Source organism: Phyllobacterium sp. P30BS-XVII, assembly GCF_014138335.1.
Taxonomy (GTDB): Bacteria; Pseudomonadota; Alphaproteobacteria; order Rhizobiales; family Rhizobiaceae; genus Phyllobacterium; species Phyllobacterium meliloti.
The window spans coordinates 1-230,686 of the sequence record NZ_JACGXO010000008.1; the positions used below are offsets into that span (position 1 = coordinate 1).

204 protein-coding genes and 1 pseudogene (1 of these 205 cut by a window edge) are annotated in these 230,686 nt (G+C 53.6%); 113 read left to right on the forward strand and 92 right to left on the reverse strand.

The window, feature by feature from the left end; translation table 11 throughout:
* A partial coding sequence (locus tag FHW17_RS19910) for a sugar transferase (RefSeq protein ID WP_182510656.1) occupies positions 1-128 on the forward strand: 128 nt, incomplete at its 5' end.
* A 1,942-nt stretch (positions 129-2,070) separates the two neighbouring features.
* Positions 2,071-2,931: a hypothetical protein gene (locus tag FHW17_RS19915; RefSeq protein ID WP_112522160.1), complete on the forward strand. Its 861-nt coding sequence runs from the start codon at positions 2,071-2,073 to the stop codon at positions 2,929-2,931.
* Between the two features lie 62 nt (positions 2,932-2,993).
* Here the strand turns inward: FHW17_RS19915 and FHW17_RS19920 are convergent, their stop codons facing one another.
* Both FHW17_RS19920 and FHW17_RS19925 read right to left on the reverse strand, forming a co-directional pair.
* On the reverse strand, positions 2,994-4,733 hold the full coding sequence (locus tag FHW17_RS19920) for a tetratricopeptide repeat protein (RefSeq protein WP_112522161.1): 1,740 nt from the start codon (positions 4,731-4,733) through the stop codon (positions 2,994-2,996).
* Positions 4,734-5,337: 604 nt separating this feature from the next.
* Positions 5,338-6,273: a LysR family transcriptional regulator gene (locus tag FHW17_RS19925; protein WP_182510657.1), complete on the reverse strand. Its 936-nt coding sequence runs from the start codon at positions 6,271-6,273 to the stop codon at positions 5,338-5,340.
* Between the two features lie 121 nt (positions 6,274-6,394).
* On the opposite strand from FHW17_RS19925, the gene FHW17_RS19930 reads away from it, so the two are divergent.
* From FHW17_RS19930 to FHW17_RS19970, 9 genes are read left to right on the forward strand one after another with little or no spacing between them, the layout of a single operon-like run.
* On the forward strand, positions 6,395-7,444 hold the full coding sequence (locus FHW17_RS19930) for a class 1 fructose-bisphosphatase (RefSeq protein WP_182510658.1): 1,050 nt from the start codon (positions 6,395-6,397) through the stop codon (positions 7,442-7,444).
* A gap of 16 nt (positions 7,445-7,460) precedes the next feature.
* A complete protein-coding gene (locus FHW17_RS19935; protein ID WP_091881771.1) occupies positions 7,461-8,333 on the forward strand; it encodes a phosphoribulokinase in 873 nt (290 codons plus the stop codon).
* Between the two features lie 10 nt (positions 8,334-8,343).
* Positions 8,344-10,368: a transketolase gene (tkt, locus tag FHW17_RS19940; RefSeq protein ID WP_182510659.1), complete on the forward strand. Its 2,025-nt coding sequence runs from the start codon at positions 8,344-8,346 to the stop codon at positions 10,366-10,368.
* Positions 10,369-10,370: 2 nt separating this feature from the next.
* Positions 10,371-11,450 carry a class II fructose-bisphosphate aldolase gene (gene fba, locus FHW17_RS19945; RefSeq protein WP_112522167.1) on the forward strand — a complete coding sequence of 360 codons (1,080 nt, stop codon included), beginning with the start codon at positions 10,371-10,373 and terminating at the stop codon, positions 11,448-11,450.
* 28 nt (positions 11,451-11,478) lie between these two features.
* Complete coding sequence (locus FHW17_RS19950; protein ID WP_112522168.1) at positions 11,479-12,939, forward strand: form I ribulose bisphosphate carboxylase large subunit; 1,461 nt, start codon at positions 11,479-11,481, stop codon at positions 12,937-12,939.
* 10 nt (positions 12,940-12,949) lie between these two features.
* Positions 12,950-13,369, forward strand: a complete 420-nt coding sequence (locus tag FHW17_RS19955; RefSeq protein WP_112522169.1) for a ribulose bisphosphate carboxylase small subunit — start codon at positions 12,950-12,952, stop codon at positions 13,367-13,369.
* 10 nt (positions 13,370-13,379) lie between these two features.
* Positions 13,380-14,300 carry a CbbX protein gene (gene cbbX, locus FHW17_RS19960; protein WP_182510749.1) on the forward strand — a complete coding sequence of 307 codons (921 nt, stop codon included), beginning with the start codon at positions 13,380-13,382 and terminating at the stop codon, positions 14,298-14,300.
* Entirely contained in the window at positions 14,297-14,986 is a 690-nt protein-coding gene (rpe, locus tag FHW17_RS19965; RefSeq protein ID WP_113094611.1) for a ribulose-phosphate 3-epimerase, read from the forward strand. The genes cbbX and rpe overlap by 4 nt, the downstream gene beginning before the upstream one ends.
* Before the next feature lie 15 nt (positions 14,987-15,001).
* Positions 15,002-15,559 carry a thioredoxin family protein gene (locus tag FHW17_RS19970; RefSeq protein WP_182510660.1) on the forward strand — a complete coding sequence of 186 codons (558 nt, stop codon included), beginning with the start codon at positions 15,002-15,004 and terminating at the stop codon, positions 15,557-15,559.
* A gap of 38 nt (positions 15,560-15,597) precedes the next feature.
* Here the strand turns inward: FHW17_RS19970 and FHW17_RS19975 are convergent, their stop codons facing one another.
* Positions 15,598-15,987, reverse strand: a complete 390-nt coding sequence (locus FHW17_RS19975) for a cytochrome c family protein (RefSeq protein WP_112522172.1) — start codon at positions 15,985-15,987, stop codon at positions 15,598-15,600.
* Between the two features lie 577 nt (positions 15,988-16,564).
* Between FHW17_RS19975 and FHW17_RS19980 the strand changes: the two genes are divergently transcribed.
* The 5 genes from FHW17_RS19980 (at position 16,565) to FHW17_RS20000 (ending at position 21,005) form a co-directional block, all read left to right on the forward strand.
* Entirely contained in the window at positions 16,565-17,545 is a 981-nt protein-coding gene (locus FHW17_RS19980) for an ABC transporter substrate-binding protein (protein ID WP_227988785.1), read from the forward strand.
* Positions 17,546-17,626: 81 nt separating this feature from the next.
* The gene (locus FHW17_RS19985; protein WP_182510751.1) at positions 17,627-18,361 is read left to right on the forward strand and encodes an ABC transporter permease; all 735 of its coding nucleotides are present in this window, start codon (positions 17,627-17,629) and stop codon (positions 18,359-18,361) included.
* On the forward strand, positions 18,321-19,079 hold the full coding sequence (locus FHW17_RS19990; protein ID WP_182510661.1) for an ABC transporter ATP-binding protein: 759 nt from the start codon (positions 18,321-18,323) through the stop codon (positions 19,077-19,079). Before FHW17_RS19985 ends, FHW17_RS19990 begins: the two co-directional genes overlap by 41 nt.
* Positions 19,076-20,035 carry a quinoprotein relay system zinc metallohydrolase 2 gene (locus FHW17_RS19995; protein WP_182510662.1) on the forward strand — a complete coding sequence of 320 codons (960 nt, stop codon included), beginning with the start codon at positions 19,076-19,078 and terminating at the stop codon, positions 20,033-20,035. Before FHW17_RS19990 ends, FHW17_RS19995 begins: the two co-directional genes overlap by 4 nt.
* Positions 20,036-20,132: 97 nt before the next feature.
* The gene (locus tag FHW17_RS20000; protein WP_112522177.1) at positions 20,133-21,005 is read left to right on the forward strand and encodes a quinoprotein dehydrogenase-associated SoxYZ-like carrier; all 873 of its coding nucleotides are present in this window, start codon (positions 20,133-20,135) and stop codon (positions 21,003-21,005) included.
* Here the strand turns inward: FHW17_RS20000 and FHW17_RS20005 are convergent.
* Positions 21,002-21,352, reverse strand: a complete 351-nt coding sequence (locus FHW17_RS20005; protein WP_348643764.1) for a hypothetical protein — start codon at positions 21,350-21,352, stop codon at positions 21,002-21,004. The two genes, FHW17_RS20000 and FHW17_RS20005, sit on opposite strands and share 4 nt — an antisense overlap.
* A gap of 451 nt (positions 21,353-21,803) precedes the next feature.
* Between FHW17_RS20005 and xoxF5 the strand changes: the two genes are divergently transcribed.
* From xoxF5 to pqqE, 9 genes are all read left to right on the forward strand, one after another.
* A complete protein-coding gene (xoxF5, locus tag FHW17_RS20010; protein WP_112522179.1) occupies positions 21,804-23,630 on the forward strand; it encodes a lanthanide-dependent methanol dehydrogenase XoxF5 in 1,827 nt (608 codons plus the stop codon).
* 198 nt (positions 23,631-23,828) lie between these two features.
* Entirely contained in the window at positions 23,829-24,302 is a 474-nt protein-coding gene (locus FHW17_RS20015) for a c-type cytochrome, methanol metabolism-related (RefSeq protein ID WP_227988904.1), read from the forward strand.
* 1 nt (position 24,303) lies between these two features.
* Positions 24,304-25,167: a substrate-binding domain-containing protein gene (locus FHW17_RS20020; RefSeq protein ID WP_182510663.1), complete on the forward strand. Its 864-nt coding sequence runs from the start codon at positions 24,304-24,306 to the stop codon at positions 25,165-25,167.
* A gap of 34 nt (positions 25,168-25,201) precedes the next feature.
* Positions 25,202-25,726 carry a PQQ-dependent catabolism-associated CXXCW motif protein gene (locus tag FHW17_RS20025; protein WP_348643765.1) on the forward strand — a complete coding sequence of 175 codons (525 nt, stop codon included), beginning with the start codon at positions 25,202-25,204 and terminating at the stop codon, positions 25,724-25,726.
* 77 nt (positions 25,727-25,803) lie between these two features.
* Positions 25,804-25,899 carry a pyrroloquinoline quinone precursor peptide PqqA gene (locus tag FHW17_RS20030; protein WP_105734839.1) on the forward strand — a complete coding sequence of 32 codons (96 nt, stop codon included), beginning with the start codon at positions 25,804-25,806 and terminating at the stop codon, positions 25,897-25,899.
* 101 nt (positions 25,900-26,000) lie between these two features.
* Positions 26,001-26,939, forward strand: a complete 939-nt coding sequence (pqqB, locus tag FHW17_RS20035) for a pyrroloquinoline quinone biosynthesis protein PqqB (RefSeq protein ID WP_182510665.1) — start codon at positions 26,001-26,003, stop codon at positions 26,937-26,939.
* Positions 26,936-27,691: a pyrroloquinoline-quinone synthase PqqC gene (pqqC, locus tag FHW17_RS20040; protein ID WP_182510666.1), complete on the forward strand. Its 756-nt coding sequence runs from the start codon at positions 26,936-26,938 to the stop codon at positions 27,689-27,691. Before pqqB ends, pqqC begins: the two co-directional genes overlap by 4 nt.
* Positions 27,688-27,987 (forward strand): pyrroloquinoline quinone biosynthesis peptide chaperone PqqD, encoded by a 300-nt coding sequence (pqqD, locus tag FHW17_RS20045; RefSeq protein WP_182510667.1) that lies wholly within the window; start codon positions 27,688-27,690, stop codon positions 27,985-27,987. The genes pqqC and pqqD overlap by 4 nt, the downstream gene beginning before the upstream one ends.
* Positions 27,984-29,096 (forward strand): pyrroloquinoline quinone biosynthesis protein PqqE, encoded by a 1,113-nt coding sequence (gene pqqE / locus FHW17_RS20050; RefSeq protein ID WP_182510668.1) that lies wholly within the window; start codon positions 27,984-27,986, stop codon positions 29,094-29,096. The genes pqqD and pqqE overlap by 4 nt, the downstream gene beginning before the upstream one ends.
* 3 nt (positions 29,097-29,099) lie before the next feature.
* On the opposite strand, the gene FHW17_RS20055 is transcribed toward pqqE, so the two are convergent.
* From FHW17_RS20055 to FHW17_RS20080, 6 genes are read right to left on the reverse strand one after another with little or no spacing between them, the layout of a single operon-like run.
* Positions 29,100-29,726: a hypothetical protein gene (locus tag FHW17_RS20055; protein ID WP_182510669.1), complete on the reverse strand. Its 627-nt coding sequence runs from the start codon at positions 29,724-29,726 to the stop codon at positions 29,100-29,102.
* Positions 29,723-30,583 carry an ABC transporter permease gene (locus FHW17_RS20060; protein ID WP_246706944.1) on the reverse strand — a complete coding sequence of 287 codons (861 nt, stop codon included), beginning with the start codon at positions 30,581-30,583 and terminating at the stop codon, positions 29,723-29,725. Before FHW17_RS20060 ends, FHW17_RS20055 begins: the two co-directional genes overlap by 4 nt.
* Positions 30,580-31,386 carry an ATP-binding cassette domain-containing protein gene (locus tag FHW17_RS20065; protein WP_112522189.1) on the reverse strand — a complete coding sequence of 269 codons (807 nt, stop codon included), beginning with the start codon at positions 31,384-31,386 and terminating at the stop codon, positions 30,580-30,582. Before FHW17_RS20065 ends, FHW17_RS20060 begins: the two co-directional genes overlap by 4 nt.
* Before the next feature lie 54 nt (positions 31,387-31,440).
* Positions 31,441-31,935, reverse strand: coding sequence for a hypothetical protein (locus FHW17_RS20070; RefSeq protein WP_246706945.1), 495 nt, complete (start codon positions 31,933-31,935; stop codon positions 31,441-31,443).
* 29 nt (positions 31,936-31,964) lie between these two features.
* Positions 31,965-32,939 carry a YVTN family beta-propeller repeat protein gene (locus FHW17_RS20075; RefSeq protein ID WP_210275975.1) on the reverse strand — a complete coding sequence of 325 codons (975 nt, stop codon included), beginning with the start codon at positions 32,937-32,939 and terminating at the stop codon, positions 31,965-31,967.
* A 25-nt stretch (positions 32,940-32,964) separates the two neighbouring features.
* Positions 32,965-34,293, reverse strand: a complete 1,329-nt coding sequence (locus tag FHW17_RS20080; protein ID WP_246706946.1) for an ABC transporter substrate-binding protein — start codon at positions 34,291-34,293, stop codon at positions 32,965-32,967.
* A gap of 64 nt (positions 34,294-34,357) precedes the next feature.
* On the opposite strand from FHW17_RS20080, the gene FHW17_RS20085 reads away from it, so the two are divergent.
* The 5 genes from FHW17_RS20085 to FHW17_RS20105 are packed head-to-tail and all read left to right on the forward strand — an operon-like array spanning position 34,358 to position 38,702.
* Positions 34,358-35,527 (forward strand): (5-formylfuran-3-yl)methyl phosphate synthase, encoded by a 1,170-nt coding sequence (locus tag FHW17_RS20085; protein WP_182510670.1) that lies wholly within the window; start codon positions 34,358-34,360, stop codon positions 35,525-35,527.
* Positions 35,524-36,159: a dihydroneopterin aldolase gene (locus FHW17_RS20090; protein WP_162700392.1), complete on the forward strand. Its 636-nt coding sequence runs from the start codon at positions 35,524-35,526 to the stop codon at positions 36,157-36,159. The genes FHW17_RS20085 and FHW17_RS20090 overlap by 4 nt, the downstream gene beginning before the upstream one ends.
* Positions 36,156-36,707, forward strand: coding sequence for a flavoprotein (locus tag FHW17_RS20095; protein ID WP_112522193.1), 552 nt, complete (start codon positions 36,156-36,158; stop codon positions 36,705-36,707). The genes FHW17_RS20090 and FHW17_RS20095 overlap by 4 nt, the downstream gene beginning before the upstream one ends.
* Positions 36,700-38,100: a DUF6513 domain-containing protein gene (locus FHW17_RS20100; protein ID WP_182510671.1), complete on the forward strand. Its 1,401-nt coding sequence runs from the start codon at positions 36,700-36,702 to the stop codon at positions 38,098-38,100. Before FHW17_RS20095 ends, FHW17_RS20100 begins: the two co-directional genes overlap by 8 nt.
* A complete protein-coding gene (locus FHW17_RS20105) occupies positions 38,097-38,702 on the forward strand; it encodes a DUF447 domain-containing protein (protein ID WP_112522195.1) in 606 nt (201 codons plus the stop codon). Before FHW17_RS20100 ends, FHW17_RS20105 begins: the two co-directional genes overlap by 4 nt.
* A 1-nt stretch (position 38,703) precedes the next feature.
* On the opposite strand, the gene FHW17_RS20110 is transcribed toward FHW17_RS20105, so the two are convergent.
* Complete coding sequence (locus tag FHW17_RS20110) at positions 38,704-39,768, reverse strand: hydantoinase/oxoprolinase family protein (protein WP_112522374.1); 1,065 nt, start codon at positions 39,766-39,768, stop codon at positions 38,704-38,706.
* Between the two features lie 27 nt (positions 39,769-39,795).
* On the opposite strand from FHW17_RS20110, the gene FHW17_RS20115 reads away from it, so the two are divergent.
* A complete protein-coding gene (locus tag FHW17_RS20115; protein ID WP_162700393.1) occupies positions 39,796-40,500 on the forward strand; it encodes a HisA/HisF-related TIM barrel protein in 705 nt (234 codons plus the stop codon).
* Between the two features lie 129 nt (positions 40,501-40,629).
* Here the strand turns inward: FHW17_RS20115 and fae are convergent, their stop codons facing one another.
* From fae to FHW17_RS20150, 7 genes are all read right to left on the reverse strand, one after another.
* A complete protein-coding gene (gene fae / locus FHW17_RS20120; protein WP_112522376.1) occupies positions 40,630-41,136 on the reverse strand; it encodes a formaldehyde-activating enzyme in 507 nt (168 codons plus the stop codon).
* Positions 41,137-41,291: 155 nt separating this feature from the next.
* Complete coding sequence (locus tag FHW17_RS20125; protein WP_182510672.1) at positions 41,292-42,155, reverse strand: triphosphoribosyl-dephospho-CoA synthase; 864 nt, start codon at positions 42,153-42,155, stop codon at positions 41,292-41,294.
* Complete coding sequence (locus FHW17_RS20130; RefSeq protein WP_182510673.1) at positions 42,152-43,066, reverse strand: RimK family alpha-L-glutamate ligase; 915 nt, start codon at positions 43,064-43,066, stop codon at positions 42,152-42,154. Before FHW17_RS20130 ends, FHW17_RS20125 begins: the two co-directional genes overlap by 4 nt.
* Positions 43,067-43,074: 8 nt before the next feature.
* Positions 43,075-44,028, reverse strand: coding sequence for a methenyltetrahydromethanopterin cyclohydrolase (gene mch / locus FHW17_RS20135; protein WP_112522198.1), 954 nt, complete (start codon positions 44,026-44,028; stop codon positions 43,075-43,077).
* Positions 44,025-45,119, reverse strand: coding sequence for an ATP-grasp domain-containing protein (locus tag FHW17_RS20140; protein WP_113094625.1), 1,095 nt, complete (start codon positions 45,117-45,119; stop codon positions 44,025-44,027). Before FHW17_RS20140 ends, mch begins: the two co-directional genes overlap by 4 nt.
* A 7-nt stretch (positions 45,120-45,126) precedes the next feature.
* Entirely contained in the window at positions 45,127-46,023 is an 897-nt protein-coding gene (locus FHW17_RS20145) for an NAD(P)-dependent methylenetetrahydromethanopterin dehydrogenase (protein ID WP_182510674.1), read from the reverse strand.
* Entirely contained in the window at positions 46,020-47,036 is a 1,017-nt protein-coding gene (locus tag FHW17_RS20150) for a beta-ribofuranosylaminobenzene 5'-phosphate synthase family protein (protein WP_182510675.1), read from the reverse strand. Before FHW17_RS20150 ends, FHW17_RS20145 begins: the two co-directional genes overlap by 4 nt.
* A 100-nt stretch (positions 47,037-47,136) precedes the next feature.
* On the opposite strand from FHW17_RS20150, the gene FHW17_RS20155 reads away from it, so the two are divergent.
* The 5 genes from FHW17_RS20155 (at position 47,137) to FHW17_RS20175 (ending at position 52,066) form a co-directional block, all read left to right on the forward strand.
* Positions 47,137-47,535 (forward strand): 4a-hydroxytetrahydrobiopterin dehydratase, encoded by a 399-nt coding sequence (locus FHW17_RS20155; RefSeq protein WP_091881659.1) that lies wholly within the window; start codon positions 47,137-47,139, stop codon positions 47,533-47,535.
* An 82-nt stretch (positions 47,536-47,617) separates the two neighbouring features.
* A complete protein-coding gene (locus FHW17_RS20160) occupies positions 47,618-48,715 on the forward strand; it encodes a tungsten formylmethanofuran dehydrogenase (RefSeq protein ID WP_182510676.1) in 1,098 nt (365 codons plus the stop codon).
* Positions 48,709-50,343 carry a formylmethanofuran dehydrogenase subunit A gene (locus FHW17_RS20165; RefSeq protein ID WP_182510677.1) on the forward strand — a complete coding sequence of 545 codons (1,635 nt, stop codon included), beginning with the start codon at positions 48,709-48,711 and terminating at the stop codon, positions 50,341-50,343. The genes FHW17_RS20160 and FHW17_RS20165 overlap by 7 nt, the downstream gene beginning before the upstream one ends.
* On the forward strand, positions 50,331-51,239 hold the full coding sequence (gene fhcD / locus FHW17_RS20170; protein ID WP_182510678.1) for a formylmethanofuran--tetrahydromethanopterin N-formyltransferase: 909 nt from the start codon (positions 50,331-50,333) through the stop codon (positions 51,237-51,239). Before FHW17_RS20165 ends, fhcD begins: the two co-directional genes overlap by 13 nt.
* Positions 51,236-52,066, forward strand: coding sequence for a formylmethanofuran dehydrogenase subunit C (locus tag FHW17_RS20175; protein ID WP_112522205.1), 831 nt, complete (start codon positions 51,236-51,238; stop codon positions 52,064-52,066). The genes fhcD and FHW17_RS20175 overlap by 4 nt, the downstream gene beginning before the upstream one ends.
* 71 nt (positions 52,067-52,137) lie before the next feature.
* Here FHW17_RS20175 and FHW17_RS20180 read toward each other — a convergent pair whose 3' ends face one another.
* Positions 52,138-53,928: a hypothetical protein gene (locus tag FHW17_RS20180; RefSeq protein ID WP_162700395.1), complete on the reverse strand. Its 1,791-nt coding sequence runs from the start codon at positions 53,926-53,928 to the stop codon at positions 52,138-52,140.
* A 1-nt stretch (position 53,929) separates the two neighbouring features.
* Here FHW17_RS20180 and FHW17_RS20185 point away from each other — a divergent pair, with 1 nt between their 5' ends.
* The 3 genes from FHW17_RS20185 (at position 53,930) to FHW17_RS20195 (ending at position 69,371) form a co-directional block, all read left to right on the forward strand.
* The gene (locus tag FHW17_RS20185) at positions 53,930-54,232 is read left to right on the forward strand and encodes a hypothetical protein (RefSeq protein ID WP_112522207.1); all 303 of its coding nucleotides are present in this window, start codon (positions 53,930-53,932) and stop codon (positions 54,230-54,232) included.
* Between the two features lie 575 nt (positions 54,233-54,807).
* Positions 54,808-65,547, forward strand: a complete 10,740-nt coding sequence (locus FHW17_RS20190; protein ID WP_182510679.1) for a DUF11 domain-containing protein — start codon at positions 54,808-54,810, stop codon at positions 65,545-65,547.
* Positions 65,544-69,371 (forward strand): TonB-dependent receptor, encoded by a 3,828-nt coding sequence (locus FHW17_RS20195; RefSeq protein ID WP_182510680.1) that lies wholly within the window; start codon positions 65,544-65,546, stop codon positions 69,369-69,371. Before FHW17_RS20190 ends, FHW17_RS20195 begins: the two co-directional genes overlap by 4 nt.
* Positions 69,372-69,543: 172 nt before the next feature.
* Here FHW17_RS20195 and FHW17_RS20200 read toward each other — a convergent pair.
* From FHW17_RS20200 to FHW17_RS20245, 10 genes and pseudogenes are all read right to left on the reverse strand, one after another.
* Positions 69,544-69,693: pseudogene (locus FHW17_RS20200) on the reverse strand (IS3 family transposase); the annotation flags it as partial.
* A 225-nt stretch (positions 69,694-69,918) separates the two neighbouring features.
* Positions 69,919-70,809, reverse strand: a complete 891-nt coding sequence (locus FHW17_RS20205) for a transporter (RefSeq protein ID WP_112522210.1) — start codon at positions 70,807-70,809, stop codon at positions 69,919-69,921.
* A 184-nt stretch (positions 70,810-70,993) separates the two neighbouring features.
* Positions 70,994-71,641 (reverse strand): TetR/AcrR family transcriptional regulator, encoded by a 648-nt coding sequence (locus FHW17_RS20210; RefSeq protein WP_182510681.1) that lies wholly within the window; start codon positions 71,639-71,641, stop codon positions 70,994-70,996.
* A 147-nt stretch (positions 71,642-71,788) separates the two neighbouring features.
* Complete coding sequence (locus FHW17_RS20215) at positions 71,789-72,613, reverse strand: SDR family oxidoreductase (RefSeq protein ID WP_112522212.1); 825 nt, start codon at positions 72,611-72,613, stop codon at positions 71,789-71,791.
* Positions 72,594-73,454, reverse strand: coding sequence for a poly(3-hydroxyalkanoate) depolymerase (gene phaZ, locus FHW17_RS20220; protein ID WP_246706947.1), 861 nt, complete (start codon positions 73,452-73,454; stop codon positions 72,594-72,596). Before phaZ ends, FHW17_RS20215 begins: the two co-directional genes overlap by 20 nt.
* Positions 73,455-73,463: 9 nt before the next feature.
* Positions 73,464-75,245, reverse strand: a complete 1,782-nt coding sequence (locus FHW17_RS20225) for an alpha/beta fold hydrolase (protein WP_182510682.1) — start codon at positions 75,243-75,245, stop codon at positions 73,464-73,466.
* The gene (locus FHW17_RS20230; protein ID WP_182510683.1) at positions 75,242-77,278 is read right to left on the reverse strand and encodes an acetoacetate--CoA ligase; all 2,037 of its coding nucleotides are present in this window, start codon (positions 77,276-77,278) and stop codon (positions 75,242-75,244) included. The genes FHW17_RS20225 and FHW17_RS20230 overlap by 4 nt, the downstream gene beginning before the upstream one ends.
* A 139-nt stretch (positions 77,279-77,417) precedes the next feature.
* Entirely contained in the window at positions 77,418-78,539 is a 1,122-nt protein-coding gene (locus FHW17_RS20235) for a DUF5938 domain-containing protein (RefSeq protein ID WP_113094639.1), read from the reverse strand.
* A 111-nt stretch (positions 78,540-78,650) separates the two neighbouring features.
* A complete protein-coding gene (locus FHW17_RS20240) occupies positions 78,651-79,457 on the reverse strand; it encodes an SDR family oxidoreductase (protein WP_182510684.1) in 807 nt (268 codons plus the stop codon).
* 266 nt (positions 79,458-79,723) lie between these two features.
* A complete protein-coding gene (locus tag FHW17_RS20245; protein WP_113094754.1) occupies positions 79,724-80,905 on the reverse strand; it encodes a lipid-transfer protein in 1,182 nt (393 codons plus the stop codon).
* Between the two features lie 190 nt (positions 80,906-81,095).
* Here FHW17_RS20245 and FHW17_RS20250 point away from each other — a divergent pair, with 190 nt between their 5' ends.
* A complete protein-coding gene (locus FHW17_RS20250; RefSeq protein ID WP_182510685.1) occupies positions 81,096-81,317 on the forward strand; it encodes a hypothetical protein in 222 nt (73 codons plus the stop codon).
* Between the two features lie 63 nt (positions 81,318-81,380).
* On the opposite strand, the gene FHW17_RS20255 is transcribed toward FHW17_RS20250, so the two are convergent.
* Positions 81,381-82,346 (reverse strand): LysR family transcriptional regulator, encoded by a 966-nt coding sequence (locus FHW17_RS20255; protein ID WP_246706949.1) that lies wholly within the window; start codon positions 82,344-82,346, stop codon positions 81,381-81,383.
* A gap of 86 nt (positions 82,347-82,432) precedes the next feature.
* Between FHW17_RS20255 and FHW17_RS20260 the strand changes: the two genes are divergently transcribed.
* Positions 82,433-83,263 (forward strand): oxidoreductase, encoded by an 831-nt coding sequence (locus tag FHW17_RS20260; RefSeq protein WP_182510686.1) that lies wholly within the window; start codon positions 82,433-82,435, stop codon positions 83,261-83,263.
* Between the two features lie 283 nt (positions 83,264-83,546).
* Here FHW17_RS20260 and FHW17_RS20265 read toward each other — a convergent pair whose 3' ends face one another.
* Complete coding sequence (locus FHW17_RS20265) at positions 83,547-84,731, reverse strand: MFS transporter (RefSeq protein ID WP_112522379.1); 1,185 nt, start codon at positions 84,729-84,731, stop codon at positions 83,547-83,549.
* A 104-nt stretch (positions 84,732-84,835) separates the two neighbouring features.
* Here FHW17_RS20265 and FHW17_RS20270 point away from each other — a divergent pair, with 104 nt between their 5' ends.
* Positions 84,836-86,326, forward strand: a complete 1,491-nt coding sequence (locus FHW17_RS20270) for a PLP-dependent aminotransferase family protein (RefSeq protein ID WP_112522219.1) — start codon at positions 84,836-84,838, stop codon at positions 86,324-86,326.
* 103 nt (positions 86,327-86,429) lie between these two features.
* Here the strand turns inward: FHW17_RS20270 and FHW17_RS20275 are convergent, their stop codons facing one another.
* Together FHW17_RS20275 and FHW17_RS20280 are read right to left on the reverse strand one after the other, a co-directional pair.
* Positions 86,430-87,146, reverse strand: a complete 717-nt coding sequence (locus tag FHW17_RS20275; protein ID WP_112522220.1) for a class I SAM-dependent methyltransferase — start codon at positions 87,144-87,146, stop codon at positions 86,430-86,432.
* Between the two features lie 103 nt (positions 87,147-87,249).
* Complete coding sequence (locus FHW17_RS20280) at positions 87,250-88,176, reverse strand: LysR substrate-binding domain-containing protein (RefSeq protein ID WP_182510687.1); 927 nt, start codon at positions 88,174-88,176, stop codon at positions 87,250-87,252.
* 113 nt (positions 88,177-88,289) lie between these two features.
* On the opposite strand from FHW17_RS20280, the gene FHW17_RS20285 reads away from it, so the two are divergent.
* The 15 genes from FHW17_RS20285 (at position 88,290) to FHW17_RS20355 (ending at position 102,674) form a co-directional block, all read left to right on the forward strand.
* Entirely contained in the window at positions 88,290-89,180 is an 891-nt protein-coding gene (locus FHW17_RS20285) for a fatty acid desaturase family protein (RefSeq protein ID WP_182510688.1), read from the forward strand.
* A gap of 155 nt (positions 89,181-89,335) precedes the next feature.
* The gene (locus tag FHW17_RS20290) at positions 89,336-90,004 is read left to right on the forward strand and encodes a GntR family transcriptional regulator (protein WP_182510689.1); all 669 of its coding nucleotides are present in this window, start codon (positions 89,336-89,338) and stop codon (positions 90,002-90,004) included.
* Between the two features lie 161 nt (positions 90,005-90,165).
* Positions 90,166-91,170, forward strand: a complete 1,005-nt coding sequence (gene bioB / locus FHW17_RS20295; RefSeq protein ID WP_112522223.1) for a biotin synthase BioB — start codon at positions 90,166-90,168, stop codon at positions 91,168-91,170.
* Entirely contained in the window at positions 91,167-92,312 is a 1,146-nt protein-coding gene (locus FHW17_RS20300; RefSeq protein ID WP_182510690.1) for an 8-amino-7-oxononanoate synthase, read from the forward strand. Before bioB ends, FHW17_RS20300 begins: the two co-directional genes overlap by 4 nt.
* A complete protein-coding gene (gene bioD / locus FHW17_RS20305) occupies positions 92,309-92,947 on the forward strand; it encodes a dethiobiotin synthase (RefSeq protein ID WP_112522225.1) in 639 nt (212 codons plus the stop codon). Before FHW17_RS20300 ends, bioD begins: the two co-directional genes overlap by 4 nt.
* Positions 92,944-94,224 (forward strand): adenosylmethionine--8-amino-7-oxononanoate transaminase, encoded by a 1,281-nt coding sequence (locus FHW17_RS20310; protein ID WP_182510691.1) that lies wholly within the window; start codon positions 92,944-92,946, stop codon positions 94,222-94,224. Before bioD ends, FHW17_RS20310 begins: the two co-directional genes overlap by 4 nt.
* Positions 94,221-95,210: a beta-ketoacyl-ACP synthase III gene (locus FHW17_RS20315; RefSeq protein WP_112522227.1), complete on the forward strand. Its 990-nt coding sequence runs from the start codon at positions 94,221-94,223 to the stop codon at positions 95,208-95,210. The genes FHW17_RS20310 and FHW17_RS20315 overlap by 4 nt, the downstream gene beginning before the upstream one ends.
* A gap of 230 nt (positions 95,211-95,440) precedes the next feature.
* On the forward strand, positions 95,441-96,706 hold the full coding sequence (locus FHW17_RS20320; protein ID WP_112522228.1) for an extracellular solute-binding protein: 1,266 nt from the start codon (positions 95,441-95,443) through the stop codon (positions 96,704-96,706).
* 103 nt (positions 96,707-96,809) lie between these two features.
* Positions 96,810-97,679 (forward strand): sugar ABC transporter permease, encoded by an 870-nt coding sequence (locus tag FHW17_RS20325; protein WP_113094653.1) that lies wholly within the window; start codon positions 96,810-96,812, stop codon positions 97,677-97,679.
* Positions 97,670-98,485: a carbohydrate ABC transporter permease gene (locus FHW17_RS20330; protein ID WP_112522230.1), complete on the forward strand. Its 816-nt coding sequence runs from the start codon at positions 97,670-97,672 to the stop codon at positions 98,483-98,485. Before FHW17_RS20325 ends, FHW17_RS20330 begins: the two co-directional genes overlap by 10 nt.
* 6 nt (positions 98,486-98,491) lie before the next feature.
* Positions 98,492-99,538: an NAD(P)-dependent alcohol dehydrogenase gene (locus tag FHW17_RS20335; protein ID WP_182510692.1), complete on the forward strand. Its 1,047-nt coding sequence runs from the start codon at positions 98,492-98,494 to the stop codon at positions 99,536-99,538.
* Complete coding sequence (gene ugpC, locus FHW17_RS20340; protein WP_113094656.1) at positions 99,538-100,638, forward strand: sn-glycerol-3-phosphate ABC transporter ATP-binding protein UgpC; 1,101 nt, start codon at positions 99,538-99,540, stop codon at positions 100,636-100,638. The genes FHW17_RS20335 and ugpC overlap by 1 nt, the downstream gene beginning before the upstream one ends.
* 12 nt (positions 100,639-100,650) lie before the next feature.
* On the forward strand, positions 100,651-101,544 hold the full coding sequence (locus FHW17_RS20345; protein ID WP_182510693.1) for an AraC family transcriptional regulator: 894 nt from the start codon (positions 100,651-100,653) through the stop codon (positions 101,542-101,544).
* Between the two features lie 204 nt (positions 101,545-101,748).
* Positions 101,749-102,132 (forward strand): hypothetical protein, encoded by a 384-nt coding sequence (locus FHW17_RS20350; protein WP_182510694.1) that lies wholly within the window; start codon positions 101,749-101,751, stop codon positions 102,130-102,132.
* 194 nt (positions 102,133-102,326) lie between these two features.
* A complete protein-coding gene (locus FHW17_RS20355) occupies positions 102,327-102,674 on the forward strand; it encodes a hypothetical protein (protein WP_182510695.1) in 348 nt (115 codons plus the stop codon).
* A 22-nt stretch (positions 102,675-102,696) separates the two neighbouring features.
* On the opposite strand, the gene FHW17_RS20360 is transcribed toward FHW17_RS20355, so the two are convergent.
* A complete protein-coding gene (locus tag FHW17_RS20360) occupies positions 102,697-104,220 on the reverse strand; it encodes an FAD-dependent monooxygenase (RefSeq protein ID WP_182510696.1) in 1,524 nt (507 codons plus the stop codon).
* Positions 104,221-104,353: 133 nt separating this feature from the next.
* Here FHW17_RS20360 and FHW17_RS20365 point away from each other — a divergent pair, with 133 nt between their 5' ends.
* Both FHW17_RS20365 and FHW17_RS20370 read left to right on the forward strand, forming a co-directional pair.
* Entirely contained in the window at positions 104,354-105,289 is a 936-nt protein-coding gene (locus FHW17_RS20365) for a LysR family transcriptional regulator (RefSeq protein ID WP_182510697.1), read from the forward strand.
* Positions 105,290-105,686: 397 nt separating this feature from the next.
* Entirely contained in the window at positions 105,687-106,442 is a 756-nt protein-coding gene (locus FHW17_RS20370; protein WP_112551981.1) for an FkbM family methyltransferase, read from the forward strand.
* Between the two features lie 157 nt (positions 106,443-106,599).
* On the opposite strand, the gene FHW17_RS20375 is transcribed toward FHW17_RS20370, so the two are convergent.
* From FHW17_RS20375 to FHW17_RS20395, 5 genes are all read right to left on the reverse strand, one after another.
* A complete protein-coding gene (locus FHW17_RS20375) occupies positions 106,600-107,337 on the reverse strand; it encodes an amino acid ABC transporter ATP-binding protein (protein WP_091881595.1) in 738 nt (245 codons plus the stop codon).
* Between the two features lie 20 nt (positions 107,338-107,357).
* Positions 107,358-108,050, reverse strand: a complete 693-nt coding sequence (locus tag FHW17_RS20380; protein WP_091881593.1) for an ABC transporter permease subunit — start codon at positions 108,048-108,050, stop codon at positions 107,358-107,360.
* Positions 108,050-108,787 (reverse strand): amino acid ABC transporter permease, encoded by a 738-nt coding sequence (locus tag FHW17_RS20385; protein ID WP_112522239.1) that lies wholly within the window; start codon positions 108,785-108,787, stop codon positions 108,050-108,052. Before FHW17_RS20385 ends, FHW17_RS20380 begins: the two co-directional genes overlap by 1 nt.
* Before the next feature lie 202 nt (positions 108,788-108,989).
* On the reverse strand, positions 108,990-109,892 hold the full coding sequence (locus FHW17_RS20390; RefSeq protein ID WP_112522240.1) for an amino acid ABC transporter substrate-binding protein: 903 nt from the start codon (positions 109,890-109,892) through the stop codon (positions 108,990-108,992).
* Positions 109,893-110,170: 278 nt separating this feature from the next.
* The gene (locus FHW17_RS20395) at positions 110,171-111,202 is read right to left on the reverse strand and encodes a bile acid:sodium symporter family protein (protein ID WP_112522241.1); all 1,032 of its coding nucleotides are present in this window, start codon (positions 111,200-111,202) and stop codon (positions 110,171-110,173) included.
* A 101-nt stretch (positions 111,203-111,303) separates the two neighbouring features.
* Between FHW17_RS20395 and FHW17_RS20400 the strand changes: the two genes are divergently transcribed.
* From FHW17_RS20400 to FHW17_RS20415, 4 genes are all read left to right on the forward strand, one after another.
* The gene (locus FHW17_RS20400) at positions 111,304-112,164 is read left to right on the forward strand and encodes a LysR substrate-binding domain-containing protein (RefSeq protein WP_112522242.1); all 861 of its coding nucleotides are present in this window, start codon (positions 111,304-111,306) and stop codon (positions 112,162-112,164) included.
* A gap of 227 nt (positions 112,165-112,391) precedes the next feature.
* Entirely contained in the window at positions 112,392-114,173 is a 1,782-nt protein-coding gene (gene gcl, locus FHW17_RS20405; protein WP_112522380.1) for a glyoxylate carboligase, read from the forward strand.
* A gap of 85 nt (positions 114,174-114,258) precedes the next feature.
* Positions 114,259-115,074, forward strand: a complete 816-nt coding sequence (gene otnI / locus FHW17_RS20410) for a 2-oxo-tetronate isomerase (RefSeq protein ID WP_112522243.1) — start codon at positions 114,259-114,261, stop codon at positions 115,072-115,074.
* 4 nt (positions 115,075-115,078) lie between these two features.
* The gene (locus FHW17_RS20415; protein WP_112522244.1) at positions 115,079-115,963 is read left to right on the forward strand and encodes a 2-hydroxy-3-oxopropionate reductase; all 885 of its coding nucleotides are present in this window, start codon (positions 115,079-115,081) and stop codon (positions 115,961-115,963) included.
* Between the two features lie 102 nt (positions 115,964-116,065).
* Here the strand turns inward: FHW17_RS20415 and FHW17_RS20420 are convergent, their stop codons facing one another.
* On the reverse strand, positions 116,066-116,452 hold the full coding sequence (locus tag FHW17_RS20420) for a cytochrome c family protein (protein ID WP_112522245.1): 387 nt from the start codon (positions 116,450-116,452) through the stop codon (positions 116,066-116,068).
* A gap of 380 nt (positions 116,453-116,832) precedes the next feature.
* On the opposite strand from FHW17_RS20420, the gene FHW17_RS20425 reads away from it, so the two are divergent.
* Entirely contained in the window at positions 116,833-117,675 is an 843-nt protein-coding gene (locus FHW17_RS20425) for a DUF2189 domain-containing protein (RefSeq protein WP_112522246.1), read from the forward strand.
* 48 nt (positions 117,676-117,723) lie between these two features.
* Here FHW17_RS20425 and FHW17_RS20430 read toward each other — a convergent pair whose 3' ends face one another.
* The 6 genes from FHW17_RS20430 to FHW17_RS20455 form a co-directional block, all read right to left on the reverse strand.
* Positions 117,724-118,083 carry a cytochrome C oxidase subunit IV family protein gene (locus FHW17_RS20430; RefSeq protein ID WP_112522247.1) on the reverse strand — a complete coding sequence of 120 codons (360 nt, stop codon included), beginning with the start codon at positions 118,081-118,083 and terminating at the stop codon, positions 117,724-117,726.
* 10 nt (positions 118,084-118,093) lie between these two features.
* On the reverse strand, positions 118,094-118,816 hold the full coding sequence (locus tag FHW17_RS20435; protein WP_112522248.1) for a heme-copper oxidase subunit III family protein: 723 nt from the start codon (positions 118,814-118,816) through the stop codon (positions 118,094-118,096).
* 10 nt (positions 118,817-118,826) lie between these two features.
* Positions 118,827-119,531, reverse strand: a complete 705-nt coding sequence (locus FHW17_RS20440; protein ID WP_112522249.1) for a cytochrome c oxidase subunit 3 — start codon at positions 119,529-119,531, stop codon at positions 118,827-118,829.
* Positions 119,528-121,306, reverse strand: a complete 1,779-nt coding sequence (gene ctaD, locus FHW17_RS20445) for a cytochrome c oxidase subunit I (RefSeq protein WP_112522250.1) — start codon at positions 121,304-121,306, stop codon at positions 119,528-119,530. Before ctaD ends, FHW17_RS20440 begins: the two co-directional genes overlap by 4 nt.
* Before the next feature lie 47 nt (positions 121,307-121,353).
* Positions 121,354-122,169, reverse strand: coding sequence for a cytochrome c oxidase subunit II (locus tag FHW17_RS20450; protein ID WP_112522251.1), 816 nt, complete (start codon positions 122,167-122,169; stop codon positions 121,354-121,356).
* Between the two features lie 224 nt (positions 122,170-122,393).
* Positions 122,394-122,975: a TetR/AcrR family transcriptional regulator gene (locus FHW17_RS20455; RefSeq protein ID WP_112522252.1), complete on the reverse strand. Its 582-nt coding sequence runs from the start codon at positions 122,973-122,975 to the stop codon at positions 122,394-122,396.
* Positions 122,976-123,594: 619 nt separating this feature from the next.
* Here FHW17_RS20455 and FHW17_RS20460 point away from each other — a divergent pair.
* From FHW17_RS20460 to FHW17_RS20470, 3 genes are all read left to right on the forward strand, one after another.
* Positions 123,595-124,431 carry a bifunctional allantoicase/(S)-ureidoglycine aminohydrolase gene (locus FHW17_RS20460; RefSeq protein ID WP_182510698.1) on the forward strand — a complete coding sequence of 279 codons (837 nt, stop codon included), beginning with the start codon at positions 123,595-123,597 and terminating at the stop codon, positions 124,429-124,431.
* A gap of 255 nt (positions 124,432-124,686) precedes the next feature.
* Positions 124,687-125,979 (forward strand): NCS2 family permease, encoded by a 1,293-nt coding sequence (locus FHW17_RS20465; RefSeq protein ID WP_112522254.1) that lies wholly within the window; start codon positions 124,687-124,689, stop codon positions 125,977-125,979.
* 76 nt (positions 125,980-126,055) lie between these two features.
* Complete coding sequence (locus FHW17_RS20470) at positions 126,056-126,661, forward strand: nucleoside deaminase (RefSeq protein ID WP_162730122.1); 606 nt, start codon at positions 126,056-126,058, stop codon at positions 126,659-126,661.
* Between the two features lie 42 nt (positions 126,662-126,703).
* Here the strand turns inward: FHW17_RS20470 and FHW17_RS20475 are convergent, their stop codons facing one another.
* Both FHW17_RS20475 and puuE read right to left on the reverse strand, forming a co-directional pair.
* Entirely contained in the window at positions 126,704-127,189 is a 486-nt protein-coding gene (locus tag FHW17_RS20475; RefSeq protein ID WP_112522381.1) for an ureidoglycolate lyase, read from the reverse strand.
* Positions 127,190-127,210: 21 nt separating this feature from the next.
* Positions 127,211-128,629 carry an allantoinase PuuE gene (gene puuE, locus FHW17_RS20480; protein ID WP_182510699.1) on the reverse strand — a complete coding sequence of 473 codons (1,419 nt, stop codon included), beginning with the start codon at positions 128,627-128,629 and terminating at the stop codon, positions 127,211-127,213.
* A 180-nt stretch (positions 128,630-128,809) separates the two neighbouring features.
* Here puuE and uraH point away from each other — a divergent pair, with 180 nt between their 5' ends.
* Genes uraH through xdhC form a run of 4 tightly spaced genes read left to right on the forward strand, consistent with a single transcriptional unit; the run spans position 128,810 to position 133,883 of the window.
* Positions 128,810-129,181 (forward strand): hydroxyisourate hydrolase, encoded by a 372-nt coding sequence (gene uraH, locus FHW17_RS20485; RefSeq protein ID WP_182510700.1) that lies wholly within the window; start codon positions 128,810-128,812, stop codon positions 129,179-129,181.
* 6 nt (positions 129,182-129,187) lie between these two features.
* The gene (gene xdhA, locus FHW17_RS20490; protein ID WP_182510701.1) at positions 129,188-130,669 is read left to right on the forward strand and encodes a xanthine dehydrogenase small subunit; all 1,482 of its coding nucleotides are present in this window, start codon (positions 129,188-129,190) and stop codon (positions 130,667-130,669) included.
* Between the two features lie 9 nt (positions 130,670-130,678).
* The gene (xdhB, locus tag FHW17_RS20495) at positions 130,679-133,015 is read left to right on the forward strand and encodes a xanthine dehydrogenase molybdopterin binding subunit (protein WP_182510702.1); all 2,337 of its coding nucleotides are present in this window, start codon (positions 130,679-130,681) and stop codon (positions 133,013-133,015) included.
* Between the two features lie 7 nt (positions 133,016-133,022).
* On the forward strand, positions 133,023-133,883 hold the full coding sequence (gene xdhC, locus FHW17_RS20500; RefSeq protein ID WP_182510703.1) for a xanthine dehydrogenase accessory protein XdhC: 861 nt from the start codon (positions 133,023-133,025) through the stop codon (positions 133,881-133,883).
* 8 nt (positions 133,884-133,891) lie between these two features.
* Here the strand turns inward: xdhC and FHW17_RS20505 are convergent, their stop codons facing one another.
* On the reverse strand, positions 133,892-134,806 hold the full coding sequence (locus FHW17_RS20505; protein ID WP_091881526.1) for a LysR family transcriptional regulator: 915 nt from the start codon (positions 134,804-134,806) through the stop codon (positions 133,892-133,894).
* Positions 134,807-134,940: 134 nt separating this feature from the next.
* On the opposite strand from FHW17_RS20505, the gene FHW17_RS20510 reads away from it, so the two are divergent.
* Together FHW17_RS20510 and guaD are read left to right on the forward strand one after the other, a co-directional pair.
* Positions 134,941-136,179: a urate hydroxylase PuuD gene (locus FHW17_RS20510; protein WP_112522261.1), complete on the forward strand. Its 1,239-nt coding sequence runs from the start codon at positions 134,941-134,943 to the stop codon at positions 136,177-136,179.
* Complete coding sequence (guaD, locus tag FHW17_RS20515; protein ID WP_182510704.1) at positions 136,176-137,534, forward strand: guanine deaminase; 1,359 nt, start codon at positions 136,176-136,178, stop codon at positions 137,532-137,534. The genes FHW17_RS20510 and guaD overlap by 4 nt, the downstream gene beginning before the upstream one ends.
* Before the next feature lie 10 nt (positions 137,535-137,544).
* Here the strand turns inward: guaD and FHW17_RS20520 are convergent, their stop codons facing one another.
* The 7 genes from FHW17_RS20520 to FHW17_RS20550 form a co-directional block, all read right to left on the reverse strand.
* Positions 137,545-138,561, reverse strand: a complete 1,017-nt coding sequence (locus tag FHW17_RS20520; RefSeq protein WP_182510705.1) for an NAD(P)H-quinone oxidoreductase — start codon at positions 138,559-138,561, stop codon at positions 137,545-137,547.
* 42 nt (positions 138,562-138,603) lie between these two features.
* A complete protein-coding gene (locus FHW17_RS20525; protein WP_112522264.1) occupies positions 138,604-139,320 on the reverse strand; it encodes a GntR family transcriptional regulator in 717 nt (238 codons plus the stop codon).
* A gap of 211 nt (positions 139,321-139,531) precedes the next feature.
* Entirely contained in the window at positions 139,532-140,449 is a 918-nt protein-coding gene (sucD, locus tag FHW17_RS20530) for a succinate--CoA ligase subunit alpha (protein ID WP_182510706.1), read from the reverse strand.
* Positions 140,449-141,648, reverse strand: coding sequence for an ADP-forming succinate--CoA ligase subunit beta (gene sucC, locus FHW17_RS20535; protein ID WP_182510707.1), 1,200 nt, complete (start codon positions 141,646-141,648; stop codon positions 140,449-140,451). Before sucC (FHW17_RS20535) ends, sucD (FHW17_RS20530) begins: the two co-directional genes overlap by 1 nt.
* Positions 141,649-141,731: 83 nt before the next feature.
* On the reverse strand, positions 141,732-143,858 hold the full coding sequence (locus tag FHW17_RS20540; RefSeq protein WP_112522268.1) for an acetate--CoA ligase family protein: 2,127 nt from the start codon (positions 143,856-143,858) through the stop codon (positions 141,732-141,734).
* A 365-nt stretch (positions 143,859-144,223) separates the two neighbouring features.
* The gene (gene oxlT / locus FHW17_RS20545) at positions 144,224-145,516 is read right to left on the reverse strand and encodes an oxalate/formate MFS antiporter (protein ID WP_112522269.1); all 1,293 of its coding nucleotides are present in this window, start codon (positions 145,514-145,516) and stop codon (positions 144,224-144,226) included.
* A 203-nt stretch (positions 145,517-145,719) separates the two neighbouring features.
* Entirely contained in the window at positions 145,720-145,857 is a 138-nt protein-coding gene (locus FHW17_RS20550; protein WP_162700399.1) for a hypothetical protein, read from the reverse strand.
* Between the two features lie 552 nt (positions 145,858-146,409).
* Here FHW17_RS20550 and FHW17_RS20555 point away from each other — a divergent pair.
* The 4 genes from FHW17_RS20555 to sucD (FHW17_RS20570) all read left to right on the forward strand — a co-directional run bounded on the left by FHW17_RS20555 (position 146,410) and on the right by sucD (FHW17_RS20570) (position 151,674).
* Positions 146,410-148,164: a thiamine pyrophosphate-binding protein gene (locus FHW17_RS20555; RefSeq protein ID WP_182510708.1), complete on the forward strand. Its 1,755-nt coding sequence runs from the start codon at positions 146,410-146,412 to the stop codon at positions 148,162-148,164.
* 82 nt (positions 148,165-148,246) lie between these two features.
* The gene (frc, locus tag FHW17_RS20560) at positions 148,247-149,524 is read left to right on the forward strand and encodes a formyl-CoA transferase (protein WP_112522271.1); all 1,278 of its coding nucleotides are present in this window, start codon (positions 148,247-148,249) and stop codon (positions 149,522-149,524) included.
* Between the two features lie 81 nt (positions 149,525-149,605).
* Positions 149,606-150,796, forward strand: a complete 1,191-nt coding sequence (sucC, locus tag FHW17_RS20565; protein ID WP_246706954.1) for an ADP-forming succinate--CoA ligase subunit beta — start codon at positions 149,606-149,608, stop codon at positions 150,794-150,796.
* Positions 150,793-151,674, forward strand: coding sequence for a succinate--CoA ligase subunit alpha (gene sucD / locus FHW17_RS20570; protein WP_112522273.1), 882 nt, complete (start codon positions 150,793-150,795; stop codon positions 151,672-151,674). The genes sucC (FHW17_RS20565) and sucD (FHW17_RS20570) overlap by 4 nt, the downstream gene beginning before the upstream one ends.
* An 11-nt stretch (positions 151,675-151,685) precedes the next feature.
* Here sucD (FHW17_RS20570) and bhcR read toward each other — a convergent pair whose 3' ends face one another.
* The 3 genes from bhcR to FHW17_RS20585 form a co-directional block, all read right to left on the reverse strand.
* Complete coding sequence (bhcR, locus tag FHW17_RS20575) at positions 151,686-152,516, reverse strand: HTH-type transcriptional regulator BhcR (protein WP_112522274.1); 831 nt, start codon at positions 152,514-152,516, stop codon at positions 151,686-151,688.
* Between the two features lie 287 nt (positions 152,517-152,803).
* A complete protein-coding gene (locus tag FHW17_RS20580) occupies positions 152,804-153,577 on the reverse strand; it encodes a fumarylacetoacetate hydrolase family protein (RefSeq protein ID WP_182510709.1) in 774 nt (257 codons plus the stop codon).
* Between the two features lie 65 nt (positions 153,578-153,642).
* Positions 153,643-154,662 carry a 2-dehydropantoate 2-reductase gene (locus FHW17_RS20585; protein ID WP_112522276.1) on the reverse strand — a complete coding sequence of 340 codons (1,020 nt, stop codon included), beginning with the start codon at positions 154,660-154,662 and terminating at the stop codon, positions 153,643-153,645.
* 312 nt (positions 154,663-154,974) lie between these two features.
* Here FHW17_RS20585 and fdhA point away from each other — a divergent pair, with 312 nt between their 5' ends.
* The 3 genes from fdhA to FHW17_RS20600 all read left to right on the forward strand — a co-directional run bounded on the left by fdhA (position 154,975) and on the right by FHW17_RS20600 (position 158,521).
* Complete coding sequence (gene fdhA / locus FHW17_RS20590) at positions 154,975-156,165, forward strand: formaldehyde dehydrogenase, glutathione-independent (RefSeq protein WP_182510710.1); 1,191 nt, start codon at positions 154,975-154,977, stop codon at positions 156,163-156,165.
* Positions 156,166-156,625: 460 nt separating this feature from the next.
* Positions 156,626-157,645 (forward strand): ribosome small subunit-dependent GTPase A, encoded by a 1,020-nt coding sequence (gene rsgA / locus FHW17_RS20595; protein WP_348643766.1) that lies wholly within the window; start codon positions 156,626-156,628, stop codon positions 157,643-157,645.
* A 159-nt stretch (positions 157,646-157,804) separates the two neighbouring features.
* Positions 157,805-158,521, forward strand: a complete 717-nt coding sequence (locus FHW17_RS20600) for a DUF2076 domain-containing protein (protein ID WP_182510711.1) — start codon at positions 157,805-157,807, stop codon at positions 158,519-158,521.
* Between the two features lie 113 nt (positions 158,522-158,634).
* Here FHW17_RS20600 and FHW17_RS20605 read toward each other — a convergent pair whose 3' ends face one another.
* The 3 genes from FHW17_RS20605 to FHW17_RS20615 all read right to left on the reverse strand — a co-directional run bounded on the left by FHW17_RS20605 (position 158,635) and on the right by FHW17_RS20615 (position 162,276).
* Complete coding sequence (locus FHW17_RS20605; protein WP_182510712.1) at positions 158,635-159,936, reverse strand: epoxide hydrolase; 1,302 nt, start codon at positions 159,934-159,936, stop codon at positions 158,635-158,637.
* A 262-nt stretch (positions 159,937-160,198) separates the two neighbouring features.
* Entirely contained in the window at positions 160,199-161,539 is a 1,341-nt protein-coding gene (locus FHW17_RS20610; protein ID WP_182510713.1) for a HAMP domain-containing sensor histidine kinase, read from the reverse strand.
* Entirely contained in the window at positions 161,536-162,276 is a 741-nt protein-coding gene (locus tag FHW17_RS20615) for a response regulator (RefSeq protein WP_112522281.1), read from the reverse strand. The genes FHW17_RS20610 and FHW17_RS20615 overlap by 4 nt, the downstream gene beginning before the upstream one ends.
* 239 nt (positions 162,277-162,515) lie before the next feature.
* On the opposite strand from FHW17_RS20615, the gene FHW17_RS20620 reads away from it, so the two are divergent.
* Together FHW17_RS20620 and msrA are read left to right on the forward strand one after the other, a co-directional pair.
* Complete coding sequence (locus FHW17_RS20620; protein ID WP_112522282.1) at positions 162,516-163,286, forward strand: alpha/beta hydrolase; 771 nt, start codon at positions 162,516-162,518, stop codon at positions 163,284-163,286.
* A gap of 163 nt (positions 163,287-163,449) precedes the next feature.
* On the forward strand, positions 163,450-164,247 hold the full coding sequence (msrA, locus tag FHW17_RS20625) for a peptide-methionine (S)-S-oxide reductase MsrA (protein WP_246706955.1): 798 nt from the start codon (positions 163,450-163,452) through the stop codon (positions 164,245-164,247).
* A 7-nt stretch (positions 164,248-164,254) separates the two neighbouring features.
* Here the strand turns inward: msrA and FHW17_RS20630 are convergent, their stop codons facing one another.
* Positions 164,255-164,722 carry a MarR family transcriptional regulator gene (locus FHW17_RS20630; RefSeq protein WP_112522284.1) on the reverse strand — a complete coding sequence of 156 codons (468 nt, stop codon included), beginning with the start codon at positions 164,720-164,722 and terminating at the stop codon, positions 164,255-164,257.
* Positions 164,723-165,113: 391 nt separating this feature from the next.
* Here FHW17_RS20630 and FHW17_RS20635 point away from each other — a divergent pair, with 391 nt between their 5' ends.
* Positions 165,114-165,530 carry an organic hydroperoxide resistance protein gene (locus FHW17_RS20635; RefSeq protein WP_112522285.1) on the forward strand — a complete coding sequence of 139 codons (417 nt, stop codon included), beginning with the start codon at positions 165,114-165,116 and terminating at the stop codon, positions 165,528-165,530.
* Between the two features lie 458 nt (positions 165,531-165,988).
* On the opposite strand, the gene FHW17_RS20640 is transcribed toward FHW17_RS20635, so the two are convergent.
* Complete coding sequence (locus tag FHW17_RS20640; RefSeq protein WP_112522287.1) at positions 165,989-166,258, reverse strand: hypothetical protein; 270 nt, start codon at positions 166,256-166,258, stop codon at positions 165,989-165,991.
* Between the two features lie 121 nt (positions 166,259-166,379).
* Between FHW17_RS20640 and FHW17_RS20645 the strand changes: the two genes are divergently transcribed.
* Together FHW17_RS20645 and FHW17_RS20650 are read left to right on the forward strand one after the other, a co-directional pair.
* Positions 166,380-167,600: a helix-turn-helix domain-containing protein gene (locus tag FHW17_RS20645; protein WP_112522288.1), complete on the forward strand. Its 1,221-nt coding sequence runs from the start codon at positions 166,380-166,382 to the stop codon at positions 167,598-167,600.
* 33 nt (positions 167,601-167,633) lie between these two features.
* Entirely contained in the window at positions 167,634-168,266 is a 633-nt protein-coding gene (locus FHW17_RS20650; RefSeq protein ID WP_112522289.1) for a glutamine cyclotransferase, read from the forward strand.
* A gap of 41 nt (positions 168,267-168,307) precedes the next feature.
* On the opposite strand, the gene FHW17_RS20655 is transcribed toward FHW17_RS20650, so the two are convergent.
* Both FHW17_RS20655 and FHW17_RS20660 read right to left on the reverse strand, forming a co-directional pair.
* A complete protein-coding gene (locus FHW17_RS20655; protein ID WP_210275977.1) occupies positions 168,308-169,441 on the reverse strand; it encodes an LCP family protein in 1,134 nt (377 codons plus the stop codon).
* A 206-nt stretch (positions 169,442-169,647) separates the two neighbouring features.
* A complete protein-coding gene (locus FHW17_RS20660) occupies positions 169,648-170,688 on the reverse strand; it encodes a dipeptidase (protein WP_112522291.1) in 1,041 nt (346 codons plus the stop codon).
* Positions 170,689-170,867: 179 nt separating this feature from the next.
* Here FHW17_RS20660 and FHW17_RS20665 point away from each other — a divergent pair, with 179 nt between their 5' ends.
* Entirely contained in the window at positions 170,868-172,382 is a 1,515-nt protein-coding gene (locus FHW17_RS20665) for a serine hydrolase domain-containing protein (RefSeq protein WP_112522292.1), read from the forward strand.
* Between the two features lie 47 nt (positions 172,383-172,429).
* Here the strand turns inward: FHW17_RS20665 and FHW17_RS20670 are convergent, their stop codons facing one another.
* Positions 172,430-173,746, reverse strand: a complete 1,317-nt coding sequence (locus tag FHW17_RS20670) for a hypothetical protein (protein WP_112522293.1) — start codon at positions 173,744-173,746, stop codon at positions 172,430-172,432.
* A 490-nt stretch (positions 173,747-174,236) separates the two neighbouring features.
* Between FHW17_RS20670 and maiA the strand changes: the two genes are divergently transcribed.
* Positions 174,237-174,872, forward strand: a complete 636-nt coding sequence (gene maiA, locus FHW17_RS20675; protein ID WP_112522295.1) for a maleylacetoacetate isomerase — start codon at positions 174,237-174,239, stop codon at positions 174,870-174,872.
* 79 nt (positions 174,873-174,951) lie between these two features.
* The gene (locus tag FHW17_RS20680) at positions 174,952-176,004 is read left to right on the forward strand and encodes an alpha/beta hydrolase (protein ID WP_112522296.1); all 1,053 of its coding nucleotides are present in this window, start codon (positions 174,952-174,954) and stop codon (positions 176,002-176,004) included.
* A gap of 75 nt (positions 176,005-176,079) precedes the next feature.
* Here the strand turns inward: FHW17_RS20680 and FHW17_RS20685 are convergent, their stop codons facing one another.
* From FHW17_RS20685 to FHW17_RS20710, 6 genes are all read right to left on the reverse strand, one after another.
* Positions 176,080-177,453 carry an alpha-glucosidase/alpha-galactosidase gene (locus FHW17_RS20685; protein WP_112522297.1) on the reverse strand — a complete coding sequence of 458 codons (1,374 nt, stop codon included), beginning with the start codon at positions 177,451-177,453 and terminating at the stop codon, positions 176,080-176,082.
* A gap of 17 nt (positions 177,454-177,470) precedes the next feature.
* Positions 177,471-179,117 (reverse strand): ABC transporter ATP-binding protein, encoded by a 1,647-nt coding sequence (locus FHW17_RS20690; protein ID WP_246706956.1) that lies wholly within the window; start codon positions 179,115-179,117, stop codon positions 177,471-177,473.
* Between the two features lie 35 nt (positions 179,118-179,152).
* Entirely contained in the window at positions 179,153-180,280 is a 1,128-nt protein-coding gene (locus FHW17_RS20695; protein ID WP_112522299.1) for an ABC transporter permease, read from the reverse strand.
* Positions 180,280-181,290: an ABC transporter permease gene (locus FHW17_RS20700; protein ID WP_112522300.1), complete on the reverse strand. Its 1,011-nt coding sequence runs from the start codon at positions 181,288-181,290 to the stop codon at positions 180,280-180,282. The genes FHW17_RS20695 and FHW17_RS20700 overlap by 1 nt, the downstream gene beginning before the upstream one ends.
* 124 nt (positions 181,291-181,414) lie before the next feature.
* On the reverse strand, positions 181,415-183,490 hold the full coding sequence (locus FHW17_RS20705; protein WP_112522301.1) for an ABC transporter substrate-binding protein: 2,076 nt from the start codon (positions 183,488-183,490) through the stop codon (positions 181,415-181,417).
* 77 nt (positions 183,491-183,567) lie between these two features.
* Positions 183,568-185,040 carry an alpha-glucosidase/alpha-galactosidase gene (locus FHW17_RS20710; protein WP_112522383.1) on the reverse strand — a complete coding sequence of 491 codons (1,473 nt, stop codon included), beginning with the start codon at positions 185,038-185,040 and terminating at the stop codon, positions 183,568-183,570.
* 230 nt (positions 185,041-185,270) lie between these two features.
* On the opposite strand from FHW17_RS20710, the gene FHW17_RS20715 reads away from it, so the two are divergent.
* Positions 185,271-186,134, forward strand: a complete 864-nt coding sequence (locus tag FHW17_RS20715) for an AraC family transcriptional regulator (RefSeq protein ID WP_112522384.1) — start codon at positions 185,271-185,273, stop codon at positions 186,132-186,134.
* Positions 186,135-186,216: 82 nt separating this feature from the next.
* Here the strand turns inward: FHW17_RS20715 and FHW17_RS20720 are convergent, their stop codons facing one another.
* The 3 genes from FHW17_RS20720 to FHW17_RS20730 form a co-directional block, all read right to left on the reverse strand.
* A complete protein-coding gene (locus FHW17_RS20720) occupies positions 186,217-186,390 on the reverse strand; it encodes a hypothetical protein (protein ID WP_091881418.1) in 174 nt (57 codons plus the stop codon).
* A gap of 585 nt (positions 186,391-186,975) precedes the next feature.
* Positions 186,976-188,166 carry a cyclopropane fatty acyl phospholipid synthase gene (gene cfa, locus FHW17_RS20725; protein WP_182510716.1) on the reverse strand — a complete coding sequence of 397 codons (1,191 nt, stop codon included), beginning with the start codon at positions 188,164-188,166 and terminating at the stop codon, positions 186,976-186,978.
* Positions 188,167-188,496: 330 nt separating this feature from the next.
* Positions 188,497-188,856, reverse strand: coding sequence for a hypothetical protein (locus FHW17_RS20730; protein ID WP_182510717.1), 360 nt, complete (start codon positions 188,854-188,856; stop codon positions 188,497-188,499).
* Positions 188,857-189,689: 833 nt separating this feature from the next.
* Between FHW17_RS20730 and FHW17_RS20735 the strand changes: the two genes are divergently transcribed.
* The gene (locus FHW17_RS20735) at positions 189,690-190,277 is read left to right on the forward strand and encodes a response regulator (protein ID WP_112522385.1); all 588 of its coding nucleotides are present in this window, start codon (positions 189,690-189,692) and stop codon (positions 190,275-190,277) included.
* Between the two features lie 103 nt (positions 190,278-190,380).
* On the opposite strand, the gene FHW17_RS20740 is transcribed toward FHW17_RS20735, so the two are convergent.
* Positions 190,381-191,979: an ABC transporter substrate-binding protein gene (locus FHW17_RS20740; RefSeq protein ID WP_182510718.1), complete on the reverse strand. Its 1,599-nt coding sequence runs from the start codon at positions 191,977-191,979 to the stop codon at positions 190,381-190,383.
* 164 nt (positions 191,980-192,143) lie between these two features.
* Here FHW17_RS20740 and pepT point away from each other — a divergent pair, with 164 nt between their 5' ends.
* From pepT to FHW17_RS20780, 8 genes are all read left to right on the forward strand, one after another.
* A complete protein-coding gene (pepT, locus tag FHW17_RS20745; RefSeq protein ID WP_182510719.1) occupies positions 192,144-193,382 on the forward strand; it encodes a peptidase T in 1,239 nt (412 codons plus the stop codon).
* 253 nt (positions 193,383-193,635) lie between these two features.
* A complete protein-coding gene (locus FHW17_RS20750; protein WP_112522307.1) occupies positions 193,636-194,520 on the forward strand; it encodes a helix-turn-helix domain-containing protein in 885 nt (294 codons plus the stop codon).
* Between the two features lie 175 nt (positions 194,521-194,695).
* Positions 194,696-195,553: an ABC transporter substrate-binding protein gene (locus FHW17_RS20755; protein WP_348643767.1), complete on the forward strand. Its 858-nt coding sequence runs from the start codon at positions 194,696-194,698 to the stop codon at positions 195,551-195,553.
* A 55-nt stretch (positions 195,554-195,608) separates the two neighbouring features.
* Positions 195,609-197,141 carry a sugar ABC transporter ATP-binding protein gene (locus FHW17_RS20760; protein WP_182510720.1) on the forward strand — a complete coding sequence of 511 codons (1,533 nt, stop codon included), beginning with the start codon at positions 195,609-195,611 and terminating at the stop codon, positions 197,139-197,141.
* A 10-nt stretch (positions 197,142-197,151) separates the two neighbouring features.
* Entirely contained in the window at positions 197,152-198,114 is a 963-nt protein-coding gene (locus FHW17_RS20765; protein ID WP_210275986.1) for an ABC transporter permease, read from the forward strand.
* A gap of 38 nt (positions 198,115-198,152) precedes the next feature.
* Positions 198,153-199,235 carry an alcohol dehydrogenase catalytic domain-containing protein gene (locus tag FHW17_RS20770; RefSeq protein WP_182510722.1) on the forward strand — a complete coding sequence of 361 codons (1,083 nt, stop codon included), beginning with the start codon at positions 198,153-198,155 and terminating at the stop codon, positions 199,233-199,235.
* Between the two features lie 5 nt (positions 199,236-199,240).
* Complete coding sequence (locus FHW17_RS20775; RefSeq protein ID WP_182510723.1) at positions 199,241-200,866, forward strand: FGGY-family carbohydrate kinase; 1,626 nt, start codon at positions 199,241-199,243, stop codon at positions 200,864-200,866.
* A 168-nt stretch (positions 200,867-201,034) separates the two neighbouring features.
* A complete protein-coding gene (locus tag FHW17_RS20780) occupies positions 201,035-201,949 on the forward strand; it encodes an SMP-30/gluconolactonase/LRE family protein (protein ID WP_182510724.1) in 915 nt (304 codons plus the stop codon).
* A 9-nt stretch (positions 201,950-201,958) separates the two neighbouring features.
* On the opposite strand, the gene FHW17_RS20785 is transcribed toward FHW17_RS20780, so the two are convergent.
* Both FHW17_RS20785 and FHW17_RS20790 read right to left on the reverse strand, forming a co-directional pair.
* The gene (locus tag FHW17_RS20785; RefSeq protein ID WP_210275978.1) at positions 201,959-203,329 is read right to left on the reverse strand and encodes an MATE family efflux transporter; all 1,371 of its coding nucleotides are present in this window, start codon (positions 203,327-203,329) and stop codon (positions 201,959-201,961) included.
* Between the two features lie 96 nt (positions 203,330-203,425).
* Positions 203,426-204,070: a DUF2239 family protein gene (locus FHW17_RS20790; protein WP_182510725.1), complete on the reverse strand. Its 645-nt coding sequence runs from the start codon at positions 204,068-204,070 to the stop codon at positions 203,426-203,428.
* Between the two features lie 141 nt (positions 204,071-204,211).
* Between FHW17_RS20790 and FHW17_RS20795 the strand changes: the two genes are divergently transcribed.
* The 4 genes from FHW17_RS20795 to FHW17_RS20810 all read left to right on the forward strand — a co-directional run bounded on the left by FHW17_RS20795 (position 204,212) and on the right by FHW17_RS20810 (position 206,761).
* Entirely contained in the window at positions 204,212-204,547 is a 336-nt protein-coding gene (locus tag FHW17_RS20795) for a GIY-YIG nuclease family protein (RefSeq protein WP_112522315.1), read from the forward strand.
* 164 nt (positions 204,548-204,711) lie between these two features.
* Positions 204,712-205,257 (forward strand): sigma-70 family RNA polymerase sigma factor, encoded by a 546-nt coding sequence (locus FHW17_RS20800; RefSeq protein ID WP_112522316.1) that lies wholly within the window; start codon positions 204,712-204,714, stop codon positions 205,255-205,257.
* On the forward strand, positions 205,241-206,014 hold the full coding sequence (locus tag FHW17_RS20805) for an anti-sigma factor (RefSeq protein WP_112522317.1): 774 nt from the start codon (positions 205,241-205,243) through the stop codon (positions 206,012-206,014). The genes FHW17_RS20800 and FHW17_RS20805 overlap by 17 nt, the downstream gene beginning before the upstream one ends.
* A 27-nt stretch (positions 206,015-206,041) precedes the next feature.
* Positions 206,042-206,761 carry a Bax inhibitor-1/YccA family protein gene (locus FHW17_RS20810; RefSeq protein WP_112522318.1) on the forward strand — a complete coding sequence of 240 codons (720 nt, stop codon included), beginning with the start codon at positions 206,042-206,044 and terminating at the stop codon, positions 206,759-206,761.
* 66 nt (positions 206,762-206,827) lie between these two features.
* Here FHW17_RS20810 and FHW17_RS20815 read toward each other — a convergent pair whose 3' ends face one another.
* Both FHW17_RS20815 and FHW17_RS20820 read right to left on the reverse strand, forming a co-directional pair.
* Positions 206,828-207,475 (reverse strand): dihydrofolate reductase family protein, encoded by a 648-nt coding sequence (locus FHW17_RS20815; protein ID WP_113094715.1) that lies wholly within the window; start codon positions 207,473-207,475, stop codon positions 206,828-206,830.
* Between the two features lie 82 nt (positions 207,476-207,557).
* Entirely contained in the window at positions 207,558-208,307 is a 750-nt protein-coding gene (locus FHW17_RS20820) for a sulfite exporter TauE/SafE family protein (protein ID WP_210275979.1), read from the reverse strand.
* 97 nt (positions 208,308-208,404) lie between these two features.
* Between FHW17_RS20820 and FHW17_RS20825 the strand changes: the two genes are divergently transcribed.
* Entirely contained in the window at positions 208,405-209,292 is an 888-nt protein-coding gene (locus FHW17_RS20825; protein ID WP_112522321.1) for a LysR family transcriptional regulator, read from the forward strand.
* A gap of 13 nt (positions 209,293-209,305) precedes the next feature.
* Here the strand turns inward: FHW17_RS20825 and FHW17_RS20830 are convergent, their stop codons facing one another.
* Complete coding sequence (locus FHW17_RS20830) at positions 209,306-210,169, reverse strand: LysR family transcriptional regulator (protein WP_112522322.1); 864 nt, start codon at positions 210,167-210,169, stop codon at positions 209,306-209,308.
* A 104-nt stretch (positions 210,170-210,273) separates the two neighbouring features.
* Between FHW17_RS20830 and FHW17_RS20835 the strand changes: the two genes are divergently transcribed.
* The gene (locus FHW17_RS20835) at positions 210,274-211,155 is read left to right on the forward strand and encodes an NAD(P)-dependent oxidoreductase (protein ID WP_112522323.1); all 882 of its coding nucleotides are present in this window, start codon (positions 210,274-210,276) and stop codon (positions 211,153-211,155) included.
* A 44-nt stretch (positions 211,156-211,199) separates the two neighbouring features.
* Positions 211,200-212,348, forward strand: a complete 1,149-nt coding sequence (locus FHW17_RS20840; protein WP_182510726.1) for an NAD(P)-binding domain-containing protein — start codon at positions 211,200-211,202, stop codon at positions 212,346-212,348.
* A gap of 1 nt (position 212,349) precedes the next feature.
* Here the strand turns inward: FHW17_RS20840 and FHW17_RS20845 are convergent, their stop codons facing one another.
* Positions 212,350-213,072: a TetR/AcrR family transcriptional regulator gene (locus tag FHW17_RS20845; protein WP_162700400.1), complete on the reverse strand. Its 723-nt coding sequence runs from the start codon at positions 213,070-213,072 to the stop codon at positions 212,350-212,352.
* A gap of 166 nt (positions 213,073-213,238) precedes the next feature.
* Here FHW17_RS20845 and FHW17_RS20850 point away from each other — a divergent pair, with 166 nt between their 5' ends.
* From FHW17_RS20850 to FHW17_RS20865, 4 genes are all read left to right on the forward strand, one after another.
* Positions 213,239-214,429 (forward strand): HlyD family secretion protein, encoded by a 1,191-nt coding sequence (locus FHW17_RS20850; protein WP_112522326.1) that lies wholly within the window; start codon positions 213,239-213,241, stop codon positions 214,427-214,429.
* A 71-nt stretch (positions 214,430-214,500) separates the two neighbouring features.
* Positions 214,501-216,030 carry a DHA2 family efflux MFS transporter permease subunit gene (locus FHW17_RS20855; RefSeq protein WP_246706964.1) on the forward strand — a complete coding sequence of 510 codons (1,530 nt, stop codon included), beginning with the start codon at positions 214,501-214,503 and terminating at the stop codon, positions 216,028-216,030.
* A 106-nt stretch (positions 216,031-216,136) separates the two neighbouring features.
* A complete protein-coding gene (locus FHW17_RS20860; protein WP_112522328.1) occupies positions 216,137-216,700 on the forward strand; it encodes a methylated-DNA--[protein]-cysteine S-methyltransferase in 564 nt (187 codons plus the stop codon).
* Between the two features lie 226 nt (positions 216,701-216,926).
* Positions 216,927-217,772: an aspartyl/asparaginyl beta-hydroxylase domain-containing protein gene (locus FHW17_RS20865; RefSeq protein ID WP_244518364.1), complete on the forward strand. Its 846-nt coding sequence runs from the start codon at positions 216,927-216,929 to the stop codon at positions 217,770-217,772.
* Positions 217,773-217,790: 18 nt separating this feature from the next.
* Here the strand turns inward: FHW17_RS20865 and FHW17_RS20870 are convergent, their stop codons facing one another.
* The 7 genes from FHW17_RS20870 to cyoA all read right to left on the reverse strand — a co-directional run bounded on the left by FHW17_RS20870 (position 217,791) and on the right by cyoA (position 224,648).
* Positions 217,791-218,324 carry a response regulator transcription factor gene (locus FHW17_RS20870; RefSeq protein ID WP_182510727.1) on the reverse strand — a complete coding sequence of 178 codons (534 nt, stop codon included), beginning with the start codon at positions 218,322-218,324 and terminating at the stop codon, positions 217,791-217,793.
* A complete protein-coding gene (locus FHW17_RS20875) occupies positions 218,314-219,621 on the reverse strand; it encodes an ATP-binding protein (RefSeq protein WP_246706966.1) in 1,308 nt (435 codons plus the stop codon). Before FHW17_RS20875 ends, FHW17_RS20870 begins: the two co-directional genes overlap by 11 nt.
* Positions 219,622-219,697: 76 nt before the next feature.
* Positions 219,698-220,468: an SURF1 family protein gene (locus FHW17_RS20880; protein WP_182510728.1), complete on the reverse strand. Its 771-nt coding sequence runs from the start codon at positions 220,466-220,468 to the stop codon at positions 219,698-219,700.
* An 11-nt stretch (positions 220,469-220,479) separates the two neighbouring features.
* Positions 220,480-220,854, reverse strand: coding sequence for a cytochrome o ubiquinol oxidase subunit IV (gene cyoD, locus FHW17_RS20885; RefSeq protein ID WP_182510729.1), 375 nt, complete (start codon positions 220,852-220,854; stop codon positions 220,480-220,482).
* Positions 220,851-221,480 carry a cytochrome o ubiquinol oxidase subunit III gene (cyoC, locus tag FHW17_RS20890; protein WP_112522333.1) on the reverse strand — a complete coding sequence of 210 codons (630 nt, stop codon included), beginning with the start codon at positions 221,478-221,480 and terminating at the stop codon, positions 220,851-220,853. Before cyoC ends, cyoD begins: the two co-directional genes overlap by 4 nt.
* Positions 221,477-223,483 (reverse strand): cytochrome o ubiquinol oxidase subunit I, encoded by a 2,007-nt coding sequence (gene cyoB / locus FHW17_RS20895; RefSeq protein WP_112522334.1) that lies wholly within the window; start codon positions 223,481-223,483, stop codon positions 221,477-221,479. Before cyoB ends, cyoC begins: the two co-directional genes overlap by 4 nt.
* Before the next feature lie 16 nt (positions 223,484-223,499).
* Positions 223,500-224,648: a ubiquinol oxidase subunit II gene (cyoA, locus tag FHW17_RS20900; RefSeq protein WP_281410757.1), complete on the reverse strand. Its 1,149-nt coding sequence runs from the start codon at positions 224,646-224,648 to the stop codon at positions 223,500-223,502.
* Positions 224,649-224,835: 187 nt separating this feature from the next.
* Between cyoA and FHW17_RS20905 the strand changes: the two genes are divergently transcribed.
* Complete coding sequence (locus tag FHW17_RS20905) at positions 224,836-226,164, forward strand: MFS transporter (RefSeq protein WP_112522336.1); 1,329 nt, start codon at positions 224,836-224,838, stop codon at positions 226,162-226,164.
* A 27-nt stretch (positions 226,165-226,191) separates the two neighbouring features.
* Here the strand turns inward: FHW17_RS20905 and FHW17_RS20910 are convergent, their stop codons facing one another.
* Positions 226,192-227,019 (reverse strand): glycosyltransferase, encoded by an 828-nt coding sequence (locus tag FHW17_RS20910; protein ID WP_182510730.1) that lies wholly within the window; start codon positions 227,017-227,019, stop codon positions 226,192-226,194.
* Positions 227,012-227,929 (reverse strand): glycosyltransferase family 2 protein, encoded by a 918-nt coding sequence (locus FHW17_RS20915; RefSeq protein ID WP_182510731.1) that lies wholly within the window; start codon positions 227,927-227,929, stop codon positions 227,012-227,014. Before FHW17_RS20915 ends, FHW17_RS20910 begins: the two co-directional genes overlap by 8 nt.
* 262 nt (positions 227,930-228,191) lie before the next feature.
* On the opposite strand from FHW17_RS20915, the gene rfbA reads away from it, so the two are divergent.
* The 3 genes in view from rfbA to rfbB are tightly spaced (at most 15 nt apart) and all read left to right on the forward strand, a layout consistent with a single transcriptional unit that may run on beyond the window.
* Positions 228,192-229,073, forward strand: coding sequence for a glucose-1-phosphate thymidylyltransferase RfbA (gene rfbA / locus FHW17_RS20920; RefSeq protein ID WP_182510732.1), 882 nt, complete (start codon positions 228,192-228,194; stop codon positions 229,071-229,073).
* A complete protein-coding gene (rfbC, locus tag FHW17_RS20925) occupies positions 229,070-229,624 on the forward strand; it encodes a dTDP-4-dehydrorhamnose 3,5-epimerase (RefSeq protein WP_182510733.1) in 555 nt (184 codons plus the stop codon). Before rfbA ends, rfbC begins: the two co-directional genes overlap by 4 nt.
* A 15-nt stretch (positions 229,625-229,639) precedes the next feature.
* A protein-coding gene (gene rfbB, locus FHW17_RS20930) for a dTDP-glucose 4,6-dehydratase (RefSeq protein WP_112522340.1) crosses the window boundary here: on the forward strand, positions 229,640-230,686 show its 5' portion. Its footprint extends 30 nt past the window's final position; the window shows 1,047 of its 1,077 coding nt (coding positions 1-1,047); its start codon is at positions 229,640-229,642; the stop codon falls past the right edge of the window.

Here is a 230,686-nt window from a genome sequence, read left to right on the forward strand (position 1 = left end):
CGGAAGACAAGATCAAAATGCGCACAGAATTCGATCTCTATTACATCGAAAACTGGTCCTTGTGGTTTGATCTGAAGATTCTGTTTCTGACGCCGATCCGTCTGATGAATCTTCGAGATGTTTATTAGTCGGTGTTGGCGCCGCCAGTTCATTGCAAGTCTGCCTCATTTCGCCCTGTGAACACTGGGGCCGATCAAGCCTGCGACTATGGTTGTGATGGAGATTTTCATCCCCAAAATAATCGAATGGCATAGCGAGAAACGTAGCGTTGTTGGCAGAAACAGTACCGAAAATCCGCAACAGAAGACGTAGCGATCTGACGTAACCGTTACATTACTCTGCGTAGCGCCAATTTTTGGGCGATTATTGTTATACGAGGTCTCATCTCAATTTTGGTATTGATTGAGACGATCTCCAGTCTGGCTTCGCCCTCAGGGGCGAGCCTTCTCATTCAATGAATCTGTGATGATTGCGGGGTCACAATGATCGTTATGCCGCCGTTTCAATCAGTGTTGGCCATCATGCACTTCGATGTCAAGATTGAGAAACTGAAGGCGCGCTTACCTTGATCGGTCACTGCAAGGCGGTGGGATTGGCCGTATATGGAACACCCGATGGACCGCTAATCAGCGCAGATAATTATATTGCCAGTGAACGTGAGAATTATGGCTCTGCAAGAGCATCAACCCCCATCTGGTGCCCAATTTGCGGAGGACGCCTTGTTGTTGGTAATGTTTACAGCTCTTCCTTGCGAACGCATTTCCGGCACAAGAAGAGTAAGGGTGGGGGAACTCCCTTTTCATAAAAGCCAGATGGTTGTCCCGAACAATAGCATCGCAAATCTCGTTTCTAGCGTGACACCCACAATTCTTGATAGCCGGAATTTTCTGCATCCATTTTGAAACTGACTAGACCCTAAAATGGTCACTGGGTTTCTATTGATTGTAACGAGAGGTTCAGTAAAAAACATTAGCTATTGTTGATAGCGATGCTCCCGGTAAACGCCTGTCCTTCGAAACCCAGTCGCCACCGGGAGCATTTTACCTGCAGGGTCCAGATTGACCAAGGGCCTATCGGTGCTAGCGCTAAAGCTGTTTCAGCGTGTCGCGGTTATCTGGATGCGAAATCGCGCGCCCTTGTATTGCGTTGGCATACTTGTCTTTTCGTGAGTTCTAGCGAGTTTGTCGATCCATTTTGCAACATCCCCTGGGACGACTTCTATTCCGCTGCCCCATGCGTTCACTAGAAATACATCGCACCCCAGGACAGATGAAAGGTCTATTTGAGACCACCTCAACCAATTAAGGCATTCATTGAATCGCTCAGGTGTCACAATCACTCCGAAGTTTAGAGGATAAAACGAGGCTTTTTAAGAACACGGCACAAGCAATCGTCTTGGACAAATTTTTGTACTCGGCTGGGTCCTCAAAGTTCATGACTTCAAAATATCACTAAGCGACAATGCATGAAGTATTGAGCGCTATTTTAACACCGTTCTTGTCGATTACATAAGTTACACAAACAATCGTAACCGTTACGAGACCCACCGTAACGGTGATTTTGGTTCGTATAAATTGTATTTCTACGTCGTTCAGATTTGTTGGGTTAATTGTAGGTGCCTTAACAGGGATCGGAATATGGGGTCTGCTTTCTTCTCTGATGAATGGCTGGCATTGGCTTTATCCAATATTGGTATCCTGCGCTCTGATGACGGTCAGCTATGGTTTTGTTTTGAAACAGGGCGGCAGTCCCATCCTGCATCTCTATGCATCGACCGAGCAGCAAGCGGCAATCAATCTCTTTAAAGCTCTCAATTTTCCATATGCGATCAAATGTTGGGCCCAGTAGGGGAAGGGCACAGGAGAGTGACACTACCAAAACCGCGCAAGAGAATCCGTGATCAAATTGGAATCCTCGCGTTCTGGTATTTATTGGCTCTTATTGGCGTTTGTTTCTGGAGTGCAATCATTATTGCGCTGTTCAATCCGACATAGCTGCGCATTGTCGAGGATGCTTATAGGGCGCGCAACATAGTTTCGATCTCTGAAGAAACCAAAGGGCTCATACAAAATGTCAACGACTTTGTTGCTTGACCGGGAGGCTGCGGTGATACGGGAGCACGCTCGATTCCATGCAGTATTTAAGGTGTATGCAGAGCGTTACATCAAGGTTTTTGAGGCAAACAAATATCTAAACAGGGTTCTGGGGGTAGAGGTCAATTATTTAATTGTGCTTGAGTTGCTCAGATTGCATTTTAACCACGGAGCGGCAACCCTTACTCAATTGCAGAAATTCGCGAGCACCAACAATATAGCTGGGCCGAACAAGGTACTCGCGCTTGTAGGCTTGCTTAAGCGTACGGGATACGTTGCGGAAAATGTGTCCAATTCTGATAAAAGAATAAAGAATTTGGTTCCAAGCGTTTCGCTGGAGAATGTCCTGTATGTCATATGTAACAATGAGCTAATTGTAATCGATGAATTATTTGATTTGCATATTGTAAACTACTTATATGAAAACGATTCATTCGTAGGGCGCGTTCTTTCTAAGGTGCAATTGGAATATATTAAAAACATCGTCAATTGCGACAAATTCAACAAAATTCGATTGTTCTCTCAAAGCACCGTTGGCAATGAAATGCTGATGAAGCTCATGATTGCCGACACCATAAGCATTAGCGATGGCAATAGGATTGTGCCATTCCGCTATGAGTCCATTGCACAGTCTTTAAATGTATCACGATCCCACATTCGGCGGATGATGGAACGTTGTGAAAATCTTGGTCTCGTGCGATTTCATTCCCTGGGCGGCGGAGCAATCGAAATTCTACAGGATTTCGAAGATATGTATTATGACTTCACGTCCAGCCGGTTTGCCATCAAGAAAATGGCGGCCGAAAAAGCAGTCAGCCAATTATATCATCAGACGTGAGGTCGCGGACCCAGGCCTTGGCGCGCAGGAGGCGAGTATGCTCGTAACGCCCGCAATAATATTCAAGGCATGACTGTAAGGCTTGGCTTCATGGGGATAATGTCCAAGCCTGCCTTTCTGAGACCATCAGCGATTGGCTCAAAATATTCCGGTGCAACTTTCTTATGCAGGAAATCGAAGTAAAAATTCTTCTCGTAGCCGGGCCGTAGTTTTAATAACAGAGCCTTCGCTTCATGGGACTTTTCTGTTTGACCCAATTGGGCCAGGATTGCTGCCTTCATGAGGGGTATCATGTAATAATCGTCTGTGCCAACGCGCTGGATCAGATTGAGAGCCTCCTCATAATTATGCTTTGAATATGCATAATAGGATTGGACAAGGAAACCGATTCCGATGGTTGTCTGTGATCCATCAATACCTGTCTTGACCAAAGGCAACGCTTCGTCGAAGCGACCGATGGCTGCAAGCGCATGCCCTATTCTTATTTTGAGATGTGGGTCTCCCCCAAATTGGTCCAGTAATTTTCGGCGAATTTCATCAAACATGTCAAATTGCCCGTCTGCATAAGCTGCAAACATGAGTGCTTGAAGTGTGAGAAATGATGTCGGCGCGATATCTCTCGCCCGATCCGCGGTTGCATGCTGCTTTTGATCATAAACGCTCGGGTCGTTACCTAACGATGCAGCGGTACGACCACTGTTATAATATGTGAGACTTAACAGAGCCCAAGATTCAGAATCTTCCGGCTGCGTACGGACTACATCTTCCAGGCACCGCTGAATGTCCACTTGCAAATTGTCATCGTAGAAAAGGGCCTGCCGCTGAGACCTCGACAAACATTGGCGTGCATCATTGGTATTCCCATATAGTCGGTCGAGCAAAACGGGAACAACCCCTTCAGTGCCGAGCAATTTGCTCGTTATGGTGTTGGCAATATCATCAGCCTTATTGGAAGCTGTCTGCGATATATTTTCCTGCGCAGCCCACGCTACTTTTTGCGAACGTAGGTCAATCAGGCGCCACGAAACGGATAAGATTTCGTTGTGTTCCTGATAGGCTGTTGTCAATGAAAACAGGTCATCTTCTATGGCTGCCTTTTTCTTCTGGCTCTCAATCAAATTAGATGCAGCTTGAAAATCAGATGCGTCGACAACATCAACACTGCCGTAATTCTTTAATTTGTTTACGAGTTGATCTGCCGTTGCCCGTGCCAAAGTGACAGCTTCAGGATTTTGATTAACAGCGCTAACAGGCTGTACGATGATTGTGGTTTTCCCTTGATGAGGTTTTGGGGTGTAGTTGAGCCATATCAGTGACAGCGCAGCCAAGCCGACCGCTAGGGATATAAGCAGCCAAGGGGATTCATGTGTCTTTTCAATGCGCGGCTCAAATATAATGGCCTGCTGCATTGGTACTTTGACTGGGGGAAGAGGCTCAACCGCGTTCGGTTTCTGGAAATCAAATGCGGGAACATATCTCCCTTTAGGCAAGCTTATGATAACTGGTGAATATTGGCCAAAATCGCTGTAATATTTATCAAGCGTAGCCCGAAGTCTATTTGCTGCCGTTCTTACGATCGGATCATGGGATGCGTCAAAGCTTGAAGGCCGGCCAAAAACCTCGAGGCCAATCGAGTACGATTTTATCCTTGAAGCGCGTCCTTCAATCGTTTCGTGTACAACGTAGCTTAGGAACTTGCGCGCTTGAATCGAATTCCGAAACAGTTCAGAGTTTGATATCCGCGCCAATTCATCCAAAATAAGTTCGCGCTTGGTGGCATCCAGATCATTTTTGTAGGGCATGGCCGACCTCGCGTGATCTGTAAGCACTGAATATTGCCGCACACCCGCCTGTTTTCATTTCGGTATTGGACTGCTCGCTATAGGGCAGTACGAACGTACCTGCCTGTGTACCCTTTCGGTTCAATTCGATGTCCACATATACTGATATGGTTTTGTGAAACCCTCCTTTGACGCAATGTTTGTATTGAGTTTGCGCACTCAGATTAAAAATCGACCAGGGGGGCACTCTCCAGAACATCGATGCTATAATAATTCTCTCCATTGTTCTCTTCTCGAATATATTTCAAAACGAATATGAACCAGCTATGAATGGGTTTACCGTTGGCCATTTTAGGGTGCGGTTTACATCGGCTCACAATTTGGACTGCCGGAAGAAGTGTTGCTGGGGACTGCTGCTTCGCAGACAGACCAGTTGTCAGTACTTTAACGATCTCCAAAAAAGACCGCGATGCTTGGCTTGCCGGCTTGCGGAGAAGTGCAGGAGGATATCCTGCTTGTAATCACGACAATCGAGCGTTTGTGCGCGAATGCATGTGTTGAGGCCGCGCGGCGAATTGACGTGCGGATCACCAAAGCTGGCCGCTGGCACCACTATTCCCGCAAACTACCCCACCATTGGGTAAAGGCGATCTATAGATGGCAGACACTGCGCACCCTTGCGGTTGAGGAAATCCTGAAATGCGCGCATGGCTGGCGACGACGTCCTGTCCGTGCGCATGACGGAAAACCACTGACGGCGGATAGGCATGCCTATTACATCAAGTATCACCAGCTTGCCGACTTCAAGCTCCAGTGCGATCGTGTGTGCTGAGATGAACGCAATGCCAAGTCCGGCCATAACGGCCTGTTTGATCGTCTCATTGGAAGACATTTCGGTGCCGAGGTCATCTATGCGTCCGGGCAACTCGCTCAGGAAAATCTCCAGAGATATACGCGTGCCGGACCCTGGTTCACGGATAAGAAAATGTTCCAGTGCGATACGTTCTTTCGTTATATCCCGGCAATTGGCCAGCGGGTGATCCGGCGCGGCAATCATGACCAGTGGATGATCGCCGAAAACTGCAGATCGCAGCGGAATTTCCTTGGGCGGCCGGCCCATCAGAGCAAGATCGACGCCGTGACTTTTCAAACTGTCGATGATCTCCGCGCGGTTTCCGATCATCAGCTTGATTGCAATATCAGGATGTTCCTTACCGAATGTCGCCATGAGTTGAGGAGCAAAATATTTGGCCGTCGATACAACTCCAAGAGATAACGTGCCGACCCGCAGACCTTTGATTGCGTCAATCTCGTCATGGAGCAGGCGCAGCCTTTCCTCGATCATCTGGGCTGCATCCAAAAATGCCAGTCCGGCAGCCGTCGGACGTAGACCCTCATTGGTGCGATCAAACAGGACAATATCGGCTTCCTCCTCAACAAGCTTGAGCTGAATTGTTACCGCAGGAGGTGTCAGCCCTAACGTATTGGCGGCAGCTACAATGGTTCCATGCTGCTTGATCGCCTGTATCGCCCGTAACTGTTTGAGATTCAAATTGCGCATCACTCACACTTAATGAATTTTATCTATAAGGTAAATATAATAAATTTTACTTAGTGATCCGTTGATGGTCCCATAGTCCTGAAGTCTGGCGCGCAAGACGACCAGGCACGGGAGGACGACCATGACCACGGCGACGCTAGACGCCTTTCTTGGATCCTATGCGGAACATAATAACCCATTGCGCACGTCGGTTGCGGCGGTGCTGCGCCAACTGGCTTTGACTGCGGTCAAGATTCGCAGTGTCATCAATCAGGGGGCACTCGGAAAGGCTTTTTCCGGCAGCACCGGTGGCAAGAATGCTGATGGCGATCCGCAGAAGGCGCTCGACGTCTTCGCAGACGACATGTTTCTTGAAGCAATGCGGCAGGCGCCAGTCGCTCTATACGGCTCTGAAGAGTTGATGCATCCGGCGCTGTTGAATCCTCTTGCTCCATTGGCGTTGGCTATCGATCCACTCGATGGGTCATCCAATATCGATACCAATGTATCGATAGGGACTATTTTCTCCATTCTCCCAGTGGCTGGTGATCCGAGCAGCGAGCCCGTCGCCTCGTTCTTTCAGAAGGGCGATCGCCAGCTCGCAGCAGGGTTCTTCATTTACGGTCCGCAACTGGCTCTTGTCCTGACACTTGGTAATGGGACGCATGCCTTTGTCTTCTCGAGTCGACTTGGCACATTTGTACAAGCCTATGACAGCATTGTTATTGCCGGTCAGGCGCATGAGTTTGCCATCAACGCGGCTAACTATCGACATTGGGACGAGGCCGTTCAACTCTATATGGATGACTGTCTGAAGGGCAGCGAAGGTCCACGCGAACGTGATTTCAACATGCGTTGGATCGCATCACTGGTTGCCGAGGCCTACCGCATTCTTATGCGAGGCGGTGTGTTTCTCTATCCCGGCGATAAGCGCAAGGGCTATGGCGATGGTCGTATCCGTCTCATCTATGAGGCGAACCCCATTGCGTTTCTCATCGAACAGGCGGGTGGGGGAGCGACGGATACTTCGACCCGCATTCTCGATCTCATGCCCAAGGCCATGCATCAACGGGTTCCCTTCGTCTTCGGCTCGGTGCGGGAAGTAGCCCGGATCAGTCGCTACCATAGCGAACCCAGCAATATTGGTGAGCGTGCGCCACTGTTCAGTAATCGTGGCCTGTTCAGGGCTTGAGGGAGGGAGATCAATCATGTCTGCAAAACATCCAATTATCTCCATTACAGGCTCATCTGGCGCTGGAACAACGTCGGTCAAGCGGATCTTCGAACAGATTTTTCGTCGGGAGAATATTGAAGCAGCCTTTATCGAAGGGGATGCATTCCACAAATATGATCGTAACACCATGAAGGCAAAAGTTGCGGAAGAGGAAAAGAAGGGAAATCCCAATTTCACGCATTTTCATGTCGATGCGAATGAACTCTCCAAGCTTGACGAGGTCTTTGAACAGTATGGCCGCAAAGGAACCGGCCAAACCCGGACCTATATTCATGATGACGATGAAGCCCAGCAATATGGCGCGCCGGCTGGTACATTCACTGAATGGCGCGACTTTCCGCCGAGCACACTGCTGTTCTATGAAGGGCTGCACGGCTGTGCTGTAGCAGACGGCATCAATCTTGCCCGTCATGCGGACCTCAAGATTGGCGTCGTGCCGGTCATTAATCTCGAATGGATTCAGAAGATCCATCGCGACCGCTCAACGCGGGGATATTCCACTGAGGCCGTCATGGACGTTATCCTGCGCCGAATGCCGGACTATGTCCGCTATATCACGCCGCAATTCACGTTGACGGATATCAACTTCCAGCGTGTGCCGATCGTCGATACGTCCAACCCGTTCATTGCCCGTTGGATACCAACACCGGATGAATCGATGCTGGTTATCCGGTTTGCGCGGCCGCGCGGGATCGACTTCCCGTACCTGCTTTCAATGATTCACGACTCCTTCATGTCGCGAGCCAATTCGATCGTTGTGCCGGGCAACAAACTCGACCTGGCAATGCAACTCATCCTGACACCGCTGATCATGCAGTTGATTGAGCGCAAAAACCGAGCCTCGTGAGGAGAAGACGATGAACACTCAAGTTTTGCTTCAAGAAGCCCCGGATGCGGAAGTTGCCTCTGATCGGGATATGGCGAATGCAATCCGGGCCCTGGTCATGGATAGTGTCCAGAAGGCCAATTCGGGCCACCCTGGTATGCCTATGGGGATGGCCGATGTTGCCACAGTTCTTTTCAAGCGGTTTATCAAGCTTGATCCGTTACATCCGCAATGGCCGGATCGTGACCGATTTGTCCTTTCCGCCGGTCATGGCTCCATGCTGCAATATGCGCTGCATTACCTGATCGGGTACCCCGATATGCCGGTTGAAGAGCTGCAGCGTTTTCGTCAGATCGGGGCAAAGACGGCGGGCCATCCGGAACACGGTCACGCGCAGGGCATTGAAATGACGACGGGACCGCTCGGACAGGGCATAGCCACGGCTGTCGGCATGGCGCTGGCCGAGCGCATGCTGGCCGCCCGATTTGGGCCGGATATCGTTGATCACTACACCTATGTCATCGCTGGAGACGGCTGTCTGCAAGAAGGCCTCAGCCACGAGGCTATCGACCTTGCAGGGCATTTAAAGCTTTCGAAGCTGATTGTGTTCTGGGACAACAATTCGATCTCCATTGACGGGCCGACATCGCTTTCAACCTCCACAGATCAATTGGCCCGCTTTACGGCGGCCGGCTTCGATGTGCAGGATATTGACGGCCATGATTACGATGAGATTGCAAAGGCAATCGCCCATGCCAGGGAATCAAATTCTCCGTCGCTGATTTCATGCCGTACGATTATCGGCAAAGGAGCACCCAACCTGCAGGGCACTGAGAAGACACACGGCGCTCCGCTTGGTGCGTCGGAAATTGCCGCTGCGCGGCTCACAATAGATTGGCCATATGAACCCTTCGCCGTTCCGGAAGACATTCTTGAGACGTGGCGCGATGTTGCACGTCGAGGCGCTGACGAGCGGCGTGAATGGTGCGTGCGGATGGCAGCATCATCAAAGGGCGAGGACCTCAAGCAAGCGGTGCAGAAACAGATACCAATTGCAGTATTTGAGGAACTCGCCGCTTTTCGCCGCGAGCATGTGGAGAAGGCAACAAAGGTTGCGACACGCAAGGCCTCGGAAATGGTGCTTGGGGTCATCAATACCGCCACAAATCTCACAATTGGCGGGTCCGCTGATCTGACGCACTCGAACCTGACCGTCACGCCGGGGATGCTCGATATTGCGCCCGGTGATTTCTTTGGTCGTTACATTCACTACGGCATTCGTGAGCATGGCATGGCTGCCGCGATGAACGGTCTTGCGCTGCATGGCGGCTTTATCCCTTACGGAGGAACATTCCTGGCATTTGCAGATTATGCGCGGGGCGCCATGCGTCTTTCAGCGCTGATGGGACAGCAGGTGATCTATGTCATGACTCATGACTCGATTGGCCTCGGTGAAGATGGGCCCACCCACCAGCCGATCGAACATCTGGCCATGCTGCGGGCCACACCCGGTATGAATGTGTTCCGTCCGGCGGATATCATCGAGACAGCTGAATGCTGGGAACTTGCACTCAAAAATACAGATAGGCCGAGCGTCATCGTTCTCTCGCGTCAGAATCTGTCAATGCTGCGTCACGCTCATATTGAGGACAACCGTTCGGCGCGCGGCGCTTACGTGCTGCGTGAAACAGCTGAACCTCGTGCTGTGACATTGCTGGCCACTGGTTCTGAAGTTGAGATTGCCTGTACCGCTGCCGATATTCTGCGAGGTCAGCACAAGATTGCGGCGGCCGTTGTTTCCATGCCGTCGTGGGAACTGTTCGAGGCACAAACTCCAGCCTATCGCCGGTCTGTTCTGGCGGCTGCACCGCGTATCGGTATTGAGGCGGCGGCCCGTCTGGGTTGGGATCGCTGGGTCGGTGAGAAGGGTGCTTTCATCGGCATGCAGGGATTTGGTGCCAGCGCGCCTGCGCCGGATCTCTACCGCCATTTCGGCATTACACCCGAAAACATTGTTGCCACTGCGCGCAAGCTCATCAGCGAAAAGGAGTATTGATGATGGCCAGAATTACACTGCGGCAATTGCTCGATCATGCAGCCGAGTACGGTTACGGCGTTCCGGCCTTCAACATCAACAATATGGAGCAGGGTCTTGCCGTGATGGAAGCGGCTGCGGCTTGCGAGGCGCCTGTTATCCTCCAGGCATCACGGGGCGCGCGGTCCTATGCCAAGGATATCATGCTGGCGCGAATGATTGATGCGCTGGTTGAGATGTACCCGGCCATTCCCGTGTGCATGCATCAGGACCATGGCAATGACGAGGCTACCTGCATGACTGCCGTTCGGCATGGTTTTACTTCGGTGATGATGGATGGGTCGCTCGAAGCGGATGCGGCGACACCCGCGTCTTACGAGTACAATGTCGGGATTACCAAGCGGGTGACCTCGATAGCCCACTGGCTTGGCGTCTCGGTTGAAGGCGAGCTTGGTGTCCTTGGCTCGCTGGAGAGCGGCGAGGCGGAAGCCGAAGACGGGCATGGCGCGACCGGTACGCTAAGCCATGATCAGTTGTTGACTGACCCGGATCAGGCGGTTGATTTTGTGCTGCGCACCAAAGTTGATGCACTCGCTATTGCCTGCGGGACGTCCCACGGCGCTTACAAATTTACCCGGGCACCCGACGGCGACATTCTCGCGATGGGCGTGATTGAGGAAATTCATCGCAAACTGCCGAACACGCATCTGGTTATGCATGGTTCGTCATCGGTGCCGCAACCCTTGCAGGATATCATTAACCGGTTTGGCGGGGAGATGCCGCAAACCTATGGGGTCCCTGTCGAAGAGATAGAGCGCGGTATCCGCCATGGGGTCCGCAAAGTGAATATCGACACCGATTGCCGCATGGCGATGAGCGGCCAGTTCCGCAAGATTGCCATCGAAAATCCGGCTGAATTCGATCCACGCAAATTCCTGAAACCGGCAATGGATGCCATGCGCGACCTTTGCCGGGATCGCTTCGAGCGGTTCGGCACGGCAGGTCATGCCATGAAAATCAAGGTCATTGGTCTTGATGACATGGCCAAACGCTATGCCGCCGGCAAGCTCGATCCACAAATCGCCGCAGCTCAGGCTGCATAAGCCTAGAACGAAACGGAAAGGACCTATCATGTCGAACAAGTCAGAAACGGTCACAGGGAAGGACCGCTACAGATCCGGTGTCATGGAATACAAGAAGATGGGCTATTGGGAGCCTGACTATGAGCCGAAGGACACCGATATCATCGCGCTCTTCCGTATCACGCCGCAGGACGGTGTTGATCCGATCGAAGCAGCGGCGGCCGTTGCCGGTGAATCATCGACGGCAACCTGGACAGTCGTCTGGACCGACCGGCTGACCGCGACCGAGAAGTACCGTGCAAAGGCCTATCGCGTTGATCCGGTCCCTAATGGTGAAGGGCAGTATTTTGCCTATATTGCCTATGATCTTGATCTGTTTGAGCCGGGCTCCATCTCAAACCTCACCGCGTCGATTATTGGCAACGTCTTCGGCTTCAAGCCACTAAAGGCATTGCGCCTTGAGGACATGCGTCTGCCGGTTGCATATGTGAAAACCTTTCAAGGTCCACCGACGGGTATTGTCGTTGAACGCGAACGCCTTGATAAGTTCGGGCGACCGCTGCTCGGCGCAACCGTGAAGCCGAAACTCGGGTTATCGGGCCGCAATTATGGACGCGTTGTCTATGAAGCGCTGAAGGGTGGTTTGGACTTCACCAAGGACGACGAGAACATCAATTCGCAGCCCTTCATGCATTGGCGCGAACGGTTTCTCTACTGCATGGAAGCCGTCAACAAGGCACAGGCTGCAACAGGCGAGATCAAAGGTAGTTATCTCAACGTGACTGCGGCGACAATGGAGGACATGTACGAACGCGCAGACTTCGCCAAGGAGCTGGGCTCGAACATTGTCATGATCGATCTTGTCATCGGCTATACGGCGATCCAGTCGATGGCCAAGTGGGCGCGTCGCAACGACATGATCCTGCATCTACATCGTGCCGGCCATTCTACCTATACGCGGCAGAAGTCCCATGGCGTTTCATTTCGCGTTATCGCCAAATGGATGCGGCTTGCAGGTGTGGACCACATTCACGCCGGGACCGTCGTCGGCAAACTCGAGGGCGATCCGGCAACAACCCGCGGGTACTATGATATCTGCCGTGAGGACTTTAACCCGACGCGACTCGAAAACGGTGTGTTCTTTGATCAGCATTGGGCCTCTCTCAACAAAATGATGCCAGTGGCATCAGGTGGTATCCACGCTGGTCAGATGCACCAGCTTCTCGATCTTCTGGGCGAGGATGTTGTTCTGCAGTTTGGTGGTGGCACGATCGGTCATCCGCTCGGGATCGCTGCCGGTGCCACGGCTAACCGCGTTGCCCTTGAATGCATGGTGCTCGCACGCAACGAAGGTCGCGACATCTTGCGTGAAGGCCCTGAAATTCTGCGAATGGCAGCTCGCAACTGTCAGCCGCTGCAGCAGGCACTCGAAGTCTGGAAGGACGTTTCCTTCAACTACACCTCAACTGATTCACCGGATTTTGTTCCGACTGCAACAGCAGCCGAATAGGAGAAACGACATGCGTATTACTCAGGGAGCATTCTCGTTCCTGCCCGATCTGACAGACGAACAGATCTCCCGGCAAGTGCAGTATTGCATCGATAAGGGCTGGGCGGTCAGTCTCGAGTTCACCGATGACCCGCACCCGCGCAACACCTATTGGGATATGTGGGGGCATCCGATGTTTGATAATCCGGATGCGGCCGCATTGATGATGGAATTGAAAGAATGCCGCAAGGCTTATGGCGATAGCTATATCCGTTTGGTTGCCTTTGACAATACTCATGGATGGGAGTCTGTGAAGCTGTCCTTCCTCGTCAATCGCCCGCAGGAGGAACCAGGTTTCCATCTTGCGCGTCAGGAAGGGGAAGGCCGTGTGGTCCGTTACACGACGAGGTCCTATGCGACGGACAAGCCGGCGGGTCAACGTTATGGCTGACGTCTCAAATATGGAGCTTCCAGATACTGACAGGGATATTCCTGCGGCGGTTGATCTGCATGCTGAGTATGTGGAATCGGGTGTCAAGGATGTGCTGGATGAGCTTGATCGCGATTTGATTGGCCTAAAGCCGGTTAAACAACGGATCAAGGAAACAGCCGCCTTGCTGCTGGTGGAACGGGCGCGGCGACGCATGGGTCTGGCCCACGAGACGCCAACCCTGCATATGAGCTTCAGTGGGAATCCCGGCACTGGCAAAACCACTGTGGCGCTGCGTATGGCCGATCTCCTGCATCGCCTCGGCTATATCCGCAAAGGCCATCTCGTCTCGGTTACGCGCGACGATCTCGTGGGCCAATATATTGGTCACACGGCGCCTAAGACCAAGGAGATATTGAAGAGAGCCATGGGCGGCGTGCTGTTCATCGATGAAGCCTATTATCTGCACCGGCAGGAGAATGAACGGGACTACGGTCAGGAAGCTATTGAGATACTGCTTCAGGTGATGGAAAACCAGCGCGACGATCTTGTGGTCATTCTTGCAGGCTATGCTGATCGGATGGACAAGTTCTTCGAAAGCAATCCGGGTTTTCGTTCGCGCATCGCGCATCATATAGATTTTCCGGATTATAGCTCCGGTGAGCTTCTGAGCATTGCTGAAACCATGCTGGCCAAACAGAACTACAACTTCGATGAGGAAGGCCGCACCATCATGGCCGACTATATAAAACGGCGTCGGCAGCAGCCGCATTTTGCCAATGCCCGCTCCATTCGCAATGCCCTGGACCGGGCTCGGCTGCGTCATGCCAACCGGCTATTCGAAGCATCCCGTGGACCAACTGATGCCATGACACTCTCAACGATCACGGCTGCGGATATCAGGAGTAGCCGCGTATTTGCAAAGGCTTCTGCGGAGGATCAGACACCATGAACCGCAAGACACTCATAGCGCCATCCGTTCTCTCGGCCGATTTTTCCCGGCTCGGGGAAGAAGTGGAAGACATCGTGGGAGCCGGAGCGGACTGGGTACACCTTGATGTAATGGATGGGCATTTCGTTCCGAACATCACTTTTGGCCCGCAGGTAATAAAGTCGATCCGCAATCGAACCGAAGCTATATTCGATTGTCATCTCATGATCGCACCGGCAGACGATTATCTCGGTGCTTTCGCTGAAGCCGGGTGTGACTTCATCACAGTGCATGCAGAGGCAGGGCCGCATTTGGATCGCTCTCTGCAGACCATTCGCAATCTTGGAAAAAAGGCAGGTGTCTCTCTCAATCCCTCCACGCCCGAAACTGTCATCGAATATGTACTGGATCGGCTTGATCTCGTCCTTCTGATGACCGTCAACCCAGGATTTGGCGGTCAGGCATTCATTCCATCGGTCGTTGAGAAAACACGGCGTTTGAAGGCACTGATCGGGAATCGTCCTATCCATATCGAGATTGACGGCGGTGTCACGCCGGAGACAGCCCCTTTGGTTGCCGCAGCCGGAGCTGATGTACTTGTCGCGGGGTCTGCAATCTTTAGGGGAAACGGTAAGGTGGCCTATGCTCATAACATCGCTGCCATCCGGAGCGCCGCCGACAATGCAAGGCAATACGAGGCAGCATGACGGGAGTAAGAAAAAATGGCCGCGATACCGCCTCTTTGTGATTTCGGCTGGAAGGCTTTAGATGCAAATTTGATAGGTGCGGACAGCCAAAGACATTCCATTCTGGCTCAGGCCGGGCACAATGGACTTGTCGTCGCCTTCATCTGCAATCATTGCCCTTATGTTAAAGCTGTTATCCAGCGCATTGTGCGTGACGCAAGCGATCTCAAGAAACTTGGCGTTGGTTTCGTAGCCATCAATGCCAATGATGCCGCGGCCTATCCCGCCGATTCCTTCAAGAACATGCAGCTCTTCTCACGGGAAAATGCGTTTCCCTTTCATTATTTGCATGATGCGGACCAGACTGTTGCGCGGGCTTATGGCGCAGTGTGTACACCTGACTTTTTTGGATTTAACGCCAATGCAGAGCTGCAATATCGTGGGCGTCTGGATGGATCGCGTAAACAGGAAGCCATAGCTGATCTGCGCCGGGACTTGTTCGAGGCCATGCAGCAGGTCGCTCTGTCTGGACAAGGACCGCGTGAGCAGCTTGCCTCAGTCGGCTGTTCGATCAAATGGCGTGAGAACGTCTGAATAGATTGCCGCCGGTTATCAAACCGGCGGCAACTTTGTTACTTTGAATATTGTTTGAGATAAGCTTCGAGGTTGGAAATTTCCGTGTCATCTTTCAGACCGGGGAAAGCCATTTTCGTACCGGGTACTTTGGCCTTCGGGTCATGCAAATAGTCACGCAAGCTTGCAGTATCCCATACCAGACCACCTGTACCGGCGGCCTTCATCGCGGGTGAATAGTTAAAGTTGGGATGTGTACCGGCGGTTCTGCCAAATAGACCATTAAGAGATGGTCCAACCTTGTTTTTGTCAGTGTCTGCCACATGACAGGCCGCACATTTCTTGAAAACTGTTGCTCCAGCCGTGGCATCTCCCGCATCCTGAGCGCGGGCTTGAATAACGGACAGAACTGCAACTGACAGACCAATCAGTAGTACAGGATATCGCATGGCATTTCCTCATTTTCGCCAAGGGTGCCCTAGACGAAGACTGGTGCCAATTTCCATGCATTGGCGCCACCATTTCAGCTTGATCTTTCTATTAACGAATTCGCGATCATAGCATTTCAAAACGTTACCTGTGGCATTGCATAAGTCAATCGTGATGCTGCGGAAATAACGCCGCAGCATCACGATTGCGTTTTCCTTCCGGCGTGTGATTGACGACAACGAGCAGGAACCGTAATTTGAAAAGATATTTCTCATTGGGCACCTTGAGAAATCCGACGACCGGCTTCAGCTCCCGTCAATAGGCCTCGAATGATCGAGGGCATTGCCGGGATAGGAGTGGGGTGAGAGGTGCCGAATGGATCTTATCGAGCTCATCTTAACTGTCTGTCTTGTGTCGAACCCGACGAATTGTCGGGAAGAGCGACTGCATTTTGAGAACAGAGGGAATCTTCTCAATTGCATGTTTCTGGCGCCGGCCGAAATGGCCAAATGGACGCAAGAGCATCCGAAATATCGCGTTTCCCGTTGGAAGTGTGCATATCCGACCAATGAGATGACGCTGTGATCGGAGATGCTGATGGCTAAATGGCACCCTTCTTTCCTCGTGTGCTTGCTGGTCATGTTCATTGTTGGCAGCGTCTTTGCCGTTGAAAGCCATGCTGCGGAAACCGTGCGTGTCGGTGTGCTGAAATTCGGTACAGTGAACTGGGAGCTGGACACGATCAAACACCACAAGCTTGATGAGAAATATGGCGTGAATGTCGATGTTCATTTCTTCGCCAGCGAAGACGCGACCAATGTCGCGATGATGGCGGGAGATGTGGATATCATCGTATCGGATTGGCTTTGGGTTTCGCGTCAGCGCGCCTCGGGCGAGGATTTGGCTTTCGCACCCTATTCCAGTTCGGTAGGCTCTCTCATGGTGCGGGACGGGTCCCCGATCAAAAGTCTGGCTGATCTCAAGGATAAGAAAATCGGCGTTGCCGGTGGACCTCTCGACAAGAGCTGGCTTCTCATTCAGGGACTTGCCAAACGTCAGTCTCTGGATTTGGCCGGTCAGAACACGATTGTCTACGGTGCCCCGCCATTGCTGACAGAAAAGGCGCAGCAGAATGAGCTCGATGCCATTTTAACTTTCTGGAATTTCTGTGCGAGATTGGAGGCAAACGGCTTTCACAGGCTGATCAGTACCAGTGATGCCGCGAAGTCCCTCGGGGCCACCGGTGCCGTGTCGGCTCTCGGTTATATATTTCATGGAAACTGGGCAAACACCCACCCCAAAGCCATTGCTGGATTCATAAGCGCCAGTCGTGATGCGAAGGCGCTTCTTGGCAATTCGGATGTGGAATGGCAGAGGCTTGCGCCAGTGATAAAGGCAGAAGGGCACGAACTCGAGATTTTGCGCGATCGCTATCGTGAAGGCATTCCCGCTCGTCCTGTCGATGACGAGCAAGCCGATGCGGAAAAACTCTATGCGGTTCTTGCTGAACTCGGCGGCCCTCGGCTTGTTGGCTCAGCCATTATGCTGGCCGAAGGTACGTTCTGGAGGGCCCAATAGATGACAGTGATTTCCACCGGACAGGGCGAGGGATCAAAGACGGTTCATCCGCAACGGTCTTGGCAATGGACATCACCTATCATGGTGTTGTTGTCTTTTGCCGCTCTTATAGTCGTCTGGCATATTGGCGCCACGCTATGGCCAAGCCGCTCTTTTCCCGCGCCATTACTGGTTCTGCAAAGGTTCCTTAGCGAAACCTCGAGTGGCGATCTGCCGTATCATTTGGCGATCACTCTGTGGCGTGTCGCGGCCTCGTTCTTCCTTGCTATGATAATCGGATCGGTGATTGGTGTTTTTCTGGGCAGCTACCGGCGCGCCGACCGGTTCTTCAATCCTTGGCTTATCCTTTTTCTGAATATTCCGGCGCTCGTCGTGATCGTCCTTGCCTATATCTGGTTTGGCCTGAACGAGGCGGCAGCAATTGGCGCTGTTGCTTTGAACAAGATCCCCAATGTGGTTGTGACAATGCGCGAGGGAACACGGGCGCTTGACCCGCGTTATGCCGAGATGGCGCAGGTCTACCGCTTCCGGTCACTGGATCGCATACGGCATATCCTGCTACCCCAATTGCAACCCTATATCGCTGCGGCCTCGCGTTCCGGTGTCTCCCTCATCTGGAAGATCGTGCTGGTTGTTGAATTATTGGGCCGGTCGAATGGTATCGGCTTCCAGATCAATCTGTTTTTCCAACTCTTCGATGTCGCGGCGATTCTGGCCTATACGCTGGCATTTGTTGCGGTGATGCTTTTCATTGAACTTGTGGTGGTACAACCCCTTGAACACACATCAACACGTTGGCGTCGCCGCACGGCTTAAGGTCGATATTCAGGGAAAGTCATTTCGCACATCAAACGGTGAAGTGATTGATGTGCTGCGCGATCTGCATTTCGAGGTGGAACAGAATGAGTTTGCCTGCATTCTTGGACCCTCCGGATGCGGTAAGACCACGACGTTACGCATCTTGCTTGGGCTTGAAGGTGATTATAAGGGGGTGGTTCAACTGCCCGGATTGGCAGAGCCTCGCATTGGCGCGGTGTTTCAAGAGCCGACATTACTGCCTTGGCGTTCAGTAGAGCAAAATGTGAGGCTGGCTCTGCCAAAGCACTTGAAGAACACTCGTCTCGATAATCTGTTCAGAGTTTTGGGACTGTCCAAGATGCAGATGTTTTATCCGGGCGAACTGTCTCTGGGTCTTGCGCGGCGGGTGGCCATTGCACGGGCACTGGCAATTGAGCCGGATATATTGCTCCTCGACGAGCCCTTTGTTTCGTTGGACGAGGCGACAGCCCAGCAGCTTCGCAATCTGCTTTTGGCTGTCTGGTCAGAACAGCCGACAACAGCACTCATGGTGACTCACAACCTACAGGAGGCACTCATGCTGTCGGACCGGATTATTGTGTTTTCCGATAGACCGGCGCACGTCATTGGAACCTTCGATATAAGAGTGCCACGGCACAGCCGCAATGCGCAGGTCAGAGCAGATCTGCTACGTTCGTTCAATGAGAAATTCGCTGGTGAGGGTTTCGGATCATGAGCTATGCGACCCGGCGCGACGTCCTTAAAACAGGAGTGCTCTTTGCCTGTTGCGGCGTGTCCCATGCCCGATTGGCGATGGCACAATCAGGACATGGTGGTCCATTGCCGGTCAAGCAGATCGCAGAGGGTGTATTCGCCTTTGCCGGTACGCCTGCGATGATGACTGATCAGAATGATGGTGAGATTTGCAATGTTGGTTTTATCATTGGTGATGAGGCTGTGGCTGTCATCGATAGCGGCGGTAGTGTGGTCGAGGGTAAGGCATTAATTGCTGCTATTCGAACCCAAACGGACAGGCCTATCCGGTATTTAATCAACACTCATATGCATCCCGATCATCTGTTCGGTAATGCTGCATTTGAAGGTACGGGGGCCATCATCGTCGGTCATCATAATCTGCCGCGGGCTTTGGAAAGTCGCGGTAGCTATTACTTGCAGAGTTATCGCGATGCCATGGGCAGTGCTCTCATGGCAGATATCAGAATAGTTCCTCCCGCCAAGCTCATAACTGACGAGGAAGAGGTTGATCTTGGTAATCGCAAGCTCAGTTTGAAGGCTTGGAAACCTGCGCATACGGATAATGATCTTTCGGTGTTTGATCATCAAACCAAGACGTTCTTTACGGGCGATCTGTGTTTTATTGGCCATCTGCCCACAATGGATGGATCTCTGCTTGGATGGATTGCGCAACTGGCGACCCTGAGTGGGATCAAGGCAGAAGTTGCGGTGCCGGGGCATGGGCCTGTATCGTCGCCATGGCCGCAGGCGCTGGAAGCGGAAAGCCGATATTTTGATGTGCTTGTACGCGATATACGCAAAGCCATTGCTGATGGTGTGCCGATGTCAGATGCGGTCAAATCGGCCGGAGAAAGTGAACGTCCAAACTGGAAACTGTTTGATGAGTACAATCAGCGCAATGCTACTGCTGCATTCGCTGAACTTGAATGGGAATGATCCGGTAATGTTGGTATTTGCCAGATCGTTCGGGAAGATGGTATAGTCTGTATCAGCCGGGCACCGCCAAAGTTATCCTTGGTGGAGGCAGAACACGATGTTTGCAACAATTGAGCTGCGTAACCCCTTGGTTGCCGTTGTTCTCTTTGCGTTTTTTGGTTCGGCATTGCCTTTTCCTGTTTGGGCGCAAAATGCTGGCCCTCCCGAAAGCACCACCTGGAACAGCTTGAAGGGCGACGTCTTCGAACAGAAGTCTATTGAGGCCGCAAATGGTATTGTGACAATCGACGCACCCAAGCGCGCCGAAGATGCGGCAATAGTACCAGTCGATTTGCATTTTAAAACTGACGCCGCTTCCGGCCGTATAAAAGCCGTGACCTTGATCGTCGACGAAAATCCATCACCAGTTGCTGCTGTATTCAAATTCGGTCCTGATGCTGGCGTGACCCATCTCGCTACACGGCTGCGGGTCAATGCTTATTCCTATGTGCGAGCCATCGCGGAAACGGAGGATGGCAAGCTTCACATGGCCGAAACTTATGTGAAGGCGTCTGGCGGATGTTCCGCTCCTGCCATGAAAAACACTGATGAGGCGCTTGCCAATCTCGGCAAGATGAAACTGCGTGTGTTTCCCGCCAAGACAATGGGTCTGGCATCGATGACCCGTGCAACCGAAATGCAGCTGATGATCCGTCATCCCAACAACTCAGGACTGCAGATGGATCAGGTGACGCGATACTACATACCTGCGCACTTCATTCAGGGGCTGACCGTGTCGCAGGGCAACCGGTTGATCATGTCTATGGAAGGAGGGATTTCGATTTCGGAAGATCCGAATTTTCGTTTCGAGTTTGATGCGAAGCCGGGGGAGGATATCAAGGTTGAAGCGGCCGATACCGAAGGCAAGAAATTTCGGGATGAATGGCCGCTCGAATCATCGGGTTTGCAGGAGTCCAAGCCAAGGATTTAGAAGCAGCGAATATCGGCTTCCGCCTGAGCCCTTTTCAGTTCTGTGATGGAGGCCTTGGCTGGGGCACTTTCGCGAAAGAGCGCACCATTCTCGCCGGGAACCAGTCCCATCGATTTGTAGGTCTCGGCGGCAACATAATGATCATAGGAAATGACGGAGGCGATAACATCGATTGAGCATGAGCATCGTTGGAGCGAATCCCGGTTTTCTCCATTGGCCTTCATGCAGCCATAAACGTATTCGGCAAGGGTCGAAGTGGGATAATCCGTCGCTGACTTTGCCGGCAAAGAATATGCAATTGCTGCGATTGCTAACAGGCCTGATTGCAGGATTTTTGATGCTGACATTGTCATTTCGCCTTCACGCTGGTGAAACGTAAATTTTTCAAATAGATAGCAAATAATAATATTGATTAGTAAGAATTGTCCAGTATTAAAGTATCAAATTATGTTGTTCATGTAGCATTCAGAATAAAATCCAAAAATATGAAATGTGTTGCGACGCAAAATGCTTATATTGCAGTGCGGAAAATATAAATTTATAAACATGCTTGCCTAATGCAATTCTTTCTCCTATCGTCATCTTGTTTCCGGCTTCAAGGACGTTACCGTCAAGGGAGTGGTGACAGTCTTCGTAGGCCAAGCGGGGTGGGCAGTAACGGTGCCCTCTGCGCGCCTGGCTTAGGTCGTGACACGCTGCCGGAAATACTTCCCCATTTGCGTGAGCTAATGGCGCGGACCGCTAGAATTAACGGCTCCGTCCGATGGTTCATAAATGTGAACTTAGGGAGGACTCAAAATGCGTGTACACAAGAATTTATTACGATTATTGGCTAGTTTTTCTCTATCGCTTTCATTGGCGGGAGGAGCATTAGCCAATGACGATTTGCAAGCTTTGATTTCCAATTCCAAGGACTGGGCAATCCAGACCGGCGATTATGCCAATACCCGATATTCAAAACTTAATAAAATCAACAAGGATAACGTCAAGAACCTTCAGGTCGCCTGGACGTTTTCGACAGGCGTGCTGCGCGGCCACGAAGGTGGTCCGCTCATCATTGGGGATGTCATGTATGTCCATGCGCCCTATCCCAATACAGTCTATGCGCTTGACCTGAACAATGACGGCAAGATCCTATGGAAGTATGAGCCCAAACAGGATCCAAATGTTATTCCCATCATGTGCTGCGATACCGTTAATCGCGGCGTAGCCTATGGTGATGGCAAGATCTTCCTTTATCAGGCAGACACAACACTTGTGGCTCTCGATGCAAAGACCGGAAAACCTGAATGGTCCGTGAAAAACGGCGAAGCAGCCGACGGCAGCAAAGGTGAATCCGGTACATCGGCTCCAATGGTGGTAAAAGATAAGGTCATCGTCGGCATTTCCGGTGGTGAATTTGGTGTTCGCGGTGCTTTGACTGCCTATAATATCAAGGATGGCAAGCAAGCCTGGCGTGCGTGGTCAATTGGTTCTGACAAGGACACGTTGATTGATCCGGAAAAGACAACACAGCTCGGCAAACCAGTGGGCGCAGATTCCAGCACAAAAACCTGGGAAGGCGATCAGTGGAAGATCGGTGGTGGAACAACGTGGGGTTGGTACTCTTATGATCCCAAATTGAACCTCATCTATTATGGCACGGGTAATCCATCCACATGGAATCCAAGCCAGCGTCCGGGTGACAACAAATGGTCCATGACCATTATGGCTCGCGATGCCGATACGGGCATGGCAAAATGGCTCTACCAGATGACCCCACATGATGAGTGGGATTATGACGGTGTCAACGAGATGATCCTGGCAGACGGTATCAAGATCGACGGCAAGGATCGTAATGTTCTCGTGCATTTCGACCGCAATGGCTTTGCCTATACGCTGGACCGGGCGACCGGTGAACTTCTAGTTGCCAAGAAGTACGATCCGGCCGTTAATTGGGCGACTGAAGTCGTTATGGACAAGAACAGCAAGGACTATGGCCGTCCTGTCGTTGTTGATAAGTACTCAACGGCAAAACAGGGTGAAGACGTCAACACAACGGGTATTTGCCCTGCTGCTCTCGGTACCAAGGATCAGCAGCCTGCAGCTTATTCCCCGAAGACGAAACTCTTCTATGTACCGACCAACCACGTCTGCATGGATTACGAGCCTTACAAGGTCAGCTATACCGCCGGTCAGCCTTATATCGGCGCAACGCTTTCCATGTATCCTGCTCCAAACAGCCATGGCGGCATGGGTAACTTCATTGCCTGGGATGCGGCAAAGGGTGAAATCGTTTGGTCCAAGCCCGAGCAGTTTTCGGTATGGTCAGGCGCGCTTGCCACCGATGGCGATGTGGTCTTCTACGGTACACTTGAAGGCTATCTGAAGGCAGTCGATAAGACTGGCAAGGAACTCTACAAATTCAAGACTCCTTCCGGCATTATCGGCAATGTCACTACCTATGAACACAAGGGCAAACAATATGTTGCCGTTCTGTCCGGTGTTGGTGGCTGGGCTGGTATCGGTCTTGCGGCCGGCCTGACAAAAGGCACGGATGGTCTGGGCGCGGTCGGCGGTTATGCTGGTCTCTCCGACTATACGGCTTTGGGCGGTCAGCTGACCGTCTTTGCGGTCCCCGAATAATAGGGGCGAATTGACACCAAAACAGGGTGCCCGGTTTTAACGAGGCCGGGCCCCTCGTGTCACCTGACCGACAATTAATGATCAATCATAGCCGTTGAGCCGACACTGCGAGGTGTTGCTCTGATGGAGTGAATGCGAGGTTACCGGATGCAGATTCGAACAACACTTCTGACCGTTACAGCTGCTCTTGCTCTCCTGATGGGACAAGGTAGCAGCTACGCCGACGACAAGGCAGCTGCTGCGGTTGCTTCTGAAGACAATGGTAAATATGCCGACAAAGACGGAAATCCCACATTCAAGATACAACCGGATGGAACTGTCGATTGGTATACCTACAGCGGTTATCGCCGCTTCAATTCGGAATGTAATGTCTGCCATGGAGCGGATGGTGCAGGGTCATCTTTTGCGCCGGTTCTCGCCAATTCACTCAAGACCATGTCCTATGCCGATTTTATGGGAATAGTTGCTGGTGGCCGTAAAAACCTGAGCAATGGCAATGACAAAGTGATGCCAGCTTTTGGCGATAACAAGAACGTCTACTGCTACATGGATGATCTTTACGTCTATCTACGCTCGCGTGCTGTGGGCGACCTTCCGCGAGGACGGCCTGCAAAGCATGAAGATAAGCCCGCCGCCGCCAAGCAGGCGGAAGATTCATGTATGGGTGGATGAGATGACGCAGCATACAAGGCCTCTCCGGCATTGGTTTGTCGCGTTGCTGATAGCAACGGGCATCGCCATACCCTCGGGTGCTCTGGCACAGGGGGCAGGGTTAGGAGCCGCTGGTGAACTTGTTGACCTGGACGTACTGCGTGTGTGTGCCGATCCTTCAAATATGCCGTTTTCCGATCAAAGCGGCAAAGGATTTGAAAACAAATTGGCGGAACTGGTCGCTGCCAAAACCGGACGTAAGTCGGTGGCCTATACATGGTACCCCATGGCGACCGGCTTTGTTCGCAATACACTGCGATCCAACCATTGCGATATCATCATGGGCTATGCACAGGGTGATGAGCTTGTACAGAATACCAACGCTTACTATCGCTCGACCTATGTCATGCTCTTCAAGAAGGGTGCTGGGCTGGACGATGTGATGTCGATTGAAGACACAAAGCTGGCAGGCAAGAAGATCGGTGTTGTTGCCGGAACACCCCCAGCGGCCAATCTCGCCAAGGTTGGTTATATGCGCAATGTGCTTCCCTATCCCCTGATGGTGGATACAAGGCTCGCGCCATCCATGGCGGATGTCATGATCAAGGATCTCATGAAAGGGACGATAGATGTGGCGATCCTTTGGGGACCGATGGCGGGCTATTATGCGAACGAGATCAATCCCGATCTGGCGGTGGTCTCGCTGGCAAAAGAAAAGTCCGGGCATATGGCGTACCGGATCACGATGGGTGTGCGCCCGTCCGATCAGGAATGGAAGCGCACATTAAACAAGGTGATCAAGGAGAACCAACCTGAGATCAATCGGATATTACTTGAATACCATGTTCCGTTGATGGACGAAAATGACAAGCCGATCACGCAATAGCCCGTTGGGCAAAGCGATATGGAACTGTTTCGCCGTGGCGATCATTTTGATCAATGTAGCTGCCGGTCGGGCTGGTGCAGAACAGAATGCACCAGAGCCAGAACAGTATAGGACTGAGGTCTACCGCGCACCGGTTCCTGTGACGTTAAAGGGAGCGACGGTCGTAACGACGGATGAGGTAATTGCTCTATGGAAAGACAAATCGACCGTTTTTGTCGATGTTCTGCCGCATGATCCTAAACCGGCGAACCTTCCAGCTGGGACCGTGTGGAAAGACAAGGTTCGGGAAGATATTCCAGGGAGCATCTGGCTGGCGAATGTCGGCTACGGAATTTTGAACAAGGAGACCGAAAACTATTTCCGCAAGGGGCTGGAGTCGCGTCTCGGTCAGGACAAGAAAAGAAGGGTGCTTTTTTACTGTATGGAGCACTGCTGGATGTCGTGGAATGCCGCCAAAAGGGCAGTCGAATGGGGATACCAGTCCGTGTTTTGGTATCCGCTTGGCACTGATGGCTGGATTGCAGCAGGGCAGGTTACACAAAAAAATGAACCCCATTAATTTCAATCTTGCGCCATGATGGCGTACGATGGCGGCGGAGGATCACCTTGGTGGTCTTCGAATAAAAGGAGACGAGCATGAAGAAAACTTGGACAAAACCGACCATGTGTCAGGTTGCAGCTGGTATGGAACTTACACGTTACATGCCCGCTGAACTGAAGACCAAGAAGTAATCTCCAATCTTCGCCCTGCGTGATGAATCGCGCAGGGCGAGTTCCTGATTTCATGCATTATTCTGGAAAGTGTTTTCCGGCTCTTTGGGGATTTGCCTGCCATGCGATTGAAAATAATCGGCTCCGCGGCCGGAGGCGGGTTCCCTCAATGGAATTGCAATTATCGATTAAGCCGCGGTGCGTGGAATGGTGGAACAAATTTTCGTCCCCGAACTCAGTCCAGTCTTGCTGCCAGTGTGAACAACGTAGACTGGGTGCTGTTTAATGCCTCACCCGATATACGCCAGCAGATCGCGGCGACACCTGAACTTCAGCCGCCGGAAAACGGACCTTTTCGCGCAACACCGATACGAGCGGTGGTTCTGACCAATGCTGATGTTGACCACATTGCCGGGCTGCTTAGTTTGCGCGAACGTGAACCATTCGCACTCTATGCAACAGGGCGTGTTCTTGAGGTGCTTGAAGCTAATTCCATCTTCAACGTTCTTGACCGGTCAATCGTTGATCGCCGCGAACTGAAGATTGGTGCGCAAACGGATATTCTCGATGTAATGGGAAAATCCACAGGCATCGCCGTCGATACTTTTACGGTGCCCGGCAAGGTGGCACTGTTCCTTGAAGATCAGACCAAAGCGGCAGAAGGCTTTGGTACGCAGGATGGCGATACAATAGGGCTCCGCCTTTTCTCAAAAGGCAATGTACGGTCTGCATTCTATATTCCTGGCTGCGCGCGCATTGATACAGCGCTCAAGTCAAAGCTGGAACAGGCGGACTGCCTGCTCTTTGACGGTACCCTTTATACCGACGATGAGATGATCACCGCAGGCATCGGCACAAAGACTGGTGCCCGGATGGGGCACATGTCCATTTCAGGAGAGGATGGTTCATTGGCGGCTTTGATGGATCTTGACATCAGCAACAGGATTTATGTTCACATCAACAACACCAATCCCATTCTAGACGCCGCGTCGGCGGAACACGCAGTCGTCGTCGCTGCGGGTTGGAAAATAGCATTCGATGGTATGGAGGTCAGATTTTGAGTGAATTTGACGAAGCGGCACGCAATGGATTGTCCCCGGCACAGCTTGAAGAGGTCCTGCGCGCTGTGGGTGCTGCACGCTATCACAATCGTCATCCCCTGCATCACCAGATGACAAGCGGAGCCCTGACCAAGGGGCAAATGCAGGCCTGGGCGCTTAACCGCTATTCCTACCAGTCGGTCATCCCGCGCAAGGATGCTGCCATCATCATGCGCTCGGAGGACCCGGAGTTTCGCGCCGAATGGCGCAAGCGTATAGAAGACCATGACGGTGACGATGGCTGGAATGGCGGTATCGCGCGCTGGCTCAAGCTGGCCACCGGTCTGGGGCTTGATGCAGATATGGTGAAAAGCGAAAAGCTCGTACTGCCAGCCACTCGCTTTGCCGTCGGCGCTTACCTCACCTATTGCACAAACCGCACATTGCTCGAAGCGGTTGCATCATCGCTGACCGAGCTGTTCTCTCCGGTCATTATCAGCGAACGTGTTCCGGCGATGCTGGCGAAATATGAGTACGTGACCAAGGATATACTTGCCTATTTCGACAAACGACCGGCACTCGCCTCTCGCGATTCCGATTTCGCCCTCGCCTATGTGATGAAACACGCCAATAATGCTGAAAAGCAGCAGGCGGTGATCAACTCGCTCGTCTTCAAATGTGACGTGCTCTGGGCCATGCTTGATGCGCTGGCTCATGCTTACGGAGAAAAGGGCAATATACCGCCCGGTGCCTTCGTGCCGGAGCCCGCATGATTGAAACAACCCGCTCCCGTGCCATCGTGTCGATGCAATCGCGGCCCATGCTAAGGCCACATGTGCGATTGCAATATGATGGAGTGCGCGAGGCTTGGGCATTGTTGTCGCCGGAAAAAGTATTCTGGCCAAATGAAGTCAGCCTCGACATTTTACGGCTCTGTGACGGCCGCCTTACGGTTGCGCAGCTGATAACATCTCTCGCCGATCAATATGCGGCGGATCAGGAAGAAATTGCACCCGACGTTAGCGCCTTCCTGCAAGAATGGTCCGACAAGTTCCTGGTGACGCTATGACAGACCCTGTGCTTCCTCCGATTGGCATGCTGGCAGAATTGACGCACCGCTGCCCGCTACAATGTGCCTATTGCTCGAACCCTGTTGAACTCCTGAAGGCAAATCGGGAAATGGATACCGCAGCCTGGATCGCGCTATTCGAACAGGCGGCAGACCTTGGCGTACTTCAGGTGCATCTGTCTGGCGGTGAACCAACTTTACGGACGGATTTGAGCGAGCTTGTTGCCAGTCTCGCCGGGCGTGGTGTCTATACAAATCTCATTACTGCCGGGGTAGGGATTGCCGAAGGACGTATCGAGGCACTCGCCGATGCGGGGCTTGATCATATCCAGTTGAGTTTTCAGGGCGCTGTTGCCGCGACCACAGAGAAAATCGGTCATGCGCGCGGGGCACACGAAAAGAAGCTGGAAACGGCCAGACGGGTTCGCGCTGCGGGCTTGCCGCTGACAATCAATGCACCGATCCACCGGCATAATATGGAGGAGGTTCCCGATTTTATAGAATTGGCGCTTTCCCTTGGTGCAGAGCGGCTTGAGATCGCCAATGTACAATATGCCGGTTGGGCGCTCCTCAATCGTAAGGCTTTGATGCCGGAACGCGACGCGGTGGAGCGTCAAGTGCAGATTGTCGGGGAGGCGCAGGAACGGCTTCGGGGCATCATGACGATTGATTTCGTCACACCTGATTATTTTGCCATCTATCCCAAACCCTGCATGGGGGGATGGGCGAGGGATGCCTTCATGGTTGCACCCGATGGAACGGTTTTGCCCTGCCATGCCGCTGCGACGATCAAATCGCTGCATTTTGAACGTTTCGGGGATTGGAATCTCAGTCGCATATGGCACGAATCTTCCGCATTCAATGCGTTTCGCGGTACAGACTGGATGCGGGAGCCATGCCGCAGTTGCGACCGGCAGGAGATCGATTGGGGTGGCTGCCGATGTCAGGCGATGGCAATTGCGGGTGACGCAGCCGCGACTGATCCAGCCTGTATCAAGTCGCCTTTGCATGAACGGATGGCCGCGCTGATTGGTGAAGCAATAGAGACGGCTACATCGGATGCATTCATCTATCGTCGTATTGGTAAGGAGGTAGAGACCTCCGTTTGAACGCTATTTCTTAGGCATCGATTGCTCGATGGTCTTTGACAGGCCATAAAGCCGCTGTTCGATGATTGTCGGTACTTCACAAACATAAGTCAGTGATTGTACCCGTTCTTCAAAGACGCGGGTTTCCCAGGTCAGTCGTTCGTTGGCCCGGTCGAGATCATCCGGATCGGTATCCGCTTTGGCGCGCATTGCGTCGACCCTGGAAGCTTCCTTGCGCAGATCATCAGCCATTTGACGTTGCTTGCCGGCGTAACGCGAAATCCCTGAAATCACCTGTTCGCGTTCGCGGTTCAGTGTATCAAACAAGCCTTGGAACAGCAGCAGCATCTTGTCATTCAACTCGTCCTTCGGCAGGTCACCGGCAAACTCCACGATTTTCTTTTGCGCGACATCCAATGGATTGCGCCGCGCTGCCAATTCATCGACCAGAGCATGGATTGCTGTATCGTCATCCCAGCTTTTTGCGGTTTCAGGAATATCCGGACCGCTCCATACCTGGCCAACCGACAATTCCGGCACTTTGCGCTGAACGCATGGCCAGGTTGGGTCATTTTGTGCTGCGCCGAATGACGCTGCGAGCGAAGCGGCATAGAGGAGAATACTGGTGGCGATAACCCGGGACCCTCTCAATTGTTTCCTCCTTCTTGCTTCTTGATGACGAGGCCTCTCGAGGGATCATACGCGATAATGGCACCGGTAATGAAAACCAGAGTGAACCCGCAGACGACGATGAAGGACATCCACTCAATCTTCCCGTAAAAGGCGAACCGCACCAGTTCGACAGCGTAGGTAAAGGGATTGAGCAGACATATCTTGTAGAGCAGGGGGCTTGCTTCCTGTACGCGCCAGAGCGGGTAAAGCGCGGAGGAGGCAAAATACATCGGGAAGATCACGAAATTCATGATTCCTGCAAAGTTTTCCAATTGTTTGATCATTGAGGAAAGCAACATGCCGAGAGTCCCCAGCATCATACCTGCAAGAAAGAGTGCGGGCAGCGTCAAGAGATAACCGGCTGGCGGCGCTTTCACTCCCCAGAACCACGCGATGAACAAGAATGCGTAGACCTGGACAATCGAGACGGCGACACCGGCGAGCAGCTTGGATATGAGCAGGAACCAGCGTGGAAATGGGCTCACCAGCAGCGTGCGCATATTGCCCATTTCCCGATCGTAAACCATCGAGAGAGAGGATTGCATGCCGCTGAACAACAGGATCATTCCGCACAGTCCCGGCGTGATGTAAACCTCATAAAGCACATAGGTCTGATAAGGCGGAATGATCGATACGCCAAGAACCTGACGAAAACCCGCTGCGAAGATGAAGAGCCAGAGCAGTGGCCGTACAAGGGATGAGATGAAGCGCTCACGCTGGTGGAGGTAACGAAGTCCTTCCCGAATAAGAATACCTTTGAGGCAAATGAGATACTGCATTAAGCCAAAGCGGCTATATCCGGTGCGGATCGAGATGTTGCCCGAAATATCCGTCATAGATGACCTCCGACGTTGAGGGAAACTATGCCCGTGAGCCGTGAGAATGCTTCATTGATAGTATCAGCACCTGCATCTTTGACGACATCGTGGGTGGTGCCGTTGGCGACGAGTTTGCCTTGATTGATGACAATGACCTGATCGGCGTGATTGACTTCGTCAATCAGATGCGTTGCCCACAGGACACTAATCCCTTTCTGCTCCACCAATTTACGGATATCGCCAAGGATGGTAGCCCGCGACTTGATATCAAGGCCGACTGTAGCCTCATCCAACAACAGCAACGAAGGTTGATGCAACAGGGCGCGAACGATTTCAACGCGTCTGATTTGACCGCCTGAGAGACTCCGGGCTTTTTCGTGCAGGCGGTCGCTCATGTCGATTGATTGCATCAAATCGTGGATACGCGTGTTGGCTTCGCGTGATCCGATTCCGTGCAGCGACGCGTGGTAGGCCAAATTTTGATGTACCGACAGATCGAGATCAAGAGTCCGGGCCTGAAAGACAATGCCAAGGCGCCGCAAAGCCTCTCCGGATTTCCGGTCAATGTCATTGCCGAATACATGGATATGACCATTGCGGGTCGCGAACAGATGGCTGATCAAGGAAAACAGCGTTGTCTTGCCTGCGCCGTTCAAACCCAAAAGCACTGCAAAACGGCCGGGTGCTATTGAGAATGAAATGTTGTCCAGCGCCTGCCGCCTGCCATAGGAATAGCTTACCGAAGTAAGCTCCAGCGCCGGTACATTCGCGTCGGGCAATGATCTGTCATGGACAGTCTTCAATCCGGCATTTGGACCCATCAAGCTCCACCCCTTGCTACCCAATTCCATTGTCAGTTTAGCAGACGCCGACACCTATTTGATCGTAATCGTTCCCTTCATACCCTTGTCGGCCAGATCAGGTACAGACCAGGTATACTTGCCGGGGCGTACCGCAGTGAACTGGACATTGATTGTGCCGGGAGAATCAAATTCCAGCCATGCCGGGGCACCATTCATATGCACTTCAAGATCGTTGATGACGATCTGGTTCATCCAGACATTACGAAAGAGGTCAGTAGCGAACTTGTATTCCAGACCCGCCGCTGATGTAATCTTCCAGCGATATCCCTGCCCCGCGACCAGCTCGAAATCTTTCTGGTTTACGGTGAATTCATCGTCTTTGGAGCCAAGGATCAGTTCCGGTACGTTCTTGCTGGCGCGGGTGACTGCGGGCGTCTTGGTCGCGGCTGAACCTTTTGCTTCAGGGGCTGCTTTATCATCGTCGTCATCCGCCTGTGCGAAAGCAAAGGACGGGACGAACGCCAGACTCAAAAATCCGGCAAGTGCAAATGTTCTAAAAGTCGACATGTAGTTCCTCCCTTTGTCGATTGTTCTGGTTAGTTCGGCGAGACCGCTACGCCCCATGGCAACTGGCCAACAGTCACCGATTTGATCGGTTCGTCCGTTTCCGTGTCGATGAATGTGATGTCGTTGGAAAGACCATTGGTGCTGATGATACTTTTGCCATCGGGCATGAAGGCAAGTTGCCAGACCCGTTGTCCCACCAGAACATATTTTTCAACTTTGTAGGTTTCTGTGTTGACGACGGCAACGCGGTTGGCGGGCCCAAGTGCAATATAGGCTTTCTTGCCGTCAGCGCTGATGCGTATGCCGACAGGCTGGATTTGCTCGGAACGCAGGCCCTGAATTTCGAACGTGATCTTGTGCGTGACCGTACGGGTCTTGTTGTCGATGACCGAGACGGTGCCGCCTATCTCTGCGGACACCCATACTTCCGAGCCATCCGGTTTGAACTGCGCATAACGTGGGCGTGAATCAACGAGCACATTATCGGTGATCTCGTGTGTGGACGTATCGATGAAATGGGCCATATTTGTCGTCTCGGAGGTATTGACGATCGTTTTGCCGTCAGGGCTCACTCCCATGCCCTCCGGCTCCACACCAACCGGGATTTCGGCAATGACGCCTTTTGATTCCACATCGATCACGGTAACCAGATTATCGTCCTCGTTGGCGATGTAGAGGGTCTTTCCATCCGGAGATAATGTGAAAAGCTCGGGATCGGGGCCAGAGGGCAATGAGCCTATGATTTCGCCCGTGCTGGTGTCGATCATCTGCACGGTATCGTCGTCACTGGCGCAAACGTAAACTATTTTTCCATCAGGGGAGATCGTGATGCCGCGGGGTCTTTGCCCGACATCGATGGTCTTCACCACTTCCATGGTCTTCGAGTCTACAACAGTTACCGAATTGCCTTTTTCGTTGGAAACATAGACCATATTCGCCGAGCTGGGTTGCGCAAGAAACGGCAGCGCTACGGTCGCAGCAAGCAGGCACATGTGGTGTCGCATCTTATTCCTCCCATTTATCCATATTTTATTTGAGCTTGCACTTGGTCTCCGGTCTGTCGACGCCCAAAGTATCGAGTTCCGAGAATTGATGCAGAAAGCCCGTTTGCGGTGATGTTGAAACGACGCTGTGCCCATCACCGATCAGGATCGGCTGCCGCAACTGCCAGTTCCAATTGCGGAAACTGAGCTTCTGACCCTTGAAGGCGGCGATCGAAAACTCATCCGATTTGATATAGTCCTCGACCTGTTTCGTCTCGGCACTCTTCGCCCGGGTTACTGCTTCCCCGAGGATACGCACGGCCGTCCATGCCTGCATGTCCTTGGATAGCATCCGCCGGCCAGTGGTTTTGGCAAAACGGTTCTGGATTTGTACGCCGCCCCACTGTTCGCTCGCCGGGTGCCAGCTGGAGGCCACCAGACCAGCCGTTCCCGCTACCGGGCGGGGAGTCCATGTTCTGTAGGGAACGTAGCTGCCGAACACTTCGTTTTCATCGGCAACAATGACGACATCATGTTCAGGCAGGTTCTGGGTAAAGACCGGCATCTGCTGCTGGACGAGAACCACACCACTGTCAGTCCTTCGTGCTGTACCGTTGTCTTCATAGAGACGCTCTTCTACGATTGTAGCTCCAAAACGTGTTGCGGCACGTCTGATGGCGTCAGCGTAGAGCTTGTCGTTATCATGGGAACCATAAAGCAACACCCATTTGCGCCATTGTTTCCAAACGAGGTACTGCGCCAGGCCGTCGGCCAGCATGCTGCGTGTGGGCGCCGTGTGAAAGATATTCGACCGGCATTCCTCTTCACGTAAAACATCGTCGGTCGAACCAACGTTAAAAAGCAGCACTCCAGCATCCTTTGCCAGATCCGCTATTGCCAGCAATTGTTTGGCAGAAACATCTGTCAGGATGAACCGGTCGCCGCGTGCAACCATTTCCTTGAAAGCTGACGTCAAATCAGCGTCGAACTTTGTTTCCGTGATGTCCAGCGTGAATTGCTGACCGAGAAATTTTCCTGTTGTGTTGTTGTCGTTGATCGCAACATTTGCACCGGCAACGCCTTCATCGCGCGGAGGGATATCCAGGACGGAAAGTGCCAATTGGGGTTCGTAGGCACGGAGATAGCCGATTCTGATATCGACAATTGGCTTTGCTGTTTGATTTGTCGTTGATTGCTGCGCCGATAGCTCAGACACGTTGACGAACAGCAAAAAAAAGCCGAATAAAAACGTGAGAGTATTTGGCACCGTACTCTTCATGACCAAACCATTCATACTGCCGCCATTCAAGTAATGGCGGTGGGTTAAGAACAGAGGTGCCCATAGTGTTTTTAAACAAACGCTCCATAATCTCAACCCTTCGGCTCAGCTTTTCTTGCATGCAAGGCAAGGTTTCTGATTTTTATGCGGGGGCAAGCCAATGACAAAATTGCTGGCAAGTGTCCGGAACCGTGAGGAAGCGGAAATCGTCTTCCAAAACGGCGCAGATATCATTGACATGAAAGATCCTGACAATGGAGCGCTAGGTGCCGTTGATCTGTCTAAGATATTGGAAGTCAAGGGCTTTATAGCGGGCAGGCGCCCCATAAGCGCAGCTTGCGGCGATCTTCCGATGCATCCGGAGAGCATCCGCCGAAGAGTAGAGGAATTTGCTTCGGCTGGTCTGGATTACATCAAGATTGGCTTATTTCCATCAGAGCAGTTGGATGTTTGTATAGAGGCACTCAGGCCGCTTGCTTCACACAATAAATTGATTGCAGTTATCTTTGCCGACAACTGGAAATCTTACAGCGAAACTCTGTTCGAACGCTTGTCGGTTTGCGGATTTTTCGGCCTTATGATCGACACTGCAGATAAATCCAAAGGCCGATTGCTCAATCATATGTCTCCCGATCAAATTGGAAAATTTATCGGGAGTGGTCAGTCCCATGGGTTAATGGTTGGCGTTGCCGGATCGCTCGAAGCGCCGGATGTTTCGCGACTGCTGACCTATGATCCGGATTTTATGGGTTTTCGTGGAGCGCTCTGTGTTGATCTTAACCGAAGGTCATCCATTGATGCACAGGCAACGGCAAAGATACGCGGTCTCATTCCCGAAGTTCTGGAAGAGGGAGGGCCGGCGAGCGTAGATTATAAATTGCTTGCCGCGCGGGGCTATTTTCCGGAACCGGAAGAAGCGGGACTGGGCACAGACAAGATTTTTGTCCGCGATTTTGTTCTCCCTGTCTACATAGGGGCTTATAGTTTTGAACATGGCAAAACCCAAAAGGTGCGTTTCGACGTTGTCGCTGAGGTTTTGCGGGTGACACGCAATCCCGAAGATATGCGGCATGTGGTTTCCTACGATCTGATAATGGATGGCATCCGCGCCATCGTTGCCGAGGGTCATGTCGAGCTTGCAGAGACGCTGGCGGAACAAGTAGCCGCGTTCGTACTGAAAAATCCGAGGGTGGTGCGCGTTTTCGTTCGCGCTGAGAAACTGGAGATAGGCCCCGGTGGCGTAGGCGTTGAGATCGAGCGAACACGCGAAGTCAAGAACTCTGCCAAGCTGCGCTTCACGCAGGTGCATGGAGGCCGACAGTCTTCATGAGACCACTTGTCGTAAAGCTTGGAGGAAGTACGGCGGGTCACGGAGAAATGCATCGCTGGATCAATGTGCTGGCCAGCGCAACGTTCCCTCTGATCATCGTGCCCGGAGGTGGGCCCTTTGCGGACCAGATCCGGGCTTCGCAGGGGCGTCTTGGCTATTCAGACGAAGCTGCACATGCAATGGCAATCCTCGCCATGGATCAGTTTGGCATTGCCATTGCCGACCATCACGAATGCTTACAGATCGTACGGTCGATTGCGGAAATCAGCAATGCGCTTGACGCGGGTTCTGTCCCCGTTTGGTTGCCCTCATCGATGACCATAGGCGCGCCGGACATTCCCATGTCATGGGATATTACGTCGGATAGTTTAAGCGCGTGGCTTGCCAAACAATTGCAGAGTCAGGCTGTATTGCTGATAAAGCAGACCGATGAGTACCAGTTCTATTCGTCGGTCACAGAGCTGGTTGATGCGGGTATTGTCGACAGAATGCTGCCGGACATGCTGGCAAATGACACGAGTCTTCACATGGCGGGGCCAGCTATGTTGAATCTGCTGGATTTACCCTTGGCAGCCGTTCCGGGACGCGTGATGACAGGCGCGAGACATTTCGAAGCGATGGGTGGGCAATGACACGACTGCATACGCCGCGATGGGCTTGGGCATTGACTGGCTCCGGTCATTTTTTTGTGGAAAGTTTTGAGTTGATAAGAACGCTCGAACATTGTGATGTGTTTGTTTCAAAAGCCGCCAACGAAGTGCTGCGCATGTATGGATTGAAGCTCGATTTTCCTGAGACGACACGGGTTTTGCACGACAAGACGGCAAGTTCAGTGCCTGTGGGAGGCTTTTATAACGGCGTGTATCACACGGCGGTTATTGCCCCCGCAACATCGAATACGGTAGCAAAATGCGTTGTCGGAATTTCAGATTCACTTCCCACAAATGTATATGCTCAAGCTGGCAAATGCCTCGTTCCATCCATTGTTTTTGCCTGTGACACCGCGCCTGAGCTTGAAACAATGGCTCCGGGTGGCATGGTGAAAGTTTACCCCCGGCCAATCGATCTTGCCAATACGGCGCGTCTAAAAACCTATGAACGGACCGAGGTTGTCGAGTCATTGGCCGAATTGAAGGCGGCTATCGCGCGCCGTTCGAACGAAGTTGCCCGATATGACTGAACATCTCCTGTTCTTGACCGGGCATCTGGCCCGCTCACGGCTGGAACGGATACTTTCCGATCTCAAGGATACGACCTTCACCTATGAAATCGTTGATATAGGTGTGAAGGTCGCTGCACTGATGAGTGAAGAGATTATCGCACGGCGATTGAAGCCTCCGGTTGTAGCGGATCGCATCATATTACCTGGCCGGTATCGCGGCGATCTTGACTGCTTGAGCACACGCTTCGACATTCCCTTCCTGCGAGGCCCAGACGAGGTTGCTGACCTGCCGGTATTTCTCGGGCGTGTTGGCAAGCCGATTGATCTCTCCAGACACAATATGCGCATCTTCGCGGAAATAGTTGACGCTTCAGCCCTGTCCTTGGACGCATTGGTCGAGCGTGCTTCGAAACTTGCTGCTGCGGGCGCGGATGTCATTGATCTTGGCTGCTTGCCGGACACGCCGTTTCCGCATCTTGCCGATGCTATCCGCCGTCTTAAGGCCCAAGGCCTTTCCGTCAGCGTGGATTCAGCCAACCAAAATGAGCTTGAAACCGGTGCCGCCGCCGGTGCTGATTATCTGCTTAGCCTCACCGAGGAGACTATAGACCTGGCGGTGAAATATAACGCCGTTCCAATCCTCATTCCTTCAGTTGCAGGTGATCTCGATTCACTTGGCCGCGCGATTGCGGCCGCACAGAATGCGAATATCTCCTTCATTGCCGATCCGGTACTCGATCCAATCCATTTCGGTTTTGCCGCTTCGCTCGGACGATTTCTGGAAGCCCGCCGCCGATGGCCCGATATCCCGATGATGATGGGCACCGGTAATCTGACCGAGCTAACAGATGCGGACTCGTCCGGTATCACCGCACTGCTCTCAGGGATTTGTTCGGAACTATCGATAGACAACGTCCTTGTCGTTAATGTCAGTCCTCACACCATTCGTACTGTTGAAGAGCATGATCGGGCGCGCCGCATCATGTTTGCAGCCAAACAGGATCATGCCCTGCCACGCGGCTATGATGCTGGACTTTTGCAGATCCACGACCGTAAGCCCTATCCGAACAGCGTAGAGGATATCGCCGTCCTTGCCAGTGATGTGCGCGACGCCAATTTCCGCATTATGACTGCGCCAGATGGCATCCACATCTTCAATGCCAAAGGTCATGCAATTGCACAGGATGCATTTGAACTTTTCCCGAAGCTCAACGTTGAATCTGATGGTGCCCACGCCTTTTATCTGGGCGCGGAGCTGACCAAAGCCGAAATAGCCTGGAAGCTGGGCAAGCGGTATACACAGGACGAAACACTTACCTGGGGTGCTGCCACTCCGGAAGAAAAAATGGATCGTCAAAGATTAAAAGAAGCGGGCCATACGTTACGATCGAAGAAGGATACGACGACTTGACCTATATCAGGGAAACCATCGTCACGACGGTTGATGTTGCCGGAATTGTCCATGTTGCGCCGCTTGGTATCATCCAGCAGGAGGATGGGTGGGTTATCGCGCCGTTCCGTCCATCGAAGACGCTCGATAATCTTGGCGCTGTCCCCTTTGCAATTGCCAATTATACGGATGATATGCTGGTGTTTGCCGGCTGTCTGACGGGGCGCAAAGAGTGGCCCACCGTCGCAGTTGAGGGCTTTCCCGTGCCGCGCCTGCAATCAGCACTCAGTCATTCAGTGCTTCAGGTGGTGTCCGTCGATGATGACGGGTTGCGTCCGCGCCATTTCTGCAAAGTTGTTTCTGAGGCAATGCACGCGCCTTTCACCGGGCTCAATCGAGGCAAAGCCGCAGTGCTCGAATTGGCCATTCTGGTCAGCCGTCTGCATATGCTGCCACAAGAAAAGATCGATGCAGAAATTGGCTATCTCACGATTGCGATCGAGAAGACTGCAGGGCCGGATGAACTGCTTGCGTGGTCATGGCTGATGCAGCGCGTGAAGGAGCATCAGGAAGCCGCCGATTCAAAAGGCAAGAGTGCAATGCGTCATCCCGGCACTGCCTGAATTATCCTGCCAAGGACATTGAAGTGAGCAGTGCGACCGCGGCTGCAGGCGCAGCTTTGCTTGCATCGTCCCGTGCATCTGGTGTTGCTGGTATCAACATGCCGAAATCTAGATAGGGTCGGTCCATACGCCGGGCCAGTTGTTTGATTTGCGGTCTGCCTATACCTGCACCAACAATGGGTGCGGTCTGGTCGGGCGAAAGATGGCGTGCTACCCGGAAAGCTCCATCATGGATCATGCGTATTTGGTGCTCGCTGAACCACCGTGCAATATCGATCCATTCCGCCTCATGCAGGTCGCCACTATCACGCCCCACCATCCTTGCTATCCTTTGAATGGACCCGGCAAGGGTTTTCGGTTGACGGTCGGCAGATGGATATTTGTCATCGGCCTCATCCAACGTTCCGAGAATACGACCCAGATCGGCGGTGTTGGCGAAATATTCGTTCATAAGCGGTGTCATGTGCCCACGCACGGGGACAAGAGCCGCGATACCGATCAGCGCCGAGCGGGCAAACCCCGTATAAACCAGTTCGCCGGTCGACAGCCGCTCCGCATCGGAGTAACCGTCATGGATCAATTCACCGTTCCTGAAGGCAAGTATATCTGTAGTGGTCGATCCCATGTCGATAAACAGGCCGGTCCCCGCCAGTTTCGCGCTCAATGAAGCTGTGGCGTGCCAATTGGCGGACGCGATGTCCCCACCCAGATTGCGTGCCATATCAATATTACAGAAGCCTGCACGGCCAGCATAGATGAGCGTGTTCTTGTCTCCGAATTGCTCTGCGATAAAATCAAGCAGCCCTGCAATTCCTGCGTCGCGTGAGGTGAATGTATCCGAGAGTTCTCCGGTCATCGTGAACACATTGAGATGACCATCTGCCCCCAATGGCGCAATTTCGTGCAGGACCTCGCGCACTTGATCGACACCGAGCCAGAGTGGGGTTTTGAAAATTTTTGCTGAGACGATCTCGCCATTCTGGCATTGCGCCATCTTGAGATGGGCTCCCCCAACGTCCCAGCCGGTAATCAGGGGCTTTCCTTCAGCAGCAAATCGGCGTTTCATGAGCATAACATTCCTTGGATTCTACAAGTGCATATCATTCCGGTACTCGACATAAAAGATGGACTCGTTGTTCGCGCCTATATGGGCGAGCGCGAGACTTATCGTCCTATCGAAACACCCCTTAGCCCCACTGCTGAAGTACTTGATGTGGCCGAAGGTTTGCGCAAACTCTATCCTTTTCCAGCCTTCTATATTGCCGAACTCGACGCAATACAGCGTGGCCCTTCTGACGATACGTTGAATAGGATGAGGCCATTATTCGCCCCAGCCGATGTCTGGCTGGACGCTGGTTTCTCGACCCTTAGCCAGCTGGAACAAGCCTTGAATATGGATGGCCTATCACCTGTGTTGGGTTCAGAGTCTCAATCCGATGCTTCCGTGCTTGAGAAATTAAGCGAAAATCCACGGCTGGTTCTATCCCTGGATTTCAGGGAGGACGAATTTCTCGGGCCGCCGTCTATTCTTGAAAATGCTGATAACTGGCCATCCCGGATCATCGTCATGACGCTAGGCCGTGTCGGCGCCAATTCGGGCCCCGATTTGAAACGATTGACCGAAATCAAGCGCCGTGCCGGCAATCGTGCAGTTATTGCTGCGGGCGGCGTTCGCCATGTCCATGATCTTGAACAACTGGAAGCAATCGGCATCTCAGCAGCACTTGTCGCTACCTCGCTGCACAATGGATCACTGACATCGGAGACAATCTCGTCTCTGATGAAAAACATCGATTGAGGCAGGTTTGAGCAAGGGGATTGCTTGCTTTCCCCTTGCTCAATTCTAGAAGCCCAAACGTTTTGCCAACCGGCGCAACAGACCATCCGGTGCAACAGAGGGCGTACTCTGTGCGAGGTTGTCTCGTGTCTAAGCGCTGAACGGATGCTTTACAGCATCACGCTGAGCTGTTGCTTCGGCAGCAGTCGGCTTGCCCGATACTGCACGTTCGAGAGCCTCCTTGGTTGCTCGATAATTGAAGTCCTGAATCTTCGCGTCGTCCTCAGCCTCCCAATGGATGAAAACACCAACGCAAATAAACAGATCATCGGCTTCATCAGCTGGAATAGTGCCATCGGCTACACTGTCCTGAACCGCTTTGGCCACTGCGTGCTGTGCGGGGCCAAACATCTGGACAGCCTGTTTGGCTCCCTTGATGGTAACCTTGTTAAACAGAATGGTGTTTGGCTTACATGCCAAATTCGGCGCGATTACCGCAAGGAGAGAGGTGAATCCATCCTTGTTATTTGTCAAAGCGTTGCAGAATGCTGTTTCAACTGCACTGCCGCGCGGTCCGATCAACAGATCGATATGCGCAACTTCATTACCATCGCCAACCAGCGATTCGCCAACCATTACCTTGTTGATTTTAGCCACGGCCAAATACCTCCCTAAACCGTTTCCAAGTGGTTTGTCCAAAGACGCCGTACCTCTCGAGACACGACTCTCGATGGACAGCTATCCTTGTTCACAGCACCCTCAGTCCGGGGTCGGTTGGCCAGATAGCAGCGGACAAAATCCGCTGGGGAAATTCAAGCATTTACCTCGCCATTATGCAAGAGCCAGATGAGTTTTGAAGCAAAAAGGCTTGCAACTGTAAGGTCTGCAGAAGTGCCGGGATTGATACTTCTGGCTTTGAGTTGAGCATCGAAAGCAAGGAGTATTTTTTCACGTTCCTTGCCATCATGCAGTTGAATAATCCGGGCAAGGATTTTCTCCGCCGCTAGCCGCGTTTCTTCGGCAATAGTGGCGCCATGCTTGCGCACGATGTGGCTATCCGGAAAATTTGAGAGGAAGTAGAGATAGACGAATATGCTTGGCCACATTGCGTGTTCGTTGCGTCCAACAGCCGAACTATAGGCGGACAGACCACCGGCGAAAACGTCGGAAAAGCCTGTCACATATTGCCGGGCAATCATATCACGGTCTGACGCCGCGCGCATCGCATCCAGAAGCGAGACATCCGGTTCATTGGCAACATCATGTTCCGATGTCGTCCCAAGGCCGCCCGGCTGTGCCAATGTGATTGCTGAAAATACATCCCGCGCATCGGCCATATCGAGCATCTCGAGTGTTTTGGCGAGACCAGATTGCAGACCGGAAGTGCCCTCGGCTGCTGCTTGGGCAAGCGGAACACAGAGAAGAAGTATACCGAGATTTGTATTGGTCCTAACTTGAGATCGGGTAGCCGCTACTGCAGCAAGAATGCGTCCACCAACGGAAAGGGCAGGATCAGTCACTGGACCGGATGAAACCTGTGCGCTGTCGAAAAACTGCTGCGCATTCATGCGATGCCCGTCCGCAAATATGTGCACGTTGCCCGGTTTCAGCGCCTCAATCTCCTGGTAGCAGGCATCGATATAGGAGCGGCGGATCTGTTCACGCGTCAAGGTCAAGCGGCAGGTCTTTCGTCCAGTTCGGTTTCAATTTGCGCAACGAGAGCACCGGCAATGCAGTCGGCAATCCGGACAGGAACAACTGATTGCAATCCGGACCAGGCAGGCATGCTATTGACCTCGAGAACAAGGAGCTTCCCGTCTGCTGCAGGAATGATGTCGATTCCAGCAAAATCGGTGCCAATTGCGGCGGAAGCTGCAAGCGCAAGCTCTTCAAGTTTATTCCGCAATGGCCCAATGATGGGCTCCGCCTTTGCGCCCTTGGCAATATTGGTGATCCATCCTTCGGCGCGCCGTGCCATCATACCTAGGACCTCACCCGCACAGGTGAAGACCCGATAATCGCAGTAGGGCGGGCCTGGCCTGGCCACAAAGCGCTGCAGATAATAAACGTTATCCATTTCTTCCGGCTCGGGCAAATCCGCGACGCTGCGGACCAACCTGATGCCGCGGCCTTGTGACCCGAACAGGGGTTTGAGCACCAATGGCCCGTGCGCGAGTTCCCGCTCCGCGATCATTCTGGCGTTTGCAAGGCTTTCAACGGCAAAGGTTTCTGGCGTGGGCAACCCGGCTTGCGCGAGGAAGAACGTCGTCGTGGACTTGTCGACACAGCGTTCGATTGCCTTGGCGGAATTCCATACCGGAACGCCGAGATGGGCAAAGGCATGCAGAATCCCGAGGCGACGGGTGATTGCTTCGAATGTGCCCGAAGAGATTGACCGCACGATAACGGCAGCGGGCAAAGTACCGTTCATGCGGGGAATGGCTATGCCGGAAGGATAGCGTGTATCGAAACCGATGTCGGCTAATGGTAATGTCTGAACATTAAGCCCATGGGTTTTTAGCGCGGCACGAAGCTGTTTCACCTGGCTATCGGGTCGGTCGGAAAGGATCAATATGGTTTCTGTCATTTTGTCTTTCAACCCAGAGATTGTTCGAGCATTGCTTCGTGGACTCCGCCGTTGCGAAAGGTATCACCTGTCTCAATGGCTGTAACGATTACTTCCGCGGGGCTGAACAGGTGTGGGTCAATGGCATAGAAGTCTCCTTTGAATTTCTTGAATATATCGGCGAAAGGCTGGCCATGATCGCGTGATGTATGGCTGGGAAGCTGTTCAGCCAGCTTGCGAGCCGCTGCCGAACTGCCGCGTACGAAAAGTTGAACCGTACCGCCATAGATGATCGCATCATTGGTTCTGCCCATGGCTTTGAGAAAATCCGGGTGCGGGGCAGGGATTGGAGCGCGTCCGGCACCATCCACAATGTTACCCAGTGGAAATTTTAGATCATGCGCCTTGTGCATTGCGACCTCAAGCACACGTCCGACAATCTGTACTGCCCCCGTCAGACTCTGCGTCGGCGCATAAATGAACGTCAGCTTCTCAGGGGTGAAACCCGTCGCCTTGGACACTTTTTCAACAATGGCTTGAGGCGGCGGTGTCGCAGTTTCAAGAATGACGACAGCAGATTCTGCGTCGGGTTCGCGGTAGAGGATTTCATCAAACAATGGTTCCACCCGTGCCAGTGTGCGTGCTGGTCCCGATCCCATGGCGAAGTATTTCTCATGCGAGAGATTCCAGCCGGCATATTGACTGGCAAGACAGGCCAGAACCGGCTGGGAGGAACGCACATTTACAACAAAAGGCCATTTGCCTAGGCCGAGTGTAGCGGAGGCCGTGCCGAGCCCGCCCATACAGATTTCAATAATACGAAGCCCGGCGTCCACACCGCCCTGACAATTAGCGCCCGCGTCGATGACGTGTTCGCCTATGCTGCCGCGGCTATAGTTGATACCAAGCCTGCTCGCATCCTCAATCATCTTGTCGGCCAGGCGTTGAGCGCTTCGGTTGAGATAGGCATGACCGTCTCTCATGAAAACTCCTCCCTCCAGTTAACCGCGAGTTTTTCGACGCGGCTCTTCACGGCTTTCATCGCTGCTGAGGCGGAGGGAGCCGTGGCGAATACAGTACAGACAGGATCGCCTGCCTGCAGCGCGGTGCCTGCCCTTTGATGATCTGCGGTCATCGTCGGCCAAATAATTTCGGGAAAGGCGCTGATGGCTTTGGCGGTATAGGCGATTGCCGAAGCAGTTGAGCCCTTATAGCTGGGTATGGAGATGCCATACCCTGTCAGGGCCTGTAAATGTTGGCGTAAAAGAGGTGCTTCTTCAGTATCGAAAATATCCAGCGTCGCACCTGGCCGCGGGTTGATTTCGATCAGATAGAGATCAGTGTCACCAACAATAAAGTCAGCACTGCACAAACCGACCAGATTGGTGCGACGGGTTAAAGCTGTCAGCCAGTCCTCTATATCTTTCGCTTTTTTCTTGTTGAAGCGGCGTAGCCGTACCGCGCCGCCATAGCGGTAGGGGCTGATCTTTGACGGAGCAGACCACTGTTGACTGAACCCGATAATATGGGCTTTCTCCCGGTCGGCAAGAAACAGCGCCGATAAATTTCGGCCAGAGATAAAGCGCTGAAAATAGTGCTTCAGGCCCGTAGTTCCACCGTTTAGAGGCTTTACGTGCGAGCCACCTGCGCCTCCAGCCAATTTACTCAGCCAACCCTTAGGATTGTTTGGAGGATCAAACTGTATTTCAGGATGTCTTATGCCAAACTCACTACATAGCTGTGCCAGATATGCTGGATCTTTGATGAGCCGAACTGTCTCGGTGTTGTTTCCAGCGACCGTGAACTTTTGCGAGAGTGCCTCTATCATTTCCGGATTACGCTCGAAACCGGAGCCGTAAATGACAGCAATCGGTTTGTCGTCATCGGCAAGGTCCTGAAGTGTTTCAACCAGATATTGTTCGTTGATACCCTCTTGCAGACTGCCCGAAAGTTTCACGGCACGCTCCGCCAGTGCGAGCGTGTCTGCGTCGTTGAAAAGATCCGCAACCAGTGGCCGAAAGCCTGCACGGCGCGCAGCCGCAGCTAGCGAGCGTCCTGAAACTGCGGCGATCAAGACCGCGTTATTTAACGAGTTCGCGAGCAAGGGCAAATGCGTCCCGAAAATCAAAGATGACTGGCTTTTTGGCTCTGATCATCTGTTCAAACAAACCGGCTTGAGTCTTGTATTTGACATTACCGATGGAAAGCGGGCCAATGCCGACAGCCTCTGTCGCATCGAGTGGCTCACCGTTGGCATTGACTTTCAATCCCTCAATACCGGCTGGTGGAACAGCGTTGACATCAGCGGCGACGAGAAGCTTGTCGGCTTTACCCAATTGTGCCGTCGATAAGACCTGCACACCCGCTTTTGCTGCCGCCAGCACCACTTCCGTGTTCTGAAGAATGGCGGACTTTTTCTCCTCATTTGACCCGTCAGCGGGCTCAACGGAAAGATTGAATCTTTGCCTGATTGAGGTTGCAACGGTCTTCACCCGTTCAATGCCATCGTGACCGACAATCGTCACATTTGCGCCCTGTTGCGCGGTAATCACCGCTGTGCAATAGCCGACGACGCCAGTAGCGCCAAAGATCACTACACTGGCACCCTCCAGCTTGCGATCGTGATGTTTCAACAATGCTTTTTCTACCTTGGCAACCATGGCAGCGGCGGTTGTAAAGGACCCGGCAGGGTCCGCAAAGACCGAGATTTCAAAGGGCGGAACCATAGCATTCTTTGCAGCGTCGAGCATGTCGAGCGCGATTGGGGCATCCTTTCCGGCAATGAAAATGCCGGTTGCCACACCCGCATCCGGCGGTCGTGAGAATATGGCGTCCTGAACAAGATTGCCCACGTCTGAAAGAGCGACATCGGTGTATGGCACAACCGCGTCGTAACCGGCATCAAGTGCCATGTTGACATCAAATGGGCTCATTTGCCGAAGCGGGGTTAGCATATGCAGGATCATTTTGCGGCTCATAATATCCGCTCCTTTTTGATGAAGGCACCCATGGTACAAGCTCTGGCAAGATTCAACGCGGCATGCGTAATATCCGCCCCGGCATTGCGGCCCGCAACAATCTGGATGGCGGTGCCGTAAGCATCCTGGTCTATCCTATCGACAATCCGCTCGGCATCCATTTGTGACGCTGCAAAAGCAAAGCCGGTGGGTCCCCACGAACTCTGGCCAATACCAACGGCACCAGCCCGGACAAGTTGATTGATAGTGGCTTCAACCCGCTTACTGGTGAAAATACCGCCCTGTGCCGGTGCAAAATAGTTGCCGATCTCGGTCTGGATGGCGGCGATTGCCTGCCCAAACAGCGGTAGGTTGTTTTCGATGAGTCCCGGCATAATACCCATCAAAACATGACGATTGATCGCGGCCGATGTTGCCAACGGGAATGGGGGCAATGCTTTGAAAGCTTCGATCTCGGCATCACCATGAATGCCTTGTGTGGATGTATCGAAGACAAGGATGATGCGCCAGTCCTCGGGAAAGGGTATCCGTGCGACAATCGTGGGTGCTGCACTGTTTGGCCCCTTACCGGCATCAACAATGACACCGCCCTTTTCAAACGCTGCTATGCCTATGCCGGAGCGTGTCCCGCGTCCGAGCAAGGACGCGTCATTGACGATATCAAGCGGCAGGGAGTGCAGAGAGCGGAGAGCTGCTGCAATGGCGAGGGCAATCTGGGTGCCGGAGCCGAGGCCGATATGTTGCGGGATGGTTTGATGAACGACAACCCTATGTTGTGCCTTGATACCAAGGTGATGGGAGAGCGTTGCAACATGCTGCGCGACGCGTTCCTGTTCATCTCCTTCCACATGAGCCTTCGCAGCACGGGAGATCGTGAGGACGGTTGCAATATCCTGTATAGGCAGGCCAACACTGCCGAACCGGTCATGACCAGGTTCAGGGACGTGGCGTGGTATATCAAGGAAGCCAAGGTGAAGACGGGCCGGGACTTCAATAGTGACGGATTCCGACATTTGCTTAATTTACACAATCTCGAAAATCGGGCCCTGCAGTATGATATCGTCTTTCGAGCGAGGTGCAAGCACCATACGCAAAGAAGTGGAGGATTGGTGAATGGCTGAGGAATCAAAGGGGACGAAGCCTACGGAAAAAGTTTATTCCGAAAGCGAAGTGATCGCAAAACTCAAGAAAGATTTGCCCCAGTGGCGATACGAGAACGGCTGGATTCGCCGGAAATACAAGACACACAGCTGGAAAGCGACCCTCATGGTTATCAACACTGTTGGGCATCTCGCCGAAGCCGCCTGGCATCATCCGGATCTCAAAGCGTCCTATGCGTGGGTTGAGGTCTTGCTGATGAACCATGCGGCAAAAGGCATCACGGACAAGGACTTCGAGCTTGCGGCAAAGATCGAGAGTGTTGTTCAGTGGCAGCCCGGTGAAGAGGCGGGATCGCTTGAAGGGACACCGCAAACGGATCAGCGCTTTGCCTATATCAAGTACGACAGTTGACCTTGTAAATTTTGCATCTCGATAGGGTTCACATTCGAGAAAAAATGGCTAAGCTCAAATTGGCACCAGAAAGTTGCGGAATATGTCGGTTGCATGGATTGGCAGCCAGCCGGTATCTTTAACGGATGCAATTCAGAATGCTGTGAAGCTTCTGGCATCAAGCCGCTGTCCGGTTTTCTCCTTGGATACGGATGTGCATGGTACGCGCAGTGCCATAGCTCTGGCGACGATATTGGGCGGTGCTTATGATCACACGATGGGTCGGTTGCTTGCCAATGAAATTGCGCTGATTACAGATCATGGCGGCATGTTCACGACACCGGGTGAGGTGCGCCGCCGTTCCAGCCTGATCGTTCTTGTCGGCGAAATTCCCGTCTTCCATCACGCTCTGCTGCAAACATGGGCGAGCTCGAAACCCGACCTTGGAGACAAGCACAGCCGTCATTGGTTCCATGTTGCCGGTGCGGAAACAAATTCATTAGTCAGCAAATTGCTGCGCCCAATGAAGGCCGTGCCAGTTGGTGGCGAGAATTTATCGCTGAATGCAGCATTGGCGGTTCTCCGCGCGCAATTGCAAAACCGCCAGACAGTATCAACATTGAGCAATATCGACCGGTTGAAAAGCGCGCTTACTGCAGCGCAGTTTCCGGTATTTGTTTTTTCCGGCGGTTCGGTTGAAACAGCTGGTCTCGTTATGTTGCAGGATTTGATCGCCGATTTGAACAAAAAAGGGCGCGCCAGCAGCCTGTTTCTACCGGCAGATGATGATGCATGGGGTTCCGCTCTCACCTCGCTTTGGATGACCGGATTTCCACCCCGAACAGGATTTATCAATAGCCTCCCAAGCTATGACCCGGTGCGTTGGGATGTTCAACGCATGCTCCGCGAGAAGGAAGCGGACCTGCATGTCTGGGTGTCTACACGTGAGGGCGAAACGTCCCCCAAAGGGGGAAAGGCCAGATTGATTTCCCTGTCCCGAACCGACGCCCCAACCGCTGGCGCTATGATAACGATTGCTGTCGGTAAAGCCGGGATTGATCACGATGGCGTTGCCTATTCGAGCCGGATTGGCACGTTCGGATTTGTACAAGCGATAGCGCCATCGCATTTGCCAAGCGTTTCGAACATCATACGTCAACTGGCCGAGGCATTGCCCGGAAAAAAGGAGTTCGCATGCTGATCCGTTTGTCAGGCGGCGAAGTCATCGATCCCGTTAATGGCAAAACCAGCCAGCGCGACGTGTGGATCAGAGATGGCGTATTGATCGACATACCAGAGGATGAAACAGCCGATCAGACCCATAATGTTTCGGGTTGCATCGTCATGGCCGGCGCTATTGATATTCATTCTCACATCGGTGGCGGCAATGTGAATACCGCACGTTTGCTTTTGCCGGAATATCATGCGGCGCACCAGCCGCGACCAGCCAACACGCCCTTATCCAATGCCGGTTGGTCTACGTACCAGACCGGTTGTCTTTATGCGCAAATGGGATTCACGACAGTGGTGGAACCTGCAATGGCGCCTTACGCCGCCCTGCACACGCATCTGGAACTGGCTGACATACCAATCATCGACAAGGCGACACTGGCCATTCTTGGCAATGATGATTTCACGCTGTCCTTGCTGCGCGACGGCAAGTCTTCGGCAATGATCGATGATTACGTGGCATGGGTCGTGGGTTCGACGCGTGCGCTTGGTGTCAAAGTCATCAATGCGGGCGCCGCTGCGGCATTCAAAGAAAATGTCCGATCCTTTTCGCTGGATGATGTGGTGCCGGAATATGGCGTCAGCTCGCGCAAGATAGTGAAATCGATGCAGGCATCTGTTACCCGGCTGGGTATTCCCCATCCGCTGCATGTTCATGCCAATAATCTTGGCATTGCTGGCAGCTCCAATACGGCTGCGGCCACCATCGCCGCAACCGAAGGGGTACCGCTGCATCTGGCCCATCTTCAATTCTATGGTTACGGCACCGAAGGGAAACGAAGATTCTCGTCTGAAGCGGCGCGACTGGCTGAAGCCGTTAACAGCAATCCCGATGTCACGATAGACATCGGTCAGGTCATGTTTGGTCAGACAGTAACGATTTCCTCTGACGTGATGCGCCAATTCGCAGCCCTCGGCAATGCCAGTCCGAAAAAAACAGTGATTTTTGACGGCGACGGCAATGGTGGTGGTGGAATTGTGCCCTACCGTTACAAGCAGGATTACTATGGTTCGATACAATGGGCTGTCGGGCTTGAGCTTTTCCTGCTCGTTACCGATCCATGGCGCGTGTTCTTCACCACCGATCATCCCAATGGTGCGCCGTTTACGGCCTATCCTGAATTGTTTGAGCTTTTGATGAGCAGTGCTGCCCGGGATGCAAAATGCACGGAACTGAATGCATCCGCACTGGAGCTTACGACACTCGCGTCCATTCGCCGTGAATACAATCTGGAAGAGATTGCGATTATGACCCGCGCCGCGCCCGCAAAACTGCTTGGTCTCAAGGACCGCGGTCATCTTGGGGCAGGGGCAATTGCTGATGTCGCGGTATACCGTAAGGGCAAGGATATCGCGAAGATGTTCCGCGAGGCGGCACTGGTTTTCAAGAATGGCGATCTGGTGGTCAAAAACGGCAAGGTAACGCAATACCGCTGGGGCAAAACGCTCAGGCTTAATCCGCCACCGGATAAGGCAATGGCCAAGCGTATGAACGCTTATCACGAAGAGCGCTATGGCCTGTCACTCGGCTGGTTTACCTTCCCAGACTCGGCGATCCAACGCGATGAGCCGTTTGCGGAGGTATCATGCAACAGCTAAGCCGCAATGGTATCCTCATCGATGACACTTTTGCTGAAGCTTTCGGTATGCGTGCGACAGCAATCGTCATCACCGCGCCCACGCTGAAATGGGCCCGTCAGGCGGCCATTACCATGACGGGCTATGCAACATCGGTTATAGGTTGCGGCTGCGAAGCAGCGATCGATGTTGATTTACCAGCTTCAAAGACACCGGATGGGCGTCCGGGATGCCGCGTCATGATTTTTGCCATGGGTACGGATGACCTACAGAAGCAATTGAAGAGTCGGCTCGGCCAATGCGTGCTGACGTCGCCTGGCAGTGCCTGTTTCGCTGGTCTTGAAGGAACGGCACCGCTCGATCTCGGCAATTCACTGCGCTACTTTGGTGATGGCTGGCAAATATCAAAGAAATTTGGTGGAAAGCACTATTGGCGCGTACCTGTCATGGATGGTGAATTCCTTTGCGAAGCTACAACGGGGTTGACCAAACTGGCCGTTGGCGGCGGTAACCTTCTGTTTCTTGCGGCTGACAACACCAAAGCCTTGAACGCAGCCGAACGAGCTGTTGCTGCCATCGAAAAAATACCGGGCGCGATCATGCCATTTCCAGGTGGCATCGTTCGCTCAGGTTCGAAAGTTGGTGGAAAGTATAAGGGAATGATGGCCTCGACGAATGATGCTTTCGCGCCGACATTGCGCGGAGTCGTTGACACGGCCTTGACGCCTGACATCAACGCGGTGCTCGAAATCGTTATCGATGGTGAAACCAGTGATGCAGTTTCCGCCGCTATGCGGGCAGGATTGAAGGCTGTTATCGATTTGGGTCCCAAGAAAGGTGCGTTACGGATAAGCGCCGGCAATTATGGCGGCAAGCTCGGCAAATTTCATTATCATCTCAAGGATTTGCTGCCATGAAAGCGTTGACGTTCACACTGATTGAGCAACCTGAAGAGCGTTTGGATTTATCCGGATTAACGCCCGTCGCACTGGCCGGATTATCGGAGACTCAAGTCACCAGGCTGCATATTGGAACGAGCCGCAATCCAGCCTTCGTTGGTGATGTGTTCAAGGTCGCTGGCAAAGATGTAAACAACATTATTTTCGAAGGCGGCAGCCGGCGTTTCGATAAGGTCGGAGCAGGATTGAACTCCGGATCAATGCGTATCATCGGTGACGTTGGTGATCAGGCTGGCAGGCGAATATCCGGTGGATCATTGTATATTGAAGGCAGCGCCGGTGACCACGCGGGATCATGTATGACTGGCGGACGGCTGGAGATCAAAGGGAATGCCGGAAACTATCTGGGTGGACCACTGGCAGGTGAAACCACCGGCATGGAAGGCGGCATATTGATTGTTCGCGGCAGGGCCGGAGATTATACGGGAGATCGTCTGCGTCGTGGTGTTATTGCCGTACTGAAGGGTTGTGGCGATTATGCCGGGTATCGCATGATTGCCGGAACCATTGTGGTCTGCGGTCGTACCGGTGCTATGCCGGGTTATTTGATGAAACGCGGCTCGCTGCTGTTTGATCGGCGGCCCGAAAATCCGTCGCCGACTTTTGTGCCATGTGGCAAACCGGATATTGCCTTTGCCAGTCTGTTCGATCGTTTTCTTATGGATGAGAAAATTATGAACAAGCCGCTGCTCGGCTCGAAGCCGGGAAAGTATGGCGGCGATAACGCCGTATCAGGTAAAGGTGAAATACTGTTTCGGCAACGCGATCACTTACGCAGCGAGTGACGATAGCGCGGGGCCTCGTTCCACTGAAGGCACCGCAGATCAGATAGTGCGCGGGTTTGCAAATCAGCCCTTTATTGGGTGGGTGGCTTGATGATGACGATTACTTCGACAGTGGCGTCAGGAAGCAAGCTGGCAAAAGATTCGGATTGCTCCTGTGTACTGGAGCCATCCGTCAATTGGATTTTTCCGGTGGCGTTTTCGTCTTTCAGCACCATTGAACCCATCACCTGAGAATTAACACGCAGTTCGATAGCGCGACCGACTGCTTGCCTTGTAAAATCCCTGTAAAGCGCGGCACTTTGTGGACTGAGAACGATATCCACCGCCACGCCACCGGAACCGAGTTTTGAGGCTGTTGCATTTTCCACCTGAAGTGGAAGCGCCTCTGGTATCGCTTGCACCTCAATATGAGCGTCAGGCGATAATAAGTGACGCGCCATGGCATCCAGCTTGTCTTTATCATCACCCGAAATCTGTACTCTCCCGTCCACGATAGGTGACATCACCACCGGCTCCGAAATTGTCTCGCCTTCAACCCGCAATTGCGTTTTCTGTCCAATTGCAGCTTTTGTGAAAGCGCCAAACAAAGCGCTACTCTCCGGTTGAAGGATGATTTTCAGCTCATATCCATAAGAGATCGGTGATTTCATTACCGTCGCGCTCGATATTTTGAGTGCCACCGGCTCGGAATACTTTACTTTCTCTGGAAGAGTTGTCGGCAGTGTTTTATTGGGTTTTGCGGGCGCGGTTGCGCTACCGAGCAGTTGTTCAACACCCGCCTGCTTTCCTTGAGTGTCTTTATCATTGCTTTTCGGCTCATTGAGCATTTGTTCAAGATTGGTAGGGTTTTGCCAATTTGGTGGTACCGGCTGCATCGCACCAGATACCGGATTACGGCTTTCGGCAGCCAAGTCTGAGGATATGCCATCTTCACGTTTGACATGCGTTACAGTGGTGGTTTTGAGACCACCGAGCTGAGTAGTCAGCGTTTCAGTCACCTCTGTTGTGGAACCATCAACCAACGAAACCACGGAACGACCGAGGCGCCGACTGCTGGCGCTTTTGACGATGGCTAGTTGATCAGTGGTCAGTTTTGCTGCACGCTCTTTTGATGCTGCAAACATAGCATCAATTCCCGGCTGAGATGCCTTTGTCAGTGCTTCCTTATCGAATATTTCGTCCCACGTGATAACAGCCGTCTGGGTTGAGTGATCGACACTTTCTAGCAACGACGTTGTGACAATATTGACGGCGGTTCCATTGATGTCGTCGTCGCGCGATGCCTGCCACTGATCCCCCACCTTGAGCGACGCGCTCTTGTACCACTGGCCACGTGCCAAAAGCCTAGCCTCTGGCACGAGAATATCAGTCAGAAGCGAGGGATTATTATCCAGTTTTTTCATAAGACTTGATAGTGCGGACCCTTCAGGCACTGGCCCATTGCCAAAAAAACTTGCGATTTTGTCCTGCATATTCTGCCGAATCGAATCGAACCCGATCAACGAAAACGGGAAGCCATTTAAATCTGTCTCAAATTCCAGTTGCCTAACACCGTAAAGGTCCAGCGTGGTCTTGTATTGTGAATTGAGATCGTAATTTCCCGCTGCCTTTGCAGGGACATCGGAACTCAATGACCAACGCACGCGTATCGCTTGCTCATCCTTGGATACAACCATCATTTGCTGGAGAAAGTCACCACGCATGGTGATGCTTGGCTTTTCCAGCCAGATAGACATATCCGTTTCAATGCTCTGTTCTGTTCGGAATGTGCTAATGGCACCAATAGTTGGCGTATAGGCAGGAATGGTGACAACTTCTTGAGCCATGGCAGAATGAGTCGCCAGGCCGAGAAGTAAACTCAAAATGATCCTCGCTGTACCGCGCGACCCGTTATACATCTTCGTGGTTTCCTTTTTACGCGGCGGCAGGAAAACTGAGCATCTTCAGCTTTGCATTATCGCTACGATATCGATCAATACTGGCTTTGTGCAATTGGCATTGAGCAGTCTGGTCGAAATGGCGACGTTGAACATAGGAACTCCCATGTTTGCCGGAATTTCTATGCAAAAAGATGGGCTATCGGTTGCGACGGAACGGAGGCATTTAGCTTGGGATATCTGGTCTGAAAAGAATAACGGGCCAATGGGTATCTGGGGGAGGAGATAGAAAAGCGTCCCATAAAGGTTTCATTGCAAATCTCGTGAGTCAGCACGAAGTGCAAAATGTCGCAATTCTTTCCAGAAAATGAACAGACTCGTCGTTGTTGAGAAGGTTGTGTAGAAATTCCGGGCCACGTGTTATTTCGGCAACACGCCCATCGGCAATACAAAGGTATTTTCAAAGTTATTTATGTTCAACATGCCCGCAACAAAATAAAATCGGATATCGGGTACAAATAGTTGATTTAATTGGATTATATTCAAATCGTACAGAAATGTAACAGACAAGAGTCTCTTGCACCTAGAGCTGTATCCAGGTGAATAGCTCAGGATTATTATTTTAAACGCTAATCTAGAACTTCTGAATGCTGTTGGAAAAGCCAGATTTGTGTGTTGACCCCAACTTCTAGGGTGCACTAATACCAAAGTAGCAGTCATCTGATTTGCACAGTGTGGGGCTGGGGGGTTTTCGGTTTTTGTGTTTTGTTGCGCTTTAAAGCGCCGCAAACGTTATATCCGGTTAAACTACCTGCAGTTGAATATGAACATATGTTCAACTTTAAATTGAATAGGTGGGCTTAATTGAGATATTGCGACGCAAACATCATCCGGAAATTCCATTCGCGTCTCTCACTTCTCTTTGTCCTGATATTAGCCCTCTTCGGTACTGCATTGCCGGGCAGTGCCTTCGCGCAGGTTCAGCGCAGTTTCGTCAATCAGGGTTTTGAGAGCCCGAACCTCGGCAGCACAAACTGTCTTGCATTCCTTTCGGATAGTCAGGTTCCAGGCTGGAGTACGTCGCACCCGAACGCCGCGACGAGCAGCGGTTGTACTCTTCAGCCCAACACGACGAGTGGCCCGCTTATCGAAATGTGGGCGACTGGTTTTCAGGGTGTTCCTGCTGCGCAGGGATCGCAGTTCGTTGAATTGAACGCGAACGTGCAATCACGTCTTTATCAAAACATCTGCCTCGTGAAGGGCGAGCAATTCAGTTGGCAGTTTTCGCACCGCCGTCGGGCAACGAGTGGCACAGAAACAGCAATATTCAACATTGCTCCCACACCTGAACTGAATGCTCCAAACACGAGCGTAATTTTCACATCTGTGGCGAATGCTTCTTCCTGGTTCAATCGCAGTGGCACCTACACCTATAACGGAAACTCCGGTGTCCAGACGCTTGGCTTTGCGTCTGGTAACGCGGGTAGTGTCGGTAACTTTCTTGATAACATTCAGATCACCTTGTCGCCTTATGTGGAGTTCCAGCCCGGCAGCGCGTCAGGTGCCGAAAGCATTGCAACAGCAAATCTGCCCACCTTCCGCATTGCGGGGACGCTGACCTCGGCAATAACTGTTCAGGTAGTGCTGAGCGGTACAGCCACGCTCGGTACAGATTATACAACACCAAACGGTACGAACACATTTAATGTCACTATCCCAGCCGGTGACTATGACGGAACGCAGAGTATTGCAACCGGTGTTTCGATCGTCAATGACACGATTATTGAGCCAAACAAGACCATCCAGTTTACGATGACGGCCAACCCGGGCTCATACACGATCGCCAGCGCGACAAGCTGTGGTGCAGCTGCCAATGGTACCTCGACCTATACGATCCTTGATGACGATGCCCGCATTACTGTCAAGAAAGCACTGACTGGCACGCGCGTTGCGGCAACTGACCAGTTTGCCCTGACGATCGCTGGTGCCAACGGCCCGATTAGCGCGACAACTACGGGAGCCGGTGCAGCGGCTAACGGCCAGGCACAGCTTTCCAATATAAGCGTCGGTACCGCCTATACCCTGTCGGAGGCTATGGCCAGCGGCAGTTCCAGCCCAATCGCGCTTTACGGTGGCGTGATAGCCTGTACAAACGCCAAAACTGGTGCAACCACCACATTGCCATCGGGGGCGGGAACAAGCTTCTCGGTAACCCCGACAGCTGGCGACGATATTACGTGTACATTCACCAATACGCCAAAGCGACCATCGATGACGATGGTAAAAAGCGCTGGAACCCCATCGGGAACGACCGCAGGTTCGACAATCCAGTATAGTTTCACCATTACCAATACCGGTGATGTAGCGCTCTCGCCCCTTTCAATCACTGACCCGAAGTTGAATGCTCCTGCCACATGCCCGAGCACGGTGGCACCCGGCGCGACTGCTGTTTGCACCGGCACACACACAATTACACAAGCGGAGGTGGATGCCGGGGTTGTCAACAACAGTGCGACTGCGACAGGAACACCGCCTGGTGGTGCGACACCGATCACGACGCCGCCAAGCGGGACGAGCACACCTATTGCTGCTAAGGGTTCGCTGACAGTTGTTAAGGTGGCAGGAACGCCTAGTGGAAGCACGGCTGGCTCGACAATTGCCTATACATTTAACGTCACGAACACGGGTAATGTGACGTTGAGTTCCATTGTCGTTACGGATCCCAAAATTCCTGCGCCGGGTCCAACGTGTCCTGTTACTCAACTTGCACCCAATGTCAGCACGATCTGTACTGGTACTCACACTATCACACAGCTTGAAGTTGATGCGGGTAAGGTCGATAACAGTGCAACGGCGACAGGTACGCCGCCTGCGGGTACCCCCATCACCAGTGCGCCGAGCCCGACGTCTACACCGCTGACGCGCACAGGGTCTGTTTCGGTGACCAAGACGGCTGGTGCTCCGTCCGGCAATTCGGCCGGGTCGACGATTGCCTATTCATTCAGCGTCCAGAATACCGGCAATGTTACGTTGACCAATCTTGTCATCAACGATGCAAAGCTTGATGCAGCTGCAACCTGTGCCCAGACGACACTTGCGCCGAATGCTGTGACCACCTGTACAGGTACGCACACGATCACGCAGGCCGAAGTTGATGCGGGAACGTCGAACAACACGGCGCAGGCAACCACCAAAGGACCGGATGGTAATCCGGTCAACAGTACCAATTCGACAGCCATTACACCTCTTACGCGATCAGCTTCGCTGACGATTGCCAAGGTTGCGGGCACACCAACGGGCGCTACGGCTGGCTCGACAATACCCTACACATTCACGGTCAGGAATACCGGCAATGTTACGTTGACGGCTGTGGTCATCAACGATGCCAAGCTGAATGCTGCAGCGGTGTGCGATGTGACGAGCATTGCTCCAAATGCAAGTGCAACCTGTACCGGCACACATACGATTACACAGGCTGAGGTCAATGCCGGGACATCCAACAACAGCGCGACCGCAAGCGGAACGCCGCCAACCGGCGGTGCCATCACAAGCACACCCAGCACAACCGCAACACCACTTGCCAGTGCGCCAGCACTGACGATCGACAAATCCGCTGGCACGCCAACCAGCAATACCGCCGGTGGGACAATCGCCTATACGTTTGTGGTCAAGAATACGGGTAACGTCACCCTTACATCCGTGGGCATCAATGATGCCCGGCTGAGCAGTCCGGCCACGTGTCCGGTAACGACATTGCAGCCCGGCGATAGCACGACCTGCACAGGCTCCCATACGATCACGCAGGATGAAGTCAATGCGGGAACCGCCGACAACAGTGCAACAGCCAATGGCACGCCGCCGACCGGTCCCAAAGCTATCAGCGGCCCCGATGGAACGTCGACCCCTCTGACCCGCACATCGTCGATTACAATCGACAAGTCGGCCGGCGCGCCAAGCGGTAACATTCCCGGCTCGACGATCACCTATTCGTTCCGGGTGGAGAACACGGGCAATACGACGCTCGTGAACATCGGCGTGAATGATTCCAAGCTGACCACAGCGCCGGTCTGCGCCGCGACGACACTGCTGCCCGGCACAAACACGACCTGCACAGGCACCTATACGATCACCCAGACGGACGTTGACGCCGGACAGGTTGTCAACAGTGCGACCTCAACGGGTACATCGCCAACGGGTCCTGTTACCAGCACGCCATCAGCCAAGACCACGCCGATCACGCAGTCAAAGTCCATCACGATCAACAAGGTTGCGGGCACTCCTACCGGTAATGCGGCCGGTCAGACCATTCCTTATACGTTCACGGTGAAGAACACCGGTAATATCACATTGACAGCAATTGCCATCACCGATGTGAAGCTGGATGCAGCCGCGGTCTGCACGACCACAACGCTGGCTCCCGGAGCAGATACGACCTGTACGGGTACCCACACCATCACGCAGGCCGAAGTGAATGCTGGCAGGGTGACGAACTCCGCGATTGTCAGCGGAACGCCGCCATCGGGTCCGGTCATCACCGGTGGACCATCGACCACCGATACACCGCTGACGCGTTCCCCGGCCCTGACCGTCGACAAGCAGGCGGGAACTCCCACCGGCAACAGTGCGGGAGCAACGATCAGCTATACGTTCAAGGTCGTCAACACAGGCAATGTGACCCTGACCGGCCTCGTGATCAACGATCCAAAGCTAAATGCAGCGGCGGTATGCCCTGTCACGACGCTGGCCCCAGGTGCCGACACCACCTGTACCGGTACCCACACGGTTACACAGGACGAAGTCAATGGCGGAACGGTAAACAACAGCGCCACGGCAACGGGTACATCGCCGACCGGAACCGGTGTCACCAGCCCGCCGGACACAACCGCAACGCCAATCGCGCGTACGCCCAATCTGACTATCCTCAAGACAGCCAGCCCCGTAACGGGCAATCGGGTCGGCGATACCATCACCTATTCCTTCAGGGTGGAGAATACCGGCAACGTTACCCTGACGAATGTCAAAGTGACCGATCTTCTGCCGAACATTATTCTGGCAGGTGGTCCCATCGCGACTTTTGTGCCTGGCGCCGTTGATACGACCACATTCACGGCTACCTATACGCTTGTTCAGGCGGATATCGAAGCGGGTGTCGTCAACAACAGTGCGACTGCAAAGGGCACGCCGCAAGGTGGTGGAGCGGAGCTGAGCAGTGCGCCATCAACAACGTCCACACCCATCACGGCGGCATCTGCCCTTTCCCTCGTCAAGCGGGCAGGCGCGCCGTCGGGGAACACGGAAAATTCAACGATTGTCTACACGTTCCAGATCACCAATACGGGGAACGTGCTCGTCACCAATATTGCCGTCAATGATCCAAAGCTGACAAATATCACCTGCAATGCAACCTCGCTCGCACCGGAGGCTGTGACGACCTGTACAGGCACTTATTTGATCACGCAGGGGGAAGTGAACGCCGGTAAGGTTGACAATACAGCAACAGCGAGCGGTACACCCTCGCGCGGTACATCGCCGGTTGTCAGCAATCCATCGCAGACGACGACCCCTATCGCGGCGGCACCAGCTATCAACCTTGTCAAGACTGCCGGTACGCCATCGGGCAACAGTGCAGGTTCGACCATCGTCTATACCTTTACCGTTAAAAACACTGGCAATCTTCCATTGACGGCTGTCAATGTTACCGATCCGCTTCTCGCCGTTCCTGGCGGGCCGGTTTCGCTTGCGCCCAACGCGACGCATGTATTCACGGCTACCTACACAATCACCCAGGCGGATGTGAACAGGGGTGAGGTGATCAATACGGCGGAGGCCACTGGAACATCCGGAAGCACGACTGTTAAGGATGATGACAGCGCCGTTGTCAGCATCAGACAGGCTCCGGCACTCAGCTTGGTTAAAACCCATGGAACACCAACCGGCAGTGTTGTCGGGTCGACCATCCCTTATACGTTCACTCTGCAGAATACCGGCAATCTCCCACTGACAAATGTGACGGTAACGGAATCCCTTGTGGGTGTTGTCCTGACCGGCAATCCGATTGCCACGCTTGCTGTCAATGAGACCAAGACGGTTACCGGTGTCTATACGATCACCCAGGCAGACATTGACCGTGGACACGTGACGAACAGTGCGACTGCGTCGGGAACCGACAGCAATGGCGCTGCTGTTCCAAGTCTGCAAAGTTCCACGGACACGCCGATTGAGCAAAAGCCGTCGCTTGTTATTGTCAAGGATGTCGTTGCCGGAACGCCTGCGCAAAACAGGGCCGGTTCAAAGATCGATTACACTTTTGTTGTAACGAATAACGGCAATCTGCCGCTGACAAATATCTCTGTGAGTGACGGCAAATTGGATGCCGCCGCAACGTGCCCAGTGACGGCACTTGCTCCCGGTGCGCAGACAACCTGTACGGGCTCGCACACCTTGACCCAGGCCGATGTGAATGCCGGCAAGGTAACAAACACGGCAACGGCGGCAGGGCAAACGGCAGGCGGAAAATCCGTCATCAGCCCGCCATCAACAAAAGAAAAGACCATTCCTGAAGAGGGCGCATTGGTCATCGTCAAGTCGGCCACGCCTCCGACAGGAAACACTGCAGGATCGATTGTCCACTACACCTTTGTGGTGACCAACACTGGCAATATACCGCTTACGCTCGTCGACGTTGCCGATAACAGGATCGATGTTGATGTCAGCGGTGGGCCATACACGATGCAGCCGGGGGAAACCAAAACCTTTATCGCGGACTATACCCTGAAACAGGACGATATTGAGAACGGAACCATTCTCAATTCAGCAACTGCGTCGGGTAGAACGCCGACCGACAAAGTTATCACGAGCCCGCCTGATAAGTTCACCACGACTGTTCCTGCTGCCGCCGCACTGACCATTGCAAAGAATGCAGGAACCCTGTCAGGTCAGTCGCAAGGTTCGACGCTTCCCTACACATTTACCGTCACGAATACGGGTAATGTGAAGGTCACCGGTATTGTCGTCCACGATGCAAAGATCGCGACGATCACATGTGACAAGACCGCGCTTGATCCGAAAGAAGTGGCCCAGTGTACGGGTACCTATACGATCACGCAGGGTGATGTGAATGCCGGCTTTGTCAACAACACCGCCAATGCAACCGGTACGCCATCGCGTGGTTCGCCATCCATCACCAGTAACGACTCACAGACCTCAACGCCCATAAAATCTGCGGCGGCGATCTCGTTGCAGAAGGTTGCTGGTACACCTACGGGGAACAAGAAGGGTTCGACCGTACCTTACACATTCACGGTTGAGAATATCGGGAATGTGACACTGAGCGCAATTGCGATCAGCGATAACAAGTTGCTCACTGCACCCGTCTGCGCCCTGACATTGCTGGACCCTGGTAAAAGCACAACCTGTACAGGGACTTATACGCTGACACAGGATGACGTTAACATTGGTACCGTTGTTAACGAGGCCACTGTCAGCGGCACTCCGCCGACCGGTTCTGCAGTCACCGCGACTGATGATGCAACTGTCAACATCACTGCTTCACCGTCCCTGAAAGTTGAAAAGTTTGCGGGCACGCCATCAGGCAACACTGTAGGTTCGACGATCAGCTACACTTTCCGGGTCGAGAACACCGGCAATGTGACCCTGAAAGATGTTGCGCTCTCGGATCAATTGGCTGACGTCGTTCTCTCCGGCGGTTCGATTGCCACATTTGAACCAGGTACCGTGAACACAACGACGTTCACTGCTGTCTACACACTTAAGCAGGAAGACGTCGACAGAGGCTCGGTCGTAAACACCGTGACCGGATCCGGCACAGCTCCCAATGGCACAGTGGTCAAGGGCGATGGTACTGTAACATCACTGATCACATCGGCGGCGAGCATTACCCTCGATAAAAAGGCATCGGCGCCCACTGGCAACACGGCTAGATCGACGATCACCTACACATTCACCGTCAAAAATACCGGGAATGTGACGTTGAAAACCATTGCTGTAACCGACAACAAACTGACGTCACCACCGGTTTGTGCTGCCACAGAACTGGCGCCAAATGCGACGACGATTTGCACCGGCATCTACACGCTGACGCAAGACGATGTGAACACAGGTAGGGTAGATAATAGTGCCGACGTGAAGGGCACACCTCCAACAGGCCCCGATGTCAAGGGCACAAGTGGTATATCGACAGTCATTCCCGCTGCAGCCGCTATTACGCTAGAAAAGAAGGCAGGAACGCCTTCCGGGAATGCGGTTGGGTCCACTATTGACTACACATTTACAGTCAAGAATACAGGCAATGTAACGCTGAGAGGCATAACACTTACCGATATACTGCCTGGCATTGTGCTGGCCGGTGGTCCGATTGATCTTGATCCGGACAAGGAAGACGCCACAACATTCAAGGCGCGTTATACGCTCACCCAGACCGACATCAACGCCGGCAAGGTTGATAACAAAGCTACTGTATCAGGCAAGCCTGACAACAGCCCGGCGGTAACAGGTGATAGCGCCACGGTATCGACGCCAATAACGTCGGCACCTGCCATGACAGTCGAGAAGACAGCTGGCACACCATCGGGCAACACCGTGGGTTCGACGATTGCTTATACCTTCAAGATCACGAATACCGGCAATGTGACATTGAGCAACATTAAACTCGCTGATCAGATGGCCGGTGTTGTATTGACCGGTGGATCGATTGCCACGCTCAATCCGACTGATATCGATACAACAACCTTCACGGCTGTCTATAAGTTGACACAGGCGGACATCGACAACGGCTCTGTCACCAACAAAGTTATCGCAAACGGCCTCACTCCTGATAACAAACCGGTCTCTGCCGATAGTCAGGTGATCACAAACATTACCGCAGCGCCTGCAATCACGCTCGTCAAGACGGCAGGTGTGCCTTCGGGCAATACGGTAGACGCAACGGTAGATTATACCTTCACGGTAAAGAACACCGGTAACGTAACCCTCAAGAATATCACGCTCGCCGACCCGCTTACCGGCATTGTATTGACCGGTGGTCCGATCCTCGAGCTGTTGCCAAATGCCGAAGATACGACAACCTTCACAGCGCAATATAAACTCAAGCAAGCGGATATCGACGCGGGTAAAGTCGTAAACACAGCGACCGTCACGGGCAACCCGCCAACAGGTGCGGCTGTATCCGGGTCAGGCACGGCAACCGCCTTGATCAAGGCAACGCCATCCCTCAGTTTGGTCAAGAAAGCAACCTCTGGTGATCCGTACACCGCGGTGGGGGGCAAGGTCACATATGATTACGTCGTGACCAACAGCGGCAATGTAACGATCACGCAAGCCATTGCCGTGACGGACGACAAGATTGCGGCAGTGTCCTGCCCGGCGCTGCCGGCAGGTGGGCTTGCACCAAAGGCAACGCTGACCTGCACGGGTACATATACAATCGTGCAAACCGATCTGGATGTCGGCTCTGTGACCAACAACGCAAAGGCCACAGAAGGGACGACGACGTCGCCGGTTGCAACGGTAACTGTCAAGGCGACGTTGAGCCCCGGGCTGAGCGTCGAAAAGAAGGCGGGAACACCATCGGGTAATACGGTCGGCTCGACGATTGACTACACGTTCACCGTAAAGAATACCGGCAATGTCACCATAAAGGGCATTGCGCTGGCCGATAGTCTTCCCGGCGTTGTGCTGACGGGTGGGCCGATTGACCTGGCGCCCGGTGCGCAGGATACGGCGACGTTCAAGGCACGCTATACATTGACCCAAGCCGATCTGAATGCCGGAAAAGTCGTCAACACGGCGACAGTATCTGGTACGCCGGCAACGGGCGGCAATGCCGTCACGAGCCCGCCCAGTCAGGTAACCACGCCTGTCACGCCGAATGCGTCTTTGACTGTTGTCAAGAGCGCAGGCAAACCATCAGGAAACACTGTTGGCTCGACGATCGACTACACATTCACAATTACCAATACAGGCAATGTGGATCTGACGAATGTCACTGTAGCGGACGCCTTGCCGAATGTGGTTCTTTCCGGTGGACCGATAGCTCTACTCACGCCCAATCAGGCGGACAGCACAACGATCACCGCCCGCTACACGCTTGTTCAGGCGGATCTCGATGCTGGGCAAGTCGTCAATTCAGCCACGGCTTCCGGCACGCCTTCCAGCGGCGGGACAGCTGTGACCAGTGCGCCAAGCACATGGACTGCTCCGATCGAGCAGCAGCCGAAGATCGAGGTCACCAAGGCCGGCAAGATCAACGATGTGAACGGCAACGGGTTTGTGGATGCCGATGATACAATCACATACAGCTTCGTGGTGAAGAATACAGGCAATGTGGTTGTCAATGACATTGCCCCTGTTGATGCGGGACCGACGTTCAACGGGAAGCCTGCAGCAGGTAAGCTCGGTGCATTCTCGCCGGGTCCCACAGCCATTGCGCCGGGTCAGACACATACGTTCACGGCGACCTACAAGCTGGCGCAGTCGGATGTGGATGACGCGGCTGGCGTCAAGGATGGTGTTCTCAACAAGGCGACGGCACGCGGATACTATCGAGGCGGTGCTACCGGTGGAACTGCGGTTGATGCGGCTGAGGCCAAGGCCGTTCTGGATCTGCCTGCGGCCCAACCTTCTGACGTGACGATCACGAAGCAGGCAGGGTTGCGGCAGATCAGGCGCGGTGAGAAGGCACCGTTCACCATCAAGGTGACGAACAAGACGAACAGCAATGTTGGCGGGGTCAATGTGATTGACCGGATGCCTTCAGGGTTCCGCTATGTGGATGGTTCGGCGACGATCAACGGGGTTGCGGCGACGCCTGTGATCAACGGGTTGAGTGTGCTGTTCGAGAATATTGCGCTTGGGCCGAAGGCTGAAGTTGTCATCCGGTTGCAGATGCTGGCATTGAGCTCCGCGGGGCCGGGTAAACATGTCAACCGGGCGCAGGTGACGGGTCCGGGCGGCAACAGGCTTGCGCCGGATGCAAGTGCCTCGGTGGAGATCGTGGTCGAGCCGGTGTTCGATTGCGGTGATATCGTCGGCAAGGTTTTTGATGATCTGAACAGCAATGGCTATCAGGATGAGGGCGAGCCGGGGCTACCGGGCGTACGGGTTGTCACCGTGCGTGGTCTGTTGATCACGACGGATAAGTTTGGGCGCTTCCATGTGGCCTGCGCAGATCTTCCCGACAGCCGTATCGGTTCGAACTTCATCATGAAGCTGGACCCCCGCACGCTGCCGACGGGGTACCGGCTGACGACGGAGAACCCGCGGGTGATCCGGTTGACGGCGGGCAAGATGTCCTCGCTGAATTTTGGCGCTTCGCTGGGCCGTGTAGTCAGGCTTGATCTGAAGGATGAAGCCTTTGAGGCGGGCGGCAACACGCTGAAAGACCAGTGGGAGAAGGGCCTCGACCAATTGATCACGGTGTTGAAGGAGAAGCCGTCGACGCTGCGTATCAGCTATATCGCCGGTTCTGCTACACCGCTTGTCACTGAGCGCATGGACGCCATTCAGGAGGAAATAGCCAAACGGTGGAAGTCGGCCGGAGGTGGGTACGAGCTGAACATTGAGACACGCGTGGAGGCAGGCAAATGAGAACGATCCGCGCCAACTCATCTCACAAAAATAGCAGCCTGTCGTCAAAGCTGCGCTACCGCCTGCTGCTTGCCGGTTGTGCTTTTATCGGTACGGGTTTTGGCCCGGCCGTTGCGCAGGAACAGACGGTCAAGCCGGAATGTCTTGATACGGCCTGCACCAGTGCATTGCGGGGTCAGGTTCTGGATAACAGCACGGCAGTCAAGGGGGCGCGCATTGCGCCCAATGTCGAACAGGAAAAGCCCGGCGATGCCGGAAACATTCCCTTCTCGATCAGCGTGGACGGCGAGCCTGTTGTGGAAAGCAAAAAGCCGGCAAAGCCAGCCGCCGAGGCGGTAAAATCAACGCCGGCGGTTGCGCAAAAAGCCCCCGATCTTCAGCGCAAGGCCGATGTTGGGTTGAGTGCCGTCGACATTCAGGTCAAGTTCGACGGCCTTGATACAAAGCCGCTGCTGAATGTATCGACAACGCCGGTGCGGCGCTCCTACCGTGTGGGAGAACCGGTCCGCTTTCTTGCCACATCAAATTATCCTGCCTTCATCACGCGTTCGGAAATCCGCATTTTCGAAGCAAAGGATTCGGTGACCGAAACACCCGTGGCGGTCATTCCGGTTGCGGTCAATGGCGAGGCGGGCTGGGTAATGCCGCCGACGAAGAACGATGAGACGCGGTTCAAATATGTCCTGCGCGTCTATGACGACAAGGCGCGCTATGACGAGACGACGCCGCTGTCGCTGGCCCGCACGGATCGGGAACTGCCTCCTGAAAATCAGGGCAAGGTAACGGACGCGGTTGCGCCTGGCATGGGCGATGACAATACGGCGCTGCGTAACATTCAGGTCTATGGCGGTGCTGTCACCGTCTATGGGCGCAATGTGCCTGAGGGCTACCGGGTGCGGGCCCTGGGCGACACGATCCCGACTGATCCTGATCATGCCTTTGTCATGCAGCGCATTCTGCCGCCCGGCGATCATGATGTGGATGTGGCCGTTCTGGGTTCGTTGAAGGGCAGCGCGCTTGACTTCAAGCGGCAGATCAACATTCCGAAGAATGACTGGTTCTATGTGGCCATTGCGGATCTGACCGTCGGCAAGCGCTTCGGGGACAAGAACATCGAAACCGTTCGCTCCGGAGAATATGACGACGTTTACACCAAAGGTAGGCTGGCCTTTTACGTGAAGGGCAAGATCAAGGGTAAATATCTCCTGACTGCAGCCGGTGATACCGGTGAGGATAAACTGGAGAATATGTTCCGCGGGATTGATTCAAAGGACCCACGGCAATTATTGCGCCGGATCGATCCCAATCAGTTCTATCCGATCTATGGCGATGACTCGACTGTGATCGACGATGCACCGACCAATGGCAAGTTCTTTGTCCGGCTTGATCGCGGCGACAGCCATGTGATGTGGGGCAATTACAAGGCCATCATCAAGGGCACGGAGTTCATGCGCTCGGAACGTGCGCTTTATGGTGCGAGCGGCGTCTACCGCTCGGAGGCGACAACACCGTTTGGCGAGCGCGAGACTGAGGTCACGCTCTATGCCGCCCAGCCCGATACGCTGCCGCAGCGCGACGAGTTTCTGGGAACCGGTGGTTCCGCCTACTTCATGCGCCGCCAGGACATCACGGTCGGTTCGGAAACCGTAACCGTCGAAGTGCGCGATTCCACCACCAATCAGGTGATCGAGCGTCGCACGCTGCGCTATGGTGAAGACTATTCATTCGACTATCTGCAGGGTGTGGTGATCTTGAAGCGCCCCTTGTCCTCGTCAACGGGAACGACAGGTCCGGTGCGCGAGGGCGCGCTTGGCGGCAACAAGGTCTACCTGATCTCGCAATATGAGTTCACCCCGGTGGCGGGTGATCTTGATGGCTATGTCTATGGCGGACGCGCGCAAAAATGGTTCGATGACAAGGTGCGTATCGGCGTAACCGGCATGAACGAGAATACCGGGCTTGCCAACCAGCAGGCTTATGGCGCCGATATCCAGATTCGTCATTCGGAAAAGACCTTTCTTGAAGCAGAAGTCTCGCATTCCAAGGGTCCGGGCTTCGGCTCATCGCGTTCAACCGATGGCGGTCTGACGCTGAGCGATGTCGACACCACGGGCACCCGTGATCGGGCCGCCATGGCGTGGCGGGCCAAGGGTCAAGTTGATCTTGAAGATTTGACCAAGAGCGGGGTCAAGGGCACAGTCGGCGCTTACTATGAGCAGAAGGAGGCCGGGTTCTCCACGCTCTCCGACCAGATATCCGTTGATCAACGCATCTGGGGTGCCCATGCGGATGTGGAGATTACCAAGGATACCAAGTTCAACCTTGCCTATGATGATTTTACCGAATCCAATGCCCGCAGCGAATTTGATGGCAGGGAGCTTGGGGGGCGCACCAAACGCAAGGGCAGCGCCGCCATTACGCAGCAGCTGGATGAATACTGGAAGGTCGCTTTCGGTGTCACCTATACGGACCTGTCAAACCCGCGCGCTTCGTCGGTGCGCAAATCAGGCTATAATGGATCACGTCTTGATGCGGGCGTGCGCGTGGAATATGCGCCCGATGCCGATCACACCTATTATGCCTTCGGTCAGGGGACGCTGTCGCACTCCGGCGATATTGATCGCGGTGACCGCATCGGTGTCGGGTCAAAATACAAGCTGACCGACAAGATCGATCTGGAAGGCGAAATCTCCTACGGCACCAATGGGCTCGGGGCGCTGGCAGGCATTGTCTATAACCCAACGGCCGATGACAGCTACTATATCGGTTACCGGCTTGATCCCGACCGTGCCTATGATCTGGAACGCTCCTATGATCTGTCGGGTGTCGACAAGGGTTCCATCGTCATCGGCGCACGGCGCAAGTTCGATGACTACTGGTCTGCCTATGCCGAGAACAATTACGACCTCTTTGGCCGACGGGATTCGCTGACCAAATCCTACGGTGTAGTCTATACACCCGACAAGCAATGGACCTTTGACGGCGGTTTTGAAGCCGGAACCATCGAAGACAACACAGTTGATCCTGATACGGGACTTGACCGCTCTGACTTCGACCGCAAGGCTGTCTCGCTGTCCATTGGCTATAAGGACAATGACAAGATCACCGCACGCATTCGTGGTGAAGCGCGCTTTGAGGATTCGGAAGACAATACCCGCGACCGCAATACCTATCTGTTCGCCACGGGTGTGAACTGGAAGACCAATGACAATTGGCGGATACTCTTTAATGTCGATGCAGTTCTGTCGGATTCCAACTCCGATGGCTCATTCCGTGACGGCAATTATGTCGAGGCTTCATTCGGCTATGCCTATCGGCCTGTGGAGAATGACCGGCTGAATGCCCTGTTCAAATATACCTGGCTTTATGACTCGCCTGGTCAGAATCAGGTCAGTGCCGTAACCGGTGATGAATATGGCCCCTCACAGCGCAGCCATATCCTGTCGGCGGACTTTACCTATGATCTGTTCCCGTGGCTGTCCGTCGGCGGCAAATACGGCTTCCGCTACGGCGAGGTTCGCCAGCGGCTGCTAGAGGGCGACCGGGAAAAATACGACGACTGGCAGACCTCATCGGCGCATCTTGGCATCGTGCGTACAGACCTGCACATCGTCAAGAACTGGGATGGCCTTCTGGAAGGGCGGGTCATGTACATGCCTGAAGCTCAGACTACCGATTTCGGCGCCCTTGTTGCCCTCTACCGCCATGTTGGCGAGAACTTCAAGGTCGGCGTCGGCTATAACTTCGGCAACTTCTCCGATGACCTCCGAGACCTGACCCTCAACGATCAGGGCGTCTTCCTTAATGTCATCGGAAAATTCTAGAGCGTATGCAATGCTTAAATCGAGGCGCAATTGTAGAAGCTTCAGGCAAAATGGATGAATAAGCGCTGGGCAACCTGTGTCAATGTTGGAACAGTCCAGTTAAATTGTTCCAATGAAATCGTAATTCAAGAAGCTTACCGATTAATAGAGGTACGGCTCAAGCTTGTGCGCACTAAGTTGATGCAGCTATGGCTGATTCGTCCAGCATAGCGTAATACTGCTCTTCAGCTTCGGATGGCGGTAAGTTGCCGATGGACTCGAGAAGTCGCCGTTGGCTGAACCCATCGCCCCATTCCAAAGTAGCGAATTCCACCGTTTTGAAGGTCCCTCTTCAAAGGGTCGTTGACTGTTGGTTTGACAGCAAACGCTTTGATATCAGCTACAATGGCCAGTTCTCAAGTCAGGCAAATGACAACGCCGTCAAAGCAGATCTAACGGTGAAGTTCTAAAGTTTTTCCGCCCTGTTCCATCGAGCAGGGCGGATATGAAGCATCTCGAGGCTATATTGTCGTTCATGACAATATAGCCTCCTGTTTAAAGCGTTGGTCTAGAAGACTTTTAGGAGCCGAAGCGTGCCGATGAAATCTTGTTTGAACCCACCGTCTGCGGAGGACAGGTCCGTTCCAACCATCGCTTGAACTTGTACAGTTGGTGTGATGAAAGTGCTGGCAAACGCGCGAAGGCCGTGAGAATCCGTTTTTTGGCCATTGTATATGTCTTCGACATATTGCTTCCCGCCAAATTTGCCGGAATAGCCAAATGATACCGCCGTTGCAGCAGAGAAATTATATCTCAAATAGGCCTGCAACTGCACGGACGGATCTTGCGAGAATTTTGCTCCGTCCTCGTCGTGGTTGAGATAAATAGCCACATCCGCGGCAGCATCAATGGAAAATCCGTGCCCGAGATTCTGAATGATGCCAAGCTGGGGTGTGAAGGTCGTCGTGCCGTTGCCAATATTGAACGGCACCTTTGAATCGTAACTTCCCGTTGGCAATGTCACATACGCGGTGATGCCAACTGTTGTCCCACCCGGCTTATCGGCACCTGTCAGTGGAAAAACGGTGGCCCCAAGCGTCAGATCACCAATGCCATCTTTTGTCCGTTGGTCAACGCCACCAATGCGGTTTTCCGTGAAACTGCCAATGGGCAAATAACCTTGAAATGCCACGGGGACGCCGCCGATTTCGCTGTAGTGCAAGTAGCGTAAGAGTGACAGCGGAAGATCATATGAGGACTTCGGTACATCGCCGACACCGTTAAGATCGATATTCAGGTTTTTATTCGTTTGATACTGTAGATAAAGCAACCCAAGATTGGTTCCTTTGGGCAACGGGACGTAGTCACCCGGCATAATGTCAATGGCATAGGACGCACTCGGCGCCGCAAAACTAGCTGCCATTGCGAGCACAAGGCCCAGTCCCCTGATATTCACCATATCAATCTCCCCTTTGATAAGATCAGATGCATTTAGGCAAAGCTCTCCCGTTCGCAGCCGAGGCCACGCTGAAAAAACCGTAAGTCTATGCTTGCTTGGAAAAGCCCTCCCAGGCTTCAAGCCTCACCGCAAACGTCAGCGGTTGTCACGAATCTTGCGAGATGTATCTCAAACTCTCAAACTCTCAAACGATTGCCGGCAGGAGTTGTCTCGCGTTCTCCTGCAAATCGTGAATGGCATTCTTGTCTCCCGATAGATGTTTCAGCAGGTACTTTTGAAACAACCCATCAACCAATGCATAGACAGCGCTTGACGAAACAGTCGGCTGCGTGCCGCCAAGCTCGGCATATCTGGAAACGATACGCCACATCATATCTTCAAGACTTTGGTCAATTGCGATGACATCATCACGGAAGGCCGTCTCGAAAAGTGCCTGAGCACGCAAATCGTACCAGAGGCGATGCAGATGTGGCTCTATTTCAAGCGTTTCACCGAGTTTATCCAGGAAACCTTTCAATAGCTCCTCACGGGTAGTTGCCGTATCCGTAACCTGATCATAGCGTGTGATGCATTTCGATTTGTAATGCTGAACACTGCAGCAAATCAGATCAAATTTATCCGTGAAGTAATAGTGCATCACCCCATGGGTAAAATCAGAGTTCTGCGCAATTTCCCGCAGACTGGTTCGCGCATAACCAAGCTCGGCAAGCGTTTCCAATGCAGCTTCCGCCAGTTCAGAACGGCGGACTTCGAACTTGTCCACTTCAGACCTCCGCCTGCGAACCATCACCTTGCTTGCCGGTTCCATCGTACCAGCTGTTTGCTCCTTCATTTCGTCCTCTCAGTGCATCTCAGGTTAAAGGGGAGTGAGAAAGATCGTAAACTACGACGGACCCACCCAATCCATCAACCTGAAATAACTGTAGAGAAAACTTAACAACTGTCAAGAAATTATTATACTATTGTCATAAAATGCAACCTAGAACATAAAGCCGCCACTACACACAAGTACCTGGCCGCTGATGTAGTTCGATTCCGGGATGCACAAGAGATAGATTGCACCTGCAGCTTCTTCGGGAGTACCGCCGCGTCCAAGCGGAATTCCACTCTCCATTGTTTTCATCACATCCGGATTGACGCCCACCTTGATTTCCCGGCCCTCGACTTGAATGGCACCTGTTCCAGCTGCGGCCTCGGTAAGACGTGTGCGGATCAAGCCGAATGCCACGCTGTTTACATTGACCTTGAAGCGTCCCCATTCCTTGGCCATAACCCGCGTCATACCATTCACACCGGATTTGGCAGCGCCATATCCGAGCTGTCCGGCGTTGCCGCCAACCCCTGCAAGCGATGAAATATTGACGACCTTGCGAAAGACCTCGCGACCTTCATCCGCTTCCTGTCTGGCGGTCTTTCTGATGAAATCCGATGCCGCGCGCAGTATTCGAAACGGTGCAGTCATATGCACGTCGATCATTGCGTACCACTGTTCGTCAGTCATGTTCTGAATGACATTGTCCCACGTATATCCGGCGTTGTTGATGATGATGTCGATACCACCAAACGCCTCTATCCCGGTGTTCACAAAGCGCTCGGCAAAATCAGGATCGGTAACACTGCCAACGCAGGCGGTGGCATCTGAACCCGCCTTGCGAACTGCGGCAATCGTCTCATCTGCGAGTGTCGCATCGAGATCATTGACAACGATCAATGCGCCATCCCTTGCGAGCTTAATCGCAATCTCACGACCAATCCCGCGACCGGAGCCGGAAATCAATGCAACCTTACCGTCCAGTTTCTTCATCTTGGGTTCCATCCGCAGTGTTAAGGAAATCACGAACGATACGGCCGGCTTCTTCGGCCGCAGACACCAGAAACAGATGGCCGTCGTTGAATACGTGGAGCCGACTGTCCGGTATCAATTGCGTCATCAATCGGGCATTAACGAGAGGGATGACGGGGTCGTCATCACCCGCAAGGATCAAGGTTGGCTGCCGCAGAAGTGGTAACCAAGGCAGGCTGGTCCAGCCAAGAAGCGCAAATTGCTGCATCAGGTAGCCAAGTTTGCTTGTCTTGCGAAATTCGTTGATCAATCCAGGTTGCAGCCGCGCCTTTCCGCCGTAAATGTCACCGGCAATATCATTGCGATAACCGGCATCGTTGAAACGGCGAGGTGTCAGGAATTTTGCCAGAACGGACAACTTTCCCGGGATCATCAGTAGTCCGTGTGACGTTGCAGCCAGCACAAGGCGACGGCACCGTTTGGGGTTCTGCAGAGCAAATTGTTGTGCCACTGCTCCGCCCCATGAGACACCAAGTACGTTGACATCGCCGTAACCGAGTTTGTCCAAAAGCCTGGATGCCAGCATCGACAACATCCAGAGACGGTAGGGGATACGTGATGTGGAGGATTCGCCCGTGCCCGGCACGTCGAATGCAATCATTTCGACGTCGCCCATCGCATCGGCGAATGGCGCCAGAAGCTCAAGGCTGGCACCGATGCCATTGAACATCAGCAGCGGTGTTTTTTTATCTGTTCCGGGCCAGACAGCCACGCGCAACGTCATGCCATAAAGAACAATCTGGCTGATTTCCATTTTGCGGCTGGAGAGATTTCGAACCGGTGTCGCGGTTGCCTGCTTCATTTGATTTCCCTATACGCGCTCATGAACATAGGTCCCCGGCGCAGCGCAAAGGACAGGATGATCTTCATTGCCGAGTATCTCGGAAGCCACGACTAACTCTCCCGAACGTTGGGTGGTCCACGCCACGCCATGATCCCACCAACTGCCCTCATGGCGTGTTGAGGTCTTCAGCCACTCTTCAGCGGTGGCTGGCAGTTCGTCGTTGGTTGAAAAGCTCGACTTCGGATTGCCGGGTGGGCACACGATCGTCTGGATGTGGCCGCTGTTTCCAAGTACAAACTGACTGCGATTGCCGAAAAGCTGGGCGCTGCGATAGACCCCTTGCCAGAGGCAAAGATGATCGTTGGCAGCCCCAAGCACATAGCTGTCGATATCAAGTTCGGATAGATCGGCAATTGGCTTGCCGCGCACCTTCATCTTGCCCGGCGTTACAAGCGGATTTGCTTCAATGAATGCACTGAAATCCTGGTTGAACTGCGCTGTCATTCCGGTGCCGTCACCGTTCCAATAGAGAACATCGAAAGCAGAGGGCTTGTTGCCCAAAAGATAGTTGTTTACCCAGTAGTTCCAGATCATCTCATTCGAACGAAGCATGGCAAAGAGCAGGGTAAATTCCCTTGCGCTTATTCGCCTGTTGCGGGTGCTTTTCTTGGCGACCGCCAGATTGTTGTCTCCTGCGTCGGCAAAGGCGCCGACACCCGGTGCGTCGGACATTGCTTTGGTATCGAGAGGTGACACCACGAGAAGCAGGCTATTGATCTTGCGTGTTTTAACGGCAGCATAATATCCCGCCAAGGACACGGCCGCCGGTCCCGCACCGCACACGGCCCAAAGATTGACATCAGGTGACTTCGCGATGGAGCATGTTGCATCAATGGCAGCATCGATGGCGTCCTGATAATCCGCCATGCCCCACGTGTCGTGCCGGGGTTGTGGATTACGCCACACCATGACGAAGACCGGGATTTCCCGCTGGATGAAATATTCCAGCACGCTGCGATCAGGAGCGAGATCAAACACATAGAACTTGTTGACGATTGACGGCACCACAAGCATTGGACGCTCACGCACGTTTGCGGTTTGCGGCGCGTATTGGATCAGCTCAAACATTTCAGTGCGCAAGACAACCGCACCGGGGGTGACAGCCAGATTCTTGCCGACAGTAAAGGCCTTTTCATCAACCTGGGACGGTATCGGGCGCTGACTTAAAACGTCGTCGACGAGATTGCGCGCGCCATGCAGCAGGCTCAGTCCCTTGGTTTCCTTGGCTTTGCGAAGGGCAGCCGGGTTGCCGAGGAGAAAATTGCTGGGGGCAATGGCATCACCAACCTGAGAGAGCAGAAATTGCGCGCGTTCAACTTCACGCGCATTCAGTCCCGATGTTTTGGCGTAGTGCATCATCGATTTGCGCAGGGCGAGATAGCCCTGAAGCATGCTTGAATAAAGTGGATTGGCTTCCCATGCGGGATCGTTGAAGCGTCTGTCTCCGGCTTCCGGTGTCAACCGCGATTGACCTGCCACCATTTTCGCAATGTCACCCCAAAAGCCCAGCCCTGCTCTGGCAAGGGCAAAAGGCCGTTTCATTGCCTGTTTCGCCAGAACGCCCGCCGTGGCGAGAAGATCAGATGGGCGAAAATCCCCCATGCTGTTCTGACCCTGCACATTTTCGGCAGAACGGTCGTCACTGCTTTTGGTATGTGCTGTTGTCTCCGCACCACCTTGGGGTGCCCGGTCTGATTTTCCTGCCTTGCGGTTGAGACGATTTGCTGTGGTTCTAGCCTCGGTTGTCATATGCTAGCTCCCTTCAGCAGCTGTTCGGCAGTGCGCCATTGGTAGTCAGTGGACTCGGCGGCGAACTTGACGAAGTAGTCGATCGCTTCGGGGTTCGACATAGCATCGCGGCTGGCAGCTTTTTCCATCGGCCACCCCATCAGAATCTTGCGAACCGGTACTTCCATCTTCTTGCCCGTCAGCGTGTAGGGAATGGCTTCAACCGCGTAGATGCGGTCTGGTACGTGACGTGGGCTACAATCCTGCCGCAACCTTCTGTTGATGCGGCCTATAACCTCATCCGTGAGTGCGAATCCGGCTTTCAGGCGCAGGAACAGTGGCATGAAGAATGCACCGCCCGGCAGTTCGCAGCAGACGATAAGGCTGTCGGCAATCTCCGGTTCCTGTTCTACCGCCCGATAGATTTCTGCGGTACCGATCCGCACGCCAAAGCGGTTCAGTGTGGAGTCCGAACGTCCGTAGATATAGCAGCCGCCGCGCTTGTTGATCTTGATGAAATCACCATGCCGCCACACACCGGGGAAGGTGTCAAAATATGACTCATGGTAGCGCTTTCCATCGGTATCATTCCAGAATTTGATTGGCATCGAGGGAAACGGGTTGGTGACGACAAGTTCTCCAACTTCGTCAACCAGTTCTTCGCCGCCATCGCTCCAGGAATGCACGTCCATGCCAAGCATGCGGGTCTGGATTTCTCCCGCATACACAGGCAGCACGGGTACTGCTCCAACAAAACCACTGCAAATTTCAGTTCCGCCCGATTGTGAAGTAACCCACAGGTCTGTTTTCACGCTGTGATAGAACCAATCGAAAGTTTCGGGTGTTGAAGGCGCGCCCGCTGCCATCACGCATTCGAGACGGGACAAGTCGAACTGTTGTCCGGGCTTCAATCCGGCTCTTTCCATTATCTGAACAAATGTCGGGCTGGCACCGAACATCGTGGCGCCGGTATCGGCAGCAAGTTTCCAAAGGAGATCCTGTGTGGGGTAGGCGGGGTTCCCGTCATAAAGAACAGCGGATGAGCCAGTCAGCAGTGCCGCCACCAGAAGATTGAACATCATCCAACCGGTGGTACTGTAGAAGAACATGTTGGAACCCGGGCGCAGGCCAAGGTGGAAATGCATCAGCTTCAGATGTTCAAGCAAGACACCGACGTGGCTATGAACAATCGCCTTGGGCAGACCTGTTGTGCCGGAGGAAAACAGTATCCATATGGGATGATCATGTTCGACACGTTCAAACTTGAACTGCTCCTGTGTCACAACGGGATGGGTCATCAAGGCGGGCCATGTGACAAGCTTGTTCATGTCCGGTGTGGCGGCTTCTTCATGAAGATAAGGAAGCCAGACGACGTGATCGAGGGTTGGTAGGGCCTCACATATAGCGCGGACTTCATTTTCTCGGGAAAAATCCTTGCCAGCGAAGCGGTAGCCGTCAGCCGCAAATAACAGTTTGGGCTCGATTTGAGCGAAACGCTCGATCACGGTTTTCACACCGAATTCGGGTGCTGCGGATGACCAGACGGCGCCAATGGCAATCGTTGCAATCATTGCAATTGCGGTCTCTGGAACATTGGGCATGTACGAGACGACACGATCGCCGGGTTTGATGCCGAAAGCCCGCAATTGCGTTGCGAGGATGCGCACTTTCCCCGCAAGTTCATGCCAACCCAGCGTCTGAAGCGGGCGCGTTTCAGTCAAATGATGGAAAGCAACGTCCAAGGGCTTGGCGCGCCGTTCATACCGCAACAGGTGTTCCGCATAGTTTACGCGTGAGCCTTCAAACCATTTGGCACCGGGCATTGCCCTGTGATCGAGAACCTGCCTGTACGGTGCCGAGGACTCCACCGCGAAGTAGTCCCATATGGAGGCCCAGAATGCCTCAATGTCGGTGACGGACCATTGGCGCAAGGCCTCATAATCATCGACATTGACGCCGCGTGTCTCTGCCAGCCATTTCATGAAATGCGTAATATTGGCGTCAGCAGCGAATTCTGCGCGCGGTTCCCATAGCAATTGTCCTTCGCTAACCATGATGGATTTCCTCAAGTCGCTTGGCGACGTTTCCGACGTGGTGGTTTTCAGGGTATGGATACAGCTCTTCGTTTCCAGCGGGGTGCGCCCCGCTGAAGGTGGTTTTGCGACTTGCCTTGATCTCTGACTTGATCGGGCGTCAGTCGTGGACAGTTACAATTGGTTTCGCGACAAGGCCGAAACTGCGGAGCTGACCTAGAAGCTCCCGATAACCGAAAGCCTGACAGCCCGAAGCGAAGCCAACCTTTCTCGGTGCTGTCTGCAACAGGGAATAAGCAGCATATGCCTGCAGCACTCCCGTCTGTTTATAGTTGCAATTGCCATGGATCACGCAGTGGGCACGGCTCAAGGGGCCTGATGCATGAACCGAGTCTACAGTTGTGTTGATGCGAGGGTTTTCTCGTGGTGGCATTGCCGCCTGCAATGACGCAGCAATTTCGCCAAGAGCCTTCTCCTGCTCTTCTGGAGGGAGTGGTTTGATTTTCTCTTTGACCATTTGCGTGGTGGCGACCACTCCCTCCATAACAGGTCTTGCAAGAACGCCTCCAAGAACGCGGACATTGGCAACACGTGGGTCATTCTTGAACCAGACTGGATGGGCAGTTCCACCCCAAGGAACGGCGATAGCAGTTTCGTGCTGTCCGGGGACGGCGACGTCGGCTCGGGCCGTAACGTCCCATTCGACATATTTGTTCTGTTCCAGATAATACCAGCTCGCTTTGAGGATCGTAAAAATTGTCTGTGTCGAGGCATAGGTCGGAAAACCTTTCCAGAATACCTGGATATCCAAGGTGTCCAGTCCAGGCGTTTCGAGACAAATATTGGCGGCGATTTCGCCTGTTGTGTACATTTGCGCAAGGTTCGGCGACAGAAGCAGGCCCTTTTTTGCAAAGGCATCGCCCCAGCGGTCCTGCGCCATCAAAACCCAGTCCTGTTCGCCGGTTGTGTCGGTGTAGTGACAACCTGCCGCCAGGCAGGCTTCGACGACCTCAGGGCCAAATTTGATGAAGGGGCCGACCATGTTGGAGACGACTTTTGCGCCCCTGAACAGCTTGGTGAGCGCCTCAACATTGTGTTCTACAGCGACGACTTCGTAGTCGGCAGTTTCAATGCCTGGAATCTTATCCACGACATCCTGCACCTTTTTCTTATCGCGGCCTGCGGCAATAAAAGGGATATTGTATTCGCGCAGATATTCGCAAACCAGACGACCGGTATAGCCGGATACGCCATAGACAATAACGGGTCTCTTGTCGGACACTTCAATAATCCTCCCCTGTTTTGGGTATGCGGTTGATGAAATCAATTGCTGTGATTTGGGTGGTCAGCATCGGGCATCGTTACCATCAAGCAGATCATCCGTTTTGGCTGTTTAAGTTCCCATGCCGCCATCTACTGGCAGGCCAATGCCAGTGACAAATTTGGCGGCGTCAGAGCAGAGAAACACAGCCGCATCTGCGACCTCAGGCATCTCTGCAAGGCGGCCCATTGGCGTCTGCCCGATGACGCCAGCAACAGCGGTTGCCACATCGGGGGCCAAACCAAAGGCAACAATATCTTCGGCAAGCTTTATGCCCATTTCATTGGCAATCAGACCTGGGAAAATACAATTAACGCGAATGCCGTAACCAAGCTTTCCGGCCTCAACGGCGGCAACACGCGTCATGCGATCTACGGCGGATTTACTGGCGGAGTATCCGGCAATCGCCGGAAAAGCGATGGTGGCAGCCACTGAGGAAATATTGACCACAGCACCCCCGACACCAGCCGGGCCGCCGGGCCGCATTGCAAGGAACGCGTGCTTCATGCCCAATGCTGTACCGAGGACATTCACATCGAGCATGCGGCGCAAACTGGCAGCGTCGATATCAGCAACCAATGCGGTCACTTCTATACCGGCGTTATTGATAAGAATATCAAAGCCGCCGATCTGCTGGATGACGCTCGGTATCGCATTAGCCCATTGTGCGTCGTCGGCTACGTCAAGATGTACAAAGCCGGTCTTTATGCCAGGCGCTGCCAGATTGGCAGCGGTTTCGCGTCCGAGATCATCGAGAATGTCGCCAATGACGACAGATGCACCGGCAGCGGTAAGCGCGGCTGCGATATTGGCGCCGATAGAACGGGCACCACCAGTTACGAGCGCCTTGCGGCCAGCCAAATTCAATTTGTCAACCATGCACGTCTCCTCCTGATTTGTGAGCTGGTGCATTCCTCGTGCCCGGCTCTTGCCCCTTGTGGCGGGGATAACTTAGTTCCGTTTATTTTATGACAAATGTCAAGATTTTATTTGTCGATTGTATTGTTAGGCAATTGGACTTAAAAATCCGACGCATACGCATCGAAGCGTTCGCAATTTATATCTTTTAAAATCATATGCTTAATTCGAATGTACTCTTTGGTCTCCACACATTTTCAGGCGCTTTCAAACGCAGCTTCGTTGCCTTAGTCGCCATAGATCGTGACAACACAGGCTCCTCCAAGACCAAGATTATGCTGCAAGGCCAGTCGTGCTCCATCCACCTGCCCATGCCCGGATTGACCACGCAACTGCTGCACAAGTTCTGCACATTGGGCGATGCCTGTTGCCCCGAGTGGATGTCCCTTTGACAAAAGTCCACCGGAAGGGTTGGTGACGATATCGCCGCCATAGGTATTGCGACCGTCCACCACGAATGCTTCTGATGCACCTTCCGCACAAAGCCCAAGGGCCTCATAGCTGATCAGTTCATTGTGAGCGAAACAATCGTGGAGTTCGACCACATTCATATCTTCCGGGCCAATACCAGCTTCGTCGTACGCAGCTTCCGAAGCATTTGATGTGAGGTTAAAGCCAACGACCTTACGCATATCATGGGCGTGTAAGCTGGATGGAGTATCGGTCATCATCGATTGCGCTCTGATACGCACGGGCTTGATCAAACCATGACGGTTTGCAAAATCGCGCGAGCAAATGATGGCGGCAGCTGCCCCGCAGGTAGGCGGGCATGCCATCAGACGTGTCATGACACCTTCCCACAACACTGGCGATGCCAGGACTTCGTCCTCGGATAATTCGGTGCGAAACAGGGCATGCGGGTTGTTTACCGCGTGACGGCTCGCCTTCGCACGGATCTTGGCAAAGGTGGAGAGTTTGGTGCCGTATTGCTGCATGTGAGCAAGACCGGCACCGCCGAAATAGCGCAGAGCAGGGGGCAAACCAATATCACCAATCAACGCATTGGTTTCCTGTTCAAACCTGTCGAGCGGGCCGGGGCGATCATCGAAGACATTGTGAAGTGCGCCGGCCGTCATCTGTTCGAATCCGACCGCAAGAGCGCAGTTAACGGCGCCACTCGCGACGGCTTGCCGCGCCAGAAAAAGCGCAGTGGACCCGGTTGCGCAATTGTTGTTCACATTGATCACCGGAATACCGGTCATTCCGCTTTCATAGGCCACGCGTTGCCCGCTACAACTATCTCCATAAACATACCCGGCGTATACTTGCCGGATGTGCCTGTATTCAAGGCCAGCGTCGGCAAGGCTCAAGCGGATCGCTTCTGTTCCCATCTGGACATAGGTCCGTCCGGCTGTTGGCTTTGAAAAGGGAACTGTGCCGACTCCGGCAACGACAACCTGCCGTGACATCTCACCCGCCTCCATCTTCGAAGTGTGCGTCGAAACACATAATCTTTGAAATTCTATGACAAATGATTTAATTAATTTTGACAACTGTCAAGAAAATAAGTGATCGGCTGTTAACAGCAGTTGTGCGCGAGATTGGGTGGCGTGGCTAATGGCGCACGCGCATGGACTCTTCTGACATTGATTGCTGGTCATGCCATGGGCGGCCTGCAGCAGTTGGTGCGGTGGAATTGCTGTCGCATTGGGGTTTGGCTGGCTGTTCTGTCAGTTCAGCACACCATTTGAGTTGATCTATTCCCCGGCTTCAATCATCGCTGCTCTTGTCTGCTCCAGGGTCATCGGTATTTTCTTTGGCGTTGTTCCGGCACGCAAAGCTTCGAGCCTCGATCCCGTGGCATGTCTTGTGCGCGATTGAATTAAAGGTGTGCCCAAAGAAATCTTAGCCTGGGGTAAACCGGTCGGTCGACAGCCATAGGCTTCAAATTTGATAGGGATGCATGTCGCCTGTTTTCTGCTGCCCGGTTCGCAGGGCATCGATGAAAACCCGCAGGGCCGGTGCCATATGGCGCTGCTTGGGATAGCATAAAAACAGTCCTGGAAACGGAGCGCACCACGGATCGAGAAGGCTGATGAGCCTTCCTTCGGCGATATGGTCTTCAACCGTGTCTTCGATTGGAAATCCGATCCCGATGCCTTTGAGCGTTGCTGTCAGTGCCATTTCCTTGTCACTGAAAATCAACGGACCTTCGACAGAGACACTGAACCAGGTTTCATTCTCGAAGAATTCCCAAGCGTAGGGCGTCGCCCGGCCCGGCCAGCGCCAGCGTATGCAACGATGACGAACGAGGTCTCGTGGGTGCTCCGGATATCCATGACGGGCGAGGTAATCAGGTGTCGCCACAACAACCTGCCGGAGTTCTGATCCCAGACGAACGGCAATCATATCGCGCTCGATCACTTCCCCTATGCGCAGGCCCACATCGAAGCCTCCTGCAACGATATCAATAACTTCGTCATCAAGCGTGATGTCGAGTAGCACCTCGGGATAGCGTTCGGCGAAGCTGGCAAGAATGGGTTCGATATGCTTTCGGGCTGCAGATCGAAACGAATGTACCTTTACTGTTCCAGCAGGATTTTCTCCTGAGCGGCGGGCCTGTGCGACAGCACTTCCGAGTTCGAATGCCGCGGGCTTCACCCGCTGAAGCAAATTTTCACCGGCCTCTGTCAGTGACACATTTCGTGTCGTCCGGTGGAGAAGGCGCATCTCCAGCCGTTCCTCTAAACTTCGTATCATCTGGCTTAAAGCTGAAGGGGAAACGCCGAGGCTATCGGCAGCCCGGGTAAAACTCAGAAATTCAGCAACGGCAATAAAAGCGCGAAGCTGGTTATAGTCATGAGCGGCGAGTAGGCTATCCATTCTTGACACCTTACATTGCTTAGGCAAACTAACAAGTTCTATAATTTTTGAATGTATTATAAAGGTGGTGCCTTTCTGTCATTTTCTCTTGGGTTCATTGAAGAGGATAGAAAATGACAACTTGGTTTATCACTGGGATTTCGCGTGGCCTTGGCAAGGCACTTGCCAAGGCAGCATTGGCAGAAGGGGATACTGTGATTGGGACGGTTCGAGCCGGGCAATTCGAACTTGATCATAATCGCGGTACCTTGCACACCTTGAATGTTGATCTGGTCGATGGCAACGCAGCGGCTGCCAGCGTGACGAAGGCGTTCGAGATAGCGGGCCAGATCGACGTCATCGTAAACAATGCCGGATATGGGTTGCTTGGTGCTTTGGAGAAGGCATCAGACGCAGATGTCGAGCGGCTGTTTGCTGTCGATGTCTTTGCGCCATTCCAGATCATTCGGGCGGCATTGCCTTACCTTCGTACACAGGGCAACGGGCACATCATCAACATCACGTCGATCGCCGGGCGTGCGCCAACCACCGGATCGGCAGTCTATGCTGCCGCCAAATACGCGCTTGAAGGGCTTTCATCAGGACTGGCTCTGGAAGTTGCACCACTTGGAATCAAAGTAACGGCGGTTGCGCCGGGGGCATTCCGGACGGATTTCCTTTCGTCTCACTCGATACGCAAAAGTGACGCTGAAGACACTGCATACGCTGAGACTATCGGACGGAGTTCTGCCGCCTTCGATACCGCTGCAGGTCGACAGCTGGGCAATCCGGATCACGCGGCGCAAGCAATCATCGCCCTGGTTCGCTCCGATAATCCGCCTCTTCATTTGCTGCTTGGCAGCGACGCGCTGCGCCGTGCTCGCAGCAAACTGGATCAGATTGCCGATGAGATCGATGCTTGGGAAACCGTTACCCGCAGTACTGATTTCGAGAATGCGGAATAGGCAAATCCCCAAGGATGAGGATTTATTGGGCAAAATGGCAGTGGCGGTCAGCGTGACTATTCAAGCGGATCTGACCAATCCTGATCCGTGACAAGCAGGCGAGCGGCGATATCGCGTTCCAAACGGTCCGACCATCTTCCACTGATATCATTTGGGTGCTGAAGCAATGCTCCCATAAAAGAGATCTGCCGGAAGAGGCGCGCGTATAATCGCGTGGGTCGTATAGGCAATGCCTCTGTTCGGCCCCTCTCTGCTCCTCGGTAATCCGTGATCGATGGCTTGCTCATGAGGCTTCCTTCGGCAGAGCGTAGAGGCCGTGGCGCAGACGTAGCAGCGCCACGGCCAGCTCTGCAATCGCGAAGGCCAATATGGCACCAAGTAAGCCATTCGTGCCGAAATTGACGATCATCCAGCCACCAAGCAGGGGAAATCCGAATATGCCGACGAAATAAGCGATTACAAACCACGTCATTGCAGCGTTACGTTGATCGATAGGGCCATCATTCACCGCTTGTGTCTGGATCACTGCGTAAACCAAGCCATAACCAAGGCCGAGCAGAACAGCACTGGCGATTTGGACCAAGACGCCATAGTGAAATCCGAAGCTTACCACCACGCCAAGGATCATCAGCGACAGGAGAATAATGGCGACATGATCACCATTGGCCCGGTTGACCACCGGTGCCAATACAAAACGGGATGCCACCACGGTTAAGGCGTAAACACTAAAGAACGTGCTGGCCTGAAGGCCGGTGCCTCGTACCAGCGAGGTCTGAAATGTCAAAATGCCACCAAAGACACAAGCGCCGAGCCCTACCATCAGGATCGGGTAGATGGCCCGCGTCCGGGCGATATCAGGCAATTTGCGCACCCAGCCTTCACTGAAAGAGGCCGGTGCAACAGCAGCACCCTTTGGCGCCAGTCTGTCAAAAACCCACAGAAGCACGGCCGCAAGAACACAGGCGGCCGCAATCAGGCGAAACGCAGCGGGAGTAGAAAACCCAAGACTGCCCGTCAGTGTGCCAGCAATAACCGGGCTGCCGCCAATTCCCGCCATCAGGAACGCTCCGTAGCGTGCGAACCAGAAGCCACGCTCCGTATCGGTGACGCGCTCGGACAATGCCATTGGTGCAGCGAGATAGAATACTCCCCACCCAAGCCCAATGAGAAAGCCAGCTCCGCCGATCAGCGGCGACAAGGTCTTCAGGGAAGCAAGAACAATGTAACCGGCGCACACGGCCAGCGCCCCCAGCGCTCCCATGCGAGCTGCGCCGAAGCGGCCAGCAAACCAGCCGACCAAAGGCACTCCAATCAAGGTGCCGAACATTGCGCCGCCAAGCGTAATGCCCGTGTCGATCTCGCTACCGCCAAATGCGCGGAAATGCTCGGTAAGGAGGAATGTCGCTCCATAGCCAGCGGCAGTTAGAAGGCTTCCAATAAACAGGTAGTTGGCGTGTGATGTGCGCATGATCTCTTGACTCAAATGAATAATTGGTTCGATTATCTTGCCATTCGACATCAAATAACAGGACCACTTGAAGCCGCTCGCGGGAACCACTTGGGGTATCAAACGTGACAGTTGAAGGCTCGCGCCGGCGCGAGGGCACAGCACATCTGGTTACTATCGCCATCGACAGGGCGTCTCCGGTGCCGCTTGTCCGACAGCTTTATCTCGCTCTGCGGGCGGCGATCATCGCCGGGGTGATGCAGCCGGGGACACGGCTTCCCTCGTCGCGTGCGGGCGCACAATTTTGGGGTGTGTCCCGTGGCCTGGTCATCGAGGCCTATGAAACACTCCTGAGCGAAGGTTATGCCATTGGCCGCATCGGCTCGGGCACTTTCGTTTCGTCCGATGTGCCTGAACGCTCCGGACGTCCGGGCGGAGAGGGATGGTCGGGGCCGGAACGGGATCGCCTTCTTTCCCGCGCTGCCCGTACTGTCATCACTACGTTCCATCAGCCCGATCCGCCACCGCAGGTCCCGTTTGCTACGGGACGCACGCCACCGGACGAAAAGACGCGCGCGATCCTCAATCGCATTGCTAATCGCCATGTCGGCACCTTGTCGGATCATTACCGCAACCCACAGGGGGAAGCGTGGCTGCGGGAAGCGGTGGCTGCCTATCTGCTTGCGGCGCGTGGTGTGCGCTGTTTACCGGACCGCATCTTCATCACGGCGGGGTCACAACAGGCGATCGATCTGGCAATCCGTGCTTTACTTGATCCGGGCGATGTCGTTGCGGTGGAAGACCCTTGTTATCCGCCTGCCCGGCATGCCTTGATGGCGCATGGGGCAACCCTTGCGCCCGTACCGATTGACGACAACGGCATTGACGTTTCCGCCCTCGCAGCACTCACCGTCAGACCACGGGCTGTTTATGTCACCCCATCGCATCAATATCCCACGGGCGTAGTGCTCCCCATGGCGCGCAGGCTGGCGCTCCTTGATTGGGCTGCAACCGCCGGGGCCTGGGTCATTGAAGATGATTACGACAGCGAGTTCCGTTACGATGGGCCGCCACTTGCCGCCCTGCAGGGGATTGATGAGCATCACTGTGTCATCTATGTCGGCACTTTCAGCAAGGCTCTGCTCCCCGGATTTCGCCTTGGCTATCTGGTAGTGCCGGACGATTTGGTTCCGGCATTTCGCGCCATGCGCACACTCCTTGATCGTTTTCCCGCGCCATTTCAACAATTGGTGGTCGCTGACTTTCTGGCTGAAGGACATTTCTCAAGCCATTTGCGACGATTGCGCGATTCCTACCGGCGGTCGCGTGATGTGTTGGTGTCACTGTTGCATGAGCGCCTCGTCGAACATCTGAAAGTGAGCCCGCCCCAACAGGGAGTCCATCTTCTGGCGCGCGTTCGTGCGAAAAATGATGACACAGTGTTAGCACGTGGCGCACGCGACCACGGCGTTTCTGTTCTACCGATTTCGCCAATGCATATCGCGCCTACTTCAGATCAAGGTCTGTTATTGGGTTTCTCCGCTTTAACAGATGCCGAGGCTGATCTTGGAACAAAGCGTTTGGCCGCTGTCTTCGCGGATTTCAAACCATCATGATTGTGAATTCCCACTGAGACGTCGGGCCAGTTGAGGTTTGATGATGCGTTATCATGGTATGTCGCCAAATAGTTCGTTTTGATCTGAATGAACCGTGTCCGCGTCACAGACCGTCAGATATACGGCGTGTCAACCAAGCGCCCCAGAACAGGCTGGAAAAGAAGCGGCATGGAGTATCAAACCCCGCCTCGGAGAGCAAAATGGCAATAGCTTCTTCCGATTTAGGTGGTTCGGCTCCCTGCAATATCTTGCCCATCTTGACCTCGATTTCCTCGGGACCGGCACCATTCATCCGCCAACGTGTGGCCCAAGCTTTCATCAGGAGCGGCTGCGAAGCATAGGTTCGATAATTTCCGGCAAGGACCAGTGGAGCGCCCGGTCTAAGACGCGCTGCAATCTGCGTGAGGATTTCGCTTTTTGCTTCGTCATCTTGCAGGTGATGCAGGACGCCAATCATGATAGCCGCGTCAAAAGATGGTGTTATGGAGATTTCGGCAAGGTGACCAAGGACCGTTTTCACACGCTGCTCCAATCCGGCTGCAGCCAATTCGGCCTTCGCCAGCTCCAGCATTGGTGGTGACGGATCAACGGCGACAAATGACCAATCTGGTTCCAGTGTTGCGGCGGCTATGATCTCACCGGCTGTTCCACCGGCTCCAACGACCAATAACCTCGCCTTTGTTCCCGCACCAAGCACTGCCGAAAGCATGCAGGCCGAAAGCTCGTGGCAAGCATCGTAGCCCGCCAAAGCAATCCGGCTTTGCCGTGCGTACTCCGCAGCTCGGGAACTATCAAATTTGGCAGCGGAATCTTGGGACATGGTATTTTTCCTTCGCGACCATTCCCAGCCTAGATGGGGCTGGAACAAGAGCTGTTTGAAAGTATACCTGATATGACGTTGGAACCCGAATGCGAGTATCGGCCTATATCGTAAGGGATGGTGACTTTATCGAGCGCAAGCATTCATTGGTAAACCATGATCTGAAAGCCGATACCGCTGTTTTCCGGGCGCTTCGTTGCGGTATTGTCAGGCAGTAAGGCTGTCCGAGTTCAAGTACGCGTCTTACCGGTCTGATCAGCAGGCCCTTTTCAATTAGGTCAGCAGAATAAATGCCTTGCCCCAGAGCGACTCCCAATCCACCAAGCGCAAGATCAAGAGCAGCCTTTGACGAGTTTGCGGTCAGGCCCCGTTGAATGTCGCGACCGGGTGTCAGAAGCGCTGTTTCAAACCAGCTTCGCCAAGAGGGAAACGAAGACGCAGCCGGTCCCCAGTCGGTATGAATCAATGGCAAGGCCAGTAGATTTGCGGTGGTATTGACGGGGCCGTGCTGTGCCAGAAAACCCGGTGTGCAGACGGGAAAAACCGCATCAACGGCAATTTCTTCAGTGCTGTGTTCGCGATAATGGAAGCGCCCATAGGACAGGCGAATGTCAATCAGATCGCGCTCAAATGAAACAGGGTCTTCCTCACCCCTCAAAGAGATATCTACCGGGCCATGTATGGTGATGAAATCAGGTAAACGGTGCGAGAGCCAACCCATTGCCATCGAAGGCGGTACCGATATGACGAGTGAAGATCGTCGTTGACCACCGGACAGTTCACTTGAAGCACTTCTTAACTCGTCGAAAGCCATTGAAAGCCGGGGCAGAATTTCTCGGCCTGCTTCCGTGAGTACAGCTCGCCGGTTGATCCTTTGGAACAGTTTGCGTGCTACTTGTGTTTCGAGAGCACGAATAAGCTGACTGACTGCCGCAGGGGAAATTGAAAGCTCTTTGGCAGCAGACATAAAACTGCCAGTTCGCGCGGCTGCCTCGAATGCCTGCAATCCACGTAAGGATGGAAACAACATTGTTCACCTGAAATAGATAAGCCTATCTTTCCAATATGGCAGGAATTATCGTTTTAAAAAAGATTAAATATTGAATACTCTCATTCATCTGAGACCATCTGTTTGAGGCATCCATGGATCACCGGACGATTATCGCATCACTGACGTCTGAGCAGCGCGACCATCTTACTGCCAAATCAAACCGAGCGGGCATGATTCAGCTCGCCGCCCATTGGGGCGCGATTGTTTTTCTCGGGTCGTTGATCGCAATGCGCGTAACTTTTTGGCCGCTTTTGATGCTGCCGCAAGGCATCCTGCTCGTGTTTTTATTCACCCTGCTGCACGAGTCGGTGCATCGTACACCGTTCAGAAGCCAGTGGCTGAATGATTTCGTTGCCCGTACATGCAGTTTCATCCTTGTGCTGCCGACGGACTGGTTTCGGTATTTCCATTTTGCCCATCACCGCTTTACCCAAGACCCTGAAAACGATCCCGAATTGGCATCTCCGAAACCAGAATTTTTACGACAATATATTGTACACGTCTCGGGTTTTCCAGTTTGGGTAAGTCATCTGAAAACGTTGGTCAGGAATGCGGCCGGCCGCTGCTCCGACACGTTTGTTCCCGAAAAGGGGCGTCCAAAAGTGCGAACTGAAGCGCAGATGATGATGATTGTTTATGCCATCATGCTTGGGCTCTCGCTCTATCTGCACACGGCACTTCTTCTCTATGTCTGGGTATTACCAGCGTTGCTTGGGCAGCCGTTCTTGCGTCTCTATCTTCTTGCCGAGCATGGTCGCTGCCCATTTGTTGCAAATATGCTGGAAAATAGCAGGACCACCACTACGAATTGGCTTGTTCGTAAGCTTGCATGGAACATGCCATATCATGCCGAACACCACTCATATCCCGGTGTACCTTTTCACCGGCTGCCGGAATTCCACGAGCTGCTAGAGACCCAACTCAAGGAAACCGAGGCTGGCTATATCAATTTTAACATCAAGTACATTGAGACGATGCGGTAAATGCGGCACTTCAACGCCATGAATTTTACGTGACTTGGTTGGTCGACTGCAATGACGATGCTGAAATTCGGTTCCCAACATGCTCGGAAGGTGCCCCACAACAAATACAACGTGGCTGGCTCGACAGGGGATCAGAAGCAAAATATCTATAGAACATGACCGCAGCCAACGAAGACACCATTGCCAACCGCATCAGCCGCATCCTTGCAGACAGGATTGTAACGGGCCAGCTGGAGCCGGGTGCCAAGCTGCGGCAGGACCATGTTGCTGAAGAGTTTGGAGCAAGCCACGTTCCGGTGAGAGAGGCATTTCGCAAGCTTGAGGCCCAGGGTTTGGCCGTCAGCGAACCGCGACGGGGCGTGCGGGTGGCCTCCTTTGATCTGAAAGAGGTTCGCGAAGTGGCGCTGATGCGTGCCGAGCTTGAGGGACTTGCACTTCGCCATGCGGTGCCGCATTTGACGGCGTCAATTCTTGAGCAGGCCGAAGAGGCAACCTTCGCTGGCGATAATTCGCGGGATGTGCGCTCTTGGGAAGAGGCCAATCGGCGGTTTCACAGGCTCATCCTGACCCCATGCGAAATGCCACGTCTGTTGGCGGCAATCGACGATCTTCATGCGGTGAGTGCGCGTTTCCTGTTTTCAGCTTGGCGTTCGGAATGGGAAGTCCGGACCGATCACGATCATCGAGCAATCCTCGGGTTTCTGCGTCAGCGCAATACTGACAACGCTGTTGCCGTGCTTGAACGCCACGTTCAATGGATCGGGCAAAAACCGGTTAAAGGCCCGACAGGCTCAACGCGCGATGTCTTTGCCATTGTCGGCTAATTGCCGCTGTCGTTCATCTCCCTAGGCATTTTTAGACAGCCATAGCTCGATTTAAATTTTCGACCGTTCGAAGCGGCTTGCGTTTTCTTGCGGCCTGAATAAAATTATAGATAATTTACGATTCTATCTATAATTACGCATATGAGCCCGAAAGGTTATCAATGTCAGTATCTGCGATACAGGAATCCGAAGGTTTGAGTGCATCTGCAATCCCCGCTGAACGCTGGGATTTCGATGAGGCAAAAAAAATCTATAATTTGCCGTTCAATGATCTGCTGTTCGAGGCGCATAGTGTGCATAGGGCACAGTTCGACCCCAATGCCATTCAACTCAGCAAATTGTTGTCGATCAAAACGGGCGGATGCCCTGAGGATTGTGGCTATTGCAGCCAGTCCGCACATTACCCCACCGGGCTCAAGGCATCGAAGCTGCTGCAAGTCGAAAAGGTGCTTGAAGAGGCAAGCAAGGCGCGCGACGGTGGTGCAACGCGATACTGCATGGGTGCAGCGTGGCGCAGTCCCAAAGATCGTGACATGGACATGGTGGTTGCCATGGTCGAGGGCGTGCGGGCGTTGGGCATGGAGACCTGCATGACGCTTGGTATGCTGTCTTCAGGACAGGCGAACCGGCTCGCAGAGGCGGGACTTGATTACTACAATCACAACATTGATACGTCCGAGCGCTTTTACAGCGAGATCATCAGTACCCGCAGTTTTGCGGATCGTCTGGAAACACTCGGAAATGTGCGGGAAGCAGGGATCAAGGTCTGTGCCGGTGGCATTCTCGGCATGGGCGAGACGACGGATGACCATATCTCAATGCTCGTTACTCTTGCCAACCTTCCGGTACAGCCGGAAAGTGTGCCGATCAATATGCTGATCCCGATCCCCGGATCAAAGCTGGCCAACGCAGTTCCTGTTGATCCCATTGCATTTGTACGGGCCACGGCACTTGCCCGTATTCTCATGCCTCAAACGCATGTTCGTCTGTCCGCGGGGCGTACGGAAATGAGCGACGAGATGCAGGCTCTGTGTTTCTTTGCCGGTGCAAACTCGATCTTCGTCGGCGACACGCTGCTCACTGCGGAAAATCCCGGCGATGATCACGATACCGGACTGTTTCGGCGATTGGGACTGAAAGCAATGCCTCCGCGTATTGCCGAATGACGTCCCATTATCTTACCCGTTATGACAGGACGTTGAACGGATTAGAACGCAAGGGAAGGTTGCGGACGCTGATGCCGTGCAACGGTGTTGATTTTACATCAAATGACTATCTCGGTTTTGCCGGTTCCCCACGTATCGCAGCAGCGATAGCCGCAGCCTTGGAGCGCGGCGTCGCGGCTGGTTCTGGCGGGTCCCGTTTGCTTCGTGGCAATCACTCCGAGCATGAGGCGCTCGAAGATGAAGCATCTGCCTTTTTCGGTGTGGAGAAGATGCTCTATTTCTCAAGCGGTTATGCCGCCAATGCCGCGCTGTTTTCGACACTGCCGCAACGCGATGATCTCATTGTCTACGATGCGTTCATACACGCCAGCGCTCGTGAGGGTATTGCGGCCAGCCGGGCGCAATCAGTCATGGTCAGACACAATGATCTCGGGAATTTCGAGAGCGCATTAAGACAGTGGCGCATGGCAGGCGGTAAGGGGCATGCGTGGATAGCGGTCGAGAGCCTCTATTCCATGGATGGTGATCGCGCGCCGTTAGCCGAACTGATGGCGATTGCGGATCGATATGACAGTTTTCTCGTCGTCGATGAGGCACACGCGACCGGCGTATTTGGTAGCGAAGGTCGTGGGCTCGCGACGGGCCTTGAGGGACGGGATAACGTTATCCTGTTGCACACTTGCGGCAAGGCACTTGGCGTTTCCGGCGCGCTTTTGGGAGCAAATGATACCATATGCAATTATCTCGTTAACCGCGCCCGCGCCTTCATTTATTCAACCGCGCCGTCGCCACTCATGGCGACTGGTGTTCGCGAGGCACTGAAGATGCTTGCAGATGAACCTCAGCGTAGACTGGGTCTGCAGAAGCTTTTCACGTTCGCCAACACACAACTTGCTGCGATGTTTGGAGTTGAGGGCAGCGGGTCACAAATTCTGCCCATCGTGATTGGTGATAATGTGCGTGCAACGCGTGTTGCGACGCGGCTGCAAGCGAGTGGTTTCGACATCCGTGCAATCCGTCCGCCTACGGTTCCCGAGGGAACATCGCGCTTGCGCATAGCCATCACACTGAATGTCGGCGAGTACGAAATCGAGCGGATGCTCAATCAATTGAAAGTCGCATTGGCAGAGGAAATCATATGAGTTTGCGTTTTGTTGTTACGGGTACCGATACAAATATTGGCAAGACAATATTTTCGGCGGCGCTAGCCAATGCACTCGGTGCCTCTTACTGGAAACCTGTTCAGGCTGGGCTTGAGGAAGAAACCGATAGCGAAACCGTTGCCCGCCTCGGTCAGATTCCGCCGCATAGGATTATTGCAGAGAGTTGGCGGCTTCATACGCCTGCTTCGCCACATCTTGCTGCGCGGTTGGACAATGTGCGCATACAACCGGAGTTGCTGAATCCGCCTTCCATAGACGGCCCGCTCATTATCGAAGGCGCTGGCGGTGTGATGGTTCCGCTGACGGAAACCGAAATATTCGCCGATCTTTTCTCCCGCTGGCAAATCCCCGTTATCCTATGTGCTCGCACGGGTCTTGGTACGATCAACCACACATTGCTCTCATTGGAAGCTTTGCGCCAACGTTCCGTACCGGTGTTCGGCGTTGCCTTCATCGGCGATGAACATATGGATACGCAGCACATTATCGGGACATTGGGTCGTGTTCACTGCCTTGGCCGATTGCCATTGCTTGAGCCGTTGACATCCGACGCATTGCACAAGGCTTTTCAGGAAAATTTCGATACAGCGCATTTTCAGATGGTGAACCCGTGACTCATTTTCTTGCATCATCACCCGTTTGGCATCCGTTCACCCAACACGCGCTGGAGCCTGCGATGAGGCGTATCCTCAGAACGGAAGGCGCATGGCTCCATGACGACGAGGGGTCAGCCATTCTCGATGCGATTTCCTCCTGGTGGGTTATCACACACGGTCATCGCCATCCGCTTATCATGAAGGCGATCCGCGAGGCTTGCGACAGCTTCGATCAGATCATCTTTGCTGAATACACCCACGAGCCCGCCGAAGAACTTGCAAAGGGATTGCTCGCCATCGCTCCGGAAGGACTTGCGCACGTCTTTTATTCGGACAGCGGGTCAACCTGCGTGGAAGTCGCGCTGAAGATGGCATTGGGCTATTTCCACAATATCGGAGAGCCACGGTCGCGCATCGTCGTTATGGAACACAGCTATCACGGCGATACAATCGGGACCATGTCTGCGGGGGAGCGTGGGGTTTTCAACGCAGCCTACCAGTCATTGCTTTTCAGTGTCGATCAGGTGCCGTTTCCGCTGCCCGGACATGAGCAGGATACACTCGATGCTTTCGAACAGCTATGCCGGAGCGGGCAGGTCGCTGCATTGCTGATCGAACCGCTTGTGCTCGGGGCAGGGGGAATGCTGATGTATCCCGCATCGCTCTTGACCGAACTGAAGCGCATCGCTGAAAAATATGGCACCTTGCTGATCGCTGACGAGGTGATGACCGGCTGGGGGCGAACCGGAACACTGTTTGCCTGCGATCAGGCCGGCATTACGCCGGATATATTATGCACGTCGAAAGGACTGACCGGTGGTGCTTTGCCGCTGGCTGCAACCCTGTGTTCCCCGCAGATATTTGACGCGCATCTATCCACCGATCGTACCAAGACTTTCTTTCATTCAAGTTCCTACACTGCCAATCCGATTGCTTGCGCAGCGGGGCTTGCCAATCTTGAAGTGTGGAAGAATGAGCCCGTGCATGCGCGCATTCGATCGCTGGAAGCCATGCATCGTGAAAGGCTTGAACGGTTCGCCATAGATCCACGATTCAGCAATATACGCCAGACCGGGACGATTGTTGCACTAGACCTTAGTGTCTCGGCCTCAGGCTATCTTTCCGACGCTGGACCAAAACTGCGTGCTTTCTTCCGATCCAGAAACCTCCTGATCCGCCCTCTTGGCAATGTCATTTATCTGATGACGCCCTATTGCGTCGATGAAACTGATCTGGATCGTGCCTATGGTGCTATTGATGAGGCGGCGGATATGCTTGAAGTGGGTGTCCGATGAGCCAGGCAGCGGCAAGTCGAATTGCCGGACTTGGCCATTACGTGCCCGCGCGCCGCGTGGAAAATGCAGAGATAGAAAACAAGCTCGGGCTGGAGCCCGGCTGGATTGAGCGAAGAACCGGCATTCGCACCCGGCATTGGGTCGAAGACGGCGAATTCCTCACCGATATTGCCGCAAAGGCAGGGGCATCGGCTTTAGACGACGCCGATCTTCTGCCTGATGACATCGCCCTGACGATCCTTGCCACATCAACCCCTGATCATCTTTTACCACCCTCAGCGCCATTGCTGGCGCATCGTCTCCGGCTCGTTAACTCCGGTGCTATTGATCTTGCCGGTGCGTGCTCGGGTTTCCTCTACGCCTTAACGCTTGCTGATGGTTTCGTCCGTGCGCAAGGACGCCCGGTTCTTGTCGTGGCCGCAAATATTTTGAGCAGGCGTATTAATCCGGCTGAACGCGCAAGTGCCGTTCTCTTTGCCGATGCCGCGGGTGCGGTCGTTCTGGTGCCGTCAGGCGATTCAAATGTTGGTTTGCTTGGCATGAATCTGGCATCGGACGGCAGCTATTATGATCTGATTTCAATTCCCGCAGGAGGTTCCACAAAGCCGTTTGTTTCAGGCATTGCAAACGAGGAATGCCTGATGACGATGCGTAGTGGCAAGGAAATGTTCACGCAAGCTGTCCAGATGATGACCACATGCGCGCAGCGAGCGATGGCAGATGCGAATCTCTGTTCGGCAGACATGGACAGGTTTGTACCACATCAGGCCAATGCGCGTATTTTCGATGTGGTATCGGATAATCTTGGCATTGACGCTTCCCGAACCGTGCGCACCATAGCAGAGTATGGCAATTCCTCTGCCGCAACCATTCCGCTCTCGCTATGTCTTGCGCATCACAGCCGATCCTTGGTGCCGGGCGAAAAACTGCTGCTAACCGCAGCTGGCGCTGGCTTGACAGGTGGCGCTTTAGTCTGGGGCGTTTAATGCCATACCGGTAATGTTGGACTGGCCGAGATACGATAACCAGCTCAACAGAGTTCCGTGATTTTGGCCGTTCGTTCTCAAGCCCAGAAATTGCAAATTCGTATTAGTTTTGTGAAAATTTGCCGCTATCGAGATTGTTTCGCTCCTGTCAATTTTCATTCAGGATTGGACAGGTAAGAGGAGAAATGCCTGCCATATCCCCAATAATGGTGACCTTGGGAGGACAACCAATGATCGATAGACTATATCGCACTGCCTTGTTTGGGAGTGCCGCTCTACTCATTTTTGCAAATAGCGCAAATGCACAAATCTGCAACAGTACAGTCCGGGTTCTGGCGCAACCCCGCGACAGTCTTACCCTGCTTGAAAATTACAAGGATGAATTCAAGAAGCTTTCGGGCGCTTCGTTCGAGTTTGACTACCTGAATGAAAATGATCGGCGCGCCAAATCGCGTGCGGAAGCAGCAACAACAGGTAAGTACAATGTCTATTATATTGACGAGGCTAATGTCGCGCTTTTCGCTGAGTCAAAATGGATCGTGCCTTTGCTCGATTACTACCCGGCGGACGCCAATTATGATGATTTCGATGCGGGACGAAAGAAGGTTGCCAGCTACAACGGCATCGCCTATTTCGCCCCCATTCAGGGCGGCGGTGATCTGCTTTACTATCGTAAGGATGTCCTGGAAAAGACCGGGATCACGCCGCCCAAGACCTTGGAGGAGTATGAAGCCGCACTTGCCAAATTGAACGATCCGGCCAAGGGCTTCTACGGCACTGCGTTGCGCGGTGGGCGTGGTTCGGGCGCAAATGTCTGGCGGTGGATGACCTATTTCAAGGCATTCGGCGGTCAGTGGTTTGTCGATGGCAAACCGGCCTTTAATTCCGATGCAGCTGTTAAAGCGACAGAGACCTATCTGCGTCTTTTCAAATATTCGGCACCGGGTACGCAGACCGGCAGCTGGACTGAAGTCACCGAAGCCTTCAACTCCGGCAATGTCGCGATGATCATCGAGTCAAGTCCGCTTGCTGGCCAGACGGAAGATCCCAAACAATCATCGGTGGCGGGCAAGGTCGGTTACACCGTTCCACCACGTCCGCTCGTCGGGGGCGGCTATGGCCATGGCCTTGCCATCGGCGCAAAGGCAAATGCCGACGATGCCGCAAAGAAATGCGCTGGTGCTTTTATCGCCTGGGCCACGTCGAAACAGAACGAAGAGCGGCGGCTTGAACAGGGTATCTTTGGTGACATCAATCGAACCAGCGTCATCAACAGCGATGCGTTCAAAAAGAAATATGGTGCGGAGATTGGCAATGCGCTTAACGAGACGGCGCAGTACACCGATGTCAATTTCTGGGTCAACGCAGATTGGCCTGATCTTGGTGACCGCTGGGGCATCATCCTCGAAGAACTGATCACCGGCAGCCGGACAGATATCAAAGGTGGTCTCGATGAGCTTGAGGCCTACGCCAACAAGTTGATCGCACGCCGCTGATCCGCAGCGACATTCCTTCGTGTCGCTGTCCGGGGCTTCACAATGCTCCCCATGTGAAGCCCCGTTCCTCACTTATCTTTGATGATTTTGCCGGATTACCGAAATGAACAGGAAAACAAGTTTACCTCTGCTTTTTCTCATACCGCCGCTCGTGGTTCTGGCGATCCTTGCGTTTGTCCCGACTATTGCTGCTGTCAATATTGCATTGCAAAACCGGGAGCTGAGTTTCCCTGACAGCAGCTATGTCTGGTTTGCCAATTTTATAGATTTGTTCAATGACCGACGTTTTCTCAATGCGATCCGGATATCGCTGATCTGGGAGGTGGTGACGGTAACTGCAACGATGCTGGTCGCCATTCTTCTGGCCATCTTTCTTTACGAGACTGCCTCGCCTCGCATGCGAAACCTGGTCACGGTGCTCTTTATCATCCCGGTGATGTTGCCCCGTGTTTCTGCAGCCTTTGTGTGGAAATTCATGTTCAATCCACTCTTTGGCCTCGTCAATTATCCGATCAAATTGCTGACTGGCGCCCCCATTGATTTTCTCTCCCTGCCGTCGACGGCATTGGCGTCAGTAGCTGTCGTTGATGTCTGGCAGTGGGGATTGTTCTTCTCGGTCATCATTCTGAAATTGCTTGAGACCTTGCCACCCCAGCCATTCGAAGCTGCCCGGCTCGATAATGCGAGGACATGGGAAGTGCATTTCTATATCGGCATCCCCATGCTCGCTGCCCCTTTACTAAGTCTTGTCTTTGTCAAGATGGTGGAATCTCTACGCGCCTTCGACCTGATCTATGTCATGACCCGCGGTGGTCCGGGTATCGCGACCGAAACGCTTGATATGTACGCGTTTTCTCAAGGGTTCGTGGAAGCCGGAAAGATCTCCTATGCGTCCAGCATGGCCGTCCTGATGATGTTTGCCACCATCATCGCCTTTACAGTTCTTTGGAAGTGGGTGCGCAAATGGCAGTAAAATCAGGATATGCGATCTCAAAGATCGCGCTTGCAGCCCTTGTTCTGGTCGCGATTTTTCCGATCTTCTGGGTGTTTCTGAATTCATTCAAGCAGTTGATCGACATCGTTTCGACGACACCGAAATTCATCTTTACGCCGACGCTTGATAATTACATCTACGTGCTCGGACGCGATAATGTGCAGCACGGATTGTTCAATTCCATCATCATTGCGGGTTCATCCGTATTGATCGGCGCGGTTCTTGGCATACCGGCAGCCTACGCGGTTGCCCGATACCCGAACCGCTTTTCCGACGATATCCAGTTCTTCGTTCTGTCGCTGCGTTTCCTTCCGCCGGTTGCCGTGGCCATTCCACTGATTGCCATCTGGTTGGATCTTGGCCTGTACGATACCCGCACGGCCCTCGTGACCACCTACACGCTGTTGACCATGTCAACGATCATCTGGCTGGCAATTCCGGCATTCAGTCGCGTACCCCGAGAAATCGAGGAGGCTGCAATTGTTGATGGGTATGGTCCCTATGCGGTGTTCTTTAAGGTTGCTCTGCCGGTTGCTGCGAAATCACTGATTGGTGCCGTCATCTTCAGTTTCATTCTTGTCTGGAACGAGTTCCTCATTGCACTGATGCTGACCACATCAGACGCCAAGACACTGCCCATCATCGCCTCGGAGTTTACGCTCCTTGGACGCAATGTTCCGTGGGGCATCCTCAATGCCTCGGTCATCGTTCTTTCCCTACCGCCTTTGATCTTTGTTGGTGTCATGAGCGGTTTCATCAATTCAGCACTCAAGAAAAAGGACTAATGGAGCATGCAGGCTCTTGTTCTGGAGAAAACCCGCCACCTGTCGTTACGCGACATTGATCTTCCACTCGATCTTGGTCCCGATGACGTTAAAATTGCTATTGATACAGTCGGTATCTGCGGTAGCGATGTGCATTACTATACCCATGGCCGCATCGGACCTTATATTGTCAACGAGCCGATGGTCCTGGGGCACGAAGCGTCGGGGACTGTCGTCGAGATTGGTGCCAACGTTCGAAGCTTGCGCAAGGGCGACCGGGTCTGCATGGAACCCGGTATTGCAAACGACAAATCCCGGGCCACCCGGCTTGGACTTTATAATCTTGATCCCGATGTAGTATTTTGGGCGACACCGCCGGTGCATGGCTGTCTCACGCCGTTTGTCATTCATCCCGCTAATCTGACATTCCGATTGCCTGAGAATGTTTCATTTGCTGAAGGCGCAATGATCGAGCCATTTGCCGTCGGTATGCAGGCGGTCACAAAGGCGCGCGTAGCGCCCGGCGATACCGCACTCGTCATTGGTGCGGGTCCAATCGGCATTATGGTTGCTCTGGCGGCGCTAGCGGGTGGCTGCAGCCGCGTCATCATATCGGATATTCAGGACCCGAAGCTGGCAATCGCAGCCCGCTACGATGGGATCATTGCCGTGAACAGCCGCCACGACAATCTTGCTGCTCTTGTCAGAAAAGAGACTGACAATTGGGGTGTAGATATTGTCTTCGAAGCGAGCGGTCATCCGAGTGCATTTAAAGGTATCTTTGATTTTGTGCGGCCGGGTGGCACCGCTGTTTTCGTTGGTATGCCGGTTGAGCCGGTCAGCCTCGATCTTGTTGCAGCACAATCCAAGGAAGTGCGTATGGAAACGGTGTTCCGTTACGCGAATGTCTATGACCGGGCGCTCGCCCTCATTGCATCCGGTAAGGTTGATCTAAAACCGCTTATCGCGGGAACCTACGCTTTCAAGGACAGCATTGCAGCTTTTGAACGCGCCGCGGAAGGCCGTCCTGCTGACGTCAAGCTACAGATACATTTGGGAGAGGATACATACTGATGGCCGCTATAGTTTGCAATGAGATAACCAAGCGCTATGGCACGCATCAGGTTGTACACAAATTCGATCTTTCCGTTGAGGAGAATGAATTTGTGGTGTTCCTCGGCCCATCAGGTTGCGGCAAATCCACGATATTGCGCATGCTGGCTGGCCTCGAGGAGATCTCGGATGGCGAACTCACTATTGCTGGCAAGATTGTCAATGATCTGCCACCGCGTGATCGCGACATTGCCATGGTCTTTCAGAACTATGCGCTCTATCCGCATATGAGCGTATTCGGCAACATAGCCTTTGGTCTCAAACGTCTGAAAGTTTCAAAACCGGAAATCGAGCGGCGTGTGAAGGAAGTGGCTTCACTGCTTGGTCTTGATCCCTATCTGGAGCGCAAGCCCGCCGCTCTATCAGGTGGACAGCAGCAACGCGTTGCAATTGCCCGGGCCATGATCAAGACGCCGGCAGTCTTTCTCTTTGATGAGCCGCTTTCCAATCTCGATGCAAAACTGCGCAATCATATGCGTGTCGAAATTGCGCGTCTGCATCAGTCATTAAAAACCACCACCGTTTACGTCACGCATGACCAGTTGGAAGCCATGACACTGGCAGACAGAATAGTTCTGTTGAAGGATGGACGGATTGAACAATTGGGTACGCCAAGAGAGATTTACGAAAATCCTCTCACCAAATTTGTCGCAAGCTTCATTGGTACGCCTCCAATGAATTTCATTGACATGACCGTATCATCAGGGGGTTCGAAATACATATTGTCCAATGGTGATACAAAGCTGGAGGTCAGCAGGCAGCGATATACCCTTGAAGACGGCAAGACCGTTACCGTTGGGATACGACCTGCCCATCTGGATGTGGCTACATCAGCCAATAATACGAACATCCTTTCTGGAGCTGTCGATCTGATCGAATATCTTGGCAATGAGGCCCTGATAAATTTCAGTCTGGGCACGGTAGAAATAGGCGCATTGCTTGATTCCGGCGCGTGTCCGCAGCTCAAGCAGCCCTGCCGGTTGACCGTGGATGAAAAGCATATTCATATCTTCGACAAGGAGACGGAGCGGACATTGATCCGCCACTCACTCCAGGCGTGACGCGAGGTGACAATGGCGATCGGCTTTGCAAAAAACGCAGAACTCGAGCACATATTTTGTGATCCGGGCCAATCGTTCCGGTGGTTCACGCATGACTATCCGTACCGGCTTGCATGCTGGAACTATCATCCTGAATACGAAATTCACCTGATTACCCAATCAAGTGGAACGGCTTTTGTGGGTGATTATATCGGTGATTTTCAACCGGGAAACCTGTGCCTTGTTGGCTCCAATTTGCCGCACGAATGGGTAAGCACCAATTTCGGAGATGGGGTGCTCAAGGACCGGGATATGGTTCTGCAATTCGATCCGCAGATTTTCGCGCGTACCGCCGAAATCATGCCAGAAATGGCAACGCCCCGTATTCTGCTTGACCAAGCTTTGCGGGGTCTGCAATTTTATGGGACAGCCGAAGAACAGGGTATCGATCTGATGCGTAGGATCGGCAAGGTTCATGGGCTGCAGCGACTCGCTTTGTTCTTTGAGCTTATATCGCTGATGGCCGAAAGCGATGAGAAGGTCATTCTTTCAAGCCGTGACTACGCTCCCAATCTGGATGCTGACAGCGCAGCAATCATGCAGCGCGTGACATCCTATATTCTTGGCAATCTTTACAATGATGTGCGCATGTCCGTTGCCGCAGATTTGGCGGGGATGACACCTTCCACATTCTCCCGCTACTTCAAGAAAACCACAGGCAAAAATTTCGTGGACTATATCCACAAGCTCCGGATTAGTCGGGCCTGTAATATGATCAATGAGCAGACAGAGCCGATCACGTCGATTTGCTTTAATGTCGGCTACAAGAATATTTCAAACTTTAACCGCCATTTCAAAAGGGAGTGTGGTTTAACCCCGTCAGATTACAGAAAGCTCGCTGCAGCCCCCCGCACGAAACAGTTCTAGCAGTGGGGCAGCTATTTGCGGCGTCGGGGTCAAACGCCGCCAGAAATTTGGAGGCATGACTAAGACAATGCTCAATTACCGGCAAATGCCAGCAGAACAGATTTTTGAGTTCCTTTAAGCATTGTCCACGAGCTTGCAAAACTTTGTTCACTTACAATCTCAGTCCGTTTTGGTGAAACAGTTTGGCGCCTATCCGGGGAACCGATGTCATTGTCTATAGCTTCGATCCTTGCATGCGATAAAACCGAACGAATGCGCCTGATAATCATCGTGGCGATCAGTCTTTCACTGGTCTGGACTTCCTTGGCCGGAGCCAAAACCCAGTTCGGCCCGGGTGCTGTGACTTGTGAGACTTTCCTGAAAGACATCCGAAAGCACCACGCTGTGGGTCAAGATTATCGCAACTGGATTGCTGGTTTCTTGAGCGGGTTCAATGAGACCTTGCCTGGGCCAGACGCCTTGAAGGAAGGCCAACAAGATCAATATTTCAGGGCGGTGGAAAGCAAATGTAGAGCGATGCCCAGCCAACCCGTGTCGGATGCGATCATAGACTTGGAGATAGAACTCAGGACCAAGCTTGGGGAGTAGAAGGAACTCTCCCTCAAATAGGCATTTATACTCGACTGCGCCGACCCGGATCAAAACTAATGAAGGCCATTTTCCGTCCTCGATTTCAAAGGTTTCTCATGTCGACTTTACCCATGCGGTTAACAGGTATCGCAATCTGTCTTTTCATGAGCGGAACCTCGGTCTCAACCCGCGCGGCGCCAGTGGAATCCCACGTGGAGGTTTCGTCCGGATTCCAAAAGACCTTCACCGTTTCGGGAAAAACGGCTTTATCGCTCGGCACGCAGCGACGCTCGCGGATCGGGCCCGATACTACAGGCGTTGGTGAGATTACCATCGGCCTCGCGCCTGCTGGTGGTGCCGTTGGCGTCGCAAAGCTCCATGTCTTTGAGCGAACGGCCGTCGCCGTGGGTTTTACAGCGACAGCCCTTAAGGGGGCGGACGTTATTGAAACCGTGCATGTTTGCGGTCGTCTCGATATGGATGCATGGGTCGGTCTGTCGGCTGAGACAACAAGTGTCCGTGTGTTTGCCTTCGTTCCTGTCAAAGGCGATTGCTCATAAGTCTTTCACAATCGCTCTGCTTTCAGTCTTGACCGAGCCAGCGCGATGCGGCTTGGGCGAGGTCTTCGATGTTAGGAGGACCGTTGCTGGCCCAAGCGACAAACCCATCGGGGCGCACGAGCACTGCACACAGGCCCATTCGATCCTTGACGTCGCTCGCGACATACGTGATCCGGCTATCCCAGTGGCCCCCAAGCGCCCGAAGTGATGTATCAACATCAAAGTCCAGCAGCAGGCCCTTTCCGTCACTGAGAAGCTTGCCGAGCTTCGTTCCGTCGGCCAACTCGAAGTCGGGAGCGCTGCGGCCTACCAGCGGATGGCTGTCGCCAATATCGTAGCGCAGAGAAACACCCCACACACGTTCGGCGAAGTAGGTCGCGCCATCGCGTGTGTCGATGAGATCGCGAATAATGGCTTCGAGAGCGCGCGAACTCCGGCTTGGCCGCATGAGAGCAACCTGAGCGCGTGACCAGTCAAGAACCTGCGCCCCCACCGGATGCCGTTCGCTGAAATAAGTATCAAGAAGATCCGCCGGCGCATCGCCGTGAATTGTGGAAGCCAGCTTCCAACCGAGGTTCATGGCGTCACCAAGCCCGAGGTTCAACCCTTGGCCGCCTAAGGGGGAATGGATATGTGCTGCGTCACCGGCGAGCAACACCCGCCCTTTGCGGTAATCGGTCGCCTGATAGGCGCGATCGGTCCAGGTCGTGGCGAGCTTCAATGCCGCCAAAGTAACGTCGACACCAGAAACACGGCGCAATACTGCCTGTACGTGCTCAAGCGTTATCGGTCGGGTTCTATGGAAGTCGCCCCCGTCGAATTCAACCATCGCGATGGTTCCGGGGCGTGAGTATGTAAACATGCCCGTCGGAGTGTAGTGGCGGCCCAGGCTGAGCTTATCTGGATCGACCATCTCGACTTCAACGGAATAGCCGGTGAATTCCGGATCAGTACCGACGAATTCAAAGTCACCCGCCTTGCGCACGGCACTGCGGCCGCCGTCACAACCGACGAGCCAGCGTCCGCGAAACGTCTCAACTCCAGCACGAATAGTTACGTCGCCATCTGATTGTTCGAAGCCTTCGACGCTGAAGCCACGTCTGATCTCCACCCCCATCGCACTTGCGCGGGCGGCGAGGGTGGATTCGAGATGCTCCATTTCGACTGCCATGCTGGTGCCAGCAGGACTTGGGAGACGGTATTGCCACTTCGAGGTGTCGATGTTGTCGTCGTAGAACTGGATACCTGCGAAATGCCCTCCCGGACGGCGCGGCTGTTGCATCCAATGTGCGGCACTCGAGGAATTGCTGCTCGAGCCATCTTTCGCACGCTGTGGTATCGCGATGCTGTCAAGCAATCCGCGGCGGTAGAAAGCTTCGATGGTGGGCAGTGAAAGGCCGCGCATACCGAACGGGAGGCGCTTTAAGGGAGATTGCGGGTCTTCAGCTTGTTCCAATACCAATACCGAGATGTCTGCAAGGCGCAGTTCACAGGCGAGAAACAGGCCAACGGGGCCAGCGCCAGCGATGACGACATCATAGATCATGGATAAATTCCTTAGTCAGTTTCAACGTTACCCCATCGAACGTACCTGACATCTCAGGTTGATCTCGGGATTTGGGGCTCATCGCTGCACAGTAATTCTTTCGCAATTATCGATCCAATGATATATCTTCATCATGTCCATGCACCAAATTGATTTATCACGCGCCGATCTCAATCTGCTGGTCGTTTTTGAGGTTTTGATGGAGGAGCGGCATGTCGGCCGGGCCGCCAAGCGGCTTTGCTTGTCTCAATCGGCCACCAGTCATGCCCTTGGTCGCCTGCGTGGCATGTTCAACGATCCACTTTTCGTCCGCAACCCTCGCGGCATCGAGCCAACGCCGAGATCCAGGGAGTTGTCGCAATCAATCAGCGATACGCTCACGCAGATCAGGGGGTTCTTAAACCCTGTCGCTGCGTTTGATCCGGCCAAGCTGCAGCGTACATTTCGTATCGCCACTCACGACTATGCCATTGCTGTGCTTGTCGCGCCGCTTATGGCCTCTTTGAGAACGGAAGCGCCCGGGGTGGACTTGCGGTGTATCAACATCCATCCCGAAAAGGTTTTGGAAGAACTCGACCGCGGGACGGTGGATTGTGCCTTAGGCGGGCTTCACGGGCTGAAGGCCGAGCGGGTGACACGCAGTGTCGTTTTTGCAGACCGGTTCGTAGGCGTTGCGCGACGAGATCACCCACGTCTTGGCAATGGAACCATGACGCTCGATGATTTTGTCGACACGCCACAGGTCTTGATATCGCCGGGCGGCGAGGCTCGCGGTGACATTGATGAAGCGCTCAAACTTCTTGGCCGGGAACGGCGGATCGCGATTACCGTGCCGAATTTCCTCACTTTGCCATTGATCGTGCAAAGCACCGACCTCATCGGGGTTCTACCTGAACGTTTAATGGTTCAAATCGCCGGGGCCGGTTCATTGATGATTTTTGATCTGCCCTTAAAAATCGAGCCTATCATCAGCAGCATGTTGGCTTTAACCCCTCTTGCCGCGCAGCCTGAGATGCAATGGCTACACAAACTTTTTGAACGTGCGGCGCGGAGTACAATCCGCCAATAACGAGCCGTGCCCCATAACTTCTACCAGAGGAAGATGGACTTGCGATTTTATAATTAACTGGGGAGTAGAAGCAATTGATTATAAAAAAAATATAAGTATTTTGTCTATTAGTTTCCGCAATAATTCTGTTTTTAAATTGATTTGCGACGTCAATTAAAAATATTACCTCTATGTAACTGTTAGTGTTTAAAATAAAAATTTTAAGAAATAAAAAGAAATCTTCAAACTGTGAATGTGAATATTTATATGTAGAATATCAAAAATTTATTTATCCATATCAAGGCATTAAATGATGCCTCTGGTTGATTGACCTCAGTCGATCATGTATCACTGCGATGGGTTGCAGTAAGTTTTCTTTCAGTTGATCACGCTAGTCTTGTATAAGGGGCGAACTAACATGTCAGAAGTCTTTGAACCGTTTATCGCTAGAGAGAGAATTGTTGGGCCACATAAGTTTGACGTCCATATTGAGGACAAGCTGGCTAGCCAGTGGTACAATTATCCCAATCAATGGCAGGTCGAGCGGCAATGGTGGATCGACACAATCAAGCCTGGCTCGACAGTCCTTGATTGTGGTGCCCATCAGGGCGTAACCACTGTTCTCTTAGCCCTATGCACGGGGCCAACAGGTGTGGTTCACGCTTGGGAGGCGTCGCCGAGTAACGCGGCCATGATTGAGCGCAATGCAAAGCTGAACAATCTTAAGAACATTGTTGTTCATCCTCGCGCGGCTGGGGATCGGAAAGGTATGTTGCCGGTTCTGGACAATTCAGGCGCATTTGTGGTTCTCCCCTCGGATCAAGATCCAAGAATGTCAACGAAAGTCGAAGTCGTCAGGCTCGATGATGATTATGATCGCTCCAGAAAGGTCGATTTTCTGAAAATCGACGTGGATGGTGCCGAACTGGAAGTGATTCTCGGGGCACCAAAGATTTTGTCTGATCGGCCTTATATCAACCTCGAAATACACAATTATCTCTTCGATGATCCAGTTAGGACTATGTCGAAGATCATCAAAATATTTCAGGATCTGGAATACAGCTTCACAGTGGATGGTTATGACGGGAAGGAAGTTGTCGACGCTGGTATGTCCCCGGACATTGCTTGGTTGACGAGCTTCAAATTTGCGCAACTCTTCTGCACGCCAGTATAAACCGCCACTGTCCAATAGGCGTACTCGCCGCTCTTTGGCGGCGAGCTGTCCAAAAGACCAACGCTGGTGACATGCGAGGAGGAGAAATTAGCGGGTCATGCTCCACGCGCCTTTGCTCCGTCGCCTATGGTGGCGGAAAGATCACACGCAGGTTGCATTAGTACTGCAGAATCTTATTGAGAAATTCCCGCGTGCGGGGCTGGCGATCTTCGATTTTGCCAAAGAACTCATCCTTGGTCGTATCTTCAAGGATCCGGCCACCGACATCCATGAAAATGACGCGGTTTGATACCTTCCGGGCAAAGCCCATTTCGTGTGTCACCACCATCATGGTCATGCCTTCGGAGGCAAGACCCACCATAACGTCAAGCACTTCGCCCACCATCTCTGGATCAAGCGCCGATGTGGGCTCGTCAAACAGCATGATAATCGGGTCCATCGACAGGGCGCGCGCGATAGCCACGCGCTGTTGCTGGCCGCCCGAGAGTTGACCCGGAAACTTGTTCTGGTGATCGATGAGGCCGACGCGTTCCAGCATTTGCAGGCCGCGCTTTCTGGCTTCGTCCTTGCGGCGGCCAAGCACTTTCATCTGAGCAATGGTGAGATTATCAGTCACTGACAGATGCGGGAACAGCTCGAAATGCTGAAAGACCATCCCGACGCGGCTTCGCAGTTTGGGCAGGTCCGTTGCCTTGTCGTGGACAGCGACGCCGTCGATCCAGATCTCGCCCTTCTGGATGGGTTCCAGGGCATTGATGGTCTTGATCAATGTGGACTTGCCGGAACCGGACGGCCCACAGACAACAACGACTTCACCCTTGTTGATTTTAACGGAGCAGTCGTTGAGAACCTGGGTCGCGCCGTACCATTTTGAAACGCTTTTCATCTCGATCATTTTGATTGGCGTCCTTCAGTTCAGCGCACAATGCGGATTTTTTGGTTCAGTCTCTTGACGAGCATGGATAGGAAAAAAGAGATAGCAAAGTAGACCACGGCGGCAAGAAGATATGTTTCAATTCTCCGGCCAAACGTGTTCCCCATGATCTCAAATCCCTTGAGGATGTCATAGGCGCCGATGGCATAAACCAGCGACGTATCCTGAAACAGCACGATTGTCTGGGTCAGGAAAACCGGGAGCATGTTCCGGATCGCCTGGGGCAGGATAATATAACGCATATTCTGTCCATAGGTCATCCCAAGGGCTTGACCTGCGGAACTTTGACCACGGGGCAGGGATTGAATACCAGCGCGTACGATCTCGCTGAAGAATGCAGCTTCGAACACAATGAAGGTGATCAGGGCGCAAATCTCGGCCCTGTATTTCTGGCCGCTACCACCGGGAAACAGATCATAAAAGCTTGATGGGACCAGCAGGAAAAACCAGAGGAGCACCATTACAAGCGGAACACTGCGAAACACGTTAACATACCAGGTCGAAAGATATACCAGTGGTTTGATACCGGACAGACGCAGCAGGGCAATGATTGTTCCCAGCGCAATACCGCCAATCGTCGCTGCGATGGTGAGGGAAATACTGAAGTACAAGCCACTGATCAAATAGTTGCTGATATTGGCCCAGGTATAAAAAGAAAAATCAAGCGTAGTCATCAGTGTCCCCCCTGTGCCTGCGCCGTGAGGCCGGGTATGGACGTTCGCCGTTCGATGAGGGACATAACCCGATTAACTGCCAGTGCGGTGATGGCATAGAGCAAAGTCGCCGCCAGATAGACTTCCACACCACGCGAGGTTTCTTCCTGTGTCTGCATGGCAAAGCTGATCAATTCCGGTATCGATACCGCGAAGGCTACCGACGAGTTCTTGACGATGTTCATCGCTTCGCTGGTCAGCGGTGGAATAATGATGCGAAACGTCTGTGGTAAAATCACATAGCGATAGGTTTGCAACTGGGTGAAGCCAACCGCAAGACCGGCATTACGCTGGCCGGCGGGCAAAGCCTGAATACCAGCCCGAATCTGCTCGGCGATCCGAGCCGACGTGAAAAATCCAAGAGCGCAGCATGCTAGTACGAAGCCGGGCACGCTTCTCATTCCCGGTACAAGCTCCGAGATCACAAAGAACCAGATAAAGAGCTGGACGAGGATCGGGATGTTACGGAACAGCTCAACCCATGTTGCGGCAAAGGTAGAAATGATCTTGTGTCCGGTAATCGTTCGCAAGGTGCCAATGATGATGCCGAACACCAGAGCAATCACGAGAGAGCAAAATGCAACCGCGACTGTATATCCCCACGCAGACATCATCCATTGAAAGTAGGTTACACCGTCACCCCGGTCGTCCCAGAGAAACTGCCAGTGGTCCCACACGTTCTGCCAATATGCCATCATACTTTGCCCACTCGTCCACAAATCAATCCCCGGTCGATCAGCTTGAACAGAAGAACAGGTGAGGACAAGACTAACCGGCTGCCACACTTGCTCCAACTGCCATGCGAACGAAGGATATTGCCTCAGATCGCTTTGGACGCGCTACACGATCAGTGAGGGCGCGTCCAGATACTTCCGATCAAACCTGGCAATGACCGTGAGACTATTGACCGGGTTGCTTATATTCTTCAGTTGGCTTGTCGTTCGGATTAGCCCAAGCTTCCTTGGTTGCTTCGGAAGCTGGCATGTTCAGCGAAACATTGTTCGGTGGAATCGGCTGCATGAACCACTTGTCATAAAGCTTGGCGATGGCACCCGATTTGATCTGTTCGACAACGCTTTCGTCGACCGCTTTCTTGAACTCAGGATCGTCCTTGCGGATCATGATCGCGATAGGCTCAACAGACAAAACTTCCGGCAAAATCTTAAAATCACCAGGATTTTGCGCCCTTGCAATATTCGCAGCAAGGATCGAAACGTCCATGACAAAGGCATCGGCCCGGCCGCTTTGCAGCAGGAGGAAGCTGTCTGCATGGTCTTTGCCATAAACTTCGCCGAACGTTACGTCTTTGGCCCGCTTGTTTTTCCGCAGTGTCTGTACGGAGGTCGTGCCAGTTGTGGTCGCAACGTTCTTGCCGTTCAGATCCTCCAGCTTGTTGATGCCGGAGTTTGCACGGACAGCGATCTTAATTTCCTCGACATAGACAGTGTCGGCAAATGCAACATCTTTTGCACGGGCAGCATTATTTGTCGTTGACCCACATTCGAGATCAACAGTGCCGTTTTGAACCAGAGGCACACGATTTTGTGATGTCACGGGTTGATATCGAATATCAAGTTTTTCGAGACCAAGTTTCTTTTTGATATCCGCAATAATATTCTGACAGACATCATAATGATAACCCGTATAGACGCCATTACCGAGCGTGTAGGCCAATCCAGAAGATTCTCTTACGCCCTGCGTAATAGAGCCCGAGGACTTGATTTTGTCCAAAGTGCCGTCAGCATGGGCTGCAGACCCAAGGGCAGCAACGATTATTGTTGCCGCGATCAGAATTTTTTTCATTTTTTCCTCCAGTTCGAATGCCGCGACTATGGCCGCATTCGAAGCATTTGAAAAGCACTTACAACTCTGATTTGCCCGATGTCAGGCTAAGTCTGCAAGCAAGAAGCTTGGTTTTATGTCTGAAATTATGCTGCGCCAATGGCAGATTGCCGGTGCGAAGGGGCTCTGAGTGATTGTCGTCACCAATTCGGACTTCTATGAATTGTTCTCGGTCGAGCGGTCCGACGTCGCTCGTCATGCTTCAAATGCAATATAGGAAAACCTGCACGGAGCGCCCGTTAGCCAGCGGCTTTGACAGGGAGACTGCCCTTGTCTTTCGCGGGCTCCGCCAAAGCCTCGGCGGCTTTTTTCTTCTTCCTCGCATCGGCATATCTCTGTGCAATGACGGCACAGGTCATAAGCTGGATCTGATGGAACAGCATGAGCGGCAGGACAATGCTGCCAATGCTCTGCCCGGCAAAGATCACGGTGGCGATTGGCACACCGCTGGCAAGACTTTTCTTCGAACCGCAGAACGTGATGGCAATTTCGTCCTCTTTCGAAAAGCCGAGCACGCGGCTTCCATACATGGTCGTTGTCAGAACCAGTGCAAGAATGACGATATCCACACCAATGATGACTGCGAGATCGCGCAGTGATGTCGTTTGCCACAGGCCTTCATTCACCGAGTCACTGAAGGCGAGATAAACCACCATCAGGATGGAGCCGCGATCAACCGGCATCAAAATCTTCTTCTGACGGCGGATAAATTCGCCAATTAGTGGCTGCAGAATTTGGCCGAGAACAAACGGTGCGAGCAATTGCAGGAGAATGGACAGAAGGGCATCAAGCGAGAACCCGACATGGCCGCTGGCCGAGAACAATATGCCCGCCAGAAGCGGCGTTAAAAACATGCCGAAGATATTTGAGGCGGACGCCGCACAAATGGCGGCAGGTACATTTCCGCCAGCAATAGAAGTGAATGCAATGGAGGATTGCACAGTGGAGGGGAGCACGCAGAGAAACAGGATACCCGTATAGAAGGAAGCTGGCAGAATGGTGGGAACGAGAGATCCGGCGGCAAGTCCGAAAATCGGGAACAACACAAATGTTGCTGCGAGAATTGTCAGGTGCAGCCGCCAATGGAGGAACCCGGCAATCACCACGCTGCGGGACAAGCGAGCACCATGCAGAAAAAACAACAGTCCGATCGCCACTTTCGTTGCCAAGCCGAAATAATCAGCGGCAATACCACTCACGGGAAAGAGAGATGCCAACGCGATCATCGCAACGAGCATCAGGGTGAAATTGTCAGGCAAAAAGCGGCGCATGATAGATTAGTCCAGCACGATATGTTTGCGGTAGCATCTACTATCATGATACAAGATGCAAGAAATAACACTTATCATGTTTCTGGATTTCAGGATCATCTATGCTCGATCTCACGCAATTGCGCAGTTTCGTTGCCCTTGAACAAATGGGGAGCTTTTCGCTTGCAGCCAAAAAGCTTGGGCTGGGGCAGTCCACAGTCAGTCAGCATATCCAGAGGCTTGAGGCGCAGCTTGGACGCAATCTTGTCCAGCGTGATACCCATCATCTGGCCCTTACGTCCGATGGCGAGGCGCTGCTCGCCCATGCGCGCAATATGCTCAGCATTAATGGCGAAGTGCAGGCGCTGTTCGCGGAAAGCAGTTTGCGTGGGCATTTTCGCCTCGGCGTTTCGGAAGATTTCGTCACCAGCCGACTCCCCGGCGTCCTTGAAGATTTTGCTCGCGCACATCCCTCGGTAGACCTCGAACTCACGGTAGCGATAAGCGGTGTTCTCTATGAAATGCTGGATCGTGGTGAAATCGACCTTCTGCTCGCCAAGCGCAAGCCGGGCGATGCGCGTGGCCAGGTTGCGTTTCGCGAACCGCGCGTCTGGCTTGCGCGTGATCCCGATCGCATATTGGCGGGACACAAGGCATTGCCGTTGATCGCTTTCCCGCCACCCAGCCTTACACGCAGCGCTGTGCTCCAAGCTTTGGAAAGACATCAAATCCCATGGCGGATTGTCTGCACATGCGGCAGTCTGAGTGGCCTTATTGCAGCGGCACGAGCAGGCATGGGTATTCTCGTGCAGTCGAAAAGTATGATGCCATTGGGCTTGCAGGAATTTCCCGCCGGACGTCTGCCGCCGCTCGAAGATGTTGAGTTCGTGCTTGTTCCGCGAGAGGGTACGGACCGGAACCTGATCTCTGCCTTGTCCAAGGAAATTCTCTGGAATGTCAGGAATTTCCCGGTGGCAACGTAAGCCTCAGCAGTTTCCCCTACCACACCCCAGCATCCGTAAATCTACCCATCCTTGGAACATCAGGGAGGTGAAGTTGCGTCCAGTTTTCTGCCCTTACCCTAATAGGGCGAGTTTGGGTTTCGCCATTTTGTTGAAAGTGTTTATTTCCATAATATGAAAATTAATTCCATTTAATGTTGATATAGAAATTTTATGGATTATGATCTCACTAAATTGGAGGAATGATCATGACCAAAATGCGTGCTGTCGATGCTGCAGTTCTTATCCTTGAAAAAGAGGGGATTGATTGCGCCTTTGGAGTGCCCGGTGCGGCCATCAATCCATTTTACTCTGCGCTTAGGGCGCGGGGGTCTGTTCGCCACATTCTGGCGCGCCATGTGGAAGGTGCCTCGCATATGGCGGAAGGCTATACCCGTGCAAATCACGGCAATATTGGTGTTTGCATCGGCACATCAGGGCCTGCAGGAACGGATATGATCACCGGTCTTTATTCCGCATCGGCTGATTCAATCCCGATCCTTTGCATCACTGGGCAAGCGCCGCGTGCGCGCCTTGATAAGGAGGATTTTCAGGCGGTTGACATTGCCTCGATTGCCAAGCCGGTGACCAAATGGGCGGTGACAGTGATGGAGCCCGGCCTTGTTCCCTATGTTTTCCAGAAGGCCTTTCATATCATGCGCTCGGGCCGTCCGGGTCCGGTGCTGATCGATCTGCCCGTTGATGTCCAGTTGGCAGAAATCGAATTTGATGCTGATACCTATGAGCCATTGGAGCCCTATAAGCCGGTAGCGACCCGCGCGCAGGCGGAAAAGGCGCTTGCGATGCTCAATGCATCGGAACGTCCCGTGATCATTGCAGGTGGCGGGATTATCAATGCCGATGCTTCCGATCTTCTGGTTGAGTTCGCCGAAATAACAGGTGTTCCGGTTATTCCTACATTGATGGGTTGGGGGACCATCCCGGATGATCACGCACTGATGGCTGGTATGTGCGGCCTGCAGACCTCACATCGCTACGGCAATGCGACATTGCTTGCATCGGATTTTGTCCTTGGTGTCGGTAATCGCTGGGCCAACCGCCACACCGGTAACGTTTCCACCTATACGGAAGGGCGCAAATTCGTCCATGTCGATATCGAACCAACCCAGATCGGACGTGTCTTTGCGCCTGACTTTGGCATCGTCTCCGATGCAGGCGAGGCGCTGAAACTCTTCCTCGATGTTGCCACGGAGTGGAAAACTGCGGGAAAGCTGCGCGACTGGTCGCATTGGGCGCTTGAATGTGGCGAACGCAAGCGGACCATGCTGCGCAAGACGCATTTCGACCAGATACCGCTGAAGCCACAGCGGGTTTATGAGGAGATGAACAAGGCATTTGGCCGGGATACATGTTACGTGACCACCATCGGTCTGAGCCAGATAGCCGGGGCACAGTTTCTGCATGTGTACCGTCCACGCAACTGGATCAATTGTGGTCAGGCCGGACCACTTGGCTGGACATTACCCGCAGCCCTTGGGGTGCGTGCCGCCGATCCACAGCGGACTATTGTGGCATTGTCTGGTGACTATGACTTCCAGTTCATGATTGAAGAACTGGCCGTTGGTGCCCAGCACAAACTGCCGTATCTGCATGTGGTTGTGAACAATTCCTATCTCGGTCTTATCCGTCAGGCGCAGCGCGGCTTCAACATGGATTTCGAAGTGTCGCTTGCCTTCGACAATATCAATGCGTCGGGAGATGCGGAGAAAGGCTACGGCGTTGATCATGTTGCCGTTGCAGAAGGGTTGGGCTGCAAGGCCATTCGTGTTCGCAGTCCCAACCAGTTCACGGAAGCTTTCGAACAGGCGAAGGCGCTGATGGAAGAGCATCAGGTTCCCGTTGTTGTCGAGGTCATTCTCGAACGGGTCACTAACATCGCAATGGGTCTGGATATCAATTCCGTTGTCGAATTCGAAGAACTGGCAGCACAGCCCGAGGATGCACCCGCCACAGTTGGCGCTTTCAACTGAACAAGTGAATGCCATTCCCACGCATATCCATCCCGGCAGGGTGCAATGAGACCACCCTGCCGAGACCCCAACGATGGAGGAACCCATGCCGAAATTTGCTGCCAATCTGACAATGCTGTTCAACGAGGTTCCGTTTCTGGAACGCTTCGATGCCGCGGCCAAAGCGGGGTTTGAGGGAGTGGAATTCCTCTTCCCCTATGACTTCGGCAAACAGGAGTTGCGAGCCGCCCTTGATCGCAATGATCTGACACAGGTTTTGCACAATCTGCCTGCGGGCGACTGGGGCAGGGGCGAGCGAGGCATAGCCGTCCTGCCGGATCGTATTGACGAGTTCCGCCGTGGCGTCATTCAAGCAATCGACTATGCAACAGCGCTTGGCTGTAACCGGATTAATTGTCTTTCGGGCATCGCACCTGCCGGTCTGGCCGATGACGTCCTGCGTACCACATTCATAAGCAATCTGCGGCTTGCAGCCAGCGAACTGGCCAAACATGACATTCGCCTGCTGATAGAACCGATCAATCATTATGATATTCCCGGCTTTTATCTGAACACTGTTGAACAGGCCGGGTCGATTATCGAAGAGGTTGGCAGCAACAATCTCTTTATCCAGTACGATCTCTATCATCAGCAACGCACACGTGGCGAACTGATCGCGACCTATGAGCGTTACAAGAACCTCATTGCCCACGTGCAGCTTGCAGACAATCCCGGAAGGCACGAACCGGGCACGGGCGAGATCAATTATCCCTTCGTTTTCGAAGCGCTGGATCAGGCCGGTTACGACGGTTGGATCGGCTGTGAATACAAACCAAAAGCAGAAACGCAACGCGGGCTTGGCTGGCTGAACGATGTTTCAGCGGCACAGAAATCCGCCGATATTTTGAGAATGAGGAGCTGAACGAATGGCTGACATAGGTTTCATCGGGTTGGGAATCATGGGAACACCCATGGCACGGCATCTTCAGGATGCCGGACACAGCCTCTATACGTCGAAGTTCTTCATCGAGCCGCGCCCGGAGCTTGTCGAAAACGGGCTGAAGATCGTCGATAGCCCGAAGGCTTTGGCCGAGAAGACAGACATCATCATCCTGATGCTGCCTGATACACCTGAGGTGAAGGATGTTCTCTTTGGCGAGAACGGCGTGGTTTTCGGATTGAAGCCCGGCAAACTCGTTATCGATATGAGTTCGATCTCACCGATCGAGACCAAGGAATTCGCCAAAAAAGTTCGGGAAACCGGAAGCGAATATATTGATGCGCCGGTTTCCGGTGGTGAGGTCGGTGCCAAGAACGCCACGCTCAGCATTATGGCAGGCGGCGAACAAAGCGCCTTCGACCGGGCTTTGCCGCTGTTCAAGCTGATGGGCAAGAATATCACGCTGGTCGGGGATTGCGGCGATGGTCAGGTCACCAAAGTGGCCAACCAGATTATAGTTGCCCTGACCATCGAGGCCATATCGGAGGCGCTGGTTCTGGCATCAAAAGCCGGAGCAGACCCTGCGCGGGTACGCGAGGCGCTGATGGGCGGGTTTGCATCGTCGCGCATTCTCGAACTGCATGGAGAGCGCATGATCAAGCGGACGTTTGAGCCTGGCTTTCGCATCTCGCTGCACCAGAAAGACCTCAACCTTGCGCTGCAGAGTGCAAAGACGCTTGGCGTATCTTTGCCGAACACAGCATCGACACAGGAACTGTTCAACAGCTGCGCGGCAAATGGCGATAGCGGTCTCGATCATTCTGGACTGGTCAAGGCACTCGAACGCATCGCCAACCACGAAGTCGCCTGAATAGGGCATTTGACATTATGGGGGCGGTTGCCAGAACCGACCCCAGAACCTTCCTTGCGTGGCTCTTTGATGCCGCTGGTTTGAGGATCGTTCCTGTGTATTCTACTTCTTGAATTGTTCCAGATAGGCCAGCAGATTGGTGATGTCTGTATCGTCCTTCAAGCCGACAAATGCCATCTTCGTGCCCTTAACCTTTGCCTTTGGGTCATGCAGATAGTCACGCAAAGTGGCTTCGTCCCAGACCAATCCACCTTTTCCTGCGTCAGTCATCGCTGTGGAATAACTGAAGTCCGGATGTGTTCCTGCCGTTCTGCCAATCAGCCCGTTGAGCGACGGACCAACTTTGTTCTTATCCGTGTCGGCTATATGGCATATTGCACACTTCTTGAAGACCGTTGCGCCAGCTGTCGCATCACCCTCCTGGGCATTGGCCGCAGCCATGGATGAAATTGCAAAGATTGAGCCCATTACTAACGTAGCGTATCGCATGGCATTTCCTCATTCTTTCAAAGGGTGCCGCAGGCGAAGTTTGTCGCCAATTCCGTCCCATTGGCAGCCACTGTTTTTTTGAGATCGCTGCCTGGATTGCTCATGCGGCGACCGGCATTTGTACGCACTGAATCGTGATCTCCTGCTTTCTATAAGTCAATCGCAGTTGCAAATAATCCACCTCGGAGTAACGGCCGCATAATTCCTTCATACTTCAAGTAATCTTTGGGGGAGGATGGCCAATCGTGAAAGTTGATCTCTGGCAATGTGTCAATAAACAGGGTATGATTTCTGCAGTGCAGGTTTAGGTCCCATGGTCCGGTTCTTTGCATGGTGCCACTGGTGCCTTCCCGCTCCAAACGAGATTGGGAGATTTCTTCATGACGCAATTCCATGTGATAGCCGGTGCAAACGAAACGAACGTCTATCCTGACGTGCGTCGAATAAGTGTGGCGGACGTCTTTGCTTCACTTCGCGAAGGGCTCGCTGATTTCTGGGACAAACCTTCACATTACGTTTTTCTTTGTCTGATCTACCCGGTTGCAGGATTGGTTCTCATACGGTGGACATCGGGTGCCAATTTACTCCCGCTGCTCTTCCCGCTGATGTCCGGCTTTGCCTTGATCGGGCCTTTTGCCGCTCTTGGCCTTTATGAGATCAGCAGAAGACGCGAGCTGCATCTCGACACATCATGGTGGCATGCTTTGGAAGTGAAGCGCTCTCCAGCGATACCATCGATAATAGCGATGGGTATTCTGCTCCTTGCGCTGTTCGTTGCGTGGATTCTTACGGCACAGGCTCTTTACGTGAATCTTTTTGGTCCCGAGGCGCCGGAGTCGGTCAGCACGTTCATCAATCAGGTTTTCGGTACGCCTGAAGGCAGGCAGATGATCCTTCTTGGCAACGCGATCGGCTTTGTCTTTGCAGTCGTTGTTCTCTGTACGAGCGTCATCGCCTTTCCGCTTTTGCTGGACCGCGATGTTGGTGCGCTCTCGGCGATTGTCACGTCAGTGAAGGCAGTAATGGTTAATCCGCTTCAGATGGCCCTGTGGGGGATAATCGTCGCTGCACTTCTGCTGGTTGGATTCCTGACCCTGTTTGTTGGACTTGCGATCTTCATACCTGTGCTGGGACATGCGACCTGGCATCTCTATCGCAAGGTCGTTGTCTCTCCACCCAGCGCAAATGTTGAGATGCCGACAAAACGACGGTCTCGCAAATAGGCTGAATGCGACGAAAAGAACGCGGCACTTGGTGCCGCGTTTTTGTTTCTAGGGGCCAGTGCCGAAAAACGTCAATCGGCTGAAGAGCACGTAGTGCGCTTCGGAAACCATCATCGCAACAAAGACCAGCACCAATATGGGCGGGAGCAGCACGGCATAAAGCAGAGCCAGTCGCTCCCATGCCATGTGCATGAAAATTGCCACGATGAGTCCGGCTTTCAGGATCATGAAAAGTAGAATCAGCGACCACCGGAGAAAGCCGTGAATACCGATATAGTCGACCATGTAAGAGCAGATGCTGAGGACAAAAAGTAATCCCCAGACTACAAGGTAGAGCTTGATCGGGTGCTCCTGATGCGTCTCGTTGTGAATTGCTGGTCCTGTTGTGTCGGCTGAAGGATGTGTCATCGTACTAACCTCACCACAGATAGAAAAAAGCAAAGATGAATACCCAGACCAGATCGACGAAATGCCAGTAGAGACCGGTGATTTCGACGATCTCGTAATGGCCTTTTCTGCTGGTGAAAAAACCACGTTTTTCAGTGTCGAAATCTCCGCGCCAGACCTTGCGGGCAATGATAACAAGGAAGATGACGCCAATCGTAACGTGGGTTCCATGGAATCCCGTGATCATGAAAAAGGTCGAGCCGAATTGCGCCGCGCCCCATGGATTCTCCCACGGACGCACCCCTTCCGTAATGAGCTTTGTCCATTCAAAGGCCTGCATGCCGACGAACATCAGCCCGAACAGAGCCGTCAGCAACATGAGGATTGCGGTTTTACGCCGGTCACGCCGATAGCCGTAGTTGACAGCCATCGCCATTGTCCCGCTGCTGCTGATAAGCACAAAAGTCATGATGGCGATCAGGATGAGGGGGACTTCTTGCCCGCCGATGTTCAGGGCAAAGACTTCACTGGGATTAGGCCATGCAACGGGCGTGGACATGCGCGCCGTCATATAGGCAAGCAGAAAACATCCGAAGACAAAAGTATCGCTGAGCAGAAATATCCACATCATGGCTTTGCCCCAGGAAACGTTCTTGAACGTCCGCTGGTCTGACGCCCAATCTGAAGCAAAGCCGCGCATGCCTTCTGGCAATGGGAGGGGCGCTTTGGCTTCAGTCTGTGTGACTTGAGACATCATTGATCTCCTATGCCAGCAGTTGCCGGCAGATATCGACAAAATCATTCGCCCAACCCGCGAACAGGGCAAAAAGAACCAGCCAGACCAACAGCATGAAATGCCAATACATCGCGCAGAGTTCGATACTGAGATGGACCTGTCGCGCTGGCTTGCCTTGCAATACTTTGACGGTTGTCCGGCCGAGAACCAGAAGTCCGCCGAGAATGTGCAAGCCATGCATGCCGGTGATCATATAAAAGAAGCTGTTGGCGGGATTGTCGGCGAGGAGATAACCGGCAGATACAAGTTCCCGCCAGGCGAAAACCTGCCCGACAAGAAAGCCGACACCTGTGACAAAACTCGCCAGAAGTGCGAATTTCATTGTCTCGTCATCGCCTTGCTGCGCCAGTGACTTTGCGAGTTCCAGCGTAATGCTGCTTACCACGAGTGCAGCCGTATTGACCCAGAGCACCCTTGGTATGGGGATAGCCCACCAATCGTCTGAGCCCATGCGTATGAAATAGGCGCTGATGAAGAGGGTGAATAATGCACCCACGACAGCGAGAAATACACCGAGACCAATCTTTTCGGTCGCTATTGATGACCGGGTGAAGTGGGAAAAGCTACTGACCTTTTCCGCTTCAAGCCAAGGTTTTGATGTCAGGCGCTGCTGTGCCATCCACCAGATAATGATGGATGCAAGCAATGCAAGAAAGATCAGGACCGCACTCATGTCGAATGCTCTTTGGACCGTCTTTCAGGGTCCGGCTGGTTTTGCGGGATGAAATCCTCCGGGGCGCCGGGAACACTGTAATCATAAGCCCAGCGATAAACGACTGGTAGATCCTTGCCCCAGTTGCCATGCGGTGGTGGGGTTGTGGGTGTCTGCCATTCGAGCGTTGTTGCCCGCCAGGGATTACCGCCCGATTCTTTGCCCCTGCGAAGGCTCCAGGCTGCGTTGAACAGGAACAGGATTTGAGCTGCACCCACGGTCCACGCCATCAGCGTGATGAAAACATTCAGATCATGCGCCGATGTTGGATTAACAACGGTTTCGCCTAATTCGTAATAGCGTCGCGGCGCTCCCAGCAAGCCGAGATAGTGCATGGGAAAGAAGATCAGATAGGCACCCAGGAACGTTACCCAGAAGTGTATCCTGCCCATGGTCTCATTCAGCATCCGCCCGGTGATTTTTGGATACCAGTGATAAATGGCTCCGAAGATCACCATGATTGGCGCAACGCCCATCACCATGTGAAAATGCGCAACTACAAACATCGTATCGGAAAGCGGGACGTCGACGACGACGTTGCCAAGAAACAATCCTGTCAGACCACCATTCACGAACGTGACGATGAAACCGAGCGCAAAAAGCATAGGTATTGTCAGGTGGATATCACCGCGCCAAAGGGTGAGTACCCAGTTATACACTTTGATGGCGGTGGGCACTGCAATGATCAGGGTTGTCGTGGCAAAGAAGAACCCGAACTTCGGGTTCATACCACTCACATACATATGGTGCGCCCATACCACAAAGCTCAAAGCACCGATCACCACGATTGCCCAGACCATCATGCGATAACCGAAGATATTCTTCCGGGCGTGGGTGCTGATCAGATCGGAGACAATACCGAAGGCCGGTAGAGCCACGATATAGACTTCGGGGTGGCCGAAGAACCAGAACAGATGCTGGAAGAGAATTGGACTACCGCCGCCGTGTTTGAGCTGTTCACCCATTTCAACGATTGCTGGCATGAAGAAACTGGTTCCGAGAATGCGATCGAACAGCATCATAACCGAGGCAACAAAGAGGGCAGGGAAGGCCAGCAATGCCATGACAGTTGCAGTAAAAATGCCCCAGATTGTCAGGGGCATGCGCATCAAGGTCATCCCGCGCGCGCGGCCTTGCAATACGGTGACCACGTAGTTCAATCCACCCATGGTGAAGCCGATAATGAAAAGAATCAGCGAGGTCAGCATCAAGGTGATGCCCCAATCATTGCCACCCGGAGTGCCCGAGAGCACAGCCTGAGGTGGATAGAGCGTCCAGCCGGCGCCGGTTGGCCCTCCCGGCGCGAAAAAGCCGGCGACAAGAACAAGCACGGCGAGCAGATAGAGCCAGTAGCTCAACATGTTTGCATAGGGGAACACCATATCCCGTGCGCCCAGCATTAACGGGATCAGGTAATTGCCGAAGCCGCCCAGAAACAGTGCAGTCAGGAGGTAAATCACCATGATCATGCCGTGCATGGTGATAAACTGATAATAGTGTTCCGCATCGATGAAGGCGAAATAGCCGGGGAAAGCGAGTTGCAATCGCATCAGCCATGAGAGCACCAATGCTACCAGACCGATTGATATGGCCGTCAGTGAATATTGGATGGCTATGACCTTGGCGTCTTGGCTGAAGACATAGGTCGTCCACCAGCTATGCGAGTGGTAAAGCTCGACATCTTCGACTTCCGCTGCCGGAATGGTGTCGTTAATGCTGGATGGGATATTAGCCATCGAATGCCCTCCCTGTGGTTACTCTCCTCCCGAAGAGCTACGCCGCCTCACTGTGTCGTCTTAACTTCTCCCGACGCCATCATCTGCGTGAATGTGTGTTGTTGCCCCAGCCACGTCTGATAGTCGGCCTCGCTGTCGACCACGACGGTCCCGCGCATCTGGGGATGTCCGACGCCGCATAGTTCGGCGCAGAGAACTTCGAAGGTGCCAGTCCGTGTGGGTGTAAACCAGAAATAGGTGACCATGCCTGGAACCATGTCCATCTTGGCGCGGAATTCAGGTACGTAGAAATCATGCAGAACATCGATGGAGCGCAAGAGCATTTTGACCGGCTTGCCTACCGGCACATGCAGTTCGCCACCTTCGACGATAATATCATCCAGACCAGCTGCATCATTCTTTTTCACGCCTAAAGGATTATCGCCGCTAACGTCACGGGTGTCGGATGTTCCGAGCTGTCCATTGGCGCCAGGAAGGCGAAAGCTCCATTGCCATTGCTGGCCAACGACCTCGACATTGGTGGCGTCCTGCGGAACGGTGACGAATTGATTCCAGACAAACAGGCCCGGAGCCAGCATGGCGACGACGCCGATAGTGGTAACTGTGGCAAGCCAGAATTCCAGTTTTCGGTTTTCTGGCTCGTAATGGGCGCGGTTTCCCGGCTTGTGCCGAAAGCGGAAAACACAATAGGCAACAAACAGTACCACCGCGACAAATACAAAACCGGTAATCCAGAATGTAATGATGATTGTATTGTCGATGTAGTTCCAGTTGGACGCAATTGGCGTCCACCACCAAGGACTCAACAGATGAAAGAGAACTGAAGCAACCGCAATGACAACCAGAACAAGTACGACCGCCATTTCTTGTCCCCTCCCTGCCAGAATTGGCTGTGGACATGAATTCGCAACGCGCAGTGTTTTTAGAATAGCATTTCGTGCGGGAGAAATACAGGCAATCTAATTTTGGTGAACAGCTATCAGCAAGAATCGCGGATTCACATGGCCAGTTTATACTGGTTGCCAGAGGATTTGAGCCTGTCGCGGCAGATAAGGACGCCCCGCTTCCTGAAATCTAATACCGATTGCTAGGCTTTGGGCCGGGGTGACGCCAGATGCAGGACGGCCGCAATAGCACCTTCAAGAATATCATCGGACAGTGCGGGATCATCGACAGCGCGTGCAAGTTGAAGCGATCCCACGACCAATGCAAACATAGCACGAGCTGTTTGATGGGCATCTTCTGGCTCGCGTCCGGGCAACTGCTGTGCGATCACTTCGATCACCGCATTGAATCGCGCGGTGTATGCATGCCTGATCTCGGGAGATTGCCTACTGATCTCTGGCAGAAGTGCGGCGGATGGGCAACCATGCCCCCGATCATCGCGATGGCTTGGGCTCAGATACTGCCGCAATACTGCTTCAAGCCCGTGTTGACTGACATTTTGCGATATGGCTTGGAGCTGTGCATCAAGAGTTTGTTCGACACATTCCCTCACCAAATCATTCTTCGATGAGAAGTGCGTGTAGAATGCGCCGTTTGTCAGACCGGCATCGGCCATGATCGCTGCGAGCCCCACCGCAGATACTCCCTGATCTCTGAACTGCTTCGCAGCCACCTCGGTGATCTGCTGCCGGGTGCTTTCCTTATGTCCTTTTTCATAGCGCATGCCGATCTCCCAATCCGGTTGGTTTAGTGTATTGCATTATGATCGTAATGTGATATTATAGTCGTAATGCAATCACAGTTCAAGCAGCTTTCCCCATTGCTGCACTTTGACCCCAAAAGGAGGGTTTTATCATGATACGTCTACTTCTGGTCACAGCCGTCGCGGCTACTCTTGCTGCCTGCTCTACATCAGGCGGACCATCACACTTAGCAAGTTACAAGGCGAATACCGGGTACGCCTTCAAGACGGACATCGACAATGGGAAAGTTTCCTCAACGAGCAAAGTCAATGCACCAGCAAATGGTCCCCGCCTCGGTTTCACCGGCTTCTCGGGCACGCAGATAATTGGTGGTATAAACTGAGTCAGTTAGCAGTGTCCTGTAAACGAAAGACTCTGTACATTCCCAACTAATAATCGAGAGGTGGACAGATTGGGCATGAAAGCGGCTGACTCCCTGATTGCCTCGAGGCTTGAAGGCAAAAGGCTCAAATATTTTCAATACAAATTTGAAAATGTTTGACGTGAAAATATATGTCGTTCAGTTGACTCAAGCATGTAGAACCGGCGACAGAATTACGCAACGGTTAGACATTTATTGAACAAGCTGAGGAGTCACGCATGTCCCGAAATACATATTATGCACCCCATGGCGGACATCCTCAGCAAAACCAGCTGCTTACAGGGCGGGCTGTTTTCACCGAGGCATATGCGGTCATTCCTGGTGGCGTGATGCAGGATATTGTCACCAGCGCTTTGCCATTTTGGGACAAAACCCGTTGCTGGATCATCGCCCGGCCTCTCTCCGGTTTTGCCGAGACGTTCTCGCAATACATTATGGAAGTTGCGCCGGGGGGAGGCAGCACGCGTCCTGAGTTGGATAAAGGTGCCGAAGGTGTACTCTTCATTGTGGAAGGCGAGTTGCAGCTGACGCTCGCTGGTGAGATTCACGTCATGCCGCCGGGAGGCTATGCATTTATTCCACCGGCGACGGATTGGTCGGTTCTGAACGTGACGAGTGCTTTCGTGCGCTTCCATTGGATTCGCAAATCCTATGAGGCTGTCGATGGCATCGATATTCCAACACCACTGGTTCTTAATGAACACGATATCGAGCCTTCTGTGATGCCTGATACGGAAGGCCGGTGGGCAACCACCCGCTTTGTGGACCCGGCGGACATGCGCCACGATATGCATGTCACCATTGTCACGCTTCAACCAGGAGCGGTCATTCCGTTTGCTGAGACACATGTGATGGAACATGGTCTTTATGTGCTTGAAGGCAAGGCGGTTTATCGCCTTAATCAGGATTGGGTCGAGGTCGAGGCCGGTGACTTCATGTGGCTGCGTGCCTTCTGCCCACAGGCGTGCTACGCAGGGGGACCTAAGCCATTCCGCTATCTGCTCTATAAGGACGTCAACCGTCACATGAAACTTACGTTTCATCGGAATGCCTGAAGCGGCCCTGCATCAATAAAATATTGAAGCTGTTTCGCCGATGCTTGCGGAAATCAGAGCCTAGCATCGCCGCGGCGGAAGACGCACAATCAATGTGGCAGTGGCAACACTGAGGAGGGGCTGGCCGTGGAGGAGTATGCGCCAGTTTTCTCTTGATTACAGACGTTTGTAAACTCAAAACAGGCAGCCACGCGACTCGCCAAATCAGGCAGTCATGCAGCAACCGGAGACTCGGCGTGAGCCAGGGGAGGAATTATGCTCGAAAAGCTTTTCAAGCTGAGAGAACACAACACAACGGCGCGCATTGAGATGCTCGCCGGACTGACGACATTCCTGACGATGTCGTACATCATCTTTGTCAATCCAGAAATCCTGTCATCGACGGGTATGGACCGCAATGCGATCTTCGTTGCGACCTGTATTGCAGCAGCCCTCGGCTCGCTGGTCATGGCGCTCGTGGCCAACTGGCCCATCGGCATGGCACCGGGAATGGGGCTCAATGCCTTCTTCGCCTTCACCGTGGTGGCGGCGATGGGCTTCACCTGGCAGCAGGCGCTGGGTGCTGTCTTCATTTCAGGATGTATTTTCCTCGTGCTCACCGTTACGGGCGTGCGCAGCTGGCTTGTCGCCGGAATTCCCAAATCGCTGCGCAGTTCCATTGCGGCGGGCATCGGGCTTTTCCTTGCATTCATTGCACTGAAAAACTCAGGGATCATTGTCGCAAACCCTGCAACATTTATCGGATTGGGTCATCTGGGTAGTACGCCTGCCTTGTTCGCAATTCTGGGTTTCTTCATCATCGCTGTTCTTGATGCGCTTAAAATACGCGGTGCTATCCTGATCGGCATTCTGGTTGTCACTGTCTTGTCTATGCTGATTGGCGCAAGTGAGTTCAAGGGCGTATTCTCTGCGCCGCCAAGTCTCGCTCCGACATTCCTGCAACTCGATATTATGGGCGCGCTGCACACTGGTCTGTTGCAGGTTATTCTTGTGTTTGTCCTTGTCGAAGTGTTCGATGCGACGGGTACGCTGATCGGCGTGAGCAAACGGGCTGGCCTCATCGAAGAGGGTAAACCCAATCGTCTGGGCCGCGCTCTGTTTGCCGACAGTACGGCAATTGTTGCTGGCTCCCTGCTTGGTACCAGCAGCACGACAGCCTATGTGGAAAGCGCATCCGGCGTTCAGGCCGGAGGACGAACAGGATTGACAGCACTCACCATCGCCGTCCTGTTTCTGGCCGCGCTCTTCATCGCACCTCTGGCCGGTTCTGTTCCGGGTTATGCGACGGCACCGGCCTTGCTGTATGTTGCCGGTCTCATGATGCGCGAGCTTATAGACATCGAATGGGCTGACATTACGGAAGCAACGCCGGCAGCACTGACCGCATTGATGATCCCGTTCACCTATTCGATCGCCAATGGTCTGGCATTCGGCTTCATCAGTTACGTGGTGCTGAAAACCTTCACAGGCCGGGTCAAGGACGTGCATGTGGCGACTTGGCTTGTCGCGATCCTCTTCGTCGTCCGCTTCGTGCTGTTCCCCGTATAAATCAATATTCGGCCATGGCCACTGTGCCATGGCCGAATGATTGTCGTTCTCGTTACAGACAAAGGAAATGTTTCCAATGACTCAGGAAAGCTCCGCAGCCGGAATTATCGACGCATTGCTCGATGCCATGGAACATCAGATTATTCCGATGACCGAAGAGGGCGTGGCGGCAGGCAACAAGATCTTCGGCGCCGCAGTGCTACGAAAATCAGATCTGTCGGTCGTGCTGGCAGAAACCAACAACGAAACAGAGAACCCACTCTGGCATGGTGAGGTTCATACGTTGAAGCGTTTCTATGAGGTGAATGAAGACAAACGGCCTGATCCCAAGGAGTTGATCTTTCTGTCGACCCACGAACCTTGTTCCATGTGTCTTTCAGCCATCACCTGGGCTGGGTTCGACAACTTCTATTACTTTTTCAGCCATGAGGATTCCCGCGACGCTTTCGCCATCCCGCATGATCTGAAGATATTAAAGGAAGTCTTCACGTTGGAACCGGGCGGTTACAACAAGGAGAATGCATTCTGGAAGAGCTATGCGATCCACGCATTGATTGCGGCGCAGGCCGAACCGGAGCGGAGCAGATTGCAGGCGCGCGCTGCCAAGATCAGTGAAAAATATGCTGATCTCTCCGATCAGTATCAGTCGAGCAAAGACCAGAACTCGATCCCTTTGAACTGATGATCTGGCTGACGCTTGCTTTGAAGCGTCAGCCGTCAATCGTCAGCGGATAATAAATGGCTCGCTGTAGAAATATTCCTGCAGATTGATGCCGTCACCACCGCGATCCACCACGATAAAATCAGAGATGCCGCCAAGCGGCGTCAGGATTCCGTGCCATATATTGCGATGGATATTCACGCCCTGTCCCGGCTGAGTTACAAAGGCGATGGGGTTTCCAGCGCCTGCCGCCTCGTTAGGGGCTACAACAACCAGAAATGGATTTGCAGACCGGGGCATGAAGGCCTGACTGCCAAGAGGGTGCCGTTCTACCATGGCGAGCTTCAGCGGCAATTCATAAGGTTTGCCGCGCAGCAGGCTGATCATGACGCGGGCATTTTCGCCCGATGTTTCGACCTTCGCCAGATCATGATAGCGGTCGCACATGCCGTGGTTGATGGGAAAACTTGATGATCCCTCTATTTCGATCACATCCCCGAAAGGCGCGAAAACCTCGCGGGACAGGGGTTGAACCAAAATCTCGCGCAGGGATTGTGACATGTTCACTCCTCAATTTGGCAGCAAAGCTTGCAGACGAAGCAGGGCGATCCTCTCCACCTGTTGGCAGGCTGTGTTGAATTCGGTCTGTTGGTCGTTCTTGATTCGCGTCCGGAAAGCATCGAGGATTGCATCCTTGCTGTGATCCTTGACGGCGATAATGAAGGGGAAGCCAAAGGTCTCGACATAGAGCCCATTCAATGCTTCGAATTGCGCGCGTTCCGCGTCGGTCAGTGCATCGAGACCGGCGGATGCCTGTTCCTGCGTGGAGCTTTCGGTAAGTCTTTTTGCCTGCGCCAGTTTTCCGGCCAGATCAGGGTGAGCCTTGAGAACCGCAAGGCGTTCCTCCTGTGTAGCGCTACGGAACACGCTGGTCAGTGCGCCGTGAAGCCCCTGAGCATTGTCGTGGCCATGGGAAAGTTCGGAGGCAAAGGCACGTTGTGCGATCCACTGCGAATGTTCGAATACGCCGCCGAAGCGCTCGACAAATGCCGCTTCTGTCAGGGCCGACGGGTGGGGGTGAGATGTCCGACAGGGATGGGTTGTTGCCCAGTGCCGGGCAATGTCGATACGGCGGGCCAGCCAGACGTGGCTATGGCTCTGCACATAATCGATAAAGCGGGCAATGGCGGCTGTTCGTCCCGGTCTGCCGACAAGACGGCAATGCAGGCCGATGCTCATCATTTTTGGAAATCCCGCTTCGCCTTCGGCATAAAGCGTGTCGAAACTGTCTTTGAGGTAGGCGAAGAATTGCTCGCCGGAATTGAAGCCCTGCGGCGTGGCAAAGCGCATATCATTGGCGTCAAGCGTATAGGGGATGATCAGCTGGTGCCGATCGTTCGTTTCGTGCCAATAGGGCAGATCGTCGGCGTATGAATCGGAAACATAATCAAAGCCGCCTTCTTCGGTGGCAAGGTCCACGGTGTTGACGGAGCAGCGGCCAGTATACCAGCCTCTTGGGCGTTCGCCCGTGATGGCCGTATGTATACGGATGGCCTCGCGCATATGCTCACGCTCGGCGTCTTTTGTGTAGTCCTTGTATTCGATCCATTTGAGCCCGTGCGATGCGATCTCCCAGTTGGCATCCAGCATAGCTCGGACCTGTGCTGGCGAGCGCTGCAAGGCCGTGGCCACACCATAGACTGTCAGGGGGACATTCTTGCCGGTAAACAGGCGATGCAGGCGCCAGAAACCGGCACGGGCACCATATTCGTAAATGGACTCCATGTTCCAGTGACGCTGGCCTTCCCAGGCCTGTGCTCCGACGATCTCCGAGAGGAAGGCTTCGGAAGCGGCATCACCGTGCAGCACACAATTCTCGCCGCCTTCCTCATAATTGAGAACAAACTGGACCGCGATTTTGGCACCATCAGGCCAATTGGCCTGCGGCGGGGTTTCTCCATATCCATGCAAGTCCCGGGGATATCTCATGGCAGCCACCTGTCCTCCACTATGCTGGTCCGATCCCCTGAATAATCAAATAAGCGGCAATCCATTCCCCAAGAAAATTTTGAAAGTCCTGTTATCAAGCGCCGCCTACTCCGCAGTGTCCGGGCCGGGCAAACTAAGCGATGCAAAAGTGGAAAGTCCGCCTTGGGAGGAGGAACGCTCATGAGTCTTCAGAACGAAACATCAGGCCGTCTGACGACGCATGTGCTTGATACGGCAAGCGGAAAGCCTGCCGCTAATCTGCAAATCGATCTTCTTCGCCTTGAAAGTGACCGGTTTTCGACGCTGCTCAGCACACGTACCAACCAGGATGGACGCTGTGATGCGCCGCTTCTGGCTGGAGCGGAGATGCGTTCCGGCACCTATGAGTTGCGTTTCCATGTCGGCGCCTATCTCGGGCAACAGCAATCTGGAGATCGGGTGCCGTTTCTCGATGTGGTGCCGATCCGCTTTGGCATCGGGAACGAGGACGCTCACTACCATGTGCCTTTGCTCGTTGCCCCCTATGGCTACTCAACCTATCGCGGGAGCTGATCAATCATGCAAGTCGAGACCCGTAATAGCGTCCGTTTTCTGCTCAATGATAAGCTGGTTGAACTCAGCGACTTGCCTGCGACCCAAACGCTGCTTGATTTCCTGCGGATTGAGCGTCGGTTGCGTGGCACCAAGGAAGGATGTGCCGAGGGCGATTGCGGCGCCTGTACGGTTCTGGTGGGGCGCTTGACCGACGGTCAGCTTACCTATGAATCCGTCAACGCCTGTATCCGTTTTGTCGGATCGCTCGATGCCTGCCACGTCGTCACCGTTGAGGCGCTTGCCGGAACTGATGGCACCTTGCACCCGGTGCAGAAGGCCATGGTTGATACGCATGCCTCGCAATGCGGGTTTTGCACGCCGGGTTTTGTCATGTCGCTCTATGGTCTGTGGATGCATAATCCCAATCCGGCTGTGCGAGACATTGAAAAAGCACTGCAGGGCAATCTCTGCCGCTGCACCGGCTATGCCGCAATCATCCGGGCAGCCGAGAGTGTATCGGCACGGGGGAATGCGAACAATGATCCTCTGGTTGCTGAGCGCGCGCGCGTCATTGAACAGCTTCAAACGTTGAAGGACGGCAAGCGCGTTGAGGTGGGTGTCGGCAAAGAGCGGCTCGTTCTTCCCGCCAATGTCGATGACTTTGCCACCTTTATGGAAGCCAACCCCGGCGCCACCATTGTTGCCGGTTCCACCGATGTCGGGCTTTGGGTGACCAAGTTCATGCGGGAGATCGGACCCGTTGTCTTCACCTCTCATCTGGACGAATTGCGCCTCATCTCAATGGATGACGAAGGTCTGAAGCTGGGAGCAGGCGTCAGCTATACCGATGCCTATCCTGTGATCACAAGGATCTTCCCCGATCTGACCGAATTGTGGAATCGCATCGGCGGCGAACAGGTGCGCAATATGGGGACCATTGGCGGCAACGTTGCCAATGGATCACCCATCGGTGATACACCGCCCGCGCTGATCGGGCTTGGCGCAAGCGTCCTTCTGCGCAAGGGGCAGAACCGCCGTTCCGTGTTAATCGAAAAGTTCTTTATCGAATACGGCAAGCAGGACCGCTTACCGGGAGAGTTCGTCGAGGCAATCCATATTCCGTACCTCAAACAGGGGGAACTGTTCGCCGTTTACAAAATATCGAAGCGGCTGGATGAAGATATTTCATCGGTTTGCGGTGCTTTCAAAGTTACCCTGGATTCACACGGCACAGTCGAGGCAGCTGTGATTGCCTTTGGCGGCATGGCGGGCACACCAAAACGTGCCGCTGCGGTTGAGCAGACGCTGATTGGTTCCCCATGGCACGACGAGACAATTGAACAGGCCATGGCGGCATTTGCCATGGATTTTACGCCGTTGACCGATTGGCGCGCTTCGGCGGACTACCGGCTGCTAACCGCAAGAAACCTCTTGCGCCGCTTCTATCTGGAAACCACTGGCGAAGAGAATATCAGGCTGAACCGCTACACAGCGGCTGTCGGCTAGGAGGGTATCATGAACTCAATCCAGCCGATTGCGCGGATTAAAGGCGGTGTCCATGAGCATCAGCCGCATGAATCCGGACACAAGCATGTTTCCGGTTCCGCCGAGTATATCGACGATATGCCGGAACCCGCCGATACGTTGCATGCCTATCTCGGACTATCGCAACGCGCCCACGCGGAAATCGTCTCGATTGATTTCGAAGCGGTCAGGGCATGCGCGGGGGTTATCGGTGTTCTGACGGTCGATGACATTCCCGGCCATAATGATGTAAGCCCGGCTGGCAAGCATGACGATCCGGTGTTTGCGGTGGGAAAGGTGGAATTTCACGGCCAGCCAATGTTCGCCGTGATTGCCGAGACACGGCAGGCGGCGCGTTATGCCGCTTCGAAGGTCAAGGTGGAATATCGTGACCTTGGTCACGCTATTGATGTGCTTGAGGCCGAAAAGGCGGGGTATCCGCTGGTTGTTGATCCGCTTAAACTTGAGCGCGGTGATATTACAACCGGGCTTGCGCAGGCGAAGAACCGCCTGAGTGGTGAAATGCGCATTGGCGGTCAGGATCACTTCTATCTCGAAGGACACATTGCCTTTGCCATACCGGGTGAAGACGATGAGATAACGGTTTTCTCTTCAACCCAGCATCCAAGCGAAACCCAACATATGGTTGGCCATGTGCTGGGCGTCCCCTCCAATGCGGTGACGGTGAATGTGCGGCGCATGGGCGGCGGTTTTGGTGGCAAGGAAACGCAGGCCAATCTCTTTGCAGCCGTTGCAGCGGTTGCCGCCAAAAAGTACCGGCGGGCGGTGAAGATTAGACCGGACCGTGACGACGATATGGTCGCCACAGGCAAACGGCACGATTTTCATGTGGCCTATGATCTTGGTTTTGACGATGAAGGCAGGATTGAAGCGGTAGACGCAACTTTTTCCGCCCGCTGCGGTTTTTCCGCCGATCTCTCCGGTCCGGTAACAGACCGGGCGCTGTTCCATGCCGACAATTGCTATTTCTATCCCAATGTCCGACTACGCTCGCGTCCGCTGAAAACCAATACGGTATCCAACACGGCATTCCGTGGTTTTGGCGGGCCGCAAGGAATGGTCGGTGGTGAACGGATGATCGAGGACATCGCCTACGCGTTGGGCAAAGATCCGTTGGAAATTCGCAAAGCGAATTTCTATGGCGATGAAGGTCGGAACCTCACGCCCTATCATCAGACCGTTGAAGACAATATCATTCCGCAGATTGTGGCGGAGCTTGAGGCCTCGTCTGATTATGCGGCGCGGAGGGAAGCCGTTCTTGCGTTCAATCGGAAAAGCCGGATTATCAAGCGCGGGATCGCACTGACACCGGTCAAATTCGGCATCTCCTTCACCAAGACCGAATATAATCAGGCCGGGGCGCTGGTCCATGTCTATACCGATGGATCGATACATCTGAACCATGGTGGCACTGAAATGGGGCAGGGGCTCTACACCAAGGTGGCGCAGGTGATTGCCGATGAATTTCAAGTCGATCTTGACCGCATAAAGGTCACAGCTACAACAACCGCGAAAGTACCCAACACTTCGGCGACTGCAGCATCATCGGGTTCCGATCTCAACGGAATGGCGGCAGCCAATGCCGCACAGCAGATCAAGGCGCGGTTGGTGGATTTTGCCGTTGAGCACTACGGCGTTGCCAAGGACGAAGTGTTTTTTGAGCCCAATACGGTCCGGGTTGGCGACCTGCTGGTGCCATTCCCCGACTTTATCAAGGCTGCCTATGGCGCACGCGTGCAGCTTTCGGCAGCGGGCTTCTACAAGACACCCAAAATCCACTGGAACCGCTCGGAGGGTCGGGGGCGACCATTTTACTATTTTGCCTATGGTGCCTCGGTGTCTGAGGTCAGCATCGATACGCTGACCGGCGAATATCAGGTTGATCGAACTGACATCCTGCATGATGTCGGTAAGTCGCTTAACCCATCGCTTGACCTCGGTCAGGTCGAAGGCGCTTTCGTTCAGGGCATGGGCTGGCTCACCACAGAGGAACTCTGGTGGGATGCCAAGGGACGCCTGCGCACCCATGCACCATCCACCTATAAAATTCCGTTGGCTTCGGATCGTCCACGTCAATTCAATGTGAACCTGGCAAGCTGGTCGGTCAACCGAGAGGAGACAATCCGCCGCTCCAAGGCGGTTGGTGAGCCGCCATTCATGCTGGCGATTTCCGTTCTGGAGGCGATCTCCATGGCGGTTGCCAGTGTTGCGGATTACCACATTGCGCCGAGACTGGATGCACCGGCAACGCCAGAGCGTGTGCTGATGGCTGTCGAGCGGTTGCGTACCGCGCGAAGCGGGAAGTGATGGTCTCATGCCGTCGAACCGCGATGATATCAGGGACTTTCTCAACCGGCGCAAACATGTGGTGCTGGTCGAGGTAAAAGCTGCCAATGGCTCAACACCGCGCGAGGCGGGCGCGTGGATGCTGGTTGCGGTCGACTGTATTTTCGGCACGATCGGCGGCGGACAGCTCGAATTCATGGCCATTGACCACGCCCGCAAACTGCTCAATCAGGGCGAGGCAGATGGTGACGATATTTCCATCCCGCTTGGGCCTGAGATCGGGCAGTGCTGCGGCGGGCGGGTTGCCCTTGGCTTCAAGCGGCTGGACCGGCAATTGCGGGCGACACTTGTTGAGAAGGTCGATCTTGAGATCGCACAACGTCCGCATGTCTATGTCTTCGGCGCCGGTCATGTCGGTGACGCTTTGGCCATGGCCTTATCGCTGGCACCGCTGCGCATTGTTCTTGTGGACACGCGCGAGATCGAGCTTTCCGCCACGCGGGTTCCGGGCATCGAGACCTGTCTGACGGCCATGCCCGAGATGGTTGTGCGCGATGCCCCGGCAGGCAGTTCCTTTGTTGTCCTCACCCATGACCACGCGCTTGATTTTCTGATCACCGCCGAAGCACTGGCGCGGGGTGATGCCGCCTATGTCGGCATGATCGGCTCGAAGACCAAAAAGGCTACATTCCGCAATTGGCTTGAGCGCGAGATTGGCCGCCCGGAAATCTTTGATAGGCTCGTCTGTCCCGTGGGGGGAACTGCGGTCAAGGATAAACGCCCGTCTGTCATCGCTACGCTTGCTGCTGCTGAGATCATGACCTCAGCGCTCAACCATCAGTTTGGCCAGGACAACTTTTCAAAGCAAAAACTACAGCTTCACGCCTGATCTATCATTTACTCAAGCATGGCGCTGATCAGGCGCTGGCAGCGTTCGGTCATGAAATCGATCATCAGGCGAACCTTTGGGTCCTGAAACCGCTTGTGCGGATAGATCGCCGCAAGCTGGATACTGACGGGCGGCGTGTTTTGTAAAATTGGCACCAACGTCCCGTCATTCACATGGCTTTTAACCTCGAACAGCGGCTTGTTGATAATCCCCCTTCCATCAAGCGCCCAACGGGTCAGTACATCGCCGTCATCGGAATCATACGGGCCGCTGACCTCAAGCTTGCGTGGACCATCAGGCGTTTGCAGCGTCCAGTAATATTCCTTGGAGCCGGGATAGCGCAAAAGCAGGCAATCATGATGGGCCGATATCAGCTCATCCGGTGTTTCCGGGACACCGCGCTTTGCCAGATAATCAGGCGACGCACAGATCACCCGCTCGCAATTCATGATACCGCGCATACGCAGATTGGAGTCTTCAAGGATACCGAGCTTGAAGGCCACATCGACGCCCTCGCTCATAATATCGATATTGTGATCCGACAGCCGCAATCGCACTTCGATATCAGGATATTTGTCATGAAATTCCGGGACACCGGAGGCAATCAGCCGTCGTCCTATCCCGAGGGGCGCTGTGATGCGGATTGCTCCTTTCGGCTTTTGCGAAAGGTCGGCAATGGCGGCTTCAGCTTCATTGATCGCCTCAATGATCTTGACCGCCCCCTCGTAGAAGACGCGGCCATGTTCCGTGGGGGTCAGCTTCCGGGTTGTGCGATTGAACAGCCGGACGCCGAGATAGCGCTCAAGTTCCTTGATGCGATTGCTGGCGACAGCCGGGGACGCCCGCTGGTCCCGGCCGGCGGCAGAAAGGTTTCCCAGTTCGACGACGCGAACGAAAACACGAAGATTATCGAAATATGACATGGTTCCCACCACTGTCTTACACTGTTCATTGATCTAGCATTTTATAGTTTTTTTTGAAAGAGATGGGCGATTTATGGCGTTTTCCTGCGGCTGAAGCTTTGGCACATACTCTTTTACATAAAAGGGAGAGCCGCATGTATGAATATGCCATAGCCTGGGAGTGGCTGAATTTTGCCGTCCGCTGGTTGCACGTTATCACTGGCATCGCGTGGATCGGCTCGTCATTTTATTTTGTCGCCCTTGATTTGGGGTTGCGGCAACGGCCTGATCTTCCCGTCGGCGCCCATGGCGAGGAATGGCAGGTCCATGGCGGTGGCTTCTATCACATCCAGAAATATCTGGTTGCGCCGGCACAGATGCCTGAGCATCTCACATGGTTCAAATGGGAATCCTATGCGACGTGGCTGTCCGGTTTTGCCATGCTCTGGATTGTCTATTATGCCGGTGCGGATCTCTATCTGATTGACCCGCATGTGCTTGATGTGTCGCGCCCCGTGGCGATTGCTATTTCGCTTGCCTCGATTTTTGGCGGCTGGGTTGTCTATGACACAATCTGCAAGTCCCCGTTGGGACGCAATGATACGCGGCTGATGGTGCTTCTCTATTTCATCTTGGTTGGTATGGCCTGGGGCTATACCCAGCTGTTTACCGGGCGCGCTGCTTTCCTGCATCTGGGTGCGTTCACCGCAACGATCATGTCGGCCAATGTGTTCATGATCATCATCCCCAATCAGAAGAAAGTGGTAGCGGACCTGATTGCAGGCAAGACGCCCGATCCGAAACTCGGCAAGCAGGCCAAGCAACGGTCGACCCACAACAACTATCTGACGCTTCCCGTGCTGTTCCTGATGTTGTCGAACCATTATCCGCTGGCGTTTGGTACCCAGTACAATTGGATCATCGCGTCTCTGGTGTTCCTGATGGGTGTTACGATCCGTCATTGGTTCAACACCCGCCATGCCCGCAAAGGCGATCCAACATGGACATGGCTGGTCACGGCAATCCTGTTCATTATCATCATGTGGCTGTCGACGGTGCCGAAAATCCTGTCGGGCAATCCGGTGGAAAAAGTATCGGCAGTGCAGCAGCCCTTCATCGCCTCGGCGGAGTTTCCGAAGGTTCGCGATACAGTGCTGGGGCGTTGCTCCATGTGTCACGCGAAGGAGCCGGGCTGGGAAGGCCTCATCGCACCGCCAAAGGGCGTGATGCTGGAGACGGATAGCCAGATTGCGGCCCATGCCCGCGAAATTTATCTTCAGGCAGGGCGCTCCCATGCGATGCCACCGGCCAATGTTACGGCGATTTCTGACGAGGAACGGCAATTGCTTGCCAAATGGTACGAAACCACAGTCAAGGGAGGAACAATCCAATGAGCCAATTGCTGTTACGCGGCCGCGTGCTGACCTTTACAGATGAGCCAAAGAGCATCGATGATCATGCGGCCTATTCCTATTTCGAAGATGGTGCTGTTCTCGTCAAGGATGGTAAAATTGCCGATGTGGGCGACTATGCAGAGCTTGCGCGTGGCACCGGACCGCAGGTAGAAATCATTGATCATCGCCCGCATCTGATCCTTCCAGGCTTCATCGATACGCATCTGCACTTTCCGCAGACACAGGCGATTGCCTCCTATGGCGCGCAACTGCTGGAATGGCTCAACACCTACATCTTTGTTGAAGAGCAGAAATTCTCATCCACAGTTCATGCGGATTTCATCGCCGGACGGTTCATGGATGAGCTTTTGCGCAATGGCACGACATCGGCCATGGCCTATTGCTCAGTGCATCGCGAAAGCGTGGATGCCTATTTCTCGGCGGCAGAAAAGCGCAATATGCTGATGATCGGCGGCAAGGTCATGATGGACCGCAATGCGCCTCAGGGGCTGCGCGATACACCGCAATCGGGTTATGACGACACCAAAGATTTGATCGCCAAATGGCATGGCCGTGGCCGCGCGCACTATGCAATCAGCCCACGCTTTGCCATCACGTCAACACCGGAGCAGATGGAGATCAGCCGGACTTTGGTGCGTGAACATCCTGATTGTTATGTGCAGACGCATCTGTCGGAAAATCGCGATGAAGTCGCCTATGCGACCTCACTCTATCCGTCAGCCAAAGACTATACCGATATCTATGCGAACTATGATCTGCTGGGTTCCAAGATGCTGCTCGGACATTGTGTTTTTCTTTCGGATCGGGAAATTTCGGGACTCGCAGAGACCAAATCCGTGGCGGTTTTCTGCCCGACTTCCAATCTCTTCCTTGGCAGCGGTCTGTTCGACCGTGACCGCTTCAAAAAGCTTGGCGCGCGCTTCTCTGTAGCGACGGATGTGGGCGGCGGGACGAGTTTTTCCATGCTGGAAACAATGGCTGAGGCCTATAAGGTTCTGCATGTGCAGGGGCAACGCCTCTCACCCTTTGCATCCTATTACATGATGACCCTCGGCAATGCGCGGGCGCTTGGCCTTGAAGATCGGATTGGTTCGCTGCATATGGGAGCCGATGCCGATATCACCATTCTTGATAGCCGGGCGAAACCTGCGATGGAATTGCGCATGCAAACGGCAACGACCCTTGCAGAGGAATTATTCATTCTTCAAACGATGGGGGACGATCGCTCGGTGAGTGAAGTTTATGTGGCGGGCAAACCTATGAAGAGCGGGCTCAACACGGCTGTAGCGCCCAATGCTGCTGCGAAGCTCGTTGCCGACCTACAGCCCGCCTGACGATAGGCGTTCAAGAGAGCCAGTCGTCGCCGATTGTGAGGATGACCTTGCCAATATTGGCATTCGATTCCATCAATGCATGGGCGCGGCTGGCCTCAACCAGTGGAAAGCGGGCGTGGATAAGCGGGCGACATTGGCCGCTGGCGAGAAGCGGCCAAACATTGGCTTTAAGTGCCGCAGCAATCCGAGCCTTTGCTTCGAGTGACTGAGCGCGCAGGGTTGACCCCGTATGGGTCAGGCGCTTCATCATCAGGCGCATGAAGTCAACCTCGACCTTGGAGCCTTGCAGAAATGCAATGTTGACAATGCGTCCGCCGATGGCCGCAGCTTGATAGTTCTGTTCAATGTAAGCGCCGCCGACCATATCAAGAATGACGTTAGCGCCTTTGCTATCGGTCACCTTCTTGACCTCTGCCACCCAATCGGTGCTGCGATAATTAATGGCTGTATCTGCTCCAAGGTCGCGGCAGGCAGCGCATTTCTCATCCGTTCCAGCCGTTACGATCACTTGAGCGCCAAATGCCTTGGCAAGCATGATTGCCGTGGTTCCGATACCTGAAGCGCCGCCATGGACCAGCAAGGTTTCACCCTGCTTTAGCCCCCCAAGTTCGAAAACATTGTGCCAGACGGTGAAGAATGTTTCCGGCAAAGCAGCAGCTTCGACAGGTGAAAACCCCTCGGGGGCAGGGAGTGCGCTGTTTCCGTCAACAGTCACATATTCAGCATAGCCTCCACCCGGCGCGAGCGCGCAGACCCTGTCTCCGATTTTCCACCTGTTGACACCGCTTCCCAGTGCCGCGACCGTGCCGGAAACCTCAAGGCCGGGCAGGTCAGTGGCACCCTTCGGAGGCGGATAAGCACCGAGACGTTGAAATATATCGGGCCGGTTGACCCCGGCCGCAGCGACACGAATGAGGATTTCATTTCCCGCAGGGGCGGAAACGGGACGCTGTTCAGGCTTGAGTACTTCAGGCCCGCCCGGTTGGCTGATAGCGATGACGGTCATATTTTGAGGTAGGTTCGTCATCACATCTCCGGATCAGGACAGGAAACAGACCGAGGCGCCTTGTTAGTCGAAGATGCCTTCGCTGTGCTTCTCCACATAGGCCGCAAGGCCAAGCGTATGATCACGGCAGAGCTTTTCAGCCAACTCCGTATCACGCTTTTCCAGCGCGGTGATAATCGCCAGATGATCCTTGATTGACTGGGACGCACGATCATCACGACCGATGGTGATTTTCCGGATTCCGCGCACATGCAGAAGGATGTTCTCTGTTGTTTCCCGCAGAATCTTTGAATCGGTCATCTGGATCAAAGTCTGGTGAAACTGCAGGTTGGCTTCGGAATATTCACCAGGATAGTCTGCAGGCTTGTGGTCTTCGTGAAAATCCTCAAAGAGCTTGCGTAACCGCGCGATTTCCTTGCCGCTGGCATTGAGTGAAACCAGCCGGGCCGCCATACCCTCAAGGGCAGCCCACATCTGGATCATTTCGATCACTTCGCGCTTGGTCTTGCGCAGGACCATAATGCCGCGCCGGGGGATGGATTTGACAAACCCCTGTTGCTCCAGCATTGCAATTGCTTCACGGATGGGCGTGCGGCTGACCCCAAGCCGGTCTGCAAGCTGCCGCTCGTCGAGCCATTTTTCTTCCGTCGTTCCGTAGATATCCATATTGGCGATGGCCTGCTTCAGCGCACCATATATCCGCGTTTTGAAGTTCGGCTCTGCTGCGAACGGTTCAAGGACGAGATTGGGGGTGGCTTCATCGGCCATTGGCCAACGCATCTGGGTTCTAGGGCTCACGTCCGGTGATCTCCATGTTTATTTGGAATGTATAATACCATATCTAGTTCTTTGAAGTCATTTTTCGAATTTTTGCAACCATTACTCGTCGGAAACACTGTTTGGAGCCGGGTTTGGTACTGGAATAACAGTCTGTCACCTGACATGCGCGGAATGTTCATGCCGCGCATGTTCATTTCAAATCGCATAAATTTTATCTTGCGTTTGATGCACGTTGATAACGCTGATCACCGTTCAGAAGTTCCACCAGCGTGGTCCCGAGACGCGCCGGAGTGGAAGCGATCCAGAGACCGGCTGCCTCCATGGCGGCAAGTTTGTCTTCAGCTCCGCCCTTGCCGCCGGAGATGACAGCGCCCGCATGGCCCATGCGCCGGCCTGGAGGAGCCGTCCGGCCCGCTATAAATCCCACGGTTGGTTTCGAGCGTCCACGTTTTGCCTCATCGGCAAGAAACTGCGCGGCATCCTCCTCAGCCGTGCCGCCAATTTCGCCGATCATGACGATGGATTCCGTTGCTGAATCGGCAAGAAACATCTCCAGCACATCGATAAATTCGGTCCCTTTGATGGGATCGCCGCCAATGCCCACTGCCGTTGTCTGCCCAAGACCCTGTTGCGAGGTCTGGAAGACTGCCTCATAGGTCAACGTGCCCGAACGTGACACGATACCGACAGATCCTTTGCGGAAGATGGACCCCGGCATGATCCCGATCTTGCATTCATCGACGGTCATGATGCCGGGGCAGTTTGGACCGATCAGGCGCGATTTTGAACCAGATAAGGCGCGTTTGACGCGCTGCATATCGAGAACCGGAATCCCCTCGGTAATGCAGACAATCAGCGGGATTTCCGCCTGAATGGCCTCGCAGATTGCATCTGCTGCACCGAAAGGTGGGACATAGATCACCGATGCATCGGCGCCGGTCGCCTCGCGCGCTGCGGCCACCGTGTCGAATACAGGCAGGCCAAGATGTGTTGTGCCACCCTTGCCGGGGGAAGTGCCCCCAACCATTCTGGTGCCATATTTGATCGCCTGCTCGCTATGAAAGGTCCCGGTCTTGCCGGTAAACCCCTGACAGAGAAGCCGGGTGTCCTTGTTGATTAAAATCGACATTAGTTTGAGCCTCCAACAGCATTGACGATCTTCTGCGCAGCGTCGTCGAGATCGTCGGCAGGGATCACATTCAGCCCTGACGTCGCGATGATTTTCTTGCCCTCATTGACGTTGGTGCCCTCGAGGCGGACAACGAGCGGGACCTTCAGGCTCACTTCCTTGACGGCGGTGATTACCCCTTCCGCGATGACATCGCAGCGCATAATACCGCCGAAAATATTGATGAGGATGCCTTTCACATTGGGATCGGCGGTTATGATCTTGAAAGCCGCCGCTACCTTTTCGGCGGTGGCTCCACCGCCGACATCAAGAAAGTTTGCAGGTTCCGCGCCATAGAATTTGATGATGTCCATGGTTGCCATGGCAAGTCCGGCGCCATTGACCATGCAGCCGATACTGCCATCCAGCGTGATATAAGAGAGGTCATATTTCGACGCTTCGATTTCCTTGGCATCTTCTTCGCTTTCATCGCGCATTGCGGCAATGTCGAGATGACGGGCGAGGGCGTTCGAATCGAAGCTGACCTTTGCGTCGAGGCATTTCAGCTGTCCATCTTTCGAGACGATCAGCGGGTTGATCTCGAGCATCTCCATATCCTTGGCGATGAATGCTCCGTATAGTTTGGCAATGAGCGTTTGCGCCTGTTTGGCAAGATCGCCGTCGAGTTCGAGCGCTTTGGCAACCGCGCGGCCATGATGGGGCATGATGCCGGTCGCTGGATCGACTGAGAAGGTCAGGATCTTTTCTGGCGTGTCGTGAGCAATGGTTTCAATGTCCATCCCGCCTTCGGTGGAGACGACAAAAGAGACACGACTGGTTGCGCGATCAACAAGAAGCGAGAGATAAAACTCCTTCTCGATCTGCGATCCGTCCTCGACATAGAGACGGTTGACCTGCTTGCCGGCAGGGCCTGTCTGGATGGTCACCAATGTATTGCCAAGCATTTCGGCGGCGTATTCACGCACCTCGGCGATGGAGCGCGCAAGGCGAACCCCGCCCTTGGCGCCATCGCCGAGTTCCTTGAATGAGCCTTTGCCACGGCCACCCGCGTGAATTTGCGATTTGACAACGAATACCGGTCCGGGAAGTTTGGCGGCCATCTCACCGGCCTCGTCGATATCGGTGACCAGATAGCCCTCTGGTACAGGTACGCCGAAGGATTTGAGCACATCCTTGGCCTGATACTCATGAATATGCATTGAGGAAACCTCCCCTTGAAAACGGCTGAATTTTTGAGTGGGTGCCAGACCCCGGCTTATGCCGGAGCCTGGCGGGGGAGGACTTAGAGAAGACCTGCACCTCTCGCCCATTTGTACTTTGCCCCCAGCACTTCGACTGGAAGTTCGGTTGAATAGGCGTAGGCAGGAATGCCATGCTGATAAAGATATTCGGCGGCCTCTTCGACTTCGACGTCACCGGCAAGTGATGCAACCATTGGCTTTTCAATGCCCTTGGCCGCCATTTCTTCCTTCACCTCAACCATCAGTTTGGCAAAGACCATCGGTGGAGTGACGATGGTGTGCCAATAACCGAGGATGAGCGAATGGATGCGATCATCCTCGAGGCCGAGCTTGACCGTGTTCTTGTAGGTGAGGGGTGGTTCGCCGCCGGTGATGTCGACAGGATTTCCTGCCGCACCGAATGGCGGAATGAACTTGCGGAATGCCGCGTCGAGATCATCTGGCATCGCCATGAGGTTCAGGCCGTTATCAACACAGGCATCGGAAAGCAGCACACCCGAACCACCGGCGCCGGTGATGATGACGACATTTTCCCCCTTTGGTGTTGGCATGACAGGAATGCCGCGGGCGAATTCAAGAAGCTGCCGCAACGAGCGTGCGCGAATAACACCGACCTGTTTGAAAACGTCTTCATAGATCTTGTCGTTACCGGCAAGAGCACCCGTGTGGGATGATGCTGCCTTGGCACCGGCGGATGTGCGTCCTGCCTTGAGTACGACGATTGGCTTTTTCTTTGCGACCCGTTTTGCCGCTTCGGCAAAAGCCCGCCCGTCTTTCAAATCCTCAAGGTGTTGGGCGATGATCCGCGTGTTGTCATCCTGTTCGAAGAACGTGAGCAGATCGTCTTCATCGATATCAGACTTGTTGCCAAGGCCAACGATCGCCGACACACCCATTTTAGCGGATCGCGAAAAGCCGATGATCGCCATGCCGATACCGCCTGACTGCGATGACAATGCCGCCGAGCCCTTGACGTCATAGGCCGTACAGAACGTCGCGCACAGGTTCTCAGGCGTATAATAGAAGCCGTAAATGTTCGGGCCCATCAAGCGGATATTATATTTACGGCCAATCTTGACGATTTCGTCCTGAAGTTCAGGTTCGCCCGCTTCGGCAAAGCCTGATGGTATCAGCACCGCGCCGGGAATTTTCTTTTCGCCGCATTCTGCCAGCGCACCGGCGACGAATTTGGCGGGAATTGCAAAAACAGCCGTATCGATATCGCCAGTTACATCCTTGACGCTTTTATATGCCTTGTAACCGAGAATCTCTTCGGCCTTTGGATGAATGGGGTATATCTGCCCCTTATACCCTCCGTTGATAAGATTCTTCATCACAGAGTTGCCGATCTTGCCGTCCTCTGCCGATGCGCCGATCACGGCAACGGCCTTCGGACGCATGATACGGTTCATGGATTTCAGAATTTCTTCCTGGCTCGGCCGGTGGCGTGGCTTTGTCTGGTTGTAATCGATGACAATACGCACGTCGGCAGCAATTGCGCCTTCCTTTGTGGCAAAAACCGGATTGAGATCGAGTTCGGAAATCTCTGGATAATCGTCCACGAGCTTCGAGACGCGCACGATCAGGTCAGCGAGTGCTTCGCGGTTGACGGGTTCACCGCCACGCACGCCCTTCAGCATTTCTGCGGCCTGAATGCTATCAAGCATCGACAGGGCTTCGTCATTCGTTACCGGCGCAAGCCGGAAAGTAATGTCCTTCAGAACCTCGACCAGAACGCCGCCAAGACCAAAGGCAACAAGCTTGCCGAAACTATCATCCGATACTGCGCCGATAATCACTTCGAGACCACCAGTCAGCATTTGCTGGACCTGTACACCGATGATTTCAGCGTTGGCCTTATAGGCTTTGGCGTTGGCAATGATCTTGTCAAAAGCAGCTTTCGCTTCTTCTGCGGATTTGACGCCGACAACGACACCACCCGCTTCTGTCTTGTGCAGGATATCAGGAGAGACGATTTTCATGACCACCGGATAACCCATGCCTGACGCGAGCGAGGCAGCTTCCCCGGCGCTAACGGCAACACCCTCCTGTGGAACCGCAATGCCGTAAGCATCGCAAATAAGTTTGCCTTCGGGTGCGGTGAGAGCCTGACGGCCTTCGGCCCGCGCCGTTTCCAGTACGTTTCGGACAACGGTTTTGTCGAGCATGACTTCCTCCCTAATTGCTGCCTGCACTCCCCGTGATGGCAGCGTTGATGTGGCTTGGATGACCAGCGGCACGGCGAGTAAACTGTGGCGCCTGCTATTCTGGTATAATGTATTCCAGTAAAAATGCTGTCAAGTCCTACTCGTGCTGCACATGGCTGTTCGCATTCGATATGGACTTGTTCTTCTGCTGTTAGCTGTTCGGCCTTGGCCGATGGTCAATATGCCCGCAGTGAGTCGATGACTTTCAATCGTGATACCGGGGCAGATAGATGTTGCCGGGGCGTTTGAAGCCAATGCCGGCATGTCCTGCAGTTTGAAGTGAATGTCCGGGCTGGATGTTTTCCAGCCCGGACTGTTGTCGCTTGCTATTGGGCAGGCTGCAGGGCGCTCTCCTGCGTTTTGCGAATAATGCCGGCGCGCCATGGCTTGAGTATGAGCAAGGCCGCCAGCGCTGCCCCGGCATTCAGGACGACGCCGATGATGAACACCGAGTTCCAGTTGCCATTGGCAGCCAGAGCTGTACCGAAAGGCACGAGTAGCGCTGCTGTACCTTTGGCTGTGTAAAGCAGACCGGCATTGGTTGCAGCGTACTTGGAGCCGAACGTATCGGTGCATGTTGATGGGAAGAGAGAGTATATCTCGCCCCAGGCAAAGAACACCAGACCACTCAGAATGACGAACATCACCGGATTACCGGCGTAGAGATAGAGCAGATAGATGCCGATTGCTTCCACACCGAAGGCGATGAACATAGTGTTCTCGCGTCCGATTTTATCCGACACCCAGCCGCAGAATGGTCGTGTCACGCCATTGAGCAGACGGTCCAGTGTAGCCGCCAGCGTGAGAGCCGGTATGCCCAACCACATGGGAATATCGGCAACGCCGTAGTCCTTGGCCATAGGCGCAAGGTTTGCCGTTACAACGAGGCCACCGGCGCCCACTGCGACGAACATGACGTACATGAGCCAGAAAATCGGGTGCTTCAGCACTTCAGAAGGCGAATACTGACGCCGACTCTGGATGATTGGACCTTTGTTGGTTGCCTCTGGCACCTGACCGGGCTTTGGCGCAAAAAGGAAGAAGGAAAGCAGAACAATAATGATGCCTTGTCCCAATCCGAAGGTGAGGAAAGCGTTTTGGAAGCCGTAATTTGCGATCGTCGCCTGAATCGGCCAGACAGTCAGCGCCGAACCCGCACCAAAACCGGCTGCTGTGATACCTGAGGCAAGCCCGCGCCGATCAGGAAACCACTTCAGTGCATTACCGACGCAGGTTCCGTAAACCGCGCCTGCACCAATACCGGCAACAGCCTGTCCGATGCAGAACAGAAACATTGTGTCTGCGTAGGAATTGATAACCCAGCCGATAGCGCACAATATGCCGCCAAAAAGGATGACGATTTTCGGTCCGTATTTGTCAACGAACCAGCCCTCAATCGGAACGAGCCACGTTTCGAAGAGAACGAAGAGTGTAAATGCCCATTGAATTTCGCTCCGCCCCCAACCGAACTGTTTCGTGATTTCAGGAACGAAGAATGTCCAACCATATTGGAGGTTGGCAATCATGACCATACAGACCACGCCAACCGCTAATTGTCCCCATCTGAATCCATCGCTTACCGGTTGCGATTGGAAACCCTCTTTCACCGCTTGAGTCATTTCCTTCCCTTTCTGACGCTTTTTGTTAGCTAAAATGCCATGCGCTGATAGGGGACATACTGGTATCAGTTATACCAAAAGACAAGACCCAAGCTAATCTGATATGTAAGTTTACAAAAAACCTCATGACTTCAAAATGTTAAGCGGCCGCCGGAGGGGAATCTGGCAGCCGCTTGAATGAGATGAACCGATCGTCTTGGGTGTTAAAGACCGAAAGGTTCGTAATTTTTGTTACGAGCGTTGGTCTCGGCAACCCGGTCAAGGAAGGCCAGAATCGTCTCGATAAGGCCGCGAGGGGCTGTACGGGTGGCTACTGAAGCAATTTCTGCGCGTGCCGGCATGGTTGACACTCCTGTTTTCGGTTAATGTTGGCGCTTATCTGGCATACCATATCCCAGTTCACAATCTCTGCTGGCGCATATCAGCATCCCATTTTTGCATAGGTTGTGCAGCGCACACAAGAAGAATTGTGCATTGCACCCATATAGAACGCGGTAAACACGGAATAGTTTCGATTTTTTTGTTTTGGACGGTTGCGTCGGAATGCTGATTTTTCATAGGTTTTGGTTGTTTGACTTTTGGTATTTATTATGCCAGAACTTTTTTATGGGCACTTTGAGCGCCATGCGCAGGCGAAAAAGCGTCTCAAACTTGTGAATTCCGGTTTGGCTTCGGCTCTCCCCGCTTCACCTTCGGGGTGGAAGGCGGGGCTCTCGACACCAGCGAGCGTTATCGCATGCAAAATCTCGATGTAGCTGAGCCAACAGGCTCCTGCCCTGACCTGCACTTCGCAGGCACGGCAGTTCTGCATCCCGCCTTTGTATTCGGCATCGGTCAGGCAAACGGGTGCCAACGATAAAAGACGGCAAGGTTCAATAGGAGGAAAGACGTCAATGACTATCGTCACGAAAGTAGAGAAAGCCACATCAACGGCTGAAGATACATTAAAGCGGAAGGTGCGCGACGGGAGCGTGGTATCTGGTGGGCATCTGGTGGCGAAGGCGCTGAAGAACGAGCGTGTCGATACCATCTTTACGCTGTGCGGTGGCCACATCATCGATATCTATGATGGCTGCATCGACGAAGGCATCCGCATCATCGACGTGCGTCATGAGCAGGTCGCGGCCCATGCCGCCGATGGCTATGCCCGGCAGACAGGCAAACTTGGCTGCGTTGTTACAACAGCTGGTCCGGGCTGCACCAATGCGGTTACGGGTATTGCAACGGCGTTTCGTTCGGAAAGCCCCGTACTGCACATTGGCGGGCAGGGCGCTCTTAGCCAGCATAAAATGGGCTCGCTGCAGGATCTGCCTCATGTCGACATGATGACGCCCATTACCAAATTCGCCGCTGGTGTCTCGTCGACAGAACGCATTGCCGATATGATTTCCATGGCCGCGCGCGAATGTTTTTCCGGCGCATCCGGGCCGTCCTACCTCGAAATTCCCCGCGATGTACTGGACCGTGAAATCCCTATTGAGAAGGCTGTCATTCCGCAACCGGGCAGATACAGAGCCTCGACATATTCAATTGGCGATCCGGCTGATATTGAGAGATTGGCCGATGTGCTGGTAAATGCCAAACGTCCGGCCATCCTGTTCGGCCAGCAGGTATTCACATCGGGCAGCACCGACGCTGCGGTGGAACTGTTGCGCGGCCTTGATATTCCCGGATATTTCAACGGTGCTAGCCGCGGTACACTGCCAATCGGCGATCCTCACCACTTTGACCGCACGCGTGGCTTTGCTTTCAGCAACGCCGATGTGATTGTTGTCATCGGGACTCCATTCGATTTCCGCATGGGTTATGGCAAGCGGATCTCCAAAGATTTGACGCTGGTGCAGATTGATCAGGATTACCGCACTGTCGGTAAGAACCGCGACATCAATCTCGGTCTGGTCGGTCATCCCGGCGCTATTCTTTCGGCTGTTCTGCAGGCTGCCTCCGGTCGTATCGACAAGGGCAAGCGTCAGGCACGTCAACAATGGATGAAGACGCTGGAGGAACAGGAAGCGATTGCCTATGAGAAAGTCCTGCCGCTTTTGAAATCGGATCAGAGCCCGATCCATCCTTACCGCGTAGCCTATGAGCTTAATGAGTTCCTTGGCGAAGACACGATCTACATCGGCGACGGCGGGGACGTGGTGACGATCTCAGCTCAGGCAGTACGTCCGCGCAATCCGGGTCAGTGGATGGATCCGGGCGCACTTGGCTCGCTGGGTGTAGGGACAGGCTTCGCGCTTGGTGCAAAGCTCGCCCATCCCAACAAGGAAGTGCTTTGTTACTACGGCGATGGCGCCTTCTCGATGACGGCATTCGATATGGAAACCTGTGATCGTTTCCACGCTCCCTATCTTGCAGTTATCGGCAATAACTCTTCGATGAACCAGATTCGTTATGGTCAGGTTGCCAAATATGGCGAAGAGCGCGGCAATGTCGGCAACAAGCTTGGCGATGTCGAATTCTCCAAATTCGCACATATGCTCGGCAATCACGGCGAGGAGGTTCGCGACGCCTCGCAGATTCAGCCTGCTCTCCAGCGGGCTCGTGAAGCCATTGCCAAGACCGGCCGGTCAGCTGTCGTCAATATCTGGGTTGATCCGAACGAATACGCGCCGGGAACCAAGAACCAGACAATGTACAAATAGCGATAACAACCGGCGGCTGCCCAAGGCCGCCGGTTCAAATCGACATAAGCAGAACAATCTGTACTGAAGAAGGGAAGGAACTATGACAAAAGCTTTGGAGGGTGTTCGCATCCTAGACTTCACCCACGTCCAGTCTGGACCAACATGCACACAGCTTCTTGCCTGGTTTGGTGCCGATGTCATCAAGGTCGAACGTCCCGGCGTCGGGGATATTACCCGCGGCCAGCTTCGCGATGTTCCCGATGCTGACAGCCTGTATTTCACCATGCTCAATCACAACAAGCGTTCGATCACACTTGATACGAAGAATGAAAGTGGCAAGACGGTTCTGGAAGAGCTGATCAGGAATTGCGATGTGCTGGTGGAGAATTTTGCTCCCGGCGCGCTTGATCGCATGGGTTTCACGTGGGAGCGCGTTCAGGAACTCAATCCTGCAATGATCGTCGCCTCGATCAAAGGCTTCGGTCCGGGACCCTATCAGGATTGCAAGGTGTACGAAAATGTTGCGCAATGTACCGGTGGTGCGGCGTCAACAACAGGCTTTCGCGATGGATTGCCCCTCGTGACCGGTGCTCAGATCGGCGATTCCGGCACAGGGCTGCATCTTTGTCTTGGCATCGTAACCGCCCTCTTCCAGCGCACAAAAACCGGACGTGGCCAGAAAGTCTCGGCGGCCATGCAGGATGGCGTGCTCAATCTGTGCCGGGTCAAATTGCGCGATCAGCAGCGCCTTGCCCATGGACCGCTGAATGAATACAGCCAGTTTGGCGAAGGTATTGAATTTGGCGAAAGCGTACCGCGCGCGGGTAATGATTCCGGTGGCGGCCAGCCGGGCCGTATCCTGAAATGCAAGGGCTGGGAGACTGATCCCAACGCCTATATCTACTTCATCACACAGGCACCCGTCTGGGAGGCGATCTGCGATGTGATCGGCGAGCCTGAGTGGAAAACCCATCCTGACTATGCCAAGCCCGGTGCCCGGCTGCCACGCCTCAATGCAATTTTTGCCCGCATCGAGGAATGGACCATGACGAAGGATAAGTTCGAGGTGATGGCCCTTCTCAATGATCGGGACATTCCCTGCGGCCCGATCCTTTCCATGAAGGAAATTGCCGAAGATCAATCGCTGCGTGCGACGGGTACGATCGTCGAGGTCGAACATCCGGTTCGGGGTAATTACCTGTCAGTCGGTAATCCGATCAAGCTTTCCGACAGTCCAACGGATGTTACCCGTTCGCCGCTTCTGGGTGAGCACACCGAGGAAATCCTGCGTGACGTTTTGAAATTCGATAACCGGTTTATCGATGATCTGCAAAAGAGTGGTGCGCTTGGCGATCCGCAAAAGATCGCGGCGGAATAATCACCCGTTTGTAAGAAACAACGCGGCGGCATCGATCAGGTGCCGCCACTGCCCGAATGCTCAATCAGTCTTGGGGAGGCCATGGCTATGAAGCTTCATGAGTTCCAGTCAAAAGCACTGCTATCAGCCAGAGGCATCGGTGTACCCGAAGGTCGAGTGGCACTGACTGCCGCTGAGGCGCGCGCCGCTGCCGAGGTTCTCTGTGTGGCCAAGATTGCTGTAAAATCCCAGATTCTCGCTGGCGGACGTGGGCTCGCAGGCGGCGTCCAGCTTGTCTCTACGCCGGAACAGGCAGGCGTTGCTGCCGCATCAATGCTTGGGCGAACGCTTGTTACCGAACAGACGGGCCCGGCGGGCAGCCGCGTCAACCGGGTATTGATTGAAGCTGCTGTTCATCCTGTGCGTAGTCTTTATCTGTCACTGTCCATCGATATTGCGAGTGCCGAGATCATGGTTCTCGCTGGCGCTGAAGGCAGCGAGGATATCGAAAAGCGGCTTCAATCTGGCGAAACGCGCCTCGAACGAATTTCGATGGGAACCGGCGATGCTTTGGCTGAAGATGTTGCAATCAATTTGGCCAAACGCATCGGTCTTGGCTCTTCCGATCTGCAATCTACCTTCGCCCAGCTTCTTGACCAGTTGCGTCGGATTTTCGTGGAATTGGATGCGACACTGCTCGAAATCAATCCGCTTGCCGTAACGGAGCAGGGCGGGTTTGTTGCGGTCGATGCCAAGATGATTATTGATGACAATGCTCTATTCCGGCATCCTGAACTGGTGGCATTGCGTGACGAGCATGACGACGATGCTGTGGAGCTTGTTGCCCAGAACCGTCAGCTCAATTATCTGCGCATGGACGGCAATATTGGTCTGGCCGTTAATGGTGCCGGGCTCGGACTGGCTACGCTTGACATGGTTTACGCCGCCAAGGGCAAACCAGCAAATTTCATGGATATACGCACCACCGCCACAAGCCTTGATGTCGCCCATGGCTTCACCCTTCTTCTCAACAATCCGGCAGTGCGCTCGATTCTCGTCAACGTACACGGCGGCGGCATGCAGCCTTGCGATACAATCGCCGATGGTCTGGGCATTGCCATGCGCCGAACCGGTCGTACTTGTCCTGTCATTGTTCGCCTAGCTGGCAACAATGCCGAATATGCTCGGTTTCGCTTCGCCAATTTCGGCTGCAAGGTAATCGATTGCCCTGACATGTGGACGGCCGTAACCCGCGCAACATCAGCTGCACAGTCAAACGGAGAAAGACCATGACCATTCTCGTTGACCAGAATACGCGTGTAATCTGTCAGGGCATGACCGGCTGGGCGGGGACGCACTATTCTGCGGCTATGCTCGAATATGGAACCCGGATTGTTGGTGGCGTCACACCCGGCAAGGGTGGGACCTATCATCTGAATCTTCCCGTCTTTAACGAAGTTGCCGAGGCGATGCGAGAAACCGGCGCAAATGCCAGCATGGTTTTTGTACCGCCGGAGAACGCTGCCGCCGCGATGATCGAGGCAATTGAAGCCGGTATGCCGCTGGTCGTTGCCCTGACCGAGCGGGTGCCGGTGCAGGATATGTTGCGCGTGCGTGCAGCTTTGAAGCAAAGTGCGACGGTTCTTGTCGGACCAAATTCTCAAGGTGTTCTTTCGCCGGGCGTTTGCAAGATTGGTGTCATGGCGACCGGCAGCGAGAGAAAGGGGCAGATCGGTATTCTGTCGCGTTCGGCCTCGTTGACAAGCGAAGTCATTGCGCAGGTCAGCGCTGTGGGGTTGGGTCAGTCCACGACAGTTGGGATTGGTGGCGATGCCATTCACGGCCTCAGTATGCGTGACTGCATGCAGCTTTTTCTTGCCGACCGCGATACGCATGGCGTCATTGTTATCGGTGAGATTGGTGGATCAGAGGAGCAGGAACTCGCGGACTTATTGATTGACCTCAAGCCTGATATTCCGATTGTCGGGCTGGTGGTCGGTCGCCATGCACCAACGGAACGCCGCATGGGTCACGCCGGAGCCTTTGCGCAAAGCGCTGCCAATGATGCACAAAGTAAGATCAATGCCCTTCAAGAGGCTGGTGTCATCATTGCCAAAAGCCCGCATCTGGTGGGCCAAACCATACGCGAGGCTATGGCCGTTTCTGTTTGATGGGCCTTGATCTAGAGTTCTTCCGGCCGCCGTCCGCCCATGGCACGCGTCAACTCGTTTGCTGTGTCACGCACGACTGGACCCAACACGTCCACCTTGTCCCGGGGCAGGCGCACGGTCGGACCGGAAATCGATATGCCGCCGACGGCCTCGCCATGTTCGTTGAAGATCGGCGCAGCAATACAGCGCATGCCAAGCGTGTGTTCCTCGTCATCGATTGACCAGCCGCGCGAGCGTATTTCCTGAATATTTTTCAGGAGTGCAGGAAGCGTGTCCAACGTGTGATCGGTAAAGTGGGTAATCTGCTTTCGGCTTACGGTCCGGCCAATTTCAGAGTCCGACCATGTGGACAGGATTGCCTTGCCAATGCCGGAGGCATGGATTGGCCCGCGTCGCCCTGGTCGAAAGAAAGCGCGCATCGGAGCGTGGCTTTCGACCTGGGAAATGAACACAACATCACCATCGTCCTCAATGCCGATATTGGCGGTCTCGCCGCACTCCTCCATCAGCCGTTTCAGGAAGCGGCGGCTGATTGGGCCAAGTTTGCGCGATCGCAGGAAACCATTGCCAATGGCAAAAGCGCCGACGCCGATAGACCAGTCGCCGGTTTCCGGGTCATGCGAAACCATGTCGTGTTTTTGCAATGAGGTCAGCAGGCGATGAACAGTGGAGGGCGCAAGGCCAGTCTTGTCGGCAAGCTCTGTCAAGGCTGAACCGTCGTGATCAGCAATGATCGTCAAAAGATTTAGGCTCCGGTCGAGGACCTGTACCGATGATGGTGAGGCATCCGCAGCGGCCTTTCGGCCTCGCTTGCCCTTTGCCGGTTGGATAACAGCCACCATGATTCCTTGCTCTGCTGTTGCGTTATCCCAGCCATAGACCGATCATCAGGAGTTTTCCAGTTTTATTGGCTGTGCTAATTTCCATATTGTGGGAATAACTGCCATTTAATGTTGATATAGAAAATTTTTAGAGTATGATTTCAAATATATAATAGCGTTTCCGCCATGCCCACAATTGTCAAAAAGCTCAGTTTTCGGTCGAGTTTGGACGGGCGCTGAAATGTCCAGTCTCGGTCCGTTGGAAGAATGCCCGGAATGCATGGTTCCGGGCATTCTTTTGTAATTTTCTATTGAACGAATGTGTTCGACAGCGTGCCGATTCCGTCAATTGTAACCGAGACAATGTTCGACGGGTCCTTGATTGAACCGACGCCAAGCGATGTACCACAGCAGATCAGATCTCCCGGCTCAAGTGTCATATCTTTCGAAAGCGCACTGACGAGACGGGCTGGTGGAAAGATCATATCGCTCAGGGGATAATTCTGGCGCTCAACGCCATTGAGCACAGTTTTGACATGGAGTTTAGCCGGATCGAGATCGGTGCTGATTACGGGTCCGAAGGGACCGAAACCGTCAAAGCTTTTGGCGCGGGCCCATTGGGCAAAAGTTTTGTCGCGGGCAATGATGTTGCTCGCTGTCAGGTCGTTAACGCATGTATAGCCGAAGATTGCCGCAGCAGCTTCCTCCTCTGAAGCATCGGTACAGCGTTTGCCGATCACAATCCCGAGTTCGCCCTCATAAGCCACAGCTTCTGAATAGGAGGAGGGGCGGGTAACAATGGCGTCCGGGTGAGCGACACACGAGGTTGCCTTGAATAGATAAAGCGGTTCATCGGGTACTGCTACATCAAGTTTGGCCGCCAGCTGGTGGAAATTGTTCCACAGCGCAATGATCTTGGACGGTGAACAGGGCGCCAGCAAGCGAACCGAAGCAACGGCACGCCGCATCCCCGTAGCCGTCGGTTTTTCGAACATGTTGCCTTGATATACGGCGATCTCATTGCCTAGTAACAGGCCGAACCGCTCCACACCGCCATCGTCAAATCGCGTCCACTTAACCATCTTCCATGTCCTCCCGTTTTAAAGTGCGGGTCTTTTCATTTGCCCGTCACTGGCTGGCAAGCCGGTCAAGATGCCATGGCTGGCTTGACCGGCACCGCTTCGGGGAACGTCGGGTAAAGGCCCTTCACACGTCCCATTTGCTGCGCAAGCGCCAACACGCTGTCTATGAAAGGTGTTTCCACTTTGGAAAGTCGGCCCATTTCCTGCACGGATGTCAGGAGCGCATCGAGTTCGATGGCCCGGCCCTTGTCAACGTCCTGCAACATGGATGTACGATGCGCGCCGACACCAGCCGCGCCATCGATGCGCCGCTCAACGTCGACACGGAAGGTCGCCCCGAATTTCTTGCCGATGGCCTGTGCTTCAAGCATCATATTGCGCGCAAGATTGCGGGTGCCCGGATCTGTCGCCACAATGTCAAGCGTTGCGCCCGTCAATGCTGAAATCGGATTGAAACAGAGATTGCCCCAAAGCTTGATCCAGATATCGTCGCGGATGTCCTCATAGAAGCGGGTCTTTAAGCCGCCCGCATCCATCGCGGCCGCCAGTTGGTGGACGCGTTCACTGTTGCTGCGATCAGGCTCACCGAGACCAAACTGATTGCCGTAAATGTGCTTGATCACGCCGGGCTCAACGATTTCAGTAGCGGGATAGACCGTGGCTCCGATAACCCGCTGGGGTCCGATCGTATTCCACTGGCGATTGTCAGGATCAACACTCTGCAGCCGGAGGTTGGCCACGCTCGGCCCAAGGCCATGGAAATACCACCAGGGAAGCCCGTTTTGGGCTGTTACCACAGCAGTCTTTTCGCCCAGAAGCGGAACCATGTCCTCAACCGATTGCCATGCCTGATGTGCTTTCAGCGTGACGATCACATAATCCTGATGCCCTAATTCATGTGCATTGCTGGTAGCCGGCATGCGCTCGACGATTTCGTCCCCGTCTACAAGCAGCTTGATGCCATTTTTCTTGATTGCGTCGAGGTGAGCGCCTCTGGCGACAAGGGAGACGTCAGCGCCCCCGCGCTTGAGCATGACCGCCATATAACCGCCGATCGCGCCGGCACCATAAATACAGATTTTCATTTGTTTCCCTCCTGGCCACTGTTTTGAGGGGGTCTCCCAGATATCAATTCCCCTGTTTGCATTTGTGGTATACATAATCCCAGAAAAAGATGTGATGTCAACCCTCATCGCCAATGTTGGGCGAAGCAACCGCGCGTGAAATGATATGTCGCGAACAGAACGGCCAATGCTTGAATTCGGCCTATGGTTGAGTTGCTTTCGTCACCACCACGGCGAACAGCGCCATGCCAAGAGGCGTGAGTACTGACGAGGAATTCGGTCTTCCGTCCGGAAGGCCGTTGTTTGCACCAGAATCCATGGGAGGAGTTCGCAATGAGCAAGAACAGAGGCGTCGTCTATGTGGGGCCGGGTAAGGTCGAAGTACAGGACATCTTTGATCCAAAACTTGAAGCACCAGATGGTCGCCGAATTGAACATGCGGTTGTTCTCAAGGTCATCTCTACGAACATTTGCGGATCAGATCAGCATATGGTGCGTGGTCGTACCACTGCAGAGCCGGGGCTTGTTCTTGGGCATGAAATCACTGGTGAGATCATTGAAAAGGGCCGCGATGTCGAAATGCTGTGTGTCGGAGATATTGTTTCCGTCCCATTCAACGTGGCATGCGGGCGCTGCCGCACATGCAAGTCTCAAGACACAGGTGTTTGCCTGACGGTCAATCCTGCACGCGCAGGCGGTGCCTATGGTTATGTGGATATGGGTGGTTGGATCGGTGGTCAGGCACGTTATGTGACAGTGCCTTATGCGGACTTCAACCTTCTGAAAATTCCTGATCGTGATCGCGCGATGTCTAAGATGCGGGATCTCACGATGCTTTCCGATATTTTGCCGACGGGATTTCATGGAGCGGTGAAAGCGGGCGTGGGTGTCGGCTCGGTTGTCTATGTTGCCGGAGCCGGACCCGTTGGGCTGGCTGCCGCAGCGTCAGCCCGTATTCTTGGTGCTGCTGTGGTGATGATTGGTGACTTCAATAAGGAGCGCCTTGCACATGCTGCAAAGGTTGGGTTTGAACCGATTGATCTGTCCGCCAGCGACCGTCTTGGTGATATGATCGCGCAGGTGACGGGTAGCAACGAAGTTGACAGTGCCATTGACGCTGTGGGTTTCGAGGCACGCGGTCACAGCGGCGGCGAACAGCCAGCTGTTGTGTTGAACCAGATGATGGAGATCACGCGCGCCGCCGGGTCCATTGGTATTCCCGGTCTTTACGTGACTGAAGATCCGGGTGCTGTCGACAACGCAGCCAAGCAAGGCAACCTGTCTTTGCGTTTTGGCCTCGGTTGGGCAAAGGCACAATCGTTCCATACGGGTCAAACGCCAGTGCTTAAATACAACAGGCAACTCATGCAGGCGATCCTTTATGACCGGTTGCCAATTGCCGATATCGTCAATGCCAGAATTATATCGCTTGAGGATGCGGCCCAAGGCTATGAGAGCTTCGACAAGGGGGCGGCGCAGAAATTTGTGCTTGATCCGCATGGCGAGCTTGCCAAGGCTGCATAAAGACCTCATCGGGTGCAGCGCATAACAACAACGCTCGGTGGAGAACCCGTCCGAGCGTTGTCCATAAGGTTGCAGCCTGAACTGGTGGTGAGCTGTGTTGGAGAGAACGGCAGGATCAGCAGTGATCATCCCTGATAACTACTGCAGCAATGTTGCCATCGCCTTGGTCCTCTGGTCGGAATTGATCGCAATGCATCGTATATTTCCGATCTGCCCCGCCTATCTTTGTTGAGGTCGGCATTTCTGACATTTACGCTCACGTGCCGTTCAAGTTTGTAAGGTTTCTGATAGTCACCCATTCTGTTCTCGTTCAGCTTTTTGTGGAATGCCCTAGAGTATGATGCGGGTGCGGTCTTGCCAACGCTGATCAGGAGGGGTTACGTGCCTTGGCTGATTGTCATCAAGTCATCTTGTCTGAAGGATACTCCATGTATGCGATGCCGCACCATCGGGCAGAACCGTGAACGATCACTCTGCCGCTCTTGCTCGTCTGGGATGGTCTGAGTTTTTCAGCGATCAGCTTGAATCCGCAGATGCCGCTCTTGTTCCAATGCGCATCTCTACGGTTCATCGCGCCCGTTTGGCCGCAATTTCCCCAACCGGACATGTCAAATTGATACTTTCGGCGCAGGTCAACACCGGCGATTTTGCAGTGGGTGATTGGGTGCTTGTTGATCCACAAACGCACGAGTTGCGCCGCCTTCTCGCTCGAAAAACCCTGCTGATACGTCGCAGAGCGGGGCATGGAGCGACCCAGCTTGCTGCGGCCAATGTCGATACGCTATTCATCGTCACGTCCTGCAATGCTGATTTTAATTCTGCACGGTTGGAGCGCTATCTGGCCCTTGCAAACGAAACCGGAACCAATCCGGTGATTGTCTTGACCAAGGCTGATACCGTCCCGGATGCCAAGGAGTATGAGCGTCAGGCCGCTGCGTTGCAGCGCGGATTAATTGTGGTTGTACTCAATGCCCGTTCTGCCGATGCCGCAACGGCATTATCGCCTTGGTGCGGGGCGGGGCAAACAGTGGCGCTGGTTGGTTCATCCGGTGTCGGCAAATCGACGCTGGTCAATACGCTTGCAGGTTCCGAGCAGGAATTGCCTCAACTGACAGGTGGTATCCGTGAGCAAGATGCCAAAGGTCGTCACACCACCACTTCACGTTCACTGCATGCCATTTCCGGCGGCGGCTGGATAATCGATACGCCGGGAATCCGTACCTTGCATGTCAGTGATGTCGGGCATGGTATTGAGACGCTCTTTGCTGAAATCACGGAGCTTGCGCCCCTTTGCAGGTTTCGCGATTGCACCCATGCTCATGAACCGGGCTGCGCCGTGCTGGCAGCAGTGGCTGCAGGTTCGCTGGACCCTGAACGGCTGGCCCGCTGGCGAAAATTGCAGGCGGAAAATCACGAAAACACACCAGCGCAAAGCCGTCCCCGAAGTGGCAACTCGATACCCAATCGCAGGAAAAAATAAACGGAAGTTGAGTTGGCCACTCACCAGCTTGGAACTGTTTACCTCAAATTGTGCGCTGAAATTGGCTCTGAGAGCAGCTGAGATTACATTTTCGTAAAGTCATCTAAATGCCACGAATCTGGATCGAGATCATGTTTTCCTAAAACAAGGTGAACGAAAATGAATGCCGATGAACAGAAACTTCTCAGTGGCCTCTTCGATCGTACAAAGCAAGCAGCAGGTACTCCAAGAGATCCCGACGCTGAGCGCTTTATTTTGGAGCAGGTCAAAAGCCAGCCCTCTGCTCCCTATCTTTTGGCTCAGGCCGTGATCGTGCAGGAACAGGCGCTGAATGCGTGCCATGAGCGCATTCAGCTATTGGAAGCGCAGGTGAACGACTTGCAGAATGCGCAGCCTGTGCAACAGCAATCCGGTGGTTTGTTCGGATCGATCTTTGGCAATACGTCGGCAGGACAACCTCCTCAACCCGCCTCAAGCCGTTCAAATGGACCGTGGGGTGCGGCGCCCACACCTCAGGACGGATATGTGTCCCAAGGCCAAACTCAGCAGGCCGGACGGTGGTCTGTGCCACAACAACCACAATCTCAAGGGGGTGGCTTTCTGCAAGGCGCGCTGAGCACTGCGGCAGGCGTAGCAGGTGGCGCGCTGCTCTTCGAAGGCGTCAAGAACATGATAGGTGGCAACTCAATGTTCGGTGGTTCGAATATCGGTGCCGGGACCACACCGCCAGCCGGTTCCGGCGAGACTGTCATCAACAACTATTACAACGATGACAATAACAATGGCACGCAACTCAGCGACGCCGAACAAGACCGCTTGGACGATGCTGCCGATGACTCATTTGATAACGCTACGGATGATGACAATTTAGCATAGGGCATAAGCGACGGGGCACGGCGCTAATGATTTCATTATGAAGAGAACAGCATGGCCCGGTACTTGATGCCGGGCCATGCTGTTTGATCAATTTGACAGTATGATGGATCAGCTTATCGCAGCGAGCGGAACGCTGCACGAAGCTCGGCGCTGAAAAGTTCGGGCTCTTCCCACGCGGCGAAGTGACCACCCTTGTCTACTTCGTTAAAGTAAATGAGCTTGTGATAGCTCTTCTCCGCCCAACTGCGTGGAGCACGATAGATTTCGCCAGGGAAGACAGTCACCGCAGCTGGTATCGAGATATCCACCGCGTTGAAGTTGTTGGCGTTGTTCTCCCAATAAAGCTGGGCTGATGAAATCGCGCTGTTCGTGAGCCAATAGAGCGTGATGTCATCAAGCATCTCGTCCTTGGTCAATGATTTCTCCGGATCACCACCGCTATAGGTCCACTGGGCAAATTTATCGTACATCCAGGCAGCAAGGCCAACCGGCGAGTCCGATAGTCCGTAGCCAACCGTCTGCGGTCGCGTGGTCATCATGACGCCATAGGCACCGTTCTTGGAAAAGAACGTGCTTAACGATTCATAAGCTGCCTTCTCGACGTCGGTAAGTCCTGTTGGTGCGGGATCACCATCACTCATGGCTTTGGCGACATCTGCTGGAACTGTTGCTGGCATATTGACGTGAATACCGAGCAGTCCTTCGGGCGCCTGACGCGCCATCTTGTCTGAGACAACCGAACCCCAGTCGCCGCCCTGCGAGACATAGCGTTTATATCCGAGACGCTTCATCAGTACGTCCCATGCAAGCCCGATACGATCGGCATTCCAGCCTGTTTCGGTGGGTTGGTCCGAGAAGCCGTAGCCGGGCATCGAAGGTATCACAACGTCAAAGGCGTCATCGGCACTTCCGCCATGGGCTGTTGGATTGGTGAGAGGATCAATCACCTTCAACAATTCCAGAATTGAACCGGGCCAGCCGTGGGTAATGATGACAGGCAGCGCATTTGAATGTTTCGAGCGGACATGGATGAACTGGATATTAAGCCCGTCGATTTCTGTCACGAACATCGGCAAAGCATTGAGTTTCTTCTCCACTTTGCGCCAGTCGTAATCTGTTCCCCAGTAGTGGACGAGTTCCTTGAGCTTGGCCAGCTGGACGCCTTGCGACTGATCATCGACAGTTTCCTTGGCGGGCCAACGCGTGGCGAGAACCCGTTTGCGAAGGTCAACCAGATCCGCTTCAGGAACGTTTACCAGGAAAGGGCGGATTGCCGTGTTTTCAGCGGCAGAAGCGAGTTGTCCGGGCAGCAGGCCGAAGGCACCAGAGGCTGTCGCACCGACAATCAGCGCTGTTGCTGATGTGGCAAGAAAGCTGCGCCGTGTTGTGGATGGTAATAAGGGAGGCATATTCATTCTCCGTGATTGGCGGACGAAAGCGTCGGAAGCCGGGTCGTTACGGCAATGAAGACGGCTTTGCCGCAGGGGAAAGCAAGCGTTGGAACGCAATGGCAGAACATCTGCCATCCATCGCATGAGGCAGCAGGCGCGTATCCGGGATGTGTTCTGAATGGGCGGAATTTGTAACGGATCGTATGGGCGCAGTTGGCTCTTACATTGAGATACAAAGAACGGCCGAACGACCTGCGACCTTGAAGCGGATGCGCCGATGATCCTGCTATTCTTTTGTGTGGATGGGTTGGGGCAGGTATATTTCTGCCGCCAAGCCGCCACCGGGTCGGTTCTTCAGATTAAGGATTCCATCAATTGCGAGCGTCAATTGCTGGGCGATTGACAATCCGAGTCCGGTGCCACCTGTTCCACGATTGCGGGATTGTTCGAGGCGATAGAATGGCTGGAGGACTGCTTCAAGCTCATCTTCAGGAATGCCGGGGCCGCGATCCAGCACTTTTATGATAACGGCTCCATGGGTGTCTCTTTCCAGATTAACTTCAGCGCTTCCGCCGAATTTCAGAGCGTTATCGACAAGGTTTGTAAGGATACGACGCAGAGCGTGCGGCCGTGTCACGATTGCCGCTTCAATGCTTCCACTGAATGTCGCAGCTTTGCCCGTGTCCTGATAATCATAGACCAGACTTTCCATGAACGATCCGACGTCAATGCGCGATGGCTTTTCGGTATTGCCATGCGCGCTGCGCGCATAGGCTATCCCCTCATGTACGAGACGTTCGATCTCGGCCAAATCCTGTACCAGTTTTTCCTTTTCAACGGACTCTTCAGCAAATTCAGCGCGCAGTTTCATGCGCGTGATCGGTGTTTGCAGATCGTGTGAGATCGCTGCAAGGATTTGGACCCGCTCTTGCAGATAATGTGCGATGCGATCACGCATCGCGTTAAAGGCCGCCGCGGCATAGGCGACTTCGCTTGGTCCTGTTTCACTCAAGCGCGGAGCATTCTTGTTCGGATCAAGGGCATCGGCGGCATTGGCAAGATTCACCAGGGGCCGGATCGCTTGTCGAACCGCAAGCCAACTGCAAAGAATAAGCAGAACAAGTTGGGTGACAAGGACGTAAGGCAGCCATTCGGCCAGTGGCATGACCGCCGGATTTACGTCGATCGTGAGTGGGGCACCGTCACTAAGGGTCACATGGCCTTGGAGGCGCTTTCCATCCCCGGGGATGGATTCGATGGTGAGTGGAAAACGTTTCCCCACGGCCTCATTGATTTTCCCTGCAATCTCCCGTCCCGCATCCGTGGAAATGGGAACACCTGCCAAGCCAGTGCCAAGCATGTATCGGGACGTCCCGCGGTCGAGTTGATCCAGCCATCCGGCTCTCTCGTCTGCTGGCAAGCGATCCAGTATGGCGACGGATGTTGCAATATCCTGTTCGAAATTATTGAACATCACCATCTTGGCCGTCATGTACCGTTCCATAAACAGGACAGCGAATGCCAGGCCATAGGCAATTGTCAAACCGGCCAGAAAAAGCAGAAAGAGCCGCGATCCCAATGTGCGGGGCCAAGGCCGGAAAGATCGAACTGCACTCAAGCCTTTCATTGGCGGATCTCGGAAATTTCAACCGGCATGGAAAAGACATAACCCTCGCTGCGAACCGTCTTGATATAAGAAGAGTCGCGAGGATCATCGCACAGGCGCTGGCGAAGCCGGCTCACCAGCAAGTCAATCGACCGGTCGAAAAGTTCGGCCTCCCGCCCTTGTGTGAGATTGAGCAATTGATCGCGATTGAGAACGCGTTGCGGGTGGTCCATGAACACGCGAAGCAGGCGATATTCAGCGCCACTGAGTGCTACTGCCGTGCCATTGCGGTCAAGCAGATGGCGGCCTGTGGTGTCCAGTTGCCATTCGCCGAAACTTAACAACTGCCCGACTTCCGTCACCTGAAGATTGGGAGGAAGCATGCGTGTGCGGCGTAAAACGGCCTTGATCCGCGCCAATAACTCGCGGGCGGAAAATGGTTTCGCCAGATAGTCATCGGCCCCCATCTCAAGGCCGACAATCCGATCTGTTTCGTCGGTTCGTGCCGTCAGCATGAGGACTGGAATCGCCTTGTGCTTGCCGGCCCGCAATTCGCGGCAAATAACGAGACCATCATCGCCCGGCATCATGACATCGAGCACAATGAGATCAACAGAATCTGTTTCAAGAAACGACCGCATGTGCCGCCCGTCTGCCGCAACGGTAACGCGCAAGCCATTCTTCTTCAGATAACCGGAAACCAGTTCCCGGATTTCGCGGTCATCATCCACGATCAGAATGTGGTCGATATGGTCCATCGTAAAATCACCTCAACTCGTATTGCCGAATAGCAGTAGCCTAATTCCGAAAGGGCAGGAGGGCGGCGTTAGCGATAATTGTAAGCCACTGTATCCATCCGCTGACTGGATACAGTGGCAAACAAAATTGTGCGGGCGTCATCCCTGCTCCTTCTGGACAAGTTCCAAAAGGCCTTCTAATATTTAATTATCATAATAATTATTATGATGCAATTGATTGCTAAAAAAAGGAATCTATCATGATCAGACATTCCATCTCTCTTGCCGTCGCGGGCTTCATCTTGTCGTCTGCTGGTTCACTGTCGGTAGCTTCGGCAGCCGATGTCAAAAACATTGTCATTGTTCATGGCGCTTTCGTTGACGGCGCAGGCTGGCGACCGGTTTCCGACATTCTGACAAAGCAGGGATACAAGGTAACGATCGCTCAACAATCGCTAATATCCCCTGCTGATGACATTGCCGCTACCAAACGTATCCTCGACCTTCAGGACGGCCCGAGTATTCTGGTTGGCCATAGCGCAGGTGGCATGATCATCAGTGAAGCTGGAAAAGCCGATAATGTTGCGGGTCTGGTCTACATCGCTGCGTTTCAGCCGGAGAAGGGTGAAAGCATTGTGAAACTCGCGACCAGCGATCATTCTCATGCCATGCAGGAGAGCAAGGTCAAGACATTGAAGGATGGATACTCCTATATCGAGCCGGATGCCTTCGCCGAAGCCTTTGCGGCGGATCTGCCGAAGGAGACGACGGATTTTCTCGCACATTCGCAGGTCTTTGCTTCCAAAGCCATATTCAGCACAGAAGCGGGCGAACCGGCATGGAAGACCAAAAAGAGCTGGGCATTGGTTGCCACCGACGACAAGTCGATCAATCCCGAACTTGAGCGCAGTATGGCCAAGCGGGCGGGCAGCACAGTGGTTGAAGTAAAGGCAAGCCATGCTGTTTACGCGTCGCAACCACAGGATGTTGCAAAGCTGATCGCGGAAGCAGCCCAAACGGTCTCAAAATAATATCGTCTGCAAAAATGTGGAGGCCGGATATCCGGCCAGCCACGGCTTTGTACCGCAGCGTACAGCGCCTCCGCTATCCCACACTTTGTTACAGTTTCAACCTCATCAGGACACATACGGGATACGTCTGCACGGTTTGATGCGGATACCGATACCGCCGGGAATGGAACCGTCACACAGACACAGCTTTATCAGATGCGGGCAAGGTGAGGACACCATCATGCAAAACACAATAGGATTGAAAACACGAAGGCCAATCTTAAGTCTGCGCCCGCTTCTGGCGGTGGCCGGAATACTGGGTCTGCTGGGTGTGCTACTGCTTGGCTATGCACCATCCGCGGCGGAAGAGCCAAGGCTTGTGCCGACCGCACTCCATGATGTCGCTGATACCAGCGGAATACAAACGGCGGTTTTTGCGGGCGGCTGCTTCTGGGGTGTTCAGGGTGTATTTCAGCACGTCGAAGGTGTCGTCAGTGCGACCTCGGGTTATGCTGGCGGCGGCCCTGAAACTGCAACTTACGAATTGGTAGAAACCAGCAGGACGGGTCATGCTGAAGCCGTGCAAATCGTCTTCAATCCGAGAAAAATCAGCTACGCCAAACTTCTCCAGATCTACTTTTCTGTCGCCCATGATCCGACACAGCTCAATCGTCAGGAACCGGACAGAGGGACACAATATCGCTCTGCAATCTTTCCGGAGAATGATGAGCAAGCCAAGGTTGCTTCAGACTATGTTGAACAGCTTAGGACAGCGGGTGTCTTCAAGAAAAAGATCGCAACCACTGTCGAACCCGGCAAAACCTTCTACAAAGCGGAGGCCTATCATCAGGACTTCATGACCAAAAATCCGGAGAATCCATATATCGCTTTTCACGAGCAACCGAAGGTAGAAAACCTGAAAGGCTTCTTCCCGGACTATTACCGTGCGGAAGCTGTTTTGGTTTCAGGCAACCAAGGTTGATAGAACCTTAGAGCTGGCCTTTGCTGGCCTTCACAAGATTGTCCCGGAGCTTGGCGATGGCCTTTTGCAAGACAGGAAATTCCTCGGGCGTAAGGCCCGAGGCCTTGACTGTAATCTCACCAAAACCAAAGCCTTTTTCACGCAGGTTGCGCCCCGCATCCGTCAATGAAATACGCACGTTGCGTTCATCTTCGCTGTCCCGGGTGCGGGTGAGGTATCCCATGGCTTCCAGCCGTTTCAGCATGGGAGTCATGGTGCTCGATTCGAGAAACAGCTTTTCGCTCAATCCCTTGACCGTTTGCTGATCCTCTTCCCATAAGCTGATAATCGTTATGTATTGCGGGTAGGTGAGACCAAGCTCGTCAAGGACAGGCTTGTAGACCCGGGAATAGGCGAGATTAGCGGAGTAGATCGAAAAGCACATGAAGTCAGCCAGTTTTGCCGTCTTGCTGCGGATGGGTGTTTTTTGAGTCATTCAGGCTCCGGAAATGAAAATTGCGATGTGAATGATTATCATCATTCGTAAGGCCTATAGGAGCCTAGCACGCCTATCATAATATTAGTTATTATAATAATCAATCGAAGGCATGTCACTCAGGCTGATATCGGCATATGCCGCTGACATTGATCCGCTCTACCACCAAAATTAATGCACATGTGACCCGTTTGGTTATGCCTACGTGCATCAATTGCTTCTGAACCAAGTTCATTTGTACGGGAATGTATCAAGCTGGTTGCCTGCCACACTGCGTTACATCTTCGCTCAATCCCGACACATGAGGGATACGTCGTGCCCGCTTTATGCGGTCAATGGCTGCTTTGGCCGTTACGCCTCAATTGTTGTTCACTGCAAAGGAAACCACATCATGACTCAATCTCAGAACGTACTCTACACCGGTAAGACACGCACTTCAGGCGGCCGTGATGGCACATCGCGTAGCGCCGACGATCGTTTGGACATCAAGCTCTCGTCTCCCGGCTCAACGGGTACTGGCACCAATCCCGAGCAGCTGTTCGCGGCTGGCTGGTCGGCCTGTTTCATTGGCGCGATGGGACTTGCGGCCCGCAAGATGCGCGTGACGATTCCTGCCGATGCAGCAATCGATGCTGAGGTGGATTTGTGTCTGGTTGATGGTGCGTACTTTCTTCAGGCCCGTCTTAACGTCAGTCTACCCGGTCTCGAACGTGACGTCGCTCAGGCGCTTACGGATGCCGCTCATCAGACCTGTCCTTATTCCAAAGCCACACGCGGCAATATCGACGTCACGATCAATCTGATTTGAGCAATGCGGTTTCCTGCGCTGGCTTGCCTGAGATCCAGGCAACCAGCCACTGGCAGGCTCTGCGCCCAACGCCAATTATTCGGAAGAAAGTATCATGAGAATACAGTTTCTGGGCATCCTGTTCGCGTTTGGATGCATCACAACCCCAGCTTTAGCTGCAACTGACCTCACAATCAGCGTACCAAAAACAATTGAGCGGATTTTGAGTGTTGAAGCGAAGCCGGGTGACCAAGCACGCTCACGGAGCAACCCATATATATCGTACCGGGTTCTTGAGAACGGTACGATTGAAATGACCAATTCGCAGACTGGGGTTCGAAAATTCTTTAAGCCGCAATGGCCCGAAACGGTTAATTCGCGGGGAAGCCGATGGTAGGCATTAGCGTTACGACAAATTCAGCGGCAGGCTTTTTGCAAGGCAACAAGTCTGCCGTACTCCCTGAACAAGGTTGTCGTGATCACGAGCGGGCGCTCCCGCTTCTGTGATGGACAATCAACCTGATCCAGGGCGCCGAATGGAAGACGCTCATCAGGAGATACATCATGGTCATTCCGCCAATCGGCAAAGCTTGGTCCGCAGTGGAGCAGATCATGTTTGCATTGCCGGCGAAAGTTGTGAACAGTGCCATAATCAGGAATGTTGGCCCTGCTGCCAGACACAGCCAATCCGAGGCGCTTCGGGCGGTATCGTGATCGTCTTCGCGTGTTCCGGTCACATGTGCTGTCATCGTTCTTCTCCTTCGGATATCTGTCGTCTACCATTGCTGGTGCGACGTGTTGCGTACTGGTCCTGAACAGATTAGGGCCGGATGCCGAAATCACGGGAGTTACAAGTGTGACGGGATTGCCATGGACTCGCTGATTACGGCTGCGGCTCATGCACTTGCGGCAGGTGATTTGCTGGGTGCGCTGAAGCGGGTCGCCCTGCGGGAAGATCCGCCAGCGCTGGCTCTCAGAGGTATCATCATGGCACAGCTTGGCGATTTCGTTCGGGCAAAAGCCCTTTTGAAAGGTGCTGCACGAGCGTTTGGCCCGCGAGAGGCTGTGGCACGGGCGCGGTGTGTCGTCGCCGAAGCAGAGATCGCGCTTGTCTCGCGCGACCTATCTTGGCCCGCCAAGTCGCTCGATACTGCGCGACACACGCTGGAAGCACACGGTGACCACGTCAATGCCGCACATGCACGGCATCTCGAAGTTCGGCGTCTGCTGCTGATCGGACGTCTTGATGACGCTGAGCGTTCGCTCGCTGTGCTTGACGCAACTCTGCTCCCATCCGCTTCAAGGGCCGCCCACGCACTGGTGGTTGCGGGCATCGCTATCCGGCGACTTGATATGAAAACGGCCCGCACTGCGTTTGCACAGGCGGAACAGGCGGCTCACCAGGCTGATATCCCTGCGCTGACAGCGGAGGTCGAAAATGCGCGGCTCATTCTCGATGCACCCACAGCACGGTTGATCGCACGTGGCGAGGAGCGGCCTCTCTTACTGGAAGATGTAGAAGCGCTGCTGGCGTCACCGGCATTCGTTGTGGACGCATGCCGTTATATTGCGCGCGAACCGGGCAAAACAATTTCTTTGGCGACGCGACCGGTTTTGTTCGCACTGGTTCGCGCATTGGCTGAAGCATGGCCGGGAGATGTGACGAGAAGCACGCTGATCGCGCGCGCCTTCGGCGGCAAACATGCTGACGAATCGCATCGCGCGCGGTTGCGGGTAGAGATCGGGCGGCTGCGCGCCGAGCTTGGAGCGCTTGCAGATGTTAGGGCGACACCGCGCGGATTTGCCCTGGAGCCACGCGGTGCAAGCGATGTCGTCGCGCTCGCCCCGCTTATTGAAGGGCAGCATGGCGATGTGCTCGCCCTCCTTGCCGATGGCGAGGCATGGTCAAGCTCTGCTCTGGCGATTGCGCTTGGCGCAAGCCCCCGTACCGTACAGCGGGCGCTCGAGCAACTTGCAACAACGGGCAGGGTGCAGTCGTTTGGTCGCGGGCGAGCGCTTCGGTGGATGACGCCGCCGGTTCTGGGTTTCCCGACGATCTTGTTACTCCCTGGGCCGCTGCCGAGCGACTAGTATGGAGGTATTGAACACATTGAGGAGACGATCATGAAACGCTCTACTGCTGAAATACTTGATGAATACGGACCTTTCCCCGGAACTGACCACGTCCATGGGGTCACGTTTGACGGCCAAAACGTCTGGTTTGCATCAGGCAACAAGCTCAGCGCCTTTGATCCGGCGAGTGGCAGCACGGTTCAGTCGATTGATGTCGCCGCTCATGCCGGGACGGCCTTTGACGGTCAGTATCTCTATCAGATCGCTGAAGACCGCATCCAGAAAATTGATCCCAAGACGGGCCTCGTCCTCAACACAATTCCAGCACCGGGCAATGGTGGTGATTCCGGGCTTGCCTGGGCCGAGGGTACACTCTGGGTAGGAGAGTATCGGGGCCGGAAGATTCACCAGATCGATCCGCAGACCGGGGCTATTCTTCGCTCTATCGAGTCCAAGCGTGTCGTCACGGGCGTAAGCTGGGTTGATGGCCAACTCTGGCATGGGACGTGGGAAGGTGATGATAGCGACGTCAGGCGCATCGATCCTGATACGGGAGAGGTACTGGAGAGGCTGGATATGCCCGCCGGAACCGGTGTATCGGGGCTTGAGTCCGATGGCGCGGATAGGTTCTTTTGCGGAGGCGGAAACAGTGGCAAGGTACGCGCTATCCGCCGACCCAAATAAGACCGGTTAGCACTGGCATCGGGCGGGCGTGGCACAGGGATTTAATTTGCCTGTGCAGGGAAACAAGGTGCGGTGGGTGTAGTGACCGGCTCATCATTATCGACGACCGGTTCGGCGTCCGTCCTGCTGCGCAGTGGCTCAGCGGTTTTACTGCTCGTGCTCAAAGCGTCGGAGACGGGGTGATCGGCAGAGATCAACTGAAAAAGCTTCCTGGCTGGCCTTTCACGCCACTCGACCCGGCCAGGGTAGGCAGTGGAATAGCGCCAGGGCGTGATAACAAAGTGGATCGTATCCATTGACAAGGCGGTGAGTGCGAGATGCCGCATGACACCTATGGTAAGGCCGGGGTCGGTGATAACGGATTTGGTTACGGCGTCGAGGAAGCTGAAGAGCAGGATCGGATTGGCCAGTATCTTCCTGCTCATCGACTTTTTCGCAATGGCAGCAACGAAATCCTGCTGGCGCTGGATGCGCCCGATATCAGACCCGTCGCCAATGCTGTGACGCGCCCTGACATATCCAAGTGCCTGTTCGCCCAGTAGTGTTTGCCAGCCAGCAGGCAAGGTGAGCGGAACATATTCGTCATGAATCGGTTCCGGGATACAGAAATCTACCCCACCGATCGCGTCCACCATGTTTTTGAAACCGGCGAAATCAACCATGATGAAGTGGTCGATCCGAATGCCGGTAAGCGTTTCGATGGTTTTCCAGGTGCAGCCGATGCCGCCGAAACTAAATGACGAATTGATAATTCCGAGATGCCTTTTCTGTCCCGGAAACTCCTCCCGCACACGGCAAGCGGGAAGCTGAACCATTGAGTCACGAGGAAAACTGATCACCACTGCATTATTGCGTTCAGGAGACAGATGAGCGAGCATGATTGTGTCGGTACGGTCGCCTATATGCTGGGAGTTTTCGCTGGTGCTCTGGTCCAATCCGACCACAAGAATGTTCAGCCCGGTGTTCGGTAATTTGGCGGGACGGACATCACCCAGATCCTCGCGGCTGACCTCAATATATCGGAGATTACCTGTCAGTTTGGCATAAGCAATGTACCCCGTGACCAGGAGAACGACGGCAGCGATGAGGAGCAACCAAAGCAGCCAACGACGGTACCACTTGGGCGGGACTTTGTCCGCGGGTGCCGACGGCTCGTCGATCAACTCACTGTTCACGTGACTCTCCGGGAGAGGGCGGCTAACCGCAGTCGGCGGCATTCACCCAAACCAACATATCCTGCAGGATAGGATTCTAGTCATACGTATTTAAAACGCAAGCGACCACACACAGTGATGCGCAATGGCTGATCGCGGTGTCGGCCAGTGATGCAAGACTATTAGAACAATTCCACGGCCGGAAACGCGCTCGCGATCAACTGGGATTAATTTTTCCACGTTTGATCAAGGACGCGTATCCAGTTCGCATGGCAGATTTTCCTCAATGCTTCATCATCATATCCGGATTGACGCAATGCACTAACGAGTAACTGCAAATCACTCGCATCGCGCATGGCTGCAGGGATTGTTGTTCCATCAAAATCAGAACCAAGGGCGATATGATCTATGCCGATGCGGTTAACGATATAGTCGATATGTTTTACCAGCACGCTCAGATCAGTGTCGGGGTTTCTCGTACCATCCTGTCGCAAAAACAAAACGCCGAAATTCAGACCGGCCAGTCCGCCCGTATCGCGGATTGCATCGAGTTGGCGGTCGGTCAAATTACGGCTATGTGGGCTCAATGCGTGAGCGTTCGAGTGAGATGCAACAAGTGGAGCATCGGATATTGCGGCAATATCCCAGAAACCTTGTTCGTTCATATGGGACAGGTCGACCATGATACGCAGGTCATTGCAGGTCTGGACCAATTTCTTTCCATGATCGCTGAGACCCGGTCCAATATCCGGTGAACTGGGAAAGCGGAACGGTACGCCGTAAGCAAATATGTTCGGGCGACTCCATACGGGACCGAGAGTGCGTAAACCCGCCTGATGGAGGACATACAGCGCATCAAGATCCGGACCTATCGCTTCGGCTCCCTCTATGTGAAGCACGGAGGCAAAAGCGCCGCGCTGCATGGCTTCGCGAATGTCATCGGCTGTGCGACAGATACGCAGTCTGCCTTCCGCCTGCCGCTCGATGCGAGCGAGAAGAGCGGCCATGGCCAAGGTGGTCGTCAGCGCACTTGCCATCTCAGGCGTCTTGTAATCGCCATTTGCATCTTTCTGCTGCGATGGGGTCGGAACATACATCGCGCATAGCCCGCCCGCCAATCCGCCCTTGCGTGCTTTCGGCAGATCGATATGCCCGGCTTTTTCGCCCTCGATAAAGCGCGTTTCCGGAGAAGGTTCGCTCGACAGCAAGAGACGAAGAAGGACATCATTGTGCCCGTCGAAGACAGGAACGATTGGATCGATGGTCATAGGTCAGGAAGCCTTGGTGCATTTCAAAATGGTGGGAGTGAGTCCCGATGATGTCACCAGCTTTGAACCGAATGATCGCAAATGGCAAATGTGTTTTCTCTGTTCGCTGCGCACCTATGGGCAAAGATCACATGTCGCGACCCCTTGCCTGAATATAGACTTCCGGATAACGAAGCGGGATGCCTATTATTCCAAATTGGGTGGCCGCCTCCGAGTGCGCCAAGAGTTTTGCAAGCCAATGGCCTGATACTGAGCCGGGTGGAACAATCATTGGTTTTGACACGCAAGGCATTCGTTTTACTCATTGTGGCGGGCTGGAAAGCCTCTCAACGTGCAAGGAATTTTCAGCCGATAGTGTGGTCCGTTTTGCGTCCCTGACCAAGCATGTATTTGCCGCAATGGTGCTTCGTAACGCTCATCTCATCTCGCTGAATGACCGGCTCGGTGTTCATCTTCCGGAACTGCAGAGCCCGCTTGCTGACGTTACAGTTGGCCGCGCCTTGGACATGAGCGGCGGACTGCCTGATGTGCGCGAGTGTCTGACGCTTTTGGGATTGTCAGTCTATACGGAGACAAAGAAGGGGCCACTTCTGGACTTTCTTTTCTCGTTAACCCGGTTGAATTTCGATGCGGGTACCGATGTTTCTTATTCCAATACCGGCTATCGCCTTGTTGAAGCAGCGCTTGAGCGCAAAGGATTAACCTTCGATGCTTTCGTACAGAGTGAGATCGCGCAGCCGCTTGGTATTTTCCTGAAAGCGCCCGAGGTCTGGATTGACCCGGTTAAAGGCCTTGTGCCGGGTTATTTCAAGGATGACGAAAACTGGCAACTGAGTGCTGCAGGCTTGCATATCTCCGCGGCGGGCAGTCTCGCAGGTTCTGGTAACGACCTGGCCGTGTGGCTCCAGCATCTGCTTGCCAACAATGATCGTGACACGGGCTTGCTCGCAGCACTATCGGCCACCCGTTATATGGCCGATGGTCGGCCATCTGGCTACGGACTGGGACTACGCTGGTCAGATTTAGCCGGTCGCAATTTCGTTGGGCATGGTGGCTCACATCCGGGTTACAAATCCTATTTTCTTCTTGATCCGGAAGCTGGAACCGGAATTGTTGTCGTTTCCAATCGTGATGATACCAATAGTTACAAGCTTGCTCTCAATACGATGAGCGCCTTGACGGGGCTGCCATTGCCAGAAACCAACTGCACGCTTCCCGATGGCCTTTACGCAACGGAAACGGGTCCCTATTGGATTGAACTCAAGAACGGAATTGCCACCTATCTGGATGCCGAGGAAACACTTTACGATGACGGTGATGGCTGGTTTTCGTCGCGCTCTGCATCGTCTCCTTTGCGATTGCATTGGACAGGCTCGGCACTTGAAGGTGAGGCAGGTTATGTGCAGCGTCGCTTCCTGCCAGTGAACCCGGCGACTGTTCCAGATGATCTCAATGGTCATTGGGTCGCCGGTCAGTATGGTGCCCAGTTCGAAATCAAAGACGGAATGGTAACTATGGGTATCGGTCCCACACGCCGTCGGATGCCATTGATGGCACTTGGCAATGACCGTTTCCTCTTTACCCTCAATGACGGGCCGTGGCGCAAGCGCATCTGTCTCCATCGTCTAACGAGGGGGAAAGTTGAGCTTGTTCTTAGCCGCAGCCGGATCATGGAATATGCGTTGGCGAGCTGATGGCTTTGAATTCGCTGGTTAGCGGGACAAAGAGCAGTAGCAGTCGCTTAGGGCGTCTTTTCGTGTGATTTGAGTGGCTCCGGATAAAACGCTGTATCAAACCGGCATGGTTCACCATAAGCAGGAGCTTTTTGCTGGCAGATAGCATCGATCGAGACCGGCGTTGGTTTGGCGCGCTTGTCGATCCAGTCAACCATGGATTGAAAGATAGCCGCATATTGCGGGGTTGAGAGCTTGCTGTGCTCGTGCTCATCAGTGAATGTCTGAACCAGAAGATCACTGTTTCCGGCCTTGGCAACCATATCCCGATAAACCGTTTCGAATTCGACAGGGGCGGTTGGGTCATCCTTGGCATGCATGGTCAATGTGGGAAGGACGATTTGACCGGTAAGATCACTGTCATAGGCAAGCAAGCGTACGCCCTCGGGATCAGCGGTAAAACGCTCTACGCCCTTGTTCAATGCGTCATCGTCGCTCGAGCCGGTATAGTGCGTTGTCTGATTGTTGAATGGGTTATGGCCCTCAAGACGCCGCCATATCATGTCTTTGAATGTCAATGTCGCCCAGGCGAGGTGAGCAGCAAGCGTCCTTTCCGGAACAGGGACAACAGCCAGTATATTGGCGATGTTTTGTTTCTGTTCGGTCGATCGCTGATCAGCAGGTAAGTCCACTCCAGTGCAGTCGTTTACACGGGCATCCAATTCCTTCCGTGAGAGTTTTGCGTCCTGTGGCAGTCCCTGCCAAAGCGGATATTGTTCTTCGTCGGGTTTGGGGTTGTTATGGCAATAATACTGATAGACGACTCGCAGATCGGCGCGAACATCATAGGCACGCGTGCCTCCGGCCAGAACGCCGCTTGTCAAAACAACGCCATTGTAGACCCGGTCGCCAGCACCGTCGATGGAATAAAGTTCTGCTGCTTTTGCCGCAACGTTGCCACCCCATGACTGGCCGTGGAGAATGGTGAGACGAGGGCGCCCCAGCTTGTCCCAAGTAATCCGGCGCAAATTTTCTGTATCCTCGGCGGCCATACGCACGCCGTAACCTTCCCGTCGATAACTCGATCCGGCCCATGCGTAACCTTCGCTAACGGTGACAGCAAAGCGTTCCAGATCCTCAACCGGATCGTCAATCTTCGGACGGGACAGGCGTGGTCCGCCATGAGCATGCAGGACAAGGATGCCATTCCAGTTTTTCGGACGAGCGATCCAGTAGAACGCGCCATTGCGGTCCTGTCCCGAGTAGCAGTCCGTATCCGCAGGTAATTTGGCCGGACATTGAGTTGCTTCCTGTGCCCATGAAGGGGTGGCGAAGACGCTGAAAGTACAGGCAGCGGCGGCTAGGAGAACCAAGCGACGGAACATTATACCTCCCCGTTTTCGATTGCATGCGAACAGGCACGCCCCATCCATCATTGCTGACGATACCGAAAATTTCAACACCAAGTGGGCTGCTGCGTCCGCTTTGTCAGCTTGGCGGTCTGTGTAAGCAAAGAGGCCTCCCGATCATCGGCACGCTTCGTTCATGTAGGGAAAAATGATTACGATAAAAATTATTATCATCACTTGTATATCCAGCGCATGTGCGATAAACATATCGAAATAATAGTTATTAAAATAACTAATTTGAAGGAATGCTGGCAATGCAGTTCGTCATTAAATGTCTCATAGGAGCGGCAATATTCGCTGCACCCTGCGCCTACGATACTACCTCCAGTGAACCATCGGCAGTCGCGGGCCTCGTTGCATTGGTGTCAAAGAATAAACGTGCGCCCGTTCCCGTGGAACGCCGCCTGTCCATTCCCGGCAAATCTGCAGGGGCCACTGAAACTTTAAACCAAGAGTGAGCCGGAAAATGAAACTTTACGAAAACGAAATTTCATCCGCCACATCGCGTGTGCGAATTGCACTTGCTCTTAAAGGTGTGGAAGTCGAAGCCCATCGCATATCGATACTGGGTGTCGATGCGCAGAACCGGCAGGCCGATTATCTCAAACTCAATCCGCAAGGACTTGTCCCGGCTCTGGTAACAGATGGCGGTCAGCTGATCACCCAGTCACTGGCCATTATCGAATATTTGAATGAGCTTTATCCCGAACCGCCTTTGCTGCCTCTCAATCTCGAAAGCAGGGCTCTGGCTCGCAGCGTCGCTCTGGCGATCGCTTCGGAGATTCACGCATTGTTACCTCCGCGAATAGCGTCGTACCTGAGTACGACTCACGCTATCAATTCGGATGGCGTTGCCGAATGGAGCCGTCACTGGATCGGTGAAGGAATGGCGGCGGTTGAGCAGCTGATTACAAACCGAAGAACCGGTGCATTCATTGCCGGGGACCATCCATCCGTCGCGGATATTTTCCTTTTTCCGCAAGCAATCAGTGCTGCTCGAAATGGATTCGATTTGGCGCAGTGGGCAAACATTGCCGAAATCATGCAAAATCTGCGCGCAATTCCTGCATTTGAAAATAACGCGCCTGCCGCGCGGAAATGAAAAATCTGCCGATCGGTCAAAGTCGGCCGGTCATGCAATAAAATTCGTAATCCACTTCATATTTCTGAGGAAGAAGACAATGACAGAAGCAATCAATCATGCTCGCCGCCGCTTGTTCGGAACTGCCGCGGCAGCACTTGCAGTCGCTCAGCTCGGAATGATCGGCTCAGCACCTGCGCAGACTGACAAATCCAAACCAGGAGGTCTGCCTGTAATCAAACCGGGCACGAATACTTCATTCGGTCCGCTCAAGCAGATTAATGCCGGCGTTCTCAATATTGGTTATGCAGAGGCCGGTCCTGCCGATGGTCCAGTCGTCATCTGTCTTCACGGGTGGCCCTACGACATTTATAGCTTTGTCGATGTCGCGCCGTTGCTTGCATCGGCAGGTTACAGGGTCATTGTTCCCTATCTTCGCGGCTATGGCACAACGCGTTTTCTTTCGGACAGCACGCCTCGCAATGGTCAACAAGCAGTTGTTGCCGTCGATGTCATCGCATTGATGGATGCGCTGAAAATAGACAAGGCGATCATGGCCGGTTTTGATTGGGGCGCACGGACGGTCAATATTCTGGCAGCCCTGTGGCCGGAGCGTTGCAAGGCAATGGTTTCCGTAAGCGGCTATCTGATTGGCAGCCGCGAAGCCAACAAAACACCTCTGCCACCTAAAGCGGAGCTTGCATGGTGGTATCAGTTCTATTTTGCAACAGAACGGGGTCAGGCGGGGTACGAGATGTATCGGCACGATTTCAACAAGTTGATCTGGCAACTCGCATCACCCAAGTGGGATTTTGATGACGCCACGTTCGAGCGCAGTGCCAAAGCTTTTGACAATCCGGACCACGTCAGTGTCGTTATTCATAATTATCGCTGGCGGATCGGACTTGCTGAAGGTGAAAAGCAGTATGATGATCTGGAGAAACGCCTCGCCGAAGGTCCGCTCATCAGTGTCCCCACGATTACCATGGAAGGCGACGCCAACGGCGCTGCGCATCCGGACAGCAGCGCCTATGCCAAGAAGTTTACGGGTAAATATGCGCATCGGCTTATCGAGGGTGGTATCGGGCATAATTTGCCGCAGGAAGCGCCAGCAGCATTTGCTCAAGCCGTCATAGACGTGGACGGCTTTTAATCTGGAGATGATTGCCAATCGGCCCGATAGTTGAGGATATCGGGCCGAAAACTATCCTGCAGACAATCACTCGGCCTAAGCAGCCTGTACCTTGCGGGGACCACGGGCCCATACGGGGAGCCAATCGCCGTGCGCGGTAAGAAGATCGTCCACAAGCGACCAAATCTGATCGAGATCAAGCTCCGCCGCCGTATGCGGGTCCATCATGGCCGCGTGGTAGATATGGTCGCGGTTCTCGGTCATCAGCGCCTGAACGGTCAATTCCTGTACATTGATATTGGTGCGGATGAGCGCCGTGAGTTGCGGTGGCAGAGCGCCTATATAGGTCGGTTGAATGCCTGAGGCATCAACGAGGCAGGGTACTTCCGCAGCACAATTGGCTGGCAGTGACGTGATACAGCCATTGTTGCGCACATTGCCGTAAATGACCGATGGTTCGCCGGTCCATACGGAGTTCATGATGGATGACGCATATTCACGGCTTTCGGTCACCTCGATCCTGTCGGCTTTTGCAAAGGTCTCTGCCTGACCCTTCCAGCGTTCGATCTGCTCGATACAGCGCTTTGGGTACTCATCCAGCGGAATGCCGAACTTCTCAATGAGATCGTCGCGTCCTTCCTTGATGAAATAGGGTGTGTATTCCGCAAAATGTTCGGAGCTTTCCGTGACGAAATAGCCAAGCCGGGTCAGCATCTCGTAGCGCACCTTATTGGGACAGCGCGGGTTCCAATGGCTGGGCTTTGGAAAACGTCCTTCACGATAACCGCGAACGAGCTCCGGATAGAGGTTGCGATAGCTGCCATCGGGCTGCTGATGCTCGAATTGCAGGTAAAAAGCCATATGATTGATACCGGCAGCACGATAGCGAATTTCCTCGATTGGAATATCAAGGTCGCGTGCAAGCTCGCCTGCGGTGCCTTGCACGGAATGGCAAAGGCCAACCTGGCGAATTGTCGGATATTTCTCGGCAATTGCCCAGGTGTTGATCGCCATGGGATTCACGTATTGAAGCAAAATGGCTTGCGGGCAGACGGCGAGCATATCCTCGCAGATGTTCCAAAGATGCGGAACCGTCCGCAGTCCGCGCATGATCCCGCCAACGCCAAGCGTATCGGCAATAGTCTGGCGAAGACCATATTTTTTCGGAACTTCGAAATCCGTGACGGTGCAGGGTTCATACCCGCCGATCTGGAAAGCAACCACGACAAAGTCGGCTTTCTCAAGCGCGCGCCGACGGTCCGTGTGGGTTTCGATGACGGCCTTGGCGTTGAGTGTTTTTGCCAGTTTGCCGGCAACGATTTCGCTCTCGGCCAGACGTTGCGGATTAATATCCATAAGCGCGATCTTCGCACCCGATAGTGCCGGGCGCTGCAGAATATCGCCGATGATATTTTTCATGAAGACGGTGGAACCGGCTCCGATAAAGGTAACTTTGGGTTGTTTTGACATGGCAAACTCCGGGAGGATTATGCGGCTACCTCGAAGGCGGCTTTGACAAGCCGTTCAGTGTAGGCGGTCTTGGGATGGAATAAAACGTCGTTGACAGGGCCTTCTTCGACGATCTTGCCGTGCTGCATCACCATAACGCGGTGGCAAAGGGCACGGACCACTTTCAGATCGTGAGAAATGAACAGATAACTCAGCCCGCAATCATCCTGCAGCTTGCGCAGCAGATTGATGATCTGTGCCTGAACCGACAGATCAAGCGCCGATGTTGGTTCGTCCAGAAGGATGAATTCCGGTTCGAGTGCTATCGCACGCGCAATGGCTATGCGCTGGCGCTGGCCACCGGAAAACTCGTGCGGGAAACGGGAGAGGATATTGTGTGGCATCCCCGCGCATTTCAGGGCTTCCTGCACACGGTTGAGACGATCAGCCCGGTTCTCGCCGATCCGGTTGATAATCAGCCCTTCCTCGATGATCTGCCCAATCGACATGCGTGGATTGAGTGAGGAAAACGGGTCCTGAAAGACGATCTGCATGCGCGCGCGCAGAGGCCGCATTTCGGCCCGGGACTTGTTGTGAATTGGCTGCCGGTCGAAGTAAATCTCGCCACTATCCGTATGCACGAGCCGGACAAGCGCCTGTCCAAAAGTCGTCTTGCCAGAGCCGGATTCACCGACGATACCCAATGTCTCATGCTTGTGAAGTTTCAGATTGAGACTGTCGGCAGCAACAAGCTCGTGCAGATGCGGTTTGAAGAAACCGCCGCGTTTTAACATGTATGTCACCCGTACCGATTTGCCTTCCAGAATGGCTTCGCAATTTGCGGGCATTGGATTGGCTTCCCCCTTGGGTTCAGACCCGAGCAAATGGCACGTATAGGGATGACGAGGGTTCGCAAAAAGCGCCGCGGTCGTGTTGTGCTCCTTCACCTCGCCATGCTGCATGACGTAGACATAATCGGAAAACTGGCGGACAACGGTCAGGTCATGGGTGATGAGAATGACAGCCATTCCCAGCCGCTTCTGCAGATCACGGATGAGATTAAGGATTTGAGCCTGAACCGTGACATCAAGCGCGGTAGTCGGCTCATCGGCGATCAACACATCAGGGTTGTTCGCAAGCGCCATGGCAATCATGACGCGCTGGCGTTGACCACCGGAGAGTTGGTGGGGATATTGGTTGAGCCGGGATTCCGGGTCAGGGATCTGCACCTGGATCAGCAGGTCAAGCGCACGCTTTAGGGCTTCGCGTCTGCTGATACGCTGGTGTACACGAATGGCCTCGATGATCTGACTGCCGATTGTATAGATCGGATTGAGCGAACTCATGGGCTCTTGAAAAATCATGGACATGCGATTGCCGCGCAACGCACGCCGCGCGTGGCTCGAGAATGTCAGGATGTCCTTGCCGTCATAGATGATCTTCGCCCCATCGGAGACCGTAGCACGCTTGGTTAAAAGCCCCATGATAGTGCGTGCGGTAACGGATTTTCCGGAACCGGATTCGCCGACGATCGCAATGGTTTCACCGCGATAAAGCTGAAAGGAAACATCCTTGACGGCATCGACCATGCCATCCTCTACCTTGAAGCGGACCGCAACATTGCGTGCGTCAATAACAGGGCTTTCCGGGTGTGCTGCGCTATCCAGCCGCTGTTCGGGTGCCATGGTGCTTGTTTCATTTATGGGCATTGCATCCAGCCTCAATAGGGGTCAACGGCATCGCGCAAACCGTCGCCAAGAGCGTTGAACGCAAAGACGGTGACAAGCACGAATGCAACGGGTGTGAGTATCCATGGGTAGGACCCAATGACGGAGTAGGTTGCCGTGTCCTGCAACATCAATCCCCAGGAGATGAGCGGGGGTTTCACGGCAAATCCAAGAAAACCCAGAAAGGATTCCAAAAGGACGATGTGAGGAATTGCTATGGTGACGGCAACGATCACATGACTCATGACGTTTGGAAAAATATGTTGAAAAATGATGCGGCGATCCGATGCACCCACAGCCAACGCGGCCCGCACATATTCGATACGCGCCAGCGCCAGCGTCTTGCCGCGCACTTCGCGTGACATTTGGGCCCAGCCAAGCGCCGACATGACGATGATGACAAAGCCGAGGAAAATATTGGTCGGTGCCGTCACCGGTATAAGTGAGCTGAGCGCGAGATAGAGTGGCAGCTGGGGAAATGCCAGCACCAGTTCGACAAAGCGTTGTGTCCACGCGTCAAATCTCCCACCAAAATAGCCGGAGACCAGACCTACCGTGGTGCCAACCACCGTAACGATGGATACGACAATCAAGGCAATCATCAACGAGATACGAGAACCGTAAATGGCCCGGGAGAGAACATCGCGTCCGAACTTGTCTGTTCCGAGAAAATGCACTGGTTGTCCATCAATCGTACCGAAGAAATGCCGGTCCGTCGGGATGATACCAAGAAGCTTGTAGTCGAAGCCTTTAACGAAGAAACCCAGCAGGCGAGGGTTGTCATAGTCTGGCCCGACCACAGGTTGAAATGTCACCGGGTCAAGTTCTTCGGTCTCGGCAATCGGGTAGGTACGCGGGCGAAGAGAAAAATTACCGTCCTTGTCAAAGAAACGGATAGCTTCGGGGGGGGCGAAGCCAATGTCTGTCTGCATGGGATCAACTGGCGCAAAGAAACCTGCAAAGATGGCCATGACAAGCAACAGGCAGACCAGAACGAGGCCGATCATGCCAGTCCAGGAGCGTTTCAAACGCCGCCAGACAAGAGCGATATAGCGTTCATTGCCGCGTTTGTTATTAACTGTTTCGATGACCAGAGGTGGTTGTTGAATCTGTATATGCATCACTTCACCTCCCCATATTGCCGCACACGCGGGTCGATAAGGGCAAGCAGAAGGTCTGCGATGATGTTGCCAACAATCAATGTAGCTGAAAGCACCAGCATGAAGGTTGCAGTGACGTAGACATCGCCAACCCACATGGACCCGACGATGGCGGGACCGACGGTCGGCAGCGCAAAGATGATTGCAGTTTCGATCTCTCCGGTCAGCATATAGGGCAACACGACACCCTGATACATGATCAAAGGGTGGAGCGCATTGGGTACAGCATGGCGCATGATGACAGCGCCCTCGCTCAGACCTTTGGCGCGCGCTGTTTCCACATATTGGGCATTGAGCGTGTCGAGCAGGTTGCCGCGCATCACGCGCATATTGTAGGCGAGGCCACCAAATGTAGCGATGGCGACGACGGGCCAGACATGCCGGACGAGATCGACAAATTTGTCCCAGGACCAGGGCGCACCACCATAACGCGGTGAATTGAAACTGCCGATCTCCGATACGTTGAAATGAAATACCATGATGTAGACAATGATGAGCGCCATCAAGAAGCGCGGCACGGTCATGCCAAGGAATGATATGCCGGAGAGCAGGCTGTCGACCCATGAGTACTGCCGGGTGGCGGCCAATATGCCAAAGCTGATACCGATGATTGATGCGAGGATATGGCAGGTCAGTGCCAGCAACAGAGTTCGTGGTAATCGTTCACCGACCACGTCGGCAACCGGCTTATTATAGAACAGGCTGTGACCAAAATCGCCACGCGTTACCATGCCGATAACCCAGTTGACGTATTGAACAGGCAGAGGTTTGTCGAGACCATTGGCAACACGATAGGCCTGCGCTTGCGCGTCCGCAGCTTCGAAGGAAGCTCCGCCCTGATTCATCAATTGCGAACGGATGTAATCGGAATAATCGCCGGGAGGCGCTTGAATAATGGCGAAGGTAACCACGCTCAGCACAAACAGCACCGGAATGGCAGAGGCGATACGCACAAGCAGGAATCGTAACATGGGCCGGTTCACTTCTCTTGTGTTGGTTTCGAAACAGGTATGAACACATTCACACCATCGACTTGTTCGGTTGATGAGCCGGCCGCACCGCAGTGCGACCGGTCGGCCAGAGTCCTTGGGAGGCTCAGTTCATCGGGCCGGGCCCGCCCGGCTTTCCGGGTAATTGCTGTGGGTACAGTTCATAATCACCCTGCTTGTCCGCCTTGACGAACACGCGCTCGCGGATGATGGCGTCCTCGGCCCAGTTGAACATGAATATCGGCGCGCCGGACGGAATGTTGGAGAAGCGCTTGTTGATAACCAGAGCACCGGCGAATTCCGTTAATCCGACCGTGTTCACGTTTGTCGTGTAGACTTTCTGGTACTGCTTCATCAGCTCGGTTCGTTCGGCGTTATCCTGGCTTGAGATGAACTTGTTGACGATCTTCACCATCTCTTCTTCGAAGGGCATCAGATCCAGTTGACCATTTTCCGGAGCGCGATGGTTCCAGCTGGTGCGGGGGCCCACCGGAGCCAATTGTTCGGTGTTCTGTACGACAGAGGCGAGTTCCGAATTGTTGCGCCAGATCATCCAGTCGAACCGTCCACCGAAATTGGCGGCATCGCGCTGGTTGGCGTCCACGGCATTGAGAATGACGCGCAGGCCAAGCTTTTGCAGCTGGCCGATCACGCCTTCCGCAAGGTTCTTGTCGGTGTTGTAGGCATTGTTCACCAGAAGGGTGATTTCCACATCCTTGCCACCTGCTTTGTCAGGCGGAAAGTTGACAACGCCATTGCCGTCGGTGTCCTTCAGACCGGCCTTTGCCAGCTCTGCCTTTGCGCCTTCCAAATCAAAGGGATAATAGACGGTGGATTGCCTGTCATAGAAGCTCGTTGCCGATGACAGCCCGCCGGGATAGATCGCGGTGAAAGGGCCTTTGACAAGCGCTTCGCCCAATTTCTTCCGGTCTATCGCCATGGTCACAGCCTTGCGGAAGTGCTCGTTGCGATTGAGTTCGCGAACAGCTTGACCGCGCGCATCGGGTGCGCCCCAGCCATTGGCCGAAAAGTTCATATCGAGATTGTAGCCGATGAGACGTGGGCCGAAGGCAAGCCGGGCAGGGGCGTTGTCCTGTGCGGCACGTTTCAGCGACTCCACGAAATTTTCCGGCTGTTCGAGATTGGAAAAATCGGCTGAACCCGCAACCGTCTGGACATCGCGATCAGCCCAGGTTGAGAGCTTATAATGCATCTCGTTGACATAGGGCAGCTGATTGCCAGCCTCGTCCACCTTCCAGTAATAAGGGTTGCGGCGAAGCACGATAATATCGTCAGGCCTGTACTCGACTGGAACCCAGGCCCCCATAACCGGCATGTTCATATATTCAGGCGGGAAACCGTTCTTGTATTGATCATAGGTTGTTGCAGCGTATTTTGGGTGCTTCGTCTTAAGGATATGTGCTGGACCCGGACAGAATGTTCCATAGGCCATGGCGTAAAGATACTGGCGCGGGAAAGCATTCTTGAATGTCCATTCGACGGTATAGGCATCAATTTTCTTCAGCGTTGTGCCAATCCCGAACGTCTCCTGGGTTGCACCATTGAGTGGTGAAACATTGGGATCAATGACATTGTCATCCCAATAGAACATCACATCATCCGCATCGAACGGCGCGCCATCGGACCATTTTGCACCTTCAATGAGATGCATGGTCAGGGTGTGGCCATCAGCTGACCATTCCCACCCCTTAGCCAGATTTGGCAAGGGCTCGACATCCGTTGCTTCAACCTGAAAGAGCGGTGCAGTTCGGGTCAGACATTCAGACAGGCCAATGTCGATACCGCCATAGCCTTGCGATTGGCCGCCGATATAGTTCCAACCCTCCGGCCGTCCGCCAATGACATGGCGCAATGTATCACCATAGACACCGATACCATCGGGCATATTTCCTGTCTTATAGACAAGCGGTTCCTTCGGTAGCCGGTCTTTAACAGCTGGAAGCTTGCCAGCTTTTACAAATTTTTCAGTGACCCAATCAGGTTCATGATAAGCGGGCAGGGCTTTGAATTCGAGAATTGCATCTCTGGAGACATATGAGATTTTTGCCTGTGCTTTGAAAGTCGGCGGTTCCGGCGGAACGGTTGGCTCAGATGCCAATACCGGAAAAGCCAGCATTGAAACACCTATGGCAAGTGTACTCAAATAGCGAAAATGGCTCATCGTCTCTCCCTCTTCCATCTGGCCCGGCTCATGTCGCTACCCCGTCTCCTCCAAGAGGGGAAAGCGGCCGGAAAAAATTAATTCGTGGCCTGTTTCATCAATGCTTTTTCTGCTCTCAGTTCTTCGATAGAGCGTATTGAGCGGCTGGCGACGCCCTTCCATTCGCGCGTCGCTACGGACTTATGGCGCAACCGCTCTTTCGCATCGTCAATCGCATGGGCATATTGCGGTAGCCATTGGGCTTGGGCGACAATCATTTCATCGACCATCTGCCAAACCTCTTCCGGGGTGCATACCGCGCCGACCAATGGATCGTGCAGAACGGCCAGTTTCAAAAGATCGATATCGCCGCTGATTGCGGCATGGACGGCCATGCGCTGCACATTGATAGATGAAATGCATGTGGCTGCACACGCCTCCGGCAATGTGATGCCGGAAACCATGTTGATACCAAAGCGGTCGACAAACCCCGGCGATTCAATAATCGCATCGGCGGGCAGATTGGTGATGATGCCGGTATTGCGCGTGTTGAAATGGCCGCGATAGACGCGCCCGGTTTCCAGTGCCTCAAGAATATGGCTGGCGTGCTCATTGGAACGGCGGGTGGGATTGATAGGCTTAGCTGCGGCCTCCAGAAATTGCGGAAACTCGGTTTCAAACCAGTTCCGCGTTTCCGTCGAATAACGCAGATACCCGCCAGTCTCACCATGAATCCAGTCGGACATGTCGATCCATTTGGCGATCTCATCAGGACGCTTGCGATACCAGGGCAGGTATTCCGAGAGGTGGCCGTTGCTTTCGGTGGAATAGACGCCGAAACGCTTGAGAACATCAATGCGCAGCTTTTCCTGTTGTGAGAAAACCGGGTGGGCTTCGAACGCGGCAATGAGTTCATCCTTGCCAATCTTGCGGCCGCGCAGGCGGATATCGACAAACCATGTCTGGTGGTTGATGCCCGAGCAGATGTAGTCAAGTTCATCCTTGGATTTGGCACCGAGAATTTCTGCGATCTGTTCCGCGCCATGCTGGACGCCATGGCAAAGCCCTATCGTATCCACCTTGCCATATTCGATAGCAGCCCAGGTATTCATGGCCATGGGATTGGCATAGTTCAGGAACTTTGCACCGGGTTCAGCAAGCTCACGGATGTCCTTGCAGAAATCGAGAATGACAGGAATGTTGCGCTGTCCATAGAGGATACCACCGGCGCAGATTGTATCGCCCACACACTGGTCTATGCCATATTTCAAGGGAATGCGGATATCGTCCGCATAGGCCTCAAGTCCACCGACACGTACACAGCTTATAATATAGCGAGCGCCGTCGATGGCCTTGCGCCGGTCTGTCGTGGCGGTAACGCGCGTCGGAAGATTATTGGCCTCAACAACACGATCCAGAATTGCCTTGATCATCTTGAGGTTATGTTCGCTGATGTCAGTAAGCGCGAATTCAATATCCTTGAACTCCGGCACGCAGAGAATGTCGGTGAAGAGCTTTTTTGTAAAACCCACGCTGCCAGCGCCAATGATAGCGATTTTGAAACTGCTCATGTCGACCTCGATCATTCGGAACGGATAAGAACAATACGGCGGAGCCCGGTTTTCAAGTGGGCTCCAAAGATCAGTTTTTTCCTGTCTTTCCCTCTTTCAACATTGGTCGCAAACAGTTCATCTGCTGTTCTTACCCAGCATTATGCGTATATTCATGGGAGCGACTAGAGAGGGATTATGCTTTTGAGGGTAATTTTGTGCTGCGCAAACTGATCGATACCGGGCATACCATGAAGACGGTTTCCCTGCCGCGGGGGCGCCACACGCTTCACACCATGCCAACCAGCACCGGTTATGAAGTGCGCCGCAATGAAACCTATGATTGGGATGGCCGCAAGCGGGGACAAACCCCCTTTACTGTCCTGCAACATACGATCAGCGGAACGGGTACGCTGCGTTATGAAAACCGGAACTATAAGGTGCGGGAGGGTGAAACTCTGCTCGTACTTGTGCCACACAACCACCGCTATTGGCTGGAGAAGGGCGATCACTGGGAGTATTTCTGGATTTCGATGAATGGTGAGGAAGCATTGCGCATTCATCGCTCGATTCTTGCGGCTCAGGGACCAGTTTTGAAGCTGCCAAGTGAGACGATCGAGCATCTTGCCGATTGCAGCATGCGCCTGATCATGGATGCGGAAACAGCGGGCCGCGCGTCCGCCATTGCCTATGAAGCAGCCATGGCACTTTACGATGGCGTGTTCGGCTCGCACCCGGTTGATCAGCATGAGAAGACGGTCATGCAGCCGGTCATTGATCACATCAGTGCCAATCTCGATAAACCACTTCCCGTTGAAGAACTGGCAAATGTTTCTGGCCTCAGCCGTGCGCATTTCTCGCGCGTCTTTGCCGAGTGTGAAGGTCTACCACCGGCGGAATTTGTCCTGCAGAAGCGCATGCAGCGCGCAACTAAGCTTCTGACAAACGCAGCCTTCCTGCCGGTTAAGGAGGTTGCGATCATGACCGGTTTTGACGATGCCAATTATTTTTCAAAGGTGTTCAGGCGGATATATGGGGCAAGCCCAACCGAGTTCCGCACAACTGGAATGTATGCCAGCATTCCGAACCGCATTGCTGATGTGGACGCAGAATAGTACTCAACCCACGAGTTGTGGCTCGTGAGATGGCAGATGGCGTTTATCGCCGGGTGGCGATTGGGCGAACAGTTCGCTGGTTTTAAACGCCTTTAAACAGGCTACCGGCTGCAAGTACGATAAAAGCAACAAGCAGCAACCAATAGCTGTAAGCGCCAAGAACTCCCACCGCGATTCCGACCACCGGAAGCAGCGATAACACAGCCAGTATCACCGCGATAATAAACACAATTTTCGTAGGTGCGCTCAGTTGCATAAAGTTTCTCCTTTTTGAAACCGTTACCTCGCGGATTATACCATAGGTTGTAGAAACATGGGAGAAAACACAAAGAGCGTCAAAACATGGATGATTGCGACCATCCACTTCGATGCAATATAATGATTTTTCGCGATTACGCGGGGGGCAAAGCAAAAAGGCCCAACGCGGGAGGAGGTTGCTGCATTCGGCGTTAGGATTTCTGGGAGGAAAGAACCTAACATCCTCAAAATAGCATCGCTTAAATTTAGAGCAACATACAAAGTTGCATATTAGCTATGCAAATTATCGCGTTGCGATTTGATAAGAATCGGAACGCAACGTGTCGTCATGCGGCAGCGTGTTCAGAATTTGATTATTTCTCGCATTCGTGCCGATAGAAGGACGTTCGCCAAAGCTATCTTGTGCGGGTAGAGGTCGAAGGACCGGAGGACCGGAGGACCGGAGGACCGGAGGACAAAGCCAACCTCGGCGCGAAACTCAGTCATGTCAGTTGCCAGCCGACGTGGTGCCTCTTCACGGCAAGATCGCTATCCCTCTCGTTCTCAAGGCAGCCCCGCGTTTCAATGCGGCTTACATCGCAGCTCAGGAATGCCTGAGGTGGCCCCCCGGAACACCCGATGGCGAGAGAACCGTTTGCCAAAGCTGTATCTGGCGAGCCCGGAAACATCCTGCCATGCACAGGAGATAGTATCGCCACATCCGATAGAACCGCTCGCCGTACTTTGTCGCGAATTGCGGCCATGCCGCTTCAAATCGAGCATGCCACGCCATTAATGTCTTGTCATAGTCCGCGCCGAAATTATGAACGTCTTCGATGACAAATCGGCCATCCACACTGGTGGATATCTCATTCAGGGATGGCAGTTCACCGTTGGGGAAAATATAGCGGTCGAACCACGGGTCTATGACGTTACGGGTGCGTTTTCTTCCAATCGTATGCAGCAGAAACAATCCGTCTGCGACCAGACTGCGTTTGCTGGTATCGAAAAAAGCGCCGTAATTTTTGTGGCCGACATGCTCAAACATGCCGATTGATGCGATACGGTCGAATTTCTCCTGACCGTCTACATTGAACGAGCGATAATCGGCCAGACGAAACTCCACAGGCAGTCCGCTTAGCTTTTGACGCGCGAACTCTGCCTGCTCCTTGGATATCGTCAATCCAACACAGGAAACGCCGTAGTTTTCTGAAGCAAATTGCATAAGGCTGCCCCAGCCGCAACCAATGTCCAGAAGCCGCATTCCAGGTTGAAGGCCGAGCTTACGGCAAACGAGATCGAGCTTTGCTGCCTGCGCATCCTCGAGATTGTCTGCCTCTCTCCAATATCCGCAGGAATAGGTCAGGCGGCTATCGAGCATTGCAGAAAAGAGGTCATTGCCAACGTCGTAATGTGCCTTGCCGACCTGCCATGACCGCCTGCTATTTTGCAGGTTGAGCAAACGTGCCTTTAATGTCTGCACAATGTCTTTTGCCGTGACATGCTCTGTCAGATTGGCCTGAAATATCCGTTCAAAGAAGATATCCAGCGACGCGCAGTCCCACCAGCCATCCATGTAGCTTTCACCGAGTCCCAAGCTGCCCTGAGCCAGTATGCGGGTAGGGGCTCTTTCATCCTTGATCTGAATATCCCATGGAGCGTCGCCATTAATCCGGATTCCGGCACGACCAAGAAGATTACCCAGCGTTCCGATAGCGGAAGCTTTCGTGCCGCTGGGTGTCACAGGCTGCGGGGCTGCTTTCCTCGTCGATCCATTGTCCAAATCAAGGTCCATGCTAGCTCCCGCATCGGCATTTTTGACTGTACGGTCAAACCGTCCATGGGAGCTATATGAGCAGTATGGATGGTAAAATGTCAAAACCTTCATGGAACTGCACATTTACCAGATATACAGTCGAAGGGATTGCGTGTTGGAGGGGAACCAGCATGACCTTTCGCTGAAAATCCTGACGAATCGCTGCAACAATGATTTACCCATCGCGTGGGTCTTGGGCGTCAATGACCGTGTTATTGACCACTCGGGCTTGTTGAATGTTGCTGCAATGGATTTGCTTGAGGAATACTGGTCGCCCGTCAGCTTAGCCGTAATAGCATTCCAGCGCCGTTACTTCGACGTTGCGCAGGTTTCCACGCTTTGCTCGACCTCATTTGCTTTTTCATCGACGTTGTTTTGTTTGAGTTTGGCAGCGGCCGAGGAGACACGGGAGGCTCGTGCCTGGGCGACGTGCGCCATCTTTGCGCGGCGGACTTGCCTCCTCGCCGACTTTTGTCCCTGGTCCGTTTGTTGTGCGTGGATGAGCAGGGTGATAATGGCGTTTACAGCATCATCAGCAACGATTGATTTAAGGACTGCAGGATTCATCTTGTTTCGATAAAGGGCTATCATCAGAACATCTTGGGCTGCACGCCTAAAACGATATAACTCTCGCGGTTTGATCGGGTGTGCCGCCTGGAAATCATTCATGCCTTGTCCAGTATGTGGTAGATGGCATTTGCCATTATTTCCAACGTGTGTCCGACGAGCCTCTCAGGTGAGGCAACTTTGAGCAGTGTAGTACGCGTCCAGATGAGAATAAATATGTATGGCTACCTAGGGTTGGCTATCCCTTGCGGCGTCCCGTGCCGGTTCCATGGCGTGTTCGATGAATTTAAAGGCTCGGCGCTCGCTGCGAGTAATTGGCCATGCAAAATGTTGCAGTCCGGGTGGAGCGTCAAAGGTTTCAGGCAACGTATTTAACATCATGCACAACATGCAAATGTCAGAATTAGACCGCTAGGTACAAATACGAATGTATTATCCCCATGCGCTATGATCCTATTACGCCGGTGCAACATTATTTTGAATGAATTCGTATTCTATAGAGATTTATAAAGGGGTTTCATAATGCCGGATTGCCAAGACCATCTATGGTTAAATCGTTGAAGTCTATTCTTGTGGCAGTATTTCATCGACATATTTTTCAGGTTCGAATCCATGGGTGAATGGCGCAAGTTCGATCTGGGGGGAAGAACGATGTTTCAGGTGCTATTCCCCCCTACGCACAGGTATCAAAATTGGAAGAATCGGCTTTCGTTGTCGGCTTAAGTGTTCCAGCGACACTATCCCGAATGATGGGGTTCATGCCTGTCAGCGGTAGCACTTGTCATCACCCGCGGGTCGTCACTTGGGAGACTGCAAATTCGAGTTCGTTCTCGATGTCGAAAGTTCGGTATGACCGGCAACAAAGTTAGTGTCTTGAATGACCGAGGCGCCCTATTTACAATGTGTCTGTCACAACCGGACAAGGTGATGCTTTGATGCGCTATCCAGTCTACCTCGTTGATGATGATTCTGCCGTCAGAGAAGGGCTTTGCTTGCTCTTTGAAGCCTACAAGATAGATGTTGTGACCTTCAGCGATCCTGTAGACTTTCTCCAAAAAGTTGATCCGCTACCGCCCGGTTATTTGCTTCTGGATTTGCAGATGCCCGAACTGTCGGGACTGGAGCTGCAAAGGGAACTGATATCAAGAGATATCATATGGCCGATCATAATCATCACCGGACATGGCGATTTGAACAGTTGCAGGGATGCATTCAAATCCGGTGTTGTGGACTTTCTTTCAAAGCCCGTTGATCAGGAGCAATTATTCGAGGCCTTGAACAAGGCAGATCATGCGCTCGTGGTTGCGTTGGAAAAACGGGAAACAGAGACGTTGCTTGCGACATTAACTCGCCGTGAAAATGAAATCCTCAGCCTCGTCTGCAGGGGATGGGGCTCGAGGGAAATTGCCGGTGCCCTAAACATTTCGCTGCGAACGGTCGATGCGCATAGGGCCAATATTTCTGAAAAACTGGGCACCTCGTCGGTGGCGGAGTTTGTTCAGATGAAGATAGCCATTCAATAAAGCACTCTCTCACATCGCGTCGCCAGCATCCGGTTCGGTATCGGATGGGAAATCGGCAGCTGAGCAGGTTAGATCAGTATCCTTGCTCAGCTGCGTGTTGTTCCTATTCTTCTATATCAACATCTTCGAAGAGGTTGCCGCCAAACGGATCAACCCGGAAGTCTTTGACCTTGGCACTGATGGGTTGTTGCACGACCTGATGGGCAATCGTCATCCATGGTGCCTGTTCTTTGAACACAACTTGCGCTTGTTCGTATAGCTTGGTTCTCGCGGCCTGATCCGTTGTGAGCTTTGCAGCTTGAATAAGCTTCTCAAAATCCTCATTGCACCAGTTGGCACGATTGCCACTGCCTATGGCCTGACAGCCGAGAAGAGCAGCAAGGAAATTGTCCGGATCGGCAATTCCGCCCGTCCAACCAACAATGACAGCGCCATCCCGATCCTTCTCCAACGATCTTTTCAGATATTCGGTCCAATCATAGGAAATGATTTCGACCTTGATCCCTACCTTTGCCAAATCGGCTTGCATCATCTCGGCCGCGCGGCGCGCATTCGGCATATAAGGACGTTGAACCGGCATTGCCCAGATCTTCATCGAAAGATCGTTCACGCCTGCTTCGGCCAGTAGTTTTTTCGATTGTTCTGGATCGTATGGATCGTCCTTAATCGCCTTGTTGTAAGACCAGACGCCGGGTGGGATTGCATTGACGGCGACAATCCCGGTCGAACCATAAATTGCATCGATAATCGCCTGCTTATTGACAGCCATATTGATGGCTTTGCGCACGCGAACATCGTTAAAAGGAACAGCCAATGTGTTATATGCCAGGAAGCCAACATTAAGGCCTTCCTTTTGCAGCACATTGATCGCCGGATTGGCTTTCATCTCTGGAATATCCGCCGGATTCGGATAGGCCATAACGTGGCATTCACCTGCCTTCAGTTTCTGATATCGGACAGAGGCATCAGGCGTGACGGCGAAGATCAGATCATCGATCTTTTGCTTGCCTCCCCAATAGTCAGGATTGGCTTGCAGGCGAATGACCGTATCCGGTTGATAATCGACAAACTGATAGGGTCCTGTCCCGATAGGGAATAGACCCAGTTGATCCTGCTTACCCTCAGCCAGAAGCTTGTCCGCATATTCCTTTGACTGGATCACCGCAAATGTGAGCGACAAGGAGGCGATCATGGTTGCTTCTGGCCGGGTGAGGATGAACTTGACGGTACTGTCGTCAAGTTTTTCGATTTTTTCGATCAGGCTTGGAAATGAATAGGAATTGTACTGTGGCCAAACCCCTTTGCCATTGTAGGGATTGGCTTTGTTGCCCTGCCGATCAAAGGTAAATATGACATCATCGGCATTGAAATCCCGTGTTGGGCTAAAATAACTGGTGGTCTGAAACTTTACGCCCTTGCGAAGATGGAACGTGTATTCTTTGCCATCCGCGGAAATATCCCAGCTCTCGGCAAGTCCAGGCTCAAGTTCGGTTGAGCCGCGTTTTATCTTGATAAGACCATTGGAAACGTTGCGCGCGGAGGCGTCGTAAGTTGCACCTGACGTGGTTGCAGCAGCGTCGAAGCCATCCGGGGATGCTTCCGAGCAATAGATCAATGTTTTTGCCGAGGCAGCGGTTAGTGCCGGTCCACTCAATGCGATTGCTAGAATGGTCGCTGAAAAAATCTTTTCGGGGAGCTTCATATCGTCCTGTCTCTTCTAGGAATCAACTTGCCGCAGTTGGTGGGATTAGAATTTATCAACGAGGGTTTGAAACAATGCAATACAAATGTATCAATCAATAAACACTTGTCGCAAGAGGGGGAATCATTGAAATCAACCCCCTCGGTCAGATGTAAGGAACCCCGATGGACGTTGTTGAACGATTTTTGAATTACACCCGTATCAACACTACCACAGTGCCGGGGGCGGGGCATTTGCCCTCAAGCTCGGGGCAGTCGGTTTTGGCGCGCTTGCTGGCTGGCGAATTGCGGGCGCTGGGTCTGAGCGTTGAGGAAAGAGACCACTCAATCGTAGTGGGTACGCTTCCATCCAACGTGACGGATAAAGGCCGTAGAATTCCGACCGTTGCGTGGGTAGCCCATCTGGATACCAGCCACGAGTATAATACGGATACGCATGCTCAGATCATAGATTACAATGGCGGTGACATCGTGCTGAACGAAGCACTTGATGTCGTTATGCGAGCAGGCGAGTTTCCTGAACTCGAACGTTACGTCGGGGATCGCATTATCGTCACCGATGGAACAAGCCTGCTCGGTGCAGACAACAAATCGGCCATCGCCGAGATTATGCATGCAATGCAGACTCTCCAGTCGAATCCGCAAATCAAGCACGGCGACGTGAAAGTTGTCTTTGTTCCGGACGAAGAAATCGGTCTTCTGGGCGCCAAGGCACTGGATGTCGCATCTCTCAATGCAGACTTCGCCTATACACTGGATTGTTGTGCGATCGGCGAGATTGTCTATGAGAACTGGAACGCGGGTGAGTTCCACATAACGGTGCGGGGCCAGACGGCCCACCCGATGTCCGCCAAAGGAAAACTGCGCAATGCGGTTCTATTTGCCCAGCAGTTCATATCCATGCTGCCGGCAGGGGAACGCCCTGAATATACGGAAAACCGGGAAGGCTATTATTGGGTAAAATCCATCCATGGCACCGTTGCCGAGGCTCGAATTGTCCTCGATATCCGCGATTTTACACAGGCCGGTTTTGAGCATCGGCGTCACTTCGTGCAGAACCTTGTTGAAAGTTTTAACCAGCTCCACGGTGCCCAGACCATAGTTTCCACTTATACCCCCATGTATCGCAATGTTGCCGAAAGTCTGCAGGGCTCTAATCGCTATCCAGTCGATCTGGCACTGGAAGCCATGCGGGCAATTGGAGTGGAGCCCAAGTCTATTCCAATGCGCGGTGGTTACGACGGAGCCGTACTCTCGGAAAAAGGTTTGCCATGCCCCAATCTCTTTTGTGGGGCTCACAACTTCCATTCGCTCTACGAGTTTCTTCCGGTTGGATCGCTCATCAAAGCGTCCGAAATGGTTGTTGAGATCCTGCGCCGTGCGGCTAATCCAGATCTTGGATAGGCTTTCACAATAAGCCACCCTATCAGCGCATCCGTTGCATATTTTGAAGTTTAAGTATGCAAAATATCAAAAAAGTATCAGTGTGATGCTGAAAACGAGGTAGCTGAATTGCTGCCGCGGGTTTAATACTTTGTTCAAGAGCCAGAGAATGGTCGGTGAACTTGGAGGAGGATCAACACCACAAGCAAACCGGCTCGTTATCCGAATTACCAACGCAGGCGGCTCAGTGCGTTTCATTGCCGGAGGAGGGCCAATGAGACCAGATCTTGAAGTTGTACAGATTTGCCGTGGTGAAGCCTTCAAAGCTTGGTCGCACGGATATCCTTATCATACGGTTCGGTGGCATTTTCACCCTGAGTATGAAATCCATTTGATTGTAGAGACATCCGGCCGTTATTTCGTGGGTGATTTCATCGGTGAATTTGAACCAGGCAACCTCATTGTGACCGGACCAAATCTGCCTCACAATTGGGTCAGCAATGTGCCTGAAGGTCAGGTCATTGAGAGGCGCGGTCTGATCGTCCAGTTCACAGAACAGTTTATTGAAAATACGATGAGCGTGTTTCCGGAGCTTGCGGTTTTCAAGACGATTCTGCAGGAGAGCCCGCGCGGATTATTGTTTGATCCAGAGACAGCGAAAGCCGTAAAACCCAATCTGAGTGAACTCGTCGATGCGCATGGCGCACGTCGTATCGCCCTTTTCATGCAGATCATTCATCAATTGGTCAATGCGCAGGAGCGCAAGCCGCTGGCGAGCCACAACTACATGCCAGACCCGTCGGGTTATATGTCCGTATCGATGAACAGGGTTTTGTCCTACATCGCCGAAAACCTTACATCGCCGAAGAAGGAAAGCAGTCTGGCGGCGATTGCGGGTCAAAGCGCAAGTGCTTTCTCCCGTTCCTTTCACAAGCACACGGGTATGACGCCGGTGCAATATATCAACCGGTTGCGCATTAATCTGGCCTGTCAGCTGTTGATGAGCGAGGAGGAGATGTCCGTTACGGATATCTGTTATGAGGTGGGTTTCAATAATCTTTCGAATTTCAACCGCCAGTTTTTGGCGCTGAAGGCAATGGCACCCTCGAGATTCCGCGTGTTGCACGCAGAACAGTTCGCGAGGAAAGCGGCTGCCTGACCGGCAGCGAACACGATCATCATCGACTGAGTACTGACGCAGGAACGCAAAAAGCGATTCTGCGAAAGGGAGAGATTTATCTGTAGCGCAAATAACAAGTGGAGGAGACACAATGTTGCGTTCATTTATCAAAGCGGCTTCCGTCGCAGCAATTCTGATTGGCAGCGGCCAGACCATGGCTTTCGCACAAAGCAAGCCGCTTAAAATCGGCATGACATTTCAGGAGCTTAATAATCCTTATTTCGTTAGCATGCAGGAAGCGTTGAACTCGGCAGCAAAATCGCTTGGAGCCGATGTTGTCATTACAGACGCCCGGCACGACGTGGCCAAGCAGATTGCCGATGTTGAGGACATGATCCAGCAAGGCATCAATATTCTTCTGGTCAATCCAACTGATTCCAGCGGTATCGAAGCTGCGGTACAGGCTGCTCATGACGCCGGTATCATTGTTGTCGCGGTGGATGCTAATGCCTCTGGTCCGGTAGACAGTTTCGTAGGCTCAAAAAACCGCGATGCCGGTTATATGTCCTGCAAGTATCTTGCACAGGCGCTCGGTGGTTCTGGAGAGGTCGCCATATTGGACGGAATTCCTGTTATTCCCATCCTGCAGCGTGTTGAAGGATGCAAGGCGGCATTGGGCGAAGTGCCTGGTATCAAGATCGTAGAAGTGCAGAACGGCAAGCAGGAGCGCGACACAGCCCTGAGTGTGACCGAAAATATGATCCAGGCGCATCCCAATCTGAAGGGGATTTTCTCGGTCAATGATGGTGGTTCGATGGGTGTGCTCTCGGCCATCGAAGCAAGTGGCAAGGATATCAAACTCACCTCCGTGGATGGTGCGCCGGAGGCGGTTGAAGCCATAGGCAAAGGCGGAGCTTTCATCGAAACGACGGCGCAGTTTCCCCGTGATCAGGTGCGCATTGGTCTTGCTCTCGCTTTGGCAAAACACTGGGGTGCAAAGGTCGTTCCGCAAGCGTTACCGATCGATGTGGTCGTGGTCGATGCAAAGAACGCATCTGGTTTCAGCTGGTAACCAGGATGAGGTTTCCCGCCAGACGCGGGAAACCTCATTGCGGAGGAACGCAACGATGAGCCCACTTTTGCAGGTCGAGAATATTTCAAAGAGCTTTGTCGGCATCAAGGCGTTGACCGATGTCAGCATGATCGTCAAGGCCGGTGAAATCCACGCGCTGTTGGGTGAAAATGGTGCCGGTAAATCGACACTGATGAAAATTCTATGCGGTGTCCACAGGACCGATGCGGGCAGAATTCTGATTGAAGGGCAGGATTGTGTCTTTGCCCGGTACGAGGATGCAGTCAAGGCAGGCGTTGGTATCGTTTTTCAGGAATTCAGCCTGATCCCCTATCTCAACGCGGTTGAAAACATATTTCTCGGGCGAGAGTTGCGCTCCGCTTTCGGCATGCTCCAGCGCGGATGCATGCGCCAGCGGTCGAGAGAACTGCTCGACAGGCTTGGCATTACTATTCCGCTGGATGAGCCGGTGCAGAATTTAAGCATTGCGCAGCAGCAGTTCATTGAGATTGCCAAGGCACTGGCGCTTGATGCACGCATTCTCATTCTTGATGAGCCCACCGCAACATTAACACCAACCGAAGCCGAGCATCTCTTTGCCATCATGCGGGAACTGCGGCGTCAGGGTGTTGCAATGATTTTCATTTCACATCACCTCGATGAGATCTTTGAAATCTGCGACCGGATCACCGTTTTACGGGATGGTGGTTTTGTTGGTGAACGGGCTGTAGGCTCGACGAACATAGATGAACTTGTCGAAATGATGGTTGGCCGCAAGATCGAAAAGAGCTTTCCGCCAAAGCCGCTTAATCCGCCAAGAGACGAGATCGCGCTCGATGTCGTTGAGTTGCAATTGGCGAGTGGTGACCCGGTCAATAGTTTCAGTCTCTACAAGGGCGAAATTCTGGGATTTGCCGGGCTTGTGGGCTCAGGCCGTACGGAAACAGCGCTTGGGATAATCGGAGCAATCCCGACGACCCGTAAAAAGGTCAGGGTGCATGGAAAAGATGCCAAGCTCTCCAGTCCAAGCGATGCATTGCTGCAGGGGATCGGGCTGTTGCCGGAAGATCGCAAAGGCGAGGGCCTGATTACGTCCTCCAGCGTGCGCAACAATATGACGCTCAACAATCTGGGCAAATACAAACAATTGCACTTTTTCATCGACAGAAAGGCCGAGCGCGATGGCGCCCTCGACATGATGAAAAAGGTGAAGCTGAAGGCCAACGGCCCGGAAAGCCGTGTCGATAGTCTGTCTGGAGGCAATCAGCAAAAGATTGTCATCGCCCGATGGCTCAACCACCACGCCGACATCCTGTTCTTCGATGAACCCACGCGCGGCATCGATGTGGGTGCCAAGGCAGAAATCTACCAGCTTATGCGTGAACTGACTGAACGTGGTTTTTCCATTGTCATGATCTCTTCAGAGTTGCCCGAGATCGTCGGTATGTCTGACCGGGTGGCTGTGTTCAAACAGGGCCGGATTGCCACCATTCTGGAACCGCCGCAGATCACGCCTGAGGACATCATGCGTTACGCAACGGCAGGTGAAACCAATCACAATGCAGGTATCCATCATGACTTCGTCTGATCAAGCGCAAATGGTGGCTGGTACGGCATTCAAGCAGCAAAATCTGCTGCGGGTGCTCAGGCAGTCCCCGATTTTTTATCCATTGATAGGGCTTCTGGCCGTATCCATCATCATGGTTTTTGCCAGCGACAGCTTTCTATCCGTGGCAAACATTACCAATATCATGCGGCAGGTATCGATCATCGCCATCATCGCCGCAGGCATGACGTTCGTCATTCTGACTGGCGGGATTGATCTATCGGTCGGTGCTGTCATGGCACTTGCCGGGACCATTGCCGCGGGGCTCATGGTTGCTGGTCTCAACGCATCGCTGGCTCTTCTGGCAGGTATTGGTGTCGGCATCGGTATTGGTGTCTTTAATGGCGGGCTGGTCGCGTTTGCGGGAATGCCGTCCATCATCGTCACCCTTGCCACCATGGGCATAGCGCGCGGATTCGGGCTCATGTATTCGGGCGGCTATCCCATCAGCGGCCTGCCATCATGGATCAAGTTCTTTGGCGGCGGTACAGTTCTGGGCGTTCAAATGCCGATTCTCATCATGCTTGTTGTTTATGTGCTGGCATGGGTGCTGCTGGAACGAACGCCGTTCGGGCGGCATGTTTACGCAATCGGTGGCAATGAAACTGCGACGCGCCTTTCCGGCGTACGCGTTAGCCGTACCAAACTGTTCGTCTACATTCTCAGCGGCTTCACTGCATCGATTGCAGCCATCGTCCTGACCTCCCGTCTCATGAGCGGACAGCCCAATGCCGGCACCGGCTTTGAACTTGATGCCATCGCGGCGGTCGTCCTCGGAGGAACGTCGATAGCGGGCGGGCGCGGCTCGGTTATAGGCACACTCATCGGAGCCTTGCTTTTGGGCGTGCTGAACAACGGTCTGAACATGATGGGCGTCGATCCTTACGTCCAGAACGTGATCAAGGGCGGGATCATTCTTCTCGCCATATACATCGGCCGCGAACGGCGCAGCTAAATCTTTCCGACCAACAACCAACTTACAGAGTACGAGAAATGACTGATACAATGACTGCCATCGTTTGCCACGGGCCCAAAGACTACCGGGTCGAGACGATTGCCAAACCCATTGCCGGGCCAAATGAACTGGTTATCCGGATCGGAGCCTGCGGTATCTGTGCATCGGACAGAAAGTGCTGGTCCGGCGCTGACATGTTCTGGAAGGACCCATGGGTCAAAGCGCCTGTCGTTGCGGGCCATGAGTTCTTCGGCTATGTCGCGGAAATGGGACCGGGCGCTGATCTGCATTTTGGTGTCGCACTTGGTGATACCGTCATTGCTGAACAGATTGTTCCTTGCGGCAAATGCCGCTATTGCCAATCCGGTTCTTACTGGATGTGCGAGAAGCACGACATTTTTGGTTTTCAGAAGGATGTGGCCGACGGAGGATTGGCTGAATACATGCGCATTCCGTCCAACGCCCGTGTACACAAAATTCCGTCTAACATGCCTTTGGAAGATGCTGCGATTGTTGAGCCCCTTGCCTGCGCCATTCACACGGTCAACAGGGGCGATGTCCAACTCGATGATGTCGTGGTCATTGCTGGTGCGGGCCCATTGGGATTGATGATGGCGCAAATAGCGCATTTGAAAACACCGAAGAAACTTATCGTCATTGATCCTGTCGATGAGCGGTTGCAACTGGCCAAGGGGTTCGGTGCGGATATCGTGATTAACCCGAAGAATGAGGATGCGGTTGCCCGCGTTAAGGCGCTAACCGAGGGCTATGGCTGTGACGTTTATATCGAGGCAACAGGTGCGCCGATCGGCGTGACGCAAGGGCTGCAAATGATCCGGAAGCTGGGACGGTTCGTCGAGTTTTCGGTTTTTGGTCATGAGACCACAGCTGATTGGTCTATTATCGGGGACCGCAAGGAACTTGATCTGCGTGGTGCGCATCTGGGGCCTTATTGTTATCCCGTTGCAATCGATCTTCTTGACCGCAAGCTTGTCACTTCAAAAGGAATCGTCACCCACCACTACGATATGAATGATTGGGATGAGGCTTTGGAAGTTTCCGCGCGGCCGGATGCTGTCAAAGTACTGATGATTCCGCACTTGCGTCAGGCTGCCGAGTAAGAAGCATGAGCGGTAATGTGTTTCTTGGGATTGATGTCGGTACCGGCAGCGCGCGTGCAGGGTTGTTTAACAAACAGGGAGTGCTGCTTGCTTCCGCCAAACACCCTATTCGCACCTGGTATGAAGCTGGCGAAATCGTCGAACAATCCACGGAGGACATATGGGCCGCTGTCGCCGCGTCGATAAGAGCGGCCATTGGGCAGGCCGGTATTGTTGCGTCTGATATTGCCGGTATTGGTGTCGATGCCACCTGCTCACTTGCGGTGGTAGACCAAAACGGCGCGCCGGTGCCGGTGGGCCCATCCAATGATGCACAACGTAATGTCATCGTGTGGATGGACCACCGCGCAACTGACCAGACGGAACGCATCAATGTAACCGGTCATCCGGTTCTGAGTTATGTTGGTGGCAAGCTCTCGCCGGAAATGCAAACGCCGAAATTGCTTTGGCTCAAGGAAAACAAGCCGGAGAGTTTTGCATCTGCCGCCCATTTCTTTGATCTTGCCGATTATCTGACATGGCGGATGACAGGCAGTCTCGCTCGATCTGTTTGTACCGTCACATGCAAGTGGACCTATCTGGCTCATGAAAAGCGGTGGGATGAGAGCTATTTTCATAGCATTGGCTTGGGCGAACTTACAGAAAACGCCTTTGAGCGAATAGGCTCGAAGGTCGTTGCGGCGGGAACACCATTAGCCGGTGGACTGACCTCTCAAGCCGCTCTCGATTTCGGAATGAATGCGGGCACACCCGTCGGTGCTGGGCTCATCGATGCCCATGCTGGCGGAATTGGCACTGTCGGAGCGAGCGGACTCGGCCCGTTGGAAAACTCACTTGCCTACATCTTTGGTACGTCCGCCTGTGCCATGGCAACGACACGCGAGCCAGCTTACGTGAAAGGTATCTGGGGACCGTATTATTCGGCCATGGTCCCGGATTTGTGGCTCAATGAAGCTGGTCAATCAGCGGCGGGTGCTGCCATTGATCAATTGATACACATGCATCCGGCCTCTTCAGAGGCTGGCGTACTCGCGACGGAAGGCGGCATGTCGCTAGTGTCATGGCTTGAACAGCAGGCCGTGATGGGTGGCTCCAACCTGAGTGGAGCTGCACTACGCGCGCGAAACGTGCATGTTCTGCCGGATTTCCTGGGTAATCGCTCTCCCAATGCTGATCCCGATGCCAGGGCTATTATTGCCGGAGTTGACGCAAACCGGGATGTATCAGGATTGGTTGATCTGTATATTGCAGGGCTGTGCGGGCTTGGTTATGGCTGCCGCCAGATCATCGAGGCCCTGAAAGAACAAGGCATCAATATCACGATAGTTGTTGCAAGTGGCGGAGCGGCGCAATCAGAACTGGTTCGTCAAATTCTTGCAGATACGACGGGGGTTCCCGTTGCCGTTCCGACGAGCAGCGAGCCCGTATTGCTGGGCGCTGCCATTCTGGGATCGATGGCCGCCGGGGCATTTTCGTCAACCAGTGAAGCGATGGACGCAATGTCCCGCATCGACAAAGTTTACCACCCCGGTGGTGATGACATAGCTCAATATCACCACAGCAAAATGCAGGTCTATCGGCTCCTGCAGGTCGCTGATTGGGAAATGCGACAGCTGATGAAACCACTCTAGCCTCCCAAGGCCCGGATCACAGGCTCAAGGGCCTGTGATCCATCACTTGTGCGGATGCTCAATACCTATAGATTTGACGGTCATGACAGGCATTATCATCATCGTCGGCGTGATTGTGATTGCCGGTCAGCGCAATTTTGATCAACGCTAAACTGGTGTATCCCCCAAATGACCAATACCGAGCTTTACGAAATTCATGATCAACGCTTTCGGTCTCTCATTGTCGGAAGTGCAGCGCTTGAGGAACTCTATTCTTCCTGCCGTTGGGCCGAGGGACCGGTGTGGTTCAATGACAGTAACTGTCTTTTGTGGAGTGATATTCCCAACCAGCGTATGTTGCGCTGGGTGCCGGATGGCGGTGTTTCCGTCTTCCGGTCACCTTCCAATTTTGCCAATGGTCATACGCGGGATCGGCAAGGTCGCCTCGTATCATGCGAACACGGTACGCGCCGGGTAACAAGAACGGAAGTTGATGGAACTATAACTGTTCTGGCGGATCGCTATCTTGGCAGGAAGCTCAATTCTCCCAATGATGTGGTCGTCCATTCGAACGGCTCGGTTTGGTTTACTGATCCAACCTATGGAATTCTCTCGGATTATGAGGGGTATAAATCTGATCCTGAACAGCCGTCACGCAATGTCTATCGGCTTGATCCCTCAACCGGAGATATCACCGCGGTGGTATCGGATTTTCTTCAGCCGAACGGTCTTGTTTTTTCATCGGATGAAAGCCTGCTCTACATCGCCGATTCCGGTGCAAGCCATACGGAAGGCGCGCCACGGCATATTCGTGTATTTAATGTTGTGGATGGAAAGACATTGAACAATAGTCGTGTCTTCGCCCATATCGATAACGGGATTCCAGACGGTATGCGGGTCGATATGGATGGTAATCTCTGGTCAAGTGCGGCCGATGGCATTCACTGTTTTGGTCCCGACGGGGTATTGCTTGGCAAGATCAAAATCCCCCAGGGCGTTTCCAACCTGACTTTTGGAGGGCGCCGTCGCAACCGGTTGTTCATCACGGCGACGAAATCGCTCTACGCGATCTATGTGACAACAACCGGCGCGCAGCAGCCTTGAGGGTTTGACCTAGATCAGTCGGGAGACCTGCTGCTTGTGCCATATGAAGTGAAAAAACAGCGACTGGAAGAGCAGGATAGAGACAAACGTCGTGGCATAGGCGAACCAAATCCCGGGCAGGCCAAGCCGGGCATTCAGCCCGTACGCCAAAGGTATCTCGATTGCGAGAATAGCCAGAATTGATAAAGCTGTCGGGCCAAAAACTGTTCCGTTGGCACGCATGACGCCGGTCAAGACGCTTGTTGCCCCAACGAAAAGCAGGCTCCACAGCACAATGTGCAGAAGGTGGGTTGCCGTAGCGACGACGTTGCGGTCGGTGATAAACAGACCGATAAAGGGTTTGGCAAAGGCGTAGCCAAGCAGGACAAAACTGCCGGTGGTGACGATATTGAGTATGAGTCCCGTCCGTAAGATCTTATTGATCCGCTCCGGTCGTTCCGCGCCGATGGCATGGGATGTAAGGATCGAAGTCGTGATGCCGAGCGACATGACCGGAAACTGCACCCAGTTCAATATTTGGTTGATTGCTCCATAGGCGGCTGTTGCTTGTGCACCGTGCTGGTTTACCAGACCAAGCAGCACAATCTCTGCAATCGCCATAGTGAGTATCTGTACAGCCATCGGCACGCCGATACGCAGGATGACTTTCGCCATAATAGGATTGATGCGTATTTTCAGCAATTGCCGAAAGTCCGGGGCAAGGGGATGGTTCTTGCGCCGCCAATGCTGGCTGAGCCAAAGCAAGGCGGCGATGGACGCAATAATCGTTGAAACCGGCGCACTGGCGACGCCGAGTTGAGGCAGACCAAACCAGCCGAGGATCAGGGCGGGTGTGAAAATCAGGGAGAAAATCGTGGCAACCAACAATGCCCATAACGGTGTCACCGCATCAGATACGCCACGGCTCATTGATGTTGCCAACCAGAGTATGAAGATAAACGGCATCCCGATCAGCAATGTTCTTGCATAGGTCGTGGCTTCAGTCTGAACGCCCGCGGGTGTTCCCAGCAGCGATACAATCTTTGGAGCGAGCAAGCCGCCGCCGATGCTCACGGCAAGACCTGCAACGATCATCATGGCGAGCGCTGTGACAGCCACGGCTCGAGCCTTGCTATGGTCGCCCGCACCCCACGCCTGACCGATGAGAACAGTCGCGCCGCTGCTAACGCCAATGACGATCGCAAAGAGCACGAGGATGACGGGAAAGAATGCGGATACAGCGGCAATGGCATTGATCCCGAGAAGCTGACCCAGAAATATCCCGTCAACCGTACCGGATGCCGACTGCAGAATATTTGTCAGCATCATAGGGAGCAGGATAGCAAGGTAGATCTGCCAGAGAGGTTTTGAGGTAACGGGTGTGGTCGTTTGTTGGTTCATGTTGATTGTCAGGCACAAGCCTGCCTTTCCGGAGCGGTAGGCCACTCCAGTTCTGAGGATTTGATTGTGGGTAGTTGGGAGAGGCTGGCTTTCAGACTATCGGGAGAGGGCAGCGTCTCCGTAGGCCAGCTTTGTTGCATATCTGCTTATGTCTTCAGGCCAATCAGCAATGCGTTCAATGAATGCTTCCCGATCACCCGCAAATAAGGCGCGGATTGCCTCTTCGAAGTGGGGTAAGTTGCCTGCCATGGCGGACATGAAATGATAGGCGGCTTCCCGCGCCGCACGTATTTTTTGTTCGCTGCCGCCAGCTTTTCTGGCTTCGTCTATCAGCCTTCTCAGAACAACCGATGCGCCTCCGCTTTGTGTTGTTAACCATTCCCAATGGCGCGGCAACAGCGTGACCTCGCGCGCAATCACTCCCAGTTTTGGCCTGCCGCGTCCACGCGGAGCGGTTTCGACAGGGTCAGTCGTGGATTCTGCAACTGATTGAGGCGCTTTCGGCTGATTGCTCGCAGCCACCGAAGATTCCAGCAGTCTCGCGATGATATCCGCCTTGGTTCCGCGTAAATCAAAATCCATCGCGCGACCCGTTGCGTCTTCAAAGACAAGAAGCGGCTCAGTTGTGCGCTTTTCTTCGGATGCGTTTTTTACAGTCAATGCCACCTCAATTAGAGGGCCTGATGACAGGATGCGATTGCCCTCGAAAGCAGTGCAGGGCTTGGAAAGATGGTCGGTCATGGGATTAAACTCGCTGTTAATACGATATTTTTATCCGGATGTTAATGGCATTGTCAATATCATCCGGGTAATATTGACCGAGGCCGAATTGCTTGTTATTTGGTCTGCAACTCGAAATGTCTGAAATGATTGGAATGGCGGATGAAAACTGAAAACAGGAAGGCTGCGACGACCGCCTATAAGGAAAGAAAGCTGATTATGGGGATTTATACCGTTCGCTGCCTCGTGTCCGGCAGTGCGTGGATTGGCCAAAGCACCACTCTCGACACGATCCAGAACCGCTTGTGGTTCACACTTCGTTTCGGCAATCATCCGTGCCGGGAATTGCAGCGGGCATGGAATGATCACGGAGCCGAGAAATTCACGTTCGAAGAACTTGAACGATTGGACAATGAAGATCTGACCTATGTGCGCGATGCGCGGCTCAAGGAGCGGGCTCTATACTGGCGCTCATTGCTCGGTGGATTTGCTATTTGATCGGTGAAGATTTCCGCGAAACCTGCAAATGAAGGGCCTGATGTGGAAACACATTGTCTAGCGATGGCCCCGTTCGCGCCTGTTCAAAAGAAATAATCTGTTGGAGCTGTAAAAAATAATAGGGTGCAGCGGGAATAAAACCACGCGGGCTCCGTATACTCATTATGAAAACGCCGAAACCACGCTTTGATGTTGTTGGACAGCTTGGGTCTCTTCGCCGGTATGCCCGTTCCCTGACACGGAACGATGCTGACGCTGAGGATCTTGTTCAGGATACGCTTCTGCGCGCCTATGAGCGGCGAGGCGGGTTTCGTCACGGCAAAACGTTGCGTGGCTGGCTGCTGTCGATCCTCCATAACCGGTTCATCGACGTCAAGCGTTCAAGTGCGACAGAAGCCCGAACCTTGGAAACGGCCTATTCCCTGAATGAGACAAGCATCGATGCACCGCAGGAGCATTCCGTGCGGCTTGGCCAGGTAAGAGAAGCGTTTTTTGCACTGCCGGAGGAACAGCGATCTGCGCTCCATCTCGTGGCTATTGAGGGGCTTTCGTATGAAGAAGCGGCAGGCACGTTGAACATTCCTGTCGGGACCTTGATGTCGCGGATCAGCCGCGCTCGCGCAACGCTTCGTTCGCAGGAAACAGAAAAGCAGCCAGACAAATCTGGTCACTTGAAAATTGTAGGAGGTCGCGATGACCGAAACGATTGATCCCGTGGTTGAAGCTGATCTTGATGCTTACATTGACGATCAACTTGATGCGCTGCGACGGATTGAGGTTGCGCGCTACCTGTCACAGCACCCCGATCAGGCCGCTCGCGTTATGTCCGATTTGCAGTCGCGAGATGAACTCCGGCTCGCTTTGGCGCAAGGCCACACGACCGGCTCTCCTGAAACTTCGGAGCTTGCTCATCGTCTTGAACGGGGCCTCGGACGCGACCGGCTGTTTGGCGGGTTGCAGCGTGTGGCAGCGATTGGTGTTTTGCTCGCTTTGGGATGGATGGCACATGCGGGGTTCGGCCCTTTGACCGTCTCAAAGGTGGTGGCTGCGACACCTCCACCCGCCTATGTCTCCGATGCCATCATGGCCCATAAAACATCTTCCGTCCGTGCCGGTATGGCATCACAACCGCAAACGCGCAGTTATGACCCTGCCGAGATACGCGCATCGACCGGGATCGTCATACCTACCATGCCAGACAAGTGGAGCGTTCGCGATGTTCAGCTGTTCCCATCGAATTTCGGGCCGAGCGTCGAAATGGAAGTCCGGTCTGACAGCCTCGGTCCGGTTTCACTCTTTGCTGTTCGCCCCGGCACGTTTGACGTCGTCAAACCCAACGCTGTGCGCGTGAATGACACCTCCGCCGCCTATTTCCAGATCGGCGATGTCGCCTATGCGCTTGTTTCGGATGCTGCAACAGCAGATCTCGAAAACGCTGCGATAAGCCTTGCCAAAACCCTTTACTGATCCAACGAACCGAAAGGAACCACGTTTATGAATACCCCTCTTCGCTATGGGATGGACACGGCTCGCGGCCAGTCATCTGCGGCCTTCGATGAAGGGCTGCGCCAGCATATGCTGCGCATCTACAATTATATGGGTCTTGGTCTTGTCCTGACCGGTGTTGTTGCGTTTGTTGTTGCGTCAACGCCAGCTCTTTATGTGCCCATCTTTTCGTCACCCCTGAAATGGGTTGTGATGCTGGCACCGCTGGCATTTGTCATGTTCTTCTCGTTCAAGATGCAGTCCATGTCCGCGTCATCGGCGCAGGCCATGTTCTGGGCGTTCTGTGCGGTGATGGGATTGTCGCTGGCGTCAGTGTTCCTCGTTTTCACCGGAACCAGCATCGCCCGTACATTCTTCATTGCAGCAACCATGTTTGGTGCAACCAGCCTCTATGGTTACACAACCAAACGTGATCTTTCTCAGTTCAGTGCATTCCTGATGATGGGCCTGATCGGTGTTGTTGTTGCCAGTGTCGTCAACCTTTTCCTTGGTTCATCAATGCTGCAGTTCGTGGTATCGGTTGCCGGCGTGCTGGTATTCATCGGTTTGACTGCCTGGGACACACAGTCGATCAAGGAACAGTATGCGGAAAGCTTCGATTCTGAATCGCAGCAGAAGCTTGCTGTTTTTGGCGCTTTCTCGCTCTATCTGAACTTTGTCAATATCTTCCAGTTGCTGCTCCAGCTGACAGGTCAGCGCGAAGAGTAATCTGGCCAGATCATTGAATGCGTTAATCGAGCCCGTGCTGTGAGCCCAGCACGGGTTTTTTCTGCCCTAACTTTCCTTGGTAATAAACAGATGGGTAGCATTGGGAGTGGCTACGCTGCGGCCAAAAACGTATCCGAGGCTGCGAAGGTCGATGTCGGAGAACAGGTTTTCACCCTGGCCGAGAAATACCGGTGATACGGCGAGATGCAACTCGTCGATAAGCCGCGCCCGCAGGTATTGTTTGACCGTATCAACGCCACCGCCAACCCGCACATCCTTTCCGCCAGCCGCGGCCTTGGCCTGTGTCAGCGCGCTTTCGATACCATCCGTCACAAAATGAAATGTCGTTCCACCTTCCATCACGATCGACGGGCGCTCATAATGCGTCAGAACGAAAACGGGAGTGTGGTAGGACGGGTTATCACCCCACCATCCTTTCCAGCTATCATCGAGCCAGGGGCCTCTCACCGGACCGAACATGTTGCGTCCAAGAATCCACGCTCCGATGTTGTCGAAGCCGAGTTTTGCGAAGTCATCATCGACCCCAGTTACGCCGCCGTCCTGACCAAACATCTTCTGGAACGTGCGTGTGGTAAAGGCCCACTGGTGCAGGGACATTCCGTTCACGCCAAGTGGATTATCTAAGCTTTGATCAGGGCCTGCGCCATAACCGTCCAAGGACAAAGAGAAGCTGCGAACATAAAGTTTCGACATAGATCATTCCTCTTGTTTCAACTGGCGGTCGAAACTAAGCGGCTCTCAGAGAAGTGCAAGAAAAATGAGCAATTGGTGGATGTCAGAATAGCTGTTTTAGGACCAGTTCCAGCCCCAGCAGCAGGAGGCACATCAGGAACCAGCGACGAAATGTTGTCGGGCTGATTGCATTGCGGACCTTCTGGCCACACCACATACCCAATAGTGCCGGTGCCAGAGCAAGCGTTGATGTGCTCAAACTGTCGAGCTGCAAGGCTCCGCCTGATGTCAATCCGACGCCAAGGGCTATGGTTGAAACTGTAAAGGATAGTCCAAGAGCCTGTATCAAATCATCCTTGGTTAAACCGAGCGATTGCAGGTAGGGGACGGCGGGAATGACAAACACACCTGTTGCGCCGGTTACAACACCCGTGATGACGCCGATGAGCGGTGACAGGAGGGGCTCCAGATTTCGCGGGACCGATAGTTGCCGCGCCATAAGACTATAGCCGGCATAGATCATCAGCGCAGCGCCTAAACCCATTGTGGTCCAGCCTGCGGTATCATTGGCCATGAGCCAGGACCCGGCGATGGTACCCAATAAAATGGCAAGCATCATTGCCCATAAACGCAATGCGAGAGCGGCAAAGCTTGGTCCGGACAGTAATTGCAGCATGTTGGTCACGAAGGATGGCACGAGGAGAAGGGCGGCGGCACCGGCCGGTGGCATGATCGTGCCGAGAATACCCATGGCAACAGTCGGTAAGCCCATGCCGGTGACGCCCTTGACGATTCCGGCAAGAAAGAATGTGAAAGCAATGATGAGAAGGGAGGCGAGGGGCAAATCAAACATGCTCCTACATTGCCTGCCGACGCGCCTTTCACAATGCGGAAGAAACATACTCTGCCTAAGGCTATGACGAAGGCAGATTGAATGCTACTAGCAATATATGCGCTTTGACCTCACAGATTTGCGCCTCTTTCTTCTGGTTGTCGAAGCTGGAAGCATCACCCATGGTGCCGCGCAAGCCAACATGACACTTCCATCCGCTAGCGCACGTCTGCGCGGCATGGAAGAGGTGATCGGTCTTCCCTTGCTTGAACGGGGCAGACGCGGTGTTGAACCAACGCCAGCGGGTGATGCGGTTGCTCATCATGCCCGCATTGTCCTGCAACAGATCGAGCAGATGCGCGGGGAACTGGGCGAATTTTCAAAGGGATTGAAAAGCCATATTCGCTTGCTGGCGAATACGGCTGCAATGACGGAATTCCTGCCGGAGAAACTTGCGATCTTTCTCGCGGGCCGACCGAATGTCGATATTGATCTGAAGGAACGTCTCAGCACGGAAATCGTCAAGGCCGTGGCTGGTGGTTCAGCCGATGTCGGCATTATCACCAATGCGGTTGACCCCGGAAAGCTCGAACTGCGACCCTTTGCTATTGACCGACTTGTTTTGGTTGTTGCCCGGTCAAGCAAATGGGCTGACCTTCGCCATATCGCGTTTCAGGATGTGGCCGGGCAGGAATTTGTCGGGCTAAGTGCGGGTAGTCCTCTGCAGGATTATCTGGGGGATCATGCGGCGCGCGCCGGACATTCCCTCTCTTTCCGCATTCGCATGCGGACTTTTGAAAGCATCTGCCGCATGGTTGCGCACGGCGTCGGTGTGGGAATTGTTCCGGAAACAGCGGCTAAAAGATATCGCCGCTCAATGACAATTCATTCGATCCGTTTGACTGACAGATGGGCCACCCGGCATCTCGCAATTTGTGCGCGCAGATTTGATGATTTGCATCCCCACGCGCAGGAACTGGTTGAGCACTTGTCGGCCCCCAAATAGCGCGTTGTCCGCTTTAAACCTTTTCGGCAGATACCTCGCTCAAGATCTTCTGCAAATCCACTGCGGCGGGAGAAAGGTTGCTGGCAGTCAGCATCCGCAACTCAATCCGGGGAAGTTCAGGCAGATCAAACTCTTTGCCTATGTCGCGTATACCCGCCGGAACCCCATGTGCCGTTCGGGGCGAAAGACCATGTCCCGAGCGAACTGCGGCCCATATGCCCGGCAGACTTGGCGTTGTCAGGGATAAACGCCAACGCAACCCTTTGCTCTCAAGTGTCTGCAAAGCCGTTTGCCTGAAGAGGCACGGATGGTCATTCAGGACGAGCGCAAGCGAATCCCCATTCAGCGGCTTGGTTAAACGCTCGTTGGCGAACCACAATATTTGTTGCGAGGCTATCAATGTTCCATGCGTATCCGAGCCCGCAGGAAAGAACGCAAGGGCTACATCAAGCCGACCTGTGCGAACCTCTTCCTCAAGTGCATAATTGCGGCCAGCCGCTACCTCCACATGAACATTCGGTCTGAGAAGGGCAAAACGGGTGATGGTTTCGGGCATCACGTCGTCAAAGAAATCCTGGGGCAATCCGATGCGCACCGCCGCTGACGCGGCCATTGTGCCAAGAGATGCGGTGGCTTCATCGTTCAGCGCAATGATCCGCCGGGCATAAGCAAGGAGGGATTCACCAGCTTCAGTCAGAACAAGGCCGCGACCACTGCGACGAAACAAGGTTTGCCCCGTCTGCTGCTCAAGCTTCTTCAGTTGCATGCTGATGGCCGACTGCGAACGGCCGAGCTGAGATGCAGCGCGGGCAAAGCTCTTCATATCCGTGCCGACAACCATTGTTCGCAGGGCATCCATATCGAGAGCTGTGTTCATACTTATGTTTTCCAGAAGTATCACTTCATATCTATTTGATAGTCGAATGTATGATCGATTGCTAGCGTACGAAGAAAAATTCGGTGTTCGTGCGGGAGATTTAAATGGATGTTGGTTTTATCGGTCTTGGTCTGATGGGCCAGCCTATGGCGCTCAATCTGGTCAGAGCTGGGACATCGCTTGTCGTGTGGAATCGCTCTTCCGGCAAAATTGAACCTTTACGCGCAGCCGGCGCGCGCGTGGCTGATAGCCCGGCAGAGGTGTTTCGTCAGGCGCGCATTGTCATTCTCATGATGGTTGATAGCAACGCCACCGATCTGGTGCTAGGGCGAGGTACACCGGATTTCGTAGTCAATGTTGCGCAGCGCATCATCGTCAGTATGGGTACGAATTCGGCTGAATATTCGCGCGGGCTTGAAGCTGATATCCGGGCGGCGGGGGGAAGTTATGTTGAGGCGCCTGTTTCAGGGTCCCGCAAACCAGCCGAGGCTGGCTTACTCGTGGCAATGCTGGCTGGCGATCCGGCGAGCGTCGATGAAGTGCGGCCATTGATGCAACCCATGTGCCATCAGGTGGTGGAGTGCGGTAAGGTTCCCTCCGCCCTTTTGATGAAGCTGTCGATCAATCTTTTCCTGATTACCATGGTCACAGGCCTCGCCGAATCGTTTCATTTTGCCGAGCGTCATCAGCTTGATCTGCAACAATTTCTCGCTGTGCTCGACGCAGGGCCGATGGCAAGCAGCGTATCGCGCCTCCGCGCCCATAAGCTGGTTGATGGGGATTTTGCGGCGTTAACTTCGATCAGCGATGTTTTGAAGAACAATCGGCTGATTGCAGCGGCAGCGAGACAGTCGAACCTTGCTTCACCCTTGCTGGATATTTGTTATTCGCTTTATGGTGAGACCGTGGCTCTCGGGCATGGTCAGGAGGATATGGCCGCCGTTGTTCGCGCCATTGAAGCCCGAACGGATAAGGGTGACAATTGAGGGCGGAGCACTTGAATTCATCCGGATCAAACTTATGATTGGGTATGTCTTCAGAAACAATTCTTCCCCAAACTGAGCGAAAAACAGACAACGCGTCAGAGCGGAACGACGTCCGCACTTTGCTGAAGGCGGATATAGTCGTCATTGGTGCCGGACAGGCAGGGCTTTCCTCAGCATACCATCTACAGCAACTTGGTCTCAAATCATGGAAGAATTATCTTGTTCTGGACAAGTCACCCGGCGCTGGCGGGGCATGGCAATATCGCTGGCCATCCCTGACTTTGACGACTGTCAACCGCGTTCATGATCTGCCCGGTTTACGGTTTTCCGACGCGGTGGATGTCGGCGACGAGGTAAAGGCGTCGGTGGCCGTGCCGCAATATTATGCTGCCTATGAGCAGAAGTTTGAACTGCCGGTGATCAGGCCGCAGACAGTTACCGTGGTCTGCGAAAGGGCTGGCCGCTTTCGCGTCGAAACGGAGCAGGGAGGTTTTTCCGCCCGGGGCATCATCAATGCGACAGGGACGTGGGAAACACCCTATATCCCAGCCTATCCATGCGCCGAAAGTTTCAAGGGCCGCCAGCTTCATACCCATGACTATAAGACAGCCGATGAGTTTGCCGGAAAGCACGTCATTGTTGTCGGCGGGGGTATTTCCGCATTGCAATTACTGGACGAGATTTCGCGTATCACGTCGACAACCTGGGTGACAAGGCAGGAGCCGCAGTTTCGCGATCAGCCATTCACGTCCGAGGATGGGCGGGCGGCTGTTGCCATAGTGGAGGACAGGGTTAGGCGCGGATTGGTGCCAGGTTCCGTTGTTTCAGTAACCGGCATTCCATGGACGCCAGCCTTGCGGGCCGCCCAAGCACGCGGTGTGCTCAATCGGTTGCCCATGTTCACGGATATTACCGAAAATGGCGTCCGTTGGGCCGATGGTACAGAACAGAGGGCGGACGTCATTCTTTGGTGTACCGGATTCCGCAGTTCTCTGGACCATCTTGCTCCACTGCAAATCCGTGAGGAGAATGGCGGCATCGTCATGGCTGGCAGGCTGGCAACGCAGGTAGCGAAAGATCCACGCATTCATCTGGTTGGATATGGACCTTCCGCCTCTACAATAGGCGCTAACCGCGCGGGCGGGGCTGCGGCGCGCGAGCTTGCGAGCCATTTGGGATTGCTGGAAGGATAAGCTATTTGGCAGGATTCGTACTGCATCCTTCCAGAAACAGTGTTGCAGCCATGGCAACGCGTGCCTCAATTTCCCGGTCTTCCGGAACACCTGCCAGACCCAGTGTTGCCATGCGAAACGGTTCTGCCGTCACCATGCTCAACAACATGGAAGCTGCAACCTTTGTGTCTTCAAGCTTGATCAGTCCACGTTTTTGCTGCTGTTCCAGAAAACGGGCAACCATTGCAGAACTTCTTGACGGTCCCTCCCGATAAAAAGCAGTAGCCACCTCCGGAAAATTCAAGGCTTCCGCAGTCACCAGACGATAGAACGCCACGGTTTGATCCGACAGGATGATATGGGCAAACTCGCTCAATATATGTTCGAGCGCGCTTTTCAGCCCCAGCTTATCAAGGGATTCCGGATGAATTGTCTGAAGGAATTTATCCACCTTCGCGACGATTTCTTCCCCTCGTTCCGCAGTAATTGCAGCCAGTAGATCGGATTTCGTTGTCCAGAATCGATAGATCGTTCGTTTGGCGACGCCAGCTTCGCGCGCGACCGTTTCCATTCGGGTTGCCGTATAGCCGTTCTTTAATAGGACCTGCGTTGCGACCTGCAGGATCAGATGTTTGGTTTCCGCATCGGATCGATTCTGAGGCCGCCCTCGTGGACGTTTGATCTCTTCCGCGTTTTCGCCGGGATCATCAGGGTCGATTTCAAGAGTACCTGTCAGGTTTGTCACCAGTGTTCTGCTTTCGGTCTTCAAAAATAGTTGCTTGTGCATTTTCTGTCTTGCAATCGGAATTGTCCAGACATAATTAGGGAACTGATTAGTTCCTTATTTATCTCCCCCGACCCGAGTTCCCCCAACCCGTGCCGATCTAGTTTCTCAACCTAGGGCATTCGCTATGACCAAAAACACGCAACCACTCGAGCTGAAGATTGAAAAGACACTGAGTGCTGATGAGGCAATGCCGGCACCACAGGGAACCGTTACGGAGCCGCCGAAGCCGCGTCCACGAAATGTTCGCCGCCTGCTTTTGATTGGCGCTGCCGTGGTTGTTGTTGGGTTGGCTGCTGAGTTCGGCTGGCATTACTGGACAGTCGGCCGGTTTCAGGAATCAACCGATGATGCCTATGTAAAGGCCGATTCCACGATTGTTGCGCCGAAAGTCTCGGGTTATCTGCGTGAGGTGCTCGTCGCAGACAACCAGCCGGTTCATGCCAATGAGCCTTTGGCGAAGATTGACGATCGTGATTATGTCGTTGCGCTTGATCAGGCCAAGGCTGATGTCGCTGCCGCACAGGCCGATATAGAAAATACCATGGCAAGTATTGATCAGCAGCAGGCAGCGATTGCGCAGGCGCAGTCCACGGTGTCTGTTGATGAGGCTAGCCTGAAGTTCGCCCAGCAGGACAATGATCGCTACGGCGCCCTTGCAACGCAAGGCGCTGGCAGTGTGCAGAACGCGCAGCAGGCGGTGTCCAAACTTGATATTGCCAAGGCAACCCTGCAGCGCGACGAGGGAGCTGTTATCTCGGCGCAAAAGCAGATCGGCGTGTTGCAAGCGCAACTGGCGAAAGCCAATGCCGCACTCGCTCATGACAAGGCAGTACAGGATCAAGCTGAGCTTAATCTGAGCTACACCACGATTGTTTCACCCGTTGATGGGGTTGTCGGCAACCGTACACTACGCGTCGGACAGTACGTGCAGTCGGGCACGCAGCTTATGGCAGTGGTTCCAGTCGACAATGTCTATGTTATCGCGAACTTCAAGGAAACGCAGCTGACGGATGTGAAAAAGGGACAGCCTGTCGATATTGCTGTCGATACGTTCCCCGGCGTTGCGCTGAAGGGCGTTGTTGACAGTATTGCGCCCGCCAGTGGTCAGGAATTTGCCCTGCTGCCGCCCGATAATGCGACTGGCAACTTCACCAAGATTGTTCAGCGTATCCCAGTCAAGGTGGTGCTTGATAATGATAGCAAGCTGACGGGCCTGTTGCGTCCCGGCATGTCCGTCACTCCCACTATCAATCTCAAGGATGCCGATAGCGCGGCCAATTGCGGTGCGACTGCCTGCTACAAGGCCAGCAATTAAAAGACCTGGATAGGACGAAGAAAATGTCCGCTGCCGTCACACCCGCTGCCGATCTGGAACAACCCGCAAGCATGAAGACATGGATTACTGTCTTTGCGGGCCTGATCGGCGCCTTCATGGCCGTGTTGAATATCCAGATTACCAATGCGTCACTGCTTAATATTGAGGGCGGTATTGGTACAGGTGTCGATAATGGTGCCTGGATATCAACGGCCTATCTCATCGGCGAAATCATTGTCATCCCTCTGACCGATTATCTCAGCCGGGTGTTCTCTTTCCGGCGATTTCTGCTGGTCAACGCACTTCTGTTTCTGGCGTTTTCGGTGGCCTGTGCTTTCGCGCGCAATCTCGAAGAGATGATTATCCTGCGGGCAATTCAAGGCTTTACGGGCGGCGTGCTAATTCCCATGGCTTTCACGCTGATCCTGACGAAACTGCCGCGCCACCAGCATTCGATTGGTATGGCTCTCTTTGCCATAACGGCTACGTTTGCCCCGGCCATCGGTCCGACGATTGGTGGATATCTGACAGAGAATTATGGTTGGCAGTATATTTTCTTTATCAATCTCGTACCCGGTGCCTTCATGGTCACTGCGCTCTACCTTAATCTTGAGCGCCAACCCATGAACCTTGGCTTGCTAAAGGAAGGGGATTGGTTCGGTATATTGGCCATGGCCATCGGTTTGGGCGCGCTTCAGACTGTCCTTGAAGAAGGCAATAAAAACGACTGGTTGGGTTCTCCGTTCATCGTTCGCCTCACCATTATCGCCGTTGTCTTTCTGGCTCTGTTTGTCTGGATCGAACTCACGGTAAAAAACCCGGCTGTAAACTTGCGTCTGTTGAAACGGCGCAACTTCGGCCTTGGCACTGCCGCAAATATGCTTGTCGGCTTCGGCCTCTACGGCTCAGTGTATCTACTGCCGCAATATCTCGGACAGGTTCAGGGGTACAATTCCGAACAGATCGGCTCTGTCATGGCATGGACCGGTTTGCCGCAGCTTCTGATCATCCCGTTTGTTCCTATGCTGATGGGCAGGTTTGATACGCGGATCATCGTGTTTCTCGGATTGTGTGTGTTCGGTGGAAGCTGCTTCATGAACATTCACATGTCGGCCAACTATTCCGGCGATCAGCTGTGGGTTCCCAACATTGTGCGTGCCATCGGGCAAGCGGTGGTCATGGCTCCATTGACGGCCATTGCGATGGTGGGTGTAGCTCGCAATGAGTCCGCCGCGGCTTCTGGCGTCTTCAATATGTTGAGGAATCTCGGCGGTGCATTTGGCACGGCAATGCTTGCAACAATCGTCACCAAACGGGAGCAGTTTCATTCCAACACCATCGGCACCTCGGTCAATCTGTTCAGCGAGACGGTGCGTGGCAGGCTTGATCAGATGACTGCTTACTTCATGGCGCATGGTGTCAGCGATCCCGTCGCAGCGCGCGAGCAGGCAATCATAGCGCTCGGGCAGACGGTCAAGAGGCAATCGCTCATCATGGGTTACAGCGATACATTCGTTGTTCTCGGGGCCATGCTGATTATTGCTGCATTCTTTGTGCTTTTGACGAAGAAGGGGCAGTCGAGCGGCGCACCAGCCCATTAGAGGTTTGTCATGGATCGTCAGTAGCTTTCATATTGTGCAAGAAACGGGTTGAATCAAAAGCCTGTCGGCATGATGTTCATAACAAGTGAACGATGGAGGCCATGTTATGGGTCAGACAGTGCATAATTATCTTGTTTTTGAAACCGAGGGCGGCTTTTGCGGAATTGCCTGGAACAGTCAAGGTGTTACACGTTTTCAACTCCCGACAAAGAGCGCTGAATCAACCGAGCGGCTTTTGTTAAGGCGTTTGCCGGTCGCCGAACCTGCCACTCCCACGCCGGAAATTTCTGAAGCCGTAGCCGCCGTAAAACGCTATTTCAAAGGCGAAGAGACGGATTTTTCTGACATAAAGCTGGATCTTGATGGACAGGATGAGTTCTTCAAACGCATTTATGATGCGGTCCGGCGTGTTGGCTGGGGCCATACAGTCACCTATGGTGGTTTGGCGAAGGAGCTTGGCGCCGGACCGGAAGCTGCGCGGGACGTTGGGCAGGCTATGGCAAAGAATCCAGTCGCGTTGATCATTCCATGTCACCGGGTGCTGGCCGCAGGCGGCAAGGTAGGCGGTTTTTCCGCACCGGGTGGCTCGTCATCCAAAATTCGGATGCTTGAACTGGAAGGTGTCCACGTCGGGCCAACGGAGCCGGCACAGCAATCCCTGGGACTTTAGAGAACTTTTCAGAGGGTTGCCAAACACACGATGAAGTGATGCGGTTCATTGGATAACACCGGCAAAAAGCATCTGAAAAAGCTGAGTTGGCTTCTCAATTATTGCTGCGAGCCCTAGAAACTCCACATAGATTGTATAATCTAAAGTCTACACGCGTGCCGGGCTCTTTGAAGATATTGAGTCCGGCACGCGCGGGTAAAGCCAATGAATGATTGGGATAGAAATCGTGACTGACGGAACTTTGAAAGAATCTGATTCAGGAAAACTGCAGACGGGAAATGCGAAGCAGTCTTTTGAAACGGTCGGAATTGCACCGATGGAGCGCGCCAGCCGGGTCACGCGCTTTTTTATGAGCATTGTATCCTGGGCTGAGGGCCTCAATCTGAAATATGCCAAGTTCGGCAATCCTCCAGTTTATGACAATGCCACCTTTCCGTGGTCGAGCGAGATAGAAAAAGCCTGGCCGGAAATCCGCTCGGAACTTGACAAGGTTCTTGTTCGGCAGAGCGAATTGCCTGCGTTTCAGGACATTTCCACCGATGTTAAAACGATCTCCACTGACAAGAGCTGGAAGACATTCTTCCTGATCGGTTTTGGCGTGAAGTCCGAACAGAATATTCTTGCCTGCCCGAAGACTTGGGCAGCTGTCCAAAAGATTCCAAATCTGAAGACAGCGATGTTTTCGATTTTCGAACCCGGAAAGCATCTGCCACCGCATCGCGGGCCATATAATGGTGTGCTCCGTCTCCATTTGGGCATGATTGTACCCGAACAGTCAGACAGGCTGGCAATTCGCGTCAAGGACCAGATTTGTCACTGGCAGGAGGGCAAGGCGCTCATTTTCGATGATGCCTATGAGCACGAAGCCTGGAATCATACGGATAAAACCCGCGTTGTTCTTTTCGTCGATTTCGTGAAGCCCACGAGATTCCCAGCCAATTTCGTCAATTGGTTGCTGATGAATCTTGCCGTATTCACCCCATTCATTCGGGAAGGGCTCGATAACCACAAGGAATGGGAAAAGCGCTTTTATGCGGAAGCGGAAAAGCTGCGCAATCAACCCGGTCGATAAGTGAAGAAATGCGCCGGGCTAATTCACCCGGCGCTTCTCAAGCTTGCGAGCGAGGGTGCGGCGATGCATGCCAAGCCGTCTCGCCGTCTCTGATATGTTGAAGTCCGTTTCTACCAACATCTGATGGATACGTTCCCATTCCAGCGTCTTGATAGATGTTGGGCGTGCCGTCAGATCAATCTGGGCATTGCCTGCTGCCTTGCTGAATGCTGCTTCTATATCGTCGGAATTGGATGGCTTGGCGAGATAGTGACAGGCACCAAGCTTGATTGCTTCCACGGCTGTCGCAATGCTGGCGAAACCCGTCAGCACGACGATGAGCATTTCCGGGTCATGGGCATGCAGTGCCTCGACGCAGGTGAGGCCCGAAGCGCCGGCAAGTTTCAGATCAACGATTGCATAGTGTGGCGATTGGGTCTTCAGAATCTCCTGAACTTCCTCAAGTCCGCTCGCCAACACGACGCTATATTCGCGCCGCTCAAAGGAGCGTTTCAGAGTGCGCGCAAATGCGGTGTCGTCCTCAACGATAACCAGCAACTGTTCACTTGTCATGGTCACGCACTCCAATGGCTAGCGACGCAAGCGGCAATTCCAATGTCACAGAAGCACCACCCTGTGGCAGATTGCGTGCATTCACCGCGCCCCCAAGTTTGCGCACCGCATTGACGACAAGAAACAACCCGAGACCACCACCGAGACGACCCTTGCTTGACTGATAAGGCTTGCCAAACTTTGCCAATATATCTGGCTGAAAACCGGGACCTGCATCATTGACACGGAGCACCAGCATATCGCCCTCGCGCTCTGCCAGAAATCCGACCCAGCCGGGTGATGCATCGAATGCATTGTCGAGTACGTTGAAAATGACCTGTTTCAGGGCTGAATCCGAGACGATTGTAAGATTGAGTCCAAAAGCATTCCCATAGGAAAGTGTTGTCGCAGACCGCGCGGCGCGCCATTCGGCGACAAGCTCGTCAAGGAAAGCATTGACGGTGGTGATAGCAGGAGCTTCACCTCGCGCTTCACCCGCCGCGAGCAAAATCCCTGTCACAATGGCTTTACAGCGCTGCACCTCTGCCTGCATCTCATCGATTTCCTGCACAAGATCGGGGTTTTTGGCAAGGGCGGGAACGCGTCGCCAGTCCCCAAGAATGACCGAGAGTGAAGAAAGCGGCGTACCAAGCTCATGTGCAGCGCCGGAAGCAAGCAGTCCCATACGGACAATATGATCCTCTTCTGCCGCATGCTGTTTCAAGGCAGCAAGGTTCGCATCACGCTCGCGCAGATTGCGATTGATCCGCGCCACGAACACGACAAGGAGAGCGGCGTCCAGTACGAAGCAGATGAGCATACCGATAATGTGGAGGCGAAAAAGCTCATCGAAGCCCTGACCGGGCAGGATAATAGGTTCGTAAAATACCGTAAGGCCGGCAAAGCTTGTGCAGGCTATGGCGACGATCGCTGAAGTCAGTCGCGCGTCCAGCAGCACCGCACTGAGCGTCACCTGCAACAGATACAGGAAAATAAACGGATTGGTTGCGCCGCCACTCAAATAGAGCTGCGCGGTGAGAGCAGCCACGTCGAACACAAGAACGATAAACAGAGAGGCCTGTGTGGTAATCTTGTCGTTACGCAGCCAGACAATGCTGGCGAGATTGAGCCCAATGAGCCCGGCGAGAACCAGAAACATCGGAAGCAGTGGCAGTTCAATATTGAACCACTCATGCACGACGGCAATTGTTACAATTTGTCCAACGACCGCGATCCAGCGAAGCTGGATCAGAAGGCTCATATTCTTCCAATTTGCGGTGTAGTCGGCTGGCGGCGTTGCGGGTTCAAGCCCGGTCATCAGACCATTGTCAGCTGGGTTGATCTGATTCGACTCCACGCGTTCCGCCTCTGGGTTCAGCATTTGGCTCAATATGTCAGGACCGATTCAATCGTGTGGTTTTGCGAATTTGCCATTCATTCCTTCCAACGTAAATCGTAGCAGCGGCAAGCATAAGTGCCAGTACAAACCATGTTATGGCATAAACCAGATGATTGTTGGCAAAACGAATAACCGTCAATCCTCCGATGGGAGGTTGCCGGGATCTCATATTCGCATCCGCATCAATAAAATAAGGCGCTACGGCGCCAAGGGACTTTGCCGTTGCGATTGCACCCACATCGCGCGAATACCATCTGTCGGCAAAGGGATCATTCCGCCTGAGGAAACCACCTTTGGGTTCCGTCATGCGCATGAGGCCCGTTACCTCCGTGTCCGCGGTTTCCTGCCATGAGCCTTCTGCTGCTCCTTCTGGCACAAAACCCCGGTTTATCAGCACGGTAAAACCATCGTCTGTCTGAAACGGGCTCATAAGCCAGTATCCGCTGCCGCGTTCGGTCACGGCTTTGACAAGCGTATCGCGGTTTTGCAGGAAGCGTCCGCTCACGCTGATATGCCGATAGGCATCCTCATCACTTATTCCGGGCCAAGTATCTGGTCCCGGCGCAGAGGTTACGGGCGCTCCGACCCGTTGCCCGACACGCTCGATCAGATCCAGTTTCCAGACGCGCCGTTCCAGCTGCCAAACGCCAAGACCGCATAACAGCACAATACCCAAAAGAGCGACAAAGCCGAATATAACAAGCCGCCATACGGATGTTGGCTGGGCACTTGCAGGCTCACCGCTATCGTCAACATCGCCGTCCATTGGCTATGCCATCAGGGAATCTGGCTCATGTCGTGGCCGGGCATCATGTTGGTGTTCAGATGATACATGACCCATAGGGACCCGGTGAGCGTGATGACCACGAGGACGAGCGTGAAAATCAGCGCCATCATCGTCCAGCCATTTTCCGAGCGAACGTTCATGTGCAGGAAGAACACCATATGCACAACGATCTGAATCACGGCCAACGCCATGATTGCGAGTGCGGTCCCCTGTTTGGAGTCCAGTGCTCCGGTCATAACCAGCCAAAAGGGGATGGCCGTCAGGATAACCGAGAGGCCAAATCCAATCAGATAGGATCGAAGCGAGCCAGGCGCATGCCCGTCATCGTCCGCGTGGCTGTGATCATCAGTGTGCGCCGTTGTCATCGCAACATTCCCATCAGGTAAACGAAAGTGAAAACGCCAATCCAGATGACGTCAAGGAAGTGCCAGAACATGCTGAGGCACATCAGGCGGCGCTTGTTTGCCGCGATAAGCCCATAACGCTTGACCTGTATCATCAGGGTTGTCAGCCAGACCAAGCCGACGGTGACGTGCAGCCCGTGCGTTCCCACAAGTGTAAAGAAGGACGACAGGAAGGCGCTTCTCTGCGGCGTGGCACCTTCATGGATCATATGCGCGAACTCGTAAAGTTCGATGCCGATGAACGCCAGACCAAACAGACCCGTCAATGCAAGCCAAGCTTGCGTTGCACCAATCCGCCCTTTGTCCATCGCCAACATGGCAAAGCCGTAGGTGATAGAAGAAAAGAGCAGCATCGATGTATTGATTGCCACGAGTGGCAGATCGAAAAGATCTTTTGGTGACGGCCCGGCTGCATAATTGCCGCCAAGCACGCCATAGGTCGCGAACAGCACTGCAAAGATGAGGCAATCGCTCATCAGGTAAATCCAGAAGCCGAACATCGTGCTGCCGCCTTCGGGATGATCGTGCTCGTCAACCACGTAGAAGGTTGGTGTTGCACTGTTCTCGTGAACCACGGAAGAACTCATTGTGCGGCTCCTGCGAGAAGAGCTGTCCGCTCACCTTCCGTGCGAATAACTTCATCTGCCGGAATGTGGAAGTCGCGCTTATAGTTGAATGTATGGCCGATCGTCACGGCAAGCATAGCCACGAAACTGAAGGCCGCGAGCCACCAGATGTACCAGATCATGGCAAAGCCAAAGATGATGCTCAGAACCGCAAGGATAATGCCCGTGCCGGTGTTTTTGGGCATGTGGATCGCCTTGAAACCCTCCAGCGGACGTGTGTAACCGCGTCTTTTCATGTCGTGCCAAGCGTCGAGATCATGCACCACCGGTGTGAAGGCAAAGTTGTAAGCGGGTGGTGGTGATGATGTGGACCATTCGAGTGTCCGACCATCCCAGGGATCGCCTGTGAAGTCCGCCAGCTTCTCACGGTTGCGGATGCTGACATAAATCTGGATGAGGAAGGACAGGATGCCGATAGCGATCAGGACCGCACCGAAAGCGGCGATGACGAACCAGATCTGCAGCGACGGATCGTTGAACACGCGCAGGCGTCTTGTTACGCCCATCAGGCCCAATACGTAGAGCGGCATAAAGGCGAAGTAGAAGCCGATGACCCAGAACCAGAACGACATCTTGCCCCAGAACGGATCAAGCTTGAAACCAAATGCCTTCGGGAACCAGTAGCTGATACCGGCAAAGAGGCCAAACAGCACGCCACCGATGATGACGTTATGGAAATGTGCCACGAGGAACAGACTATTGTGCAGGACGAAATCCGCCGGTGGTACGGCAAGCAACACACCGGTCATGCCGCCAATAACGAAGGTCAACATGAAGGCAATCGTCCACATCATCGGCAGTTCGAAGCGGATGCGGCCGCGATACATGGTGAAGAGCCAGTTGAATATCTTGGCACCTGTGGGGATCGAAATGATCATCGTCGTGATGCCGAAGAAAGAATTCACGCTCGCACCTGATCCCATGGTGAAGAAGTGGTGCAGCCAGACGAGATAGGCGAGAATGGTGATAACGACGGTCGCATAGACCATTGATGTGTAACCAAACAGGCGCTTGCCGGAGAATGTAGACGTGACTTCGGAAAAGATGCCGAAAGCCGGCAGGATGAGAATGTAAACTTCCGGATGACCCCAGATCCAGATGAGGTTCACATACATCATCGGGTTGCCACCAAAATCATTGGTGAAGAAGTTCGTGCCGACATAGCGGTCAAGGCTGAGCAGAGCGAGAACGGCTGTCAGCACGGGGAAGGCGGCCACGATCAGAACGTTGGTGCATAGGGCCGTCCAGGTGAAGACCGGCAGCTTCATCATCGTCATGCCGGGCGCGCGCATCTTGACGATTGTTGCCACAAGGTTGACGCCGGATAGCAATGTGCCGATACCGGCTATTTGCAGCGCCCATATATAGTAATCCACCCCGACATCAGGACTGTAGCCGATGTTGGAAAGCGGCGGATAGGCGAGCCAGCCGGTCTTGGCAAACTCGCCGACGAACAGGGACATCATCACCAGTATGGCGCCTGCTGTCGTCATCCAGAAGCTGAAATTGTTCAGAAACGGGAAGGACACGTCGCGCGCACCGATTTGCAGCGGAACGACAAAGTTCATCAGGCCCGTGACGAGCGGCATGGCAACGAAGAAGATCATGATCACACCGTGAGCGGTGAACACCTGATCATAGTGATGAGCCGGGAGGTAACCGTCTGATCCACCGAAGGCCATGGCCTGCTGCAGGCGCATCATGATGGCATCGGCAAAGCCGCGCAGCAACATCACAATGCCCAGGATCATGTACATGATACCAATGCGCTTGTGGTCGATGCTGGTGAACCATTCGCGCCAGAGATAACCCCAGACACGGTAATAGGTCAGTATTCCCACCAGCGCCAGGCCGCCAAGGGCCACCATTGCGAAGGTGCCGACAAGAATCGGTTCGTGATAAGGGAAGGATTCCAGCGTCAGGCGGCCGAAGACTGCTTTGAGAAGAGCGGGATTATCAAACATATCGGACTCAATCCGTTCAGGAATTCGACGGGCGGCGCGGTGCGCCGAACAATGGGGCTGATACCGGGCGCGGCAGACCCGCGCCAAGGACAGGAGAAATGTCACGGGGTGACAGAAGCGGCTGGCTCACACGCATTCTCGCCTCTTCTTCAGTGGTGCATATACGCGCGACATAGGTCGCTGGCGGAGCAAATATTGCACCGCGCCGCGTGTATTTATCATATTCAAGTGGATGGACATTGTTGATGCCCGCAAGACCAAGGCCGCCCTTGGCGTCGATGGAACTCATCTCATCCATGCACATCTTGCCGAGTTCGACGCAGCGGTTGAGCACGGCGGTAAACAGCTGTGCATCGACGCTACCGTAACGGCGCACGGGGTCATTTTCGCTGGGACGTTCAAGTTCGAGATAGGCATTGCGATCCAGCGAACCGCTTTGCGCCTTCACATCGGCCATCCATTTGTCAAAATCAGCGTCGGACAAGCCGAGGAAGGCAAACTTCATGCCTGAGAACCCGGCACCGCTATAGTTTGCGGAAAAGCCTTCAAACGTACCGGGATGGTTGATCACAGCGCTAAGCTTCGTCGCCATGCCAGGCATGGTGTAGATCTGACCGGCGAGGGCGGGAATATAGAATGAATTCATGACCGCTGATGATGTCAGGCGGAAATTGATCGGTCTGTCCACCGGCGCGGCCAGCTCGTTGACGGTTGCCACGCCATATTCCGGATAGATGAACAACCATTTCCAATCGAGCGCGACAACCTCCACCTGCAGGGGTTTAATCTGTTTGTCGACCAGCTTGCCGGGAGCGATACGATCGAGCGGGCGATAGGGATCGAGCAGATGTGTGCCCATCCATGTCAATGCCCCAAGGCAGATGATAATGAGCAGGGGGGCCGCCCAAATGATCAACTCAAGCTGCGTCGAGTGATCCCAGTCGGGCTCATACCGGGCTTCCGTATTCGATTGACGATAGCGCCATGCAAAAAACACCGTCAGCAGCATGACAGGCACGATGATGATCAGCATCAGAATGGTCGAGATGACAATGAGGTCCCGCTGCTGTGCGGCGACGTCGCCAGACGGACTCATGACGACGGCATTGCATGCGGTCAGCATGGTAAGAAACGGAAGTATGGCGACGGCAAGAAAACGTTTCAAGGTCGTTCCTGACATGATAGCAGCGGTAATTTACGCCATCCGTAGCGGCACCCCATTCAAAGTGACATTGGACAATTTGCCCAATCCTTCCGTAATGTGTCACAATGATAAAGGAGATGCTAGCATAGCCGTGAGAGCGGCTTGAAGAAAGCAGCTGCCAATTCAGGATTGAGGAGCGCAACCAGATATGAGCGCGGAAATAGGGGTGCCCTCATCGACACACGGACGTGACGTGAAAGGCCTGCATGGCAGTCACGACGACGTCAACGTGGGCGAAATCGCCATTGGTGTTATTATTGGCCGTACGTCAGAGTTTTTCGACTTTTTCGTTTATGCCATCGCGTCCGTTTTGGTTTTCCCCAAACTGGTTTTCCCGTATGTCGATCCGCTGACCGGCACGCTCTATTCTTTCGCCATTTTTGCACTGGCCTTCATTGCGCGTCCGCTTGGTACTGTGATTTTCATGGCCATCGACCGCACCTATGGCCGTGGAGTTAAGCTCACCATCACTCTGTTCCTGCTCGGCAGTTCGACGGTGGCGATTGCTTTCTTGCCCGGCTATGAGCAAGTGGGCTGGGTATCGGCATTGCTTCTTGCGCTTTTCCGGCTTGGTCAGGGGTTGGCGCTGGGCGGTGAATGGGATGGGCTTGCCTCACTGTTAGCCTTGAACGCACCAGAACGCCGCCGTGGCTGGTATGCCATGATCCCGCAGCTTGGTGCCCCGCTCGGATTGATGGTTGCAGCCAGCCTCTTTGCGTTCTTCGTTGCTCACCTGTCCGCACAGGATTTCCTGGAATGGGGTTGGCGCTATCCTTTCTTTGTTGCCTTTGCGATCAATGTGGTGGCGCTTTTTGCCCGCCTGCGCATGGTTGTTACAGAGCAATACGCTGAACTTTTCGAACGCCGGGAACTACAGCCAACCACTGTTAGCGATACGTTGCAGGCAGAAGGGCGTCACGTTGTTATCGGCGCATTTGCTCCTTTGGCGAGCTTCGCCCTGTTTCATATGGTTACAGTGTTTCCTCTCTCATGGGTATTTCTTTTCACGGATCAGGGCCCCGCACGCTTCCTCATGATTGAGACGATTGGTGCGGCAGTGGGTGTTCTGGCGATTTTCGCTTCTGGAAATATTGCCGATCGCGTCGGGCGGAGCCGATTGCTTATAGCCACGGCCATTGCCATTGCTGTTTTCAGCGGCTTTGCGCCTCAACTTCTTGATGGTGGTGATGTCGGTGAAATCATCTTCATGGTTTTTGGCTTCCTGCTTCTCGGCCTGTCCTTCGGCCAGTCATCCGGCTCGGTTGCGTCGAATTTTTCAAGAAGGTACCGCTATACCGGGTCCGCGCTGACAACTGATCTTGCCTGGTTGTTTGGCGCCGGGTTTGCCCCGCTTGTTGCTTTGCTGTTGTCAAGCCGCTTTGGACTGATTGCGAGCGGTGCCTATCTCCTGTCGGGTGCTGCATGTACGTTGATTGCTTTGGCAATCAATCGGCAGATTGATGGCCGCGACAAATAAAGGTCTTTGCGGCGACTAGACCACGGATTAGAAAAGCTTCAGTGGATAGGTCGTGTAGAATATGAACGCCGAGCGGGCAAACTGCCTGATGTGCCAGAGGCCTTTGCTGGCGGCATGACCACCTTCGTGGACGATTTTGACTGCCGGGACATAGGCAATGCGTGTTATTTTGCCGGTACGCAGTGAGATGTCGAAATCTTCGAAATAGAGCAGATAGCGCGGATCAAAACCGCCCAACTGTTTGTAAATATCGCCGCGAAAGAACATAAAACATCCGCTGACAATGGGAGGGTCCCAGAATGGCGTATCTGCAATCTGATCCCGCATCTCGTACCGCTGCAACCGCTTGCGAAACAGCTTTTTGATACCGTTTGGAGCAAAACCGCGAACAAGCAGGTCGAAGATTGCGGGATATCGTTTGCAAAGATATTGCGTGCTTCCGTCTGGATTAAACGCCTTTGGTGTGATCAGGCCACCGGCTGGGTTTTCTGTCATGAATGCCAGCGCCTGTTTCAGGGCATCCGGCTGCATTTCCACGTCAGGGTTCAAAACAAGATGGAATTCACCCGCTTTGTCCAGAATCATATTGTTGGCTGCACCAAAACCGATATTGCCGTGCCCCGCGATGATCTCAAGTGGCAGGTCGGGCAACAGTTCTCTCAGCCAATTGTGGTCCGAAACATCTGGCGTGTTGTCGATGATGTAGAGCTTGGCGCGAAGCGGAGTTGTCTCCTGAAGTGCCCTTTGCAGGCTTTTGAGTGTATTGCCGAGCACGACGCGATCTGGTTTGAAAATCACGACGCTGATCGTGATCTCATGATCTGGATTTGTGACGAGGACATTGTGTTCAACCATTATCGGCCTTCTTTCCCATACGCCCGATAAGGCCGTGAAATATGCCGATTGTCATCATCCAGGCATGCTCGCGCCGAGGTGCGGTAAAAAGGCTGTAGAAAACGAATTTTCGTGCGAGACGTGCCGCATCGACAACTTTCCAGTTGGTCCGTAGCCATGATTGCCGATAAAGCCAGACAGCGTTCCGGAAATGATAATAGTGCCTTAATGGGCTGTGAACAGGAATATACCGTCCACGGAATTTGACGGGATTGTCACCGAGATCGTGCTGCATTTGCGCGGCACAAACGCCAAAAGAACGGTAGCCCTTCTGCTGCGCGCGCAAACCCCACTCGATATCCACATAGTCGATGAACAGTTCTTCTTTCATATCACCAACATCGTCAATGGTTGTCATGGGAATGAGACACCCCGAAGCAATGAGATAATCCACGTCCACAACTGAATCTGCCGAAGCACAGGTTTGGCGCTGAAGGCGAAGCCCTTCTATTTTTATAAAAGGGGGAGGATTGTTCTGGCGCGAATCCTCATACCGCGGACCAACGCAGCCAAGCTTGATACCTCCAGCGATCTGGGCCTTCGCTGCCGATAGCAAGGTGGCCACCATATTTGGGGCTGGCACACTGTCCTGATCAAGCAAAAGAATGAAGTTTGAACCCCTTGTCCGGGCCTGATTGATGCCGACATTTTGTGCTTTTGCGATACCGCAATTCGTGCCGAGAGACACGAGCTTTGCCTCGATGGCCTGATTTGCAAGCCACTGATTTAAATCCGCTTTCGAACCATTGTCCACCACAATGACTTCAGCAACTTGGGGACCTATCGCGTTCAGAAGTTTCGCAAGAGCTGCAACATCCGGATTATAAGTCACGATAATCGCGCTGACTTCAGATTGGTGCTCAGTTCGCATTCAGAAATCCGTTTTACTTGGCATTGCGTATATAGTTATCGACGATAATTATGTCGTAAAATCATCAACTTGTTGGAGAATAGACATTTATTCTTGCCATTTTTCCATTTTGTCTCGGTTGACTCGTGGTTCTGTTCTCGCCAAATGTCTGCCACAATGATAGGCGAACCGCATTTCGCCATTTTTAGATGAAATTACCGGCGGCTATTGAAGGCGTCATATCACGACTCGACTTTTAGCATTGACATAAGGAAGTGATCGAATGAAGGGAATTATACTAGCTGGCGGAAGCGGTACACGTCTTTACCCATTGACGATCGCAGTGTCGAAGCAAATTCTCCCCATCTATGACAAACCCATGATCTATTACCCGCTGAGTGTTCTCATGCTCGCGGGAATCCGTGATATTCTGATCATCTCAACACCGCATGATCTACCGCTTTTTCAGAAACTGCTTGGAGATGGTTCGGATTTCGGCGTCAACTTTTCCTATGCTGAACAGCCCCAGCCAAACGGCTTGGCTGAAGCGTTTATCATAGGGCGCGAATTTATCGGCCAAGACAGTGTCGCCATGATTCTGGGCGATAACATCTATTTTGGCGATGGCCTTTCCAAATTGTGTCAGCTTGCTTCATCGATTACAACCGGCGGGACAGTCTTTGCCTATCACGTTGATGATCCGCAACGTTATGGCGTTGTTGAATTTGATAAAATCACGGGTCAGGCAATATCCATTGAGGAAAAGCCGGCGAAACCCAAATCCAACTGGGCTGTGACCGGGCTTTATTTTTACAGCAATGATGTTGTCGACATTGCGGCGTCAATTGAACCGTCGTCCCGTGGCGAATTGGAGATTACCAGCGTCAACAATGTCTATCTTGAGCGCGGGGATCTGCAGGTCCAGCAGCTCGGACGTGGCTATGCCTGGCTTGATACTGGTACGCACGACAGTTTGCATGAGGCTTCATCGTTTGTTCGGACAATCGAACACCGGCAAGGCATCAAGATCGCATGCCCGGAAGAGATTGGTCTGGAATGGGGCTGGTTGAACTCCGATCAGGTGCTCGAACGGGCAGCAAAAATGGGAAAGACGGAATACGCAGCCTATTTGCGGCGGCGTGCTGAGGAGATTGGGAAAGAATGATTGAAGTCAGACCGCTCGCCCTTGAAGGCGTGCTTGAGATATTGCCGCCCAAATTTGGTGATGACCGGGGCTTTTTCTCCGAAACCTACAATGCCGATAGTTTTGCCGCGGCGGGGATTACGCTGCAGTTTGTACAGGACAATCATTCGTTTTCGGCTGCCAAAGGTGTTTTGCGCGGGTTGCATTATCAGTTGCCGCCGCGTGCTCAGGATAAATTGGTTCGTGTCGTCAAGGGCTCTATTCTTGATGTGGTGGTTGATATTCGCCAGAGTTCTCCGACTTTCAGGAAGTGGGTTTCGCTTGAGGTGTCGGCTGCAAAGTGGAACCAGATTCTTGTCCCAAAAGGTTTCGCCCATGGCTTTGTAACTTTGGAGGAAAATACCGAGGTTATTTACAAGGTTACGGATTATTATTCACCTCAACATGACCGCGGTATTCGCTTCGATGACCCCTCCATAGGGATTGAGTGGCCACTGGACGCTTCAACGCTCCAGCTTTCTGACAAGGACCGGAAAGCACCTTTGCTTGACGGCACCGAAGTTTTCCCCTGAGAGAGAGTTCTTTTCATGAAAATCCTAGTTACGGGTGGTGCGGGTTTTATCGGGTCGGCGGTTTGCCGTCAGCTTGCGGCAAATCCCCAAAACCAAGTCTTTAACCTCGACAAGCTTACTTACGCGGGCAATCTCGCTTCGCTTCGACAGATCGAGAATTATCCGAATTACAGCTTCGTCGAGGCTGACATTTGTGATGACACCACAATTCTGGACATTCTTCGTAATGAGAAGATTGATGCGATCATGCACTTGGCTGCCGAGAGCCATGTGGATCGCTCGATTGACGGTCCGGCAGCCTTCATTGAAACAAACATTGTCGGAACATTCCGCATGCTCAATGCGGCGCTGACATATTGGCGGGACCTGCCGGAGCCGGCAAAATCCAATTTCCGCTTCCATCATATTTCGACGGATGAAGTGTTTGGCGATCTGCCTTTCGACAGCGGTATCTTCACAGAAGAGACGCCCTACGCTCCCTCATCCCCTTACTCAGCCTCAAAAGCTGCCTCGGATCATTTGGTTCGTGCATGGCATGAGACGTATGGTTTGCCGGTGGTTCTATCGAATTGCTCGAACAATTATGGTCCATTCCATTTTCCCGAAAAGCTGATCCCGCTGGTTATTCTCAACGCTTTGGATGAGAAGCCGTTGCCGGTCTATGGGGCCGGTGCAAATGTTCGCGACTGGCTTTTCGTTGAGGATCACGCGCGGGCATTGGAATTGGTTGTAACCAAGGGTAAGCCGGGCGAAAGCTATAATATTGGCGGCCGTGCTGAACGCACCAATCTCAGCGTTGTCGAAACCATATGCGATATTCTAGACAGCAAGCGTCCGCGCAAAGGCGGCGCACGCTACCGGGATCTCATCACCTTCGTTACCGATCGACCCGGCCATGATCGCCGTTATGCCATCGACGCTTCCAAGATTGAACGGGAACTCGGCTGGAAACCAGCAGAGACATTCGACACCGGTCTGGAGCGGACCGTGCAATGGTATCTCGACAACAAGTGGTGGTGGGAGCCGATCCGTAGTGGAACTTATGCAGGGGAGCGGCTTGGT

Excerpts from the sequence above, each read along its gene's own strand:
- FHW17_RS19915 (WP_112522160.1), top strand. The coding sequence starts at position 2,071 with ATGTCAACGACTTTGTTGCTTGACCGGGAGGCTGCGGTGATACGGGAG.
- FHW17_RS19920 (WP_112522161.1), bottom strand. The coding sequence starts at position 4,733 with ATGCCCTACAAAAATGATCTGGATGCCACCAAGCGCGAACTTATTTTG.
- FHW17_RS19925 (WP_182510657.1), bottom strand. The coding sequence starts at position 6,273 with ATGCGCAATTTGAATCTCAAACAGTTACGGGCGATACAGGCGATCAAG.
- FHW17_RS19930 (WP_182510658.1), top strand. The coding sequence starts at position 6,395 with ATGACCACGGCGACGCTAGACGCCTTTCTTGGATCCTATGCGGAACAT.
- FHW17_RS19935 (WP_091881771.1), top strand. The coding sequence starts at position 7,461 with ATGTCTGCAAAACATCCAATTATCTCCATTACAGGCTCATCTGGCGCT.
- tkt (WP_182510659.1), top strand. The coding sequence starts at position 8,344 with ATGAACACTCAAGTTTTGCTTCAAGAAGCCCCGGATGCGGAAGTTGCC.
- fba (WP_112522167.1), top strand. The coding sequence starts at position 10,371 with ATGGCCAGAATTACACTGCGGCAATTGCTCGATCATGCAGCCGAGTAC.
- FHW17_RS19950 (WP_112522168.1), top strand. The coding sequence starts at position 11,479 with ATGTCGAACAAGTCAGAAACGGTCACAGGGAAGGACCGCTACAGATCC.
- FHW17_RS19955 (WP_112522169.1), top strand. The coding sequence starts at position 12,950 with ATGCGTATTACTCAGGGAGCATTCTCGTTCCTGCCCGATCTGACAGAC.
- cbbX (WP_182510749.1), top strand. The coding sequence starts at position 13,380 with ATGGAGCTTCCAGATACTGACAGGGATATTCCTGCGGCGGTTGATCTG.
- rpe (WP_113094611.1), top strand. The coding sequence starts at position 14,297 with ATGAACCGCAAGACACTCATAGCGCCATCCGTTCTCTCGGCCGATTTT.
- FHW17_RS19970 (WP_182510660.1), top strand. The coding sequence starts at position 15,002 with ATGGCCGCGATACCGCCTCTTTGTGATTTCGGCTGGAAGGCTTTAGAT.
- FHW17_RS19975 (WP_112522172.1), bottom strand. The coding sequence starts at position 15,987 with ATGCGATATCCTGTACTACTGATTGGTCTGTCAGTTGCAGTTCTGTCC.
- FHW17_RS19980 (WP_227988785.1), top strand. The coding sequence starts at position 16,565 with ATGGCTAAATGGCACCCTTCTTTCCTCGTGTGCTTGCTGGTCATGTTC.
- FHW17_RS19985 (WP_182510751.1), top strand. The coding sequence starts at position 17,627 with ATGGTGTTGTTGTCTTTTGCCGCTCTTATAGTCGTCTGGCATATTGGC.
- FHW17_RS19995 (WP_182510662.1), top strand. The coding sequence starts at position 19,076 with ATGAGCTATGCGACCCGGCGCGACGTCCTTAAAACAGGAGTGCTCTTT.
- FHW17_RS20000 (WP_112522177.1), top strand. The coding sequence starts at position 20,133 with ATGTTTGCAACAATTGAGCTGCGTAACCCCTTGGTTGCCGTTGTTCTC.
- FHW17_RS20005 (WP_348643764.1), bottom strand. The coding sequence starts at position 21,352 with ATGTCAGCATCAAAAATCCTGCAATCAGGCCTGTTAGCAATCGCAGCA.
- xoxF5 (WP_112522179.1), top strand. The coding sequence starts at position 21,804 with ATGCGTGTACACAAGAATTTATTACGATTATTGGCTAGTTTTTCTCTA.
- FHW17_RS20015 (WP_227988904.1), top strand. The coding sequence starts at position 23,829 with ATGGGACAAGGTAGCAGCTACGCCGACGACAAGGCAGCTGCTGCGGTT.
- FHW17_RS20020 (WP_182510663.1), top strand. The coding sequence starts at position 24,304 with ATGACGCAGCATACAAGGCCTCTCCGGCATTGGTTTGTCGCGTTGCTG.
- FHW17_RS20030 (WP_105734839.1), top strand. The coding sequence starts at position 25,804 with ATGAAGAAAACTTGGACAAAACCGACCATGTGTCAGGTTGCAGCTGGT.
- pqqB (WP_182510665.1), top strand. The coding sequence starts at position 26,001 with ATGCGATTGAAAATAATCGGCTCCGCGGCCGGAGGCGGGTTCCCTCAA.
- pqqD (WP_182510667.1), top strand. The coding sequence starts at position 27,688 with ATGATTGAAACAACCCGCTCCCGTGCCATCGTGTCGATGCAATCGCGG.
- pqqE (WP_182510668.1), top strand. The coding sequence starts at position 27,984 with ATGACAGACCCTGTGCTTCCTCCGATTGGCATGCTGGCAGAATTGACG.
- FHW17_RS20060 (WP_246706944.1), bottom strand. The coding sequence starts at position 30,583 with ATGACGGATATTTCGGGCAACATCTCGATCCGCACCGGATATAGCCGC.
- FHW17_RS20065 (WP_112522189.1), bottom strand. The coding sequence starts at position 31,386 with ATGGGTCCAAATGCCGGATTGAAGACTGTCCATGACAGATCATTGCCC.
- FHW17_RS20070 (WP_246706945.1), bottom strand. The coding sequence starts at position 31,935 with ATGTCGACTTTTAGAACATTTGCACTTGCCGGATTTTTGAGTCTGGCG.
- FHW17_RS20075 (WP_210275975.1), bottom strand. The coding sequence starts at position 32,939 with ATGCGACACCACATGTGCCTGCTTGCTGCGACCGTAGCGCTGCCGTTT.
- FHW17_RS20085 (WP_182510670.1), top strand. The coding sequence starts at position 34,358 with ATGACAAAATTGCTGGCAAGTGTCCGGAACCGTGAGGAAGCGGAAATC.
- FHW17_RS20090 (WP_162700392.1), top strand. The coding sequence starts at position 35,524 with ATGAGACCACTTGTCGTAAAGCTTGGAGGAAGTACGGCGGGTCACGGA.
- FHW17_RS20095 (WP_112522193.1), top strand. The coding sequence starts at position 36,156 with ATGACACGACTGCATACGCCGCGATGGGCTTGGGCATTGACTGGCTCC.
- FHW17_RS20100 (WP_182510671.1), top strand. The coding sequence starts at position 36,700 with ATGACTGAACATCTCCTGTTCTTGACCGGGCATCTGGCCCGCTCACGG.
- FHW17_RS20110 (WP_112522374.1), bottom strand. The coding sequence starts at position 39,768 with ATGAAACGCCGATTTGCTGCTGAAGGAAAGCCCCTGATTACCGGCTGG.
- FHW17_RS20130 (WP_182510673.1), bottom strand. The coding sequence starts at position 43,066 with ATGACAGAAACCATATTGATCCTTTCCGACCGACCCGATAGCCAGGTG.
- mch (WP_112522198.1), bottom strand. The coding sequence starts at position 44,028 with ATGAGAGACGGTCATGCCTATCTCAACCGAAGCGCTCAACGCCTGGCC.
- FHW17_RS20145 (WP_182510674.1), bottom strand. The coding sequence starts at position 46,023 with ATGAGCCGCAAAATGATCCTGCATATGCTAACCCCGCTTCGGCAAATG.
- FHW17_RS20150 (WP_182510675.1), bottom strand. The coding sequence starts at position 47,036 with ATGTCGGAATCCGTCACTATTGAAGTCCCGGCCCGTCTTCACCTTGGC.
- FHW17_RS20155 (WP_091881659.1), top strand. The coding sequence starts at position 47,137 with ATGGCTGAGGAATCAAAGGGGACGAAGCCTACGGAAAAAGTTTATTCC.
- FHW17_RS20160 (WP_182510676.1), top strand. The coding sequence starts at position 47,618 with ATGTCGGTTGCATGGATTGGCAGCCAGCCGGTATCTTTAACGGATGCA.
- FHW17_RS20165 (WP_182510677.1), top strand. The coding sequence starts at position 48,709 with ATGCTGATCCGTTTGTCAGGCGGCGAAGTCATCGATCCCGTTAATGGC.
- fhcD (WP_182510678.1), top strand. The coding sequence starts at position 50,331 with ATGCAACAGCTAAGCCGCAATGGTATCCTCATCGATGACACTTTTGCT.
- FHW17_RS20175 (WP_112522205.1), top strand. The coding sequence starts at position 51,236 with ATGAAAGCGTTGACGTTCACACTGATTGAGCAACCTGAAGAGCGTTTG.
- FHW17_RS20185 (WP_112522207.1), top strand. The coding sequence starts at position 53,930 with ATGATCCTCGCTGTACCGCGCGACCCGTTATACATCTTCGTGGTTTCC.
- FHW17_RS20195 (WP_182510680.1), top strand. The coding sequence starts at position 65,544 with ATGAGAACGATCCGCGCCAACTCATCTCACAAAAATAGCAGCCTGTCG.
- FHW17_RS20205 (WP_112522210.1), bottom strand. The coding sequence starts at position 70,809 with ATGGTGAATATCAGGGGACTGGGCCTTGTGCTCGCAATGGCAGCTAGT.
- FHW17_RS20210 (WP_182510681.1), bottom strand. The coding sequence starts at position 71,641 with ATGAAGGAGCAAACAGCTGGTACGATGGAACCGGCAAGCAAGGTGATG.
- FHW17_RS20215 (WP_112522212.1), bottom strand. The coding sequence starts at position 72,613 with ATGAAGAAACTGGACGGTAAGGTTGCATTGATTTCCGGCTCCGGTCGC.
- phaZ (WP_246706947.1), bottom strand. The coding sequence starts at position 73,454 with ATGAAGCAGGCAACCGCGACACCGGTTCGAAATCTCTCCAGCCGCAAA.
- FHW17_RS20225 (WP_182510682.1), bottom strand. The coding sequence starts at position 75,245 with ATGACAACCGAGGCTAGAACCACAGCAAATCGTCTCAACCGCAAGGCA.
- FHW17_RS20230 (WP_182510683.1), bottom strand. The coding sequence starts at position 77,278 with ATGGTTAGCGAAGGACAATTGCTATGGGAACCGCGCGCAGAATTCGCT.
- FHW17_RS20240 (WP_182510684.1), bottom strand. The coding sequence starts at position 79,457 with ATGGTTGACAAATTGAATTTGGCTGGCCGCAAGGCGCTCGTAACTGGT.
- FHW17_RS20245 (WP_113094754.1), bottom strand. The coding sequence starts at position 80,905 with ATGTCACGGCAGGTTGTCGTTGCCGGAGTCGGCACAGTTCCCTTTTCA.
- FHW17_RS20250 (WP_182510685.1), top strand. The coding sequence starts at position 81,096 with ATGCCATGGGCGGCCTGCAGCAGTTGGTGCGGTGGAATTGCTGTCGCA.
- FHW17_RS20260 (WP_182510686.1), top strand. The coding sequence starts at position 82,433 with ATGACAACTTGGTTTATCACTGGGATTTCGCGTGGCCTTGGCAAGGCA.
- FHW17_RS20265 (WP_112522379.1), bottom strand. The coding sequence starts at position 84,731 with ATGCGCACATCACACGCCAACTACCTGTTTATTGGAAGCCTTCTAACT.
- FHW17_RS20275 (WP_112522220.1), bottom strand. The coding sequence starts at position 87,146 with ATGTCCCAAGATTCCGCTGCCAAATTTGATAGTTCCCGAGCTGCGGAG.
- FHW17_RS20280 (WP_182510687.1), bottom strand. The coding sequence starts at position 88,176 with ATGTTGTTTCCATCCTTACGTGGATTGCAGGCATTCGAGGCAGCCGCG.
- FHW17_RS20285 (WP_182510688.1), top strand. The coding sequence starts at position 88,290 with ATGGATCACCGGACGATTATCGCATCACTGACGTCTGAGCAGCGCGAC.
- FHW17_RS20290 (WP_182510689.1), top strand. The coding sequence starts at position 89,336 with ATGACCGCAGCCAACGAAGACACCATTGCCAACCGCATCAGCCGCATC.
- bioB (WP_112522223.1), top strand. The coding sequence starts at position 90,166 with ATGTCAGTATCTGCGATACAGGAATCCGAAGGTTTGAGTGCATCTGCA.
- FHW17_RS20300 (WP_182510690.1), top strand. The coding sequence starts at position 91,167 with ATGACGTCCCATTATCTTACCCGTTATGACAGGACGTTGAACGGATTA.
- bioD (WP_112522225.1), top strand. The coding sequence starts at position 92,309 with ATGAGTTTGCGTTTTGTTGTTACGGGTACCGATACAAATATTGGCAAG.
- FHW17_RS20315 (WP_112522227.1), top strand. The coding sequence starts at position 94,221 with ATGAGCCAGGCAGCGGCAAGTCGAATTGCCGGACTTGGCCATTACGTG.
- FHW17_RS20320 (WP_112522228.1), top strand. The coding sequence starts at position 95,441 with ATGATCGATAGACTATATCGCACTGCCTTGTTTGGGAGTGCCGCTCTA.
- FHW17_RS20325 (WP_113094653.1), top strand. The coding sequence starts at position 96,810 with ATGAACAGGAAAACAAGTTTACCTCTGCTTTTTCTCATACCGCCGCTC.
- FHW17_RS20330 (WP_112522230.1), top strand. The coding sequence starts at position 97,670 with ATGGCAGTAAAATCAGGATATGCGATCTCAAAGATCGCGCTTGCAGCC.
- FHW17_RS20335 (WP_182510692.1), top strand. The coding sequence starts at position 98,492 with ATGCAGGCTCTTGTTCTGGAGAAAACCCGCCACCTGTCGTTACGCGAC.
- ugpC (WP_113094656.1), top strand. The coding sequence starts at position 99,538 with ATGGCCGCTATAGTTTGCAATGAGATAACCAAGCGCTATGGCACGCAT.
- FHW17_RS20345 (WP_182510693.1), top strand. The coding sequence starts at position 100,651 with ATGGCGATCGGCTTTGCAAAAAACGCAGAACTCGAGCACATATTTTGT.
- FHW17_RS20350 (WP_182510694.1), top strand. The coding sequence starts at position 101,749 with ATGTCATTGTCTATAGCTTCGATCCTTGCATGCGATAAAACCGAACGA.
- FHW17_RS20360 (WP_182510696.1), bottom strand. The coding sequence starts at position 104,220 with ATGATCTATGATGTCGTCATCGCTGGCGCTGGCCCCGTTGGCCTGTTT.
- FHW17_RS20365 (WP_182510697.1), top strand. The coding sequence starts at position 104,354 with ATGTCCATGCACCAAATTGATTTATCACGCGCCGATCTCAATCTGCTG.
- FHW17_RS20370 (WP_112551981.1), top strand. The coding sequence starts at position 105,687 with ATGTCAGAAGTCTTTGAACCGTTTATCGCTAGAGAGAGAATTGTTGGG.
- FHW17_RS20375 (WP_091881595.1), bottom strand. The coding sequence starts at position 107,337 with ATGATCGAGATGAAAAGCGTTTCAAAATGGTACGGCGCGACCCAGGTT.
- FHW17_RS20380 (WP_091881593.1), bottom strand. The coding sequence starts at position 108,050 with ATGACTACGCTTGATTTTTCTTTTTATACCTGGGCCAATATCAGCAAC.
- FHW17_RS20385 (WP_112522239.1), bottom strand. The coding sequence starts at position 108,787 with ATGATGGCATATTGGCAGAACGTGTGGGACCACTGGCAGTTTCTCTGG.
- FHW17_RS20390 (WP_112522240.1), bottom strand. The coding sequence starts at position 109,892 with ATGAAAAAAATTCTGATCGCGGCAACAATAATCGTTGCTGCCCTTGGG.
- FHW17_RS20395 (WP_112522241.1), bottom strand. The coding sequence starts at position 111,202 with ATGCGCCGCTTTTTGCCTGACAATTTCACCCTGATGCTCGTTGCGATG.
- FHW17_RS20400 (WP_112522242.1), top strand. The coding sequence starts at position 111,304 with ATGCTCGATCTCACGCAATTGCGCAGTTTCGTTGCCCTTGAACAAATG.
- gcl (WP_112522380.1), top strand. The coding sequence starts at position 112,392 with ATGACCAAAATGCGTGCTGTCGATGCTGCAGTTCTTATCCTTGAAAAA.
- otnI (WP_112522243.1), top strand. The coding sequence starts at position 114,259 with ATGCCGAAATTTGCTGCCAATCTGACAATGCTGTTCAACGAGGTTCCG.
- FHW17_RS20415 (WP_112522244.1), top strand. The coding sequence starts at position 115,079 with ATGGCTGACATAGGTTTCATCGGGTTGGGAATCATGGGAACACCCATG.
- FHW17_RS20420 (WP_112522245.1), bottom strand. The coding sequence starts at position 116,452 with ATGCGATACGCTACGTTAGTAATGGGCTCAATCTTTGCAATTTCATCC.
- FHW17_RS20425 (WP_112522246.1), top strand. The coding sequence starts at position 116,833 with ATGACGCAATTCCATGTGATAGCCGGTGCAAACGAAACGAACGTCTAT.
- FHW17_RS20430 (WP_112522247.1), bottom strand. The coding sequence starts at position 118,083 with ATGACACATCCTTCAGCCGACACAACAGGACCAGCAATTCACAACGAG.
- FHW17_RS20435 (WP_112522248.1), bottom strand. The coding sequence starts at position 118,816 with ATGTCTCAAGTCACACAGACTGAAGCCAAAGCGCCCCTCCCATTGCCA.
- FHW17_RS20440 (WP_112522249.1), bottom strand. The coding sequence starts at position 119,531 with ATGAGTGCGGTCCTGATCTTTCTTGCATTGCTTGCATCCATCATTATC.
- ctaD (WP_112522250.1), bottom strand. The coding sequence starts at position 121,306 with ATGGCTAATATCCCATCCAGCATTAACGACACCATTCCGGCAGCGGAA.
- FHW17_RS20450 (WP_112522251.1), bottom strand. The coding sequence starts at position 122,169 with ATGGCGGTCGTACTTGTTCTGGTTGTCATTGCGGTTGCTTCAGTTCTC.
- FHW17_RS20455 (WP_112522252.1), bottom strand. The coding sequence starts at position 122,975 with ATGCGCTATGAAAAAGGACATAAGGAAAGCACCCGGCAGCAGATCACC.
- FHW17_RS20460 (WP_182510698.1), top strand. The coding sequence starts at position 123,595 with ATGTCCCGAAATACATATTATGCACCCCATGGCGGACATCCTCAGCAA.
- FHW17_RS20465 (WP_112522254.1), top strand. The coding sequence starts at position 124,687 with ATGCTCGAAAAGCTTTTCAAGCTGAGAGAACACAACACAACGGCGCGC.
- FHW17_RS20470 (WP_162730122.1), top strand. The coding sequence starts at position 126,056 with ATGACTCAGGAAAGCTCCGCAGCCGGAATTATCGACGCATTGCTCGAT.
- puuE (WP_182510699.1), bottom strand. The coding sequence starts at position 128,629 with ATGAGATATCCCCGGGACTTGCATGGATATGGAGAAACCCCGCCGCAG.
- uraH (WP_182510700.1), top strand. The coding sequence starts at position 128,810 with ATGAGTCTTCAGAACGAAACATCAGGCCGTCTGACGACGCATGTGCTT.
- xdhA (WP_182510701.1), top strand. The coding sequence starts at position 129,188 with ATGCAAGTCGAGACCCGTAATAGCGTCCGTTTTCTGCTCAATGATAAG.
- xdhB (WP_182510702.1), top strand. The coding sequence starts at position 130,679 with ATGAACTCAATCCAGCCGATTGCGCGGATTAAAGGCGGTGTCCATGAG.
- xdhC (WP_182510703.1), top strand. The coding sequence starts at position 133,023 with ATGCCGTCGAACCGCGATGATATCAGGGACTTTCTCAACCGGCGCAAA.
- FHW17_RS20505 (WP_091881526.1), bottom strand. The coding sequence starts at position 134,806 with ATGTCATATTTCGATAATCTTCGTGTTTTCGTTCGCGTCGTCGAACTG.
- FHW17_RS20510 (WP_112522261.1), top strand. The coding sequence starts at position 134,941 with ATGTATGAATATGCCATAGCCTGGGAGTGGCTGAATTTTGCCGTCCGC.
- guaD (WP_182510704.1), top strand. The coding sequence starts at position 136,176 with ATGAGCCAATTGCTGTTACGCGGCCGCGTGCTGACCTTTACAGATGAG.
- FHW17_RS20520 (WP_182510705.1), bottom strand. The coding sequence starts at position 138,561 with ATGACGAACCTACCTCAAAATATGACCGTCATCGCTATCAGCCAACCG.
- FHW17_RS20525 (WP_112522264.1), bottom strand. The coding sequence starts at position 139,320 with ATGCGTTGGCCAATGGCCGATGAAGCCACCCCCAATCTCGTCCTTGAA.
- sucD (WP_182510706.1), bottom strand. The coding sequence starts at position 140,449 with ATGTCGATTTTAATCAACAAGGACACCCGGCTTCTCTGTCAGGGGTTT.
- sucC (WP_182510707.1), bottom strand. The coding sequence starts at position 141,648 with ATGCATATTCATGAGTATCAGGCCAAGGATGTGCTCAAATCCTTCGGC.
- FHW17_RS20540 (WP_112522268.1), bottom strand. The coding sequence starts at position 143,858 with ATGCTCGACAAAACCGTTGTCCGAAACGTACTGGAAACGGCGCGGGCC.
- oxlT (WP_112522269.1), bottom strand. The coding sequence starts at position 145,516 with ATGACTCAAGCGGTGAAAGAGGGTTTCCAATCGCAACCGGTAAGCGAT.
- FHW17_RS20550 (WP_162700399.1), bottom strand. The coding sequence starts at position 145,857 with ATGCCGGCACGCGCAGAAATTGCTTCAGTAGCCACCCGTACAGCCCCT.
- FHW17_RS20555 (WP_182510708.1), top strand. The coding sequence starts at position 146,410 with ATGACTATCGTCACGAAAGTAGAGAAAGCCACATCAACGGCTGAAGAT.
- frc (WP_112522271.1), top strand. The coding sequence starts at position 148,247 with ATGACAAAAGCTTTGGAGGGTGTTCGCATCCTAGACTTCACCCACGTC.
- sucC (WP_246706954.1), top strand. The coding sequence starts at position 149,606 with ATGGCTATGAAGCTTCATGAGTTCCAGTCAAAAGCACTGCTATCAGCC.
- sucD (WP_112522273.1), top strand. The coding sequence starts at position 150,793 with ATGACCATTCTCGTTGACCAGAATACGCGTGTAATCTGTCAGGGCATG.
- bhcR (WP_112522274.1), bottom strand. The coding sequence starts at position 152,516 with ATGGTGGCTGTTATCCAACCGGCAAAGGGCAAGCGAGGCCGAAAGGCC.
- FHW17_RS20580 (WP_182510709.1), bottom strand. The coding sequence starts at position 153,577 with ATGGTTAAGTGGACGCGATTTGACGATGGCGGTGTGGAGCGGTTCGGC.
- FHW17_RS20585 (WP_112522276.1), bottom strand. The coding sequence starts at position 154,662 with ATGAAAATCTGTATTTATGGTGCCGGCGCGATCGGCGGTTATATGGCG.
- fdhA (WP_182510710.1), top strand. The coding sequence starts at position 154,975 with ATGAGCAAGAACAGAGGCGTCGTCTATGTGGGGCCGGGTAAGGTCGAA.
- FHW17_RS20600 (WP_182510711.1), top strand. The coding sequence starts at position 157,805 with ATGAATGCCGATGAACAGAAACTTCTCAGTGGCCTCTTCGATCGTACA.
- FHW17_RS20605 (WP_182510712.1), bottom strand. The coding sequence starts at position 159,936 with ATGAATATGCCTCCCTTATTACCATCCACAACACGGCGCAGCTTTCTT.
- FHW17_RS20610 (WP_182510713.1), bottom strand. The coding sequence starts at position 161,539 with ATGAAAGGCTTGAGTGCAGTTCGATCTTTCCGGCCTTGGCCCCGCACA.
- FHW17_RS20615 (WP_112522281.1), bottom strand. The coding sequence starts at position 162,276 with ATGGACCATATCGACCACATTCTGATCGTGGATGATGACCGCGAAATC.
- FHW17_RS20620 (WP_112522282.1), top strand. The coding sequence starts at position 162,516 with ATGATCAGACATTCCATCTCTCTTGCCGTCGCGGGCTTCATCTTGTCG.
- msrA (WP_246706955.1), top strand. The coding sequence starts at position 163,450 with ATGGAACCGTCACACAGACACAGCTTTATCAGATGCGGGCAAGGTGAG.
- FHW17_RS20630 (WP_112522284.1), bottom strand. The coding sequence starts at position 164,722 with ATGACTCAAAAAACACCCATCCGCAGCAAGACGGCAAAACTGGCTGAC.
- FHW17_RS20635 (WP_112522285.1), top strand. The coding sequence starts at position 165,114 with ATGACTCAATCTCAGAACGTACTCTACACCGGTAAGACACGCACTTCA.
- FHW17_RS20640 (WP_112522287.1), bottom strand. The coding sequence starts at position 166,258 with ATGACAGCACATGTGACCGGAACACGCGAAGACGATCACGATACCGCC.
- FHW17_RS20645 (WP_112522288.1), top strand. The coding sequence starts at position 166,380 with ATGGACTCGCTGATTACGGCTGCGGCTCATGCACTTGCGGCAGGTGAT.
- FHW17_RS20650 (WP_112522289.1), top strand. The coding sequence starts at position 167,634 with ATGAAACGCTCTACTGCTGAAATACTTGATGAATACGGACCTTTCCCC.
- FHW17_RS20660 (WP_112522291.1), bottom strand. The coding sequence starts at position 170,688 with ATGACCATCGATCCAATCGTTCCTGTCTTCGACGGGCACAATGATGTC.
- FHW17_RS20665 (WP_112522292.1), top strand. The coding sequence starts at position 170,868 with ATGCCTATTATTCCAAATTGGGTGGCCGCCTCCGAGTGCGCCAAGAGT.
- FHW17_RS20670 (WP_112522293.1), bottom strand. The coding sequence starts at position 173,746 with ATGTTCCGTCGCTTGGTTCTCCTAGCCGCCGCTGCCTGTACTTTCAGC.
- maiA (WP_112522295.1), top strand. The coding sequence starts at position 174,237 with ATGAAACTTTACGAAAACGAAATTTCATCCGCCACATCGCGTGTGCGA.
- FHW17_RS20680 (WP_112522296.1), top strand. The coding sequence starts at position 174,952 with ATGACAGAAGCAATCAATCATGCTCGCCGCCGCTTGTTCGGAACTGCC.
- FHW17_RS20685 (WP_112522297.1), bottom strand. The coding sequence starts at position 177,453 with ATGTCAAAACAACCCAAAGTTACCTTTATCGGAGCCGGTTCCACCGTC.
- FHW17_RS20690 (WP_246706956.1), bottom strand. The coding sequence starts at position 179,117 with ATGGCACCCGAACAGCGGCTGGATAGCGCAGCACACCCGGAAAGCCCT.
- FHW17_RS20695 (WP_112522299.1), bottom strand. The coding sequence starts at position 180,280 with ATGCATATACAGATTCAACAACCACCTCTGGTCATCGAAACAGTTAAT.
- FHW17_RS20700 (WP_112522300.1), bottom strand. The coding sequence starts at position 181,290 with ATGTTACGATTCCTGCTTGTGCGTATCGCCTCTGCCATTCCGGTGCTG.
- FHW17_RS20705 (WP_112522301.1), bottom strand. The coding sequence starts at position 183,490 with ATGAGCCATTTTCGCTATTTGAGTACACTTGCCATAGGTGTTTCAATG.
- FHW17_RS20710 (WP_112522383.1), bottom strand. The coding sequence starts at position 185,040 with ATGAGCAGTTTCAAAATCGCTATCATTGGCGCTGGCAGCGTGGGTTTT.
- FHW17_RS20715 (WP_112522384.1), top strand. The coding sequence starts at position 185,271 with ATGAAGACGGTTTCCCTGCCGCGGGGGCGCCACACGCTTCACACCATG.
- FHW17_RS20720 (WP_091881418.1), bottom strand. The coding sequence starts at position 186,390 with ATGCAACTGAGCGCACCTACGAAAATTGTGTTTATTATCGCGGTGATA.
- cfa (WP_182510716.1), bottom strand. The coding sequence starts at position 188,166 with ATGGACCTTGATTTGGACAATGGATCGACGAGGAAAGCAGCCCCGCAG.
- FHW17_RS20730 (WP_182510717.1), bottom strand. The coding sequence starts at position 188,856 with ATGAATGATTTCCAGGCGGCACACCCGATCAAACCGCGAGAGTTATAT.
- FHW17_RS20735 (WP_112522385.1), top strand. The coding sequence starts at position 189,690 with ATGCGCTATCCAGTCTACCTCGTTGATGATGATTCTGCCGTCAGAGAA.
- FHW17_RS20740 (WP_182510718.1), bottom strand. The coding sequence starts at position 191,979 with ATGAAGCTCCCCGAAAAGATTTTTTCAGCGACCATTCTAGCAATCGCA.
- pepT (WP_182510719.1), top strand. The coding sequence starts at position 192,144 with ATGGACGTTGTTGAACGATTTTTGAATTACACCCGTATCAACACTACC.
- FHW17_RS20750 (WP_112522307.1), top strand. The coding sequence starts at position 193,636 with ATGAGACCAGATCTTGAAGTTGTACAGATTTGCCGTGGTGAAGCCTTC.
- FHW17_RS20755 (WP_348643767.1), top strand. The coding sequence starts at position 194,696 with ATGGCTTTCGCACAAAGCAAGCCGCTTAAAATCGGCATGACATTTCAG.
- FHW17_RS20760 (WP_182510720.1), top strand. The coding sequence starts at position 195,609 with ATGAGCCCACTTTTGCAGGTCGAGAATATTTCAAAGAGCTTTGTCGGC.
- FHW17_RS20765 (WP_210275986.1), top strand. The coding sequence starts at position 197,152 with ATGGTGGCTGGTACGGCATTCAAGCAGCAAAATCTGCTGCGGGTGCTC.
- FHW17_RS20770 (WP_182510722.1), top strand. The coding sequence starts at position 198,153 with ATGACTGATACAATGACTGCCATCGTTTGCCACGGGCCCAAAGACTAC.
- FHW17_RS20775 (WP_182510723.1), top strand. The coding sequence starts at position 199,241 with ATGAGCGGTAATGTGTTTCTTGGGATTGATGTCGGTACCGGCAGCGCG.
- FHW17_RS20780 (WP_182510724.1), top strand. The coding sequence starts at position 201,035 with ATGACCAATACCGAGCTTTACGAAATTCATGATCAACGCTTTCGGTCT.
- FHW17_RS20785 (WP_210275978.1), bottom strand. The coding sequence starts at position 203,329 with ATGAACCAACAAACGACCACACCCGTTACCTCAAAACCTCTCTGGCAG.
- FHW17_RS20790 (WP_182510725.1), bottom strand. The coding sequence starts at position 204,070 with ATGACCGACCATCTTTCCAAGCCCTGCACTGCTTTCGAGGGCAATCGC.
- FHW17_RS20795 (WP_112522315.1), top strand. The coding sequence starts at position 204,212 with ATGAAAACTGAAAACAGGAAGGCTGCGACGACCGCCTATAAGGAAAGA.
- FHW17_RS20800 (WP_112522316.1), top strand. The coding sequence starts at position 204,712 with ATGAAAACGCCGAAACCACGCTTTGATGTTGTTGGACAGCTTGGGTCT.
- FHW17_RS20805 (WP_112522317.1), top strand. The coding sequence starts at position 205,241 with ATGACCGAAACGATTGATCCCGTGGTTGAAGCTGATCTTGATGCTTAC.
- FHW17_RS20810 (WP_112522318.1), top strand. The coding sequence starts at position 206,042 with ATGAATACCCCTCTTCGCTATGGGATGGACACGGCTCGCGGCCAGTCA.
- FHW17_RS20815 (WP_113094715.1), bottom strand. The coding sequence starts at position 207,475 with ATGTCGAAACTTTATGTTCGCAGCTTCTCTTTGTCCTTGGACGGTTAT.
- FHW17_RS20820 (WP_210275979.1), bottom strand. The coding sequence starts at position 208,307 with ATGTTTGATTTGCCCCTCGCCTCCCTTCTCATCATTGCTTTCACATTC.
- FHW17_RS20825 (WP_112522321.1), top strand. The coding sequence starts at position 208,405 with ATGCGCTTTGACCTCACAGATTTGCGCCTCTTTCTTCTGGTTGTCGAA.
- FHW17_RS20830 (WP_112522322.1), bottom strand. The coding sequence starts at position 210,169 with ATGAACACAGCTCTCGATATGGATGCCCTGCGAACAATGGTTGTCGGC.
- FHW17_RS20835 (WP_112522323.1), top strand. The coding sequence starts at position 210,274 with ATGGATGTTGGTTTTATCGGTCTTGGTCTGATGGGCCAGCCTATGGCG.
- FHW17_RS20840 (WP_182510726.1), top strand. The coding sequence starts at position 211,200 with ATGTCTTCAGAAACAATTCTTCCCCAAACTGAGCGAAAAACAGACAAC.
- FHW17_RS20850 (WP_112522326.1), top strand. The coding sequence starts at position 213,239 with ATGACCAAAAACACGCAACCACTCGAGCTGAAGATTGAAAAGACACTG.
- FHW17_RS20855 (WP_246706964.1), top strand. The coding sequence starts at position 214,501 with ATGAAGACATGGATTACTGTCTTTGCGGGCCTGATCGGCGCCTTCATG.
- FHW17_RS20860 (WP_112522328.1), top strand. The coding sequence starts at position 216,137 with ATGGGTCAGACAGTGCATAATTATCTTGTTTTTGAAACCGAGGGCGGC.
- FHW17_RS20870 (WP_182510727.1), bottom strand. The coding sequence starts at position 218,324 with ATGACAAGTGAACAGTTGCTGGTTATCGTTGAGGACGACACCGCATTT.
- FHW17_RS20875 (WP_246706966.1), bottom strand. The coding sequence starts at position 219,621 with ATGACCGGGCTTGAACCCGCAACGCCGCCAGCCGACTACACCGCAAAT.
- FHW17_RS20880 (WP_182510728.1), bottom strand. The coding sequence starts at position 220,468 with ATGGACGGCGATGTTGACGATAGCGGTGAGCCTGCAAGTGCCCAGCCA.
- cyoD (WP_182510729.1), bottom strand. The coding sequence starts at position 220,854 with ATGACAACGGCGCACACTGATGATCACAGCCACGCGGACGATGACGGG.
- cyoC (WP_112522333.1), bottom strand. The coding sequence starts at position 221,480 with ATGAGTTCTTCCGTGGTTCACGAGAACAGTGCAACACCAACCTTCTAC.
- cyoB (WP_112522334.1), bottom strand. The coding sequence starts at position 223,483 with ATGTTTGATAATCCCGCTCTTCTCAAAGCAGTCTTCGGCCGCCTGACG.
- FHW17_RS20905 (WP_112522336.1), top strand. The coding sequence starts at position 224,836 with ATGAGCGCGGAAATAGGGGTGCCCTCATCGACACACGGACGTGACGTG.
- FHW17_RS20910 (WP_182510730.1), bottom strand. The coding sequence starts at position 227,019 with ATGGTTGAACACAATGTCCTCGTCACAAATCCAGATCATGAGATCACG.
- FHW17_RS20915 (WP_182510731.1), bottom strand. The coding sequence starts at position 227,929 with ATGCGAACTGAGCACCAATCTGAAGTCAGCGCGATTATCGTGACTTAT.
- rfbA (WP_182510732.1), top strand. The coding sequence starts at position 228,192 with ATGAAGGGAATTATACTAGCTGGCGGAAGCGGTACACGTCTTTACCCA.
- rfbC (WP_182510733.1), top strand. The coding sequence starts at position 229,070 with ATGATTGAAGTCAGACCGCTCGCCCTTGAAGGCGTGCTTGAGATATTG.